Source organism: Paraburkholderia diazotrophica (assembly GCF_038900755.1).
Taxonomy (GTDB): domain Bacteria; phylum Pseudomonadota; class Gammaproteobacteria; order Burkholderiales; family Burkholderiaceae; genus Paraburkholderia; species Paraburkholderia diazotrophica_A.
This window is the reverse complement of sequence record NZ_JBBPEN010000001.1, coordinates 342,515-568,834: the sequence shown is the minus strand read 5'-3', so window position 1 is coordinate 568,834 and position 226,320 is coordinate 342,515. Positions and strand designations below refer to the sequence as shown.

Here is a 226,320-nt window from a genome sequence, read left to right as displayed (position 1 = left end):
GATGTCGTGCACAAGAAGAATGTCGATATCGACGATGCCGAGCCGCTGCTGGCTGTCTTCGAACGAACGCAGGATGCCGTCGTGCGTGTAGTCGTAGATCGCTTCGAACGGCAACGGGTTTTGCCAGCCTTCGCTGCCGTCATAGGCGTTCTTGCGCGGCACGAAGCGGCGCCCGACTTTCGTCGACAACACGAATTCGCCGCGCGGATAGCGGCGCAACGCATCGCCTAGACGATGCTCGGCTTTCGTGTGGCCGTAATGCGGCGCGGTGTCGAAGAACCGCACGCCCGCGTCCCATGCGGCCTCGACGGCAGCGAACGCCTCGTCGTCGGACAGATCGCGATAGAGCCCGCCAAGCGGCGCCGTGCCGAGACCGAGGCCCGTCACTTGCAGCGCGCGTGCGCCGATGCTGCGGCGCTTGCACACGTTTGAACCCGGCGCGTTCGTCATTGCGAGTGTCTCCTGTGCACGGCTCGTGTCGTGCGCGTCAACCGATGCAGCGCTCACCGCTTCGTCAAACCAGCGACCCGCTGTGGCGCAGCCGCATGGAAAGGCAAGCACGCCGGCCCGACGGGCTCGAAAGTCTTATACGTAAGAATAAACTCTTGATGCCCGAGCGACTCGGATTTCGACGCCGCGCCCCGCGCGACCGCTAGCGTGACGTCGAACACCTCGCGGCCCACTTCGTCGAGCGTCGCGCGGCCTTCAAGGATACGCCCGGCATCGACATCCATGTCGCCGGACAGATTGCGATAAGTGTCCGGGTTCGCGCAGACCTTGATGACGGGCGAGATCGCCGAGCCGACCACCGATCCGCGCCCCGTCGTGAACAGGATCACATGCGCGCCGCACGCGATCAGCTCGGCGATTTCCGCGTTGTCGCTGATGTTCGGAAAGCCGAAGCGCGGCTCGCCGTCGGGCACGACGTCGAGCAGATAGAGGCCGCCCGTCGGCGGCACGTCACCGGGCTTCACGATGCCGACGATCGGCGATGCGCCGCTCTTCGCATACGCGCCCAGCGACTTCTCCTCCTGCGTCGTGAGTCCGCCGTCCGCGTTGCCGGGCGCGAAGCTGCCGTGGCCGAGGATCGAGTAATAACGCGCGGCCTTCGCGACGCAGGCGACGATCTCATCGCCCAGATCGTCGCGCGCCGCACGGCTCTTCATATGGAACTCGCAGCCGACCAGCTCGCCCGTCTCCTCGAAAATGCAGGTCGCGCCTTCGTCGATGAAATGATCGAACGCGCGGCCCACGGCGGGATTCGCGGTGATGCCGCTCGTGCTGTCCGAGCCGCCGCAAATCGTGCCGATCACCAGCTCGGACAGCGCCATCGGTACTTTCTGCTGCTGCGCGAGTTCGCCGCGCGCGTTGCGCACCCAGTCGATTCCATATTGAATCGTGCTGCGCGTGCCGCCCTTTTCCTGGATCGTCAGCACGTGCGCGGGACGTCCGCTCGCGCGCACGACATCGGCCAGATAGTGCTTGTTCATGCTCTCGCATCCCAGCGACACGAACAGCACGGCGCCGACGTTCGGATGGGTCGTCAGCTGCTCCATCATCTTTTCGGCGTAGCGGTTCGGATAGCAGCCGGGAAAGCCGATCAGATGAACGGGCGGCTCCTGTTCCATCGAAGGATCGTCGAACGCATCGAACGAAGGGCGAAACTGCGCGACGATCTCGCGCGCGACGTGATGAGCGCATTCGACGAGGTACGCCACCGCCACGACGTTGCGAATGCCCTTGCGTCCGTCGCTGCGCAAATAGCCTTGCAGCACGGCGCCGTTTTCTGCTGTTGAAGTATCGGTCATGAGTTCTTTGCCCGTGTCAGTGATGGACGAATGCGTGGCCTGCTTCGTGCGTGTACGTCGGCAGGTAGTCGCTTTCGAGGTTGTGCGTATGCAGATGCTCTCCACGCGCGACGTCGGCCGTCACATGGCCGATCGCCGCGCCGTAGCGCAGCACCTTTTCGTCGGCGCGCAACGGGCGGCGCGCGACCTTGTGGCCGAGATCGATCGTCTTCGCGAGCGTCACGCGCTCGCCTTCGATGTCGATCTGCGTCCCTGCATCCAGCCGCACGGCGGCGATCAGACAGTTGTCGTCGGGGCTCAGCAGAATCAGGCGGGGATCGGTCATGCCATTCTCTTAATTCATTAATGAACGTATTATTCATATTCGAACTTTGACAAGTCAACCGATGGACGGTCGATCGGCGTGAGTGTTTTCCCTGGCGCGCCGTGCCCTGTGTGTCAGTCCGTTGGCAGCCGATAATCGATGTGAATGTCAAACACCAACCGATTTCCGACGATGGAAGTGGAAGACAAGGAAGACGCCGACCGCTATCGCGCCCCTGCGCTCGACAAGGGGCTCGACATACTCGAACTGCTCGCCGGGCAGAAGAGCGGCCTGACGCGCGCCGAGATCACGAAGCTGCTGGGACGCAACGCCAGCGAGATGTACCGGATGCTGGAGCGGCTCGTCGCGCGCCAGTACGTCGTGCGCTCGGCGGGCGGCGACCGTTACTCGCTGAGCCTGAAGCTCTATGCGCTCGCGCATCGTCATCCGCCGATGAACCGGCTGATCTCGGAAGCGTTACCGCTGATGCAGCGCTTCGCGGCGCAAGCCGAGCAGTCGTGCCATCTCGCCGTCTACGACCGCGGCAATCTGCTCGTGATCGCGCAAGTGGACGGCCCCGGCACATGGGGCATTTCGGTGCGGCTGGGCGCGCGCGTCGGTCTGATCGACACGAGTTCGGGACGCACGATGCTTGCGTTCCAGACGCCCGAGCAGCGCATGCACATGCTCGCCGAGCACACGAAGGTCAAGGGCGAAGTGACCGTCGATCACGACGCGCTCGAAGCCGCGTGCGCGAAAATCCGCGCGGCCGGTTTCTCCCAGAAGGACAGCCAGCAGATTTTCGGCGTGACCGATCTGACCTTTCCGCTCTTGACGGCATCGGGCCAGGCGATCGCGGCGATGACGTGCCCGTTCCTCAAGCGCATCGACGAATACGTCGCGCCGTCGCTCGATGAAGTCACGCAGATGCTGCGCGAGACGGTGCAGGGCCTGTCGATGTTCGCCGAGCCGGAGATGCGCGCGGCTTCCTGAGCGCGCGATGCACACGCGGCCGCGCGTCGCGAGCGCATTCGATTCGGACGGGCAAACACGTTGCGTTAGAATGTCGGCCCTTTTCCGAATCGACGACTTTCGCCGCATGCGTTCTTGCGCATGCGGGCTCACAGATACGCAATGGCCAAACTTCTGTCCGACCTCGAATTCCAGCGCTTTTCCGAACTCCAGCAGAAGCAGGCAAGCTTCACGATCACAAGCGACGAAGCCGATGAACTGCGCGACATCGTGGCTCGCGCGCAGCAGAAGCGCGACGACCGCGCCGCCGCGATGCAGCAGATCGAGACGTTTATCGCGCAGTTCGACATCACGCCCGACGAACTCTATTCGGCCGACCGGATCGGCGATGCGGCGCGCAACTTCGGCTTGATTCCCGCCGCAAAGAAAGAACGCGTGCTGCCGCCGACGGTGACGTTCAACGGCAAGCCATATCAATGGACGCGCGCGCTGCCCGACGAAGTGCGCGTGCCGCTCTTCGAAGCGTTCACAGCGGGGCAGTCGGTGAAGGCGTTCATCGCGACGCCAAAGGATGCGATGCGCTGCGCCGCGGCGATCGCGCGCCTGGAGCGCGAAACGGGCGCGGCCTATGCGCCTGAGTGGCTCGAGGAACTGTCGGTGTCGCGCGAACAGGTCGACGCGGCGGCGGCGAAGCTCGCGGCTTAACGCGAATTGCCACACGGCAGGCGCTTCGTCTGGCGCTTGCCAAAATCGCACAGCGCATGAAAGCGCATGACAACGGCGTGCCGGAATCCGGCGCGCCGTTTTTTATGCTCGAGACGGCACCGCTCTATTCGAACTCACGCCGACTCGACGGGCAGCGGCTGAAATGCGGTCCACCTTGTCCAGCCGCCTGCGTTATAGGGGGAGCTCACACGCAACGCCCGTGAGCCGTCGTCGAAATAAAGCGATTCCACGAGAAAAGGGCTGGTATCGCCGAGTGCCTGCCGGCCGATACGGGTGCGCTCGTGCCTGAACACGAGATTGCCCTCATGAAGCAGCGTCAGGTACACATCGCCTGCATCGCAACGCGTATTGACCACAAAACGGTTGAGCAACGTAACTGCAGCATCGGCATCGAACATGACTTTCTCTCTCCTTCCACTTCGGCCGCCCGTCTGACGCGGGCAATGCGTATATAACCAACCGGACTACTGCCTGAAATAAGCGCTGATGAAATGCGTTATCGAGCGACTTAATGGTTTCGCGCGCCGAGCAACGCGCTTCGTTTAGTGACACCAACGAATGCAACGCATCCGCTTAAATGCAGTGCAAGCCTTTACGCGATATTTAATCGTGATGTGATAGACCGACATCCACTCAATGGATCGCAACAATAGAAGTCATTGAATCTGTCCTACGCAGCTATAAAAAGCAAGTGCATGATGTTTGCATTCCGAATAAAAGAACTTAAAATTCGGCCACCATTTAAAATGTTGCGTTCGTGAGTTAAAGATAAGACGATGACCCATATTCAGGTATAGGGCATATCGTGAACGCGTAAAGCAATACCGAACACGCAATTGCGTGCTCCCGTCGAGCGGTCATCACATGAAGATTCATCAATTGCGAGCACTCGTTGCGGTCGCTGACACAGGCAGCGTCCGTGGCGCGGCAAGAATGCTCAATTCATCACCCGCAGCGGTAACGCAAAGCCTGCAATTACTCGAAGTGTCGGTGCAGTTGCAACTCGTATCGCGTACGACTTCCGGTGTCGTGCTAACGGAGTACGGTCAGGCAATGCTCGCGCACGCCCGGCTCATCCTGTCGCAGATGTCGCGCGCGCAAGAAGCCGTCGAGGCCATACGCGGCAATACGCGCAAACGGCTTTCCGTGGCTGTCTCTCCGTGGGTCGCGCTTACATTTCTTCCGGCCATCGTGATGCGCTTTCGCGAGCGTATGCCGCAAGTCCAGCTGGAGTTTTTCGAAGGGGTGCTTGCGATTGCGAACCCACGGCTGCGCGATGGCAGCATCGATATTTTCATCGGCAGGCAAAGCCCTGGCAGCATGGCATCCGAATTCGCTTACCGGCCGCTGTTCGCAACGGGTCTCGCGGTGGTGGCGCGCCAGGATCATCCGTACGCAACAAGCAGCTCGCTTGCCGATCTGCTCGACCTGGACTGGCTCGTCGCGATGGACCCTGAGACGGAAGGCCACATGCCCTTCAGCATGTTCGAGCGATACAACCTGAAGGCGCCGCGCAGCATACACTTCATGCACTCGACGGCCGTCTCCGTCGCGCTGCTCAAAGGCACGGATATGATCAGCCTTTTTCCGTGGCCGCTCATCGAACTGTGCGCGACACGCGACGGCCTGTGCGCGATTCCTGTGCGAGAGCAGCTCGATAACTCGATGGTCGGCATCATTACGCGCACGGGCGAGCCGTTGGACGCGGCATCGCGGTGCTTCGTCGATTGCCTGATCGAAACGGTTCGTGACGACGCATGGACGCAGATATCCGATGTCCGCCGGACGATGCACTCAGTGGACATACTCGTCTAGCAGTCCGCGTTGCGCTCGCAGCGTCGTTCGGTACTTCACTTCATTCATTCCACAAGCGTCTCGCAGAAAAGGCCGAAGTTCTCCTTCGGCCTGGCAAAGTCCGCTCCTTCGCTAATCAGGCGTTCGCGGCTGATTAACACGTTCACGGCTCCATCGCTTCACGAATGCCGTCGGCGCGCGGTACGGTAGCTCCCGACGCCCGATCTCATTTCTAAACGGTCGGAGCGGTCGCGACGACTGTTTTTCGGTAGTCGTCGATGGCGTCGATCAGAAAACGAACAAGGAGAGCCACCCATGCCGGCATCGACGGCCCGATCGTCCACCCGATGGCTTCGGATCGGATCAGTTCACTTCGTATTCGCGTAGTTGGAGCCGGATTCAATGACAAAACTCTCAGATGCAAGAAAGGGGCCGAGCGTCTTTATCGTCGAGCGAGACGCTTCGTTTAGCAAAGCGCTGGCGCGGCTCGTCGCTGCGGGCGGGTACGACGCCTGTGCATTCGATTCGTCGGCGCCTTTAAAAGCCTTTTCCAGAACGACGCCGGGATGCATTCTTCTTTCTCTTCAGACGGAAGGACACGATGGTCTCGCACACCAGCGAGAGTTGATCGCAACGCATTCACCGCATGCCGTGATCTTTCTGACGACTTGCGAAGACATTCCCGCCACGGTCAATGCGATGAAGGCAGGCGCCGCCGACGTACTCGTAAAACCAGTCGCCTTTGGTGCATTGATGCGCGCGATTGAAAACGCGCTCGATCTCTCTGCAAGAACCCTGTCGTCTCGCACGCAAGCGGATGAGATCAAACAGCGCGCTTCCCGTCTCACGCCCCGCGAGCGCGAAGTACTGGCATTGGTGGCAAAGGGTTATCTCAACAAGCAGATTGCGGCGCAACTCGGCACCGTCGAGAAGACGGTCAAGGTACATCGGGCGCACATCATGGAAAAGCTCGAAGTGGAATCGATAGCCGATCTTATCCGGCTCGCGGACAAACTGAGCGCGCTCATGCCGCTCGTGCCCACTCGAAACGATAGTCCGGAGCAGTTGCAACCAGAAGCGGTGTGCGCGTGATCCGATCACCTGATATGGACATGGAACGACAGCATGCCAGTTCGCGGCATTTGACCGAGACCGACGTCATCGAGGCGATGACGCCGGGTATCAAGTACACGTGCACCGCGCTCGCCAGGAAACTGCGTCATCCCGCCCCGCATGTTCACACGCTGCTCTCGCATCTGGTGCAATCCGGCATGCTCAGAAGGATGCGAGGCAGACGCAGCAGCATCTATTGGCACGCGATTCGCGAGGAAGCAAAGGGACTCGAAGATGATGCACACGTCCAAACCCTGCCGATGACGGAAACCGAGGAGTGCGACGACAGGGAGCTTCGCCCGCATGCGAGCCCGCGCACGCTGTTTCACGAGTCGTGACTTCGACGCGACGCCTCTGCACGCTTCGTCAGCCCGCGCCCTGGCACGCGCGCGACGCGCCATAGCCGGGCGCGCCGCCCTTGTCGCCGCCTCGTGGAGATTCGGGCTGATCGAGCGCCATCCTGAAGCCGACGACGCCCGGGTCTTCCGTCCGCGTGGCCGTAAAGCCGACGGCCGTCGCGAGCCCGATCATCGCCGAATTTTCGCGCAGCGCCTCGCCGATCAGCCAATGCGTGCCGCGCGAGCGCGCATACGCGATGATGCGCTCCATCAGCAGACGCCCCAATCCCTTGCCCTTCTGATCCGAACGCACGGCCATCGCGAACTCGGCCGTTTCGTTGTCTGGGTCTGCGACCGCGCGCACGACACCGAGCGTGCGGATCGAGCCGTCATCGTTTTGCGTCGTCGCGATCAGCGCCATCTCGCGGTCGTAGTCGATCTGCGTCATGCGCGCGAGCTGCGAATGGTCGAACCGGCCGACCGCGCCGAAGAAGCGCAAGCGCAGATCGTCGGGTGTCATCGACTCGACGAACTCGCGATGCGCGTCCTCGTCTTCGGGGCGAATCGGCCGCACGGTGATGCGCTGGCCGCGCCAGTCGAGCGTTTCTTCGTAGCGGCGCGGATACGCCATGATCGCGAAGCGCGTGCGGTTCGCCGCCAGCCGCAGACGCGGCCCGACGATGCACACACCGTTTCGCATCACGCGCAGCGCGAGCTTGAGCGAGACGATCTCGCGGATCTCCGACACCGCCTGCGAAATCGACGTCAGCGCGTTCAGAACGGGCTCGGGCGCGACCTCGCGCGCATACGCCGAATTCGACAGGATGTCGCCCGACAGAACCGGGTTGAGGGGCGGCAGGCCGAACACGCACATCGGCCGCGCCTCGTCGTGCTCGGGCGGTGCGGTGAAGCGGAACACGGGGCCGAAGTTGTCGTCGTCGCGCAGTTCGACGGTGATGTCGACGACGGCATCTTCGCGCGCGTCGTCGGGCACCGTGCGCAGGCCGAAATGCGCAAGCAGCCGCGCCGCTTCATCGCCGTCGAGTTCCGTCACGCCCGACGAGAGCGCCGCGCACGCTTGCGCCTGGGCCGCGTCGATCGCCTCGGGCACGCGCGCGGGCTGGCCTTCGGGCGTCTGCATCAGCAGTTCGCGCACGAGCCGGTACTCGACCAGACGCTCGAACGCCCGCGCAAGACGCTGCGGCGTCGTGTGCACGGGAATGCCGTGCTCGTGCAACGCGTCGCGCGTCTCGCGCTTCACGCCGCCGAAAAAGCACGCGAGCAGCCCGCGATACGCATACCGCTGGTTCGCGATCAACGCCTGCGCGACTTCCTCGACAGGCGCACTGTGCGTCGACGCATGCACGACGAACGCGGTGCCCGTCGAACGCTGGTCGGCCAGCACCTTCAGCGCCGTGCCGAAATGCTCGGCGCGCGCGTCGCTGCCGAGCAGCAGCGGATTGCCCGGCCTCGCGCGCGGCAATGCCTGCGCGAGCGCATCGACGGCGCCCTGCGGACACGGCGCGAGCGTGTCGCCGGCGGCCTTGAAGGCGTCGGTGGCGAGCGTCGCGACGCCACGGTCGCTGGTGATCAGCGTCGCCGTCGCGCCCGCTGCGACGCGTCCCACACCGAGCGTTTCGATCTCGTCGAGCAGATCGTCGAGGGCATCGACGCGCACCACGCCAGCGCGACGGAACGCGGCCGTGTACAGCGCATCGGCGGGGTCGCCGCGGCCCGAGCGCAGCGCGAGCACCGGCTTGTTGCGCGCCGCCGCCCGCGCCGCCGACATGAACTTGCGCGCCGCCTTCACGGAATCCACTTCGAGCAGGATCGCACGCGTGCCTGGGTCGCTCGCGAGATAGTCGAGCACGTCGCCCGCATCGACGTCGGCTTCGTCGCCGAGCGCCACCGCGTGCGAAAAGCCGAGGCCGCGCGCATGCGCCCAGCCGAGCACCGCGTTCGTCAGCGCGTTGGACTGCGATACCCACGCGACGCCGCCCGAGCGCACCGTCACGGAAGGCGCGCCGAGATGCGCCTTGAGCGCGGGCGTCACGATGCCGAGGCTGCCCGGCCCGACGACGCGCAGCAGATGCGGCCGCGCGGCCGCAAGCGTGTGCCGGACGTCGGCGCGGCCGTCGTCGTCGCCTGCCTCGCCGACGATGATCGCCGCGCGCGTGCCGTGGCCGCCAAGCGTATGAACGATGCCCGGCCACGTCGACGGCGGCGTGCAAACGATGGCGACCGTGGGCGCGTCGGGCAGATCGCCCGCATTGCCGACGCACGCGTGGCCGTCGAGCATGTCGTACTTCGGATTGACGGCCCAGACGGGGCCGTCGAAGCCGCCTTCGATCAGGCGCTTCCAGACCATCGCGCCCGTGCTGCCCTCGCGATTCGAGGCGCCGATCACGGCGACGGATTTCGGTCGAAACAACGCGTCGAGATTGCGTACGGTCACGGTCGCTCCGCGAGTGAAGTAAGCGCGCGACGGGTTCACCGGCTTTGGCCGCTGCGGCCATTCGGCAAATACATGCGCGCGCGATTTCATCAGGATAGGCGAAGAGCAAACACACCGTCATGTCTGTGCGGGCGCGGTGCCGCCCTTAGTGCTCCATCGCCGCCGATTTGCGTCCGATGTTAGCGGATGCCCAAGGGGCCAGAGCTTGCATTCGGCCGCTGCGGCACCCCGCCGCGCCTTTCACGATGCGGCCCGAGTCCGCTTACGCGCCGTCCGGCGCACCATGTAGAATCGCCCCACGATGCGCGACGCGGCTCTGCGTTGCGACGCCGTGTCCGGCGCGCTCAGATTGCATCGCCGGGCCAAAGAGAAGCATGCCCGCAGGCACTCCGCCGGAAGCGGGACACAAAAGAATGATGAGACTGAAGGAAAATCCATGCGGCGTCTGCCCTCGCTGATCGCGTTGCGCTTTTTCGAAGAGACGGCCCGGCATATGAGTTTCAACCGCGCGGCCGTCGCGCTGTGCGTAACGCAAGGCGCCGTCAGCCGGCAGATCAAGATTCTCGAAGAATCGCTCGGCGCGAAGCTGTTCGAGCGCGATCACAAGGGCATCCGCCTGACGACGGCCGGCCAGCAACTGCTGCCGTGCGTGTCTGAAGCGTTCGACACGCTCGAGCGCGGCACGCTCCTCGTCACGACGGCAAAGGGGCGCCGGCGGCTCGTGCTCTCCGTGCCGCCGACCTTCGCAACGCAATGGTTTTCGCCCCGGCTGGGCTCGCTCGCGATCGAGCTGCCCGACGTCGTGCTTTCCGTGCGCACGGAGCCCACCGACGACTGTCACTGCAATATCCGCTTCGGCCGCGACGCGCTGCCCGACGCGCATTCCGAACGGCTGATGATCGAGCGGCATACGCTGGTCGGTGCGCCACGGTTCGCGGGCGAACCGCTCGACAAGCTGCTCGAAACGCTGCCCGCCTTGCACGTGCTGCACAACGACGCGCGCCTGAACCTGTGGCCGGACTGGCTCGACAAGGCCGGCCTGCCCGCGCGCTACGCCGAAAACGGCATCGAGTTCTCGACGCTCGAACAGGCAATCCACGCCGCGCGCAAAGGCGTGGGGCTCGCGGTCGTCGATCGCAACATGATTGTCGAGGAACTCGGCGAAGGCAGTCTTGCGCCGATGTCCGACGTCGAGGTCAGCGGCCCCTATGGGTACTGGCTCGATATCGCGCCGCGCCACGAGACGCTGGAACACGTGCAGGCGTTTGCCAGCTGGCTGCGGGAGCAGGTGCTCGACATGTCGTAGAGCGCGGGGCCGTGTGAAGAAAAAAGCCGTGTTCGTTTTGGCGAACACGGCTTTTGTCATTCAAGCGGCGGCAAATTGTACGAATCGAGCACCAATCGTGGACGAATCGCACGCCGTTGCAGTTACATCGCTTTCCTGAACGGCGCGCCCGAATGCTCGCGCAATTCGTTGAAGACGATTTTCGGCCAGGCCTTCTGCGCGACTTCAATTTCGGAGATGTGCGACGCGAGGTACGTCGGCGCTTCGGCGGCATCGTATGCGATACGCGGCGCGTATGAATCGCAGAAGCGGCGCAGCTCCGCAGCGTCGTCGCACGTCACCCAACGTGACATGCGGTAGCGCGCGGGCGACATCCGCACGTCGACCTTGTATTCCGTCGACAGCCGGTGTGACACCACTTCGAATTGCAGTTGCCCGACGGCGCCCAGAATCATCAGGCCGCCGACGACGGGCCTGAACACCTGGATCGCGCCCTCTTCGCCCAGCTGCTTCAGCGCTTCGCCGAGCTGCTTTGCGCGCATCGGATCGACCACTTCGACCGTCTGGAAAATTTCCGGCGCGAAGAACGGCAAGCCGACGAATTGCAGCAGTTCGCCTTCCGTCAGCGTATCGCCGAGACTCAGCGTGCCGTGATTCGGAATGCCGATGATGTCGCCCGCGTACGCCTCGCTCACCGTCTCGCGGCGCTGCGACAGGAACGTCACGACATTGTTCGCGCGAAAGGTCTTATTGTTGCGCGTGACCTTCAACGCCATGCCGCGCTCGAAACGGCCCGAGCACACGCGGATGAACGCGACTCGGTCGCGGTGCGCGAGGTCCATGTTCGCCTGCACCTTGAACACGACGCCCGTGAACTTCGGCTCGTCGGGTTGCACGGGACGCTGCACCGTCATCCGCGCGGACGGCGGCGGCGCGAGATCGACGAGCGCGTCGAGAATTTCCTTCACGCCGAAGTTGTTGATCGCCGAGCCGAACAGCACGGGCGACTGCTGGCCCGCGAGAAATTCGTCGCGATCGAAGCTGGGCGTCGCGCCCGTGATCAGCTCGATCTCTTCCTTCGCGCGCACCCACGCATGGCCGAAGCGGCGCTCGCCTTCCTCGTCGCCGGGCGCGCGCACCGTCTCGACTTCGCCGCCGAGCGTGTCCTGACCCGCGCGGAATACGCGCACCTGATCGTTCTGTACGTCGTAGACGCCCTGGAAGTCCTTGCCCATGCCGATCGGCCAGGTGAACGGCACGGCCGACACGCCCAGGTGCTGCTCGATTTCATCGAGCAGATCGAGCGGCTCGCGCACTTCGCGGTCGAGCTTGTTGATGAACGTGACGATGGGCGTCTTGCGGCTGCGGCACACTTCGAGCAGCTTCAGCGTCTGCGCCTCGACGCCGTTCGCGCCGTCGATCACCATCACGGCGGCATCGACGGCCGTCAGCACGCGGTACGTGTCTTCCGAAAAGTCTTCGTGGCCCGGCGTGTCGAGCAGATTGATCACGCAGTCGCCGTACTCGAACTGCATCACCGAGCTCGCGACGGAAATGCCGCGCTGCTTTTCGATCTCCATCCAGTCGGACGTCGCATAGCGGTTGCTCTTGCGGCCCTTCACGGTGCCCGCGATCTGGATTGCACCCGAAAACAGCAGCAGCTTTTCGGTGAGCGTGGTTTTACCCGCGTCCGGGTGGGAGATGACCGCGAAGGTACGGCGGCGTTTGAGTTCGGAGACTGACATGAAAATAAGGGGCGAACCTGCGGGCGACAGGAGGGACGAAACGCTGTCCGGCGCCACGACAGGCCTGGCTACCTGCCCGACAAGAGTCTGTGAAAGCGGCGATGATACACGTGCCGCGACAGATCATGAATTTTTGGCGTTCTTTCCGCCGCGACGCACGAGGAGGCTCGCTCGCCGCTCTTCGGCCAACCGTAGTGCCGACGCGGCCGACGCCGCCTCGGACTCCCGCTCGGCCCCCTGCCTCGGATCTATTGATAGGACATGGTAAAAGTCGCTTTGCCCACGACGCTTCCCGGAACCAATGTACCCGAAGTCCTCACGTAACGGGCGGTGAGCGGAATTTGCATGGCTCCCCCTGCTGACGTACCTGCCGACCACTGATTCTTATTGCCCGCCACGGCTGAATCCGGTCCGAATCCGACGGGCGTGCTCCCGTTCAGTATTTGCAGGCCTACTCCAGAGGCCGACGATCCAGGGGCCAACGACAAGGTGGTCGTCACGTTCTGCGGACTAGTCGCATCGGTGATCGTCACTGCAACCTTGATTCCCGCCGCGCAATTCAGGCCGAGCGGAACAGTCGTGTCCCCCGTTGTCGATCCCGCAGTTTTCAGCTGGTTCGAAAGCCCCTTTGGAAGAGGGAAAGCAAGCGTTGGTGTCGTGACACTGCACGTGTTGCTGGTGATGGCCGTACCGGGTGTCAACGATTGGGTAGCCGTCACAGTCGTAATGCAGCTTCCCGAAAATTTGACTGTCATGCTCGGGAGTGTCGTTATCGAACCCGTGCTCACGGGCCCGGTGACGACGAGATCTGCTCTCGTATCGTGCTCGGTCCCCCCGCTAGGAGAGGAAATACTCTGCGAAACGGGAACCTGAACCCATCCGCCGTTCCAACCGCTGGTAATGTAAAAGCGCACACCGATGCCAGGCACGTTTGTCTGAAACGTGAAAGGATCTCCGGGCGTGGGGGTGCCATTGACTGTGACATCCTGCTGAACGTTGCAAGTCACGCCGTTCGCGGCCAAACCAGGGTTGTAGGCCTGACTCGACAACACCGTGCCAACGGGCGCATCGCGCGACACCGAGATCGAAGCGGGGAACACCAGATTCGGCATCCCGTTGACGGGGAACGTGATCGTGCCCGCCACCGCGCGAGTGGTCGGCGCCATTAACGTCAGCATTGCGACGAGGCCTACCATCACTCGACACACAAGCGCCTTCACACAGCGTGCAGCATGAGAGGCGCTCGATTTCAATCCGACTCTGTGAATTGGGACGTTGCTCATATTTTCAATCTACCCATTAAATGCGCTGCTTCGACCTGGCCGCCACCGATGCCCGCGTTGTTCAGTTTCGCGACGCTTCAGCGAGCACCACGCCGAAGCAGTGCGACTCGACTGACGTATAAGCCGCATCGGCTTTATCGCTCTTGCTCTTCACAGGCAGCGAATACTTCACGCTGCACTGCTGGCCGGGCTCGTCGCCCCACTTCACGATGAGTGAGCCGTTGTCCTCGAGGCCGCGCGCGAATATGCGGCTGTCCTGCGCGACGACGCCCACGTTGCGGCCTCCCGCATCGACCACCGCGGCACCGAACGGCAACGTTTCACCGCCCAGCCGCGGCGCGCGAATCAACGCCGCGCGTCCCGTCACCGTCTTGTACTTGAGCATTACGACGGAACCGAGACGCGGCACCGCGCGCTCCGAAGTCGATTCGAATTCGACATCCGTCGACGTTCCCTTCGGATCGAGATCCACCGTGTTCATGCCGTAAGGCGTCAGGTACGGCACGACCGCATAGCCATGCGAATCGACCTTCACGCCCGTTGCGCTCGACACCATCGCGCCTTCCGCGCCCTTCGCCTCGACGATGCCGAACGTATCGCCGACCGTCTGTGAGAACGTCACGCCGCCCGGATGCGCGACGATCGAACCGCTCGCGCCCGCCGACATCTGCGAGGAATGCGCGCCGCCGCTCGCCGACGCCGTCACCTGCGCATACGGCGCGCGGTACACGCCGCTCACGCCTGCGTTGGCGTTGACGGCCTGGCTCGAGTTTTGGCCCACCGTGCCATACGCGTTATACGAATACTGGTTGTTTTCGCCCGCCGTGCCGCCGATGCTCGCCTGCATGCTCGACGCGCCGCCGCCCGCGTTCAGGTTCGTCGACAGCATCGGCGCGTGCTGCGTATGACCGAGCGGGATCGTCGTGCTGACCATGATCTCGTCCGACAACGCGCCATTCGAATTGCGCGTACGGCTCGCCGACACGCTGTACGTGCCGTACTTGAAAGCATTCGAATAGCCTGCCTGATAGAACAGGTCGTGCCCAGGGCGATTCCAGTAATGCTGCGACGACGCCGTGGCGAACACGGAGCCGCGGTCCTTCAGATTCTGGTTGATGGTCAATTGCAGGCGGCCGCGCTCGCGATCGACTGTGTTGATGTCACCGCCGCGGACCGCGTAGTCGCGCGTTCTGGCGGCATCGGCAAAGCTGAGATAGCCCGCATCCGAGTAGCGATAGGCGGCGACCGCGATGTTTGTGTCGGTCGGATCGATGAACTTGCTGTAGCCGATATGCAGACTCTGGCCCTGCTGCGTCGCATAGCCCGGCACCTCGGTGCGCGCCGTGGTGATGTCGGCAGCGAACGCGCCCAGCTTCGTGTTCAGGGCCACGCCCGCGTTCGCCGCGAGATAGCCGTTTGACGCGATCGCGCCACCGTACAGCGTCACGAGATTCGTGAGCCCGCGCTGCAGCGTGAACTGCGTGAAGCCCGGCTTCGTTTGCAGCGAGCTGTCGCGCAACTGGCCCGCCGTGACGGCGAAGCGCGTCGTTCCGGGACGCAGCGACTGCGCGACGGACGCATAAGGCACCGTGAAGCTCTTCGTGCGTCCATCGGCTTCCGTCACCGTCACGTCGAGATTGCCGCCGTAGCCGGTCGCATACAGATCGCGGATTTCGAACGGCCCCGGCGACACGTTCGTTTCGTAGATCACCTGTCCGTTCTGGCGCACCGACACGCGCGCATTCGATTCGGCCGTGCCGCGCACGACGGGTGCATAGCCGCGCAGCGATTCCGGCAGCATGCGATCGTCGGTCGCGATCTGCGCGCCGCGAAACGACACGCTGTCGAACACGTCGCCCGTGGTCTGCGCGTCGCCGAGCGTCACTTGCGAGCGCAGCTTCGTGACGTCGTGCTGAACGTACGTGGCAATGTTGTCGAACTGCGTCGGCTGCCCCGTCGATGCCGTCACCGACGACTGATGCCGGAAATGCCACGCACCGATGTTCACGCCCGCGTTCAGGCCGAGATATCCCTGCGTCGAATGCTGGCCGCCTGCGTTGGACTGGTAGGCGTTCGCGTTGTAGCTGAGAAAGCCCGCATTCACGCCGCTTTCCCACAACTCCGGCGGCACGTAGCCGCGCGCCGCATTGCGCATGTATTTCTGCGGGACCGAAAGCGCCAGCTTCTGCTCGGTGAAATCGAAATCGACGGTTGCGCCCGGAACTGCCGCGCGCAAATCAACACATTCGTCGGCTGTTGGCTGCGCAGCGCTCTGTTGCCTGTCCGCTTCGATCTTCGCGAAATCGACACCCAGCCCTTCCAGCATCTTGCGCGACAGGCATGCATGCGCGCTCTCGCCCTCGTGCCCGGCGACGAAGCGCACGCTATCGTGCGCCACGCGGTTGTCGTTGATCCAGATGTCGACCGTATAGGCACCCGGCGATACCACGTTGCCACGCGCAAAACGAGCGACGTCGACCCGTTCGCCCGGATCGACTTGCAGGAACGTCGTGTCGAATGCAACGGGGCCGCCCGATTCCGTCGGCTCGGCCGCGTCCGCATGCGCCGAACCCGCACAGCCGATCGCCGCGAATGCGGAGACCACCACTGCCGTGACGGGATTCAACACGAACGAGCCCGTCCGTTGCTGCCAGTCGGGAGCTTGCGATTGTCTGGATTGCGAACGCTTCATGACGGGCCGACTTCGATTGCTGTGAAACGGAGGTTTCTCAATGGAATTGCGCGCGCAAAGGCGCAGCGCGCGCCACGGTGTGGATGCGCACCGGCATTGACGAAATGAAGGAATGCGCGAGGCGTCCGGGATGCGAGCGCCTCGGCAACGCATGGATCAGCGCTACGGCGTGAGCGTCGCGTCGCCTTCGATCGCACCGCCGAAGTCGTTGATGGCGATGTAGTGCACTTTTGCCGACTGCACGCCAGCCATCTGCGGCACGGGGATGATCTCCTTGCCATGCGGCGCGACCATGCCGCCGCTTTCGTTCTTGAATGTGCGTCCGTTCGACGTGACGTCGATCTCGCTGAACGACACGTGATACGCAGTCGGATTCGACACAGCGAGAGCCTGCCCCTTGCCTTGCGGCGCCGGCACGACCTTCCAGTCCAGCTGGCGCGGTGCCTCTTCCGGCGAGCCCGGCAATTTCGGCGGACGCACGAACACCTTGATGCGCGTGCGATAGGCGAATTGCAGCGTGTTTGCGTCCGGCGTCGCGTCGGCTTTCGGCGGAATGTCGAGCACGTTGAGCCAGTACACCGACTCGCGATCCTGCGGCAATGCCGCGCCGCTGTACATCACGCGCAGCATCTGCGACTTGCTCGCGTCCATGCGGAAAATCGGCGGCGTGATCACGAAGGGCGCTTTGCCGGCACTGGGCTTGGCGTCGGCGTTGCCGTCGTCCATCCAGACCTGAACGAGCGACGGCGCGGGGCTGTCGTTGTTGAGCTTGACGGTCACTTCGCGCTGATCGAGCGGATACACGACACGCGTGCCGCCGACCGTCACGCTCGCCTGGGCCACGCCCATCAACAGCGCGCTCATCGAGCCCAGAGCCGCCGCCCATCGATACATCGCTTTCATCGCCTTGACCTTTGATCCGATACCGACATTCATCCGTCATCGAGGGCGCTTGCCGAAGCAAGCGCCTTGCACTGCGCTTTACTGGTACTGCATCGTGTACTGCACGGTCGTATTGACGTTACCGGCTTGCGCCTTGCCCGTCGCGTAGTACTGCGCGAAGTAGTTCAGCACGGCTGCACCGCCGGAGATCGTTGCGCCGTAGGTGGCGAGGTCGTTGTTGGCGGTCGTCAGAATGTTGATCGGCTGCATCTGCGCGTTCAGAAGGCGCACTTCCACGTTCTGCGCGGGCGATGCCGAAGCCTGGTTGACCAGATAACCGCTGTTCTGGTCGACCGTCGGGCCGTTTTCGAAGTGCGCGACCGCCTTCGTCGCCGAGCCCGAGCAGCCGCTGAGCGTCAGCTTGATATCGCCGAGGTTCGACGTGCCGGCGACGGCGCCCGCGCTCGCCAGGGAACCCGTCGGCACCGTCGGCAACGTCGTCGTCACGTTGGCGGGCGAGCCGCTCGCCACGCCGTTGATCGAGCACGTCGTGTCCGACACGGCGCCGTTCACTGTGATCGTGCCGTCGGCGGCGTGCGCCGTGATCGACATGAGGCTGACAACGCCCGTCGCGACGATGACCGCAGCGGAAATGATGCGTTTTTGCATTGAATGCTCCAGATACCTAAATGAAGAAGAACGAGGTTTGTGAAACTCAGCGGACGTTTGTGTTGTCACGTCGAACCGCTAGCCGATCAGCGTCGCCGGCCTGCACATGGTCGATGCCCGGCGTGAACGAAATCCTAAAAACTTCGGCATCGCAAATCCCTCGTACAAGTCCCAAAATCGAGGTGGTCCGATGCGCAAATCAGGAGTCTTTTGAACGCTCATGGGAATCGGAATGGACAACGAACAGAGCCTTCGTGCCGTCTAATCGAGCCGCTGGCCGATAACCGCCGTCTGCTCGACCGCTTCGGCGATGACCGGCATGAACAAAATCTTAAAAATGTCGCGCCCGACAAGCATTAGAAAAAGTTCGAAAAATATCGACTGACCGCAAAAAAAGCAAAAAGCCCGAAGCCCCACAGCGGGGGCTTCGGGCTCATGCCGAAGAAACGAGTCGGTACCTGTGAAACGCTACGCGCCGCTCGCCTGATTCAACGTCAGATGCTTGGTCTCGGGCGCCCACGCAATCGACACGATCATGCCGACGAGCAGCACCGCGGCCAGCGCGAGCATCGTCGAATGAAAGCCGAGCCGCGCGATGCCGAGCGGCAGCAGGAACGTGCCGACGGCCGAACCTAGCCGGCTGCACGCGATCGCGAGACCCACGCCGCACGCGCGCACTTCCGTCGGGAAGCACTCGGGCGGAAACACGCCGACGAGATTCGAGAACGCCGACATCGTCAGTGTGAATACGGCGAACGCGACGATCATCCAGAGCGCCGCCGACTCGGGCAGCATGCTCAACGCGATCAGCGACACGCACGTCACCGCGAACGAGCCGATCAGAAAGCGCCGGCGCGACAGCGCGATCGTCAGCCAGATGCCGAGCAGCGCGCCGAGCACGAGAAAGCCGTTGAGCAGAAAATCCGCGCCCGAGCCGTTGTCGAGATGGATCGCCTTGAGAATGGACGGCAGGAACGTGTAGATCGCGAAATATGGAATGACGAGGCACACGAAAAACGCGCAGTTGAAAACCGTGCGGCGGATCAGGTCGGCCTTGAACAGCCGCGCGAAGCCGCCGCTCACATGCGCATGATCATCGTGCGCGCCGTCGAGCGTGACGTTCGTGCCGAAGTATTTCAGCACGACGGCCTGAGCCTCCGCGATGCGTCCCTTGCCATGCAGCCAGCGCGGCGATTCCGGCGTACCGATCCGCATGACGAGGACGGCGAGCGCCGGCGCGCCTGCCGAGGCCAGCAGCCAGCGCCACGCATCGGGCGACGCATCTGCGTAATACATGCCGAGCACGTTCGCGACCACGTAACCGATCGTCCAGATCACGCTGAACGAGCCGAGCAGCGTGCCGCGATGCTTGCGTGGCGAGAACTCCGCGAGAATCGCGTGACCGACGGCGAAATCGCCTCCCATGCCGAAGCCGATCAGCACGCGCAGCGCGCACAGCATCGCCGGTGACGTGACGTAGAACTGCGCGAACGCCGCGAGCGTGATGATCACAAAGCTCAACAGGAAGATGCGCTGCCGGCCCATGCGGTCCGACAGCCAGCCGAACACCAGACTGCCGACAAAGATGCCCATCAGCGCCGAGCTGCCGATCATGCCTTGCCAGAACGCGTCGAGCGGCATCTGTTTGTTGAGCGTCGCGAGCGCATAGCCGATCGTGCCGAGCGCGTAGCCTTCCGTGAAGTGCGCGCCGAACGTCAGCCCCGCGATCTTGACGTGGAACGCGTTGAGCGGCACGTCGTCGAGCGGGATCGCATCGCCGCCCGGGTGCGGATGATGGGGATCGTGGGAATGTTGGGAATGGGCGCGCGCGGCGGCGCGCGACGAATCGGAAGCGAGGCCGGACGGCCGCGCAAGCAGGTCCTGGTCGGTCAAGATGTCTCCTTTGTTATTGCTTGATCGCGTAATCGCGTTATCGTGCGTCCCGCAGTTCGCGCCGGGACGCGTACCCCCTGGTTCTCCGCCGCGTAGCGGATGCAGCTTTGACGGCTAGCGCGCGAGGCCGCCCATCATCATGTACTTCAGCTCGACGTACTCATCCATGCCGTACTTCGAGCCTTCCCGGCCGAGGCCCGATTGCTTGACGCCACCGAACGGCGCGACTTCCGTCGAGATGATTCCTTCGTTGATGCCGACCATGCCGCTCTCCAGCGCCTCCGCGACCCGCCACGCGCGCCCGAGATCGCGCGTATAGAAGTACGCGGAAAGACCGAACGGCGTATCGTTCGCGGCCTCGATCGCTTCATCTTCCGTCTTGAAGCGGAAACACGCGGCGACGGGGCCGAAGGTTTCTTCTTCGGCGATCCGCATCGATTGCGTTGCGCCGGCGAGCACCGTCGGCTCGTAGAACGTGCCACCCAGCGCGTGACGCTTGCCGCCCGTCAGCGCCTTCGCGCCATGCTCGAGCGCATCGGCGACGTGCGCTTCGACTTTCGCGAGCGCGGCCTCGTTGATCAGCGGTCCCTGCTCGACGTCGCCCTTCAGCGCATCGCCGATGCGCATCTTCTTCACGGCTTGCGTCAACGCTTGCGTGAACGCGTCGTAGATGCCGTCCTGAACGTAGAAGCGGTTGACGCACACGCAGGTCTGCCCCGTGTTGCGGAACTTCGACGCGATCGCGCCTTGCACGGCGGCGTCGATGTCGGCATCGTCGAACACGATGAACGGCGCGTTGCCGCCCAGTTCCAGCGAGAGCTTCTTCAACGTCTCCGCCGACTGCTTCGCGAGCAGCTTGCCGACGCGCGTCGAGCCCGTGAACGACAGCTTGCGCACGACGGGCGACGCCGTCAGCACGCCGCCGATCGCGACGGCATCGCCGGACACGATGTTGAACACGCCCGCCGGAATGCCCGCGCGTTCCGCGAGTACGGCCAGCGCGAATGCGGACAGCGGCGTTTCTTCAGAAGGCTTCAACACCATCGTGCAACCGGCCGCGATCGCGGGGCCCGCCTTGCGCGTGATCATCGCGAGCGGGAAATTCCACGGCGTGATCGCGGCGACCACGCCGACGGGCTCACGCGTCACGATGATCTTCGAGCCGGGCTTCGGGCTCGGAATCACGTCGCCGTAACTGCGCTTCGCTTCTTCCGCAAACCATTCGAAGAAGCTCGCCGCGTAGCCGACTTCGCCCTTCGCTTCGGCGAGCGGCTTGCCTTGCTCGCGCGTCAAAAGCTCGGCGAGCGCGTCGCGATGCTCGAGCATCAGCTCGCCCCAGCGCTTCACGCGCGCGCCGCGTTCCTTCGCGGTGAGCGCGCGCCATGCGGGAAAAGCGCGCTCGGCGGCATCGATCGCGTGCGCCGTTTCCTGCGCGCCGCCCTTCGCGACGTTCGCGATGACCTCGCCCGTCGCCGGATTGCGAACCGCGTACGTGTTCGCGCTTTCGTACCACTCACCGTTGATGTAGTGGCCCGCGCGGAGAAATTCGCTCATGCTGCTTTCTCCACTGTCTGATTCGCTGCTTGTGCCGGGCTCAGGCCGGCGACCGTATCGGCGAACACGCCTTGCGCGGGACGCGCTTCACGCGCGATGCGCCTGCCGGCCGTGTAGTCGTTGATCAGATCGCAAGGCGTGTAGTTGCGCTCCAGCTCGTGCAACTCATCTGCGTCGAGCTGCGTGCTCAACGCGGCCAGCGCGCTGTCGAACTGCGCCGGCGAATCCGCGCCAACCAGCATGCTCGCGACGCCTTCGCGCTGCAGCACCCAGGCCTGCGCGATCTGCGCCGCCGAAACGCCGCGCTTTGCCGCGACGCGCGCGACGGATGCCGCGATCTCGCGTGATGCCGTATCGCCGTACATTTGCGCGGTGAAGAAATCGGTCTGATTGCGCGTCGACTGCAGATCGCTCGTCAGAAGACCGCGCGCGAGCGGGCTGAACACCGACACGCCGACGCCCTGATCCTGGCAGTACGGAATCATCTCGCGCTCTTCCTCGCGATACGCGAGGTTCAGTTGCAACTGCATGTTGATCGGCTTGTGCCAGCCGTTGCGCTCGCAGACCTGCATGATCTTCGCGAACTGCCACGTGTACATCGTCGACACGCCGATGTAGCGCGCCTTGCCCGCGCGCACGATGTCGTTCAGCGCAGCCATCGTTTCCTCGACGGGCGTGTTCACGTCGAAGAAATGCAGCATGTAGACGTCGACGTACTCCATGCCCAGACGCGCGAGCGATCCGTCGATGCCGTCCATGATGTGCTTGCGCGAATGACCGCCGGCGTTCTGATACGCGCCCATGTCGTAGCCGACCTTGGTCGTCACGACGATTTCCTCGCGGCGCGCGAGCCGCTTCAGGATGCGGCCGACCACTTCCTCGCCGACACCCGTCGAGTAAAAATCCGCGAGGTCGATGAAGTTGACGCCGGCTTCGAGCGCGTGACGCACGATCGGCTCGCTTTGCGCTTCATCGAAAATCCACGGCTTCCATTGCGGCGTGCCCATGTTCATCGTGCCGAGGCACAGACGCGAAACCTTGAGGCCCGACTGGCCGAGGCGTACGTATTCCATTGCTTGTCTCCTTTGTGCCGTCGGCCGGCTTAGCGCTGCTTCGGCGTGTAGAACGGGTTGGATACGTCGCGCGCGGCGGCGAACACTTCTTCCTTGCGCGGCAGGCCGTTCATCGCGGCGACGATCGCGTTCTTGCACGCGCGGTAGTTGTTTTCGAAGACGGCGTCGAGATCGTCGGTCTTCGGGTTGACCCAGTTCGCCGACACGACGACCCAGTCGTTCTCCGCTTCGGGCGGCAGCGTGCCGTTCTCCAGCGACTCGGCCACGGCTTTCGCGATGCCTGCCTGCGATGCGCCCCACGTCGCGTTGCCGTGGAAATCGCCTTCGATCTGCGCCTTGTTGACGTACAGCGTCAGCGGCTTGGTCGGCACGCCCGGACGCGCGATCACGACGAACGGCGCGTGGCCGGCGGACGGCGTCGACAGCGCCGTGGCGAACGCCTGGCCAGCGGGGCCGTTGCGCGGACCGACGAGCACGTTGATGTGCGCGAGGTTCACGCCCGGTCCTTCGAATCCTTCGCCGATAAACAGTTGCTTTTCAGTAGTAGCGCTCATGGTTTCCGTTCCGTCAGGTTTGAGTGGATGCGCGGATTGTGCTGTCCGGAACGCGCGACGATGAATCGATGTTTTTTGATCCGGGGTATGAGGCGGACTCAACTCCGGGTTTCCACTGAGCAGGGGTTATCGCGTTATCGGGTTATCGGCGAAGGCGTGTGCAGAGGTGAGCGTTTTCGGGATAAGCGAAAGGCGGCGGCCCATGCGGCTTAGCGCAAAGCCCACGCGCGATCGACGCGCGCTGTTTGCGTCAACGAATCCGGAAGAAGAAGCGCGCGGCCGCGCTTTCGATGGCGCGCGCAAATACTTGTCGCACAAGGGATTTCGGACGGTCGCGCGGACTGGCTGACGCGTGTGCGCGACCGATCCGACAGATCATTCGCACGGCGCGCGACCGCCGGCCGCGCGAGCCACGACACGCATCGCTGTTGAAAAAGGTGAGAGTTTTCGGGACGCCCGCAACGGTGCGCGCGGCGCCCATGCATTCGCTCACTGCACGTCAGACTCGGACAACGAACGATGCCGCTGCGGGACAAGAAGGAATGAGAGGAAAGACATCGACGCGCCTATTTGCACACGTCATGCATCAGCGAATAGCCGGGCGTAACTCATTCGCCGATCAGAAACTTCTCGCGATTCTTACCCGCAAGCCAGGCCGGCGCGCGGCCACGGCCGCTCCACGTTTCGCCCGTCTTCGGATTGCGATACTTCGGCGGCAGCGCAGCCTTGTGCGGCGCGCGCGCCTTCGTCGAGAACCCGAGCTCTTCGGCCGTGATGCCGTACTCGGCGATCTTCTGTTTGATCTCGGCGATCGTCTGCGTGACTTCCTGCGCGCGCGCCTGTTCCATCTCCTTCTGGAGCTTTTCGAGTTGCGCGGTCAACTGTTTGTATGTGGCCATCTGGCAAGGTCTCCATGCATGTCCGTACGGCAACTGTGACCGTATTGGACGTAAAAAGTGCCGGGTAGGAGTGTAGTGCCGTCAGAAAGGCATCGGTAGTGCGCGTTGTCAAAACATGACGAATTTAGTCGTCGATCGCATCGTACAGGCGGCGCTCGAACTCGACGACCATGTCGAACGGTTCGACGGAGCGTCGCTGGATCAACATCTGGCCGATCATGTTCTCGACGGGATCGGCGAACCAGCTCGTGCCGAATGCGCCTGGCCATCCGAACGATCCCGTCGACCGGTAGCCGAGCGGCAACTGCTGCGCCGGATCGTCGACGATGGAAAGGCCCAGGCCGAAGCCCTGTCCCGACCACTGCACGTGTCCGATCGACGGCATCCGGCGCTGGTCGCGCGCGAGAAAGTTCGTGCGCATCAGATCGACGGAGCGATGCGACAGCAGGCGCACGTCGTCGACGCGGCCGCGTCCGAGCAGCAGGCGCGCGAACTGCAAGTAATTTTCCGCTGTCGACACGAGCCCGCCGCCGCCGCTCTGGAAGCGTCGCGGGTTGGCCCAGCGGCTCGCTTGCGGGCGGTCTTCGATGACGCGCCGCCGCGAGTCCGGGTCGATTGCATAGGCGGTGGAAAGACGCGAGAGTTGCGCGTCGGGCACGCAGAACGCCGTGTCGCGCATGCCGAGCGGCTCGAAGATGCGCGTGCGGAAGAACTCGCCGAGCGACTGGCCGCTGATCCGGTGGATCAGCACGCCGAGCACATCCGTTGCGATGCCGTAGTGCCAGCGCGAACCGGGATGAAACATCAGAGGCAGCGTCGCGATGCGCGCGAGCCATGCATCCGGCCCGTGGCCCGAATCGAATCCGTTGAACACGGCAGCGTAGGCATCGGCGAGCGGCCCCGTCGACGTGAAGTGATACGCGAAACCCGCGCGATGCGTGAGCAGATCGAGCACCGTGATCGGCGCGCGCGCCGGCTCCGTTTGGTCGAGCACGCCGGCGGGATCGCGCAGCACGCGCGGCGCGGACAGTTCCGGCAGCCACTGCGCGACGGGCGCATCGAGCGTGAGGCGGTCTTCTTCGACGAGCATCATGATCGCGGCGCTCGTCACCGGCTTGGTCATCGACGCGATGCGAAACAGCGTGTCGCGCTGCATCGGCAGACGCTCGGCTTCGTCGCGCCAGCCGCGCGCGTCGAAGAGCCCAATCTCGCCGTTTCGCCACGCGAGCGTCACGACGCCCGCCACTTCGCCGCGATCGACATAGCCCTGCATTGCATCGGTCAATCGCGCGAGACGCGCGGCCGAGAATCCTGCTCTGTGCATCGACGGTCCTCGTGGACAGTTGGCGAGGCGCGCAACGCGCGACAACGCGAATGGCCAGCGCGCTCAGCGCTTGTAACGAACTTCGAGCGCGTGCAGTGCGTCGCTGAGCTTTTGAACACGCCTGACCTGCGACGGCACCAGCGGCGCCAGCGACACCGAATCGATCCGGCCGCGCCAGTATGACAGCGGAATGCCGTCGGCAGCCGAAATGCGCGATATCACGTGTTCGAGGTGCTCGATATCCTTTTCGATCTGTTCGTGATTCATTGCCTTCCCCGTGGTCCCTCGCAAGGCGTTATCGGACAGCACGAAATATGCCGACGAAATCTCGTGCTATCTGGTCTCTGTGTCGTTGTGCCGCTGCACGCTTTCCGAAATCCGGATGAGCCGCGTGTCTGGTGCCTGGCGCCGGTTAGCGCCGCAGAACTTTGCTGCGTTCTTTACCGGGCAATTTATACGAGGAGATCGTTGCGTTCAGTTGGGCGCCGCACGGAAATGACTGGCGCGGCGTGCGAATGCAACGTTTCCAGGAGGCGTGCTGCGACGAGATGACGGGCTGCGCGCGCAGCCCGGCGTCGCGGATGAAGATCGGCTACGGTTCGGAAACGTCGACGGAAAAAACGCGCCGCTCACTTCCCGCGACACGCGTACAACAGGCTTCGCACGCCGTTGTCGGTCGTCGTGCGCATCGTATCGAACGCGCCGCCGCACATCGCCTGCGCCTGCTGCTCGCAGTTGTCGGAGCCGGCGGGGCACTGGACGAGCGTAGTCGGCCGGCCATCCGGCGAGAAGAGCGGCGGCGCGCTGCTGCACGCGGCGAGCGCGCCTGTCATCGCCAGCGCGGCGGCAAGCGACGCGCCGCGGACCCAATGCGCCGGGCGCGCCGCAGATGTTTGACTGCGTTTCATGGAAAACCCCGTTGGCTACTTGTTTTTCGACGAACGCGATTGTGCCATGGCCGCCTTGCCTTGCGTCATCAGGCTACTGCGGCTGTGCATCGGGCTGTGCATCGGGCTCTCTATCGGGCTGTGCAAGCGTCTTGTAGGGCATCGCCCCGCCCGTGCCCATCGCGATGCGCACGAAAACCTGTTCGACATCCGGTATCGCTTCCAGTTGCTGTTGCAACGCATGCCTGTCGAACGATGCGGGCGCGCATCCTTCCGCATAAACGAAGCGGCGTTGCACCGTGATCCACAGGCTCGTGCCGTTGAACGCATGCGGATTCGTAAAGCGCGCGTGAATGGCGTCGGCGATCTCCGGGTCGTACATGTACGAGTTCGGCTTCGTGCACTTGTGCGCGAGCCAGCACGTCGTGCCGCGTTCCACGCGATAGTGCGCGTCGTCCTCCATCTGCGCGCGCGTCATCATCGGGCCGAGCGGCACGGGGCAATCGGCGATCGCATGCGAGAGCGCGAAGAATGGATCGTTGTACCAGTTGCGCCGTTCCGTCGATGCCGCAGCCGAAGTACCCGCGCCAGCCATCGGCGCCTGCTGCGCATGCAGCACGCCAAAAGCCGCGCTCGCGATGAACAGCAAGATACCCGCACTGATGCCTGCGCCCCGGCGTGTCATGGCCTCGTCTCCTTGCGTGGTGCTTTCCGTCGAATGACGATCGTACTGCGCAGCGCCGCTCGCGGCGAGCGTCACACGTCAATGCCGTAAGCCGCGATCTTCTTGTACAGCGTCGCGCGTCCCATGCCGATGCGTGTGGCCGCTTCCGTCACGCGTCCGTTGCAGGCGCGCACCGCATCGGCGATAAAGCGCTTTTCGAACGCGGCCATCGCGTCGGCCCACTGCTGCGGCGGCGCATCGTTCGACGTGGCGGTTGCGGCCGTCGCATCCGCCGAAACGGACGCGGGCGGCTCGAACGCAGCCTGTCCACGCAGCGGCCCGATGAACGGCGCGAGCGCGCGCGCATCGATACGCTCACTGTCCGACAGCATCACCGCGCGTTCCAGCGTATTGCGCAACTCGCGCACGTTGCCTGGCCAGTCATACACGCAGAGCAGGCGCAACGCGTCGTCCTGCAGCTCGAAATGACCGCCGCGCACCTGCGTCGACAGGTCTTCGAGGATCGTATAGGCGAGCGCTTCGATATCCGTTTGCCGCTCGCGCAACGGCGGCGCGTGGATAGTCAGCACGTTGAGGCGATAGAACAGGTCCGGGCGGAAGCGCCCTTCCGCGACGAGCGCGGGCAGATCGGCCGATGTCGCCGCAATGATCCGCACGTCCGCGCGCACGATGCGATTCGAGCCGAGCGGCTCGAACTCGCGGTCCTGCAAGACGCGCAAGAGCTTGCCCTGGAGCGGCAACGGCATATCGCCGATCTCGTCGAGAAAGAGCGTGCCGCCATCGGCCAGCTCGAACTTGCCGACGCGGCCCTTCCGATCCGCGCCCGTATAGGCGCCCGCCGCCGCGCCAAAAAATTCGACTTCGAGCAGCGCATCGGGAATGGCCGCGACGTTGACGGTGACGAGCGGCTTCGTCGCGCGCGCCGACGCGCCGTGTATCGCGTGCGCGAGCAGTTCCTTGCCCGTGCCCGTTTCGCCGAGCAGCAGCACGGGTGAATCGACTTGCGACGCGCGCCGCGCCTGGCGCTTCACTTCGAGGCTCGCCGCGCTCGTGCCGACGAAGCTCGCGAACGTGTATTTCGCGCGGCGTGCCTGCGCAAGCGACTGGCGTGTCGCGATCAGTTCCTGCTGCACGCGCGAATAGTGCGAGAAAAGCGGCGTAAGCGCCTTCATTTCGTCGAAGAGCGCGAAGCCGACCGCGCCAACCGTCTTGCCCACGTCGTCCTTCAGCGGCAGGCGCGTGACGACGAGCGGCTCGCGATCCGTTTCGAGAATGTCGAGCAGGATCGGCTTGCCCGTCATCACGACTTCGCGCATCAGGCTGTTCGGTATCACCGCTTCGCAGTCGCGGCCGATCGCCTGCTGCGGATCGGAAAAACCGAAGCGCGCCGCGTAGCGCTTGTTGATCCACACGACCCGCGCGTCGGCATCGACGATGAACGTGCCTTCGCTGAAGTTTTCGAATGTGCGGAAAAGCGAGTCCATCGCGCGGCGCAGGACGTCGCTGTAGGTCGCGGGCAAGCCCGACCAGTCGTTCATCATGTTGACGCTGTCTCCGTGTAGTCTCTTTTTTCTGATTGTCTCTGTTTATGGACGGATTATCTCACGGACGAGACCTGCAACAACCCTTTGGATAGGGTATGCTTCGCCGCATCGAATCCGACGGACGGAATTTCGTCTCGATTTTGAGACGATTCTGTACAAGCGTTCGCATCGCCGCGCTGCAGATGCGGCCCGTCATGCGGTCGAGCCGCGCCTGACGGGCATGGCACGGAACCTGCTCCACCAGGCGCCGGCCGTCGCGCCAAACTTCGCGCGCGTCCACGTAGAAAACCAAGCTTTGGAGACTCAATTGGCTTTTGTCATCGTCCTCGCCGCCCTGGCGTTCCTGATGTTTGCCGCGTATCGCGGCTACAGCGTGATTCTCGTCGCGCCCATCGCCGCACTCGGCGCAGTGCTGTTCGTCGATCCCGCCGCCGTCGCGCCCGTGTTCACGGGCATCTTCATGGAGAAGATGGTCGTCTTCGTGAAACTGTACTTCCCCGTGTTCCTGCTCGGCGCCGTGTTCGGCAAGGTGATCGAACTGTCGGGCTTCGCCGCGTCGATCGTGCATTCGGCGATCCGCTATATCGGCCGCTCGCGCGCGAACGCGGTGATCGTCGCGGTCTGCGCGCTGCTCACTTACGGCGGCGTGTCGCTCTTCGTCGTCGTGTTCGCCGTGTATCCGTTCGCGGCCGAGCTGTATCGCCAGAGCAATATTCCGAAACGCCTGATGCCGGGTGCGATCGCACTGGGCGCGTTCTCGTTCACGATGGATTCGCTGCCGGGCACGCCGCAGATCCAGAACATCATTCCGTCGACGTTCTTCAAGACGACCGCATGGGCCGCGCCCGCGCTCGGCATCGCCGGGTCGCTGTTCATCATCGTCGTCGGTCTGACGTTCCTCGAATGGCGCCGCCGCTCGGCGATGGCGAAGGGCGAAGGCTACGGCACGTCGCTCGTCAACGAACCGGAGCGCGTCGAAACGGACCGGCTGCCGAATCCGCTGCTGGCGATTGCGCCGCTGATTCTCGTCGGCGTTGCGAACTTCATGCTCACGCGCATGATTCCCGACTGGTACGGCTCGAGCTATACCGTTGCGCCCGAAGTGCTGCCGGGCAACCATGGCACGGCCGTGACGGCGACGATCAAGTCGGTCGTCGCGATCTGGTCGGTGGAAGGCGCGCTGCTGCTCGGCATTCTGCTCGTCGTCATCACCGCGTTTGGCCGCGTGCAGGAGCGTTTCGCATCGGGCACGAAGGCGGCTGTCGGCGGCGCGTTGCTGGCTTCGCTGAACACCGCGTCGGAGTACGGCTTTGGCGGCGTGATCGCGGCGCTGCCCGGCTTTATCGTGGTCAGCGATGCGCTAAAGAGCATTCCGAATCCGCTCGTGAATGCGGCCGTGTCGGTTAGCTCGCTGGCGGGTATCACGGGATCGGCGTCGGGCGGCATGAGCATCGCGCTCGCGGCGATGTCCGATCTGTTCATCAAGAGCGCGGAGGCCGCGCATATTCCGATGGAAGTGCTGCATCGCGTGGTCGCGATGGCGAGCGGCGGCATGGATACGCTGCCGCACAACGGCGCCGTGATCACGCTGCTGGCCGTCACGGGCCTGACGCATCGCGAGTCGTACCGCGACATCTTCGCCGTCACGGTAATCAAGACGCTCGCTGTGTTCTTCGTGATCGCGCTTTACTATACGACGGGGCTGGTTTAAATATTGACGCCGTCAGGGCGTGGCTCGCGCGCCCTTCCTGCTTCCTGTTGTGATCGAGGCGACCCGTTGGGTCGCCTTTTGTTTTTTGCGGCCGTTTCGAGACCGTTTTGCCGTCGGTAGCGACACCGCGTTCAACACCGCGAGCAATCGGGCAATCAGCCGCTTCCGGGACGCTGCCGCGTGCGGCTCGTCCTCGCATTCGTCACACGGCAGCGCGTCCGCGCGAAGAGAAAAGCATCGCTGCCGCTAATGACGCATCGACTCCGGCAGCGACAGCAGCAACGCGGTCACGTCCATGTCTTCGTCGAGCTCGGGCCAGAAAAGCTGCTGCTTGTCGAGCGAAATGGCGAAGTGCTCGCGCTCCGCGTCGGTGGCCGCCGCGAGCGTCGGAAACCAGTTGAGGGGAAATTCGACGGCACGGCCGTCGGACAGGTCGAGAAACAGATGTGCATTGTCGAAATGCACATCGACGGCATCAGCGCGCATGATCGTCTCCGGCAAGATCCAATCAAACGATAGTCGGACGATGCGCGCGCTTCAAGCGCATTGCGAGGGGCCCGAACAGAATTTTGCCGGTGCCCGCGCGCTCACATTTCTGGCCGCGCGAGATCGCCTTCGACGATATGTTCGCCGTACACCTGAGCCGCCGCGAGCGCTTCCTCTTTGGTCGGAAAAGGGCCGAGATCGGGTGCGCCGTCGAACGGAAACAGCAGACGTCCGTCCGTCTTGCGCACGACGCGCAGCACGCCGAAAAAGCGCCGGTAGCCAGCAAGCTTCGAGCCCGCGCTGACTTCGAAATCGCTCTCGTTCTTGCCGGGGACACTGGGAATGAAACCGCTCATGATGACTTCTTGAATGCGTGAACTGTCGTGCAGAAAGCGCTATTTTCGCACGCTCATCGTGAGCGATTCATGTCGGCAGGGCACGCGCTCATCGATGAGTCGACGCGTCGCCCGGACGTTCGTTGATATACGGCGCGACGTTGCGCTCCTCCAGCGCGTCGCCGAGCTTCATGCGCAGGAAGCTGCTCGTCGTATAGCGCGTCACGCTCGAATAGAACGCGTTGACGAGCTTCGTCACCATCGCCGAGTAGCTGCCGATCAGCTCGGGATTGATCGAGAAGTTGTCGTAGTTGATGATCGCCTGCGGCTTGATCCGCACGCCCGACAGGCGTGACTCGACCTGCTGCCGGATCGCGTCCACCTGTTCCGCCGACGTCACCTGCAAGCCTTCGAAGTTCACGAAGAACATGTTCTTCTCGGCGTCGTAATTGAAGCGCTCTTCGAGCGGCAGGCACAAGAGCATCGTGCGCAAGCCCATCGGCGCGGCGCGAAAGATGCGCTCGTCCATCGGACGCGGCGGCCTTTCGATGATCGGCGTGAAGCCCATCTGCGCAACGATGTCGTTCTGCACGTCGATGCCCGGCGCGGCTTCCTTCAATTCGAGTCCGCGCGGCGTCAGCGCGAACACGCAGCGCTCGGTGATGTACAGCACAGGCTGCCCGCGCTTCGCCGCATATTCGCCGCTGAAGGTGCGGTGCTCGACTTCGTCGACGAACTTCTGGCAACTGCCCTCGCGATTGATCCGCAAGCGTCCGTCCGCGATCGTCACATCGAGATTGCCCGCGTTGAACGTGCCGACGAACACGACGCGCTTCGCGCTCTGGCTGATGTTGATGAAGCCGCCCGCGCCCGCGAGCTTCGGCCCGAACTTGCTGACGTTCAGATTGCCCTGGCGATCGGCTTCGGCGAGCCCGAGAAAGGCGACGTCGAGACCACCGCCATCATAGAAGTCGAACTGATACGGCTGATCGATGATCGCCTGCGTATTCGTCGCGGCGCCAAAATTCAGCCCGCCCGCCGGAATGCCGCCGATCACGCCGGGCTCCGTCGTCATCGTGAAGAGGTCGATCACGCCCTCCTCGTTTGCGACGTTCGCGATCCCTTCCGGCATGCCGATGCCCAGATTCACGACGCTGTTCGCCATCAGTTCCATCGCGGCGCGGCGCGCGATGACCTTGCGCTCGGTGAGCTCCATCGCGGGCACCGAATTCGCGGGCACGCGCAACTCGCTCGCGAACGCGGGCGAATACGGTTCGGCGAACGTCTGCCAGTGATGCTCGGGCCGCGCGACCACGACGCAATCGACCATGATGCCCGGTATCTTCACCTGGCGCGGATTGAGCGTGTTCGTATCGGCGAGCCGCTCGACCTGCACGATCACGATGCCGCCCGAATTGCGCGCCGCCATCGCAATCGCGAGCGCTTCGAGCGTCAGCGCTTCTCGCTCCATCGTGACGTTGCCGCTCGCATCCGCCGTCGTGCCGCGAATGATCGCGACGTCGATCGGAAAGGTCTTGTAGAACAGATGCTCGCCGCCGCCGATCTGGATCAACTCGACGAGGTTTTCCGTCGTCCGCATGTTCAGCTTGCCGCCGCCATGACGCGGATCGACGAATGTGCCGAGGCCGATCGTCGACAGATGCCCCGGCTTGCCCGCGGCGATATCGCGGAACAGATGCGAAATGACGCCTTGCGGCAGGTTGTACGCCTCGATGCGCCCGTCGACCGCAAGCTGTTGCAGCTTCGGCACCAGTCCCCAATGCCCGCCGATCACGCGGCGCACGAGCCCTTCGTGCGCGAGATGGTTCAGCCCTTTCGCCTTGCCGTCGCCCTGGCCCGCCGCGTACACGAGCGTCAGATCGAGATGCGCGTTGGACGCGTCCGGCGTGCCCAGTGCGCCCGGTCCGCCCGATGTCGCCGCGTTCGCATCGAAGAAGCGTTCTTCGAGCGCGATCGCCACTTCTTCCGCAAAGCCTACGCCGACGAAACCGCCCGTCGCGACGGTGTCGCCGGGCCGGATCAGTTCGACGGCGGCGCGTGCGCTCACCACCTTGTTGCGCGCGACGTTGCGCTCGGTGACGGGGAACGGGTACTGGAATACGGCGCGCATGGGGTCTCCTGGCTGGGTCTTCTTCCGTACGACGCCGTCGCGGCCGCAGAAATGCGGCGTTGCGCAGTTGCGGCGATCGCGGCGCAACCGCCCGCCGTCGCGGCTTTTGCGGTGCCTGAACACGCAATTTAGCAAGCCGGCGTGGGATCGTCAGCATATATCGCCGACGATGGCGCGGCTGTGCACCAGCATGCAGTCGCTCGCGAACGATTCGCTTCACATCGGATTTCGCGAGCCGGCGCGAAAAGATTAGGTAAGCAAACGTTATTCACCGCGCTTCGTTGCACATGCAACGACAGATGATGTTATGGTTCGACCCCGTAAAAACAGGCACAATTCGACTGGCTAAACAAAAGCCGCGGCGCGCCGTAAACAATTAAATCAGCGCCGCCTCTCAAGCGCAGCAATAATTACCGCCACAGCGGCTGCCCCCATGACAGGCATTTCCTTTCCCGAACCGATCGATGCAGCATCCGCCGCGCGCGGCCTTGTTCACGCGCGCGGCGCATGCCCCATCGATTGGCGCGCCGCGCCGGCGGCAATCGTGCGTAATGTTTCGCGCGTCCCCCTGAAGGCGAGTCCGCAATGACGACTAGCCTTCCGTTGAAATGGCGCCGCAATGCGACGAAAGCGTCGCGGCAGGATCAGCACTTTCTCTCGCTCGTGCTCGACGCGTGGTCGAGCCGGCGCGCAGTCGGGCCCATGAGTTTCGCGATCAGCGTCGCGACGGGGATCGGCGCGGGCACGGCGGGCGTTGCGCTGCAAATGGCCTCGCGCTGGCCAGCCGTGCCGCTCGGCGTGCAGGTCGGAATCGGCGCGACGGCGGGCGTGCTCGCGATGATCGCGGCGCATCATCGGTTCGCCGCGCAAAAGGCGCGGCAGGCAGCGGCAATGGCGCTCGCCAGTTCGTTCCTCGACGCAAGCCGCGATTGCGTCAAGCTGCTCGATCTGCAAGGGCGCATGCTGCGCATCAACGATTACGGCGCCACGCTGATGGAAGCATCGTCGCCCGTCGAGCTCGAAGGCGCCAACTGGCTCGGCTTCTGGAAAGGCGACGACCACGACGCGGCGATGGCGGCGTTCAAAAGCGCGCTCGGCGGCACGGCCGCGTCGTTTCGCGGCAGCTGCACGACGACTGCGGGCCAGCCGAAGTGGTGGGACTCGCAGCTCATCCCCGTCAAGGACAACGGCGGCAACGTGATCGCGGTGGTGTGCGCGTCGCTCGACATGTCGAACCAGACGCGGCTGCTTGCGGAACTGCGCACGAAAAGCGAGCTGATGTCGGAGATGGAAGCGCACTTGCAGCTCGTGTTCTTCTCGTACAGCGCGAATTTCGAGTACTTCCATTACATCACGGCGGGCTCGTCGAACGTATTCGGCATCGATCGCGACGAGTTGCTGCGCGACCCGAACGGCTGGCTCGATCTCGTGGTGCCCGAAGACCGCGTGGCGTTACAGGCGGAAATGCGCCGCGTGATGGCCGAATCGTCGGAAGGACGCGCGCAGTATCGGATCAGGAAAGCCGACGGCACCGTGCACTGGCTGCGCAGCACCGGCTACCCCGTTCTCGACGATAACGGCAACGTGCTGCGCATCGTCGGCATCACGGAGGATGTGACGGCCGAGCAGGAACGCATCGCCGAACTGGACCGGCTCGCGTACACCGATTCGCTGACGGGCCTCGCGAACCGCGCCGCGCTGCTGCGCGAAATCGAAAGCCGGTGCGCGGCGCGCCAGCCGTTCGGCCTGATGTTCGTCGACCTCGACCGCTTCAAGGTGCTCAACGATACGCTCGGCCATCTGGCCGCCGATCATCTGCTGCGCGACGTCGGCGGCGTGATCCGCCGCTCGCTGCCCGATGATGCGTATGTCGCCCGGCTGGGCGGCGATGAGTTCGCGGTGCTGATCGGCAATGTCGTCGACAAGGCTGGGCTCGAAGCGCTCGCCCAAACGCTGCTCGGCAGTCTTTCGGCGAATCGCCTGCAAGGCGGCGGCGCGGGCGCGTTCATCACGGCGTCGATCGGCATTTCGGTCTATCCCGAGCACGGCTGTGACCACGATGCGCTCCTGTCCAGCGCGGATGTCGCGATGTACACCGCGAAGAAAACGGGCCGCAACGGCTATCAGTTCGCGGGCGAGGAAGCCGCGCGCACGATCGGCGACTTCGAGCTCGAACGCGACGTGCCCGAGGCGCTCGCGACGAACCAGTTCTTCCTGCATTTCCAGACCATTCACGAGCCGCACTCGCTCGCGGTGCACAGCGCCGAAGCGCTGATCCGCTGGCAGCATCCCGCGCGCGGTCTGATTTCACCAAGCGATTTCATTCCGCTGCTCGAAGAGACCGGCTTCGTGTCGGACGTCGGCGTGTGGGTGCTCGACCATGCGTTGCGCCAGCTCGCGGCATGGCGCCGGGCCGGCGCGACGAATCTGGGCATGTCGGTGAACGTGTCGGCGCGGCAACTGGGCAACGAGCAGATCGTGCGCGACGTCGACCGCGCGCTCAAGCAGCACGGCATTCCGCCCGGCAAGCTCGAAATCGAGTTGACCGAGACGGCGCTGATGAAGAATCCGCAGCAGGCGCAAAAGTCGATCGTCGAACTGAAGCGCCTGGGCGTGCGCATCGCGATCGACGACTTCGGCACGGGCTATTCGAGCCTCATGTATCTCGCCGACTTCGCGCCGCACACGGTCAAGATCGACCGGCATTTCACGTCGAAGATCGCGCACGATCCGACGACGCAGACGATCGTCGAAGGCATCATCGGGCTCGCGCACAAGCTCGGCATCAAGGTGATCGCGGAAGGCGTCGAAAACGCGGCGCAGCTCGCCATCCTGCGCCGCGTGAATTGCGACTACGTGCAGGGCTTCCTGCTCAGCGAGCCGCAGGCGCCCGAAGGCCTGATGAAGCCGCGCGCCTGACAGCGCGACGGCGGGCAGCGCGCCGCGCCTGCGCGTCCGTCAGAAGCGGTGCCGCAGGCCCGCGCCGATCAGCACCTGATTGTGATTCGACGAAGGATCGGCCGTATTGATGACGGCAGGCGCGCCCGACGACGCGTGCTGATAGATCGCTTCCAGATAGGTATCCGTGCGCTTCGAGAACTGATAGTCCGCCTGCACGCCGCCGTTGTGCCAGTGCGCGCCCGAACCCTTCGTGTACGTGTACGAGCCGGCGAGGGAAATGGTCGGCGTCAGCTGATAGATGCCGTTGACTTCGTAGTTGGAAAAGCCGATGGACGGCGCCGACTCGCCCGTATCGATCACGACGACGCCGACGTATGTCGAGCGCGACCAGGCCGCGGCCATCGTGAAGTCGCCGATCGCATAGCTCACGCCGACGCCATACGTGTTCTGCGTCTGCACGCCGGCATCGAAAACGTCCGTCGCGCTGGGCAGCACGACAGGCGTGAACGCGCCCGCCGACGTGTTGCCACGCCCGTTCGCATGCAGATACGCGGCGCCCGCATTGAGCGCGCCGTTCTGGTAGTTCGCGCCGAAGCTGTACGCGCGGTTGTTCGCGAACTGCCCTGCAGCGTTCGAGAACGCATACATGCCGCCCAACGTGAGACCGCCGAACGACGGGCTCGCGTACTTGACCGAGTTCGCGGCGAGGTACGAGTTGTTGGCGTTGTCGTTGTCGAACGGATGGGCGAACGCGGTGCCGCCCGAGCCGCCCGTCAGCGTGAACGGCGCGAAGTAGTCGTGGATCAGGTCGTACTGGTGGCCGAACGTCACCGTGCCCAGATTCTCGTTGCCGAGGCCGACGTAGTACGGGTGATCGTTGAACATCTCGCCCGTCGTCACCGAATAGCCGCGCTCGAGCCGAAAGATCGCGCGGTTGCCGCCGCCCAGATCCTCGATGCCCTGCAAGCCCCAGTAGCTGCCGTCGACGAGGCCCGAGGTCGATTTCCACTGCGAATGGCCGCCGACGTTGTTGATATACGCGAGCCCCGTGTCCAGTTCGCCGTACAGCGTGACGCTGCTCTGCGCGTGCGCGCCCATGCTGAGCGAGAGGAGTACGGCGGCTGCGGTTGCCGCTACGGCTGTCTTGTTGATCTTGTTCGCGGACATGCTCGGCTTCCCAAGGTTGAGTCGATTCGGATTCGAAGGCGACTTTTTATAGGAACGACAGCCATATGCACAAGTGGCGCGCATCAATTGTGTTGCAGAGCAACACAGCACGCGCCGCAATATAACTTACAAAGCGCGTACAGAAAGCCAATTATCGAGTTCGGGTGAAACGGAAGTAAAGCGAAAACATTTCGCCGCGCACCGCCTGTCCGAACGCCTGTCGATGACACCCGGCGAGGCTTCGGCTGAACGGGCTTTTTCTGAAAGCGTACGCCCAATGCGCGCTCAAAAGCGTTGTTTCCGTGCGACGACCGACGCTTGCCGGATTTCAAAGGCCGCGCTAATGCCGCGGCGCACGCTTACCCGACCCGGATACCAGGAATAGCTCAAGCCTCGGGGGCCGATGCCGTTAAACCATGGAGAATCAATCGGATGCGCAGGCATCCGGCAGTCCAGGGCAAAGAGCGCAATGCGCAACAACCAGCCGGTTACACAGAACGAGTACGACTACCCGTCGTCGCAGATGCTCGTGTCCGCGACCGATCTCAAAGGCAAGATCCAGTACTGCAATCCCGCCTTCATCGCCGCGTCGGGCTATTCGCGCGAAGAGCTGATCGGCAAGCCGCACAATCTGATCCGCCATCCCGACATGCCCGCCGAAGCCTTCCGACATGTGGACGACGATCCGCGCAGGCCATCCGTGGTCGGCGCTCGTCAAGAACCGGCGCAAGAACGGCGATCACTACTGGGTGCGCGCGAGCGTCACCCGCTCACACGGTTCGCGCCGGGTCCGAGGAAGACGCTTTGATCTGATGGATCATCGTTACTCCCATCTCGACAGCGCGCTATTGTCCGATAAAGATACGACGGTCAGCGCCCAGGATTGTTTGCGGGCCGGCTGACCCGAGTAACAACGGCGTTTATGTAGCCCGTCCCTTTGTGGACGGGCTATTTTTTGTCGCTCGCTGGCTTGCGTTTGACGTCCGCGTTTGATGTGCGCCGGTGCGCCTCGCTCAATCCGCAGCAAGTAGTTCGAGCTGCTGAGGCGCTTTCGACATCGGGCATTCGAGCGTCAGCAGCGCTTCCTTCCGGTGCAGGCCGCCCGCATAGCCGGTCAGATCGCCTGCGCTCGAAATCACGCGATGGCACGGCACGACGATCGACATCGGGTTGCGCCCGTTCGCGGCGCCGACCGCGCGCGATGCCGACAGCGGCAAGCCCAGCCGCCGCGCGATGCTGCCATAGCTGGCCGTCTCGCCGTATGGAATCGTCACGAGCTGCTCCCACACGTCGCGCTGAAACGCGCTGCCCAGCATGCGCAGCCGCAGCGTGAACTGCTGCCGCTCGCCCGCGAAGTATTCGCCGAGCTGCTCGCGTGCCTGATGCAGCACGCGCGAAGGCGTGAGCGTCGCGAGCGCCGCGTCCGCGGCCGGAAAATACTTCTGTCCGACGAAGAACACGCCCGTCAGCGCATCGTCTTCCGCGCGCAGCAGAATATCGCCGAGCGGACTCGGCATCGACATGCATTGCTTCATGAGACCCTCCTGCAAAATCACTTGGACGGCGCTCGAAGAACGGTATCGCTCCGCGATCGCAGTTCCGCGATTTGCCGCGAGGCTGAGTTGCGATGCTGCGTTCCCGTGCCACCTGAACTGCCTCCCAACAGTACCGACTTTAGTGCAGCACGCCGCGACGCTGCTTCCCGAAACTTGCGCTAATACATTCAAACGTCACTGCCATGACAGCGCGCGAAAGCGCGCCGCAAACACGCGCGGCGACCGCTTCCGACGCGCGGCTCGAACGCGCCGCGCTGGTTCGCGCAGCCCGTGCAAAAATCGCGGCGCCCCGCCGACAGCCGCGCCAGCCTTGTCTCTGCGCGCAGCGCCATGTCCCTTTGATGCGTCGCGCGCGACTCACCCGCATAATCGCGAGAGTGTGAGCGCCACGCGACAGACGGCGCGCGGCGCTACCCCTTACAATGCCTGTTCAGCAACGTCGTTCAATCACGCAAGAGGGAATTTTCGATGCGCACCACCGGGTCTTCCGGGGCAATGGCCCTGCTCACCGAGCACGACGACGCAACGGGTCGCGAACTACGCTCGCTGCGCCTCGAATCGACAGAAGACGGTAAAGGCATTCTTCTGATCGAGGTCGATGAACGCAAGCCGGGCATCCACCGCGAGGTGCGTTATGAAATCACGCCTGCGGAACTGATCGCAGCCATCCGTGCGCACGGCGCCGAACTGCCGGGCGAACAGCACAATCACCGGCAATAATTCCCCGCAGTCGACAGTCGCTTCACAAAGAGCGCGCGGCGCGCGTATCACGAGCGCCGCGCCTCTTGTTTTTTCGCGTTGCCGCCTCAATCTCCAGCGCTCCGTCGAACGTCGCACGATGCTGAATGACGCTCGGCGGGCGCGCCGGACGCTTCCTTTCGAAGCGCGCGGCGACACGCGTTTTCCGCTTTTCCGCAGTATCCTCGGCGCAGACCGCACCTCTCTTGCACGCGGTGAAAATGCGTCCATAATCGTTGAGTCCACTCACGTCGTTTTCCGGCCCAACAGCCGCGAAAGTAAGCCGATGCTACATGATCTCGTCGAGCAGTACGGGCCTGCCATCGTATTCGCCAATGTGCTCGCCGCGTCGATCGGGCTGCCCGTGCCCGCGATGCCTTCTCTCGTGCTGTTCGGCGCGATGGCAGCCATGCATCCCGGCTCGATCGGCGTACAGGTGCTGCCCGTGCTCGTGCTCGCCGTGTTCGCCACGCTGATCGGCGATAGCGCCTGGTTCGCGGCCGGCCGCATCTACGGCGGCAACACGCTGAAAACGCTGTGCAAGCTGTCGCTGTCGCGCGATACCTGCGTGAAGAAGACGGAGCGTTTCTTTGGCCGTTGGGGCGTGCGCGTGCTGGCCGTCGCCAAGTTCGTTCCGGGGCTGTCGATCGTCTCCATCCCGATGGCGGGTGCGATGGGCACGCCGTACCGCACGTTCCTCGCGTACGACAGCATCGGCGCGACACTCTGGTCGGGCCTCGGTCTCGTGCTCGGCGTCGTGTTCGCGCAGCAGATCGACATGCTGTTCGCCGGCGCGAGCCGCCTCGGCAAAATGACGGCCGTGGTCGTCGTCGTGCTGCTGGCCATTTATTGCACGTATCGCTGGTATCGGCGCCGCCAGCTGATCCGGCGGCTCGCGACCGCGCGCATGGATGTCGACGAGCTGTACAAGCTGATGCTCGACAAGCGTTCGCCTGTCCTGTTCGATATCCGCTCGCAGGAAAAGCGCAAGCTCGATCCGTTCGTGATCCCCGGCTCGGTGTTCGCCGACGAGCGCCAGCTCAATGAAATCGTCACGAAGTATCCGCACGATCAGAAGCTCGTGATCTATTGCTCGTGCCCGAACGAAGTGTCGGCGGCATGGATGGCGAAGCAGTTGACGGAGGCCGGGTTCAGCGACGTCCTGCCGTTGCGCGGCGGCCTCGATGCATGGCGCGACGCGGGCCGGCAGCTTGAGCCGCTCGCGGAAGAACCGGAGCCGACGGTCGCCGTCGGCATCACGCCGAAAACAGTCTGAACCGACAATGGCATCGGCTGCTGCCCTTCCCGGCGCGCGGCCCTGCAAGGAGCGAATTCGATGGGTGTCACGCGAGAGGGCGAAGACTCACAACACGTCGTCAGCCAGGCGCCGTTCTCGACGCTTTCGACGCGGCGTCATCAGATGTTTCCTGAACTCGATACGGACGAGATCCGGCGGCTGTGCAAGTTCGGCGAGCGCCGCCGCTTCGAGACGGGCGACATGCTGTTTCGCACCGGCGAGCGGGGGCCCGGCATGGTCGTGGTGTTGTCGGGCGCAGTCAAGATTTATCAGCGGGACGGCCTCGGGCGCGAGCATCTGATCAACGAACACCACAGGGGCTCGTTCCTCGCCGAAGTGGGGCAGTTGTCCGGCAAGCCGGCACTCGTCGACGGCATGGCGCTGGAGCCCGTCGAAGCATTGCTGATCGCGCCGGAGCGCCTGCGCGCGCTGATCGTCGCGGAAGCCGAACTGGGCGAGCGCATCATGCGCGCGCTGATTTTGCGCCGCGTCGGGCTGATCGAGAAAGGTGCGGGCGGGCCGATCATCGTCGGCAAGAGCAACGACCGGCGGCTCGTGTCGCTGCAAGGCTTCCTGTCGCGCAACGGCCATCCGCACACGGTGCTCGACGAGCGCGACGAAGACGGGCTGCGCATCATCGAGCAGTTCGCGGCGGGCCCCGACGACATGCCGCTCGTGATCTGCCCGGACGGCTCCGTGTTGCGCCATCCGAGCGACCCGGAACTGGCGACGTGCCTCGGCCTGATCCCCGATCTGGATTCGGAATTCGTGTACGACGCGGCCATCGTCGGCGCGGGTCCGGCAGGGCTGGCAACGGCCGTGTATGCGGCGTCGGAGGGTCTTTCGGTGATCGTGCTCGACGGCCGCGCGCCCGGCGGGCAGGCAGGCGCGAGCTCGCGCATCGAGAACTATCTCGGCTTTCCGACGGGCATCTCAGGGCAAGCGCTCGCGGGCCGCGCGTTCGTGCAGGCGCAGAAGTTCGGCGCGCACGTCGCCATTCCCGTCAGGGTCAAGTCGCTGCATTGCGACGAGCGTCCGTACCGGCTCGAACTCGCGTGCCAGGGCAGCATCCGCGCGCACTCGATCGTCATCGCGAGCGGCGCGGTGTACCGGCGCCCGGATATCGAAGGCATCGACCACTTCGACGGACGCGGCATCTACTACTGGGCATCGCCCGTCGAGGCGAAGCTCTGCAAGCGCGAAGAGATCGTGCTCGTCGGCGGCGGCAACTCGGCGGGCCAGGGCATCGTGTATCTGGCTTCGCACGCGAAGCACATCCACGTGCTGATCCGGCGCAGCGGCTTCGAGGCGACGATGTCGCGCTATCTGATCGACCGGATCGCGTCGCTGCCCAATGTCACCGTCTATCCGGGCACGGAAATCGGCTGGCTGGAAGGCAACGAGGGCGGGCTCGCGCAGATCGGCTTGAAGCGTCCTTGCGCGGACGGCCGCGACCGTTTTGATTCGCGGCATCTGTTCCTCTTCACGGGCGCCGATCCGAACACGGACTGGCTGCGCACGTGCGGCGTCGATCTGGACGCGAAGGGCTTCGTGATCACGGGCGCGAATTCGGCATGCGACCTGACCACATCCGTCGAAGGCGTCTATGCGATCGGCGATGTGCGCGCGGGATCGACGAAGCGCGTCGCGGCTGCTGTCGGCGAAGGCGCGCAGGTCGTCGCGCAAATCCATCAGATGCTCGCGGAACGCGCGGGCGAAACGGTCGCGCTCGGCGCCTAATTCTTTCCCTCTTTCTTTTCCCCTCTTCGGTCCTGCACCGGCTGGCGCGTGTCATCGCGCCGGCCAGTCGCGCCTTCTGCCGCTTGCAGCGCGCCCGCCCGCTTACCGGTCGTTACATTCGCGACCGTCTGCTTGCACCTGCGATGCTTTCTTTTTCGTAATATTTAGTCAGCGTCCCGTTAGAAACGCGCGACCGTTCAGGGCGCCGTCGATGGGCTTTTGCATTGCATGCGATGCGAGTGGGTGCGCTGCGTGGGGCTGGAGTAAGTGCTGAAGCGCCAACTCGGGTCGACCGCGCCGCTTGGGACCTGAGCAGGCGCTAAAGACAAGGAGGACAGCATGAGCAAACGTGCGATCGTATTGGCAGCCGTCGGCCTCGCGGCGGCGTGCGCATCGACGGCGGCAGCGGCGCATGTCGGCGTCGGCGTCTATCTGGGCCCGACTGCTCCCGTCTACGGGCCGCCGCCCGTCTACTACGCGCCGCCACCGCCCGTCTACTATGCGCCACCGCCACCCGTGTACTACGGCGGCTATCGCGGCGGGTACTGGGGCGGTCCGCGCTGGCATGATCGCTGGCACCATCGCGGCTGGGAAAGGCATCACGGTCATGGGCACTGGTGACGTCGGCGGCTGCGCATGCGGGCTGAAGGTGCAAACCGCCCGTACGTTTTCACCGGTCACGCTACAGTAGCGAAAGTCCGGCATGGCGCGAGTCCATGCTGCCGCTCGGCCCGCTATGACATAAAAGTGTGATCGCTCTCCCTCTTTCCGCCGCCCGCACGCTGCATCTGGCCGCACAAGGCCTGCTCGCGCCGCCGCGCCGCAAGGCGATCAAGGCCGATGTGCTCGGCGCGATCCGGCAGATGGCGCAACTTCAGATCGACACGATTCACGTCGTCGCGCGCAGTCCGTATCTGGTGCTGTTCAGCCGGCTCGGGCCTTATCAGCCGCGATGGCTCGACGAGCATCTCGCGGAAGGCCGGCTCTTCGAATACTGGTCGCACGAGGCGTGTTTCCTGCCCATCGAGGACTACGGCCTGATGCGCCACCGGATGCTCGATCCGTCCGACATGGGCTGGAAATACGCCGCCGACTGGCACGCGCAGTACCGTGTAGACATCGACAAACTGCTTGCGCACATCCGCGCGACGGGTCCGGTGCGCTCCGCGGATTTCGCGCGCGAAGCGGGCAAAGGCAATGGCTGGTGGGACTGGAAGCCGGAGAAGCGGCATCTAGAAGTACTGTTCGCGATCGGCGAACTGATGGTCGCCGAGCGGCGCAATTTCCAGCGCGTCTACGATGTGACGGAGCGCGTGCTGCCGCACTGGAACGATGCGCGCGACCTGCAACCCGCCGATGCCGTCGCGCAAGAACTGCTTCGGCGCAGTTGCCGTGCGCTCGGCGTCGTGCGCGCGGACTGGGTCGCCGACTATTACCGGATGCCGCGCCGCCCCTACGTCGACGCGCTCAACCGGCTGGCTGACGAAGGAGAACTGACGCCCGTGCGCGTCGACGGCTGGAAACAGGACACGTTCGTGCATCGCGACTTCGCGCCCCTCATCGACGACGCTTCGAACGGCAAGCTCGCGTCGACGGTGACGACGCTGCTGTCGCCGTTCGATCCCGTCGTCTGGGACCGCAAGCGCGTCGCCGCGCTCTTCGATTTCGACTACGTGATCGAGTGCTACGTGCCCGCGGCGAAGCGCAAATATGGCTACTACGTGCTGCCGATTTTGAATCGCGGCAAGCTGATCGGGCGTATCGATGCGAAGGCGCATCGCGCGAGCGGCGTGTTCGAAGTGAAGTCGCTGCATCTGGAGCCGGGCGTGCGCGCGAGCGGCCGGCTCACGTCGGACTTGCGGCGCGCGCTGCAACGTTGCGCAGACTGGCACGACACGCCGCAATTGCAGATCACAACGGCGCCTGACGGCATCGCTGGCGCGCTTGCCGGCGCCGTCGACGATTGACCGCGCGCCTTCACACGCTCAGTGCAATGCGGCCCACGCGAGCGACAGTGAAAACATTCCGAGCATGACGGAAGCGGCGCGCTGCATCTTCACGGGATCGAGCCACTTGAGCCTGCCGCTGCCGAGCGCCGCGCCGAACGCGATCCACGCGAGCGCGATCGGCAAGAGCAGGCAGGCGAACAAGGCCATCGCGAACGCATAGCCCGCGAGGCTTTCGAACGCGATCGCAGGAAAGATCGCGCCCGCGAACAGCAAGGCTTTCGGATTGAGCAGCGTCGCAACGAAAAGCGCGCGCGGTCCATTCGCTGGCGCCATCGAATCAGGCAACGCGACGGCCGCGCGCCACATGTCGATCGCGAGATACGCGATGTAAAGACCGCTCGCGATACGCAGCACCGAAGGCAGCCACGGCTGCGTATGCGATGCGCGCAGGAGAAAGCAGCCCCATGCGGAAATCGACACGAAGTAGCCCGCCAGTTCCGCGCCGATCAGCGGCAGCGAGCGGCGCGCGCCCTGGCGCAAGCCCGCGGCTGCAAGCAGCGTATTGGTGGGGCCAGGCGTGATCAGCACGACGACGATGCCGAGCGCAAGCATCATTGCGTCGTGAAAAGAAACCAGCGAGGGAAGCATTGGGAGAAGACAGGCGGTACGAAACGAGCGCCCTTTGTATCACAGGCGCACGACGATGCCGAAATCCTGTGACCAGATGTTGCAGGCGATGCATGCGGCGCCAGTGACGCGCCACATGCATGCCGGGGAAGCCAGCCGTCAGCGGTCGAGCTTGACCCGCAATTCGCGCGCTGTTTCGAGCAGACCTTCGTAGCCCGAGCGAGCATGTTCCGGCAGGTCAGGATCGCCGACCAGCGCGCCCAGCGTTTCGATCAGGCTGTAGAGAATGCCGCGCGCCGCGCTCACGGCAATGTTGCCCGACGACACCATTTGATCAACATGGGTCACGGCTGCGTCGAGGTGTTCGAGGTCCGGCTGTTCGCCAGTTTTCTGCTTGTCCGGATCATCGCGCGTCATGATGAATCGTCGCTCCTGTGCTGACATCGTGAAGGAATCGGTAATGTTGTTATATACCCATCGCGCACAGCCGTCCATTCGCACAGACGGCATGCATCGGGGGGTATCCGTTCGACTGACGGCGATCAACGACGGTTCACTTCACGCACATCGCTCGTGGCGTCCGGCAAAAACATCGGGACGTCGGCAACGTGGCTTTCCGCGTTCGCACGGCGACATGTCCCGATGGAGCCTCACGCCGTGCGTGCCCGCCGCACGAAGAGACGCTGCGTCAAGCCGAACGCAACGAGATTGCCCGCCACGACGAGCACGAGCCCGATGACGGCAAGCGCCGACCATCGATAGCCTTCGAACACCGTCGATACCGCAAGCGCCACGAACGGAAACAGCACCGTGCAATAGGCGGCGAGCTCGGGCCCGATGCGGCCGACCAGCATCAGATACGCAGTGAAGCCGATCACCGACCCGGGCACGGCGAGATAGACGAGCGCGCCGAGATAACGCGCGTCCGCTTCGAGCGCAAAAGGCAAGCCGGCGGCGAGGCTGCCGAGCGTCAGCACGCCCGCGCCGATCAGCATCGCCCAGCTGTTCGTGACGATGGGATGCAGGCCCATCGACTGCATGCGGCTCGACAGCAGATTACCCGCCGAGAAGCACATCGTCCCTGCGAACGCGACGGCAAGACCGAGCCATGCCGCGTGATCGCCGAGGTGCCCCGCCATCTGTTGCAACGACAGGCACACGATGCCGGCAAGGCCGAGTACCGCGCCGACGATCGCCGTCGGCTGCAACGGGCGGCCCATGAAAAGCCGCCCGTTGAGCGAGTTCAGCAGCGGCGCTGTCGAAAACACGACGGCGACGAGACCGCTCGGCACGACGCTTTCCGCGTAGTAGAAGCACAGGAAGTTCACGCAAAAAAGCGCGAGGCCCTGTGCCGCGAGAAAGCGCCACGCGGCACGCGGCGGCCACACGGGACGGCGCATCAACTTGAGCAGCGCGAGCAGCACGATTGCCGCGAGCCAGAAACGGCAGGCAATCGACACGGGCGCCGGCACGACGCCGAGCTGCCATTTGATCGCAATCCAGGTGGTGCCCCAGATGAGCACGGTCACGAGATAAAGAAAGAGATTCATCGCCAGTGGGCCACACAATACGGTCTTCGGTCCGCCCGACTATGCGCCCGCGAGGGTCCGTTCGATTGTCCAGAATTGCGCACTTTCGAGCGGCCAGCGAAGGCGCAACGCATCACGCCGTATACTTGTCGAACTACTTGTCGAACGACGCCTCATCCGTTTTCAGCCGCTCATTCACGTGAATATTTCGTCCATTGCCATGACCGACCCCGCCGATCCGCCGTTCGGCCTGCATTCGGTCTGCCAGACGCTCAGCGAGTCGAATGCGACGCTCGAGCGTTTCGCGTGGCTCGGCGACAAGCTGGCCATCGCGATCTGGACGCGCGAGACCAAAGAGGCGGAGACGGTCTACGATCAGCCCGGCCATCACACGCTGTCGTGTTATCTGGACGGCGGCTATCGCACCGAGCGTCAAAAGCTGCCGGGGCGCTACGGCGCGCCGAGCCGTCTGTGCGCGCTGCCCGGCGATCATGAATCGCGCTGGTGGGTGCGCGGCCACATGCACTTCATGCATCTGTATTTCCTGCCCGAGCACTTCACGCAGCGCGCGATCCGCGAACTCGACCGCGAGCCGCGCGAACTGACGCTGGCCGACCGCACGTACTTCGAGGACGAGCGCATTGCGAGCCTGTGCCAGTCGCTCGCAAACGACGTCTGGGACGACGCCGACGGCCGCTTGCGCGCAAACGAAACGTCACATGAAGTGTTGAGCCTGCTGTTGCGTTCGCAGGGTGTGAACCGCGTGGACGCCGCGCTCAAAGGCGGCCTTGCCGTCGCGACGCGCCGCCGGCTGCGCGATTACATCGATACGAATCTGACGCAGCCACTCACACTCGGCGAACTGGCTGCCGTTGCGAACCTTTCCGAATTTCATCTCGCGCGGATGTTCCGCACGTCGTTCGGTCTGCCGCCGCACGCATGGGTCGCGCAGCAAAGGCTGGAACGCGCGCGCACGCTACTGCGCACGACGGCGATGCCGCTCGCCGAAATCGCGACCCAATGCGGCTACGCGAACGCGAGCCATTTCAGCCACCGGTTCCGTCAAGGCACCGGCGTGTCGCCCGCCGTCTATCGACAGGCATTGCGCGCAGGCTGAAGCTTCGCGCCTCGCGACGCTTTCGGGCGTACTCTTTTCCCTGGCTTTCTTCGCTAAACACGTTGAGCGCGTTGAGCACGTTGAGCGCGATGTCTTCTGACGCGCGCTCGTTCGTCAATGCTGCCCGCTGGATCAATCGACTCAATTTGTCTATTCGAGACAAATCGTCTATATTCAGACACGAGCCCGCGCCGCGCACGCCACACTTGCCGCGCCCCATGCCACTGCTTTCACTCGAGGACAGAACTCATGCAAATCAGGGAATTTGGAGTCGAACGCTGGATGGATCTCTACGAGAACCATTGCGAGCTGAATCTTGCGGAAACGTGCGTCGAATCGCTGACGGTCGGTGAACTGTTGAAGATCGCGGGCAAGGAAGACGCGCTGCTCGGCGAGATTCTGCCGATGAAGCTCACGTATGGCGCGATCGACGGCACCGAGCGGCTGCGCAGCAACGTCGCGTCGCTGTATGAGAAGCAGGATGTGCCGAACGTGCTGATCACGCATGGCGCGATCAGCGCGAACGCACTGGTCTACGAAACGCTCGTCGAGCCCGGCGATCATGTGATCTCCGTGTTGCCGACGTATCAGCAGCACTACTCGATTCCCGAAAGCTACGGCGCGAAAGTCGACGTTCTGCGTTTGCGCGAGGAAAACGCGTTCCTGCCCGATGTCGACGAACTGAAGCGCATGGCGACGCCGACGACGCGCATCATCGCGATCAACAATCCGAACAATCCGACCGGTTCGTTGATGGACCGCGCGTTCCTCAAACAGATTGCGCAGATCGCGCGCTCGTGCGGCGCCTATGTACTCTGCGACGAAGTGTATCGAGGCACCGATCAGGACGGCAACGGCTTCACGGCATCGGTCGCGGATGTCTACGAGAAGGGCATCAGCACAGGCAGCATGTCGAAGACGTGGTCGCTCGCGGGCCTGCGCGTGGGCTGGATCGCCGCGCCTGTCGAGATCATCGAACGAGTGCGGATTCATCGCGACTACAACACGATCAGCGTCGGCATGCTCAACGATCTGCTCGCGTCGATCGCGCTCGAAAACCGCGCGGCGATTCTCGAACGCAATCACGGCATTCTGTGCACGAATCTCGCGCTGCTCGATGCGTGGATCGCGAAAGAGCCGCTGCTGTCCTGGGTGAAACCGAAGTCGGGCACGACGGCGCTGGTGCGCGTCGATGTCGATATGCCGTCGCGTGATTTCTGCGTCGCGCTGCTGGAAAAGACGGGCGTGATGTTCACGCCGGGCAGCGCGCTCGACGTGGAAGGTTATGTGCGCATCGGCTATGCGAACAATCGCGATGTGCTGGTGGCGGGGCTTGGGAAGGTGTCGGCGTACTTGCGGGAGATTGCGCGCTAAAACACGCTGAGCAAAAGCCTTCGCTCCGTGTTCGCATTCGAAGCGAAGGCTTGCGCGTTATTTCTGGTTTCTACCTCAACGCCCGCGCCAACACCCGCGCAACATGCAACGCCTCAACACCCGCGCCATCGTGAATCTGATGACGGCAGCTCGTCCCATCGGCGACGATCACCGTATTCGCGTCGACCTTGCGCACGGCGGGCAACAACGACAACTCGGCCATCGCCATCGATGCGTCGTAATGCTCCGCTTCATATCCGAAGCTGCCCGCCATTCCGCAGCACGACGATTCGACCGTCGATACCTTAAGCCCGGGAATCCACTTCAGCACGGTTTGCACAGGAGAAAAAGCATCGAACGCCTTCTGATGGCAATGACCATGCACGAGCGCCTGATCGACGCCACCGCCTAACGGCTTCAATTCAAGCTTCAGACGGCCGGCCTTCTGCTCGCTGACGAGAAACTCCTCGAACAACATTGCGCGCTTCGACAGACGCTCCGCTTCTTCGCCGAAGCCGTAGTGCAGAAACTCGTCACGCAACGACAGCAGACACGACGGCTCCAATCCGACGACGGACACGCCGCGCTCGACGAACGGCCTGAACGCATCGAACATTCTGCGCGCCTCGCGCTTCGCCTCGTCGACAAGACCCGCTGCGAGGAACGTGCGTCCACAGCACAGAGGACGCTCGCCTGCGCGCGTATTGAAGTGCACGGTATAGCCCGCTGCTTCGAGCACCTGTCGCGCGGCGCGCGCGTTCTCCGGTTCGATGCTGTTGTTGAACGTATCGACGAATAGCAGCACTTCTTTTTGTGCTTCTTTCGAAGCATACGAAGATGCAGCGCTCACCTTGGCATCGCTCAGAAACGGCTTGACGAAGCGCGGCAACGAACGTTGCGGCGCAAAGCCGAGCGCGCGCTTGACCGACGGCAAGTTCGCGGCGAACGCGAATACGCCGGGCATGCCGGCCGCCATCGCCGCATAACGCGGCATGAACGCGATCATCTTGTCGCGCAGGCGCAGGCCGTGCTTTTGCACCCACGCTGCGCGCGCCTCGATCTTGAACTTCGCCATGTCGATGCCCGTCGGGCAATCGCGCTTGCAGCCCTTGCACGACACGCACAGATCGAGCGTATCCTTCACGTCCTCGCTCGCGAGCCCTTCCGCGCCGAGTTGCCCCGACAATGCGAGCCGCAACGTATTCGCGCGCCCGCGCGTCACGTGCTGCTCGTCCTTCGTCACGCGATAGCTCGGACACATCGTGCCCGCATCGAACTTGCGGCAATGCCCGTTGTTGTTGCACATCTCGACGGCTTTCGCGAGGCCGCCCGCCAGATCGCTGCCCGTTCCGCGCGCCGTTTCCACGCCCGTCAGCGGATCGCGCTCGACGTTCCACGTCGACCAGTCGAGCGCGGGCGTCAACGGATGCACCTTGTATCCGGGTGCAAAGCGGAAGTTGCGCGCGTCGTCCATCTTCGGCGGACGCACGATTTTGTCCGGATTCATCCGGTTGTCGGGATCGAAAAGCGCCTTGATCTCGCTGAACGCCTGATTGATGCGCGGACCGTATTGCCACGCAACCCATTCGCCGCGACACAGTCCATCGCCATGTTCGCCCGAATACGCGCCCTTGTATTCGCGCACCAGAGCGGCCGCCTCTTCCGCGATCGCGCGCATCTTCTTCGCGCCGTCGCGGCGCATGTCGAGAATGGGCCGCACGTGCAGCGTGCCGACGCTCGCATGCGCGTACCACGTCCCCTCCGTGCCGTTGCGATGAAACACGTCCGTAAGCCGGCTCGTGTATTCGGCGAGATGTTCGAGCGGCACTGCGCAATCTTCGATGAACGATACGGGCTTGCCATCGCCCTTCATGCTCATCATGATGTTCAGGCCTGCCTTGCGCACTTCCCACAGCGCTTTTTGTTCGGCGGCGTCGGGCATCTGCACGACGGAATCGGGCAAGCCGAGATCGGCCATCAGCTCCGTCAACTGCTTGAGCGACGCGAGCTGCGCATCGAGATCATCGCCGGCGAACTCGACGAGCAGAATCGCTTCCGGCCTGCCGACCAGTGCTTTTTCGATCACCGGCCGGAACGAAGGATTGCTCATCGCGAGATCGATCATCGTGCGATCGACCAGTTCGACGGCAACGGGCTTGAGCTTCACGATGTGCTGCGTGAGGTCCATCGCCTGCCAGAACGTCGGGAAGTTCACGACGCCCAGCGTCTTGTGCGTGGGCAATGGCGCGAGCTTCAGCGTCAACTGTCGGCTGAACGCGAGCGTGCCCTCCGAGCCGACGAGCAGATGCGCGAGATTTGCAAAGCCATCGTCTGTGTAGGCGCGTGGATTCTGACAATCGAACAGATCGATGTTGTAGCCCGCGACGCGCCGCAACACCTTCGGCACCTGCGCGACGATCTCATCGCGCTCGCGCAGCGCAATCGCCTTCACGCCTTCGAGAATCTGCTGCAAACGCGTGCCCTGCGGCCCGCTGCGCAGCGAAGCGAAGTGCGCTTGCGTGCCGTCCGCGAGAATCGCGTCGATCGCTTCGACGTTGTGGACCATGTTGCCGTATTCGATCGAGCGCGAACCGCACGAGTTGTTGCCCGCCATTCCGCCGATCGTGCACTGCGCCGCCGTCGACACATCGACAGGAAACCACAGGCCATGCGGCTTCAGCCATGCATTCAGATGATCGAGCACGATGCCGGGCTCGACCGTCACAGTGCGCCTGTCCTTGTCGAAGTCGATGACCTGATTCAGCCACTTGCTCGTATCGACGACGAGCGCCTCGCCCACTGTCTGTCCGCACTGGCTCGACCCCGCGCCGCGCGCGAGCAGCGGCACGTGCTCGCTGCGCGCGATGTCCAGCGCGACGCGCAGATCGTCCTGATCGCGCGGCACGACGACACCGATCGGCGTGATCTGATAGATCGATGCATCCGTCGAATAACGGCCACGGCTTGCGGCATCGAACAGCACGTCGCCGCGCAGTTCCTTGCGCAGCCGGTTCGCAAGCGGCGTCCCCATGCGCGCCGACGAAGGCACGAGATGGATCGGTTTGACGAGCAGAGTGGAGTTGGCGTTCGACATGTGCTTCGGCCTGTGAGATGCCTCGACGGCGCGGCTGATAGGCGGATGGGCGATAGGCGAGCCCTGAAAAAGCGCGACTATTCGAGCGTGACGCTCACGGGCGCAAGCCCTTCGATGTTTCCGTGCGCGGTGCCCGCTTCTTGTGGGAAGAACATGCCCGTAAAAGAGCCCGTTGTCACGACCATGTCGGGCGTCACGGCAATGCCGCGATGCTGCGTGCAGTGATTGACGAGCCACGTCAGCAGACGACGCGGATCGCCGCACGGATTCGACGGCGCCGCCTTCACGACGTCGCGCCCTTCGAACGTGAAAGCAAGCGAGGGCGCGACGAACGGAAAATCGCGTCGATACTTCGTGAACTCACCGACGATCAACGCGCCGTGATTCTGCAAGTCCGCAAGTTGCGCGAGCTTGTCGACGTTGGGCCACGCCTCGAAGCGGCTCGCGACGATTTCGATCGTAGCCGCCATCGAATCGATTGCGCCGAGCACATCCGTTTCATGATACGCGTGCGCAGCCGGCTCGAAGCGCCGGTTGAAGCGGAACGCAATTTCCAGTTCGAGACCGAGCGGCTTGTAGTGAGCACGCGGCAGACGCGTGCCGTCGACGTGCAGATCGGTCGATGGCAGAGGCGCGCCCTGAATCGCGCCATCGGCGGATTTCGCGCCGATTTTCCAGCCGCCGATGCGCGCGCCGCGTGACGCCAGCAGCTCGTGCTGGATCGCGTAAGCGGCGCTTGCGTCGGCGGGAATCAGTTCGGTCGGGAGCGACGCGAGCGTCGTGTGATCGGCGCGCGCGTCGGCAAGTTGTCGGCTCAGCATGTTCATTCGGACGTTAGCAAGATTCACGCATTGAAGCGCGTGGCAGGTTGTGCGCTCGGCTCTGCGCCGACTGCGAAACGGCTTTCCGGTTGCATGCGGAACGCGAGCACGACGCCGATCGCCATCAGCAGCATGCTGCCCACGAAAGGCAGTTCCCAGTTGCCGAACGAATCGATCAGATAGCCTGACAGCACGGGCGAAATGATCGCCGCGAGCGCCGAGCCCGTGTTCATCATGCCGCTCGCGGTGCCCGAGTGTTCCGGCGCGATGTCCATCGGAATGGCCCACATTGGCCCGATCGTCATCTCGGCGAAGAAGAAGCCCGACGACAGGCACATCATCGACACATACACGTTGTGCGTGAACATCAACGGCACCAGCGATGCAAGCGTGAGCAGCATACAGATCGACACCATCCAGCTGCGTGCGCGCCTGAGACTGCCCGTGCGCTCGAAGAGCTTGTCGGTGACGATGCCGCCCAGCGTATCGCCGATCACGCCCGCGAAGAACACCGCCGAAGCGAACACGGCCGACTTCTTCAGATCGAGGTGATAGCTATGCAGGAAGTACTGCGGAATCCAGCTCAAGAACAGCCACAACGTCCAGCCATAGCAGAAGTACACGATGGTGACGGGCGCCATGCGCTTGAAGAGCGCGTTCCACGGCACATTTGCGGTCTTGGCCTTCGGCGCGGGCAACACGTCGAGTTCCGCCTGCGTGATGCGGCGATGTTCTTTCGGATGCTCGGTGAACGTCAGTGCCCACACGACGACCCACAGCAAGCTGAACGCGCCGCAGATATAGAAAGATTCGCGCCAGCCCCACGTCGTCATCACGAGCACGATCACGCCGGGCGCGATCGCATTGCCGATGCGCGCCGCCGAGTGCGTGATGCCCTGCGCGAAGCCGCGTTTTTCTTTCGCGACCCAGCGCGACATCGCAGCCGTCGCGGCAGGAAACGTCGCGCCTTCGCCGAAGCCGAGCAGCACGCGCGCGCAGAGCAGCGAAGCCAGGCCGCCCGCGAAGCCCGTCAACAGGGTCGCGACGGCCCAGATCGCGCCGCATGCGATCAGCGTGCGCTTCGCGCCGAAGCGATCGCTGACCCATCCGCCAATAATCTGGAACACCAGATACGGATAAGCAAAGGCCGAGAAGACGAGGCCGACTTCCGTATGCGAAAGATGAAACTCCTTGCCGAAGCCCGCAGCCGCCGTGCTGACGTTGACGCGGTCAAGGTAGGTGATGAAGTACATGATGCATAGCATCAGTAGAACGATACTGGTCGCACTGGTCACACGAAACCGCTTCATCGTCTGTCTCCGTTGCTTGTGACGGCGCGTTCGCGCGGGCTGTTCAGCCGTGGTGCCGCGCGAGCCGCCGTCTGCGTGGTCTGCCGTTTGCGTTGATCGCGTCTGTGGTGCTGTTCGCTTGTGTGCTTCTTTCTTGTTGTTGCGCATTGCGCTGACGAGGCGCGCGGGGTTGCTCGTTATCGCCATCGTCATCGAACGAAGGAAGCGCTGTTATCCGCTTCCTTCATCGCTGATGTTTATCGGCGGATCACGCGGCCGCCTTGAGTTTCGGCGCGTTCGGCTGCGACATCAGAAATTCCATCGCAGCGGGCAGTCCGCTCGCGGCGATGTGCACGCCCGCGAGTTGCAGGCCCATTTCGACGCCCGCGAGCGTGGCCATCAGCGTGAGGTCGTTGCAGTCGCCCAGATGACCGATGCGGAACATGCGCCCTTTCATCTTGCCGAGACCTGTTCCGAGCGACATGTCGAAGCGTTCGTAGATGACCTTGCGCACGGCATCTGCATCGATGCCGTCCGGCATCATCACGCCCGTCAGCACGGGGCTATAGACGGACGGATCGACGCATTGAATCTCGAGGCCCCACGCGCGCACTGCGCGGCGGCATGCTTCGGCGAGACGGTCGTGACGCGCGAACACGTTGTCGAGTCCTTCGCCAAGAATCATGTCGAGCGCTTCCGAAAGCCCGTACAGCAGGTTCGTGTTCGGCGTGTACGGCCAGTAGCCGCTTTTGTTCATTTCGATGATTTCGGCCCAGTCCCAGAACGCGCGCGGCAGCTTCGCGTGCTTGCCTGCGTCGATTGCCTTCTGCGACACCGCGTTGAAGCTGATGCCTGGCGGCAGCATCAAGCCCTTCTGCGAACCGGACACGGTCACGTCCACACCCCATTCGTCGTGGCGATAGTCGGCGCACGCGAGGCCCGAGATCGTATCGACGAGCAGCAGCGCCGGATGGCCCGCGGCATCGATCGCGCGGCGCACGGCCGCGATATCGGACGTGACGCCCGTCGACGTCTCGTTGTGAACGACGCACACGGCCTTGATCGCGTGCTGCGTGTCTTCGCGCAGACGCGCTTCGATCATCTGCGGCTGCACGCCGCGCCGCCAGCCTTCGATGCCGGGCAGGCCCAGAAACTCCGGCCTCAGCCCGAGGTTGTCGGCCATCTTTTTCCAAAGCGTCGCGAAGTGGCCCGTCTCGAACATCAGCACGTGATCGCCGGGGCTCAGCGTGTTCGACAGCGCAGCCTCCCACGCCCCCGTGCCCGACGCCGGATAGATCACGACGGGCTGCTGCGTCTTGAAGATCTTCTTGATGCCTTCGAGCACTTTCAGGCCGAGCGCGCCGAACTCCGGACCGCGATGGTCGATGGTCGGATAGCTCATCGCCCGCAGGATGCGGTCGGGCACCGGGCTAGGACCCGGAATCTGCAAGAAGTGGCGGCCTGCGGGATGAAAGTCGAGCTTCAGCATCGGTCGATCTCCTCGATTGAATTTTGCATGCAAAAAACTATAGCAACGGATCGCCATCGTCCCAAGGCAGTGTTTACCCGCATATTTCCTCGGAAAGACTTGCATGCTTTAAAATTGACGCATATCGCTTGAGGATTTTTGCATGCAAAATTCGGACATTGACGCAGGCCTGACACCGCCTCCCCTGATGCCGAAGGTCGAACGCCAGCGTCTGCACGACACGGTGGTCGAACACATCCGGCGCTTCATCGTCGAAGGCGTGCTCGAGCCGGGCAAGAAGCTGAACGAACGCGAGTTGTGCGAGACGCTCGGCATTTCGCGCACGCCGCTGCGCGAGGCGCTGAAGGTGCTCGCGGCGGAAGGGCTGATCGACATCGAGCCGAATCGCGGCGCGTCGGTGTCGAAGATGTCGGAAGCGGAGATCCGCGAGACGTTCGAGCTGATGAGCGGGCTCGAGGCGTTTTCCGGCGAGCTGGCCGCCGAGCGCATGACGGCTGCCGAACTGGCCGACATCAAGGCACTGCACTATGCGATGCTCGCGTGCCGCACGCAAAACGATCTGGCCGGCTACTACAGCCGCAATCAGGCGATTCACGACAAGATCAACGAGGCTGCGCGCAATTCGGCGCTGCGTCACACGTATGTCGCGGTGAACCGCAGGTTGCAGGCGTTGCGGTTTCGCTCGAACTTTCAGACCCCGAAGTGGGACCGCGCGATTCACGATCACGATGAAATGCTGAAGGCGCTGGAGGCGCGCGACGGCAAGCGTCTGAGCACGATATTGCGGCAGCATCTGCTGGACAAGCGCGATGCCGTGTTGCAGATACAGTCGCGAGAGGATGCGGCGGCGGGGAAGTTGAGGGCTTGATTTGAAGGCGTGAAATGAAAAACGCACGGCGGATTGCCGTGCGTTTTTTTACCATCGGATCATAAAACCATCATCCGTTTCCCCGCCCCGTATGATCCCTCTGCCGCAGCGACTGCGGCAGACCATACAGAACGATCAACGCGCAGACCAGGCTCAACGCGCCGATCACATACAACGCCGGGGTCGTGCTTCCCGTCACGTCGCGCACGCGACCGACCATCACCGGGCTCACGATTCCGCCCAACTGTCCCAGCGTATTGATCAGCGCGATGCCGCCCGCGGCGCCCGCGCCCGTCACGAGCTTCGGCGGCAGCGCCCAGAAAGCAGGAATCGAAGCGATCACGCCCGCGCCGAGCACGGCGAGCGCCACCACGAGCATCACGGTCTGCTTGTCGAAGAAGCCAGCGGCAAAGAATCCGACAGCCGCCGTCACCAGCAACGCGCTCACGAACTTGCGGCGCTCGCCCGACGCATCCGACATCCGCCCCACCACCACCATGCAGATAGCGCCGCAGATATACGGCACGGCTGTCAGCAGACCGATAATCGTCGGGTTTTGCGTGCCGGCGCTGCGGATCAGATGCGGTGCCCAGAAATTGAGGCCATAAGACGCGATCTGAATCAGAAAATAGACGAGCCCCAGCGTGAGAAACCCAGGCGTGCGAATCGCGCCGAGCAGCGAGTGACCGTGCGCCGTCGGCTGCGCCTGCTGCGCGACCTGAGCCGACAGATACGTCTTCTCGGTGGGCGACAGCCAGCCTGCATCGTCGATGCGATCCTTCAGCAGCTTCAGCACAAGAATGCCGAGCACGACGCACGGCAAGCCGCCCAGCATGAAAAGCCAATGCCAGCCACGAATGCCGAACACGCCGTCCATCTGCCCGAGCACGAGGCCTGAAATCGGCGCGCCGACCAGACCCGAAAACGCCGATGCCAGAAACAGCAGCGACGTGATACGTCCTCGATAGCTCGCCGGAAACCACAGCGTCAGATAGTAGAGCACGCCAGGCGCAAAGCCCGCTTCCATCGCGCCGATCACGAAGCGCAGTCCATAGAACTGCCATTCGTTCGTGACGAAGACCATTGCCGCCGTCGCGAGACCCCATGAAATCATGATCCGCGCGATCCACTTGCGCGCGCCGACCTTATACAGAAGCATGTTGCTCGGCACTTCAAAAAGCACATAGCCGATCACGAAGAGACTCGCGCCAAGGCCATACGCGGTATCGGAAAAGCCGAGATCGCTTTGCAGCTGGAACTTCGCGAAGCTGATGTTGATGCGGTCGAAGAATGCGAACAGGTAGCAGATCATGATGAGCGGCATCAACCGCCACGCTACCTTTTTGATGATGTCGGCGGTCGCCGATAGCTTGTCGTCGTGACCGTTCGCCGACACTGCGTCTGTTGTACTCATGTTTTGTCTCCTGTGGGACTGAGTTAGCGCTTAAGTGCCTTGACCCCGTCCCGCGTGCATGTTTGTTGTCGAAGTAAACGAAATTGAAAATGCTTCAGATAGCGCGCACGTAATCGGGCACGGGATGCACGTCGCAATTGCGGCCTGCCTTCATCAGTTGCCCCGGCACGTCGTGACCGAGCAGCGCGGGCAACGTGCGCGACAACGCGATCAACTTCTGCAAGTCGATGCCCGTCGGAATGCCCATTTCGTCGCACATGTTGACGAGATCTTCCGTGCAGATGTTGCCCGATGCGCCCGGCGCGAACGGACATCCGCCAAGGCCGCCGAGCGCCGCGTCGAAACGGCGCGCGCCCGCTTCATACGCGGCCAGCACGTTCGCGAGACCAAGGCCGCGCGTGTTGTGAAAGTGCAGCGTGAGCGCGTCGGCAGGCACGCGTTGCAGCACGCGCTTGACGAGCCGCGCGACCTGACGCGGGTTCGCCATGCCCGTCGTATCGGCGAGCGTGATGCCGTTGATGCCCATTTCGCGGTAGGTGTCGACGATCGACACCACGCGGTCTTCGTCGATCGCGCCTTCGAACGGGCAACCGAATGCCGTCGCGACCGTCGCGTTCAGCGATAGGGGGAAATGCTTCGCGAGCCGCACGATATCGCCGAACGCATCGAGCGACGCTTCGCAGCTCATGCGCATGTTCGCGCGATTGTGCGTCTGGCTCGCGGACATCACGAGGTTCAGTTCGTCGGCGCGTGCATTGAGCGCGCGCTCGGCGCCCTTCACGTTGGGCACGAGCGCCACGAAGACCACGCCTTCGCGTCGCTGGATCTGCGTGAAAACCGCTTCGCCGTCGCGCAGCGCGGGAATCGCTTTCGGCGAAACGAACGAGCCGGCCTCGATGCGTGTGAAGCCCGCCGTCGACAGCTGATCGATCAGCGCGATCTTGTCGGCCGTCTCGACCCACGTCGGCTCGATCTGCAAGCCATCGCGCGGCGCGACTTCCTGCACGATCAGCTTGTCGAATCGCATGTTGTCGTCATCGAAGTTCATTGCACGGCTCCTTCGCGGCGCAGCCGCTCGATTTCACTTTGTTCGTAGCCCAGATCGGCCAGCACGCTCGACGTGTGCTCACCGAGCGCGGGACCTTGCCAGCGCACTTCGCCCGGCGTCTCGGACAGCTTCGGCACGATGCCCGGCATCTTCACCGACGCGCCGCCCGGCAAGTCGGCCTTCAGCAACATCTCGCGTGCCTGATAGTGCGGATCGGCGACGATGTCGGCCACGGAATAGATGCGGCCCGACGGCACTTCCGCGCTTTCGAGCGCGGCCAGCACGTCGTCGATCGAATGATGCGAGGTCCACGCAGTGATCGCGGCATCGAGCATCGCGGTTTGCGCGACGCGGCCATCGTTGCGCGCGAGCGCGGGATCGTCCGCGAGATCGGGGCGGCCGATCACATGCATCAGCCGCTTGAAGATGGGATCGCTATTGCCCGCGATCACGACGAAGCCGCCGTCTTCCGTGCGATACGTGTTCGACGGCGCAATGCCCGGCAGCGCGCCGCCGCTGCGCTCGCGCACATGGCCGAGCAGATCGAATTCGGGCACGAGGCTTTCCATCAGGTTGAACACGCTCTCGACGAGCGACACGTCCACCACCTGTCCGTCGCCCTGCCCCGTCTTCACGCGCAGCACCGACATCAGCGCGCCGATCACGCCATGCAGCGACGCGAGCGAATCGCCGAGGCTCACGCCGACGCGCGCCGGTGCGCCATCGACATCGCCCGTCGTATAGCGGATGCCGCCCATCGCTTCGCCGATCGCGCCAAAGCCCGGACGATCGCGATACGGGCCTGTCTGACCGTAGCCGGAAATGCGGACCATCGTGAGTTTCGGATTGATTGCGTGCAGCACATCCCAGCCGAGGCCGAGCTTTTCGAGCGCGCCGGGACGCAGATTTTCGATGACGATGTCGGCGTCGGCGACGAGACGCTTGACGACGTCGGCACCTTCCGCCGACTTGAGATTCACGCAGATCGACTTCTTGTTGCGCGATTGCAGATACCACCAGAGCGACGTGCCCTCATGCAGCTTGCGCCATTTGCGCAGCGGATCGCCCGTTTCGGGTGCTTCGATCTTGATGACTTCCGCGCCAAACTCGGCGAGCAGCCGCGCGGCGAACGGCGCCGCGATCAGCGTGCCGATTTCGACGACGCGGATACCCTGCAACGGACCACTCATGATGCTGTCTCCAATGTGAATTCATGTTGGAGACAAGGTTAGAAGCGCGGCCGCCGCAGCGTCCAGCCGCATTTCGCCAACGACCTTTCGCGGTTCGCGAACGCTCCGCGCTAGGCGTTGCTGGACAAGGCTTCGACGGAACGCAGATGGTCAAACAGGAGCTTCGCGACAGGCGAAAGATGCGCCGCGTCGCGCGTGACGATGATGAGATCGCGCTCGGCCCAGTCGTCTTCGAGCGCGACGCTGACGAGGCCCAAAGGCCGCCCCATGATGCGGTAAACGTTGGTCGGCAACACGCCGACACCCATTCCCGCCTGGATCATCCGGCACACGGCGTCGAAGCCCGGCACGTGGATGCGCAGCCTGAGCGGCTTGCCCGCCTGGCGCGCGGCCATATGCGTGCGCGCGTTGATCGAACTGGCCGAATGCAGGCCGACATGATCGCTGTCGAGCGTTTCCGCGAACGCAACGCTCGTGCGTTCCGCGAGCGGGTGATCGTCGCGCATCACGACGCACAGCGCGTCGTGCCGGTAGTGCGTCGCTTCGAGGCCGCGCGCGTCCGCTTCACCGGAACAGATGCCGAGATCGGCGAGACTGTCCGCGACCGCTTCGACGACGCCGCCGCTCGGCCGCTCTTCGAGATCGATCTTCACGAGGTCGTTGACGGCGAGAAAAGCGCGCAAATCTTCAGGCAGGAATTCGACGATCGCCGAGAGGTTCGCCATCATCCGCACATAGCCGCGCACGCCGCTCGCGTGGCCCGCGAGTTCGATGCCGATATTCTCGATGCCGCGCATCACACGGCGCGCGTGATGCAGCAGCGTTTCGCCTGCGGGCGTGAGCGTCATGCCGCGCGCGTTGCGCTGAAAGAGCGTCGCGCCGACGGCCTGCTCGAGTTCGAGCAGACGCTTGCTGGCAGCGGATACGGCGATGGCCTCGCGTTCGGCGGCGCGCGTCAGCGTGCCTTCCTCATAGACGGCGATGAAGAGCTGCAAGGTCGTGAGGTCGAGGCGGCGGTGGAGGTTCTTCAGGGCCATGGCGAATACGATCACGCGCAGTATCGGGACTGCAATGCGTGATATTGTGCCGCGAATCGTGCCGTGACCCGCTCCGAACGCTCCCGGTGGATACATATCCGCGTATTCGCGATACGACGCGATGCGATGCGCGGCGTGGCTGCCTGCGTCGGCCTCAAAAGCGGATTTGCTATCCTGTGCGCTCTCTTCAACGCGTTGCCTGCGAGGTCATCGAATGCCGAGCGTCGCCATAGCGATCTTTCCGGGCGTCCAGGCGCTGGATGTCGCCGGCCCCGTCGATGTCTTCTCCGAAGCGAACGGTTTCATCGCCGGCAACGACCGTTATGAAGTGACACTGCTCGCCGCCGACAGCAAGCCGCTGCGCGCATCGAACGGCATCACGTTCATCGCCGACGAAACGTTCGACCGGAAGCGCTCACCCTTCGATCTCGCGCTGATCGCCGGCGGTCCTGCGTTGCCGGAGTGCGCGCCCGATCCGCGCCTGACGGACTGGCTCGCGAACGTCGCATCGCAATGCAGGCGCTATGGCTCGATCTGCACGGGCGCGTTCGCGTTGGGCCATGCGGGTCTGCTCGATGAGCGCAACGTCACGACGCACTGGCAGCACGCACAGCAACTCGCGACGCAATTCCCGAAAGCGCGTGTCGACTTCGATCGCATTTATCTGCGCGACGACCGGCTCGTGACGTCGGCGGGCGTGACGGCGGGCATCGATCTCGCGCTTGCGCTCGTCGCCGAGGACCACGGCCCGCAGACCGCGCTGAAAGTGGCGAAGCGCCTCGTCGTGTTCTCGCAGCGGCAAGGCGGGCAATCGCAGTTCAGCCCTTACCTCACCGCGCCCGCCGACGAAACCTCGCCCGTCGCAAAGGTGCAGGCGCACGTGATGGCGAACATCCGCGACAACTTCACGGTCAAGCAGCTGGCCGGCGTCGCGGGGATGAGCGCGCGCAATTTCGCGCGGATCTTCGTCCAGGATACGGGCGTGACGCCGCATGAGTTCGTCGAACGCGCGCGGATGGACGCGGCGCGCAAGCTGCTGGAAAGCAGCGGCGCGGCGCTCAAGACCATTGCGTATGATTGCGGCTTCGGCACGGCCGATCGCATGCGCATCGTGTTCACGAAGCGTATTGGCGCGACGCCGAAGCAATACCGAGAGCGCTTCCGGCAAGAGTGAGTGCTGCGTGAGAAAATGTCCGGTACATCAACGGCTCTTTAGAACCTCGACATGAACGCTACCACTTCCGTTCGCGCCATCGTCACCGGTCATACGCGCGGCCTCGGCGCGGCGCTCGCCGAACAGCTGCTCGCGCAAGGCATCGCTGTGCTCGGCATTTCGCGCTCGCGCAATGACGCGCTCATCGGGCGGCAAAGTTTCGAACAGGTCGAAGTCGATCTGTCGAATGCGGAACGCCTCACGCAATTCCTCTCCGGCGACACGTTGCGCAACTTCCTGAAAGGCGCGCAAACCGTGTTGCTGTTCAACAATGCGGGCATGGTGCAACCGATCGGTCCCGTCGAAGGGCAGGACGTCGCGACGATCGCGCAAGCCGTCACGCTGAATGTGTCCGCGCCGTTGATGCTGGCGAGCGCGTTCGCAGCCGCAAGTCCCGATGCCGGCGACCGGCGGATCGTCCACATTTCCAGCGGCGCCGCGCGTCATCCGTACTCGGGGTGGAGCATCTACTGTGCGACGAAGTCCGCGCTCGATCATCACGCACGCTCCGTCGCGCTCGACGAGAACCGGGCGCTGCGCATTTGCAGCGTCGCGCCGGGTGTCGTCGATACGAACATGCAGGCGGAAATTCGCAGCACAGGGATGGACAAGTTCCCGATGCGCGAGAAGTTCGAGGAACTGAAGCGCAGCGGCAAACTGTCGACGCCGGAAGAGTCGGCGGCCAAACTGATCGGCTACGCGTTGAGCGATACGTTCGGCGCCGTGGCGACTGCGGACGTGCGAGAGCTGCCGCAGTAAGCGTGCAGTCGCGTAGCGCAGAAGCGAAGTCCCGAAAAGCCTCACCTTTGCGTGAGGCACGCATGATCGGGGACATCATGAACTGCCCCATTACGGACTCGACGGTCGTCAGAAGAACGCGAAATTGCCGGGAAATACGGGCTTTTTCATGCATTCTTCGTAGCGGCTATTCTGCTTGACGTGCGTGAAAAGCGCCCCGGAAGGCTCACTCCCGAATATCCTCACCTTAAAACATCCGGACCGTGATACGCAAGTCGGAAAGCTCAGTAGCGGTCGACGTCACGGTTCAGCATTTTCAGCCGCGTGCGTCCGTCCGGCGTGAAGTGCGTGCCGAAACGCACGAGCCCTTCCCTGCGCAAATGACACGCCATCGTGAAACTCAGCAGCATGCCCGGCGCGGTCTCGTCGATGCTGATCTCGATGGCGGACAGGCGCGGTTCGTATTTGAGCAGCGTGGCCTCGACCTCACGCCTGAGTTTGTGCGCCGACGCCGGCAAGTGCCGGTATATCTCGGACAGATCGTCGAGCCCGTAATCAGGCAGATGAGCGAGCCCATTGCGGCGGCTGTTCAGGATCCGATGGATGTTGTCCTGCACGGACAGAAACGTCTGCGTATGCGCATCGAACTCATCGATGGCGACGCCATTCGCGAAATGTCCCGTCAACATCTCGAAGAGCCCGGGGCCGCTGCCTCCGCTCATACGGGTGCCTCGACTTCGAGCTGCGCTTCTTCGAAATCGACGGTCACGCCGTCCGTGTCGCTGCACGACAACCGTATGCGGTTCGGCAATCTGCCCTTCGCCGAGCGCAGCAGCAATTCGCGCGAAAGCACGGGCAGAATCTGCTGATCGAGCAGGCTGTCGATATTGCGCGCGCCCGAATCCGGCGTCTGACACGCGCGCACCAGTTCATCGATCAACGTATCGTCGCAGGCGAGCGAGACGTCGAAGCGCCTTGCAATTCGTTGCGCGACGTTGTCGAGCTTCATTCGAACGATGGTCGCGAGCGCCGCCGCAGACAGCGGCCGGTAGATCACCGTCTGGAAACGCGCGAGCAACGCCGGCTGGAAGTGTTCGAGCAACGCCGGCCGAACCGTTTCCATCAGCATCGCATCGCTGACGGGTTCACCGCCCGAATCCGATGGTGTTTCGATAGCGGGTTCATCGTCGGTTGCTCGCGCGCGCTCGTCGGTGGCCTCTTTTGCCATGTCCGTCGCGGCCATGATCTGGTCGCTCGCCAGATTCGACGTCATCAGAATCACCGTGTTGCGAAAATCGATGACGCGTCCTTCGCCGTCGCGCATGAAGCCTCGGTCGAACACCTGATAGAACAGGTTCAGCACATCGCGGTGCGCCTTCTCCACTTCGTCCAGCAGGATCTTCCAGAAACACCTCAAGGGCCGATCGCCCTGCAAAACCTCCCAAAGACGACAAACACCCAGGTGGCCCACACGCTCGCTTCCTTCGTGAAAACCCCTACCCGCTGTGAAAATTTATTTTCTCCGTATACATTCGATGTAAATTTACTTACATTGCCGTTCACGCACACAACCTGCACCATCCGATGCCCCGTCACCCGACGCTGTCCGCCGCCCCCGAGCCCGCCATCGCCGCCCGCATCACGGCCGCGATGCCGATCCTCACGCCCGTCCACCGGCGCATGGGCGAGTTCGTGCTGGCCAATCAGTTCCGCGCGGCAACAATGCGTATCGACGAACTGGCGACAGCCGTCGGCGCGTCCGTCGCGACGGCGAACCGCTTCTCGCGCGCGCTCGGTTTCGACGGCTATCCGGCGTTTCGCGAGGCGCTCGTGCGCGGCTTCGAAGCAACGCTCGCGCCCGTCGAACGCTTGCGCTCCGCGCAGGAGTCGCGGACCAAGGGCGATGAGCTCTTCAGCGCATCGCTGGAGCAAGCCGCCACGAATCTCGGCACGACGCGCAACGCGATCGACAGCGCAGCCGCCGAAGCCGCCGTCGAAGCGATCATCGGCGCGCGGCGCGTGTTTATCCTCGGCTCGGGCGCGAGCGCCTTTCTCGCGAGCCTGATGGAGCACAACCTGCTGCCGTATCACGACAACGTGCAGTCGCTCGCGCTGATCGGCGGGCCGACACACGCGGCGCGCCGCCTCTTCAACGCGCGCAGCGGCGATCTGGTGATCGCGATTGCGTTCCCGCGCTACGTCGACGACACGATCGAGCTCGCGCGCCGCGCCGCCGGCCTCGGCGCCGACGTGCTCGCGTTGACGGACGGCCCGGCGTCGCCGCTCGCGGCGCTGGCCACGCGCTCGCTCTTCATCCGCGCGGAGCGGCGTCTTGCCGCGACGTCCGAAGCGACCGTGCTCGCGGTGATCGAAGCGCTGTGCGATGCCGTCGCGTATCGCGCGAAACGTTCGGCGCAGGCCGCCGCCGACATGACGGAGTTCGTGCTGCCCTGGCTCACCGAAACGTCCGCGATGCAGGCGACCACGAAGACGATCACGCGGACAAATACGCGGCCGACCCCGCGACCAACCTCCAACCGAGCGAAGAAAAAGCAATGACGTCGAAAGCGGTAATCGCGATTCATGGCGGCGCAGGCACGATCGTGCGCGCGTCGATGGCCCCCGATGCGGAAGCCCGCTATCACGCCGAGTTGCGCGCCGTGCTCGCCGCTGCGCAGCGCGTGCTCGCCGACGGCGGCAGCGCGCTCGACGCCGTCACGCAAGCCGTGCGGCTGCTCGAAGACTGCCCGCTCTTCAACGCCGGGCACGGCGCTGTGTTCACATCGGCGGGCACGCATGAACTCGACGCATCGATCATGGACGGCCGCACGCTGGAAGCGGGCGCCGTGTCGTGCGTGAAGCGCGTGCGCAATCCCATCGTCGCCGCGCGTCACGTGCTCGAATACAGCGAGCACGTGATGTTCACGGCCGAAGGCGCGGAAGCGTTCGCGCAAGCCCAGGGCCTCGAATTCGTCGACCCGTCGTACTTTCACACCGACGCGCGCTATCGTCAGTGGCAACTCGCACGCGAGCACCAGCGCGCGATGCTCGACCACGACGGCGCGACGCTCGACGCGCAAACGCCAGCGGCGCAATCCAAAGACGATGCGCTGCCGCATGAGCCCATCGATCCGAACCGGAAATTCGGCACGGTCGGCGCAGTCGCCGCGGATCTGTACGGCCACGTCGCGGCCGCGACGTCGACGGGCGGCATCACGAACAAGCAGTTGGGCCGCGTCGGCGACGCACCGCTGATCGGCGCGGGCTGCTATGCCGACGACGCCACCTGCGCCGTGTCGACCACGGGCTCGGGCGAAATGTTCATGCGCATGGTCGCCGCCTACGACGTCGCCGCGCAGATGGCTTATCGCGGCGTCTCGCTGGAAGAAGCGGCGAACGATGTCGTGATGAACCGCTTGCCGCGCATCGACGGACGCGGCGGCCTGATCGCCGTCGATGCGCGCGGCAACGTCGTATTGCCGTTCAACACGGAAGGCATGTATCGCGGCTATGCGCGCGTCGGCGAAGCGCCCGTCACCGCCATCTACCGCTAGACGCAACATCGCCGCATGCCTTCATTGCCACAGACGCCAGGAGAAATCATCGTGACGAACACGCCGAAACAGTCACGTCCGCTCGATAGCCTGCCGCCGCAACGTGTCGTCGATATCGACCGACTGACGGTCTCGTTCCGTCGCGGCGAAAGTACGTTCGACGCAGTGCGCGACCTGTCGCTCACCGTCGATCGCGGCGAGACGCTCGCGATCGTCGGCGAATCGGGTTCGGGCAAATCGGTGACGTCGCTCGCGCTGATGCGGCTCGTCGAACATGGCGGCGGGCGCATCGCGAACGGCAGCATCGCGTTCCGCCGCCGCAACGGCAGCGTGCTCGATCTCGCGCAAGCCTCGCAAGCGACGATGCGCGGCGTTCGCGGCGCAGACATCGCGATGATCTTCCAGGAGCCGATGACGTCGCTCAATCCTGTATTCACGGTGGGCGATCAGATCGGCGAAGCGATCGCGCTGCATCAGAACATGAGCCGCAGCGACGCGGGCGCGGAAACGCTGCGTCTGCTCGATCTCGTGCGCATTCCCGAGGCGCGCCGCGTGGCCGCGCGTTATCCGCATCAACTGTCGGGCGGCATGCGGCAGCGCGTGATGATCGCGATGGCGCTGTCGTGCAAGCCGTCGCTGCTGATCGCCGACGAGCCGACCACCGCGCTCGACGTGACGATCCAGGCGCAAATCCTCCAGTTGATACGCGGCCTGCAGGACGAGATGAACATGGGCGTGATCTTCATCACGCACGACATGGGCGTCGTCGCCGAAGTCGCGGACCGCGTGCTCGTGATGTATCGCGGCGAGAAGGTGGAAGAAGGCGAATCGGGCGCGCTGTTCGCCGCGCCCGCGCATCCCTATACGAGAGCGCTGCTCGCGGCCGTGCCGAAGCTCGGCTCGATGCAGGGCACGAACGCGCCCGCAAAGTTTCCGTTGCTCGCGCTCGATGGCGAGCACGCGCAGCCGTCGCGCGAAGCACACGCCGCGCAAGCCGAAACCACGCCAACGCAGACCGCGCAGCCGATTCTCCGCGTGCGCGATCTCGTCACGCGCTTTCCCGTGCGCAGCGGCCTGTTCGGCAAGCTGACGGGCCGCGTGCATGCCGTCGAGCGCGTCAGCTTCGACCTGCGTGCGGGCGAAACGCTCGCGCTCGTCGGCGAATCGGGTTGCGGCAAATCGACGACGGGCCGCTCGCTGCTGCGTCTCGTCGAAAGCCAGAGCGGCAGCATCGAGTTCGACGGCAACGACATCAGCTCGCTCAGCGGTCCTTCGTTGCAGACATTGCGGCGCGATATCCAGTTCATCTTCCAGGACCCGTTCGCATCGCTCAATCCGCGCTTGACGGTCGGCTTCTCGATCATGGAGCCGCTGCTCGTGCACAACGTCGCGAGCGGCAAGGCGGCGCAGGAGCGCGTCGCGTGGCTGCTCGACAAGGTCGGCCTGCCCGCCGATGCCGCGCGCCGTTATCCGCATGAATTCTCCGGCGGCCAGCGTCAGCGCATCGCGATTGCGCGCGCGCTCGCGCTCAAGCCGAAAGTCGTGATCGCGGACGAATCGGTGTCGGCGCTCGATGTTTCGGTGCAGGCGCAGATCGTCAATCTGATGCTGGATCTGCAACGCGAACTCGGCGTCGCATATCTGTTCATCTCGCACGACATGGCCGTCGTCGAGCGCATCAGTCATCGCGTCGCGGTGATGTATCTCGGGCAGATCGTCGAGATCGGCCCGCGCCGCGCGGTGTTCGAATCGCCACAGCATCCGTACACGAAGAAGCTGATGGGCGCCGTGCCCGTCGCCGATCCGGCGCGCCGTCACGCGAAGCGCATGCTCGCCGCCGACGAACTGCCGAGCCCGATTCGCACGCTCGACGACGAACCCGTCGTCGCGCCGCTCGTCGCCGTCGGGCCTGATCATTTCGTGGCCGCGCATCGGATCGGCGGCGCTTACTAGCTTACTGATCGAGCATGCAACCGAGGCCGATCACGCATTACCGGCAGCACACAGAAGCCGCGCGGACCAGCGGCATGACAACAAGCAGTTCCTTTGCTCAGTGGAGTTCAGAACCGATGACTACGCCTTCGATGTTTCAACCGTTGCGCCTGCGTTCGCTCGTGACGAGCGGCGCGCTGGTCTTTGCGATGCTCGCGTCCGGTGCCGCCCATGCGGCGCAGACGGCCGTGATGGCCGTCGACTCGACGTTCACGACGCTCGATCCGTACGACGCGAACGACACGCTCTCGCAAGCTGTTTCGAAGTCCTTCTACCAGGGCCTGTTCGGCTTCGACAAGGACATGAAGCTCGTCAACGTGCTCGCGACGAGCTACGAAGCCAGCCCGGATGCGCGCGTCTACACGTTCAAGCTGCGCCAGGGCGTGAAGTTCCAGGACGGCACCGACTTCAACGCGGCCGCCGTGAAGGCCACGTTCGACCGCATCACCGATCCGGCGAACAAGCTCAAGCGCTACAACATGTTCAGCCGGATCGAAAAGACGGAAGTCGTCGATCCGTACACGGTGAAGGTCACGCTGAAGGCGCCGTTCTCGGCGTTCGTCAACGTGCTCGCGCATCCGTCGGCCGTGATGATGTCTCCCGAAGCGATCAAGAAATACGGCAAGGACATCGCGTTCCATCCTGTCGGCACGGGTCCGTTCGAGCTGGTGAAGTGGGAACCCGCCGGCGATCTGACCGTGAAGAAGTTCGCTGGCTACTGGAAGAAGGGCTATCCGAAGATCGACGAAATCGACTGGAAGCCCGTCGTCGACAACAACACGCGCGCCGCGCTCGTGCGCACGGGCGAAGCGGACTTCGCGTTCCGCATTCCGTTCGAACAGGCCGCGACGCTGCAATCGAGCCCGAAGGTCGACATCATCGCGACGCCGTCGATCATCAACCGCTACGTCAGCCTGAACACGACCAAAAAGCCGTTCGATAACCCAAAGGTGCGCGAAGCGCTCAACTACGCGATCAACAAGGAAGCGCTCGCGAAGGTCGCATTCTCTGGTTATGCGGTGCCCGCCGACGGTGTGATTCCCGAAGGCGTCGACTACGCGACGAAGCTCGGCCCGTGGCCGTATGACCCGGCAAAAGCGCGCGCGCTGCTGAAGGAAGCGGGCTATCCGAACGGCTTCGAAACGACGCTCTGGTCGGCATACAACAACTCGACGTCGCAGAAGACGATCCAGTTCGTGCAGCAACAGCTCGCGCAAGTCGGCGTGAAGGCAAGCGTCGAGGCGCTCGAAGCGGGCCAGCGCGTCGCGAAGGTGGAAAGCGCGCAAGATCCGGCGACGGCGCCCGTGCGCATGTATTACATCGGCTGGTCGTCGTCGACGGGCGAAGCGGATTGGGGCATCACGCCGCTGCTCGCGTCGTCGTCGTTCCCGCCGAAGCTCGTCAACACGGCTTACTACAAGAACGATACCGTCGACAGCGATCTGTCGAAGGCACTCGAAACGACGGACCGCACGCAGAAGGCCGCGCTCTACGGCGACGCGCAAAAGCGCATCTGGACCGACGCGCCGTGGATCTTCCTCGTCAAGGAGAAGATCGTCTATGCGCGCAGCAAGCGCCTGTCGGGCGCATATGTCGCGCCGGACGGCTCGTTCAACTTCGATGAAATCGCCGTGAAGTAAGCGCGCGCAACGCGGGTCCCGAAGCGCGCGTTTCGGGGCCCGTGTTTTCGCTTCACGCCGCGCATGCTCTTCGATAGCGGATCGCTCTCATGCTGAATTTTCTTGTCAAACGCCTGCTGGGCCTGCTGCCGACGCTCTTGATCGTCGCCGGCCTCGTGTTCCTGTTCGTGCACCTGCTGCCCGGCGATCCCGCGCGGCTCGCGGCCGGCCCGGAAGCCGACGATGCGACGGTCGCGCTTGTGCGCGCCGATCTCGGCCTCGACAAGCCGATGCCGCAGCAGTTCGTGAACTTCTTCGTGCGCATCGCGCATGGCGACTTCGGCACGTCGACGCGCAGCAAGCGTCCCGTTGCCGCGGAGATCGGCGAGCGCTTCATGCCGACGCTGATGCTCACGCTCGTCAGCATGGTGTGGGCCGTGATCTTCGGCATGGCGATCGGCATCGTGTCGGCAGTGTGGCGCAACAAGTGGCCCGACAGGCTCGGCATGACGCTCGCCGTGTCGGGCATTTCGTTCCCCGCGTTCGCGTTCGGCATGCTGCTGATGGAAGTGTTCTCGGTGCAGCTCGGCTGGCTGCCCATCGTCGGCGACGGTTCGTGGCGCAGCTACGTATTGCCGTCGATCACGCTCGGCGCGGCCGTCGCCGCCGTGATGGCGCGCTTCACGCGCGCATCGTTCGTCGAGGTGCTGAACGAAGACTATGTGCGCACCGCGCGCGCGAAAGGCGTTGCGGAGCAATGGGTCGTCGTCAAGCACTGCCTTCGCAACGCGATGATTCCCGTCGTCACGATGATGGGCTTGCAGTTCGGCTTTCTGCTCGGCGGCTCGATCGTCGTCGAAGTGGTGTTCAACTGGCCGGGCATGGGACGCCTGCTGGTGGACGCTGTCGCGATGCGCGACTATCCCGTGATTCAGGCCGAAGTGCTGCTGTTCTCGCTGGAATTCATCGTCATCAATCTGGTCGTGGACGTGCTGTATGCCGTCATCAATCCGACCATCCGTTTCAAGTGAGGCACGCATGAGCACGACCGCCGACAACACACGCGCCGTCGCGTCCCCTCACGGCGAGCGCGCGATCCGCACGCCGTGGAGCGAGTTCTGGCGCAAGTTTCGCAAGCAGCATGTCGCCCTCGCGGCGGGCGTGTTCGTGCTGCTGCTCGTCGCCGTTTCGATTGCGGGGCCGCACATCGTGCCGTACGACCCCGAAAACTATTTCGACTATGACGCGCTGAACGCAGGGCCATCCGCTGCGCACTGGTTCGGCGTCGACTCGCTGGGCCGCGATATCTTCAGCCGCATCGTCGCGGGCACGCGCATCTCGCTTGCGGCGGGGTTTGTTTCCGTGGCGATCGGCGCGATCGTCGGCACGTTGTTCGGGCTGCTCGCGGGCTATTACGAAGGTTGGTGGGACCGCATCACGATGCGCGTCGCCGATGTGCTGTTCGCGTTCCCCGGCATCCTGCTCGCAATCGGCATCGTCGCGATTCTCGGCAACGGCATGATCAACGTGATCTGCGCAGTGGCCGTGTTCAGCATTCCCGCGTTCGCGCGGCTCGTGCGCGGCAATACGCTGATGCTCAAGCATCTGACGTATGTCGAAGCGGCGCGCAGCATCGGCGCGTCGGACTGGACGATCATCATGCGGCACATTCTGCCGGGCACGATCTCGTCGGTCATCGTGTATCTGACGATGCGCATCGGGACGTCGATCATCACGGCCGCGAGCCTGTCGTTTCTCGGACTCGGCGCGCAGCCGCCGACGCCCGAGTGGGGCGCGATGCTCAACGAAGCGCGCGCCGACATGGTCACGGCGCCGCATATCGCGCTCTTTCCGAGCCTCGCGATCTTCCTGACGGTGCTCGCGTTCAACCTGCTCGGCGACGGCTTGCGCGACGCACTCGATCCGAAGCTGGACCGGCCATGAACGCGCCGCAGATGCCGCACATGCCGCATATCGGCGTGTTGCCTTCGGGCGCGCTCGGCACGATCGCCGATGTGTCGGGTGTGACCGTCGGTCATTGCACGCTCGATCAAGGCCCGATACAGACGGGCGTGACCGTGATTCGCGCGCATCGCGACGATCCGTATCTTCAGAAGGTGCCCGCTGCCGCGAGCGTGATCAATGGCTTCGGCAAGAGCATCGGCCTCGTGCAGCTCGAAGAGCTCGGCGTGCTCGAAACGCCGATTGCGCTGACCAGCACGTTCGGTGTCGCCGCCGTCGCGCAGGCGCAGATTCGCGCCGCCATCGCGAGCAATCCGCAGATCGGACGCGAATGGCCGACCGTCAATCCGCTCGTGTTCGAATGCAACGACGGGTATCTCAACGACATTCAGGCGCTCGCGATTCACGAGACACACTATGCGCAGGCGCTCGATGCAGCGGCCGCTGCGTTCGCTCGCGGTTCGGTCGGCGCGGGGCGCGGCATGTCGTGCTTCGATCTCAAAGGCGGGATCGGTTCTTCGTCGCGCGTGGTCAGCGTGTCGGGCCGCGATTTCACGGTGGGCGCGTTGGTGCTCGCGAACTTCGGCCGCCTGCCGATGCTGACCATCGACGGCGTGCCTGTTGGCCGCGAACTCGCGCCCGCGCGGCCCACGCAGGCAGCGCACGAAACCGTTTCGAAGCCCGAGCAAGGCTCGATCATCATGATCGTCGCCACCGATGCGCCACTCGACGCGCGCCAGCTCAAGCGTCTCTCGATGCGCGCCGCCGCCGGTCTCGCGCGCACGGGCTCGGTTTATGGACATGGCAGCGGCGACATCGCGCTCGCGTTCTCGACGGCCTGGACCGTTGCGCATGAAGGCGATTTCATCGCGACGCCGCCGCTCTTCAACGATGTGCGCCTCGATCCGCTGTTCCATGCATGCGCGGATAGCGTCGAGCAGGCGATCGTCGATGCGCTATGGTCCGCCACGTCGGTCACGGGTCGCGACGGTCACACGCGTCTGTCGCTGCATGATGCCGCGCCCGATCTCCAACAACGCCTCAAGCAACGCCTCACGCAGCGCAGCGCATGAAAGTCCTGATTTCCGTCGATATAGAAGGCGTCGCGGGCGTCGTCAATCCCGAGCAGACGCGCGCGGGCAACAGCGAATACGAACGCGCCCGCCGCTGGATGACGCTCGAAGCCAACGCGGCGATCGAAGGCGCGTTCGCGGGCGGCGCAACGCATGTGTGGGTCAACGATTCGCACGGCGGCTTTCGCAATCTGCTGCCCGACATGCTCGATGCGCGCGCGAACGTGATACTCGGCAAGCCGCGCACGCTCGGCATGATGGCGGGCCTCGAATACAGTCCGCAACTCGTGTTCATGATCGGCTATCACGCGATGGCGCAAAGCCGCGGCGTGCTCGCGCACACGATCAACAGCTTTGCATTCACGCACGTGAAGATGAACGGACGCGACGTGGGCGAAGCGGGACTTTACGGGGCGCTCGCAAGCGAATACGGCGCGCGTGTCGCGCTGCTTTCCGGCGACGATGTTTTCGCCGAAGAAACGAGGCCGTTGTTTCCCGAAGCGACGTTCGTGGTCACGAAGCACGCGACGGGTTACGCAAGCGCCTCGACGCTGACGCCGGAGCGTGCGTGCATCGCGATCAGGCAGGCGGCAACGGACGCCATCGCGAGCCATGCAGGCCGCGACGCCTTGCAACGCGCAACGCCCCAGCCCATCGATATCGAATTGCGCGTGCAAACCACTGCGCTCGCGGACCTGTTCGGTCAGATGCCGTCGCTGGAACGCGTGGACGGCGTGACGCTGCGCTTTTCGACGCCATCCGTCGAGCACGCGGTGCGCACGCTGAACTGTCTGTCGGCGATGTCGTTCATGTTGCGCTGATGTCAGTGCTGGAATCAGCGCTGGTTTCAGGCCAACGCAGACGCGCCTTTCGCGGACGCTAGTCGCAAAACGCCTCGACTTCCTGACGACGGCCAAGCAGGAATGCATCGGCCACGAGCCGCAGCGGGCGCACGTCGACATCGTGTTCGCCATGCGTGACGAGCCAATGGAACCGCTCATACAGCGACGGATATTCGCGCTCGGCGCCGACCTCAACCGGCTTGCCCGCAATCGCGAGCTTCTTGCCGCCTTCGCTCAGGTGCAGCACGCCGTCCGTCGTCGTCACTTCGATTTCCCATTGCTCGACGGGACCATGACGCCAGTCGAATTCGGCACGCACGGGCACGCCCGTCTCGTCGATGCAATCGAGTTCGGCGGCAATCGGCGTCTGCACGTTCGCGGGCACCGATAGCGTCGCCGCGCGCAATATCACCTCGCGCGGCAGCATGTGCGTGATGATCGACAGCGCGTTGATACCCGGATCGAACACACCGAGTCCGCCCGGCGTCCAGATCCAAGCCTGGCCCGGATGCCAGCGGCGCACGTCTTCCTTCCAGCGCACCTGCACCGATTGCAGCGTGCGCGCCGCGAGCCATTCGCGCGCCGCCTCGACTGCGGGCGCGTAGCGCGAGTGCCATGTCGCGAACAGCGTGCGGCCCGCGGCGCGCGCCATCGAACGCAGTACCTCCACTTCATGCACGCTCGCGCCCGGCGGCTTTTCGAGCATCACGTGCTTGCCCGCCGCCAGCGCGGCGCGCGCCTGGTCGAAGCGCACCTGCGGCGTCGCGCAAAGCGACACGGCGTCGAGTTGCGGCTCGTTGGCAAGCATCTCGTCGATGGTCTTGTAGTTGCGCACGCCGTCGACCTGCGCATTGCGGCTCGCGCACGCGACGAGCTCGAAGCCGTCGAGCGCGGCGATAGCGGGCAGATGCTGGTCGCGCGCGATCTTGCCGACGCCGACGATGCCGATGGAAAGTTGGGTGTTCATAGCCTGGGCGATGGAGCTTCGAGGAAGTAGCGGGTTGCCGGTGGATTGTCGGTGGGTTCGTATCGGCGGGCTCGGCCTGACACAAGCGCAGCGAACGGCGTGGCGCGACTCACTTCACGCAGTACGCGCCGGTGTCTGCGTGTCGATGCCGAGGATCGTATCGGCGTCGGCGCGCGCGTTTTCGAGCTGCACGAGACTGGCCTGACGCGCGGCGAGCGCGTCGCGGTTCTGGATCGCGGTGAAAATCGCCTTATGGCGCGGCAGCGACAGCGCGTACGTGTCGGGGTGGCGGCTCGTCAGCTTGATCGATTCCGACAGCGCCAGCGACATCATGTTGCCGATATACCCGAGCATGTCGTTGTGCGTCGCGGCCATGATCGCGCGATGAAATTCGAGGTCCGGCTCCAGCAGATCGCCGGCTGTTTGCGCGCGTTCCATGCGCTCATACGCGGCACCGATGCGCGCGAGGTCTTCGTCCGTTGCCGCCGTTGCGGCGAGCGCGGCCGCCGCCGGTTCGATGATGCGACGCACCGTCATCAGCGACAGGAAGAACTCGCCTTCGGGAATGCTGTTGAGCGTCCAGTAGAGCACGTCGGGGTCGAGCATGTGCCACTCTTCGCGCGGCCGCACGACGCTGCCCACGCGCGGCTTTGAAATCACGAGGCCCTTTGCGACGAGCACGCGCGTCGCTTCGCGCAGCACCGGGCGGCTCACGCCGTATTTTTCGCAGAGCGTCGCCTCGGCGGGCAACCGTTCGCCCGGCAACAGCCGGCCGCTGACGATCTCAATGCCGAGTTCCTGCACGATCCGCGCATGCAGGCTTTTGCGTTGCTGAAGATGCCGGTAGTCCATGATCTATTTGTTTTAACCGTGCGTATGCGGATGGCCGGACCGATCCCGTTGCGGCGCGCCATCGACAGGCTCGCGCGATCGCTCCGTATGGGCCATGCAAGCATAGCATGGGGGACACGTGCCACCCGCTGCTTCAGCGATGCATGCGCGGCGCGCGTCATGTCAATCTGCTCATATCGTCATGCGCGCGGCCAATGGGGTTGGGTTCATTTTTTGCTTGATCGTCGCGTGGACGGCTGCTTTACTCGAATCGAAACGCGAGCGGCGCCAGCGGCCATCCTCGAACCAGACGACAAGAGGCGCGACCGGAGATGCAACGCGCGCATTCACCTCGACACGGACCACGGCAATGAAGCTGAAACCACTCGCCTTCCTTGTTGCATGCGTGGCGGCGGCGAACGTCGGCACGGCCGCGACGCGCGACGAGCAGACCAAGGCCTGCAAGCACGACGCGATCAGGTTCTGCGCGATCCACATCCCGAACAGGCAGAAGATCGAAGCGTGCATGAAGGCCCACTACGACAAGCTGTCGCCGAAATGCCAGGCGATGTTCGACGCCCCCGACGATGACGACGCGCCTTCGAGCCAGGCGGGCTCTGACGGGTCCTGACGCGACGATCGCATGGAGATTCGTCAGATCGCCGTCCTCTACGTTCACGGCGATGCCCAGCGCGCTGTTCGCGCCGCGCTTCGCCGTCTGCATTGAAGCGCGCACGCCGATCACATAGCTCTCGTCGGCGCGATCGCGGGCCCTTTCCAGGCGCGATCTCTGCGTGTCGGATACATTGGACCGGCCGGATCGGCGTGTCGTCCGACGTGAGAACAGCAACCCTCTTCCATGGCACAGGAGAAAAAAATGCATATCGCGAGAAAACTGATCGTCCTCTTCGCCTCGGCCTCGCTGGGAGTCGGCGCGGCGGCGCCTGCGTTCGCGCAAAACACGGACGCCTCGGGCAGCACCGATACGGCGGGCGCAGCCGCTTCAACCGCGAAGCCGACGAAGGCGCAGCGCAAGCAGGCGCGCAAGGAGGCGCGCGCGAAGCGCAACGCAGAACTGAAGAAGCTCGAGGACGCGGGTTATAAACCGTCCCACAACGATCCGAACTACCCGCAGGATTTGCAAAACGCGCAGAAGAAGGCGGGCATCGGGCAAGGCGCGAGCCAGTAGCTAGCCGTCATTTCAACCGTCATTCGGTTCGCAGAGCCGCACGCGGCACCTTTTGCGTGCGGCTTCGCGATCGCGTGCGGCGCAACGCCGTCGCGAACCGCTTCGCCATCTCTCTTCGTTGCCGCGTTCAACTCCGGCACGAATTTCTCTGTGTGATACTTCGTCGCTTGACCACGCAACGAATTGCGTGCTGAATCACGCACGTAGCCGTGCAGCCGCACGTTCCGGCTAAAAACTAAAGACGCCACCGCCTTTCAAGTCAAAAATGCCGAACCCATCTCACGACACTGACGGCCACCGGGAAAAAATGACCAGCGTCGCGACTGTCGATCGAATCGCTTTTCGTCGCGTCCTCCGCCGCAATATCGCGCTGCCGCTCGTGCTCGGACTCGTCACGATCGCGCTGTTCGTCGCATTGATCGCTTATCTCGTCAATACGATCAGCCGGGTCGAGCATTCGGAGCGCGTGATTGGCGATGCGAATGAAATGCTGCGGCTCGCCGTCGATCGCGAGTCCGCGATGCGCGGCTTTCTGATCACCGGCGATGAGACCTTTCTCGCGCCGTATCAGCTCGGCAAGCCGCGCTTCCGGACGCAGATCGATTCGCTGATCCAGTCGGTGTCCGACAATGCTACGCAAGCCGAGCAGCTCAAGCGCATTCGGGCCGTGCAGCAGCGTTGGGACCAATACGCGGAGGAAATGATCGATCTGCGCCGCCGCAACATGGACTACACGGCCGACGTGAAAATGGGGCGCGGCAAGGTCGAATTCGACGAGACGCGGCGGCTGTTCGGCGAGTTCCTGTCGATCGAAGAGGCGTTGCGGCAACAGCGCTCCAGCGACGCGCGCAATATGACGGCCACGCTGGTCGGCGTGTTTCTCCTCGTCAGCCTGTCGATCAGCGGTCTGATCGCGTATCGCGGGCGGCGCGATCTGTTGACGCTGTCGGAGTCATACGACGCCGTGCTCGCGCGCCAGGCCGAACACAACGAAGTGTTGCAGCAGCAGATATGGCTGCGCTCGGGACAGCGTCTGCTCGCCGAAAAGATCGTCGGCCAGTCGAGCTCCGCGCTCGTCGGCCGGGCGATGCTCGAGTTTCTCGCGCAGTATCTCGACGTCGTCGTCGCGGCGCTGTACGTGCGCGAGCGGGCCACGGCCAGCCTGAAGCGCATCGCGACCTATGGCTTCAGCGAGGAGAGCGAACAGGCGGCGCGCTCGTTCCGCGAACCCGAAAGCCTGATCGGCCAGGCGGCCGTGTCGTGCCGCACGCTCGTGTTGAACGACGTGCCTGACGACTACGTGAAAGTGGTGTCCGGCACGGGCATGAGCCCGCCGCGCAATCTGATCGTGATGCCCATCGAAAACGACGGCGCCGTGAACGGAGTGATCGAGCTCGGCTTCATGCGCAGCATCTCGGCACGCGACCATGAGTTCCTGCAACTGATCGCGAACAGCATGGGCGACTTCATCGAGGCCGCGCTGTATCGCGAGCGCCTGCAGGACGCGCTCGCCGAAACGCAGCAACTGAACGAAGAATTGCAGGTGCAGCAGGAAGAATTGCGCGTGTCGAACGAGGGACTCGAAGAGCGTAGCCGCGCGCTGGTCGAATCGCAGGCGCGCCTCGAAGCGCAGCAGGCCGAACTGGAACAGACCAACGTGCAGCTCGAAGACTACGCGAAGCGTCTGGAGCGCCAGAAAGCCGATCTGCTCAGGGCGCAGGATGAACTCGCCGCAAACGCCGCGCGTCTCGAACAGTCGAGCCGCTACAAGTCCGAGTTCCTTGCGAACATGTCGCACGAACTGCGCACGCCGCTGAACAGTTCGCTGATTCTCGCGCGTCTGTTACAGGAGAACCGCTCCGGCAACCTGACGGAAGAACAGGTGCGCTACGCGGAAACGATTCATGCGTCGAACAGCGATCTGCTTGTGCTGATCAACGACATTCTCGATCTGTCGAAGGTGGAAGCCGGGCAGATCACGATCGACGACGAAACGGTGCGCATCGAATCGATGCTGCAATCGCTGCACGAAATGTTCGAGCCGATGGCGGCCGCGAAGCGTCTGAAGTTTTCGGTCGAAACTTCGCCGGGCGTGCCCGATACGATCGTCACCGACAGCCAGCGCGCCACGCAGATTCTGCGCAACCTGCTCGCGAACGCATTGAAATTCACCGAGCAAGGCGAAGTCGTGCTGACGGTCGCCGCAAGTGACGCAGGCACGCTGCGCTTCGACGTGCGCGACACGGGCATCGGCATCGCCGCCGACAAGCTCGAGCTGATCTTCGAAGCGTTCCAGCAGGCGGACGGCTCGACGAGCCGCCAGTACGGCGGCAGCGGCCTCGGCCTGTCGATCTCGCGTGAGTTCGCGCGGCTTCTGGGCGGCCACGTGAGCGTCGCGAGCGAGCCCGGCAAGGGCAGCGTGTTCACGCTGTGGCTGCCGGTGCAACGGACGGGCGACGCGCACGCTGTCGCGTCGGCGGGTGCCGAAGCGCTGACGGCTCCCGCAGTTTCGACAAGGCCCGCGCCGCCCGCCGCCGAAGCGTTGACGCACCCAGCGCGGACCACGCCGCCGCCCTCGCCCGTCGCGAGGCCCGCGCATCAGCGCGTGGAGCCGGCGCCGATCAACATGCCGATAAACGCATCGATCAACAACGGGCCGCACACGATCGCCGACGACCGCGCGAACCGCCGCCATGAAAACCGCCTCATACTCGCGATCGAAGACGACATCGCGTTCGCCGAAATCCTGCGCGATCTCACGCACGAGCTCGACTTCGATTTCGTGCACGCCGCCGACGGGACGACGGGCCTCGCGCTGGTGCGCGACATGCAGCCGACGGCCGTGCTGCTCGACGTCGGCTTGCCTGACCGCTCGGGGCTGACCGTGCTCGAATGGCTGAAGAACGATCCCGCCACGCGGCACATCCCGATTCACATCGTGTCCGCAACCGATCACGCGGAAAAAGCGCTGCATCTGGGCGCAGTCGGCTACACGTTGAAGCCCACGGCACGCACGACGCTCGAAGCCGCGATCCGCCGCCTCGAAAGCCGTCTGCAGCAACGGATGAAACGCGTGCTGGTGATCGAGGACGACGCGGCGATGCGCGAAAGCATCCGCGCGTTGCTGCAAAGCGAGACGACGGAGATCGTCGCCGCCGCGACGCTGGCCGACGCGCTCGACCATCTGTCGTCGACGCACTTCGATTGCGTCGTGACGGATCTCGCGCTGCCCGACGGCACCGGCTACGATCTGCTCGAACAACTCGCCGCCGACGTCACCCATCAGACGATGCCCGTGATCGTCTACACGGGCCGCATGCTGTCGGGCGACGAAGAGCACCGGCTGCGCCGCTACTCGAAATCGATCATCATCAAGGGGGCGAAATCGCCGGAACGGCTGCTCGACGAAGTGACGCTGTTCCTGCATAGCGTCGAGGCGTCGCTTGCGCCGGAGCAGCAGCGCATGCTGCGCACCGTGCGTCAGCGCGACAATCAGTTCGAGGGCCGCACGATCCTGCTCGCCGAAGACGACGTGCGCAACATCTTCGCGCTTTCGCATGTGATCGAGCCGCTCGGCGCGACGCTCGCCATCGCGCGCAATGGCCGCGAGGCGCTCGACGTGCTCGCCAACGGACGCGACGTGGATCTCGTGCTGATGGACATCATGATGCCGGAGATGGACGGCCTGACGGCAATCGGCCACATTCGCGGCGACGCGCGCTTTGCGCATCTGCCCATCATCGCGCTGACCGCGAAGGCGATGGCGGAAGACCGGGTGCGTTGCCTCGAAGCGGGCGCCGACGACTACATCTCGAAGCCGATCGATGTCGACAAGCTGATCTCGCTGTGCCGCGTGTGGCTGAGGCAGCGATAGCGCGCGGAGCCACGATGAGCCGTTTCTCGTACGACGATTCGCCGCAAAGCGCGCACGACTTCGACATCGAATTGAAGCTGCTGCTCGAAGCGGTCTATCTGAAGTATCAGCATGACTTCCGCCGCTATTCGATGTCTTCGCTGCGGAGGCGTCTTGCACTCGCGCTCGACGAGTTCGGCGTCAGAACGCTGTCGCAGTTGCAGGACAAGATCATGCGCAGCGAGACGGACTTCACGCAGCTCTTTCACTATCTGACGGTGCAGGTCAGCGACATGTTCCGCGACCCGCCCTACTTTCTCGCGCTGCGCGACCACGTGCTGCCCGTATTGCAGACCTATCCGTCGATCAAGGTGTGGGTGGCCGGTTGCAGCACGGGCGAGGAGTTGTGGTCGCTCAAGATTCTCTTCGACGAAGCGGGCCTCACCGAGCGCACGCTCTTCTACGCGACCGACATTAATCCGGACGCGCTTTCGCGTGCCGAAGCAGGCATTTACGCGCTCGACCGGATCGCGGGCTTCACGCGCAACTATCTGGCCGCGGGCGGCAAGCGCTCGCTCGCCGATTACTATCACGCCGCGTATGGCAGCGCGCGCTTTGCGGGCTCGCTGAAAGAGCGGGTGGTCTTCGCGGACCACAGCCTGTCCACCGACGAAGTCTTTCTCGAAGCCCACCTCGTGTCGTGCCGCAATGTGCTGATCTATTTCGATCGCGGCTTGCAGGACCGCGCACTCGGCCTCTTCAGGGACACGCTGGTGCGGCGCGGCTTTCTCGGTCTGGGCAGCAAGGAGAGCTTGCGTTTTTCGAACCAGTACGATGCTTTCGACGAGTTCTGCGATCGCGAGCGCATTTACCAGAAGCGTTAGCGTGCACACCCCCACCATCCAGTTTCCACCGATCTATCGACGCCGTATGAATACACCTCGTCCGCCTTCCGCATCCAGCGCGGCCGCGCCGACGGATGCGCGCGCGCTCGACGCCGTCGTGATCGGCGCGTCGGCGGGCGGCATCGATGCGTTGAACGTGCTGTTGCCCGCGCTGCCTGCCGGGTTCGGCGCCGCGATTCTGATCGTCACGCATGTGCCTGCCGATACACCGAGCTATCTGCCCGAAGCGTTCGGCTATCGCTGCGCGCTGCCCGTCATCGAGCCCGATGCGGGCGAGCCGGTGTTGCCGGGCCGCGTGCATCTCGCGCCACCCGGCTATCACATGCTGGTCGAAGACGACGGCACGATCGCGCTGTCGCTCGATTCGACGGTGTGCTTTTCGCGGCCGTCGATCGACGTGCTGTTCGAATCCGCCGCGCACGTCTATCGCGAGCGGCTGCTCGGCATTCTGCTCTCGGGCGCCAACGACGACGGCGCGCACGGCCTCGAAATCATCCGCGCGATGGGCGGCGTCGCGTGGGTGCAGGACCCCGATACGGCCGCCTCCACGCCGATGCCGCGCGCGGCCATCGAGCGCGGCGCGGCCGACGAAGTGCTTTCTCCAACCCTGATGGCCCGGCGCCTTGCCGGATTGCCAGCCACACACTAGAACGATGACATGACGAATTCACCCGTCAACATTCTGATCGTCGACGACATCGCCCATAACATCACGGCGCTCGAAGCGTTGCTCGCGCGTCCGGGCGTCGAGCTGCTGGTCGCGAACTCTGGAACGGCCGCGCTCGATCTGCTGCTCAAGCACGAAGCCGCGCTCGCGATCCTCGACGTCAACATGCCCGGCATGAACGGCTTCGAGCTGGCATCGCTGATGCGCGGCAGCCCGCGCACGTCGCACGTGCCCATCATCTTCCTGACGGCCACAGCCGAAGACGCATCGCGCACGTTCCGCGGCTACGAAGCGGGCGCCGTCGATTTCCTGCACAAGCCGATCGATACGCGCATCCTGCAATCGAAGGTCGACGTGTTCGTGCAGTTGGAGCAGCACAAGCGGCAGCTTGCCGATCAGTTGCTGACCACGCGCCAGTTGCTCGAAGCCAACGAAATGCTGATGGCCGTGCTCGGCCACGATCTGCGCACGCCGCTGGGCACGGTGCTCGCGTCGGCGGAATACCTGGCGCGCAATGCGCCCGACGAGCAGTCCGCCACGGTCGCGGGCCGCATCAAGAACAGCTCGATGCGCATGTCGCGGATGGTGCATCAACTTCTCAATCTCGCGCGCCTGCAAGGCGGACGCATGCAGCTTCAGCCGCGCACGGCCGAACTGACCGCGCTGTGCCGGGGCGTGATCGAGGAGTTCGCGACGCACGAGCGCGCCGGCCAGATCACGCTGAACGCGCGCGGCAATTCGACGGGAAGCTGGGACACCGATCTGCTGTGGCAAGCCATTTCGAATCTGATCAGCAACGCGTTGCATCACGGCGAGCACGACAGCGCGATTGCCATCGACGTCGACGGCGAAGCGCCGAACTGGATCAGGCTGACGATCAGCAATCGCGGCGTGATTCCCGCCGGCGTGCTGCCGCATCTGTTCGAAGCATTCGGCTCGAACGGCGCCGGCGAACGTTCGCGTGAAGGGCTTGGGCTCGGACTGCACATCGTTCACAAGATCGTTCACATGCATGGCGGCAAGGTGACGGCCAAGTCGGATGAATTCGCCGGAACGGTGTTTTCGCTCGATCTGCCGCGCGTCGCGCAAAGCTGGGTGCGTTGAGCGTCGCACGGGCGCATCGTGCCCCGGCTTTCGAAATGGCTCGTCATGCGCTGATGAAAGCGTTCCCGCCGTGCTCACGACCCTTGTGCGGCGCGGGCTGGCGTCCGCGCCCCGTTTTACGCGCGGTGCGGCGTCTGCCGCCCGATGCGGCGACATATGTTGCGTCCCGCACGACCGTCGCCGTCCGTAATAACGGCCTGGCCGAAACCGCACTACAATGCTTGCCGTCCGACGTCTCGTAGTTCGCTTTTTTCGCCATGTCCAGCCGCCCGTCCCGAGTCGCTCTCGCTCTGACCCTGCCCGCGCTTGCCGTGCTCGCCGCGTGTTCGACGCCGCCCAAGGCGAAGCTTCAGGAAGACTTCGTCAACAGCAGCGCGAGTCCCTATACCCGCACGTTCCAGGTGGGAAGCACTGAAGCCTGCGAAGGCGCGCGCCGCGCGCTGCTGAGCCAGGGCTACATGACGACGCTGGTGCGCCCCGATACCGTCGACGCGAGCAAAAATTTCCAGCCCGCCAGCGACTCGCATTTCACCGTGGAATTTCATATCGTCTGCACGTCGGGCGACGATGCGACGAACAGCAGCATCGTCTATGCGAACGCGGTGCAGAGCGGCTATGCGCTGAAGAAGAGCGATACGTCGGCGAGCGTGGGGCTGAGCGTGCTCGGCTCGCTGTCGCTGCCTATCCGCTCGAACAGCGACGCGATGGTGAAAATCTCCAGCGAAACGATCCAGTCGGGCAAGTTCTATAACGGCTTCTTCGATCTTGTCGGCCACTATCTGGCGAGCGTGGTGCGCAGTTCGCCCGTGCCCGGCGATACGATCAGCGCCACGCCGCTGCCGATGCCCCCCGCTCCGCCCGCGCTCGTCGTCACGCCGATGCCCGCGAAGCTGGGCGGCAACGCAGCGCCCGTCATCATGCCTGCGGCGCAAGCGCAAGCGGCGGCAACTGCAACACCGGCAGCATCGACAAGCCCCACGACTCCGGCATTGCCCGCGACACCCGCGGCGCAGGTTGCGGCTCCCATCACGCCCCTGACACCCCTCGTCCCCACCGTCCCGATGATGCCCGCGCACCAAACAACCGCACTCGATAGCACGCCCGCGATTGCAGCGTCGCCGGCATCGGGCGCAACTGCGTCGCCGCAGTAGTCGCAGTAGTCGCAAGCGCGGGTTCGCTGCATAGGTCGGAATCGAAATCGCCGCTGCCACGCGGCGATTTTCGTTTCCGGTGGCTCGCCCACGGAAACGATCGCGCATCGCGTTTCGCGTCGCGACACGCTGGCACTACCTCATGAAGAATCGCCCATCGTCACAGGTCTCTTTGGCGCTATTCACGCGACTGTTTTTCGCAACTTCCGCGCATTTCTGATATTGGTTGAAACAGCGCGGCTGTCGGGTTTCCGTATGTGTACGCACCCGAACATCCTTCGCTGATGGACCACTTCGATCTACTGTTCCCGATCGTCATGCCAACGCTACGAGGGTCGAGCGCTTGAGATCGGGAGGACGCGCGTGATCGCAAACGCATGCCGCGACGCGTGGCGTGTCGCGTGTTGCGTGTTACGTGCAATCGCGCGTGCAGATGTGCATTTCCCTCAACGCTTCATACACGGAGAACGACAATGCAAAGAAGACACTTCGTAACAGCAAGTGTTGCTGCCCTCGCGTACGGCGGTCTGTTGCTGTCGGGTTGCAGCACCACCACGAGTAGCGGGGAGTCGGCCGCTACGGACATGTCCAAGCGCCAGTCGATCGATGCGAGCGTCGACGGCACGATGGCGAAGCTCTATACGAGCGTGCAGGGCTCACGCGAACTGGTGGCGAAAGCGCGCGGCGTGCTCGTGTTCCCTTCCGTGCTTCAGGTCGGGTTCGTCGTCGGCGGGCAGTATGGCGAGGGTGCGCTGCGTGTCGGCGGCAGCACGGCGGGCTACTACAGCACGGTCTCCGGATCGTTCGGCCTCACGGCGGGCGCGCAGTCGAAGGCGCTCATCTTCCTGTTCATGACACAGGACGCGCTGGACACGTTCCAGAACTCGAAGGGCTGGTCCGCGGGCGCGGACGCATCGGTCGCGCTGATCAAGGTGGGAGCGAACGGCGCAATCGATACGTCGACGGCAACCGCGCCCGTCGAAGCCATCGTGATGACGAACTCCGGGCTGATGGCCGACGTGTCGCTCGCGGGCACCAAGGTCTCGAAGCTGACGATCTGAATGGCTGGAGTGCGCGCGCCGCGGGCTGTGATTGCGCAGCGGCGCGCGTGAGGTTAGGTGGCTTGATGGTGGGCCAGCGCGATGGCGCGCCGCTCGTTTCTTCGCATGAACAGTGGCTAGTGAGAAGCGGCGCGTCAGGCCATCCACCGCACCTTTCGCCTTTCGAGCGATCCCGCTGCAAGCCCCTCCTTATTGCACAGCCGCCCTGCTCAAAATCGCATCCAGTTCGCCGGGATGTCGCGCCATGTACTTCGGAAACAGAAGCCTGCTGCCGGCCGCGCTCAAATGGTGGTAGTCGTCGAACCGGTAGATCGGCAGACCATCGAAGCTCAACGAGCAGGTCGTGGCCGTACACGGCACGTCGTACGTGTGCATGATGTCGATTTGCGGGTACTTCTCCTTCAGACGATGCAGCATCGCCTTGATCGGCGCGTGCTGCTCGCGCGCGATCGACGCGTCGAACTGGCACGCATGACGATGGACGGGGAAAAGCAGATCGTTGTTGAATCTGCAGTTGATCAGCTCCATCGGAATCATCGGCACGTCGTCCATCAGGACCACGTGTTTGCCGGCAGCGGACAAACTGGCGATGGTGTTGCCAAGTTCGCTCTCCAGTTGACCCGGCACGAAGCCGTGACCGTTCGGACGCGCGGCGGGGTCCATCGACAGGTTCTGATAGTTTTGCCACGCAGCCGCCATGAATACCGTCCGGATATCCTCTCTCGACAGCGCGTAGTTCATGACCAGCCTGTCATGCTCGACACAACGCCGATGGTCCTGGAGATAGCTGATATCGCCGGGCTCCGGCGGCTCGTTCCCGATTGGCGGACACAGTGTGAACGCAACGTCGTGGATCGCCATGTGCTTCTGCTTGCCGAGCTCGTCGAGAAAATAGACGAGGTGGTACGCGTGCGAATCGCCCCACAGCATGGCCTTGTCGTTCGATGCCGGGTCCCCGAGCGTACACGTCGCCTTGTCCGTGATCGCAACTTGCGACCAGCATTTCTTGCCTCGCGGCAGGTCGAACAGCGCGTCGCCGGACCAGCGCACGTCATCTTGAATGCGGGCCGGATAGGCAAAGAGAAACCCGTCCGTCAACTTGCCCGTGCCGGCCAGCGCTCCCGACACGACGAGTGGCATCAGCAGGAAAGCGAGCAGCGCCCGGCGTGCAGGCATCAGCGAGCGGCGCGCAACGCCCTCGACATAGCGATAGGTGAGCACTGACAACACAAACGCGATGGCGATAGCCGCTGCGTAACCTTCCGCCGAAGCGAGTTCCAGCCGCCGAAAGGCGAAATAGACCGGCCAATGCCACAGATACAGCGGATACGAGATGCGGCCGACGAACACGGCAGCCGGGTTTCCAAGCATGCGTTGCAGCGCGATCGCCCGCCGGCCCGCGTAGATGACGAGCAGCGCGCCGCCGCACGGCACGATCGCGCCAGCGCCGGGAAACTGCGCTGTCACGCTGAGGCCGAACACGCCCGACAGCACGATGCCGAGGCCAGCGACAAACACCACATCGAACAATCGCGACTTCGAAGGCTCGCGGTCGAACTCGCGCAGCGCGAGCAGTGTGCCGACGAGAAATTCGAAGGCCCGGTATTGCGCGAAGTAGTACGCGCCCGGCGTCGCCTTGTGTGCCGCGGCGATGGCCCATCCGAACGATGCAGCCGTGAGCAGCGCAATAGCGGGCGCCAGCCAGCGGCGAGCTTTTCGGTGCAGCCAGAAAAGCAGCAACGGCAGAACGACGTAAAACTGTTCTTCGACCGACAGCGACCACGTGTGCAACAGCGGTTGATCCGCTGCCTTTGCATCGAAATAGCCCGTCTGCCGGGACAGAAAGATGTTCGACGTCATCGTGGCGACGGCGAGTATGTTTTTCGCGAGGTGGAAGCTGTCCTCGGGAAACGCAAAGAGCAGGCTGAATGCGAACGTAGCAGCCAGCATCACGTACAGAGCCGGGGCGAGGCGCCTGGCGCGGCGCGCATAAAACCCCTTGAACGAAAACGCGCCCCGCGACAGATCGCCGAGCAGCGAGGTCGTGACGACGAAACCGGATATCGTGAAGAAGACGTCGACGCCGGTAAATCCGCCCGCGAAGGTTGCGTAGCCGGCGTGACACAACATGACGGCAAGGACGGCGACGGCGCGAAGACCGTCCACGTCGGGCCTGTAGTTCGGGGAAAGATGAACGGGCAGTTTGCGAGCTTGCAGCATGGAGTTGGGCCCTCTTGCGGGGCCATGGGCGGTGACATCGGGAGCGGTCGGGCGATGGCGTAAAGCCGGGCGGACCAGCGGCATCCACGGCGGCCGTGCGCCGTGCCAGCGAATGCAACGGGTCCGTGGCAGCCGTCATCGGCAGCAGCCGGAGAAACGGCGAATGATACAGGCACGCGACCGATACATCTGACTTTTGCGGTATCGGCGTTGTCGGTTCGCGTCAGAAGAATGCGCGTTGGGTCAGGCCGTATTCTTATGCTTGGGAATCAGCGGTCAGGCAACGGCGAGGTGAAAACGGCCGTCATATCGGTCGCGGCTCGATCTCATCAATCGATCCCCCGCGTCATCCGTTGAATCGCCTGCGGCGGCTGGCCGTACGCGCGCAAGAACGCCCGGCGCATGCGCTCGCGGTCGCCGAAGCCCGTGTCGCGCGCGACCACATCGACGCCGTGCCGCCCCGTCTCGAGCATCAGGCGCGCCGCCTCGACGCGCAAGCGCTCGACCGCTTTCGCCGGCGTCTGCCCCGTCTCCTCCCTGAACGCGCGCGTGAACTGGCGCGGGCTCAGATGCGCGGCGTCCGCGAGTTGCTCGACAGAAAGCGGCGTGTGCAGATTGCGCCGCGCGTACGAGAGCGCCGTCTGGATTCGATCGGACTTCGGCTCCAGTTCGAGCAGCGCGGAGAACTGCGATTGCCCGCCCGCGCGCCGGTGATACAGCACCAGCTTGCGCGCGACATGGCGCGCGAGCTCGACGCCCGCGTCCTTCTCGACGAACGCGAGCGCGAGGTCAAAGCATGCCGTCATGCCCGCCGACGTCCACACGTCGTTGTCGATGATGAAGATGCGGTCCTCTTCGACTTTCACGGCCGGGTAACGCTTGCGCAGATCGTCGGCGTAAAACCAGTGCGTCGTGGCGCGCCGTCCGTCGAGCAGCCCAGCTTCGGCCAGATGGAACGCGCCCGTACACGCCGCCGCGACGCGACGCGTGGACGGCGCCGCGCGCTTGAGAAATTCGATCAGCGATGGCGTCGATGGCAGCAGATCGTTGTCGCCGACGATCAGAATCGTGTCGAAGCGGCTGTCGTCGAAAGGCTCGGTCGTCACCGTAAAGCCCGACGAACAGCGCACCGGCCCGCCGCGCTCGGAGAGCAGCACGAACTCGTACAACGGCTCGCTCACCTCGCGGTTGGTGAACTCGAACACCGTCGTCATGCCCAGATTCATCACCTGAAAACCGGGGAACAGAACGATTCCGACGCGCAACATGACTTCACTCCAGCGATGTCCTAAAAGGTGGCATCTATGACATTGAGGCCATGTGAGTATGCACCTAATCTTGCGGACATGCAGCCGACGCGACGTCGAACTGCATCCCTCACCTCAGGAGCATTGTCATGTCGAATTCTTCGAATCCGAATTCTTCGAACTCAAGCCTTGGCACGGCCGTCGTCACGGGCGCCTCGTCGGGCATCGGCGCCGTATACGCGGACCGCCTCGCGCGCCGTGGCTACGATCTGATCGTCGTCGCCCGCAACCGCGCGCGTCTCGAACAACTGGCCAACCGCATCACGAACGAAACGGGCCGCTCGGTCGAAATCGTCACCGCCGATCTGAACGACGACGCCGACATGCGTCGCATCGAAAACGTGCTGCGCACGGACGCAAGCATCACGATGCTGGTCAACAACGCGGGCTTCGGCGCGGCCGCGCCGCTGCTGGATGCGGACGTCGATACGATGGAATCGATGATCAAGCTGAACGTCGTCGCGCTGACGCGGCTCACCTACGCGGTCGCGCCCGCGTTCGTCGCGCGCGGCGGCGGCAACATCATCAACATCGCGTCAATCGTGGCGATTGCGCCGGAGATGCTGAACGGCGTCTACGGCGGCACGAAGGCGTTCGTGCTCGCGTTCACGCAGTCGCTGCATCACGAACTGGCGAGCAAGGGCGTCAAGGTGCAAGCCGTGATGCCGGGCGCGACGCGCACCGAGTTTTTCGATGTCGCGGGCGTGCCCATCGGGATGCTCGAAGAACAAGGCATCCTGATGTCGGCGGAACAGATGGTGGATGCGTCGCTCGTCGGCTTCGATCGCGGCGAACTCGCGACAATTCCGTCGCTGCCCGACTACGCCGACTGGCAGGCGTTCGAATCGGCCCGCGCGGCACTCGGCCCGAACCTGTCGCGCAGCGTCCCCGCCGAGCGGTTCAACGTGGCTTAACGTTGTGCTTCGGCACGCGGCGCGGCTAGTGGTTCGCGCCGCGTGCCCGTCCCTCGCACGGCGAGTTTATGCGCCTAAACTCACGCCCGAGGGCTGGGCAACCTCGCCCGGCAACTCACTCGGCACTCTCGCCGACAACCTCATGCGCCCCACGCCTTCATGCGCCGAGCAGCACGCCTGTCCGGACAGGCTGCGTGCCCGTCACGCGGCCAAGCGGCGCGCCCGCCGTCACGAAACGGATCGCGCGGCGCATGTAGAACACGCCTTCCGTGTGGCTGGTGAGAGTCGTGGTCTCGTCCGTCAACGGATCGACGATATCGAACAGCGGATCGCCGACGCGGATCATGTCGCCGATATTCGCCCGATGCACAAGGATGCCGCTCACGGGCGCATAGAACTGCTCGCTGCCTGCCAGCGGCGTCGCGGGCATCGGCAGTTCGGGCAGCGGCTTCGCGTGGCCCTCGATCGCGTTGCGATACGTCAGATAGTCGACGAGTGCATCCGCGTCCCGTTCCGCGACTTCGTATGACACGTCGCGCTGTCCCCGGCATTCGATCGTCACCGCAACCGTGCCCGTCGGCATGGGCTTGCCTGCGGGCATCTGCTGTTGCAGGTGCCACCACAGCAGGCTGTGTGTTTCGTCGAATGCCTGGCCGCCCGAGTCGGTCGCGAGCAGCGACGCTTGCGAACGCAGATAGCGCGCGAGCGGCTCGATCTCCGGCCACCCCGCCTCGCTCGTGTAGACGTGCATCACGGCTTCGAGCGAGCAATGCAGATCGATCACGACGTCCGCATCGTACGAGAGCTTCAGCAGCGCGAGTTGCAGCGACTCGTACTCGGTGAGCGGCTTTTGCGCGTCCAGCTCTTCACGCACGAGTTCGCGAATCAGATTGCGATTCGCCTGCGCATCGTCGCCAAGCCGGTCTTTCGCGCGGTCGAGCGGCGTCGTGAACTGCATGAAATGCCGGTTGAAGTTCTTGCCGCTGCCCGCTTCGAAGCGGCCGAGAAACTGGCCCAGCACGTGTTGCCCGAGACCAACGGGATTCGCGACGGGCACGAGCACGATTTCGGCGTTCAGCAGCCCTTGCGCTTCGAGTTCGATGAGACGTCGTTTGAGCAGCACCGTCGTCAGCATTGCGGGGGTTTCGTCCGCGTGCAGCGACGATTGAATGTAGATTTTTTGCCCGCTGCCTTGCGGGCCGAAATGAAACGCGACGAGTTCGCGCGAGGTGCCGATGGCCGGCGAGAGAAGCGGAATCGATTGCCTGTTCATGTGACTTTTGCGTGACCGGTAGGTCGCTTGAAGGATGACCCGCGCGTCAGTTGCCGAGGCGGTTGCGGGGTCGGTTGCAGCTCAGTTTCGGGTCAATTGCCATACGGATCGAAATCGAAATACTTGTGCGCGATGTGCGCGTACGTACCGTCCTTCAACATCGACGCGATGGCCGTGTTGATCGACGCCTGCAACGCGGTTTCGTCCTTGCGCAGTCCGATGCCGACACCGCGATCGCCCATGTCCAGCGGCTCGCCGACGAACGCAAAGCCCTTGCCTTGCGGCGTGCGCAGAAAGCCATAGTCGGCTTCGACGGTGCCGAGCAGCGCGCCGTCGAGACGCCCATTGATCAGGTCGTTGAACACTTCGTCCTGGCCCTTGTACGCGACCACGTGCACGCCTGCGGGCGCCCAATGCGTCTGCGCGAACGACTCGAACTGCGTGCCCGATTGCACGCCGATCTGCTTGCCGGCGAGCGTCGCGGGCGCGCTACCGTTCAGCCCCGCGCCCTGCCGCGCGACCAGACGCGACTTGAACTGGAACAGCTTCGACGAAAACAGAATCTGCTGCTCGCGCTTCGCGGTGATCGCCATCGACGACATGATCGCGTCGATCTTGCGTGCCTGCAGCGCGGGGATCATGCCCGAGAACTCCAGCTCGACCCACTCGCAGCGCGCATGAATGCGCTTGCAGATTTCATTGCCGAGATCGACGTCGAAGCCCTTCAGGCTGCCGTCGGGCGCTTTCGAGTCCATCGGCGGATAGGTCGGGTCGATGCCGAGGCGGATCGCGTCGTTATCGCGCGCGAATGCGCCTTGGCTTGCAAGACCCAATGCGGCTAGCAAAAGGATCAACAGTGGCTTTTTCATGGCTGTCAGGCGACGGAAGGGAGCAGTTGCGCTCGATCGTACGGCGCGGCCGTGATCCGAAAAAGTGCAAATCTGTCTATCATGATCACTTTTACCGAACGCGCACTTCCCGCCGCATTTGCCCTCTTCGACGATGCCCCTGACCATTTCGCAGCTACGCGTATTCACCGCCGTCGCCGAGCACGGCAGCATCCGCGCTGCGTCGCGCGCGCTCGGCATCGCGCAGAGCGGCGTCACGCAGCAGTTGCAGAACCTCGAGGCGATGCTCGGCGCAACGCTCTTCACGCGCACGAATCGCGGCATCGCGCTCACCGCGCTCGGGCAACGGATGCTGCAACGCGCGGCGACGATCCTCGGCGAATGCGCGCGCGCCGAACATGAGGCGCAACAACTGCGCGGCGAGTACACGGGGCAGGTGACGTTCGGCATGACGACTGAGCCGCTGGTCGACGCGGGCGCGCCCGTGCTGACGGAGTTCCGCGAGCGCTTCCCGCGCGTCGCCGTGCATATGCGGACGGGCACGTCGCGCATGATGATTTCGTGGATACGCGAGGGCACGCTCGATTTCGCGATCGCACTGGTTTCGAAGCACACCGATACGACCGATCTCTCCGTCACGAAGCTGTACGCGTCCGATCCCGTCGTCGTATGCCGGCGCGGTCATCCGAAGGCCCACGTAAAGTCGCTTGCCGAACTCGCGGACTGCGCGTGGATCGCGACGCGCTCGCCGAATCTCACCGACGATCCGCAAGCGCATCGGCTCAACGATCTGTTCAGCAGCCATCGGCTGAAGCCGCCGACAATCGTCGCGACGGTCGAAGGGCTGTTCGAGTCGCTGCATCTCGTGAGCGAAACGGATTGCCTGTCGCTGGAGGCATCGGTGGTCACGAAGCGCGGGCCGTTTGCGCGCGTGCTGACCACGATCGACGTGCGCGAGCGCGCGGGCGAGCAGCAGGTGTGCGTGCTGCAGCGGGCCGCCGCGCCGCTCACGCCCGCCGCGCAGGAACTCGCGACGATGATCGCGTCGTACACGCGCACCGTGCGCGCGCGGAACAGGAACGCGTAAAACACGCACGCGTGATCGGCTTCGAAAGCGCGCGAAGCTCCCGAAAATCCTCACCTGAAGCGCCATCGGCGGACGTTGGCAGAAAACCGCGCGCGGTTGGCAGCATCGCGCGTATCAATGCTTTTGCCGCGTGCAAGGGCTCTCCCTACACTTTGGTCACACGCCGCTCGCACGCATCGGCAATGCGAACGGCCATCGCCGAACACGTTCAGGAGAACCCGAAATGAGCGAAATCATTGCAGGCATCAAGATTCCCGACAGCAAGCTGGCACGCGAAGCTACGCAGCTCGTGCGCGACACCGAAACCGATCTGCTCTATCACCATTCGCGTCGCGTGTTTCTGTTCGGCGCGTTGACGGGCGAGCGCAAGCAGCTGAAGTACGACCCGGAGCTGCTGTATATCGGCGCGATGTTTCATGACATGGGCCTGATGGAGAAGTACAGCAGCAAGCACGATCGCTTCGAAGTCGACGGCGCGAATGCCGCGCGCAATTTCCTGCAAGGCTATGGCATCGACGAAAACGACATCGACATGGTGTGGGACGCGATCGCGCTGCATACGACGCCTGGCATTCCGCAGTACAAGAAGCCCGTGGTCGCGCTGGTGACGGCGGGCGTCGAGATGGACGTGCTGGGCCTCGCGTATGACGAGTTCTCATCCGAGGACCGCAAGCTGGTCGTGGCGGCGCATCCACGCGGCGAGAGCTTCAAGGAGAACATTATCGAAGCGTTCGCGACCGGCACGAAGCACAAGCCACTGACGACGTTCGGCAACGTGAAAGCCGACGTGCTCGCGCTGAAAGACCCGGAATACAAGCGCCTGAACTTCTGCAGCATCATTTTGGGCTCGGCGTGGAACGACTCGAACGTGCAGCTCGGCGCGTGCCGCAATCCGGCGCATAACCATGCCTGAGCGCGAGCCGCGCAACCGCGCAACGTCAGGCACTCAAGACCGCGCTCTTCTCGTCAAGGTCTGTCGACGATCAAGCCGCTTGCAGTCTCCGCTCAAGCGTGCGTTTGAATCCGCGTTCGTGCGAGCGCGGATTCCTTTTTTCGCGCAACGCATCGCGCCATTAACTCTATCGGTGATCAGTGGCTTTAGCGGCTCTTCGCCGCCTTCACGAGACACTCCGACAGCTTGTCGAAGTGCTTGAGCGCCGCCTGTGTGAGTTCGATCTGCTTGCGGCGCGTGTCTTCCGTATCCGTGAGCATGACCCAGCCCTTGTCGCGCATCGACTTGAGCCGCGCATGCAGCGTCGCGGGCGAGCCCAGTTCGCTTCTCGCCATCATGTCGCGCACGGACAGGCGCTCCTTGCTCTGGCCCGCGCGCGCGACCAGTTCCAGGATCTTCTCTTCCAGCGGGTCCAGCGACGGCAACGACGGCAGGCCGCGCAAAGCTTCGGCCAGTTGCAGGAAGCGAAGGTAGATGTCCGCGGGACGCGTCATGCACGAAGTTCCGGTTCGGCGCCTTGCCGGGCGCGCTCGGGTTCAGGTTGCAGGAAAGCTGGATGGGCTATCATCGCGGCTGTTTGCAACAGCAACAATCGGATTTTACGACGGTGTCACGCTTTCAGTTGCACTTGTATTCGGTGACGGGCACGGTCGTCGTGTTCATCTTCTCGCTATGGGCAAACGAGCAGATCTTCACGCACTCGCAATTCGTGCGCGGCGTGAACTGGATCTACCTGCCCGCGGGCATCCGCCTGCTGAGCACGCTGCTGCTCGGCGCCGACGGCGCGCTCGGCTTGCTGATCGCGAGCTGGATCGTCAACTTCGCGTTCTTCTTTCCGAACGACATCGTGCGCTCGCTCGCGGGCGGCATCATCGCGACGGCGGCGCCATACGGCGTCTATCGCCTGTCGCGCGAACTCTGGGGTTTGCAGGCGTCGCTCGCGAATCTCACAGCAAAACGCCTGCTGATCCTCGTGCTCGCGTATTCGATTGCGAGCCCACTGCTGCATCACATCTGGTTCGTGCTGCGCGGCGATACGCAAAACATCGTCGAGCGCTTTCTCGCGATGGTGATCGGCGATCTGACGGGCACGCTGATCGTCATCTATACGCTCAAGGGCGTGCTGTCGCTGCTGCCGCGCCGCCATGTCACTCGACCGGCCGAGCCGGGTTCAAGCTGAAGCCTGAGCGCGGCACCGCTGAAGCTGCGCGTCGAAGCGCGGCCAGTCGACGGCCAGCAACGGAATCGTCGCATCGCCTCGCGCGCGGTAGAAGAAGTAGCGCATCCAGCCTTCCATGATGACCGCCTTGCCCGTCGACAGCAGGCACGGCGGCCGCGCGATTGCCGGATAGCGCATCACGGGCGCCTCACGCGCGAGCTCTTCCAGTTGCGCGCGCGCCGCCGCCCTGGCGTCGTCGCCGTCGCCGAACTGCGCCGCGAGATGCCCCGTCACGGCTTCGTCCACCTGATGCGCGAACATTTCGACGTACGATGCCGCGACATCATCGATATACGGCGCGATGCCGCGATAACTCGATGCGTCGGCGTGCGTGCGCCGCATTGCCGCCATTTTCGCCGGCAGCGGCAACGCGCCGAAACGCGTCGCGCCATGATGAAGCGCATCACGAAACGCCGGGTAGCGCGTCAGCCATGCGGATGGAGCGCTGCTGTCCAATTCGCCGTTCTCTTGCGGCGTATGTGAATGAACAGCGCGCTCCTTATGTACTGCTGTTTGCACCAGCTCTCTCAGGTTCATCGTTATAAAAATTATATCAATATGGCCGCACCGATGTCGACCTTCGTTCGCTTCTGTCGCTCATCGACAACGTTGTCAGTCAGCGATAGTTCATGTGATAAACATCGCGCCGCCGCCGTTCGGCGTTAGCTATAAAAAATATAACGATGAGCGGCCGATCGCGCAAGGCTATCCGGGAAAAACAGCGAAGTCCCGCAGAATAAACCGACCAGGCAGTCGGCGGATATAGATCCAGGGGATGCCCGGAACCGCTGGCGGATTGGCGCTTTCGCATCGCACAGCCCGACTTCCGCCGACGTCACGCGACAGCCGGTCCAACGATTGCAGCCAGCGTCAAAAATCAAAACCGGTTTTGCCACTGTCGCGCGGGCCGCTTTACTTATATCCTAGCGAATCGCTTTTCTGGCTTCGACGTCGACGTTCATGACCCGGTCCCGCACTCCCGAGCCGCGCCCGATGCATCGCAATCTGCCGATGCTCCTGTTGCGCGCACGCGAACTGATGATGGCGCGCTTTCGTCCTCTGCTGACGGCGCAGGGGCTCACCGAGCAGCAGTGGCGCATCATTCGCGCGCTGCATGAAAACGGGCCGCTGGAGCCGCGCCAGCTGTGCGCGCTCTGCACGATTTCGAGCCCGAGTCTCGCCGGCGTGCTCGCGCGCATGGAGGATCTCGGTCACGTGACGAAAGAGCGTTTCGAAGACGATCAGCGGCGCGTGCGCGTGTCGCTGACGGCGCAGAGCGCGGAGATCGTCGAACGGATGGCGCCGCTTCTGGAAGCCGAATATCGCGCGCTGGAAAGGCAGGTTGGCACGCAGCTCATCGACGATCTGTATGTGGCCGTCGATGCGCTGATCGGCGAACTGGCCAAACGCGACGAAGGGGAGGAAGGCGAGCCGGAGTAGGAGGCGTGCGGCCGGCACTGGATGCCGCAGCGTAACGCTTCGCCGACATGCTTCGCCGGCACGTTTCAGTTATCCGGGCGCCTGTCCAGCCGCCCACGAGTTCCCGCGCGGCCGACCCATATGCCGGCAAGAATCGAAACGGGTGTCACGCCCCAGACGACGTCCGGCCAGAACGCCTCGCCGCCGAGCGTGCTCATGTCGATGCACCACCAGGCCACGATCTCCACGCCGATCACCCAGATAAAAGCCGCAGCCAGTATTGCCCTGGCCATGCTATTTGCGTTTGCCGTGCGCGGCTTGCGCCAGTTGAATCGCGGTTGCTTCTACTGATTTCATTCAATCGTGCTCCTGGTGTTTCCGGACTGCCAATGATCTGGATGCTCCCCGAACTGGGGAAACAACCGGGCACGATTGTATTGAAGAGGCCCCGCTCAAGATCTCAAAAACGGGGCCGGCCGTTAATCTCCCATCCCTTCGCTCGCCGCATCGATCAGGCTCAGCGACACATCCGGATCGTCGACCTTCTGGATCGCCAGCAGCGCAAAGCGCGCGAGAAACAGCGGCGCGTGCGCCTCGCCGAGTTGCGTCATCGTCTTGCACAGCCGCGTATAGACGACATCGAGTTCTGCATCGGTCATCGCGTTCTCCATTCGTTCAGTCAGTTGATCAGGACAGCGCGCGCGTGATCGCCGCTTCGACTTCGGCGGCGCGCGCATTGTGCCAGCGGCCCAGCACGTGGCCATCGGGACGCACGAGATACACGGTGCCCGGCGTTGCGTCGTAGCGCTCGAACAGACGGCCCGTGTGATCCCATGCGTGCACGCCGTTGGTCTCGGGATGCAGGCGCGCGCTCAGCGGCACGAGTCTGAACGGCACGCCGCGCTCACGCATCGTTTCGGCAAGCTCGTTGAAACCGTCAGGCACATCGCCCTCGTCGCTGAAGCACAGCGCGGTGAAGCGCGGGCTGACGAGATCGGTCAGATGCGCCTCGCGCGCATGGCCGCCTTCCGCGATCGTCACGGGATACTCGGACAGCACGGCACCCGGCACGGGGCCCGCGGCGAACGCATCGCCATCTGCAACGTTGAGCGGCGACTGAGCATACGTAATTGCCGACGTCTGCCGCGGATTGATCAGCGATCGCACGCCCGGATGTTTGACGGCGAGACTCAGCACGGCCCGGCGCATCAGATCGAACGCGAACGAAGGCGGCGCCATGAACTCCGTGCTCTTCGTGCCGTAGCTAAGGTTCTCGTGCGTCGCCGCGACGCGTTCATCGGAATAGCTATCGAGCAGCGCCGGCGATGCCAGTCCCTTCACGACGAACGCAAGTTTCCACGCGATGTTGTCCGCGTCGTCGATGCCCGAGTTCGCGCCGCGCACGCCGAAGATCGGCACGAGGTGCGCGGCATCGCCCGCGAACATCACGCGGTTGTGCCGGTAACGTTCGAGCGTCAGTGCATTGGCCTTGTAGATCGTGATCCAGATGGGCGCCCATGCGCCCTTCTCGCCCATCATGTCGAGCAGGCTTTGCACGCGCGGCATCACGTTTTCAGGCTTCACGGCCTCTTCAGCGTCCTCGCCGTCGCGCAGTTGATAGTCGATCCGCCACACGTTGTCGGGCTGCTTGTGGACGAGCACGGTCGAACCCGGATTCGACGACGGATCGAAGTAGGCGAGGCGTTCCGTCGGACGCTCGCTATCGAGTTCGATGTCGACGATCACATAGCGCCCTTCGTAGCTCGTGCCCTGCAATTGCAGCCCGAGTGCTTCGCGGATCGTGCTGCGTCCGCCGTCGCACGCGACGACCCAATCGGTGTCGAGCGCGTAGTCGCCATCGGCTGTCGTGAGTTGCAGCGTGGCGCCGTCGTCGCGCGCATCGATCGATTTCACGCGCGTCTGCCAGCGGATGTCGATCAGATCGGCGCGCTTTTCCGCTGCATCGAGCAGGAACTGTTCGATGTGATATTGCGCGAGGTTGACCATCGGCGGCAGCTTCTGGTTTTCGTCCTGCGGCATCGTGAAGTGCAGCACTTCCGTCTCGCGGTAGAAGCTGCGTCCGCCCGTCCACGGCAAGCCCGTTTTCAGAAAGCCGTCGACGGCGCCGAGCCGCTCGATGATCTCCAGACTGCGGCGCGAAATGCAGATCGCGCGGCTGCCGTAGCAGACGGAATCGTCCGCTTCGATCAGCACCGATCGCACGCCATGATTCGCGAGACCGAGCGCGACGGCGAGGCCAACGGGCCCGCCGCCGACGATCGTCACGGCGTGACGCTTCGCGTCCACGCCCTGCTTCAGTTCGGGCACACGCGCCTTGTATTGCTTCGCGGTGAACGGATAGGGTTTGAATGCCTTGTTCATTGGATGCTCCAGGTTCGATACCTTCAGGCGGCGCGCGGCGCTTCGCGTTTGTCCATCGGCAACAGCATCACGACGATTGCGCCGATCACGAGCAGCGCCGCCGAATACAAAAGCCCTGCAGAGAAGCTGCGCGTCGCGTCCTTCAGCCAGCCGACCACGAGCGGATTCAGCGCCGAGCTGATGTTGCCCGTCGCGTTGATGACGGCAATGCCGATGGCCCGCGCGCGAAAGCTCAGCGCATGATCGGGCGTCGTCCAGAAGATCGACATCGCCGTGTACGAACCCGCCGACGCGAGGCACACGCCGAGCATGCGCAGCGCCGGATTCGGCGACCAGGCCGTGCACAGCCAGCCTGCGGCGGAGAACAGCATCGGCAGCATCAGGTGCCACTTGCGTTCCTGCTTGCGGTCCGAACGGCGGCCCCACCAGATCATCGCGACGATCGTGCACACCTGCGGAATCGCCGCAAGCAGGCCGATCGTGCGATTGCTCGCATCGGCGCTGAAGCTCTTCACGATCAGCGGCGTCCAGACGGCGACCATCGCGAGCGTATTCACGAGGCAGAAGTAGGCGATCGCAAACTTCACGACGGCGGGCGACAGCAGTTCGCTGACGATGCTTTTGCCATGGCCCGATTGCGCTTGCGCGGTCGGGTCGTTGCGGTGCTCGGCGGCGAGCGTCGCTGCGAGCGTGCGCTTTTCTTCCGCGTCGAGCCAGTGCGCGTCTTGCGGGCTGTCGTGCAGATACGCGTAGACCACGAGGCCGAGAATCGCCGACGGCAGGCCTTCGACGAGAAAGAGCCACTGCCAGCCCTTCAGTCCAAGCGTGCCGTCGAGTCCGAGGATGAAGCCCGACAGCGCCGAGCCGACAGCGGCCGTGACGGGCATCGCGATCATGAAGAGCGCGTTGGCGCGCGCACGGTACGCAGCGGGGAACCAGTAGGTCAGATACAGCAGAATGCCCGGCAGGAAGCCCGCTTCCGTCACGCCGACCAGCACGCGCAGCACGTACAGCGTGCCGGGGCTGGTCGCGAACATCGTCGCCGTGGATGCGAGTCCCCACGCGATCATGATCGTGCCGATCCATCGGCGCGCGCCGACGCGCGCAAGCACGACATTGCTCGGAATGCCGCACGCGATATACGCGACATAGAAGAGCGTGGTCGCGAGACCGAACTGCGTGCTGGTGAGCCCCAGGTCCTTCATCATCGTCAGGCCGGCGAAGCCGATGTTGATACGGTCGAGGAACGAGAAGAAGAACAGCGCGGACAGGAACCACAGCAGATGCCGCGATACCTTGGCGATCACGGACTGTGGCTGCGCTTGGTGAGCGGGGGTTGCCGGCGTTGCATCCAATGCACCGGCTCGCGAGGTGGATTCCATACTGATGTCTCCGAGGGTCACGCTATCTCGGACACCAACGGCCCGATGCAATCGCTTCAAGGACCTTCGCTATTCAACGATTGGCGGGCCGTGGCGATGCGTCGCAGTATGGAGCGCGGCGTTGCGCTGTCTGTCCTCAAATTGGGTACATTTCGGGCGCCGAGCGGGCCTGGGGAAAACGCGGACGGGTCGGTGGAAAACGCGCGCCGAAACCCTCAAACCTTCCCCGGCCCGACACACAGCGCAAACAGCTGCCGCTGGCTCGAAATACCTAGCCGCCGGAACGCGCGCTTCTGATACGTGACGACGCTCGTCGCCTTGATGCCCATCGTGTCGCCGATTTCCTGCGCGGTGCGTCCTTCGAGCACGCCCGTCAGCACGTCGAGCTCGCGCTTCGACAGCTCGGGGCAGAGCCCCCGCACGCGCGCGAGCATCAGATGCGAGATCGCCATGTCGCGCTGCCCGCAGATCGCATAGTGATGCTTCGCCGCGTGCGCGATCAGCGGCGCCATCGCTTCGATCAACGCGATTTCGCGAGGATGGTAATTGCCGAAGCGGCGGTCGCGATACAGATTCACCGACAGCCAGATATCGGGTGTCGGCTGCACGAGCAGCGACACGCGGTCCGACACGTTCGGCTGCTGATAGCATGCGGCCCGGTACGCTTCATTGAGAATGTCGTCGCTTGTCTGCTGATGCAGCACGAGCGTCGAGCCAGGCCTGTCGTTGCGCGCCGACGAGACGATCTTCTGGTTGCCGTCGAGCGCATAGAAGTGGCGCGCGTACGTATCGGCGACATCGCGCAGAAAGCGCCCGCCGCGATGATCCGCCACCGACACCGTGCGCGGCCGGTTGCCGAACTCATACGCGAAGATCGTGCACTGCGAAATCGCGGCGATATCGCCGAGCAGCTTCAGCACTTCGGCGGCGAGCGCGTTCGAGTCATCGCTGCCGATGGACGACACGAGCCCCGTCGCGCGGCTGAGATCCAGCTGCCCTTGCGAAACGGGACGGTCGAGGCGCCATGAACGCATGATCGATTGCTGCCAGAAGCGGCGGGAAAAAACGGATTAGTCGCATTATTTTAATCTGCGCGGCGCGTAGGCATGCGTGAAAGCCGCAATCGCGTCCAATCCGCTGCAATCGCATCCGCCGCGCTACCGAAGCACGCACAAAAGCCGTTCAGAAGGCGAATCAGCCCACGCTCCGCCGTTAAATTGCCTACAGTGAAAACCTCATACATGCGCGCCGCTTTCGCAGCCCGATAGCCGGCGCGCATGCACCGCGTGCCGCATCGCAACATCCTTCGGAGAGTGAGATATGGCGACCTGGAAACCCGATCCGACCTTCTATCCTTCCGCCCGCATGGCGGGCAGCGCGCCGAAGGAAACCGTCGCGTATGTGGCGAGCTTCGATCCGTCGCGCGAGACACCCGACGAGCTCGCCGTCGTCGATGTCGATCCCGGCTCGGCGGAGTACGGCAGCATCGTCAGCAGCGTGCCGATGCCGAACGCAGGCGACGAGTTGCATCACTTCGGCTGGAACGCGTGCAGTTCGTGCCTGTGCCCGAACGCGCCGCATCCGCATACGGAGCGCCGCTATCTCGTCGTGCCTGGCCTGCGCTCGTCGCGCATTCACATACTCGACACGAAGCCGGACAAGCGGAATCCGCAGATCGTGCGCGTGCTCGAACCCGCCGAAGTCGCGGAAAAAGCCGGCTACACGCGGCCTCATACGGTGCATTGCGGACCAGCGGGCATCTACGTGGTGGCGCTCGCGAACGCGCAGGGCGAAGCGCCAGGCGGCATCTTTCTGATGGACCACGAAACGTTCGACATTCGCGGTCAATGGGAAATCGATCGCGGCCCGCAGCAGCTTTCATACGACGGCTGGTGGCATCTCGGCTACGACACCGTCGTGACGAGCGAATGGGGCCTGCCCGCGACGTTCGAAAACGGCCTCGTGCCGGAAGTGCTGCTCGGCGGCCAGTACGGGCATCGCCTGCACTTCTGGGACATGAACACGCGCAAGCACAAACAGGTCGTCGACTTCGGCGCTGAGAACCAGCTGGTGTTCGAACTGCGCCCCGCGCACGATCCGACCAAGGCCTATGGCTTCGTCAACTCGGTGATCAGCCTGAAGGACCTGTCGGCGTCGATCTGGACGTGGTATCGCGAAGGCGATCAATGGGCCGCGCGCAAGGTGATCGAGATTCCCGCCGAACCGGCCGATGCGTCGCTGCTTCCGCCGCTACTGAAAGGCTTCGGCGCGGTGCCGCCGCTCGTCACCGATATCGCGCTGTCGCTCGACGACCGCTTTCTGTACGTGTCGTGCTGGGGCACGGGCGATCTGAAGCAATACGACGTCTCCGATCCGATGCGGCCCGAGCTGACGGGCACCGTGCGCATCGGCGGCATTGCCGCGCGGGCGACGCATCCGGGCGCGGGCGGACGTCCGCTGAACGGCGGCCCGCAGATGGTCGAAGTGAGCCGCGACGGCAGCCGCGTGTACTTCACGAACTCGCTGTACGGCGCGATCGACGAGCAGTTCTACACGGAAGGCATCGATGGCTGGATGGTCAGGCTGAATGCGGACAAGAGCGGCGGCCTGAAGGTCGCGGACGACTTCTTCGTTGACTGGCCGAAGTCGCATCGTCCGCATCAGATACGGCTCGAAGGCGGCGACGCGTCGTCGGATTCGTACTGCTATCCGTGAGCGCTGGCGGCAGCGAAAGGCGAGCGCGATGAACGGCGTATGGGCAAGCGTGATCGGCAGCGGGATTTTCCACGGCGTGAATCCCGCGATGGGGTGGCTCTTCGCCGCCGCGCTCGGGCTTCAGCACGGCAGCCGCAAGGCGCTGCTGATGGCGCTGCCGCCGCTCGCGCTCGGGCATGCCGTGTCTGTGTTGTTCGTGACCACGTCCGCCGTCGCGCTCGGGCTCTTCACACACACCGAACGCTTGCGCATGTTCATGGGCGCGCTGCTGATCGCGTGGGCCGCGTATCACCATTTCTACGGACACCGGCAGCGCGTGCGCATCGGCATGACGGCGGGCTTCGTCGGGCTGGCGCTGTGGTCGGCGGCCATGGCGACGATGCACGGCGCGGGCCTGATGCTGCTGCCCGCGCTGTTGCCGCTGTGCGGCGCGGGGATGCCCGTCGGCAGCTCGCTCGAATCGGTCGGACAGGTTACGGCCGTGCACACCATCGTCACGCTCGCGACGGCGGGCACGATTGCGCTCGCGGCCTATCAGTATCTGGGACTCGGCATGCTGCGGCGTGGCTGGATCAATTTCGACTGGCTCTGGTGCGGCGCGCTGACCGTCACGGGCGCGTTGCTGATCGTCACCGGCTAGCCGTTCCGCACTGCGCGTCCGCGTCCCGAAAAGCCTCACCTTTAGCGACAGTGCCGTGCGGATTGCGGGGCAACTCACCATCGCGCGCCTCCCGTATAGCCTCACCGCAAGCACATTCGTGAGCGGATCGGCACCGGGCGGGCTCACCATTGCGCAACTGTCAAATGCTCCCGTATTTCCTCACCTCAAGCGGCTTTGCGCCCGTTTTGCTGTGCGGAAGACACCCGGGCGGAACGCCACTAGTCGTCGTACTCGGAGTACTTGCGCGAATCGCCGCGCACCTTGTGCGCCGGATACTTTGCGCGATTCAGCTCGATCTTCTCCAGCACGGCCGCGTACAGATCGACATCGAGACGATCGGCGAGCATCACGAGGTACGCGAGCACATCGGCCATTTCGTGACGGATCGCCGTGAGCTTGTCGTCGGCGAGTTCGCTCTTTTCGCCAGACTCCAGCCATTGAAACGGCTCCAGCAATTCGCTCGCTTCGACGCTCAGCGCCGTCGCCAGATTCTTCGGCGAATGAAAGCGCGACCAGTCGCGCTCGCTGACGAACTGCCGCAACAGATCGCGCACCGCGACGAGATCGCTGCTGCGTTCCTTCTCCATACGGTCACTCCACGAAAACCATCAATATAGCGATCATTGTCCGGCACGGCCGAGCGTCAGCCGATGCACGGGCGGGCCCGGCAGAAACGACGTTTTCTCGCCGCGCACCCACGCTTCGTGACCCGCGAGGAAATACGGCGACAGCGGATTGCCCGACTGTCCGCCCGGCATCTCGAAGATGCCGGTCTGCTCGCGTCCCGGCGACACGATCATCCGCTCCGATGCGCCGAAGTTCGGCGTCTGCACGCGCGGCATATTGATATCGCCAGGCAGCGGATCATGCGGCGCGCCGAGCCAGCCGCGCACCCACGGCAGCCACGCGGGCACGATGCGCGCGAACGGGTGCTCGATCGCGGCGCGGTTGCGTTCGCCCCAGCGCGCATCGTCGACGGCGACATCCGCGGGCAACTGCGCAATCGCATGATCGATGCGGTCGAGCATGAACGTGCGCCAGTCGATAAAGCCGTCGGGCACCCACGCGTGATGCTCGGCGAGCGTCTCCATCACGGCTTCGTAGCGCGAGCTCGCGACGCGCAATCCGAGCGGCCCGCCACCGCCGCCACCGCCCGGCATCGCCCCCGCGAGATCGGCGTCGAGCCTGCCGAACCATGCGTCGTAGAGCGAGAAGAAGAAGCCGCGCGTGAGCCGGTAGCCGACGGCATCGGCATCCGCGCGGCCATTCCACGCGAGCAGTTGCTGCCGGAACGCGAGGCGCTGCGGATGGCCCGCGAGCGCGCTCGCGTCGAGCGCTTCGAGCGCGACGCGCCGCCACACGTCGATCCATTGCGCGCGGTCGTCGGTCTGGATCGACAGCATCGCGCGCTCGTCTGGACTCGGCGCCGCGAGCAGATCGTCGCGTATCTGCGATGCGCGCGCGCCCAGGTCCGCGCCCGCATCGCCGATCAGCGCCGCTTCGTCCGATGTCAGCACGCGATTGTTCGCCGTCCACAGGCGGCCGAGCGGCGGATCGATCCGCTTCGGATACGACTCGGGCGGCAGATAGTGCTCCCAGCCTTTGTACGTCGCGGAATCGTATGGCGTGTCGCTGTCGGGGCCGCTTTGCGCGTCGCTCGCGTCGCGCTGCGGCAGCGGACCCGCCAGCGTCCAGCCGATGTTGCCGCGCGAGTCGGCGACCATGATGTTCTGTGTCGGGATGCCGCTCGTCTGCGCGACGTGCAGCGCTTCGTCGATCGTCTTCGCGTCTTCGAGCCGTTGCAGGTCGAGGTTCACGGCCTCCCCGTCATGCGCGACCCAGCGCAGCGCATACGCGCGCTCGCCGATGTCGATCTGCGGCCCCCAGCGCGTGTCGATCACGGGCAAATCGACGCTCGCACCGCCCTTCACGCCGATGCTTTCGTGATGGACGTCTGCGCGCGCCCATGCGCCATCGGGCGTACGGTACTGCAGCGGGTCGGCGGGATTGCGATGCAGCTCGATCAGATCGATATAGCGTCCGTAGCTGTTCGTGAAGCCCCACGCGATCTTGCCGTTGCTGCCCGCGATCACGAGCGGCGTGCCCGGCAGGCTCACGCCCGTCAGCGCATGCATCGGCTGGCCGTCCGCCGCCGGCCATCTCAGCGACACGCGATACCAGATGTTCGGCAGCGACAGCCCGAGATGCATGTCGCTCGCGAGGATCGCGCCGCCATGCGCGCTGTGCGCGCCGTCGACGACCCAGCCGTTGCTGCCGACAGCCGACCCGTTCGCGCCTGCGTCGTCGAGTCCGGCGCTCGTGTCTCTCGTGTCTCTGGCGGCGCTCACGGGCTTCGTCGCCGATAGCCAGTCCGGGCGCGTCGCGGGAATACGCGTGGGCTCGACGGGCGGCGTCGATGCGCTATCGAGCGGCGCGTCCCAATGGCTCACCGAGGGCAGCAGGAACGCGTACAGATCGGCGGGCACGCGCTCGCGCAACACGGCGCGCGCGAGGATGCGCCGCGTCTCGAACGATTGCAGATCGAAGTACATCGCGTAGACGACCAGCAGCGAATCTTCGGCCCGCCACGTTTCGGGCTGCGTGCGCAGCATCCAGTACTCGAACGGCCGCGACGACAGCGCGGCGAGGCCCGCATTGACGCCCGCCGTATAGCGCTCGACGATTTGCCGCTGATCGGCGGGCATCGTCTCGACGATCGCGTGCGCGCGGGCGCGAAAACGATGCAGACGGTTGCGCCTGTCGAGATCGAGCGCATTCGGGCCGATCAGCGCGGAGACCTCGCCCGCCGCGACGCGCCTGAGCAGGTCCATCTGAAAGAAGCGGTCCTGCGCGTGCAGAAAGCCGGTTGCATACGCGACATCGGCGCGCGACGCGCCGCGTATCGTCGGCACGCCGAGCGCGTCGCGCTCGATCGTCACCGTCGACGACAGCGACGGCGCGCGCTGCGTTCCATCCAGTTGCGCGAGACTGCCGCGCAGCAGCAGCCAGCCGCCGAGCAGCGCCGCGCACAGCAGCGCGACGACGAGGCCCGCCAGCGCGAGCGCGGCGATCCCGACGGTCCGACCGATTGATTTTCCCGAGAACTGGCTTGTGACTGCGCGGCGACGGCTCATTGCTGGCTGATCGTTTGGTATTCGCTGGAGTTTGAGGGATTGCGGAGTCGAGGCGTCCGGGCATTGTGCACGAAGCCGTTTGCACTTTCCCATACGGCCGTGACGAAACCGCGCGTTCTCCAGCATGCTGGATTTTTGATCCAGTATGCTGGACGACATGGACATCAACACGCTGATTGCGCGCCGCGTGCGCGAACTGCGCGACGCGCACGGCCTGTCGCTCGAAGCGCTCGCGGAAGCGAGCGGCGTGAGCCGCTCGAACATTTCGCTGATCGAGCGCGCGCGGAGCAGCCCGACGGCCGCCGTGCTCGACAAGCTCGCGACCGCGCTCGGCGTCACGCTGGCGTCTCTGTTCGAGGCCCGCGCGGCGACCGCCGAGCCGCCGTCGCCGCTCGCGCGCGCGGACACGCAGTCCGTGTGGACCGATCCCGCATCCGGCTACACCCGTCGCAGCCTGTCGCCGGCGCTGCCTTCGCCGATCCAGTTAGTGGAGGTTCACTTCCCTGCCGGCCAGCGCGTCGCCTACGAGACGGGCGCGCGCGCCACCGAGATCCATCAGCAGATCTGGCTGATCGAAGGCGCGATGGAGATCACGGCCGGCGACGAGCATTGGCGGCTCGAAGCAGGCGACTGCGTGGCGATGCGCCTCGATTGCCCGACCGTGTTTCGCAATCCGACGCGCAAGCCGGCGCTCTATCTGGTGGCGCTATCGATGGCGCCGCGTTCACCCGTGCGGAGAAGTGCATGACGCAAGCAATCCGCGTGCGCCGCGTGGCCGCGTATGAAGCGGCGCAATGCGTCGACGAACTGGCCGATGTGCTGATCGATTGCGTCGACGGCGGCGCATCCGTCAGCTTCATGCAGCCGCTGGCGCGCGAGCGGGCCGTCGCGTTCTGGCAAATGGTCGCGGGCGATGTCGAGCGCGGCGAGCGCGCGCTGCTCGTCGCAGAGGACGGCGACGGGCGCATCGTCGGCACGGTGCAACTGGTGCTCGCGCAGCCGGACAACCAGCCGCATCGCGCCGACGTCGCGAAGATGCTCGTGCACCGCCGCGCGCGCAGGCGGGGCGTCGCGCAGCAGCTGATGGCGGCCGCCGACGCCGTGGCCCGCGACGAACGCAAGACCGTGCTCGTGCTCGACACGGTGACGGGCGGCGACGCCGAGCGCCTGTATGCGCGAGCGGGCTGGCAGCGGGTCGGTGACGTGCCGAAATACGCGTTGATGCCGGATGGATCTTTCTGCGGAACAACCTTTTATTACAAGCACCTTTAATCCTGTAGCGCGACGCGACCGAAGCGGAAAGTCGATCTTCGACAAACGTTTGCCAATTTGCGAAAACAGCCCTTAATCTTTTCCGCCGCGCGCCGTTATCGCGAGAGCATTCCCACTAATCGCAGGCGACATGGCCAAGACCATTCCGTTTCCCGGCGGCAACCAGGCGGCGCGCGCGCGGCAGGCGAAGGCATTGCTGCTGCCGATTCCGCGCAGCATGGCCGCCGAACTGATCCTGCCCGTCCATATTGCGCTCGACGCGCTGCGGCGCGGCGCGGGCAGCAAGAGCGCCGCGCAGACGCTCACGCAGACGATGCTGCTCACCGGCTTTCTGTGCGACCTCGGCTACGGCGCGATGACGTACGACCAGCTGCGAACCGCCGATCAGGCGATGGCGGCCACGTTCGATCGCGGCCGCGCGACAGACGAATGGCGTCTCGACGAAGCGCACGTCGAGTTGCTCGCGCATATCGTCAGCACTTACGACGCGCAATTGCAGCGCGCGCCGCTTAGCGCGCTCACGGATGCGAGCGCTCGCCTCGACCGCATCATCGCGAACGGCGACGCCGAGCCGACGCTGCGCAAGCAGGCCTGACACGGACGGCTTTCCGCTCCCGAACCTTCTCACCGTTGGGCTCGGAGCGCATCGACAGCGGCAAGCGCGCATTGCCTGTATCCTCTGCTGTTACCGACGCGCCGCGCGAGCGGCCGCACCATCACTGCAATCATCTTGTATGGGGCGGGAGCAAGCGCTAAGAAGGCAGCTTCCGTCCATCGCAAAGAAACTGCATGGGACGGGAGTAACGCTGAAGCGCTAATTCCCGTCGACCGCGATGAAACTGCATGGGACAGGAGTAGGCGCTGAAGCGCTAACTCCTGTCGACCGCGATGAAACTGCATGGGACAGGAGTAAGCGCTGAAGCGCTAACTCCTGTCGACCGCGATGAAACTGCATGGGACAGGAGTAAGCGCTGAAGCGCTAACTCCTGTCGACAGCGGAGAGGTTAATGACAGACGACAAGCGCAGCCCCGACAACATCGATCCCGATCTGCTCGCAGTAGCGCGCGAAATATTCGACTGCGCGCGTCGCGGCGAAGCGAACACGCTGGCCGCGGTCATCGAGAAAGGCGCGCCGCCGAATCTGCGCAACGAGAAAGGCGACAGCCTCGTGATGCTCGCCGCCTATCACGGTCACGCCGATGCCGTGCGCGTGCTGCTCGAACGCGGCGCGGACCCGAACCTGCGCAACGACAACGGACAAACGCCCATCGCGGGCGCGGCGTTCAAGGGTTTCAAGGACGTCGTCGAAACCTTGCTCGCGCATGGCGCGGACGTCGAAGGCGCGTCGCCCGATGGACGCACGGCGCTAATGATCGCCGCAATGTTCAATCGCACCGAGATGGTCGAACTACTGCTCGCGCATGGCGCCGATCCGAACGCGCGCGACGCGAACGGCGTCTCGCCCGCCGACGCCGCCAGCCGCATGGGCGCGCCCGACACGGCCGCGCTGCTCGCGAAGAAGGCGGGCGCATGAAGCTCTCGGGCAAGAGCGTCGCCGTCGTCGCGCCTGCAGGCGTGCCCGATATGGAGCACGTCGAGCACAGCATCGCGCTGCTCGAAAGCTGGGGCCTGCGCGTGCAGGTGGGCGCGCATGTGCGCGACCGCCATCGCTATCACGCGGGCAAGCACGAAGACCGCGCCGCCGATCTGCACCGCGCGCTGACCGATCCATCCGTCGATATCGTGTGGATCGCGCGCGGCGGTTATGGCAGCGTCTATTGCCTGCACGCATTGCCGCCGGAAGTGCCCTGCGCGAAGACGGTCGTGGGCTTTTCGGACGCAACGGCGTTGTTCGGCGCGCTGCACGGCATGGCCAACGTGCGCGTCATCCACGGTCCGACGTTGAACGGGCTCGCGACGAAACTCGACGACGCCTCGCGCGACAGCATGCTCGCCGAGTTGCGCGAGGAACGCGCCGCGCCTCATCCGCTACAACGTCTGCACGGTTCGGGCACGTCGCGTGCCGAAGGCCGTCTTGCGGGCGGCAACATCACCATGCTCGCCAGTCTTGCCGGCACGCAATGGCAGGCGCGCTGCGACGGCGCGATCGTGCTGCTTGAAGACGTGACCGAGCTCGCCTATCGCATCGACCGAAGCATGATGCAGTTGCGCGAAGCGGGCGTATTCGATGGCGCGCATGCGTTCGTGCTGGGCGACTTCATCCGCTGCCCGCTGCCCGACAATGCGGACTTCACGTTGCACGACATGCTCGTCGATCTGCTCAAGCCGTTTGACGTGCCGATCTATGCGGGCTTTCCGTTTGGTCACGGCACGCGCAATCATGCATGGACGTATGGCGCGCACGCGGTGCTCGAAGGCGATCAGCTGATTCGCTAGCGGGCCAGTTGCGCGAGAACGCGCTGGACGATGTCGATGTCGGGCGCCTCTGCTGCGTGTGCTTTCAGCGACTCGCGCGCGCACCACGGATACGGCAAGCGGCTCGCCCAACGCAACAGGCTGCCGGCGGATGCTGTCGGCAACGTCGCCATTTCTTCGATCGTGATGTGCAGCCGTGTCAAGCATCGCGCTTGCGCATCGCCTGTCCAGTCGTAGCGGCCGTAACCGATACGCGCCGCGAGCGTTCCCTTTTCCGTCATGCAGACAAGCCAGTCGCATGAAAACTCGCGCTGCCCCTCGACGGGCATCGCGCCGACACAGAACGTATAAACGTTCTCGTACTTCTGCGCGAAATCGCTGACCAGCACAGCCGCAATCGCATCGCGTCCATTTGCTTCCTGCGGAAACGCGATGGCCGCTGTCTTCACGGTCATCGCGAGCGATGCATCGTGTGCGAATGCATCCGTCAGAAGATGCGGGCGATTGCCGTCCTTCGCGTAGACGTACGATTCGATTGCGTCTTTGAGATTGGGCATCGGTCGGACCTTGTCGGTAAAAACGAGCCGGTCAGTCTAAGCCCATCGGGTCATTGCGCGTCGCTTGCCCTTGACGCCGGCACGGACTCTCGCCGCCTCGCGAATGCCGCGCGCATTCTTTGCACAACATGACACAACATGACAAAACGGGCGTTGCACGTGAAGCGCTCGCGTTCGACAATGCCTCTTCCTTGCCGCGTCCCCGTTCGCGCGCGCATCCCACAGTTCGAACACGCGCTCTCGATGAACTCCCGCTTTGGCCGTCTCACGCGCATCCATTCCTTCATGCCGCTTGCCGGCGCAACGCTGATGCTGGGCATCGCGATGTCGTTCACCGCGCCATATCTATCGCTGTTCGGCGTCGAGCAGGCGGGCATGACGCCGTTGAAGCTCGGTCTCTTCATGACGCTGATCGCGGCAAGCGGCGTCATCGCAAGCGCGTGGGCGGGCAAGTGGTCCGACAGGCATGGACATCATCGCGGGCTGCTGCTCGCCGCGCTGATCGCTGCATCGCTCGGCTTTCTGCTGCTCTGTTTCGTGCGCAACTATGGGGCGCTGCTCGCTATCGGCGTCGCGTTTCTCGGCGCGGGCGGCTCGTCGATGTCGCTGGTGTTCTCGTTCGCACGCGCGGCGCTGCCCGTGCGCGACGAAGCGGAACGCGCGTTCGCGCTGGCCACGCTGCGCACGGTTTTATCGATGGCGTGGGTGTTCGGTCCGTCGGTGGGCGCGCTCGTGCTCGCGGGCGCGGGCTTCTACGGGCTCTTCCTGTTCGCGGCCGCGAGCTTCGCCGCATGCGGCGCGATCGTATGGCGCATGCGCGAATCGCCCGCGGGCGATCCGCACAGCGCGCCGACACACTATGCGGGCGACCCTGCCTCGTCGCTCGAAGTGACGACGCCCGAACCCGCCGAAGCGGCGCCGCCCTCGCCGCCTCATACGCCACCCCATGCGCCCGGCACGCAGCGGCAAGTCTGGCGTTCCATCGTCGCGCTGACCTTGATCGGGCTTGCCGCCAACGCGACGATGATCGTGCTGCCGCTTTATGTCGTGCACGGCTTGAAGGGCACGCGGCTCGACGTGTCGATCATGCTCGGCCTCGGCGCGTTCCTCGAAATTCCGATGATGCTCGCGCTCGGCGCACGCGGCTCCACGCTCAACAAGCTGAACTGGCTCGCGGCCTGCGCGGCCGTGCATGTCGTGTACTTCATTGCCGTCGCGGCAGCGGGCACGGTCAACGTGCTGATTCCGATGCAGGCGTTCAACGCGTTCGTCGTGGCCGTCACGTCGTGTCTCGGCATGACGTACATGCAGGACTTGATGCCGCGCTCGCCGGGCGCGGCCACGGCGCTGTTCTTCAACGCGTCGCGGGTCGGCTCGATTCTGTCGGGCGTGTTGTCGGGTGTGCTCGTCGCGGGTCTTGGCTATCGCGGAACGTTCCTCGTCTGCGGATGCCTCGCGCTCGGCGCGCTCATCCTGTTCGCCGATCCGCCGTGGAAGCGCATCGCGCAACGCGCGCGCGACGTGTGGGACGAGTGGCGGCATCCGGCGCAATGAGCATGCGAAGCGACGATGCGCCTGTTGCATCGCCGATGCGCCAGCGATGCAACACGCGTCACGTGCTCCCGAAAATCCTCACCTTCACGCCGACACGCCCGCTTGCGAGCGGCCTCAAGCGATGAACAGTAGAATCGGATGGAGCCTTCGCGGTGAGGTCCGGCAGGACGCACAGGCTCGGCAGTCGACCCATACCAGGGATACCAGCACGAAAGCACGGCACGTCACGCGATAGCTCGCGGCGCGCCCCTTCGCCAAGGAGATCTCATGAAGGTGCTCGCTGTTCACCCAGGCGGCCTGATGTACACGCGCGTGTATCTGCGGCTCGAACCGCTCGGACTCGAAACCGTCGCGGCCGTGATACGCGACGCCGGACACGATATCCGCCTGATCGACCTGCAGGTCGAAACGCATCGCGATCTGCACAAGCAGATGCGCACGTGGCGTCCCGATGTGGTCTGCTTCTCCGGCAACTATCTCGCCAACATTCCAGAAATCATCGATCTGTCGAAGGCCGTCAAGGCGCAGCAGCGGAAGTGCTTCGTGTTCGTCGGCGGGCATAGCGCGTCGTTCACGGCGAAGGACATGCTCAGGCACGCGGACGGCGCGATCGATTGCGTGCTGAAGGGCGAAGGCGAAGCGAAGATCGTCGAGCTGCTCGATGCCGTTGCGCGCAACGACGATCTCTTGCGCATTCCGGGCGTCGTCACGCGCGAAGGCGAAGGGCCGCCGCCCGGCTTTACCGAAAGCCTCGATCACGTTCGTCCGGCGCGCGATCTGCTGCGGCACCGGCGCAAGTACTTCATCGGCGTGCTCGACCCATGCGCATCGATCGAGTTTGCGCGCGGCTGTCCGTGGGATTGCACGTTCTGCAGCGCGTGGACGTTCTACGGCCGCAGCTATCGTTCGCGCAGCCCCGAAGTCGTGGCCGACGAACTGGCGTCGATCCGCGAGCCGGGCGTGTTCATCGTCGACGATGTTGCGTTCGTGCATGCGGATCACGGCATGGCGATCGCGCGCGAAGTGGAACGGCGCGGCATCCGCAAGAAATACTATCTGGAGACGCGCGGCGACGTGCTCTTGCGCAACAAGGAAGTCTTCGAGCGTTGGCGCAGGCTCGGTCTGCAGTATATGTTCATCGGCCTCGAAGCAGTCGACGCCGAAGGGCTCAAGGCGTTTCGCAAGCGCATCGACGTCGACAGGAATTTCGAAGCGCTCCGGTTTGCGCGCTCGCTCGGCATCACGGTCGCGGTCAACCTGATCGCCGATCCCGACTGGGACCACGAGCGGTTCGAGACGATCCGGCAATGGTGTCTGGAGATTCCGGAGATCGTGAACATCAGCGTGAACACGCCGTATCCAGGCACGGAAATCTGGCTGCGCGAAGAGCGCCGTCTGACGAGCCTCGATTACCGGCTCTACGACATCCAGCACGCCGTGCTGCCGACGAAGCTGCCGCTACCCGAGTTCTACGGCGAACTGGTGCGCACTCAGCAGGTGCTCAATCGCAAGCATCTCGGCTGGGGCGCGCTCTATCGTGCCGCAGGCGAAGCGGCTTCGCTGCTGATGCGCGGCCAGACGAATTTCGTGCGGATGCTGTGGCGCTTCAACTCGGTGTTCAATCCGAATCTGCAACTGCGCGATCATGCGCGCGAAGTGCGCTATGAGATGACGCCGCCGCCCGCGCAGACGCCTGAGCAAAGCAACGTCAAGGTGCTTTACGTGCATGGCCCGACGGGACGCAAGGGCCGCAAGATCGACGACGCGACAGAAACGTTCGTCGATCAGAGCCGCATGGGCGCGGGTTAGCGTCAACTAGCGCCAAGCTCGCCGCCTTGTTCGAACGCTTAGAACGGCTCCTTGAACGGCCGCAGATCGATTTCGTGCGTCCACGCGGACGGGTGCTGAAGATGGATCTGCCAGTACGCCTCGGCAATTGCATCGACATTCAGCAGTCCGTTCTCGCCGCGCTCGCTCGCCACCTGCGGACGCGCATTGCGCAGACGCTCGCCGTCGATACCGCCGTCGATCACCACATGCGCGACATGCAGCCCGAGCGGCCCGAACTCGCGCGCCATGCTTTGCGCGACCATCCGCAGCCCGGCTTTCGCCGCCGCGAAGTGCGCGAAACCGGGCTTGCCGCGCAGACTCGCCGATGCGCCCGTGAAGATCACTGTGCCGCGTCCGAGCGGCGCGAGCCGCCGCGCTGCCTCCCGTCCAACCAGGAAGCCGCCGACGGGCCCCAAGCGGAGGAAGTCCTCCATCTGCGCTTGCGTCAGGTCGCGAAACGGCACGTAGCGGTTGTTGCCGACGTTGTAGACGACGAGCGAAGGCACGTCGATATCGTCGGGCGGCGACATCGCCCTGTCGAACAGACGCATGACGTCGGCTTCCGATGCGCCGTCCATCACGAACGATTCCGCCGATTCGCCGCGGCCCGCGATGTGTTTCGTCACGGCATCGAGCTTTGCCTGCGTGCGGCCCGCGACGATCACGTGGTATCCGTTCGCCGCGATTTTTCTGCACAGCGCCGCGCCCAGACCGACTTCGGCGCCCACGCCGATCACCATTGCGCTGTTCCGCTTCATCGCGTTTCTCCGCTGTCGTTTCTCCGTTGCCCGCGCGCCGTGAAGCAAGGCGCATTGAAACCGTCGCGCGATTATAGGCACCGAACGCAAACGGCTGCCGGTGAAACGACACGCTCGGCAGCGCCCGTTTTTCTGATCGGCGAGATGTCGAAGCGCCCGCTCGCCAGCACGAATGGCGTCAGGGCTCGGGGTTGTCGATGTCCGACCTCACGACCGTTTCGCCGTGGCGCTGCGCGGCCTCGCGCGCCTGATCGCCGTCGATGAACGGCCCGATATCGGGCGCGCCCGCAAAAGGGAACAGCAGCCGCCCGTCGGTTTTGCGCACGACCTTCAACTGCCCCATGTACGAGCCCTCCGTCGTGCGACGATAGGTGGCGTAGATCTGGTAATCGTCCGGCGACTCGGGTTTCGAGGCCACAGCGTCGCGTGCTTTCGGGAAAATCATCCGTGGCCTTGTCATCTTGCAACTCCAGGGTTGAATGCCGGTCTCGGGTTGTCGCCGGCATATCGGTTGAAATGACGCAATGTTTCGCGTGAACTCGCGTGACAAGTGCGGGGCGCGCACATTGCGGATCGGTTCATGCTGTACTGCTGCTCGCGGCGCCGATGCGCTGTCGGTGTCAATGCACATTGGCGCCGCCGCGCGGCTTGCCGATTCCCGGCACGCGCTGATCGCCGCGGGCGTGGTTCGGATTGGGGACGCCTGCATCGGATGCGGCCGCGCCCGTCATGCCGGGCGTCGACGACTGCCGCGGCTGCGGCGTATTCAGTTCGCCGGAAGTGACGCCAGGCGTCGCCATCGACTTGTCGCTCTGCGTCGCGGGATGCGTGTCTGTCTGCGCGTAGTGGGCCACCGGCGTGACTGCGGGCGCGACTACTGGCGCGACTACTGGCGCGACCGGCGCCGCGATCGATGCACCGGCAAAGATTGCCGCCGTCGCGCCGCCGGCAATGGAAACCGTATTCACGAGATGCTCCTTCGTCTTGCCTGTCGGGAAACGCTCAGCAAACCACGTTCCGCTTTGCCGCCGGCGCGTCATGGCGGCGTTCGCGAGTGGCTTTGCGATGGGCTCTGCGACTTGCTTTGCGATTGCGCTTTACAGATTCGCATGCACGTTCATGCGTAATCCGCGAATCCGCGGTCCCCGGCGTGAGCGGCACATGCTTCCGCGGGAACGATGCATGCTCGTATCTGTGATGACGCAGCGAAACGGCTGCGCGTTTGCCACATCGATCGGAGAAGGAGAACGCCATGCCACTGAAGAGAGGCACATCGAAGGAAACCGTCTCGCACAACATCAAGACGGAAAAGAAGGCGGGCAAATCGCAGAAGCAATCCGTCGCGATCGCGCTGAATCAGGCGCGCAAGTCCGGCGCGAAGATTCCGAAGAAGAGCGAGAAGTAGGCTAGCATCGTTTGCTCGAGACGCGGGCTGAGCGATCGGCCCGCGCAACGCGCCGACGGCTTCGGCAAGCGAGCCCAGCCGGCGGCGCCTTTTTCTTTCCAGCGCTGTTTCCAGCTTTCTTATCTCTTACGCAAGACGCGAAATGCGGAACGCGGGCGCTACCGCGTGCGCTCCTCGTCGTACTCCGGGCGCGCGCCGCGCGGCAGCCACGGTTCCTTGCGGATGCACCACAGTTCGTAGTCCGGCTCGAACAGGCCTGTCTCGTCGAACGCCCCGAGCGGCACGTCGATTTCGTCGCGATCCGCGTACATCATGAACGCGACCGATCCGCATGCCGGGCAGAAGTGACGCCGCCCCTGTTCGGAGCTACGCCATTCGCGCGTGCTGCCTGTTAAGGCGACGGCGTCGCGGCGGAAAATCGCGTACGAACCGAACGCGGATCCGTGCACGCGCCGACACGTCATGCAATGACACATGCCGACTCGTATCGGCGCGCCCACTGCGCGAAACCGCACTGCACCGCACGCGCAACCGCCTTCATGGATTTGCTGCTGGGACTCATGACTCATCGCGTCCTCCATCAGGTGAAGCCTCATCCTGCTGCACCGAGCCGTCGGCGTCAAACGTTGCCAGCCCCACGAAATCCGGGCACCTCTGAATGCGCAACGCCTATACTTCGGTAACGGTCGAGCCGGCGTTTTGCGGGCTCGCCGACCACTTCACACGAGCGTATTGACGCCGGCTACGGACCCCGACGAGTGGATCTGACCGTTGCTAACCATCACCCTTCCAGCACCATGAGCGACGGCATCGAAAACGCCCGCCGTGCGGGCGTACTACGTACCGGCGACCTGCGCGAACGCCCCGCGCGCGCACCCGACCACGCGGCAGAAGTGAGAACGCTGGTCACGGTAGCGGGCGCGCAAACGGGACGCCGCGACACACTGCTGCAAGCCATCGCCGATGCGGCGCTTGCATCGTGCCGCGCAGGCAGCGCCGGCATCAGCCTGCTCGAAACCACCAGCGAAGGCGAAGCGGTATTCCGCTGGCGCGCGGTCGCGGGGGCTTGCGCAGGCCTCGAAGGCCAGACGACGGCGTGGGCCGAATGCCCTTGCGGCGTGACGCTGCAGCTCGGCGCGCCGCAATTGTTCGTCGATCCGGCGCGGTACTTCACGAGCCTGGGCGAAGCCGGCTCAATGATGACGGAAGGCATCATTACGCCGATTCCGGCGCGCAGCGCCGACTCGAAACAACTGGGCGCGATCTGGGTTGCGTCGCACGACGACCATCGGTTCGATCGCGAGGACGTGCGTCTGCTCGGCAATCTCGCCGTGCTCGCGGGCGCGGCCCTGACGCTGCTCGATGCGCAACAGGCGGCCGAAGCGGAAGCGGCCGCCGCACAACAGGCGCGGCGCGCGCTCGAAGATGCGGCAAGCCGGCGCGACGAATTCATCGCGATGCTCGGCCACGAGCTGCGCAATCCGATGGCGCCCATCGACAGCTCGATTGCCGCGCTCAAGCTGCTGTGCGCGGGCGAAAAGCCCGCCGATGAAGTGCTTGCCATCGCGCAGCGGCAAATGCGTCAGCTGCGCACGCTCGTCGACGATCTGCTCGATGCCGCGCGGCTGCGGCACGGCAAGCTCGCGATCAAGTTCAGCCGCACGTCGCTGAACGAGATCGTGTATGACGCCGTGACGGCGCTCAAGCATCACATCGACGCGCGCAAGCATCGGCTCGTGATCGAAGGACTCGACGAGCCCGTTTGTGTGCGCGCCGATCATGTGCGGCTCAGCCAGGTGGTCGGCAATCTGCTGTCCAACGCCGCGAAGTACACGCCTGCGGGCGGCACGCTGCGGCTGCGCGTGCAGGTCGATACGGACAGCCCGGCCATCGATCCCGAGCGCGGCGGCATCGTGTCGATCGTCATCGAGGACAACGGCGTCGGCATGAGCCCCGAAGCGCTCGCGCATGTGTTCGAACTGTTCGCGCAATCGCCGTCGAGCATGCGCCGCTCGGAAGGCGGCCTCGGCATCGGCCTCGCGGTCGTGAAGCGGCTTGTCGAACTGCACGACGGCACGATTGCACTCGACAGCCTGGGCGTCGGACGCGGCACGATCGTGTCGCTGCGTCTGCCGATTCTCGATCGCGAGCCAGGACTCGCACCGGATCTGCCGGTTGTGACGAGCGCCGCGCCGAGCCGCATTCTGCTCGTCGACGACAACGCCGATGCGCTCGACGCGCTGCACTTGCTGCTCGAACTCGAAGGCCACAACGTGATTGTTGCGCGCGGCGGACGCGAAGCGGCGCGGGTTGCGGCGAAGGAAATGCCGGAAGTCGGCATCATCGATATCGGCATGCCGGAGATGGACGGCTTCGAAGTGGCGCGCACGATCCGCGCGAACCGTGACCTCGCGCATATGTTCCTGATCGCGCTGACGGGCTACTCGTCGGAGTCCGACAAGTCACGCGCGCTCGCGGCGGGCTTCGACTATCACCTGACGAAGCCTGTGTCGATGGAACGGCTCGCCGACGTGCTGTCGCATCGCGACGGCAGAAACGTCAGCGGTCTTGTCTGATGAAACGCGCGATGAAGCGAAGGTGAGCCGGCGTGTGTTCGTCGGCGTCACTTTTCCTGGGTCCCGCAAACTCTCACCTCTCGCCACTCGGCGCACTTCAAAGCGCTGCTGATGCTGTCCGCAAAGCCTTATGTAACAACGGTTTGCGGCTGGCATCGGTGCATGCTCGAAGCGCTTGCCGCTCACTCCCGAATCTTCTCACCTTAATGGCATGCGCTCCATCGAACCTGGGTTCCATTCGCAGACCCAGGTAAGCAACCGGCGACTGCCGATGCAACGCGCGCGCTCTTTCGCGGCCATGCATTTGCGTTTGGCCGTCGTGCCAAATCGTTGATTTACCAGGGTTCATGGTTGGCCGATGATGTTTGGCATCAGCAGCAAACATCTAACGGCAGGAGCCCATCATGTCCATGCAAGCCCTCGTGCTCAACCAGTACAACGGTCCGCTCGAACCGGCGACGCTGCCCATCCCCGAGCCCGCGCGCGGCGAGGTGCTGGTGCGGATCAACGCAAGCGGTCTGAATCCGCTCGATACGAAGATCCGTGCGGGCAACGCGGCCCATGCATGCCATCCGTTGCCGCTCGTGCTCGGTATCGATCTCGCGGGCGTGGTCGTCGCGGTCGGCGCGGACGTGACTGCGTTCAGGACGGGCGACGAGGTGTACGGGATGACGGGCGGCGTCGGCGGCATCCAGGGTTCGCTCGCGCAATACGCGGCCATCGATGCGCAACTGCTCGCCCACAGGCCATCCAATCTGTCGATGCGCGAAGCAGCCGCGCTGCCGCTCGCGTTCATCACGTCGTACTCGGGCATCGTCGACCGTGCGTATCTGCAGGCCGGTCAAACCGTGCTCGTGCAAGGCGGAGCGGGCGGCGTCGGGCATGTGTCGGTGCAGCTTGCGCATGCGCTCGGCGCTCGCGTCTTCGCGACGGCAAGCGCGCGCGATCACGATATCGTCGCGCGATTCGGCGCAACGCCGATCGACTACGCGGCGCGCAGCGTCGAACAGTACGTCGACGAACTGACGAACGGCGAAGGATTCGATCTCGTCGTCGATACCGTCGGCGGCGCGGCACTCGATGCATCGTTTTCGGCCGTCAGGCATTTCGGCCATGTGGTGAGCGCGCTCGGCTGGGGCACGCATGCGCTCGCGCCGCTGTCGTTCCGCGAGGCGACATACTCGGGCGTGTTCACGCTTTATCCGCTGCTCACGGGCAAGCATCGCGCGCATCATGGCGAGATGCTCGCGCAAGCGACGCGTCTTGCCGAGCAAGGCAAGCTCGCGCCACGCATCGATCCGCGCCGCTTCGATCTTGCCTCTGCCGAACGCGCATACGATGCGATCACGCAGCGCACCGCGCGCGGCAAGATCGTCGTCGAAATCGATTGATGGATGGATCGATGAGCGGCAGGACGCTCACACGTTCGCAAGCCGTTCGATCACGTGATCGAGCAGTGCGCGCAGACGTGCAAGACGCTTCAGGTCGCGATGATAGCCGAGCCATACATCGCGGCCCGGCGGCGCTTCGCCGAGATCGATGCGGCGCAGGCCCGGCGTGTTGTCGCCGAGCGGACACGGCAGCACCGCGAAACCGCCGCCTTCGGCACACATGCGCGCCTGCGCGCCGCGGTTGTTGCTCGCGTAAGCGACGTGCGCGTTCGGCAGCATCTGCCTGATCCAGGCAACGTCGGGCAATTCGCCGAATGCGGTATCCATCGTGATCAGCGACTGGCCCTTGCCGTCGCCGCGCACGGGCGCAACGAGATCCACGCGTCCGTACAGCGTGTAATCCATATGCATCAGCTTGCGCTGGATGATGTCGGGTTCGTCGAACGGCGTGATGCGAAACACGAGATCGGCTTCGCGCCGCGCGAGATTGTAGCGGCGCGAATCGGTGATCAGCTCGATCGACATCTGCGTATGACGCGCAAGAAACGCCGCAAACACAGGCGTGAGCACGTGAATGCCGTACCAGTCCGACGACGAAACGCGCAGTCCGCCCGATAGTTGCTGCTCGCTGCCCGCGAGCGATCGCATGAACGCGTGCGCTTCTTCTTCCATGCGCTCGGCGTAGACGAGCACGGCGTGGCCTTCGTCGGTCAGCACAAAACCATCGGCCGTGCGTTGAAAGAGCGTGTGGCCGACGGCTTCTTCGAGCGCGCGCAAGCGTCGGCCCATCGTCGGCTGGGTCTGTCCGAGCTGGCGCGCGGCCGCGCCCAGCGTGCCGCAACGAGCGACCGCGAGGAAGATCCTGACGTCGCTCCAGTCCAGTTTCGAATCGTTCATAGCCGCTCTTCGCTGCATGCGATCGGTCGCGTTGCCTGCGATTATGACGGGCGATAGCACGCTTGCGGTGATCGTCGCGTGTGTGGATGCGTACGGTTGTGTCGCAAGGTGAGGGCTTTCGGGAGCACGGCGCCTTGCGCTTCGATACCCGCAAAAGCTCACCTTTGAACCGATGCGCGACTTTTTCATAGGCGCTCGCGCATGCCCGCCGAACGGTTTACACCTTGTTTTAGCGATGTTTTTGCACTTGAGGTGAATCGCGTGTTACATCCGTCGATCACCATCCGCTCTACTCCCGAAAAGCCTCACCTAAGCCGCGAGAACACACAGGTCGCGCGTTCAATGAGGCACGCTCAGAACTTCACCTTCACCTGGAAGCCGATCGTGAACGGAAGGTTGTCGGAAGGAATTGGCGGAACGACGATGAAGTTCGCGCCGACGCGTTTGTATTCGACCATCACGATAGGCGCGACGACAGGACCGATCGTGTGATCGTGACCGAGGCCCCAGCTGCCGTAGTTGTAGCCGGAAATGATGCCGCCGATCACGGCCAGGCGGATGATGCCCCAGTGCACGAATTCGGGTGCCCAGACGGCGCCGCCATACCACGACGGACGGCTCAACGAATTGCGAAAGCCGCCCCCCGTCAGCGCCCATTGCCCGTTGAGCCAGCATTCGACGCCAAGGCCAGGATTGAACTGCTCGAAGTGCGTGCCCGGGTCCGGGTTGATGTGATACGAGGCGAGCATCGCATCCACCCATACGCCTCCGCTGCACCAGTCGGCTGCATGCGCGCCCGATGCCCCCATCAAACCGATGCCTGCTATCAGCCCCGCCACGCATGCACGACGTATCTTGTTCTTGATCTTTTCAAACGGCATGTGCTCTCCGCAACCGGTCGCGCGCCGGCGTCATCGATGTCGCAATGAGTGTCGAATTGCTTTCCCGTCGCGCACTGTACCCCACAACCATGATGTTGATGTGGAGTGTGCGCTCGGAACGACAACGCGCTCGCAGACGGCAACGATAGCGAAAGAACGATGACAGCCAGGTGAATGCGTCGAACGCGCAAACACCCGGACAACGTGCGCGAGACTTAAAGGCCGAGATCCGACAGTCCCGGATGATCGTCCGGACGACGGCCGAGCGGCCAGCGATACAGTCTTTCTTCTTCGCGGATCGGCTTGTCGTTGATGCTCGCGTGCCGATACGCCATCAGCCCGTTCTCGTCGAACTCCCAGTTCTCGTTGCCATACGAACGGAACCAGTTGCCCGAATCGTCGTGCCACTCATAGGCGAAGCGCACGGCGATGCGGTTATCGGTGAACGCCCACAGTTCCTTGATCAGCCGGTAGTCGAGTTCCTTCGCCCACTTGCGCTGCAAGAACGCGACGATTTCCGCACGCCCCGTCGGGAACTCCGAGCGGTTGCGCCATTTGCTTTGCGGCGTGTAAGCGAGCGACACGCGTTCCGGCTCGCGCGTATTCCATGCGTCTTCAGCGGCGCGTACTTTCTGGATGGCCGTCTCGCGCGTGAACGGCGGGACGGGTGGACGTCTTTCGATTTCGGCCATGATGTTTCCTCGTTGAACTGCGTCAGGTGGACCTTCGCCCGTTCGACGAACGGGTGCTTTCACTTGCGGCATCGAGCAGATGCATGGCGGCAGCGCGCGCATCGAGGGCGGCATCGGGGTCGCCGCTCACGAGCGCGACGCCGATCGCGCCGTCGATAAGAATCAGCCATTGACGCGACAGACGCGCTGAGCGTCGTCCGTCGCCGCCCGTCGACGCGACGTACTCGTCGCATTGCGTGCGCACGAATTCGAGCAGACGCTCCTTGTGTTCGCGCGCGACGACGCGAATCGGATCGTCAGCTGAAGCGATCTCGCCCGACGCATTGAGAAACGCGCAGCCATGAAAAGATTCCGACGCAAACCATTCGCGCAATACATCGAACATCGCGAGAAGACGCGCGCGCGGATGCTTGCCACGGCGCAGCGTGCTTTCGCCGAACCACGTCATCCAGCGTTCGTCGCGCCTTTCGAGCGCGGCCGCCACCAGCGCATCTTTCGATTCGAAGTGCGTGTAGAAGCTTTTGCGCGCGGTGCCCGACTGCCGGACGATTGCATCGACGCCCGTTGCGTGAATGCCGCCTGCGTAGATCAGGGCTTCTGTCGCATCGAGCAGCCGTTCGCGCGCGCTCGCGGTGGTGTCATCGGAGGTAGTCATGTGCGAATGGTAGAACGATCATTCTCCATCGTCAAGTCTTTGTGCGCGGCGATGCACAGCCCGCTATCGGCGCGTTCGCGCGGCTTGCATTATCGTGTCGGGTAATCGTTCAAAAGGATGAGTGTCATGAGCATCGTTTTTCGCCGTTCTGCTCTCGCTGCCGTGACAGCCGCTGTGCTTGCCGCGACGTTGGGCGCGTGCACGCCGCTGCAGGTCGTCACGCATACCGTCACGGCGACGGAGGCACGCGTGCCCGCCGGCCAGTACAAGCTCGATCAACATCACACGAGCGTCACGTTCGACGTCGATCACCTTAAATACACGCGCTTCACGATGCGGTTCGATCGCGTGGCGGGTCAACTCGACTGGAACGAAGGCGGGCTCGACAAGAGCCAGGTGACGGTGACGATCGACGCGGCGAGCATCGATACAAATGTCGCGCTACTGGACAAGATGGTGAAGGGTCCGGACATGCTCGATGCCGAGCGCAATCCGCAGATCCGTTTTGTCAGCACGCGTTTCGAACGCACGGGCGATGCGCGCGGCAAGCTGACGGGCGATCTGACGATACGCGGCGTGACGCAGCCGGTCACGCTCGATGTGACGTTCAACGGCTACGGCCGCGATCCGCTGACGAAAGCCGATACGCTCGGCTTTTCTGCGGACGGCCGGTTCAGCCGTTCGAAGTTCGGTCTGACGACGTGGTATCCCGCCGTGGGCGATGACATTCACGTCGTCATTCAGGCAGAGGCTGCACGTCCGCCCGCAAGCTGAACGCGCGCGCTCATCATGCGGTCCAGTCGAGGATGACCTTTCCGCTTTCGCCGGAGAGCATGGTCGCGAAGGCTTCTTCGTAATCGTCGACGGCAAAACGATGCGTAAGAATCGGCGAGAGATCGAGTCCGCTTTGCAGCATCGCGACCATCTTGTACCAGGTCTCGAACATCTCACGGCCATAAATGCCCTTGATTTCGAGGCCTTTGAAAATGACCTGCGTCCAGTCGATCGCCGTTTGCGCAGGCGGAATGCCGAGCAGCGCGATTTTGCCGCCGTGGTTCATCGCTTCGAGCATCGACGTGAACGCGCTCGGCACGCCCGACATTTCAAGGCCGACGTCGAAGCCTTCCGTCATGCGCAGATCGCTCATCACATCGCGCAGCGATTCGCGCGACACGTTCACCGCGCGCGTCGCGCCCATCTTGCGCGCGAGGTCGAGCCGGTAATCGTTGATGTCGGTGATCACCACGTTGCGCGCGCCGACATGCTTCGCGATCGCCACGGCCATGATGCCGATCGGGCCCGCGCCCGTGATCAGCACGTCTTCGCCGACGAGATTGAACGAGAGCGCCGTGTGCGTCGCGTTGCCGAACGGATCGAAGATCGCGGCTAGATCGTCGGAGATTTCAGGCGGAATCTTGAATGCGTTGAACGCGGGAATCACGAGATATTCGGCGAACGCGCCCTCGCGATTCACGCCGACGCCAACGGTGTTGCGGCACAGATGCCGGCGCCCCGCGCGACAGTTGCGACAGAAGCCGCACGTGATATGCCCTTCGCCCGAGACGCGATCGCCGATCGAAAAGCCGCGCACTTCCTGGCCCATTTCGACGATTTCGCCGACGTACTCGTGACCGACGTGCATCGGCACGGGAATCGTTTTTTGTGCCCAGTCGTCCCACTTCCAGATGTGAATGTCGGTACCGCAAATCGCGGTGCGGGTGATGCGGATCATCACGTCGTTGTGACTCACTTCGGGTTTCTTCACGCGGGTCAATGTGAGGCCCGGAGCGCGTTCGAGTTTTGCCAGTGCTTTCATTGCTATTGATGTCCCGTTTCAGATCACGCCAAGCGAACGGCCTACGCGCGCAAATGCATCGACGGCCCGATCGATCTGTTCCGCCGTGTGCGCGGCGCTCATCTGCGTGCGAATGCGCGCGCGGCCCTTCGGCACGACGGGATACGAAAAGCCGATTACGTACACGCCTTCTTTCAGCAGCGCATCGGCCATGTTCGATGCGAGTTGCGCGTCGCCGAGCATCACGGGAATGATCGGGTGCTCGCCCGGCACGAGCGTGAAGCCATGCGCGCTCATCGCCTGACGGAAGTGCGCGCCGTTTTCGCGCACCCGTTCGCGCAACTGCCTGCCTTCGTCGCTCGCGAGCAGTTCGAGCACTTTCAGCGATGCGGCCGCGATGCTCGGCGTGAGCGTGTTCGAGAACAGATACGGACGCGAACGCTGACGCAGCAGATCGACGATCTCCTGACGCGCCGCGACATAGCCACCCGATGCGCCGCCCAACGCTTTGCCTAGCGTGCCCGTGATGATGTCGATGCGATCGATCACGCCGCAATGCTCGGGCGTGCCGCGTCCGTGTTCGCCGATAAAGCCGACGGCGTGCGAGTCGTCGACCATCACGAGCGCGCCGTAGCGGTCCGCGAGATCGCAAATGCCTGCCAGGTCGGCGATGATGCCGTCCATCGAAAAGACGCCGTCCGTCGCGATCAGCTTGAAGCGCGCGCCTGCCGCATCGGCTTCGCGCAGCCTCGCTTCGAGATCCGCGAGATCGTTGTTCTTGTAGCGGTAGCGCTTAGCTTTCGACAGCCGCACGCCGTCGATGATGCTCGCGTGATTCAGTTCGTCGCTGATGATCGCGTCGTTGTCGTCGAGCAGCGTTTCGAACAGGCCGCCGTTTGCATCGAAGCAGCTTGAGTAGAGGATGCAGTCGTCCGTCTTCAGAAACGCGGACAATGCACGTTCGAGTTCCTTGTGAACGGTCTGCGTACCGCAAATGAAACGCACCGACGCCATGCCGAAGCCGTCCTTGTCGAGCCCTTCTTTGGCGGCTGCGATCAGGCGCGCATCGTTCGCGAGGCCGAGATAATTGTTCGCGCAGAAGTTCAGCACATCGGCGCCGCTGTGAAGACGAATGTCCGACGATTGCGGGCTCGCAATCACGCGTTCGGTCTTATGAAAGCCATCGGCACGAATCTGGTCGAGCGTGTTGCGCAGATGCGCGAGGAAAGGGTCTCGCATGAAACAGCTCCTTGAATGGCCGACTTTTCAACGCTACGCCAACGCACGATGTGCGGCAACGCTGCGGCCTGTTATAGTCGGCGATCGGTTTTTATCGGAAATTTTCGTTTTTTCGAACTAAAGTTCGATATGTCGAACAACTCTAAACGATGGGTCTGGAAATGGCAAGTTCGGGAATGCGCCGGGGGGCGTCGGGTACAGCCGCCACTGTGGCGCAAACGGCTGCGGCGCCGCCGCGCGTCGGCGAGCAGATTCAACGATTGCGCAGCGAACGCAAGATGACGCTCGACGATCTGTCACGCGCAGCGGGCGTGTCGAAATCGATGTTGTCGGAAATCGAACGCGACAAAGCAAATCCGACGATCGCCGTCGCGTGGCGGCTGACGAATGCGCTCGGCGTCAGCCTGGATTCGCTATTCGCGCCGCAAAAAGCGCCGGAACCGATCGCGGTCTCCGGCCCACATGACATTCCGACGTTGAGCGGCCACGACGCCCGATATCAGTTGCGCGTGTGGGGGCCGATCGAGCTGGCGGGCAAATTCGAATGGTATGAATTGACGCTGCAGGCGGGCGGCGCATTGGTGTCGAACGCTCACGAGCCGGGTACGCGCGAACATCTGACGGTTTTGCACGGCATCATCGATATCGACGCGGCGGGAACGACGAAACGTCTGAAGGCCGCGGATACGGCGCGCTACGTCGCCGACGAACCACATGCGATTCGCAACGCCGGCAAGGGCGAAGCGAAGGCCTTGCTGGTTGTCATCCACGGTTAAACCTGCACGACGCATTCTTCGGCAATACGCCAGGTTGCGGCCAATACTGTATGTTTGTACAGTATACGCGACTGACGGAGCGAAGAATGAACATCAACCAAGAACAGGATCTGGCGGCGCTGCGCTTCAAGTCGGCCGCGCGCGACCTCGAACATATCGTCCGGCATATCGCTGCGCGTTACATCGTGCAGCAGGTGCCGCTGACCTGGCGTCTTCTGCATGCGATCGAAGCGGAAGCACTCGCCGATCTCGGCTTTGCCAGCCGGCACGATCCGTTCATGCTCGCGCTGTTCCAAAGACCAACGGATTTTCGGTTCCCCGAGACGGACGATCCCGTCGACTTTGGGCAGTCGAATGCGTTGCCGGCTGTATTTGCGTTTGCCGTTGCGGCGTATGACGAAACGCAGAAGTCGAAGGGGAAGATGCCGACGCGGCGAGCGGCGAGTGGAGGTGTCCGCCGGGCTTGGGGCGGATGAATGGCGTCCGATATCGACTTCGACGTATGCGGAGGGACAGCGCTGGGAGTTTATGCGCGTAAAGTCACCGACTACAATCGTTTGCCGCAACTAACGGAAGCATAACTATGACTTCAGCCGATCCCGTTGGGTCCGTCGGTCCGTCGCCCGGGGCAACGGACCTGTTCGACCAACAGCGTCAAGACTGGCTCCTCGATCCGCGCACCGCATTCGACGCCTGGCTCGCGAGTCAGAATTTCCGCGAGTCGTCGGCGGAGGTCTATCGCGCTCAGTGGGGACTTTTCCTCGAATGGCTGCAGGCTCGGCACAAAAACCTTGTGACGGTCGACATGCGCTCGATCGCCGAATTCGTTGCCGGACTCTCGATACGCAAACCGCAGCGCGCGCGCTATTTGCGGTTAATCGAACGTGTGCTCGATCATGTGCGCGAAATCGAACTCGCGTCCACGAACCCGGCGCGCTTTATTGCTCAGGATGGCGAAGCGGAGTGGCGTAACGCGCGCGACAACGAGCCGACAGGGTTTCTCACGAGCGCGGAACGGTCCGCATTGATCGCGCATCTCTCTTCGCCCGTCGCGCATCTGTCACCGGCGCAACGCTGGCGCGAGCGTCGGGATCGCGCGTTGATCGCCGTATTTCTCGGCGGCGGCATCAAGACAGGCGAAGCGCGGACACTTCCGCTCGGCTGTGTGACGGCCGGCTCGCCGTGGATCGTGATCGAAGCGGCGAACCCGCTTTTTACGCGCCGGACCCGCCTTGCGCCGTTCGCCGTATCGATCCTCAACGCGTGGCTCGAAGAACGTAAGCAAGCCGAATTGCCGGGCGATCTGGTGTTCCCGGCATCGCCATCCGGGCGGCCGATGCACAAGGCGACCATGCTGCGAGCCGTCGATGCGTTGACGGAAGCGTCGGGAATCGGCCATTCACGGGAAGCCCGCGCAAGCCCGCATACGCTGCGCAACTCATTCGCAGCGGACCTGTTCGAAAGTGGGATGGAAGTCGAGGTGGTCGGGCAATGGCTAGGATTCGCCCAGGCCGTATCCGCGAATCGGCTGCATCGCGCATGGAAAAACTGGGCTGAACAGCAGAAATTCGACGAAGAAAGACAGCTCGCAGCGTCCGCGGTGTCTCGCGCGAATGCCGACGACATGCAGGACAACGGCTAGACGAGTCCCGTAAACCTTCACCTTAGCGGTCCCGCAAAAACTCACCTTGATCGCGTCGGGTGCTCTGCAAGTGAACCGGTCAGGATAATGAGGCGCTTTGTGCCGGCGACATGAAGCGCGTCACGGCCGTCAGCCGCGAGCTACCTGTTCCCGACGAGTGCTCGCATTCGGGACAAAGCAGCTCATAACGCCCATCGACCTGAGACAATTCGGGTTCACCTTCAGCGCATTTCGGACAACGATGCGGGATCGTGACGTGCCCATCGACGGCTGTGCCGATTGACTCGAGTTCATTGGCACTTAACCTTCCCGCGCTTGCCAGCTGACACAGCAAATCCGCAATGGCAGGACTGATGCCCTGCTGAGCACGCAGCGCGGCCATCTGGCGCGTCACCAGATCGAGTTCCTCCGACTGTTCGCGCAACTGCGCGTCAAGCCGATCGCCCCGTGCTTTCGCGGCCGCGAGTTGCTGGATGAAATCGAATTCCTTTCGGCTCGCGTCGCGCACACCCGCCTGATAGGTCGTGGCCATCGCGCGCAACGAATCGAGTTCCACAAGCATCGGCTTGACCCGGCGTTCAGCTTCGGCTACCGCGTCCTTGATCTGTTGCGCATAGTGTTCGGCGTTTTGGCGCATTTCCGCCTGCAAGGCGTCGAGACGATCGCGCAATCCTGCATTCGTCGATTGCTCGACATCGAGGCGCCTGTGTAACGACTCGTTTTCAGTTTCGAGCCGGCGAATGGACGCCTTCAGTCCTTCCTGGTGAGCTGATCCATTGGTGTTGGCCGCGGCCAGTTGACTCTCAAGCACGCGTACGCGCTCCCACGCGGCGTCAGCACGAGCTTCGCTGCGTTCAATGGCTTCCTGGGAAACTTCGCGTCGGATCTTGCCCTCATGCGAGTCTCGCTCGGCGGCCGCGAGTAGCGTTCTGAGTTCCTGACGTTCTTCATCGAGTGAGGCTTTTGCATGCGCCAATGCGTCTTCGAATAACGCGCCAAGCAACTCGCCCGCGCGTTCCTCGAGCGCCTTGGGAATGGCGCCGCCGCCAATTCGTACCCGCGAAGCTGAGCGGATGCGCTCCCAGAAGGTGTCGATGTCTTTTGGTATGTCGCTTGCGCTGCCCGTTTGCGTAAGGTCGCGCACAGCGGCCATCGATGGTCGGATGCCAAGATCGAAAAAGAGCCGCTTGCACGCGTGAAGCGACAACTCCTGACGACGCGCACCATTCGCGCGCAAGATATCGAGTTCTTTTCGGATGGCATGGCGCTCTTCATCGAGATTCATAGCTGCCTCAAGGTCGCGGAATTCGAAGAATCATAACAATTTACGTAGTGTTCGTTACGAATTTCGTTCGACATGCGGCTTTGCTGCAACCGAGGCACGACATCTGCCAAATTCGGCGTTGCGAGCGAAATCTGACCAGGATGTTCGTGAAACAAATCGAAGAGTAGTCGCTAAGTTCTTGTTGTATCGGAATTTTAGCCAATTGGTGGGTGCTTTGGCACTGTTTCACGCGCCGTGTAGCTGTAGTGGGATGCCGTGTTCTTCTACGAACTCGCGGGGCACACGTTGAGAGTAATAAAAGTAAACACCCTTGAACCTTAGTTAAAGACGTTAACGCTCGACGAAAGCCTTGTCGGATAAGGCGCTGCGCGGGATAGGGTGAAGTTTTACAGGAGACGTGGTGAGATTTCGCGGGATCATGCCGTGATGGGGTTCGGGGAGACGGGTGAGCCGGCTCGGGAAAGATCGTGAGTGGCTTCGGGAACGCTGCAGAGCGGCCAGTCGGCTAGAGGTGAGCGTTTTCAGGAGGTTAGGTCGATCAATCGCCCGTCAATGCTGGCTGACGCGCGTCGTCGCCGAAAGAAGCGAGTGAGCGGATTCAGGACGGCGATTTCAATGGGGATTGGACTGATTTCATGGGTGTCTGGGGTGCTCGGTGAGCCTTCGCGGGAGAAAAACGGACATGAGGGTGAGAATTTTCGGGACCCGTAGGGCCTTTGCGCCGCTGTTTGGGCCGCACGATCTCGATAGGTGAGGTCTTTCGGGAGCAGGTCGCTGTCTGTTTCAATCGCCAGGCACGCAAAATGAGCGATTGTTGCGAGCATCAGCCTTGAAGGTGAGGGGATTCGGGAGAGAAAGGCGCACGCATATCTTGCGCCAGTTTTTGCGCTCGCAAATCGCGGCGGTGAGACTTTACGGGAATCACGCTGGACCGGTTTGGGCTCAAAGGTGAGGAAATACAGGAGCATTGGAGCCGGAATCGCGCTGACACGTCGTATTAGCGCGGGGTTGGACGACGGTGCCGCATTCTGCTTGATTGCGGAAAGGTGAAGATTTTCGGGAGTCTGGGGCGATTGGATTTCGGGCATCACTCCATTACTGATCGGGGTTGAGGTGAGCGTTTCCGGGAGTTACACGGCGTACCCGACTGGTGGCAGCGCACATCTAAGTATCTAAATTTGCGGGGTTTTCACTGCGTTGTCGACCAAAGGTGAGCTTCTTCGGGACGTCCGGCTGTCGATCCGCAGTGAGACAAAAGCTGGGTCTGGACCGGCCACAGGTGAGCGCTTTCAGGAGGTTTTTTGCGCGTCTAATTTGCGTGCGGGGCCAGAAAGCCCGGCCGGTATCGGATCCGGCTTTCGCAAAGGTGAGAGTATTCGGGAAGTATGTTCGCCGTTTCACCGTAATTTGCCGCCGACCGAAAGCGGGGAGTTCGCGTGTACATCTCCGCAGCAGTGTCCGGACGGGTTGGGTTCGGCGAACTTCCCCCTTTCGGCGGACTGGGCAGCCGGTCAGGGCATGGCTTTCGATGGATTCGTTGGCTCTTTACTGACCGACCGGCTTAGTCGTAGCACCCGCCGATACCATGGACGGCCGACCTCCCCCCGTTACTGATGCGCGAGACCTGAACTGCCGGGCGATCGCCCCGATGCGTCCGCAACTGGCGATTCGCGGTCCTTTGCTACCGCGGGCCGTAGCAGCATCAGCACGCGTCGTTTATTTGCGACTTCCTGAAACGTGAGACGTTACGGGAAGCCGCTTCGGCGGTTGCCGCGCGCGCGAAACAAGCTCATCTCAGGCAATCCCACGACCGTCAATGCCATGACAAAATGCGCGGGAAATCAAAAGGTGAGGTTTTTCGGGAATAGCTCTGGGTGAGTTGGCGAGCGTAAACGCGTTTCACCCCAAGTCGGTGAGATGACCGCTATAGACGTGCATCACCACAGCCGGTATCCTTTCGCAAAATCTCTTCTCGACTCGACGCATGGCCACGAAGCGCGCGAAAAAAACCGATGTGGTGAGCCCCAGCTCCGCCGAATTGCGCAAAGCCGTCGAGGCGATTGCCATTCAGCCGAAGAGCGGCAAGATCACGCTGCTGACCCGCAAGTTGTTCAACGTGTTGCTCGCAGTCGCCCAGCAGGCGGATGAATCGGGCGATACCTATCGCGCGCTGCTTTCGGACATCGTCGCCAACTCCGCCTTCGACTCCAACGATACTGCACTCGTCAAGGAGCACCTTCGGCGGATGGTGTCGGTGCAGGTCGAGTGGAGCCAAGGCACGTCGAGCCAGAAGCCAGGGCGTAAGTGGGGCATCTCGACGCTGATCGCCGACGCCGAAATTCTCGAAGACCCGGCGACGCGGCGCGTCTGGGTGGAGTTCTCATTCGCGCCGAAAATCAAAAAGAAGCTGCTCGATCCGGTGCAATACGCGCGGCTGAGTCTCCAGTTCCAGAGCCAGTTGCGCAGCAGCGCGGGTTTGGCGCTGTACGAAATATGCGTGCGCTACCTGACCAATCCCAGCCATCTGACGATGCGTGAGGCGTGGGAGTGGTGGCGGCCGATTCTGTCCGGCACGCCCGACATGGAAGCCGGCGACGAAGCCAAGCGCGAGTACAAGTATTTCAAGCGCGACTATCTGCGCCCGGCGATTGCGGAAGTCAATGCCGTTACCAATATCTTTGTCGAATTGATTGAACATCGCGAAGGCCGCCGGGTCGCGGAAATCCAATTTCGCGTGACCGAGCGCAAGCAGCCGATGCTTGCGCTCGACGAGCATCCGAACGTCTTCGACAGTACGCTTGTCGATCGCATGGTGAAGATCGGCATCCCGCTCAAGGAAGCGCAGACGCTTTACGCCGACAGCGAGGAAAACCGTATCCGCGCCGCGTTGCAAATGACGGAGCAACGGATGCGCAGCACGACGCTGCCGCCCGTGCGCAGCGCGCCAGCACTGTTCAAGGATGCTTTGAAAAAGGGCTACGCTCCACCCGTCGACGCATTGCCTTTAACCCCTGCTGGCAAGGGCACCGCCGCGGCACCAGCAGACGATCTGAAGGCACGTCTGCTCGGCGAATACATGGCGTACCGGCGCAAGGAGGCGCAGGCGCTGTACGACGAACAAGGTGAAGCGGAGCGTGAATTGGCGCGTCACTCGTTCGAGGAAGATGAACTGCCGGGTCTGGGTGCTCACATGCGCGACGATTGGCGTCGACGCGGGCTGGAGTCGAAGCTGACGGAAACGGCGTTCTTCGACTGGCTCGCACGCAGAACTTGGGGCGAGCCGACGGATGGCGATCTGCTTGCGTTCACGTTGAGTCAGTCGCGAGCCGCCTGAGTGCAACTTGGCGCGCATTCACTGCGCGCGTTGCTTTCCTTTACTGCTCTGACAACATCTGTTCGATTTGCCTGAGTATCTCATCGCGTTTCTCACGCGTGAGTCCGCGCAATTTCAGTTCGAGCCGATCATCGCCGTACGACTTCAGATCGCCGACGGATACACCGCCGAGCTTGATATCGAGCCGTTGTGCGTAACGTTGGCGGCCAGCCGGTTTCGCACTCTCCTGCGCGGTTGCCCTTCCCTTGACAATGTCGGCAACCTGCCGCGTGCTTAGATCATCCGAAAGAATCTTGTTGATCAGGCGCAGTGTTGAATCGGTTCCTCGCGCCGAATGATACCGGCCGACCTGGTACGCCATGTTCGAACCGAATCGGTCTGGCCGCGCCACCATCTCCTGCATCACGGCTTCTGGCAGCTTTGAAATCGACAGTGCGACAGCGATGGTCGACTCATCCAGACCGAGATGTTCGGCGAGTTCCTTTTGACTCTGGAAGTGCTTTTCGTCCAGGAAGCGGCGCCATACGACGGCGTTGTCGAACACCGTCTGCGAATCGCGCTGGACGTTGAGGTCATAGCCGAGTTTGTAGCTCTGGATGCCGATCGGCAGATCGATCACGATCGCCTTTACTGTCTCGTTGTTCGCCTCCTTCAATGCGCGAACACGTCGCCCACCGTCGCTGACGAAGTAACTGCCGGGATTGCCGTAATCAGGAATGACGTGGATGGCCTGCTGCTGTCCTTGCTTCGCGAGATTGACGGCGAGTTCGGCAATCGACGATTTCAGATAGAAGTACCGCGGATTGAACGGACTCGGCTTGATCGCCTTCAGCGGAAGTTCAATGATCTGACCGGGGCGATAGCCGTGCTCAGCTCGCCAGTTCCGGTATTCCACCGACTCGTTTGCTGCTTCCGGGGGCTCCGCATCGTTGATGGTGGACGACGATGCGGGTGCGCTCGTGAAAGCCGCGATGTTCGCGGCCTTGGGCGCATTCTGCACGAGTCCGTCGATAGCGTTGAGCCGATCGAGCGCAGTGCGCTTTTCGCTGCTCGTCGTGTCGGGGCGTGCCTGGAAGCCTTTGGCGAATTGAGAGGGTTTCATTCAGGTACCTTTATGCGCATAAATTCAGGGAAGCAGCGCGGCGATCTCGTCGGCGCATGCGCGGATTTCGATGCTGGCGAGCTTGGCGCCTCGATCGTTCATCTGGAGGACAGTTTGGCCGAGCGCCATTGCCTGCTTGTAGGCCTCGCGCGTCGGAATCTGCGTTCGCAAAAGCGGGAAACCGAGCTCTTCCAATGCGCGTTTCAGTTCGCGCGTCAGCATTCGCTTCTCTTCGGTCTTATTGAGAAGAAACACTGCGCGCAGGTCTTCGTTCATGACCTGCGCCTGCTGTACCAGCTTCACGAGGCCGACGCTGGACCAGTAATCCGCTGGAGACGATGACGTGGGAATGATGGCAACAGTCGCAGCTAACAGGACGACGCCGGAGACTTTTTCAGTGATGGACGGCGGACAATCGACGACGATCAGGTCGTAGTCGGCGACGAACTTCTTGATCTCACGATGGATCTGCGCACCGGCTTCGGAGAGATTGACGACGGGAAACGGGATACCGGACTCGCTATCGGACGATGCGCTGGCCCAATGGATGAGGGTGTTTTGACCGTCAGCGTCGACAACAAGAACGCGCTTGCCTCGCTCGTGAAACGCTGCGCCGATGTGCATCGCAATTGTGCTCTTACCGACGCCGCCCTTCTGCTGTGTAACCGCGATGATTTCCGCTGCCAACGTTCACCTCCTCTTTTTGTACGCCGCTGAATTTTACCTTGTTGATTTTGTAATTCAATCAAATTTGCCCAGATCCAACGGTTATAGGCCGTTTGGTATGGATTTATGCGCATAAAGGATGGATGAGTAGCCGGTCATGCCGTCCGTACGGCGTATGGATAGGATCGTCTGGTCGGGACGTCGCGTTAGGTTCTGTTGAAGTCGGTTTGGAGACAGCAACCGACTGCTCCGCTACGAATGCAATAGGCGACGAATGTCGACTACGTATTCACGTGCACCGCCTCTTTATGCGCATAAAGCCGGATGAGATCGCAAAGACCTTTGAGGCAGTCAGGTCGGTATGGCAACCTTTTGCCATGCGAATCGTGAATCGTTTATGCGCATAAACCTGGAGGCATATAGCGGCGCAGTGCTAATACGACTTCGCCTCGCGAGCGCGATCTCGCTCAAGATTCGCCGCTCAACCAATTCCTAAGCGATCGGCACGGCATCGCCGTAAAATCTTTCGTTTCATCCCGACACGGCCGAAAGCATCATGATCACCATCTACCATAATCCCCGCTGCTCGAAATCTCGTGGCGCGTGCGAACTCATTAGCGACGTCTACAATCCGTCGAATGAACCGGTCGAGATCATCGAGTACCTTCGTACTCCGCTGCCCGTTGCGCAGTTGAGGCAGCTGAATCAGCTGCTTGGCTGCCCGGTACGTGAAATGATCCGCGATTCGGAGCCGGTCTATAAAGAACTAGGGCTCGCCGACGTATCGTTAAGTGACGCTCAGTTATACGAAGCAATCGCCGCTCATCCGATCCTTCTTCAACGTCCAATCGTCGCTCGCAACGGACGCGCCGTCATCGGTCGACCGCCTGAGAACGTGAAAGCGCTATTTCCCGAATTCGCGAAGTAGGCCGACGCGCATCAAACAAGCTATCCATATCGCGACGCATTATCGAGTGATCCGGACCTGCTCCTCATCACGCTGGAGCGATATGGTGCATGGCAAACGCATCAGCAATCTCCATCGCTAGCGACAGGCGTCGAGCCGATCTCCGCGGTCATTGCGCAGACTTGAAACATGGCAGCAATTGACGCATCGCTGACACACTCGCTGGCGCAAGGCCAAATAGACTCCGATAAAAGCCGCGCGAGGCATCATCGCGCGGCGCTCGAATCTCAATCCCGTGCGAGAGGACCGACATGCTGGAACTTAGACCGTCATGTGAAGGGTGCGGCAAGGCGCTTCCACCCGACGCCACCGATGCGCTGATCTGCAGTTTCGAATGCACGTTTTGCGAGGTCTGTGCGCTGGCGAAGTTGCGCAACGTGTGTCCGAATTGCGGCGGGAATTTCCAACATCGTCCGATCCGTCCCGCTGCAATGCTCGCGAAACATCCCGCCTCGACGGAACAGCACGTTGTCAACATCGATGAGGCAACACATAACGCGTTTCTCGCACGTTATCGCGATACACCGCCGTCACAACGCTAGAAATCAAACGCCGGGCGAAAAGCGCAAAAAAGCGCCTTGCAAATCGAAGCAAGGCGCCTTTTCTTCATCCGCATAGGCCCGACGACTTCACACTTTCCCGCCTCCATCGAGACCGCTCCCCGTGCGCCAGACCTGCTTCCCGCGCTCGGACAGTTCACCGCAGCTATGCGTTTCGTCGGCTTGCGTACCGTCGACGGCCATATCGCCCCCCGGTTGTTCCAGCGAGCGGGGCTTCTGCTGCTTTTTCGCGGCGATCGCCTCGTCATGGGATTTTCCCGAATGATCCAAGCTCATGGTGTGCTCCTCCCAATAAGTTTCCTGGAAATGTTCATCCGAGCACAGACCGCTCCCGGACGCATCTCGCCCTCTCAATATTCGAAAAATCGCTTGTCCACAAGTTCAGTTCGAAGCTGTAACGACGGACATCGTTCGCAAGCCGTGTGTTGCGCTTTGCGGCCGCCCGGCGACCCGCTTGATTGATAAGGCAAACATTCCATCTATCCACAGGGTTATCCAGAAAAACTGTGGATAACTTGTGCGTCCCTCGATTTATCCACTGCGCGCGATCGGCGTGTCATATCGCGTGCCCGATTAGGCGCTATGGTTCACACGTCGGCCACTAATGATTGACCGGCCGCATCATCTTTTTTCGCGCACTCCGCGCCAACCGAGGAAGGAAGACATGGCCTATCACATTGCAGTCGTCGTCGGCAGCTTGCGCCGCGACTCGACCAACCGTCATCTGGCGAAGGCGTTGATTTCGCTCGCGCCTTCAGACTTCTCTTTTGAGTTTCTGGACATCGGCTCGCTTCCGCTTTACAGCCAGGACTACGATCACGATTTCCCAGAAGCGGCTCGCAACTTTAAGCAGCGGATCTACGCTGCAAACGCATTGCTGTTCGTGACGCCCGAATACAACCGGTCGATACCCGGCGTGCTGAAGAACGCGCTCGACTGGGGCTCGCGCCCTTGGGGACACAGCGTCTGGGCCGGCAAGCCGGGCGCGGTGATCGGCACGTCGCCGGCCGCGACGGGCACGGCGTTGTCGCAACAGCATCTGCGCAACGTGTTGGCCCATCTCGATGTGGCGACGCTCGGCCAGCCGGAAATGTTCATCAAACACACGGCTGGCCAGATCGACGAAAACGGCAATATCGCAAGCGACGACACGCGCAAGTTCCTGCAAAAGTTTGTCGATCGCTATGCAGATTGGGTGAGACGGCACGCCGGCTAACGCCGCGCATCGACACGCCGCGAAGCAGCGCCCGGCATCGGGCGCCGCCTCGCTTTCCGGATGCGATCGTCAGCGCGCGCAGAGCACCAGAGCACGCGCGCTACGTATGACGATGCCCCGTCACGCGATCCCAGCCGTGCCGCACGGCGGTTTTGAACCGCTCCCAGCTGCCCTCGGGCCTGTCCCGCTCCCAGTGCTCGCGGACCTCCGGCTCGACTTCTTCCCACTGCCTGTCGTGGTAGCGGGTTTCACGCGCCATCGTCGCGCCGTGATGATAGGCGGGTACGTATTCGTCGAAGCGCAGGCCTTCGTCCGCGTATTGGGCGTCGTAGTGAGCGCGGAAATCCTCCTCGTATTCGAGGAATTCGTCGGGCACCTGTTGAGGCATCGCGCGCGCGGGCTCGGCCGTATCGGGCGTCATTACGGCGCCCGAGCCGCCGATACCCGCCGATGCGACGGCCGCCGCCCCCGGCGTTTCGCCCGGCGGCGTAACCGGTTGCGCGCTGGTCGGCGCCGTGTAGTCGGGATACTGGCCCGTCCGGGTTTCCTGCTGCGCCGCCGTGCGTGACGGCGTTTCGCCAGGCTGTTCCGGCTGCGGCGTTTCGGGCCGCATCACCGCGCCGGCACCGGGCGCGCTCGCCGCGGCGAGCGCCTGCGCCGACGCGTCGTCGACGGGCGGCACGCCGTGCAGCGCATCCATCTGGGCTCGCTTGCGCGCTTCTTCTTCGGCGAGCAGCGCATCGCTCGACGGCTGCGCCGCCGTCGGCACCGCAGCCGGCGTGCCGATGCCGAGTTCATCCATCACCGAATGCTCGCGACGCGCTTGCGTCGCGTCATCGCGCGTTGGCTCTGCGCGGCTGCTCTCTGCCGGACGTTCGTTGACTTCGACCGCGCCCAGCCGCGCCAGCGAATTGCGCGCCAGTTCCGCGTGCGACTCGCTCGCGGCGTTCACGGCCACCAGCACGGCACCGCGGCGCAGGGCTTCCGTGTAGCGCTCGGCCTCGGGCGCCGTCGTGCCCGAAGTCTCGAAGAGGCTCGACAGAAACCGTTCGATATTGGCGATCACGCCGGGCGTGTGAGCGGTGGCGACATCGGCGGGCGTTTCGGGGTTCGCCTGCAATTCGATGTCGGTGGAGGCGAAGCCGCTCTGCACGAGCATGTTGCGCGCGCTCTCGGCTTGCGCGTAGCTGTCGAAAAGACCAATCACGGTGTGTCGCATGTCTGTCTCCCGCGGCTTTCTGAACGGACCCCCGCGGCGCGGCGAGGCCGCCCGTTCGTCGATGCCGTGAAACGCGCAACGTTCATGCCGGATTGCGCTGCTCAGCAGTCAGCCAGAACGACGAAGGAAGGGCACCGACCCCGCGATATTGTCGAAACCGTCGCCAATCGACGCGCGCCACGTTGCGTGGCGCGCTTTTACAACTAGCTGGTAATCCCCGGCACTGCGTTCGAACCGGCCGGATGCGACGACGATTGGGCGATATCCCGCTGCAGCGTCTGCAGAAATTTGTCGAGCAGCGCGATATCGAAGGGCTTCGACAGCATGCGTGCGTCGACGTGGCGAGCGCGCTCCAGTTCTTCCGCGTAGCCCGTGACGAGAATCACCGGGAGCCTGGTCTCAAAGGTCTGGATATGTTCGGCGAGGTCGATGCCGTTCAGCTTGCCCGGCATGTGGATGTCGGAGATCACGAGATCGAACGGCATCGGTTCGCCCGTGCGCTTCTGCGCCGCGCGCGCGGCGTCGAGCGCTTCGACCGCGACATCCGCGTTGAATGTGCACGTGACCTCGTGGCCCATCAGCTGCAGCAGCGCTTCCGTGCCCGCGGCGACTTCGTCGTTGTCCTCGACGAGCAGAATGCGCAGTCCGTGCGGCGCGTCCCGCTGCTCGGCGACGGGCTCGGCGGGGCGCTCGACTTCCGGCGTCTGCGTCGCGCGCGGCAGATAGAGCCGCACCGACGTGCCCGCGCCAATCGCGCTGTCGATCGCCGCGAGGCCGCCCGAGCGCTCGCAGAACGCGAATACCTGAGGCAAGCCGAGGCCCGTGCCCATGCCCTTCGGCTTGGTCGTGAAGAGCGGCTCGAACGCGCGCGACAGCACATCGGGCGGCATGCCGACGCCCGTATCTTCCAGCGACAACTGCACGAAATCGCCCGTGATCGGAAAGCCGTCTTCACGACGGAAACTCACGTTGCTCGTGCGCACCGTGAAGCGGCCGCCGTTCGGCATTGCATCGCGCGCATTGACGGCGACGTTGATGAGCGCCAGCTCGAGTTCGGCGACGTCGACGTGCATCGGCCACACGCCGGCGCCGACGTCCATCACCAGCGCCACCTTCGCGCCGAGCGACGCGCGCAGCAGATCGTGGCAGCCCGGCAGCCAGCGCGCGACGTCGAGCGTTTCGCTGCGCAACGGCTGCTTGCGCGCGACGCCGAGCAATTGCCGCGTGAGCGACTGGCCGCTTTTCAGTGCGCGCTCGATCGCGCACAACTCACGGTCGAACGTGGCGGCGCCGCGCCGTCGCAGGATCTGTGCGTTGGCCGAGACGATCATCAGCAGATTGTTGAAATCGTGCGCGACGCTGCCGACGAGATTGCCGAGCGCTTCCATCTTGCGCGACTGCCGGTACGCCGATTCGATCGAGCGCCGCATCGACGCTTCGGCCTGCCAGCGCTCCCACGCTTCTTCCTCGGCGGCGAGCCGCTTGAGCGACAGCCAGATCACGCACCACAGCACGATCGACGGCACGAACACCGACAGGATCAACACGATCAGATGGCGATACCACGCCGCCCAGATCGCCGACGTGCGATAGCCGCACGTCACATAGACGGGGTACGAGCCGACGCGTCGAAACGCGACGATCAAGCCCTCGCCGTCGAGCGTCGAACGCATGCGCACGACGCCCGCGCGACGGCCTTCGGCGAGCGCATCGGTATAGGCGTTGTGGCGCATCGGCGCCTCGACTTTCGACAGCGGGGTGACGGGGTAGTGCGCGAGCAGCGAGGCGTCGGCGCGCGTCAGCGCCATCGTCATCGGCGAATCGCTGCCGCCGAGCAGTTCGCGATAGAACGCGTTGAAATAGCTGGGCCTCAACGCGACGGACACGATGCCCGCGAAGGAGCCGTCGTCCGTGCGCCGCGCGACGCCCGTGTTGAACACGGTTTCCCCCGCGACATGTCCGACCATCACCTTCGACACCTGCTCGAGCACCTGGCCGTCGCGAATGCCGACGAAATCTTCGCGCTGACTGATCGACACGGAAGGCGCCGGATAGAAACGGCTGCTTGCGAGCAGTGTGCCGTCCCCGCTGAAGATCGACATGGCCGCAATCTGCGGATACCCGCCGCCCATCGTTTGCAGCTTTTCGTGGATCGAGGCTTCGCGCTGGCGGATGCCGTCGTCGTCGAGACCCTGGACAAGATCGACGACGCGCGCATCGAGCGCCTCGTTCATGTCGAACACCTTCAGAGCATGCTCCTCGGCGACGCGCACGGTGCGCAGCGTCGCATCCGTCGCGTCGGCTTCGCGCGAGCGCAGGTCGCTGAACGCCATCGCGGCGACGAACACGCACGGCAGCACGACGGCCGCCACCAGCAGCGCGATCAGCGTCATGCGGCGCACGGCGAAGTTCTGCTCGGGCACGGCGGGAAACAGGGCCTCGTCCGGCCGTGCGGCGCGCATGCCTCCGTCCGATGCTTTGACGTCGACGGAATCGAGCCGGTCAGGTTTCGTCATGGCGCAGGCCGCGCAGGCGGCGGGTGGCAAGCGGAAGAACTCTCATCATAAGTTCGGTGCGCCGATTTATTCGCGCGCAATGCAACCATGCCGGCAACGTTCGCGCCCCACAGAAGCTTGAACGCGCCGGCCCGATGCGTTTGCAATTCAGCGACGAATCCGGAAGCGCAAACGTACACAAAAGTAAAAAGACGATCTCCAGTCCGGTTGATCGTTATGTTCATACTATTCCATGGCCACTTTGAGGGGATTTTATTCGACGAACGCATGTTGGCGAGTTGCCTTTTCGCCGATTTGCTTCGAAAATTGCGCAACGATAAATACTCAGCCCGCCATGATCGGGCGAAATCCGCGCGAGGGCCCGGGCATTGCATGCCGTGCAAGTCCCGCCAAACCCTCGCGGAGACCAGCGGGGCACCACGGAGCCATGAACGCCGTCTTGCCGCCGCAGCATGATCAACGGGGTAGGCTTCGAAAATGCCGGTCATTGACGTTGTCCATTGCGTGCACTCTGCATCGGCCGCGTGCCGCCCATGCAGCACGCGCCGTACGGCGCGTCCGTCGGGCCGCCATCGGTGTCGAGCATCGCTCGTGCCGAGCGCTTCTCCTTGCCGCCTGCTCCTCGTCCGTGCGGTTCCGTTGCGCAACTGCCCGAGTGGCCACTAAAGATTGAATCCACGCCGCCGTTAACACGTACGAGCCCACTCCGTTTTCTGTCCACCGCCATGTCTTTGCCCATTGTGATCGCCGATGATTCGCTGCTTGCCCGCAAGGTGCTCACCAAGGCATTGCCGGAGGATTGGAAAGTCGACATTACCTATGCGTCGAACGGCCGCGAAGCGCTTGAGCATTATCGCAAGGGCCGCGCATCGGTGATGTTTCTCGATCTGACGATGCCCGACATGACGGGCTATCAGGTTCTTGAGGCTCTCCAGCACGAGGACCTCAATACGTTCGTGATCGTCGTGTCCGCCGATGTCCAGCCGATGGCAAGGGAACGCGTGCGCGCGCTTGGTGCGATAGCCTTCATCGCCAAGCCCGTGACCCCGGAGGCGCTGCTTCCCATCCTGAAGGAGTACGGGTTGTATGTCTGAGCCAGTCCTAAACGAAGACCAGCGCGACGCGCTGCAGGAGATCGCCAATCTGGCGATGGGCCAGGCCGCGACGCGCCTCGCGCTTCTGCTCGATGCGTTCATCGAACTTTCCGTGCCGCGCGTGCGCGTGGTCGCCGTGCGCGAGGCGGCGCAGGCGCTGCGCGACATGACGGGCATCAACGAGCCCGTCAGCGCCGTTCGGCAGGGCTTCCGCTCCGACATCAAGGGCGAGGCGCTCGTGATCTGCCGCACGGGCAGCATCGAGCAGCTTTGCGCGCTCGTGAGCGACCCCTATGCGAAGTCCGCGTATGAGGCGACGTCGCAGGAAGAACTCATATTCGACGTCGCGAACATCCTGACGGGCGCGTGCGTATCGTGCATCCTCGACCAGCTCGGGCGCACGCCGGTGTTTTCGCCGCCGGGTCTGCTCGGTTCGGCGATGTCGCTCGACGACGTCTTTCAGCCCAAAGTGCTCGCATGGGAAGCGGCGCTGCTCGTCGAAGTGAATTTCGCACTGGAGGATCAGAGTTTTCGCGCCCACCTCGTGATGCTGCTGGCGGAAGACTCGATCCGTCATCTGAGCACCGCGCTGGACGCGTTGCTTTCCAGCCTATGAATGCCGCGCTTCCAACGCTGAGCGACCTCGTCGTCGAACGGGTCGGCTTTGGCATTTTCGTGCTCGACCGTCAGATGAACGTGCTGATGTGGAACCGCTTCATGCACGATCACAGCGGGCTGTCGGCGCGGCAGGTCGTCGGCAAGTCGATTTTCGCGAGCTTTCCGGAACTGCCGCGCGTGTGGCTCACGCGCAAGGTCGAGAGCGTTTTCCAGCTCGGCAGCTTTGCGTTCAGTTCGTGGGAGCAGCGCCCGTATCTGTTCAGGTTCGATCACGACCGGCCGATCACGGGCGGCGTCGATTACATGCAGCAGGACTGCACGTTCATGCCGATCATGCGGGAGCGCGAAGTGGAGGCCGTCTGCGTGACGGTGTGCGACGTGACGCACGTGAGCATCGTGCAGCGCGAGCGCGAAGAGGCTGTCGCGAAGCTGCAGGAATACGCGGACCGCGACGGTCTGACGGGCATCGCGAACCGCCGTTTCTTCGAAGCGCGGCTGCGCGACGAATACACGCGCTGGCAGCGCTACGGCGGCAATCTGTCGATCCTGCTGTTCGATCTCGACCACTTCAAGAAGATCAACGACCAGTTCGGCCACATGGTCGGCGATTCCGTGCTGCGCGAAATGGCGCAGCGCGTGTCGCACGTCGTGCGCGCGCAGGATACGTTCGGGCGATTCGGCGGCGAGGAGTTCGCGTTGCTGCTGCCATGCACGCCGCTCGAAGATGCGATGCAGGTCGCCGAGAAGATCCGGAACACGATCGGCGAATCGGCCGTCGATGTGCAAGGCATGAACGTGCCGGTGACTGCGAGCGTCGGCGGCGCGGCGGCTCGGGTAGGCGTGCCGGCCTACGAGGCGCTCATCAACGAGGCGGACGCCGCGCTCTATAGCGCGAAGCGCCAGGGGCGCAACCGTTCGGTGGCGTTCATCTGAGCGGTTTCCGCGGCGAAGGCGCCGCGCGCCCACCGGCACGGGCCGTGCGTGTTCGACGCCCGTTGCGCCGATTCACTTGCGGCTCATCGACGAGCCGACGATGCGCCACTGGCCGTCGCGACGCAGGAAGTCGTCCTTGAATGCGAACACGGCCGACTGACCGTTCGGCGCCATGAAGCGATCCTCGCCGACTGCGACGGCCCGATCGCCTTCCACATGAACCTTCACATTCTGCAGCGTCTGCGTCGAGCCGGCGGGCAAGGGCGGCGCGCTCAGCACATCGCTTTTGGTACGCGCCGCGCCAGCCGGCGTGATCTCGCGATATGAGTCGTCGAGCAGCGCTTTGAGCGTGTCGCTATCGCGATGCATGCTTGCCTGCAGCCACGTTTCCTCCATCTGGCGGATCACGGCTTCGTCGTTTTGCGCAGCGAAGACAAATGCCGAAAACGCAAAAGCGGCGAGAAGAGGTGCGACAAAAAACATATGGGTTTTCATGATATTTCTTCGAAAAATCGGGATTGACGGTTTATATAAATTAATTGGCTCTGTGCGCAAAATAATTAACCAATTAGCGCCGGAGATAATCGATATAAAAATTCATTTCAGGAACGTGTCGATTATTCGATGTCCGCGTTTTGCAGGCAGGTAGTGGTTTGCCTTGCGACCGGTCCTTCGGCGTTCATCGCGACGGTAAATGTAATTTGAATTTTCAGCGCGATATCTCAGGCAAGTCCTAATTTGCGATAGCCCGTCAATCAACGCCATAAACAAATGGCCACAGGGATTTTCTATTGATATTGTGTCAAATGCCGCTGGCATTATGAGGTCGACATCTCATACCGATTAACCTTGCAGCCTGCGGCGTGCCGCACTCGCGCGATTGCACGCTGTTTCTGCGGCGCCTGTCAAAGGTTGGTATACTTTTCGGCGTTTTCTGGCCTTTGCGGCCGGAGTTTCGCGCGTGTCCGCGCGCGCGGGCGGCTTGCCCTGCGGGTAGGCATGACTTCTTGATCGCCCCGTCGTGGGTGTCTCAGCGGAGATCGTCTTGGCCGTTTCCAACCTCGTCGTGGACGACGCACAAACCGACGCAGCCGCCGCAAGTTCAGGCAGCTCGTTTTATCTCGCGATGCGCATCCTGCCGCCGGCGCAGCGCGACGCGATGTACCAGGTCTACGCCTTCTGCCGCGCCGTCGACGACATTGCCGACAGCGACCTGCCGCGCGCCGAACGCGCGGCGGGCCTGGAGCGCTGGCGGGCGGACATCGACGCGTGCTACGCGGGCTCGCCGCACGCGTCGCTGCGCGAGCTGACCCGGCACATCCACACGTTCCATCTGCAGCGCGAAGACTTCCACGCGATGATCGACGGCATGGCGATGGACGCGGCCGCCGACATTTGCGCGCCCGACGAAGCGACGCTCGACCTGTACTGCGATCGCGTCGCGAGCGCGGCGGGCCGGCTGTCCGTGAGAATTTTCGGGATGGAAGAGCAGCCCGGCATCGAGCTGTCGCATCACCTGGGACGCGCGCTGCAACTGACGAACATCCTGCGCGATATCGACGAAGACGCCGCGATCAACCGCTGCTATCTGCCATATGAGCTGCTCGCGCGGGAAGGCATCGCGACGTCGAATCCGCTCACGGTGGCCGACGATCCGTCGCTGCCGCGCGTCTGCGCGACGCTTGCCGAGCGCGCGAAGCAGCATTTCGCCGCTGCCGACGCAATCATGGATGAGCAGCCGCGCGCGCAGGTTCGCGCGCCGCGCATCATGTCGGGCGTCTATCGCGTGCTGCTCGATCGCACGCTGGATCGCGGCTTCGACATTCCGCGCACGAAGATCAGCAAGCCGAAGCTGCGGATGCTGGCCATCGTCGCGCGCTACGCTTTCTTTTGATGCGCAAGCTGGTCCACGTGATCGGCGCGGGGCTGGCCGGTTTGGCGGCTGGCGTGCAGCTGCAGCGTCGCGGCGCGCAGGTGATCCTGTACGAAGCGGCCGAACAGGCGGGCGGCCGCTGCCGTTCGTACTACGATCGCGTGCTCGCGGGCACCGTCGACAGCGGCAATCACCTGATGCTGTCGGGCCAGCAGGCGACACTGAACTACTTGCGCGCAATCGGCTCCGCCGACGAACTCGTCGGGCCGATCCAGCCCGAATACCCATTCGTCGATCTCGCGACGAACCGGCGCTGGACCGTCCGGATGTCGCCGGGACGTTTTCCGGCGTGGATTTTCGAGGCCGGCGCGCGCGTGCCGGAGACCGTGTGGTCGGACTATCTGTCCATCGTGCCACTGCTGTTTGCGAAGCCCGGCCGCACCGTTGCGCAGACGATGCGCAGCAACGGCGTGCTGTGGGACCGCATGCTGCGGCCGCTGCTGCTCGCGATGACGAACATCGAGCCGCGCCATGCGACGGCCGAACTGGCGGGCGCCGCGCTGCGCGACACGCTCGCGGCGGGCGGGGCCGCAAGCCGGCCGCTGATCGCGCGCAACGGGCTGGGCTCGGCCTTCGTCGAACCGGCGCTGCGCCTGTTGCAGCACGGCGGCGCGGCGATCCGGCTCGCCATGCGGCTCGACGCGCTGGAGTTTGCGCACGCATCGGAGAGCCGCGTGAGCGCGCTGCGCTTCGGCAGCGAGCGCATCGAAATCGGCGCGAACGAGGCCGTCGTGCTCGCCGTCACGCCGGACGTCGCGCAAGCGCTGTTGCCGGGCGTGCAGGCGCCGGACCGGTTCTCCGCCGTCGTGACCGCGCATTACGCCGTCGAGCCGCCGCTCGGTCATCCGCCGCTGACGGGCCTCGTCAACGCAACCGCGGACTGGCTGATCGCATCCGACGGGCGTCTGTCGGTGACGGCGTATGACGCCGCAAGTCTCGTCGATACGCCGCGCGACGAGCTTGCCCGCACGCTGTGGAAGGACGTCGCGCGAGCGACGGGTCTGTCGGACGATCTGCCGCTGAAGTGGCAGTTGACGGCCGAGCCGCGCGCGACGATCGCCGCGCGGCCCGAAGACGAGATGCGCCGACCCGCTACGCGCACTCGCTGGAACAATCTGATGCTTGCAGGCGACTGGACGGCAACCGGCCTGCCGGCGGGCATCGAAGGAGCGATCCGCTCGGGCCGGAAGGCCGCGGATACGCTGTTGAATGAACTGATGGAACGCCGATGAACGACCTATCCATGACCCAGACGCTGGGCGATGCACTGCCTCAAACGCTGATCGACGATCACGCCCCCGTCGCGGCCGCGCTGGCCACGGGCGCAGCGCCCGTCGATGCGCTCGACGCCGCTGTCACGCGCGCGACCGACGCAATCCTCGCCGCGCAAAAGGACGACGGCCACTGGGTCTACGAACTCGAAGCCGACGCGACGATTCCCGCCGAATACGTGCTGCTCGTCCATTACCTCGGCGAGACGCCCGACGTCGAACTCGAACAGAAGATCGCGCGCTATCTGCGCCGCATCCAGCTGCCCGACGGCGGCTGGCCGCTCTTCACCGATGGCGCGCTCGACGTCAGCGCGAGCGTGAAGGCGTATTTCGCGCTGAAGATGATCGGCGATCCGGAAGACGCCGAGCACATGGTCCGCGCGCGCGAGGCGATTCTCGCGAACGGCGGCGCCGAGGCGTCGAACGTGTTCACGCGCATTCTGCTGGCGCTCTTCGGCGTGGTGACGTGGTACGCGGTGCCGATGATGCCCGTCGAAATCATGCTGCTGCCCAAGTGGTTCCCGTTCCATCTGTCGAAGGTGTCGTACTGGGCGCGCACCGTGATCGTGCCGCTGCTCGTGCTGAACGCGAAGCGCCCCGTCGCGCGCAATCCGCGCGGCGTGCGCATCGACGAACTGTTTCGCGGCGCGCCCGTCACGACGGGCCTGCTGCCGCGCTCGGGCCACCAGAGCAAGGGCTGGTTCGGCTTTTTCCGCGCCATCGACGGCGTGCTGCGCGTAACGGACGGCCTGTTCCCGAAGGCGTCGCGAGAGCGCGCGATCAAGGCGGCCGTCGCGTTTGTCGACGAACGCCTGAACGGCGAAGACGGCCTCGGCGCGATTTTCCCCGCGATGGCGAACTCGGTGATGATGTACGACGTGCTCGGCTATCCCGCCGATCACCCGAATCGCGCGATTGCCCGCAAGTCGATCGACAAGCTGCTCGTCGTTCACGAAGACGAAGCGTATTGCCAGCCGTGCCTGTCGCCTGTGTGGGATACGTCGCTCGCGGCGCATGCGCTGCTCGAAACGGGCGACGAGCGCGCCGAGGCGGCCGTGCTGCGCGGCCTCGAATGGCTGCGCCCGCTGCAGATTCTCGACGTGCGCGGCGACTGGATTTCGCGCCGTCCGGATACGCGTCCCGGCGGCTGGGCATTCCAGTACAACAACGCCCATTACCCCGACGTCGACGATACGGCCGTGGTCGCGATGGCGATGCATCGCGCGGCGGCGCTGACGAGATCGGATGTCGACGGCAACGCGATTGCGCGCGCCCGCGAGTGGGTGGTCGGCATGCAGAGCAGCGACGGCGGCTGGGGCGCGTTCGAGCCGGAAAACACGCAGTACTACCTGAACAACATTCCGTTTTCCGATCACGGCGCATTGCTCGATCCGCCGACGGCGGACGTGTCGGGCCGCTGCCTGTCGATGCTCGCGCAACTCGGCGAAATGCCCGTGACCAGCGAACCGGCGCGCCGCGCGTACGACTATCTGCTGAAGGAGCAGGAAGACGACGGCAGCTGGTACGGCCGCTGGGGCATGAACTACATCTACGGCACGTGGACGGCGCTGTGCGCGCTCAACGCGGCGGGCATTTCGCTGGAAGACGCGCGCATCAGGCGCGCCGCGCAATGGCTCGTGTCGATCCAGAACCCGGACGGCGGCTGGGGCGAAGACGGCACCAGCTACAAGCTCGACTATCGCGGCTACGAAAAGGCGCCGAGCATTCCGTCGCAGACGTCGTGGGCGCTGCTCGGCCTGATGGCGGCCGGCTACGTCGATCATCCCGCTGTCGCGCGCGGCATCGAATACCTGAAGAGCGAGCAACGCGACCACGGGCTGTGGGACGAAGAGCGCTTCTCCGCGACCGGCTTCCCGCGCGTGTTCTATCTGCGCTACCACGGCTATCGCAAGTTCTTCCCGCTGTGGGCGCTCGCGCGCTACCGCAACCTGACGCGCGCGGGCGAGAAGCGCGTCACCGTCGGCATGTGATGGCGGCTCGGCCTGATCGCATGAACGCGAGCTTGCCCGTCATCGCCGTCACGGGGATGGCGTTCGAGGCGCGCATCGCGCGCGGCAAGGGCGTCGAGGCTGTTTTCGCGGCGCGCGCCGATCTGCTCGAACGCGCGCTCAACGAAGCCGTCGCGCGCGGCTGCGCGGGCATCGTCAGCTTCGGCACGGCGGGCGGGCTGGCGCCCGGTCTGCCACCCGGCGCGCTGATTGTCGCGAGCAGCGTGCATAGCCCGCTCGGACAGGTCAATACCGATCTGCACTGGTCCGCGCGCATCGTCGCTGCGCTCGGCGCGACGCCGGTGAATAGAAAGCTGTGGCGCGGGCCGATGGCCGGTGTTGGCGCGCCGCTCGTCGGCGCGGCGGACAAGGCGGCGCTGCACGCGTCGACGGGCGCGCTCGCCGTCGACATGGAATCTCACCTCGCGGGCGCTATCGCCGAGGCGAACGGCTTGCCGTTCGCGGTCTGCCGCGCCGTCGTCGATCCGGCGTGGCGCACGCTGCCGTCCGCTGCGACGGCGGGTTTGCGCGACGACGGCACGACGGCCATCGGCCCGATCCTGCGCGAACTGGCGCGCCAGCCGTCGCAACTCGGCGGCCTGCTGCAGGTTGCCGCCGATGCTCGCGCTGCCCGTAGCACGCTCGTCGCCGCGCGGAACGCTTTGGAACGCGCGGGCGCGCTTCTCTTTCCCTGACGGATCCAACTGCAAGCCTGCAAGCCCGCAAGCCCGCAAGCCCGCAAGCCCGCAAGCCCGCAAGCCCGCAAGCCCGCAAGCCCGCAAGCCCGCAAGCCCGCACCCCCGCACCCCCGCACCCCCGCACCCCCGCACCCCCGCACCCCCGCACCCCGCAAGCCGTGCGGCGCAAGACCGAAACGGTGTGTCGGTCTTGATAGTATAGGGAAAACCCTAATCTCTGATATAGTGCTAGGTGTTAGCCCTAGGTCGCGTCCATGAGCGCGGCTACGCTATTCCGAAGAGGGACCGAATGAATTTCCACACACGCAAGTGGGTCAAGCCCGAAGACCTGAATCCCAACGGCACACTGTTCGGCGGCAGCCTGCTGCGCTGGATCGACGAAGAAGCCGCCATTTACGCAATCTGCCAGCTCGACAACCAGCGCGTCGTGACGAAGTTCATGTCGGAGATCAACTTCGTCAGCTCGGCGCGGCAGGGCGACATCATCGAGCTCGGCATGAAGGCGACCCATTTCGGCACGACGTCCATCACGCTGCGTTGCGAAGTGCGCAACAAGATCACGCGCAAGAGCATTCTGACCGTCGAAAAGATGGTGTTCGTGAATCTCGACGAAAACGGCAATCCGGCGCCGCACGGCCGCACGAAGATCCGCTATGCCGACGAGGCGTTCGAGCGCTACAGCGAAAAGCTGCGCGCGATGCAGCAGCAACCTGCGATGCTTGCGGCTTCGGAAGACGTCGATGCGGTCGACACCGTCGATCAGGAAGCGGACGCAGCGCACTGACGCGCGGCGCGGCGGTTATCGCCGTTATCGTTCGGCTGGCTGAGTCGGCCACACGAAAAAATCCTCGGCGGGTCTCCTGACCAGCCGGGGATTTTTCGCATCTACAGAGGCAAAACGTATGCGGCTTATTGCGAAGGGGACTTGTCGGACGAGGGTGAAGGTGAAGGCGACGCGTCCGGCTGCTTTGCTGCCGGAGCCGCGCCTTGTCCCGGCGCTTCCCCCGACGGGTTCGACATCGAAGGCGCGGGCGTGCCACTGATAGGCGCCGTCGTCGAGGCGGGCGGCGGCGCGGACGTGTCGCCCGGATCTTCGTAATTCGGCAGGCCGTTGTCATTGTCATCGGCGGGCGGCGTCCGCTTTGCCCCGCCTGCGCCCGATGCGCCTTCCGGCGGCGCGGCATCACCTGGGTCTTCGTAGTTCGGCAAGCCGGTGGGTGCCGCGCCCGGAATCGTCGACGGCGCCACGCCCGATGCCCCCGAAGGCGCTTCCGCACCCGAATCCTCCGGCTCGCTATAGTTCGGCAGGTTCGAAGCGGGCGCGCCGGCGCTGCGCAATAGCGAGCGGCGCTGCTGCGTGTACGCGTCGCGGACGAACGAGTACTTGTCGAGCGCGGCCTGTTCCAGCAGCGTCGTCGCGCCGAGCAAATCCGAACGCACGCTGACGAACTGCAGGAAGTACAGCGGATACTTGTACTCCGCGTCGAGATACGTCATCGGATTCGCGCGGAAATCGACGAAATAGCCGAGGCCGTCGCGGAACGAACTCGGCCCGAAGAGCGGCAGCACCAGATATGGGCCCGACGGCACGCCCCAGCGTCCGAGCGTCAGGCCGAAGTCCTGCTTGTGCTTCGGCAGGCCGGCTGGCGTCGCGAAATCGATCAGGCCGCCGATGCCGAACGTCGAGTTCATCGCAAAGCGCATCAGGCTTTCGGTTGCGTCCTTGATATGCAATTGCAGCAGGCTGTTGGCGAAGTTGTCCAGATCGCCGAGGTTCGAGAAAAAGTTGCTGATCGCCTGGCGCAACGGCTGCGGCGTGACCTTCTGATAGCCCTTCGCGATCGGCACGGCGACCGTGCGATCGAGTGCATCGTTGAACGTGAAAATCGCGCGGTTCATCGGTTCGAGTGGGTCCCCGGGCTTCCGGTCCGGTCCCGTTGCACACCCCGTCGCAAGACTCGCGGCGGCCAGTGCCAGCGCGGCTGTTCGCATCTTCATGCGGCTATCCTTGTTGTTTCTTCGATGCGCGGCGAGCGCGCGGTTTGCCCATCAATACCGGCTGAAATACCACAGCGCCCGTCAGCGTGCAGACAAGGGACAGCGCCAGCAGCCGTCCCATGCTCGATGTACCCGGATGGTGCGACAGCCACAGACTGCCGAATGCCGTCGCCGTGGTCGCCGCGCTGAACAGCACGGCATGCGTGAGACTCGATTGCAGCAGGCCCGTCTGTCCCCGGCGCCATGCCATCACAAAGTAGATCTTGAACGCGACGCCGACGCCGAGCATCAGCGGCAACGCGATGATATTCGCGAAGTTCAGCGGCATGTCGAACGCGACGCACAACTCCAGCGTGACGATAGCCGACACCAGCAGCGGCACGAGCGTGCGCAGCACATCGCCGAACCGGCGCAGCGTGAGCCACAGCAGCACCGTGATCGACAAAATGGCCCACGCGGCCGCCTGCAGGAACGCCGTGATGATGACGTTCGCCGAATGCAGGATCGAGATTGGCCCGCCGATTGCGCCGGGCTCCGCCGTCTTCACGGCCTTCGCGAAGTTGCGCAGCATCACGTCGTCGCCGGGATCGGTGCCGGGCGGCACCTTCGGCGAAATCTCGACGAGCGCCTGGCCCGTTTTCGACACCCAGCTGTCCGCGATGTCCTTCGGCACGTTTTCGCGCGTGATTTCCGACGGCTGCAGCAGAGTCGTCAACTGGTTCAGCGAGATTTTCAGCGGTTCGGACATCGCGCGCTCGGCGCGGTCGCGCGTCGAGACATCGGCGTTCGCGAGCTTGGTCAGCGTATCCGACAGATGCTTCGCTTCGGTGGCGCCGGGGCCGGGGTGATCCTCGGACGCGAGCGCGAGCTGGTTCGCGCAGCGCTTCAACGCGGCGACGCGCACGGCATCCGTGGCGGGCGGCGCGGGCGTCTGCGTGAGCGCGGGCAACAGCTGCTGCGCGGCCGCCGAAATCAGCGCGAGCTTTTGCGGCTGATCGGGCGGAATGTAGGTGGAGAGCGTCGTCGTGCGGCCGACTTGCGGGAGCTTCGAGAGCCGGGAGGCGATCGCGTCGGCGGCCGCGAGCGAAGGCGCGAGCGCCCGCACGTTGTTGACGGCGGCTTCGGGCGCATCGTTGAGCGAGATCAGCGTCGCCATCGACTCCGTGTTCGGGTCCTTCAGATGCAGCGGATTGAAGTCGAACCGCAGATGCAGCAGCAGCGGCGATGCGCCGATGATCGCCACTGCCGTCGCGATCAAGACGGGCGTACGGTTGCGGTCGAGAAAGTCGTCGACGGGCGCGAGGAACTTGAAGCCCGGCGACACCGGCTCGCCCGGCGGATTGAGCACCTTGATGAGCGCGGGCAGCAGCGTCATGTTGGTCACGTACGCGACGAACATGCCGACACCCGCGATCTTGCCCAGCTCCGACACGCCGCGATAGGCCGTCGGCAGAAACGAAAAGAAGCTCTCGGCAACGGCGACGGCGGCGAGCGTCAACGGCACGCCGATGCTGTAAGCAGTGTGAATGAGCGCGGCCGCGAGCCGGTCGTCGCGATTGCGCTCCTCGCGATACTTCACGCCGAACTGCACGCCGAAATCGACGCCGAGCCCGACGAACAACACCATGAACGCGACGGAAATCATGTTCAGCGCATCGACCATCATCAGCCCGAGCGCGGCCGTGATCGCGAGGCCCACGAAGAGCGTGACGAACACGGCGAAGATCAGGCGCCCCGAGCGCAGCGCGAGCCACAGAATGCCAAGCACGACGAAGAACGTCGCGATGCCGTTGATCTCCGCGCCGTCCTGCACCGACGCGAACTCTTCATCGGCAAGCGGCTGCTCGCCCGTCAGGCGGATGCGCGCGCCGTACTGCGCATCGAGATCGAGCGATGCCGCCGTCTTGCGAATCTCTTCGGACGCATGCGCGCCCGCTTGCAGCGCCGCGAAGTTGACGACGGGTTGCACAACGATGAACGCGCGCGCGGGCACCTTGACCGCGTCCTTGTCGACGAGCGCGCGCCACGAGAACACGGCGGGCTGGTTGGCGAGCACGTGATCGATCACGGTCGCGCTGCGCGACAGCAGGTTGCTCATGTCGGCGAGCTTCACCTGGCCGATTTGCAGCGGCAACAGCAGGCTCGTGGTCAGCGTGCCCGCGAGACCCGTCAGGCTTGGATCATGCGCGAGCGAATTGATGAGCGGACGCGCTTTGACCAGTTGCCCGGTCGTCGATTGCACTTCGCTGACGGAAGGAAACAGCAAGCCGTTCTTTTCGAAGAACGGCCCGCTCCCCGGCTGCGATACCGAGACGAATTCCTTCGTTTCCTTTTGCAGTTCCGTGGCGAGCGTGTTGGCGGCGGCGTTCGCGTATTCGGGCGCGCCGGCCTCGACGACGACGAGCAGCGTTTGTCCGCGATCGGGGAAGGCCTTGTCGATCTGCTTTTCCAGCGCGGACCATTGCGCATCGTTCTCGACGAGACGGCTGGTGTCGGTATTGATCTTGAAGTGATGAACGACATAGATGGCGCTCAGCACGGCGAGTACGAGCGACAGCCCGATGACCTGCAGCGGACGGCGCACCGACCAGACAACGAGGCGAACGATTGAGGACTTCAGCATGTACGCGAGCGGGACCTAGTCAGATTGGTGTTATTGGCTGAGGGCACAAGTATACCGACGCGGCCGGCGCAAGGTCGCGTAAGCGAACGCGGTGCGGCCTTTCAAAGCCGGTATACTGGCCCGTACCCCCGCGGCGGAAGCGGCCTGTTCCGCCAGGGGTCATTCTCAACTGTCCCGATGAGCGTATGAAACGTTATATCTCTGCTTTTCTGGCAGCCGCCGTGGTTTCCACCGCGGCTTTCGCACAAAGCGCGCCTGATGCGATCGTCAAGAACGCGGTCGAAGGCACCGTCAATGCGATGAAGGCCGACCCACAGGCACGTGGTGGCGACATGAAGAAGATCACGCAAGTGGTCGAGTCACATTTTGTGCCCGCGACGAACTTCCAGCGCACGACGCGAATCGCAGTCGGTAAAGCGTGGAGTACCGCGACGCCCGAACAGCAAAAACAACTGTATGAGCAATTCACGAAACTCCTTGTCGGTACGTATGCCGCATCGCTGTCGCAACTGCGCGATCAGGATGTGAAGTTCCGCTTTCAGCCGGCGAACGCGTCGGCCGACGCGAAAGACACCGTCGTCCAGTCCCACGTGCTGAGCAACGGCGGCGACGATGCGATCGACTATCGCCTGGAAAAAACGGCGAACGGCTGGAAGATTTACGACATCAACATGATGGGCGCGTGGCTGATCCAGGTGTATCAGACGCAATTCCAGGAGCAGCTGTCGAAGGGCGGCATCGATGGTTTGATCAAGTTCCTCACGCAGCACAACGCGCGCAGCGCCGGCTGATGGCTGCCTTGATCGCCATAGTTTCGCGCGACACATAACGAGGCGCGCGCAGCGAGCCACTCGTAACGAAGCACAAACAGAAAGAGCGCAACGGTTCGAACCGTTGCGCTCTTTTTCATGCGGCGTCGATCAGACTTAGTTCAACGCGGCTGCCGAGGTCTGCACCTTCTTGCCCGTGCCCGCGCGCTTGATCTCGTCGAGCTTGATTTCGACGTGACGCGAGAACACGTATTCGGCGGGGCGCTGCTTGTCGAGCGGGATGTCCTTCGCGAATTCGCCCGTCGTCCGCGCGCCCGTCAGGCTGACCTTGAACGCCTTCAGCGGATGAGCGACGGTGTCCATCACGGCCGTCGCTTCGAAGCCGCAATGGACCATGCAGTCCGCGCACTTCTCGTAGTTGCCCGTGCCGTACTTGTCCCAGTCGGTGGTTTCCATCAGCTCCTTGAAGGTCTTCACGTAGCCTTCGCCGACCAGATAGCACGGCTTCTGCCAGCCGAACACGGTGCGCGCGGGGTTGCCCCATGGCGTGCATTCGTACGTCTGGTTGCCGGCGAGGAAATCGAGGAACAGGCTCGACTGGCTGAACGACCACTTCTTGCCGTTGTCGCCGCGCCTGAAGATTTCGCGGAACAGCTGCTTGGTCTTTTCGCGGTTCAGGAAGTGCTGCTGGTCGGGCGCGCGTTCATACGCATAACCCGGCGACACCGTGATGCCGTCGACACCCATCGGGCCGACCGTGTCGAAGAACGCGGCGACGCGTTCCGGCACGGCATCGTTGAACAGCGTGCAGTTGATGTTCACGCGGAAGCCGCGGCGCTTCGCTTCCTTGATGGCCGCGACCGCCTTGTCGTACGTGCCGTCCTGCGACACCGAGTGGTCGTGCATTTCGCGATCGCCATCCAGGTGCACCGACCAGACGAAGTACGGATTCGGCTCGTAGTCGTCCATCTTCTTTTCCATCAGCAGCGCGTTCGTGCACAGGTACACGAACTTCTTGCGCGCCATGATGCCCTTGACGATCTGCGGCATCTCCTTGTGCAGGAGCGGCTCGCCGCCCGCGATCGAGACGACGGGTGCGCCGCATTCGTCGACGGCTTCGAGGCATTCGGCCAGCGACAGACGCTGGTTGAGGATGGGATCGGGGTAATCGATCTTGCCGCAGCCGTTGCACGCGAGGTTGCAGCGGAACAGCGGCTCGAGCATCAGCGCAAGCGGATAGCGCTTGTTGCCCTTCAGGTGCTGACGCATGATGTAAGCGCCGACCCGGACTTTCTGTAGCATCGGAATAGACAAATCGTCCTCCTTAAACTTCGCGTGCAGCGAGTGGTTGCGTCAGTTTCGACGGCAACTTGAATTCAACTTTTTCTTCACGTCCCGCCATCGTCGTAACGTCGACGGGGCCCAGTGCGCGAAGCGCATCAATGACGTTCTCGACCATTTCTTCAGGCGCCGATGCGCCCGCCGTCAGGCCGACCGTTCCGACGCCTGCGAACCATTCCGGCTTGAGCTCGGAGCCGTCGGCGACGAGGTAGCTCGGTACGCCCGATTCGCTGCCGATTTCACGCAGGCGATTCGAATTCGAGCTGTTCGTTGCGCCTACCACCAGCAGCACGTCCACCTGCGAGCTGAGCTCGCGCACGGCGGCCTGGCGGTTTTGCGTCGCGTAGCAGATATCGCGCGTATCGGGGCCGACGATATCCGGGAAACGGCGCTTCAGCGCATCGATGATGCCGCGCGTGTCGTCCACCGAAAGCGTCGTCTGCGTGACGTAAGCAAGCGGCGTATCGACGAGCAGTTCCAGTTTTGCGACATCGGCTTCGCTTTGCACGAGCAGCACGGGCCCCGGAATCTGGCCGATCGTGCCTTCCACTTCAGGATGACCCGCGTGGCCGATCAGGATCAGCGTGCGGCCCGCCGCAACATATTGCCGTCCTTGCACATGCACCTTGGTCACGAGCGGGCAAGTGGCGTCCAGCACATCCAGACCGCGCGCCTGCGCATCGCGTTCGACGCTTTGAGCAACACCGTGGGCACTGAAAATCGCAACCGCGCCCTGCGGCACTTCATCGAGTTCTTCGACGAAACGCGCGCCCTTGCGGCGAAGATTATCGACAACGTGCCTGTTGTGGACGATCTCATGACGCACGTAAACCGGTGCGCCATGTTGCTGCAAAGCGCGATCGACAATCTCGATCGCCCTCACGACTCCCGCACAAAAGCCGCGGGGTTGGGCAAGGATGACTCGCATAGGCTGGCGAACTCCGACTGACGCGGGTTTCCGGCCAGATCGGTAAAAAGGACCTGTTCGCCGCGTCTGTATAGTTGATTGTCTTAAATCCGACGAAAGTCGATACTCGAGACCAAACGCGCATTCTAACGCCATCGCTGTTTATTTGCTTTTTCGACGCACTGGACCGTGGTGTTTCGCGCGGCAAAAATGACTCGCTGCGCCGCGTGACGGGAACCCTTAAACTAGCGGGCCTTGCCGCGCGTGCGCAGGCTGCGCAACGTTTGCGCGCAGGCGTTGAATTTTCTGCGACGTCTTTCACGGATGGCGCATTCTTGAACGTATCGAAACGGCCGTCTATCACATATTCGATGGACGGACAGCGGTCGTTTTCCACGATTGGCGCGTCGTCGCTGCGGGTGTTGCCGCGCGCGTGCGCAACCGCGCATCGAAGCGCGGCTTCCAAAAGAGGGCAATGCATGATGGCGGCGGTTCTGTTTCTGTTGGCGTGTCTGTCGCTCCTGATCTGGTGTGTGCTGCTGTTCGCGCGCGGCGGCTTCTGGCGCGCGCATCCCGCTGCGCCGCTCGCGCCCGGCACGCGCGACACGTGGCCCGGCGTTGCCGCCGTGGTGCCGGCGCGCAACGAGGCGGATGTGATCGCGCGCGCCGTCACGTCGCTGCTCGCGCAGGACTATGCGGGCGAGTTTCATGTGATCGTCGTCGACGACCACAGCACCGACGGCACCGCCGACGCCGCCCGCGCCGCCGCGCTCGCGCTCCAGTGCCCGGACCGGCTGACGGTGATCGGCGCGAAGCCGTTGCCGACGGGCTGGTCGGGCAAGGTATGGGCACAGTCGCAGGGCATCGAGGCCGTGCGCGCGCTCGGCTACGTGCCCGAGTACCTGCTGCTCACCGACGCCGACATCGGTCATCCCGACGACGCGCTCACGCAACTCGTATTGCGCGCCGACGCGGAAAAGCGCGATCTCGTTTCGCTGATGGTCCGCCTGCGTTGCGATTCGTTCTGGGAAAAGGCGCTGATTCCCGCCTTCGTGTTCTTCTTCGCGAAGCTCTATCCGTTCTCGTGGGTCAACAATCCGCGCAACCGCACGGCCGGAGCGGCGGGCGGCTGCATGCTGGTGCGCCGCACGGCGCTGGAAGAAGCGGGCGGCATCGAATCGATTCGCGCGGAACTGATCGACGATTGCAGCCTCGCCGCGCGAATCAAGCATCGCGGCGAAGGGCGCCACCCGATCCGTCTGGACGTGGCGGCGCGCAGCGTATCGCTGCGTCCTTACGACAGCTGGCGCGAGATCTGGAACATGATCGCGCGCACCGCGTTCACGCAACTGCGCTATTCGGCGTGGCTACTCGCGGGCACGCTGCTCGGCATGACGATCATCTATCTCGTGCCGCCCGTCGTCGCCATCGTGCTCGGGCCGAAGGGCTGGCCCGCGTGGCTCGCGTGGGCGGCGATGTGCTGCGCGTATGCGCCGATGCTGCGGTACTACAACCGGTCGCCGCTGTGGGCACCATTCCTGCCGCTCATTGCGCTGTTCTACGTCAGCGCGACGTTCGGCTCCGCCGTGCGCTACTGGCGCGGCAAGGGCGGCCAGTGGAAGGCGCGCGTGCAGGCGCCCGCAGGGTCGAATCAATGAGACGGCTCGTCTGCCTGATCGTGCTGTCGCTGGGCCTCATACAGGCCGCGCTGGCAGACGATCAGACGAGCCACGACCACGTGTCCGCGTATCTGCGTCAGAAATTCGGCCTCGCGAAAGAAAAGGCCGAGCAGATCTCGAACGCGGTGCGCGCCGCCTCAGAAAAGTATGCGCTGCCGCCCGCGCTGATTCTGGCGATCATCTCGATCGAATCGCGTTTCAAGGAAAAGGCCAGGGGCGGCAATGGCGCGACGGGGCTGATGCAGGTCGTGCCCGGCGCGCACAAGCGGATGCTGAAAGACGTGAAGGATCTGACCGATCCCGAGACCAACATCGAGGTCGGCTCGGCGATTCTGTACGGCTACGTGAAATCGGCGGGCGGCGATATGAATGCCGCGTTGAAGAGCTACGGCGGGTCGAAGGCGTATGCGGAGAAGGTCAACGGCCGCGTGAAGACGTTCGCTGAAGTGCTGGATGCCGAAGCGGCCGCCGCATCGGGCGCCGACCAGCCGCTGCCGTCGCGCGACGGCGGCTGCGATGCGCGCTGGACTTCGCTGTGCATCGGGCCCGTCGTCTACGCGAGTCCCGTGGACGATGCCGCCGACAAGCCTACCGTTTCGCAGCGCGCATCCAGCCTGCTCAATTCACTGCTGCCTCATTCGCACTGAACGGGCGCGCCGACACGAAGCGCGCGGCTCGATGGATCGACGAGCCGCCGCGCATCACTTCTGCGTGAGCATCATGTACATCTGGATGACCATGTCCGGCGAGAACTGGAACGGCACCCAGCCGTGACCCGTGTGACGCAGCACCAGCAGACGGTCGCCGTTCGATTGTTTCTGCACGGCCATCACCGGGTTCTTCGTCGAGACGAAACGCCAGCCGGCGGGTAGATTCGGCGGGACTTCGGGCTCCATTGACGCGCGCGCGTTCGCCAGTTCCTCGACCAGCTGACCGATCTGCGACGGATGCAGCGTGACCGACTTGCCGCCGATCGTCATCGTGATTTCGTTCTGGCTCGGGCGTTCGATATGCAACGTGGGCTTTTCGTCGGCAGCCGCTGCATCGGCTTCGGGCGGCTCGGCTTGTGCTTGTGCCGAAGTTTCCGCGGTTTCGATGGGCGCTTCGACGGCGGCCGCCGCTGCTTCGACAGCGGAAGACGCGGCTTCGACCTGTTGCCGGGACGTCGTGAAAGCCTGAATCAGCTGATCGACGCCCGTTTCGAGCGCGCCAATCTGTTCGTGAAGGTTCATGCGTAGTTCTCTGGTAAGACCCGCGATTTTACCTTCTGCGCGCCGACGTTAATCTTCGTGTCGGCATCGAGTTGTAACAAAGCGTACGCGCGAGAATCGCCGCGTCTGCGTCAGGCCTTCAGATAACCCGCGTCGCGAAACCAGTCGAGCGCATCGCGCAGTCCCTCGCGATACGGCCGCGCGCGATAGCCGAGTTCGCGCTCCGCTTTCGCGGACGTGAAGTACATCTTGTTCTTCGACATCTTCAGGCCGTCGACGGTCACGAACGGCTCGCGCTTCGTGAACTTCGCGACGGCTTCCGCGCCCATCGCGAGCGGATACAGCGGCCAACGCGGCAACGCGATGGTCGGCGGCTTGCGCCCGACGATGCCGGCGATATCGGCGAGCATCTGTTGCAGCGGCAAATTCTCGCCGCCGAGGATGTAGCGCTCGCCGATCTTTCCGCGTTCGAGCGCAAGGAAATGGCCCATCGCGACGTCATCGACGTGCACGAGGTTCAGCCCCGTATCGACGAAAGCGGGAATCTTGCCGAGCGCTGCTTCGACGATGATGCGGCCCGTCGGCGTCGGCTTCACGTCGCGCGGACCGATGGGCGTCGACGGATTGACGATGACGGCGGGCAGGCCGTCGTTCGCGATCATCCGTTCGACGGCACGCTCCGCGAGCACCTTGCTGCGCTTGTACACGCCGATGGCCTGCTGCGGCGTCATCGGCGATGTTTCGTCGACCGACTGGCCCGAGCCCGTCACTTTCAATGTGGCGACGCTGCTCGTGTACACGATGCGCTCGACCCCTTCTTTCAGCGCGGCGCGCATCGTCGCTTCCGTGCCTTCCAGATTCGAGCGCTCGATTTCGTTCGGGTCGGGCGCCCACAGCCGATAATCCGCCGCGACGTGCAGCAGATAGCGCGCGCCGCGCAGCGCCGCGCGCATCGACGCTTCGTCGCGCATGTCGCCGATAGCGATCTCCGCGTCGAGCGATTCGACGTTGCGGCGCGGACTCGTCGGACGCACGAGCACGCGCACCGCGAAGCCCTTTTGCTGCGCGATGCGCGCGACAGCCGAGCCGACGAAACCGGATGCGCCGGTGACGAGTACGAGATCGCGAGTCTGATCGGTCATTGCCTGCTGTTTCCCTTTTGCCGTTTCTCAGTTGTTGCCCGAATGGCTGCCCGACCTGGCTGCCGACGTGGCGTATCGCAGAGGTCGGATTGTACGTGTTGCGCTTGAAGAAGACTGTCGATGGCGCGCGCCGTGCTCGCGTGCCCGTCAGCAAGCAAAGCCCACGCGGCGCGACTAGAATGCCCGCGTGAACGCATGGAAACGCATAAGGAGGTGAGAGCATGTCCGGCACGGATCTCGATTCGCGGCTCGAAACGTATTACGTGCGCGTGCGCGGCATGGTGCAGGGCGTCGGTTTTCGTCACGCGACCGTACGCCAGGCGCATGCGCTGGGTATCCGGGGATGGGTGGCGAACCTGGATGATGGTTCCGTCGAAGCGATGCTGCAAGGGCCGGCGAATCAGGTCGACCGGATGCTGTCGTGGCTGCGTCACGGGCCGCCCGCGGCGCGCGTCACGGAAGTGACAGGCGAAGAGCGCGCCAGCGACAAGCGTTTCGAACGCTTCGAGCAGCACTGAAGCGTTCGAAGCACGCGAATCACCGGAATGAATGAAGCAGAAAAAAGCGCGCAGTGTCGCGCGCTTTTTCCATGCCGACGAATCAGCGCGCTACCAGCAGGCTTTCTGCAAATCCCCAGTCGCGCTCGATCCATTGATGGCTGCACACGAAGCCCGCGTCGTCGGCGATCGCATGCAGTTCTTCCGCGCGGTACTTGTGACTGCTTTCCGTCCAGATCGTCTCGCCTTCTTTCAGTTCGACCGACAGCTTCGCCGCGCGCACCTGCGCGCTCACATGCCGCTTCGCGCGCAGATGCATTTCGACACTGCGCACGTCCGGATTGAAGCGCGCGACGTGCTCGAACGCGTCGAGCGGAAAGTCGCCATCCAGTTCGCGATTGATCCGCGCAAGCAGATTCAGATTGAACGCGGCCGTCACGCCGATGGGATCGTCGTAGGCGGCGATCAGCACGGGCACCGGCTTTTCGAGGTCGGTGCCAAGCAGCAGCGCATCGCCGGGCGCGAGCATGTTGCGGATGTCGCGCAGAAAACGCGTGGCGGCGAGCCTGCCGAAATTGCCGATCGTGCTGCCGAGAAACAGCACGAGCAGCGGCTCGTCCTTGGCGCGGCGCTTGCTGACTTCGGCGAGCCCCGCGAGATAGTCGCGCTCATAGCCGACGATCGAAATACGTTCGATGTCACCGAGTTCGCGGCGACATAATTGCAAAGCGGTGCGCGAAATTTCAATCGGGCAGTAAGAAGTTGGACGTTTTTTACACAGCGCTTCGAGGATGCGGCGCGTCTTGCGGCCGCTGCCGCTGCCCAGTTCCGCGACGATCGCGTCGTGCGGCAACTGCGCGACGATATCGGTCGCGTGCTGCGCGAGCAGGCGTTCCTCGGCGCGCGTCACGCCGTATTCGGGCAGCGCGGTGATTACTTCGAAGAGCGCCGATCCCACTTCATCGTACAGATACTTCGACGGCAATTCCTTCTGAGGCTGCTTGCTGAGGCCAGCGCGGACGGCGGCGGCAAACTCCGGCGATACGTCGTGCGACAGATGATGCGATACGGCTGGCTGAGTCATGTTGGCTCCGTGTTGGCTCGTTTCCAGTGATGACTTGAGGACTGCGGAAAGCGGATACGTTGGAGTGAGTGAACCGGCCTGCGTTCATGCGAGGGCTAGCGTGAGCGCGTTCGATGACCGGGGCGTGTCTGCGCTCACACATCCGTGAAGCAGATTGAAAGCCGCGTGCGCGCGGCGCTGAACGACACAGTCAAGCAAGAACCGCGCACGAGCGGCGCGAAAACTCGACGGGAGCGCGCCCGTCATTCCACCGAAGATTCGCCGACGTCGATGCGGCGCAGAGATGGAGTTAGGTTTTATAGTCCATCGTGCGTGAATATGCACGCGCGCGTTTCGCCCAGAAAACGCGACGTGATGCGTGCAACCCGTCTAGAATGCGCGCTTCACGCGATGACCGTGTCCCACATTCGGGGACTGCGCCGCGCAGTTAAAACAAGACTTAAACAATGGACGACATCATTCGCGCTATCGCGCCCCGCCTTTTGTCTTGCACGCATCATCTTTCGACGCGGACGAGCCGATGAACGCATATCAACCGGGGCGCGGCATCGCGTTATCGGTGACGGCATCGGCGCTCTTTGCGCTGTTGTCCGTCTACGCGAAGCTGCTGACGCCGCTGACAGGGCTCGATATCTTCGCGTGGCGCGTGATCTGGACCGTGCCCGGCGCTCTCATACTGATTGTCGTGCGCTCGCGGCTGCCGCAGTTGCGTGCGCTAGTGCGGCGCGCGATCAGTGAGCCGCGCACGGCGTTCGCGCTGGCCGTCAGCGCCGCGCTGCTGGGCGTGCAGCTATGGGTGTTTCTCTGGGCGCCGCTGCACGGACGGATGCTCGAAGTGTCGCTCGGCTATTTCCTGTTGCCGTTGACGATGGTGCTCGTCGGCCGCTTCTACTATCACGAGCGGCTGGAGCCGTTGCAATGGCTCGCCGTCGCTTGCGCGGCGCTCGGCGTGCTGCACGAGCTGTGGGTGACGCGCGCGTTCTCATGGCCCACGCTGCTCGTCGCGCTCGGTTATCCGCCGTATTTCGTGCTGCGTCGCAAGATCAACGCCGATTCGCTGACGGCCTTCGCGCTCGAAGTGTCGTTGATGCTGCCGTTCGCGCTCGCGATGGCGCTCAACGGCGGCTCGCTCGCGCTGCTGTCGGGGCGCATCGACATGTGGCTGTTGCTGCTGCCCGGACTCGGCGCGCTGAGCACGGTCGCACTCGCGTCATATCTGAAGGCGAGCCGTCTGTTGCCGATGGCGCTCTTCGGCATTCTCGGCTATGTGGAGCCCGTGTTGCTCGTGATCGTGTCGGTGACGCTGCTCGGCGAGACGATGACGGCTCAACAGCTTGGCACCTATGTGCCGATCTGGATCGCCGTCGGGCTCACGGCGCTGCATGGCGTGCGTCTGCTCGCGCCGGGTTGAATCAATCGCTACATCGCCGCGCTGCTGGCGCTCATGCGTGGCCACGCGCGGCGTCGATGCGCGTCGGACCGGCTTTCGCTTCGATTGCGTCGCGCAACACCGGGCGCCATCCGAACGCAAACAGCGCTTCGGCCAGCACGAACAGCGGCCCGATGACGAGACCGATCAGATCGTCGACGAATGCGGGCTTGCGGCGCTCATACGCGGCGTGTCCCACGAACTGGATGATCCAGCCCACGACGAAGAGACCGGCGCCCGACGCGAGCCACAAAAGCGTCGGCTGCGCGGCGAGCCAGGCGCCGCACGCGATGCACAACGCGTACAGGACGGCCATCATCAGGCCGAGCGGCACGTCGAGCGCGAGGTAGTAGGCGACGCTCAGCACGACCACCACCAACGCTGGCGACACCGGGAACGGCAGCGCTGCAAACGTCCACGCGGGCCGGCTCAACAGTATGGCGAGCGCGAGCACGATCATCGGAATGCCGACGAAGTGCGTCGCGATGTTGCGGCGGTCACGATGATAGGCCGCGTATTGCGCGAGCTGGTCAGTGAGCGTTCTCATGGATGCCCGTCCTCGTTGAAAGTCATCATAATCGCGGTCGGCGGGCCGCGACACATTCGGCTAGCCGACAATCCGGCCTGTTCATACCGACCCAACCGACAAACCGACGGACCGCGCTTCGAACGATGACGCCAGACATTTCATCGAACCCGCCCGAGCTTGTCGCGCTGCTCGACCGCAGTGCGTGGTTTCGCGGCGCACCCGATGCGCTGCGTACGCAATTGCTCGAACTCGGCCGCACGCGTCGGCTGCCGGCGGGCCAGCGGCTCTTCAGTCGCGGCGATGCCGACGACGGCTTCTATTGCGTGCTCGACGGCCTGATGCGGATTGGCGCGGCAAGCGCCGCCGGCAAGGAAGCATTGCTCGCCGTGATCGAGCCGGCGAACTGGTTCGGCGAGATCGCGCTGTTCGACGGCCAGCCGCGCACGCACGATGCCTATGCTGAACGCGATACGCTGCTGTTCCATGTGCCGCGCGCGGCGCTTTCGTCGATGCTCGAACGCAGTCCCGCGTTCTGGCATCCGTTCGGTCTGCTGCTGACGCACAAGCTGCGCCTCGCATTCGACGCAATCGAAGAGGCCGCGCTGCTGCCCGCTGCGCAACGCGTCGCGCGGCGGCTGTTGCTGATGGCGGGCGGATATGGCGACGCGTCGACGCTGCGGCGCGTGCTGAAAGTGCCGCAGGAAGATCTCGCGATGATGCTCGCGCTGTCGCGTCAAACCACGAACCAGATCTTGCGGCAGTTCGAAACGCAAGGCGCGCTCGCGCTGCGCTATGCGGAGATCGAGATCGTCGACGCGCAGAAGCTGAGGGCGTTTGCTGCGTCGACGGATAGTGGGGCGGCACGTAGCTGAGCGGTTGCCGCGCTGCGTTGACGTGATGCGGCGCCGACCGCCCCGCTTCAAACGCTAGAACGGATTGTCGATCACGCCCGGCTTTGCATCGGGCTCTTCCTTGACCTGCTCGGGCAGATGCGCGTCCGCCTGCAACGCGGCGACGACGCTGTCGAGCGCCTCTTTGAGCGCCAGCGCCGCCTTCAACCCGCGCTTGTCCTTCGTGATGTCGAGCGTGCCGTTCACGACGACGCGCGTGGTGCCGTTCGACACTGTCAGCGCGTCGCCCTGGATGTTGAGCACATCGTCGTCGTTCGAATACGCTTTAAACACCTTTCAGCCCTCCCGGACGCTGGTCCTTGAGTTTTTCCGGAATGCCCGGAAAGCGGATTCCGCTCATCGCTTCGAGTTCGTGAACGGTCTTCACGTCGTAGCGGTCGGTCGCCGCGTTGTCCGCGACGATCGCGAACGCGAGCTTCTTCGACGGCACGTAGACGACCTTGAACAGTTGCGTCGGCACGAATACGCGCGTCGGCCCGATGGTCTGCAACTGCGAGCCCGTGAAGAGCGGCCCCGTGACGACATATGTGTCGTCGTACTTCTTCGAGAGCGTGCGCACGGCCGTCTCGATGTGCGACCACAGGTGCTGGTTATTGACACGATTCTGCGGCACGACGTTCGCGAGCGAAAACGATTGTGCCATCGCTTCCGCGTTCCAGCGATTGCCCGCAGGACTCATGTGGCCACGATCGAAGCCGCTGCGCCTGTAGTCGGCGAGCGTCGCGCCTTCGCCATCGGGCAGGCGTGAGTCTTCGAAAAACCTGTTCGTGCGGACCATGTCCTTCGCGGCCTCGATATGGTCGCGCGTCAGATGCTCGGCGGACCACAACGGGCCGTGCGTGATGCCCGAATGCAGGACGGCGAAATCCGAATAGCACAGCATGCGCGTCTTCGGCGTCATCTTTGCGTTCGTCAGCACGGGCCATTGGGCGTCGGGCGTGAAATCCGTGCAGGACGGTGCCGCCGATACGTGGCTCGCGGCCACGATCAGCAGACTGGCTAACCACTTCTTCATGGATGTGAAAGCAAATGAGGGGCCGCAAGTATAGCCGCGCGTGGTATGTGCCAGGCAAGGTCTACATGCGATTTGCGCAGCGTCGCTATTGCAATCGGCAAAAGCGTAACGATCGCGTCAGCGGGCGGCAATTTATGCGCGTTTCGCTCGCGCGAGACGACGGAGGAAATCCGCGCCCGCCGGTGTGCGGCGGGGCGGTGCTCAAGATAATGGAAGCGAAAGGAAGCAGTCGAAGCGAAGCGATTCGGACTGGGCTCAGCGTCCGAACACGCTATGCTCGGCGTGAACAGGCAGGCGGTCGACGGCCTGTAGACGCCAGAAGCCATTCATCGGCGAACGCGTGCGGTCGGACGACCACGCCGCGCTGCCTTGCGCCGAACTGACCTGCTGCCGCCGGTCGACATGCAGGCCGTTCAACGTACATAAGGGTGCGTCCGCGCTGGGCGCGCAGAGCTTGGTGACGCCGTCTTCGTCATGAAGTTCGCCCCAAGGGGGCAGGTCGATCCCATCGTGTGCCTCTCTCGACCAGCGACGTTCGTCGGTGTCGAGCCATAGCACGGCGTAATCGTGATTGACGGTGGGGTCCGAACCGTTGATCAGTATGGTCAGCCGCATTAGACAGTCCCCCGGTGAAAAAGGTGATGCAGGTGATGCGTTTCTCAGTCTATGCCGGGCCGAACGTTATGCAAGACAAACAGCTATCGCGAAGATTGAAAAACCCAATTGGGAACGCATCGCTGAGCACCTAGATTAAATGAACGGCACAGGTGCGCGCGTCTGGCCGGTGGTCGACCATGAAAAGCACGCGCGCTCCCACAATACAGGCTTTGGATGGAGGCTCAGATGTCGCAACTCAAGGGTTCGAAAACTGAAGAGAATCTGAAGGCCGCATTTGCCGGCGAATCGCAGGCTAATCGCCGCTATCTGTACTTTGCAGCGAAGGCGGACGTCGAGGGACAGAACGACGTCGCCGCGCTATTCCGCTCGACAGCCGAAGGCGAAACAGGCCACGCGCATGGCCACCTCGAGTACCTCGAAGTCGTCGGCGATCCGGCAACGGGACTGCCGTTCGGCTCGTCGCGGCAGAACCTGCAATCGGCGATTGCAGGCGAAACGCACGAATACACCGACATGTATCCGGGCATGGCGAAGACCGCGCGCGAGGAAGGCTTCGACGAAATCGCGAACTGGTTCGAAACGCTCGCCAAGGCCGAGCGCAGTCACGCGAATCGCTATACGAAGGCACTGGACGCATTGGTCGACTGACGCCGCAGGCGCCGGCATCCGTGGCCGGCGCGCGCCATTGCGGTCCGTCTGCGTGCGAACGCCTCGCTGGCGGACGGCAGGCTGAACGTAATCGGCAGGATAGCGGGCGCGAAGCGCAACGCGAAACGGCGTAACAACACCGACGCAGGATGAAGCAAGAGAAAGCGAGACGATCGCGATCTTGCGCGTGCGGTTGCGCATCCATCTATTGCGCGCAGAAGAACGAACGCACAGATAACAACTGACAGATGCCCCATAGGAGACGCACGCGATGCCTCATAAGGAAGGCAGTCTCGAAGCGCCGATCCGTTATCCGCTCGACTGGCAATCGGATGCTTTCTACGATCAGGATGCGATCGATCAGGAACTGACGCGCGTGTTCGACATCTGCGCGGGATGCCGCCGTTGCGTGTCATTGTGCGGCGCGTTCCCGACACTGTTCGATCTCGTCGACGAAACGGACATGGGCGAAGCGCACGAAGTCGACAAGAAGAAATTTGGCGCCGTCGTCGACCAGTGCTATCTGTGCGACCTGTGCTACATGACGAAATGCCCGTATGTGCCGCCGCATAGCTGGAACGTCGATTTTCCGCATCTGATGCTGCGTGCGAAGGCGGCGAAATACAGGCGCGGCGAGGTCGAGTTGCGCGACAAGTTTCTGTCGAACACGGATGCGCTCGGCACGTTCGCGGGCATTCCCATCGTCACGCAGACGGTCAACGCGGTGAATCACACGGGCGCGGCGCGCGGGCTGATGGAAAAAGCGCTCGGCGTCGACAGGAAGGCGTGGCTGCCCGATTTCGCGTCGCGCAAATTTCGCAGCGCGGCGAGGAAGTCGCCACAGGCGCAGGTGAAGGACGGCGAGCGCACGCCCGGCAAGGTGGCGATCTACTCGACCTGCTATGTGAATTTCAACGAGCCCGGCATCGGTCACGATCTGCTTGCCGTGCTCGCGCATAACGACATTCCATACGAACTCGTATCGAGCGAAGCATGCTGTGGCATGCCCTTGCTCGAGCAGGGCAATCTCGCGGGCGTCGCGGAGAAGAAAGAGAAGAACATGCCCGTGCTCGCGCGTTATGCGCGCGAAGGCTACGCGATCATCGGCGCGATTCCGAGCTGCGTGCTGATGTACAAGCACGAACTGCCGCTGATGTTTCCCGACGATCCCGACGTGCGCGCCGTTAGCGAAGCGTTCTGGGACCCGTTCGAATACTTCGTGTCGCGTCATCGCGATGGGCTGCTCAAGACCGACTTCAACACGCCGCTCGGCAAAGTGTCGTATCACGTGCCGTGTCACGCGCGTGTGCAGAACATCGGACGCAAGACATCGGAGACTTTCGCGCTCGTGCCGGACACGCAGATGACGGTCGTCGAGCGCTGCTCGGGCCATGCGGGCACGTTCGGCGTGAAGAAGGAATTTCACGCGATGGCGATGAAGATCGGCACGCCCGTCTTCAAGGCGATGGCGCAGGCGCAGCCCGATTACATCTCGTCCGATTGCCAGCTTGCGGGCCATCACATCGAACAGGGCTTCGACGAAAACGGCTTGCCGAAGACGCAGCTCGCGCACCCGTTGACGCTGTTGCGCAAGGCGTACGGTCTTTGATCTTCAATCAGCGAGGATATCGATGAGCATCGCAAGGAACTCCCTGTTGTCGCTCGAAAACTATGCGAAGGCGCGCAGGACGATGCGCGACCAGATCATCGAGCACAAGAAGCTTCGCCTTGTCAGGCTGGGCAATCACGTGACGTTCCTGTTCGAAGACGAACTGACGATCCGCTATCAGATCCAGGAGATGCTGCACATCGAGAAGATCTTCGACGAGGACGGCATTCAGGGCGAACTCGAAGCGTATCTGCCGCTCGTGCCGAACGGCAGCAACTTCAAGGCGACGATGCAGATCGAGTATGAAAACGAAGTCGAGCGGCGCGCGGCGCTGGCCCGGCTGATCGGCATCGAAGATCGCGTGTTCATGAAGGTGGACGGCGAAGAGCCCGTCTATGCAATCGCCGATGAAGACCTCGAACGCGAGAACAACGAAAAGACTTCAGCCGTGCATTTCGTGCGCTTCGAGCTGACGCCGTCGATGAAGGCACGCCTTCGCGACGGCGCGGGCCTGCACATCGGTTGCGATCATCCGAACTATCCGGTGGACGTGCAGACTGTCCCCGACGAAGTGCGAGCGTCGCTCGTCAGCGATCTCGCCTAAAGCGGCTTGCGATAGACAACAAAGCCCGACAGTTCCGCGACCTTGTCATAGAGCTTCATCGCAGTGTGGTTCGTCTCGTGCGTGAGCCAGTACACGCGCTCTGCGCGCGCGGCCTTCGCGGCGGCGTAGACGGCTTCGATCAGCGCGCGCGCCACGCCTTTGCCGCGCTCCGATTCGAGCGTAAACAGGTCGTGCAGATAGCACGTCGGTCCCGCCATCAACGTGCTGCGGTGATACAGGTAATGCACGAGGCCGACCAGCGTGCCATCGTCGCGCTCGGCGACCATTGCGTGCATCGGTTCGAGTCCGTCGAAAAAGCGCGCCCACGTGAGCTGCGTGATTTCACGAGGCAACGCCGTTTCGTCGAAGCGTCCATAGAAGCGGTTATAGCCGTCCCACAACGGCAGCCATGCTTCGTAATCGGCGGGAACGACAGGGCGGATCTTCACGGCTTGCGTCACGGGCGGCGCTCCTTGTAACCGGCAGGTATCCTCGAAGCATAGGGTTTCTGTGGCACCATTGTTAGCTCCACGTCGAACGCAAAATCTGGAGCCACGCAATTGGACTACGGGCTGTTGATGTCGAGCTTCGCGAGCGAGGCGGCCGGGCGCAAGCTGACGCAGCAGATGCTGCTGTACGAAAGCCTGCGTCACGCAATCCTGAACGGCGACATCCGCCACGGTACCCAGCTCGTGCCGACGCGCGCGCTCGCCGAGCAGCTCGGCATCGCGCGCAACTCCGTGCTGTACGCCTACGAACGGCTTGCCGAAGAGGGCTTTATCGCCGCGAGCCGGCACGGGTCGATCGTCAGTTGTGTCGCGCTTCCCGGTGCCAAGGCGGAGGCGCACGACGCTTCGCCCGTCAGCCGGCTGTCGCGGCGCGTCGCCGCAATGCCGCCCGATCGCGGCAGCACGCGTGGCACGGGCGGCGCGACGGGCATGCATGCGCCGTTTCAGGCGGGCGTGCCCGCGCTGGACGCGTTTCCCGTCGCGCAATGGCGTGCATCGATGGAACGCGCGTGGCGCTCGGTCGATGCACGCGATCTCGGCTACGGCTATTACGCGGGGCATCCGTCGCTCAGGCGCGCCGTTGCCGAATATGTGCGCGTGTCCCGCAGCGTGCGCTGCACGGCCGATCAGGTGTTCATCACGTCGGGCACGCACACGAGTCTCGACCTGTGCGCGCGCATGCTCGCCGATGCCGGCGACATCGCGTGGCTCGAAAACCCCGGCTATCACGGCGCGCGAATCGCGTTTCAGTCGGCGGGCCTGAACGTCGTGCCGATTCCCGTCGACGCCGCCGGCATCGCGCCCAGCGACGAGCACTGGCAGCGCATGCCGCCGCGCCTCGTCTACATCACGCCATCGCATCAATATCCGCTCGGCAGCGTGCTGGGCCTGGAGCGGCGCTGGTCGATCATCGACAACGTCGTCGAGCGCGGCGCCTGGATCATCGAGGACGACTACGACAGCGAACTGCGCCACAGCGGGCCGCCGCTGCCGTCGGTGCAAGGTCTGCGGCCCGCGACGCCCGTCGTCTATCTCGGCACGTTCAGCAAGACGATGTTCCCGGCGCTGCGCATCGGCTTCATGATCGTGCCGGCCAATCTCGCACCGGAAATCGGCAGCGTGATCGGCGAGATGTCGCGCCAGGGGCGCATCGCCGATCAGATCGCGCTCGCGGACTTCATCGAAAGCGGCAAGTACGCGCGCCATCTGCGAAAGATGCGGCGCATCTACCAGCAGCGGCGCGAGGCGATGGTCAGCGCGATTCATCGGCACATGCGCGATCTCGTGACGGTCTCATCCGATGGCAGCGGCATGCATCTGACGATGCGCCTCGACGCGCCGTTGCGGGACCGCGACGTGAGCATCGCGTTGCGTGAGAAAGGCATCGCCGTGTCGCCGCTGAGCGCGTACTGCCATCAGGGCGAAGACGCCGCGCAATACAACGGCTTCATGCTCGGCTATGCGGGCGTGCATCCGGACAAGGCCGACAGGCTCGTCGCCGAGCTGGGCGCGGCGATCCGCGCGTTGACCCCGGCAAATGTTATTCAACCAAATGGTTGAATAACGCCGAGGCCGCGTCTATACTCGGGCTCATGAACGAGTCCGCACTCGACAGCGTGTTTCATGCACTGTCCGATCCCACCCGGCGCGCGATGCTCGCGCAGCTTGCCGCCGGCGAACGCAATATCGGCGAACTGGCTGCGCCGTTCGCGATGTCGTTCGCGGCCGCCTCGAAGCATGTGAAGGTGCTGGAAGGCGCAGGGCTGGTCCAGCGCCGCGTGGAAGGGCGCTCGCATATCTGCCGGATCGAACCGGCGCCGCTCGCCGCCGCCGATGCGTGGCTGCGTTTCTATGAACGCTTCTGGAGCGCCAGGCTCGACGTGCTCGAAGACCTTCTGCGCAATCCACCGTAAGCATCTTGTCGACAGGGGGACAAGCGATGAATCTGAACGAACCACTCGGCGCTTTCGATGGCACGCAGGTCGTGCGCTTCGAACGCCTGCTACCCGGACCGATCGAGCGCGTCTGGGCGTATCTGACCGAGTCCGACAAGCGCGGCCAGTGGCTTGCGTCCGGCGCGATGCCGGCGCAGGCCGGCGGCGACTTCGTGATGCGCTTCGATCACTCGCTGCTGGCCGCAACGCCGGAACTGCCGCCCGAACCGTATCGCCAGTACGCGGGCGGGCACGATTCGTATCACCGGCTGCTGCGCTTCGAGCCGCCTCATGTGCTCGCGTTCACGTGGGGCAGCGTCCAGGACAATCTCTCCGAAGTGACTTTCGAATTATCGGAGGCGGGCGATCAGGTGAAGCTCGTGCTCACGCACCGCAACCTGTCCGGCCGCACAGAGCAACTCGACGTCGGCTCGGGCTGGCACAGCCATCTCGACGTGCTGCGCGAGCGACTCAACGGCACCGCGCCCGCGTCGTTCTGGACGATGTTCGAGCAGATCAAGGCGCGTTACGACGCGCTCTGAGGCCCGAAGCGCCCGTCATCGTGTACGATCCGAACCCATCGCGTACACGTTGACGGAGACCAACTGTGTTTCGTTCGATCCTCGCCCGCATCACGCTGTCGGCCACGCTCGCACTCGCGCAGACAGTGCCGTCGGCCCATGCCGCCGATGCCGCCGCCAGCCCGGCGGACTCATTCGAACATGCCGCCGATTTCGTCGAGCATGATTTCCGCTTCTCTGACGGCACGGTCTTTCCCGAACTGCGCATCCATTACGTGACGCTCGGCACGCCGCAGCGCGACGCACATGGCGACGTGACGAACGCCGTGCTGCTGATGCACGGCACGACGGGCACGAGCAAGGCGTATCTCACGCCGCTGATGCGCAAGGAACTGTTCGCTGCCGACGAGCCTCTGGACACGCGCCGCTATTTCATCGTGATTCCCGATGGTCTCGGGCGCGGCGGCTCGACCAAGCCGAGCGACGGGCTGCGCACCAGGTTTCCGCGTTACGGCTATGGCGATGTGATCGAGGCGAATCACCGGCTGCTCGTCGACGGGTTGAAGGTGCGGCATCTGAAGCTGGTGCTCGGCACGTCGATGGGCGGCATGCAGACGTGGATGTGGGGCGAGCGCTATCCGGGCATGGCCGACGCGCTGATGCCGATCGCCAGCCAGCCGATCGCGATGGCGGGCCGCAACTGGTTATGGCGGCAGATGATCGTCGGCGCGATACGCAGCGATCCCGGCTGGCAGGACGGCTACTATACGACGCCGCCGACGCAATGGGCGCGCGCGATGCCCGTCTTCACGCTGATCACGGGCAACGCGGCGCGCATGCAGGCGGCCGCGCCGGATCGCGCGGCGTCGACGCGCATGACGGAATCGCTCGTCGAAGAGGCCGCGAAAAACGATCCGAACGATGTGCTGTACTGGTTCGAATCGTCGTGGGACTACGATCCCGAGCCGAATCTCGCGGCGATTCGCGGGCGTCTGTTCGCCGTCAATTTCGCCGACGACCTGATCAACGCCACCGATCTCGGCGTGATGCAACGGCTGATCGGCAAGGTGCCGCAGGGACGCTACGTCGAAATGCCTGAGACGGCGCAATCATACGGACATCAGACGCTCGCGCATCCTGAAGTGTGGAAGCCCTATCTGATCCAGTTGATGAACGGCGCGTGATCTCCATGCCGGTCCCGTGCGGGCGCGCGCGGACTGGGGCGCTGCGAGTGCGATAATCGACGTCGCCCCAAAATGCAGAGCCGGAGAATATTGTGAGCCGCATCGACAACCCCACACGTGACCAGGAAGCCGGCGTCGCCGATTCCACCCAGGACATCACGCGCATCGACGACACCCGCATCGGCGCGGTACGTCCGCTGATTTCGCCCGCGCTGCTGCTCGACGAATTGCCGTGCCCGCCCGGCGTGCAGACGCTCGTCGAACAGAGTCGCGTTGAAATCGCCGATGTGCTGCATGGCCGCGACGATCGACTCGTGGTCGTCGTGGGTCCGTGCTCGATCCACGACCACGATCAGGCGATGGAATACGCGCACAAGCTGAAAACGGCCGCCGATGCGCTGCGCGACGATCTACTGATCGTCATGCGTGTTTACTTCGAGAAGCCGCGCACGACGGTCGGCTGGAAGGGCTATATCAACGATCCGCGTCTGGACGGCAGCTTTCGCATCAACGAGGGGCTGCGCCGCGCGCGCGAACTGCTGATCGAAATCAGCGGGCTCGGCCTGCCGACGGGCACCGAGTTTCTCGACCTGCTGAGCCCGCAGTACATCGCGGATCTGATCGCATGGGGCGCGATCGGCGCGCGCACGACGGAGAGCCAGAGCCATCGGCAGCTTGCGTCGGGGCTGTCGTGCCCGATCGGCTTCAAGAACGGCACCGACGGCGGCGTGCAGATTGCCGCCGATGCGATCGTCGCCGCGCGCGCGAGCCACGCGTTCATGGGCATGACGAAGATGGGCATGGCCGCGATCTTCGAGACGCGCGGCAACGACGACGCGCACGTGATTCTGCGCGGCGGCAAAAAAGGGCCGAACTACGACGCGGCGGGTGTCGACGAAGCGTGCGTCGCGTTGCGCAAGGTCGGCTTGCGCGAACAGGTGATGGTCGACTGCTCGCACGCGAATTCCAACAAGTCGCACGAGCGCCAGATCGAAGTCGCGCAGGACCTCGCGAACCAGTTGTCGGGCGGCGAAAAGCGGATCATCGGCGTGATGATCGAGAGCCATCTCGAAGCCGGCCGTCAGGATCTGAAGCCGGGCGTGCGGCTTGCTCACGGCGTGTCGATCACCGATGCGTGCATCGGCTGGACACAGACCGAACCGGTGCTTCAGACGCTCGCGCAAGCGGTGCGCGCGCGGCGCTCGCGCGCGAGCTGACGCCGTCGGTCTGGTCAACGCCGTCAGCACGTCTGGTCGATAACGGGCAACATCGCATGTGGCGCGGCCTTTGCGCCATGCAAGGCTGCACGCCGGATCGTCCGGCGCATGGAGGCTTATGACTACCGCGAACCAATACTCGAAGACCGCGCCAAGCCGCGCGGATGTCGACGCCCTCGCGGGCGTGACCGTCGTCGAATTCGGCACCGACTGGTGCGGCTATTGCCAAGGCGCGCAGCCCGTGATCGCTGAGGCGTTTGGCCATCATCCGGGCACGCGCCATCTGAAGATCGAAGACGGACCGGGCCGCGCGCTTGGGCGCTCGTTCAAGGTCAAGCTCTGGCCGACGCTGGTCTTCATGCGCGATGGCGCCGAAGTGGCGCGCGTCGTGCGGCCGACGGACGCCCAAGAGATCGAGAACGCGTTCGCCGCCGTGGCCTGAGCCGAAAGGCAACAGGCAACGCGTCAGTTGTCAGGGGGATCGCCGAACAGGCTGTTGATGTCCTTCGATCCGTCCGACAGGTTGTATTCCTTCTGTACCGCCTTCAGCGCATCGTCGACGATGCGCTCGAAGCCGATCGCATTGCCGAAGTGCTTCATCGTCCAGTTGCAGCCGCTGGCATCGGGTTCCTGCGACTGCGGGTGCGGCACGCTGATCTTCACGCCGTCGTCGACGACTTCCGGCGCGCGATGAATGCGCCGGCTCACTTCGTCCTGAAGCTGGGAAGCAGTGCGTGTCTTGCGTGGCATGGGCATCTCCGTGCGGGTGCGACCGATACGCGGCCGATGCGCGGCCGACGGACGGCCACGCCTGCGGACAGTCTAGCGCAACGTACATCGCGCTTTTGCTTGCGGCCCGATGCGCCAGCTACCCGTTCACCCAAACCGCGCGCGGTCGTGCGGCGCATCGAAATCCTGCACGGGACCGAGCGGCACGATGCCCGTCGGATTCACGGAGCGATGGCTCTCGTAGTAATGCCGCTTGATGTGCTCGAAGTTCACCGTGTCCGCGACGCCCGGATGCTGATAGATGTCGCGCACGTACGCGGACAGATTCGGATAGTCAGTCGGCAATGCGCCGCAAGTTGCACTTGAAATGCCCGAAGTACACGGCATCGAAGCGGATCAGCGTCGGAACAGCCGGATGTCGGCTTCCGTCAGCCGGTTGCCCGTCAGAAAGCGCTGCGTCGACAGTTTCTGTTCGAGCCAGCCGAGCGTGTCGAAGAGCGGCACGACGGCGTCTTCATACGCGCGCTGCGTGGTCGCGAAGCCCGACTTGTATACGCCGTTATTGACCGTGTCGTAGACGCGCGCGTTGATCGCGTCGATCTCGGCGCGCAGCGGCGGCGGATAGAAGTCGCCTGGCTCTGCGCCGATCTCGTCGAACGCCGAATTCAGCATGCGGATGATCTCCGACGACTCGTTGCTCACGATCGTCCGCTGATGCTTGTCCCACAGGATGGGCACCGTCACGCGGCCCGTGTAATGGCGGTCGGCGGCGAGATAGACGTCGCGCAGATACGGCGCGTGGTTGATCGCGTCGGGCACGACGCCGGGGCCGTCGTCGAAGGCCCAGCCGTCGGCGAGCATCAGCCAGTGCACAACCGAGACGCTGATCATGTCCTCGAGGCCCTTCAGCGCACGCATGATCAGCGTGCGATGCGCCCACGGGCACGCGAGGCTCACGTACAGATGATAGCGGCCCGCTTCCGCCTCGAAGCCGTCACTGCCGCTCGGGCCCGCTTCGCCGTCGGGCGTGACCCAGTTGCGGAACACGGCGTCCGTGCGCACGAAGCGTCCGCCCGTCGACGACGTGTCGTACCACCTGTCCTGCCATTGGCCGTTGACTAACAGTCCCATGTCGCTGCTCCTTTCATCCTGTGCGTTCGATGCCTGCAACGGTTGCAGACGGCCTATCGGTCGTGTCGGGCATGTCAGGAAACGGGACGACCGCGTGCTTCGCCCTTTGCCCCTCGATCCTACGATTTTCGGCGCCCGCATGCGTTTTGCCGTACGATTTTCCCGATGAACTCATTCGACGGGATCGAACATGTTGACCGACGACGAGCTTGCGCTGCTCGAAGCGATCCGCGAAAGCGGCAGTCTGTCGCGCGCGGCGGCACGGCTCGGCAAGGCGCCGTCGACGGTGTCTCACGCGGCCCGTCAGCTCGAAACGCGCTTCGACGCTTTGCTGTTCGATCGTCGGCGCTACCGGCTGCAACTCACGCCCGCGGGCCAGTTGCTCGCCGAAGAAGCCGCGCGGCTGATGCAGGACGTGTCGCGGATGACGCAGCGCGTGCGGCAGATCGCGAGCGGCTGGGAGGACCGGCTGTGGATCGTCACCGACGAGCTGATGGAGTTCGAGACGCTGATGCCCGTCATCCGCGCGTTCGACGCGCTGCAATCGGGCGTCAGGTTGCGCGTGACGACGGAAGAGCTGAGCGGCACATGGGAGGCGCTGCGCGACGGCCGCGCGGACCTGATCGTCGGCGCGACCAACGAGCCGCCCGCGATTGCCGGCTTGCGCTGGTTCGAGCTGGGCGTCGTGGAATGGGTGTTCGCGGTGTCGCCGCGTCATCCGTTCGCGAGCATCAAGGAGCCGCTGCGGCGCGACCGGATCGCGAAGCAGCGCGCTGTCGTCGTGGCCGATTCGTCACGCGCGAGCGGGCGAGCATATGGGCTGCTCGGCGGACAGATGTCGCTCGCCGTGCCCAGCATGCGCGCGAAAATTCTCGCGCAGCGCGACGGGCTCGGGACGGGCTGGCTGCCGCGTCATCGCGTGGCGTCGCTGCTCAAGCGCGGCGAGCTCGTCGAAAAAGAAACTGCCGATCCGCGCGAGCCGAACGTGCTGTATGTCGCGTGGCGCGGCGACCAGGAAGGCCGCGCACTGCAGTGGTGGCTCGATCAGCTGCGCGAGCCGCGCCTCGCCAAACGTCTGGTGCAAGGCATCGACCAGTTTGCGTGAACCGCCTCGCCTCTTGAACCATCGAGGTACGCGCGAAACAAATGGAAATGCGACGCGGGCGTGACAGAAGCGCCGGGCGCGCACGTCGAAGGAATAAACAGGCATAGTGGGGCGTTCTGCTGACGAGACGGCAGCGGCGCGCGCACGCAGCGCGGTCCCGCACGACGTCTTGCGTTCTTGCATGCGGCTTTCGCCGCCCCTACCGACATCCAACGAAAGCGATTCATGGACACATCCACGTCATCACGCACGGCCACACGCGACGGCGCCGACGCGCTTTACGCGCCATTGCAGCCGGCGCGCTACACACGCATGGCGATGATCCTGCACTGGCTCATCGCCGTTCTCATCATTGCAAACGTCGTGCTCGGCCTTTCCGCCGATTCGCTGCCGGACGACTGGGTGCGCCCCGTCATCGATACGCACAAGTCGATCGGCATCACAGTGCTCGGCCTCGCGCTGCTGCGCGTGCTGTGGCGCGCGTCGCACCGGCCGCCGCCGCTGCCGCGCGAGTTTCCGTCGTGGGAGCGGATGGCCGCGCACGTCGCGCACTTTTTACTGTATTTCCTGATGTTCGCGTTGCCGCTGTCGGGATGGATGCACGACTCCGCGTGGAAGGACGCGGCCACGCACCCGATGCATCTGTTCGGCGTCGTGCCGTTTCCGCGCATCGGGCTCATCATGAATCTCGATCCCGCCGTCAAGGAACCGTTGCACGACAGGTTCGGCGCACTGCATACGTACCTCGGCTACGCGCTGTATGCGTTGCTCGCGATGCATATCGGCGGCGCGCTGAAGCATGAGCTGTTCGATCGCAAGTCCGTGTTCAGGCGGATGGTGCCGTGATGGATGCCGACGTGATCGAAGAGGCCACGCTCGCGCGCGGCGGCGCTTGCGACGGCGCTTGCGGCACGCGTCGTGGCCGTTCGAAGCCGTCGCTGCGCGACGCATTGGAGGCGGTATCGCCGCGCATCAATCAGCGCAAAGCGAGCTGGCAGAGCGTCGTGATTCACGGCAGCGTGACCGCGCTGTGGCTGCTGCTGTTCGCGCGAGCGTTCTTTCTGCACGGCGCGCTCGCGTGGTCGACGGGCATTGCGTATGTGGTCTACGACACGCTGTTGCTCGCGTTCGTGACCGTGAAGACGTTGCCGCTGATCCGCCGCTCGTTGCCCGCGCATCGTTGCGCCGACGCCGCGCATCTGCCGACGATGGGCGTGATCGTCGCCGCGCACAACGAGGCGGCCGTGCTGCCCGTGACACTCGCCGCGCTGCTGAGGCAAACACATGGCCTGTCGCAGATTGTGATCGCCGACGATGGTTCTACTGATGGCACGCGCGATCTGCTCACGGGCCGCTTCCGTCTGGCCGAGCCGGCGCTCGGCGAATTGAGCGCGCCGAGCAGCCGCTATCCGAATCTGTACTGGCTGCGCGTGCCGCACGGCGGCAAGGCGCTCGCGCTCAACGCGGCCATCGACGTGATGACGACGGACACCGTGATGACCGTCGACGCCGATACCCTGCTCGCCGACGACGCCGCGCTCGCGATGCGCGCGGCGTTCGCGCAAGCGCCCAAGCTGGTGGCGGCGACGGGCATTCTCGTGCCCGTGTGCAACCGCACGCCGAGCGGACGCGTGTTCCAGTGGTTTCAGACCTACGAGTACATGCGCAACTTCATTGCGCGCTTCGCGTGGATGCGCGCCGACAGCCTGCTGCTGGTGTCGGGCGCGTTTGCGTCGTTCCGGCGCGATGCGCTCGTCGCCGTCGGCGGCTTCGACGCGCAATGTCTCGTCGAAGATTACGAGCTGATCCACCGGTTGCGCCGCTATTCCGTCGATCGCGGCCTGGGCTGGGACGTGCGCGTGGTCGGCGATGCGCACGCGCAGACGGAAGCGCCCGCGACGCTCTGCGCTTTCCTGCGCCAGCGCCGTCGATGGTTTGCGGGCTTCCTGCAAACGCAATACTGGAACCGCGACATGACGGGCAATGCGCGTTACGGCACGCTCGGCCGCCTGATGCTGCCGATCAAGGCGTTCGACACGATGCAGCCCGTCTACGGACTGACCGCGTTCGCGCTGTTGCTCGGCTTTATCGCCGGCGGACACGGGCTGATCGTCGTGTCGATCTTCAGCGTGATCGGCCTCAAGACGGCCATCGATCTCGCGTTCTACGTATGGAGCATCCACCTGTACCGGCGCTGGACGGGGCAGACGAAAGGCTCGAGTCTGCCGATGGCGGTGGCGGCCGCTATCGCCGAGCCGTTCACGTTCCAACTGCTGCGGCACACGGGCGCGGTGCTCGGCTGGCTGCATTTTCTGCGCGGCGGCCGGTCGTGGGGCAAACAGCATCGTTCGGGTCTTGTCGGCGCGACGGGGCGCAGGCATTGAACGGCTGTTGCGCGCGCAAGCCGAACTGTAATGCGTTGAAGCGATCCTGTAATGCGTCGAGGCGCTTCGCAGCGTTGCACCTGCAACGACCGTGAACGAACCTGAACGACGTTGAAGGCGACACCGTAACGCCGCGACATCGCGACGGCGCAGTCGTTGGAGCGCATGCTGAGGACGTCGACGCGCGGTCGATTGCGCGTGCCTGCCGTAAGTCCTCATGAATCTCATCGGCGACTTCTAGTAGACTGAAAGGCGACATCGGTTTTCCAACAATCAAACCGGCTGGGTCCAGGCGACCAGTCGACCGTTGTGCCAGGAGGCTTCATACATGCATGTCGTCGCTCCGTTGGACAGCAATACCGTCGATAACGCTAAACCCGCCGTGCGCGATCTGCGCCGCGTCGATATCCACCCCGATCACTGGTATCCGCTTGCATGGTCGCGCGAAGTGAAGCGCGGCAAGGCGCTTGGCGTGCGCTTTGCCGGCGAGCCGATCGTGCTCGTGCGCACGGAGTCGGGCAACGTGTTTGCGCTCGAGGACCGGTGCGCGCATCGACAGGTGCCGCTGCATGGCGGAGTGGTCGACGGCGAGGCGATCCGCTGCTGTTACCACGGCTGGACGTATGACTGCACGGGCAAATGCGTCGACGTGCCGTACCTGGGCCGCGAACGCCTGCCGAATGGCGTGCGCGCGTATCCGTGCCGCGAATCGGAAGGGCTGATCTTCGTGTTTGCCGGCGATGCGCAACTCGCTGAAACGGTGCCGCTGCCGCCGCTCGGCTCAGTCTCCGACAAGGCCTACAAGACGCGCCGCTTCGGGCGCGAAGTCGCGTGCCATTACTCGTTCATGCACGAAAACCTGATGGACATGAACCATCAGTTTTTGCATCGCAAGCAGATGGGCAGGATGCGCGCGCGTTCGCTCGGCCGTCGGCGCGGCGAGAACTGGGTCGAGGTCGATTACACGTTTTCTCGTGAAGCGGGCCAGCAGCCGATCGGCGAGGCACTTGTGTTCGGACAGAGCCGTCCCGATTCGAGCATCGAGCGCAACGACGTGATGACGGTCCGCACGCAGTATCCGTATCAGACGCTGCAGATTCGCACGTCCGAAGGCTCGCTCGTGATGGACCTGTGGATCTGCTACGTGCCGCTCGACCGCGAGCAGCGGACGAATCGCACGTTCGGCCTGCTGTCCATCAAGCGGCCGAAGATCGGCGCGCTGCTCGACATCGCTTGGCCGCTGCTGGTGTGGTTCACCGAGCGCATCTTCGCGGAAGACCGCTGGATCGTCGAACGCGAGCAGGAGGCGCACGACGCACAAGGCGCCGACTGGAACCACGAAGTCTTTCCTGTGATCAACGAGCTGCGCGATCTGCTGCGGCAGTGCGGCGCGCCCGCGACGCGGCGGGTGATTCCCATCGAGCCGTCGGCGGAGTCGGTTGCCGTCTGATCTTTGCGGCCATTTTTCGTCTATTGATCGGACATTAGGCGTTCCAACGTTCGGCGCCTCGCATTCGCCGCGCTTTTCCGCGCGCGCGTGATGCGGCTTGCGCATTCGCTGCTTCGACAATGCGTTATGCTTGATTTCATTCGCGCGATGTTGGGCGGATGCGGCGTATTGTGTTCGAAGGAGGCTGTCTCATGTCCGAGGATGGCGACCTGGCTCCACCGATCGCGGATCTGGAAATCGTATCGACGCGCGTGTTCGATTTTCCGCGTGATCTCGTATTCAGGGCCTGGACGGACCCGGCGCATCTCGCGCACTGGTGGGGGCCGAAGGGCTTCACCAACTCATTCCACGAATTCGATCTGCGTCCTGGCGGCAACTGGCGCTTCGTGATGCACGGACCGGATGGCGTCGACTACAAGAATCACAGCGTATTCGTCGAGATTGCCGCGCCCGAGCGTATCGTGTTCGATCACACGTCCGGCCCATATTTTCGCGTCACCGCAACCTTCGATGCAGCCAGCGACGGGCAGACGCGCGTCACGTTTCGCATGCTCTTCGAGACGCCTGCTGTCTGCGCGCAGGTGAAGACGTTTGCCGTCAAGGCGAACGAAGAGAACTTCGACAGGCTGCAGAAGGAACTGAAGCGGATGGTTTGACGCTTCGTGCTTCTGGTTTGTTCTTCTTTGCGTTTCGATACGCCCAATAGGCAACGCCCCGATGCTCCGGAGAACATGAGGGCGTTGCGGTCGCCTTGCGGCCCGAGCGCTTACGGCAGGTCGGCCGTACGCATCGACTTGCCGCGCTTCGTGTGCGATTAGAAGCGGTGACGCATGCCAACCGATGCGACAGCCTGGCGGCGCGACGAGGAAGCGCCGCCTGCGTTGTCGATTTCGGCCGGGAGCAGATAGCCGTGTGCCGTGCTCGTCAACTGGTAAACGCCTTGTGCGTAGATGTCGGTGCGCTTCGACAATGCGTAGTCGCCTTGCAGGCCGATCTGATTGATGTGGAAGTGACTGTCGTCGACGCTGCCGTTGCTATACGTGTATGCGACGCCCAGACCCAGTGCCGGCGTCAGGTTGTACCTGGCGTTGACTTCGTAGTTGTTGATATGCGATGAAGCGCTGCCGTCCGCGAAGTTGTCGAAGCGAGCTTGGGTCCATGCCAGGCCTACGACAGCAGGGCCGAAAGCGTAGCTTGCGCCTGCACCGAATTGACGGTCACGATGCGCAGCTTCAATAAGCGGTGTCGCATCCGGATTCGAGGCAGTCATCACACCGCTCGAATTGCCGAAGGGGCTGTTTTGTTGCGCATAGCCAGCGCCGATGCGAAGGCCAGCGTTCTCGTAGCCAGCGCCGAAGCTGTATTCGCGGTTGTTGGCGAATTGAGGGCTGTTCGAGAAGCCATACGTACCGCCGAACGAGAAGCCCGCATAGTTCGCGCTCGTGAACTTGATCGTGTTGTTGTACGAGACGTTGCTGTCCTTGTTCAGACGGTCTTCGTTGCCGAAATGCGCAAAGTTCGTACCGCCCCAGCTGCCCGTGGCTGTCAACGGCGCGACGAAGTCTTGCATGGCGTCGTACTGACGGCCCACCGTGACCGTGCCGGCCTGGCTCGACAGACCGACGAATGCCTGGCGCGAAAACATCTTGCCGCCAATGGCATTCCGACCGTCGTTCAGATCGAATCCTTGCTCCAGGGTGAAGACGGCTTTCAGGCCGCCGCCCAGATCTTCGACACCGCGCAGACCAAAGCGGTTTTCGTTGACGTTGCCACTGCCCAAGGCCCAGCGAGCGTTACCTACCACGTCGCCGGCGCTGTTCAGGTGAGCGACATTGCTCGCATACGTCAAACCCGCGTCCAGCGTGCCATACAGCGTGACGCTGCTTTGTGCGTGTGCGACCGAGGCGAACGATGCAGCAACTGCCGTCGCGATCAGAATCTTCTTCATGTGTGCTTCCTTCAGTTCAAGGGGCAATACGAGGCTTGAATAGAAACGGACAAGCTATGCGTGCCACGTCCCGTGCGAAGCAAGACCACTGCACTTGCCCTGTTTGGGGAAGCGCAAGTATAGAAAGGGCCCCTAACTATCGACTTATGCCGTAATCGGAAATGGTGAATTTCTGAAATAGAAATAAAAGGCGGATGTGAATGCAATGGATTGATTTGACGTGATTTTCTATTCACAGATGTGACATGGTTTTTATTGAGATTAATTCAGTATGTTGTTAGCCGGCAACGAAAATAGATGAGTTTTTTATTTAGAGATAAACGGAATCACGCGGCATAAACAATGTTTTGCAATTTGCTCACGTTTCATTACCCGAACTGCCAAGAGACCGGGTGCATACGGGGCTTCGATACGCTTGCCGTGAAACCGCCGAAGCATGATATCAAGCAAATAACGAATGAACTTTCGATGAATTAGCGAGTCGCCAATTAAAGAAAATTAATCTCGAAAATAAAACGGAGGCCGCTGACTAGGTAGCAAAATTCAATCATCATCCGACAGAAAGAATCGAGAAGCCACAAGAACAAAAATTTGCAAATAAGACATTCAAGTCGGCAATGACATTCTTCAACAAAAATTAAAGGCGGTCATTCACGAATGAATGACCGCCTTTTTCACGTATTTAGACATTCTTCAATCGATGTCACTTGCCGAGTTCATGGCCGATGATTCCGCCCGCGACAGCACCGCCGGCGGTGCCCGCCGTGCTGTGCGTCGTCTCATGGCCCACATATCCGCCCGCCGCCGCGCCGCCGAGCGTGCATCCCGCCGCGAGCGGCAAGCATGCCGCCGCCGCGGCCGCGACGCGGAGCAGGACCGCATAGCGCTTCAACATGTCGTACCCCTGCATGATCCAACATACCTTCTGCGCCGCAAGCGCCGTGCCAATTCTGTCAGCGGAATGTCCATTCGAGCACAGCAGACGTTCCCAGGCGCGGCGTCACTTTGCTAGACTGCCTTCGCCAGCAGAACCAGCACTGGCGCCATCGTCCGCCGCGCCAACCCGTCCCACGAAGTACGGCATCCCTCGAACGCAGCGGTCCCGACAACCGGAAATCGGAGTCCTCATGTCTTACATGCTGCTCATCGTCGAACCAACGGAACAACGTGAAGAGCGCGGCGAAGTTGCGGGCCGCGCCGTCTACGACCGCATGCTGAAATACCGCGCCGACCTGCAGTCGCGCGGCCAGCTGATCGCCGCCGAATCGCTGTCGGGCGTCAACAAGGGCGTGCGCCTCGAAAAGCGCGACGGGCAAACGCGCCTGATCGACGGTCCGTTTGCCGAGGCGAAGGAAATGGTCGGCGGATTCTTTCTGCTGAACGTCGATACCTATGACGAAGCGCTCGCCCTCGCCGAGGAATGCCCGGCCGCCGAATGGTGCACGATCGAGATCCGCAAGGTCGCGCCGTGCTACGACTACTAGCCGAACGCTAGCGGACGTCAGCCGAACGCTAACCAGACGCGATCCGAACAGGCACGGCCAGCGCGCAGCGAGGGTTTTCCCTGGAGCCGGAATATGTCGATCGGACCGTGCGCCGCTCGTCGTCGAAGTAAGAAGCCGCCAAGGGCTTCCGTTACGACCGAGGAGGGATGGCGATGCGATTCATGATCATGGTGAAGGCCACCGCGGACAGCGAAGCCGGCAAGATGCCGGAAGAAGAACTGATTGCGTCGATGGCGACGTACCACGAAGAACTGCAGAAGGCGGGCGTGTTGCTCGATGCGTCCGGCTTGCACCCCAGTTCGAAGGGTTGGCGCGTGCGCTATTCGGGCGGCAAACGCAGCGTGATCGACGGCCCGTTCGCCGAAACCAAGGAACTGGTCGCAGGCTACACCGTGATCCAGGTGCGCTCGCGCGAAGAAGCGATGGAATGGGCGCGACGCTTCCCCGCGCCTTTCGGCGAGCAGGCGGACGGCGAAATCGAAGTGCGTCAGATGTACGACCTCGACGACTTCGAGCCGAGCCAGGCGATGGACCGCTTTCGCAACATCGAAGGCGCGAATCATTAAGCTCTCGCGCGGCCGAAGCGGGCCGCGCCTGCCTACGACCGCGCACTCAAGACGATAACGATAAGGACGAACAATCATGCACAAGCAAATCTACGTGAACCTGGCCGTGAGCAGCGTCGAGAAGTCGAAGGCCTTCTTTTCGCAACTCGGCTTCACGTTCGAACCTAAATTCAGCAATGAGCAGGCGGTCAGCATAGTGATCGGCGAAAACATCTATGCGATGCTGCTCGCGAAGGATTTTTTCCAGACCTTCACGCACAAGACGCTGTGCAATCCGAAGGAGAGCACGGAGGCGCTCGTTTGCATTTCATGCGACAGCCGCGCGCAGGTCGACGAACTGGTCGCGAAGGCGCGGGCCGCCGGCGGCGCGGTGCCGCGCGCGCCGCAAGATCACGGCTTCATGTACGGACACGGCTTCGAGGACATCGACGGCCACATCTGGGAACTGGTGTACATGGACCCGAACGCCGTCATGCCCACGGCCGACGCTTCCTGAGGCCGGCCGTGACGACGGCTGCGACTCACCGTGCGATCGAGGCAGTCTGGCGGATCGAATCCGCGAAGGTCATCGCTCATGTCGCGCGCATCGTGCGCGACGTCGGGGTGGCCGAGGAGCTGGCGCAGGACGCGCTGGTCGCCGCGCTCGAAACGTGGCCCGATGGGGGCGTGCCCGACAACCCCGGAGCATGGCTGATGGCGACCGCGAAGAACCGCGCGCTCGACCGCTGGCGGCAGGACGCGCTGCACGCGCGCAAGCACGAGGAGCTCGGCGCGGACATGGACGCGATGGAGGCGCACATCGTGCCGGATTTCGTCGATGCACTCGACGCCGCGCGCGCCGACGACATCGGCGACGATCTGCTGCGGCTCGTATTCACCGCGTGTCACCCGGTGCTATCGAAGGACGCGCGGGTTGCGCTCACGCTGCGCCTGCTTGGCGGCCTCACCACGGACGAAATCGCGCGCGCGTTTCTCGTGCCCGAGCCGACCATCGCGCAACGCATCGTACGCGCGAAAAAGACGCTCACGGCGGCAAAAGTGCCGTTCGAAGTGCCGCAGGCGAACGATCGCGCGGTGCGGCTCGCATCGGTGCTCGAAGTGATCTATCTGGTCTTCAACGAAGGCTACTCGGCGACGGCCGGCGACGACTGGATGCGTCCTTCGCTATGCGAAGAAGCGCTGCGTCTCGGGCGCGTGCTGGCCGGCCTGATGCCGGACGAAAGCGAAGTGCACGGCCTCGTCGCGTTGATGGAGATTCAGGCATCGCGCACGCACGCGCGCGTCGATGCGCAAGGGCGGCCCGTGCTGCTGCTCGATCAGGACCGCAGCCGCTGGGACCCGTTGCTGATCCGGCGCGGGCTCGCCGCGCTGGATCGCTCGGAGGCGCTCGACGGCATGAGCGGCCCTTACACGTTGCAGGCGGCGCTCGCCGCGTGTCACGCGCGCGCCCGCACAGCCGCCGACACAGACTGGACGCAGATCGTCGCGCTCTACGATGCGCTTGCCGAGGTCGCGCCGTCGCCCGTCGTCGAGCTGAATCGCGCCGTTGCCGTCGGCATGGCGTATGGGCCGATGGCGGCGCTGGAAATCGTCGATGGACTGGCGGACGAATCGTCGCTGAAAAACTATCACTGGCTGCCGAGCGTGCGGGGCGACCTGCTCGCGAAGCTCGGCCGCAACGACGAAGCGCGCGCCGAGTTCGAACGGGCCGCTTCGATGACGCGCAATGCGCGCGAACGCGAACTGCTGCTCGAACGCGCGCGCGAAATGAGTGGCGCGCCAGGACGCGTGCAGTAAGCGCGCTTTGCGGCCGCATCGACGCGCGGTTAGTCGGCGCGTCAGCTTGTCACGTGCGCGAGCACCGTGCGCGCGAACGGAATCGCGTGCTCGCCCGCGACCATGCCTGGCAAGCCGATCAGCGCGACGATGGGCGGCGCGGGCGATTTCACGTCGATGACGTTATGCAGCAGGCCGACGGCAACGCCCGCCGCCCGCGACACGATATAGGCTTTCATACGAGTCTCCGGGAGTGGGTGACGTTGCGTTACATCGTGAGCACCACGCGCCCGCGCGTGCCGCCCGCGACGGCCGCGTAAGCGTCGCTCGCCTGTTCCAGCGCGAAGGTTTGCGCGATCGAAGGCGCCTGCAACCCGCCGCTGTCGAACACGGTGGCTAGTTCCGTCATCATCCGCGCGGAGTCGGCGACGCCGAGCTTCGCGCTATCCGCGCCGAAGAGCTGCGTTTCGTTGTGATAGAAGTCGATCAGGTCGAACTCGACGCGCCGCTTGCCCGTTGCGCTGATCTCGACGACGCGGCCTCGCCACTTCGCGAGCTTGAGCGCCGTTTCGAACGCGACGCCGCCGACCGCGTCATACACGACGTCCGCGCCGCCGAGTGCCTTGACGCGCTGCGCGGCGTTGTCGTCGATGCGCACGTAATGGTCGATCAGACGGCCGGCGGGCGAGTCCGCATCGGGCTCGCGCCGGTCGACGGCGATTACCTGGCAGCCGCGCGATTTTGCGATCTGCACGACCGCGCCGCCGACGCCGCCGCTCGCGCCGATGACGGCAACCGTTTCGCCAGCGACCAGTTGCGCGTAATCGACGACACCCAGCCACGCGACCACGAAGTTCACGCCGATCGCCGACGCGTGCTCGTGCGTCAACGATCGCGGCTTGCGCGACAGCGCGGCGGCGGGAATCTTGATGAACTGCGCGTGCGTGCCGTCGCGCGCGAAGCCGATGTCGCCACCCGTGCCCCACACGTCGGTGCCGATCCAGTCGGCCGGGCCGTCGACCACGACGCCGCTGAAGTCGCGCCCCGGAATGCGCGGCAGGGTGGTGTGCGCGAAGTGACCCGAGAGATTCTTCACGTCGCCCGGATTCACCGAGGCCGCTTTCACTTGCACGATGGCGCTCTCGGCGTCGACGACGGGCGTGGGGACCTCGCCGTAGTCGAGAACTTCGGGACCGCCAAAAGACTTGAACTGGATCGCTTTCATTGCTGCTCCTGCGTGCCGTCGGATTCGGTGAATTCGCTTGCCGCGTCGCACGGGCGATGCTGCGTATTGCGGCAGTCTAGGTGACAGGCGCGACGGCGTTCAGACAAGTGCTTTCGAATATCGGACAGACGGCGCGGGAGACGGTATGGTCGAGCTTCGCTCATTCACTACGACGATTCACCGGAAACGAACGGCATGCGTGACCATATCGGGCCAACGTCAGACCTGGTCGGCGTGGACGGCTGCAAGGGCGGCTGGTATGCCGTCAGGCAGGACGCGCGGACGGGTGCGATTTCGGAGCGCATCTGCGGGTCGTTTGCCGAGGTCCTCTCGTGGGCCACGGCGCCCGCCATCGTAGCCGTCGATATGCCCATCGGGCTGTCGTCATCCGTCTATCGCGCGTGCGATGCGGAAGCGAGGAAGCGGCTCAAATGGCCGCGCAGCGCGTCGGTATTCCAGACGCCCGTGCGTCAGGCGCTCGGCGCGGAATCGTTCCGGCAAGCGTGCGACCTGAATCGCGAAGCCACGGGAAAAGGCATCTCGCAACAGGCCTTCAACATTCTCCGCAAAATCGCCGACATCGATCGAGCGCTGCGTGCAAGCGCGCGCGATGCATCGCGCGTGTTCGAGGTCCATCCCGAGCTGGCCTTCATGCAGCTTCAGGCGGAGCAAGGTGGCGAAGAGCGTGGATTGATCGAAGGAAAGACGACGGTGGACGGGCATGCTCGAAGAAAGGCGTTGCTCGATCCTGTGTTCGGCGCGTCAGTGCAAGCCGCGCTCGATGGGCGCGTTTCGCGCCATGTGCAGAAAGACGATGTGCTCGATGCGTTTGCCGTGCTGTGGAGCGCCCGGCGCATTGCGACGGGCAGCGCGATCATGCTGCCCGTCGAAGAACCACGCGACAGCGCGGGCCTGCCGATGGCCATCCGCTACTGACTTCACACTGCGCGGGAGCGGAGGCCCGCGCTATCGCCACGCCGCACGGGCAGCATCATGAGCGCGCGGCGAACGGCGTTACTCCGCGCCGCGCACGATGCGCAAGTCGCGTTCGACGGCATTGCCGAGCGCTGCGAGCGCCTTCTTGTACGCTTCGCTGTCGTAGGCCGCGACGGCCTGCTCGTACGTCGGAAACTCGATGACGACGGTCCGTTCCTTCAAGCCCTGTTCGCGCACTTCGTCGGCGGCGCCGCGCACGATGAACTTGCCGCCCGCAGCCGTAATGGCGGGCGCCGCAAGTTGCGCATAGGCGGCCAGCGCCGATGCGTCGTTCGTCTTGCGGTAGACAGTGACCCAGTATCCCTTGCTCATTTCACGTTTCCTCATGTTTAAGGTTTGACCATAGCGGCGACGGGCATCCATCTGCCCGCGCCGCTGACGCTCCCGAATTCTCGCTCAACAACGGCGAGCGCGCTCGCCGAATCCCCCGACTGCGCCCGGCAGCGCAAAGAAGGAACGACGCGTCAGGACTTCGTCCCAGCCGAACCGGCGAGCGTCGCGTGCGGATTGAAGTCGGTTGGCAGCGCGCCGAGCTCGCGGCGGAACATATCGCTGAAGCTGCTGGGCAGATAGCCGAGCGAGCGCGCGATGCTACAAAGACTCGTCGAGAACGTCGAGAATCAGTCGTTGTTCGTCACTCGCGGCTCCTGTCGCGTGAAGTCACGCCTGACGATACCCATTCCCCGGCGCGCGCGCCACCAGCTGGCCGCGCCGAAAAGACTCCGCAGAATCCGCGACGGATTTTCCGCGCCCGCGCGTTCAAGCAATGAACCGGACGATTTTCGGACCGGCAACCGAACCAAGGGAGAACGCAATGAACACACAGAAATTCTTGCGCCTGCTAATGGCGGGCGTACTCGCGCTGAGCGCTTCGGCGGCATTCGCGCAGGTGATCGTCGCGCCGATGGCGCCGCCACCACCGCGCGCCGAAGTCGTGCCGCCGCCGCGCGCGGGCTACGCGTGGGACCCGGGCCGCTGGCGCTGGGCTCATGGCGGCTACGTGTGGGTGCCGGGGCATTGGCAGGGCGTGCGCGTGGGATATCGCTGGGTGCCGGGCCACTGGGTCGCGCGCGGTCCGAACTGGCGCTGGGTGCCGGGCCATTGGGCGATCTGACCGGCGGCAATGATGTGTCGACCAGGGAGAGAACGATGAAAAAGCGGCTATGGCTACTGCTGGCGTTGCTCGCAGTGACGCTCGCGGGTTGTGTGGTGGTGCCGGCGCGGCCTTATACGTGGCGGTCGGCCGTCGTCGTGTATTGATCGGATCGTCGAGGGGATGCGGGCCTCGCGTATGTGCCGCGAAAGGCGCGCATGTTACGGTTCGCTGCGTCAATACGGTCCATATGGTCTATACGGTCCATGCAAGATCACCCATGACACGGAGCGACGGCAAGTGACAGAACGTCTTGTCGCGAGAGATTGCGCGCGATGCGCGCGGCGCGAGCGGAGCAGCGCGCGTTGAGCGGGCACGATCCGGACGCGGAACTCGTTGCGGGCGTCGGCAGGCAGGAGCCGGCCGCTGTTCGCGCGCTCGTCGCGCGCAAGTTGCCGCGTCTGCTGGCGCTCGCGATGCGGATGCTGGGAGACCGTATGGAAGCCGAAGACGTCGCGCAGGAGGCGTTCGTGCGCATCTGGAAGCAGGCGCCGAACTGGCGCGAGGGCGAAGCGCGTTTCGACACGTGGCTGCATCGCGTCGCGCTGAACCTCTGCTATGACCGTCTGCGCGGACATCGCGAAGAGCCCGTCGACGCCGTACCCGACGAGGCCGATCCCGTTGCCGCGCCCGATGCGCAACTCGAAGCGCAGTCGCGCGACGCACGCGTGCGCGCCGCGCTCGCCGCATTGCCGGCGCGTCAGCGCGAGGCGCTCGTGCTCAACTACTACCAGGAACTGTCGAACATCGAGGCGGCCGCGTTGATGGACATCACCGTCGACGCGCTCGAAAGCCTGCTCGCCCGCGCACGCCGCAATCTGCGCGCCCGACTGGCAGGCGACGATCTCGCCGGAACGAGGGACTTGCGATGACACCAGAGAGATTTCGCGCCATCGTCGATGCATACGGCGCCGACGCGCGCCACTGGCCCGCGTCAGAGCGGGCGGCTGCGAGCGAGTGGGCCGACCAGCATCGCAGCGAAGCCGACGCGCTGCTCGCCGAAGCCGCGCGACTTGATGCGTGGCTCGCGAGCGATAGCCTCGAAGCGCCGGATGCTGCGTTCATCGAGCGCATCGTCGCGTCGGCGCCCCTGCCCGCGTCTTCGCCGGCATCCGCACCGGCACCCGCACCCGCAAGAAAGCGTCCGCGCTGGCTGACGCTGCCCGGCTGGCGCTCGCGGCGCGCGGGGCTGTGGTGGTCGGGCGCAGCGTTCGCGGGCGTCGGCCTGATCGGCGGATTCGCAGGGGCGTTCGCCGTGTCTTTCTTTCTCGTGACGGGCACGCCGTCGCCGGCGTCGGAATCTTCGTATCTGACAACGGGTTTTGGCGGCACCGCCGCCGATTGGAGCGGCGAATGAGCGGACGCGGCTGGAAATTTCTGTTGATCGGCTCGCTGGTGCTCAACGTGTTCATGATCGGCGGCGTGGCGGGCGGCGCGTATCAATGGTTCATCGCGCATGGGCGCACGACGGTCGCCGCGCAGCCGCAGCCGCGCGCGTTGCGCTTCGCGGCGCAAGGGCTGTCGGCGCAACGGCAACAGCAGTTCGTCGATGCGTTGAAGGCCGCGCGTCGCGAGGCGCGGCCCTATGCGCGCGAAGGCCGCGAACAGCGGCGCGAGGTGCTGCGTTTGCTGTCCGCGCCGCAACTGGATCGCGCGGCGCTCGACGCGGCATTGAACCGCACGCGCGAAGCCGATATCTCGTTGCGTTCGCGTGTCGAGCAGAGCGTCGCGGATTTCGCCACGACGCTCTCGCCGGATGAGCGCGTGAAGTTCGCAGAAGGGCTGAGGGAGCGGGGACAGTGGCGGATCGCGCAGGCGCAGCAACAGGCGCAACAGGCAAAGGAGGCGCAGCAACAGCTTCAGCAGCGCTTTCGGCAGGAGCAGGGCGACGAGCCCGCGAGCGATTGAACTGCGCTGCATCGCCGGGCGGAAAAACATCGACGACATATCGACAAAAGCAGCGACGGAAAAGCGCGGCACGCACCGTTTAACGCATATCGACAACGCGCATAACCGGCGACACAGGAGCGAGCATGGCCAATTCATCCGCCGCAACGACGGCCCCGCCGTTGAGCGCGGCCGCGATCGCGATGAACCGGTTCGGCCTCGGCGCGCGCGCCGACGAAGCGCCGCCCGCCAATCCGAAGGCGTGGCTCGTCGCGCAGTTCGACGCGTATCAGCCGATGCCCGCCGCATGGGCGGATCAACCGACCTCGCTGACTATCTCGGCGGAGCTGGCGCAACAACGCCAGCAGGCGATGGCGAACGCGGCGGCCAGTTCGACGAACGCGGCGAACGCATCTGCGAGCGGCACGCGCGCCGGCAGCGCGCCCGCCAACGCGGCCAACACCGCCTACGCCTCGAACACCGCCAACGCCACGAATGCCGCCAACGCCGACGATGCGAAGAAAGCCGCCCGCCAGGCCGCGAACAAAGCGGTGCGCATGGAGGCGCGCGACACGTACCGTGCGGCCGTGAACGCCCGAGTCGCGAGCGCGCTGACGACGCCCGCGCCTTTCATCGAGCGGCTCGTGCACTTCTGGGCCAATCACTTCGCGGTCTCCGTCGATAAAGGCCAGGTCGCGTCGTTCGCGGGCGCGTTCGAGGTGGAAGCGATCCGCCCGCATGTGCTCGGCCGGTTCGAGGACATGCTCGTGGCCGTCGAGCGCCACCCCGCAATGCAGCTCTTTCTGGATCAGACGCGCTCGGTCGGTCCCGACAGCGCCGCCGCCATGCGCGCCGCGCAGCGCAATCCGAACCGCAAGCCCGGCCTCAACGAAAACCTCGCGCGCGAGATCATGGAACTGCACACGCTCGGCGTGCGCAGCGGCTATACGCAGGACGACGTTACCGAGTTCGCGCGCGCGATGACGGGCTGGAGCATCGCGGGCGCTCAGGGTCCGCAGCCGAACAACGCGCCGCCGGGCGCATTCGTGTTCCGCGCGCAACTGCACGAGCCGGGCACGCGGACCATCATGGGCCGCCGCTACGATCAGCCGGGCGAAGGGCAGACGCTCGCCGTGCTGCACGATCTTTCGACGTCGCCTGCCACGGCTACGCACATCGCAGCGAAGCTCGTGCGCCACTTCGTCGCCGACAACCCGCCGCCCGATGTCGTCGACCGGCTGTCGACCGTCTTCATGCGCAGTCGCGGCGATCTGCCGGCCGTCTATCGTGAGTTGATCGACAGCGACGCCGCGTGGTCGCCCGTTGCCGTCAAGTTCAAGTCGCCGTGGGAATGGACGATTTCGTCGCTGCGCGGGCTTGGCATGCGCGATCTGAACAACGCGAGCAACGGGAACGGCGTCGTGCAGATGGCGCCCGTTCTCACGCAGCTCGGCCAGCAGGTATGGCGCCCCGGTTCGCCCGCCGGTTACGACGACATCGCCGCGAGCTGGGCCGCGCCCGATGCGCTCGTTCGGCGCGTCGAGATCGCGCAGCGGATTGCATCGCGTGTCGGCGACCGGATCGATCCGCGCTCGTTGGGGCAGACGTTGATGGCGGGCTCGTTGAGCGAGCCGACGGAACTGGCCGTGTCGCGCGCGGAAAGCGCATCGACGGCGCTCGCGCTGCTGCTCGTGTCGCCCGACTTTCAACGGAGATAGCCATGCTCACCCGCCGCAGTTTCATCCGTGTGGCCGCAGCCGGCGCGGGCGCGATGCTCGTCGCGCCGCAGATGGTCTTCGCGCGCATCGCGACTGACCGCCGCTTCGTCTTCGTGATCCAGCGCGGCGCGGCCGATGGCCTGAACACGGTCGTGCCTTATGCCGATCCCGCGTATGCGGCGCTGCGCGGCGCGCTGGCCGTCGATACGTCGTCGTCGACGAAGCTCGACGGCATGTTCGCGCTGCATCCGTCGCTGGTGCAGATCGGGCAGATGTACGACAGGCGCGAGGCGCTGTTCGTGCATGCCGTCGCGTCGCCGTATCGGGACCGCTCGCATTTCGATGGGCAGAACGTGCTGGAGACGGGCGGCGCGTCGCCGTATCAGGTGAAGGACGGCTGGCTCAATCGCCTCGTCGGGATGATGCCGGACGCGAATCAGGCGAGCCGCGCGTCGAACCGCGTATCGAACCGCGAGACGACGCACGAGAACGCGATCGCCTTCGCGCCGACGGTGCCGATGGCGCTGCGCGGTCCGGCGGGCGTCGCATCGTATGCGCCTTCCGCGCTGCCGCAGGCGCCCGACGATCTGCTTGCGCGCGTCTCACAGCTTTACGAGCAGGATGCGCAATTGCGCCCGTTATGGGAATCGGCGATGGCGGCGCGCGGCCTCGCGGGCGACGCCGGTGCGCGTCAGGACCCGGCGAGCCTCGGTAAGCTCGCAGCCGGCTTTCTGTCGCGCGAGGACGGCCCGCGCATCGCGATGATCGAAACGGGCGGCTGGGACACGCACAGCGCGCAGATGCCGCGACTCGCCGCGCAACTGAAGGCGCTCGATACGATGCTCGCCGCATTGCGCGACGGGCTCGGGCCGGCGTGGAGCAAGACCACGGTGCTCGTCGCCACCGAATTCGGCCGCATGGCGGCTGCGAACGGCACGGGCGGGACGGATCACGGGACGGCATCGGTGGCGATGGTGATCGGCGGCGTGGTGGCGGGCGGGCGCGTCGTCGCAGACTGGCCTGGGCTGCGTCAGAGCGATCTGTACGAGGCGCGCGATCTTAAGCCGACGGCGTCGCTGGATGCGCTGATTACAGGCGTCGCGAGCGAAAGTCTCGGACTCGATCCGTACAAGACTGCGCGCACGCTGTTCGCGCAAGAGCGCAGCCCGCAGCCGATGACGGGACTGATTCGCGCGTAGCACTTGTTGCTGGCGGTGATCGGCTTTCCTGTTTTCAAAACTTCAAAAACTAATAGGGAGAAAACCTTGAAGTACGCATCGAATCTGAAGTCCGCGAAGCTGCGCACGCTGCTGTTGGGCGCGCTGTGCGCATCGACGCTTTCAGCCTGCTACGTCGTCGAGCCGGCGCGACCACCGCAGCCCGCGCCCGTCGCGGAGGTGATGCCCGCGCCGCCCGCGCCCGGGTATCGCTGGGTGAAGGGCCACTATCGTTGGGAAGGGAATCACTGGGAGTGGGTGCCGGGTCATTGGCGGCCGGCTTGATGCTGTGCTTCGATGCGGCTCGATATCGTTTTGATGACGCTTTGATGCGATCCGATGCCTTGCGAAAAAAATCGATTGCGCATGTCGATCTGAAGGTGGTTTGTTCGTCATAGTGGTGAAGACTCGCTGTCATGCGAAGCTTCGTCACGCATCAACCCCTTCATCCAGCAACTATCTTGCACGCGCCGGGAGCAAGGCATGGGACGGGAGCCGCCGCCAGGCGCCAACTTCCGTCGACAAGCCGACTCCCGTCGATAAAGGAGAGACACGATCATGTCCACCTCAGCCGTCAAGCCCATCCCCGAGGGCATGCACTCGTTGACGCCGCACATCATCGTCGCGGGCGCGGCGGAAGCCATCGAGTTCTACAAGAAAGCATTCAACGCAATCGAACAGGTCCGTATACCGGGGCCGGGCGGCAAGCTGATGCACGCATCGCTGAAAATCGGCGATTCGACGCTGATGCTCGTCGATGAAATGGCCGATTGCGGCGGCGGCGCGTCGCTAGGGCCGAACGCGCTGAAGGGCTCGCCTGTCGTGCTGCATCTGTATGTCGACGATGCCGACGCCACGATCGCGCAAGCGGAAGCGGCAGGCGCAAAGGTGACGATGCCCGCCGCCGATATGTTCTGGGGCGACCGTTACGGCCAGGTCGAAGATCCGTTCGGCCATAAGTGGTCGGTCGCGACGCACAAGCGCGATGTCACGCATGAAGAAATGAAGCAGGCGATGGAACAGATGGCGCAGGGGCGTCAGTGATTTCGGTGGCGTTAGTGGAGTCAGTGGCGTAGCTGTGGCCGAGCGGCGAAAGCGGCGCGCGGCTGCGAAAAGCCGCGTTCGAAACGCGCTGCGCGATGGGCCGACATTTCGCGGCGACGTCGGACGCCCGAAGTCGGCGACATGATGATGCGAGCGGCGTGGGCCCGCCTCGGCGCGTTCCGAGGCGGCGCCCGCGCATCGCTTTATCCCGACATCGCGCGATACAACAATCAAGGAGATCGGATGGACAAGATAGCGACGTGCCTGTGGTTCGACGGCAAAGCGGAGGAGGCCGTGAAGTTCTATACAGGCATCTTCAGCAACTCGAGCATCGACGATGTGATGCACTACGGCGAAGCGGGACCGGGCACGCCGGGCAGCGTGCTGTCGATGACGTTCCATCTCGAGGGCCGCGAATTCATCGCTCTGAATGGCGGCCCACAATTCACGTTTTCTCCCGCGATTTCGATGTTCGTGAAGTGCGAATCGCAAGCGGAAGTCGACGCGCTGTGGGACAGGCTGCTCGAAGGCGGCGGCGCGCCTCAGCAATGCGGATGGCTCACGGACCGCTACGGCATATCGTGGCAGATCGTTCCGACCGCGCTCGGCAAGATGCTAAAAGACAAGGATCCGGCGAGGGCCAGGCGCGTAATGCAAGCGATGATGCAAATGGTGAAGCTAGACGTGAACGCGCTCGAAGCGGCATACGCGCAGTCGTAAACTTTTGCGGGCGCAGCGGGCGCTTGCGTGAACCGAGGGCGCCTGCCGCTCGTCTGTGCATTGGTTCAGCAGCACTCTTCGCGCGTGCTGACGCCTGACGGAAGCGGCCGGGTTTATGCGCATCAAGTCTGGCGCGGGCGTCGGGGCCTCGGGTCGCCGCCGACGCACTTCAGCGCGCGTTTCTGCGATGATCGGCCCTTTCCTGTTTGCCGGATCGAAAGCGCGCCATGTCCCCGTCCTCCTTTGAGCTTGAAACCGATCGACTGATCTTGCGTCCTCACGTCATCGAGGATTTCGAAGAGAGCCTCGCGTTGTGGTCCGACGAGATCGTTACGCGCTTTATCGGCGGCAAGCCGTTTAATCGCGAAGAAGTATGGTCTCGACTTTTGCGTTATGTCGGTCATTGGACTGCGCTGGGATACGGCTACTGGACGATCCGCGAGAAGTACAGCGAACGATTCGTCGGCGAGGTCGGCTTTGCAGACTATCGGCGCGAGATTGATCCGCCGCTCGATGGCGTGCCGGAAATCGGCTGGGCGCTGATGCCGCCCGCGCACGGACAAGGCTATGCGACGGAAGCGGTGCGCGGCGCGTTGACATGGGCCGATGCGAAATGGCCGGGCGGCGACACCGTCTGCATCATCGCGCCGGATAACGTGGCGTCGCGGCGGGTCGCGCAAAAATGCGGCTACATCGAAGAGCGACAGACGACGTACAAGGGCCACGCGACGGGGATCTTTCGTCGAGCGTCAGGCCGCATTCATCCCATCGGTTCTTAAAACTTTCCTATGCCTTCTGGCCGAATGGTGCAGAGCCGCCATTGATGCGACATTCACTACGCGACTGCACCGATCATGCGAACCACCCAATCGCATCGCAGGTATCGCACGTAGATACGATGTTGACACATTAACCCGCGCCGCGTAGCATCACAGTATCGACATTGTAGATACGCGCGGCGCTTCTGGTCCCCCGTGGGCCTCACAGAGGAGGAAGTCGTGTATCGGAATTTCTCGGGCGAGGGTGGGGCTATGGCTATTCAGACAATCAAGCGGTGGGGAAACAGTCTCGCGGTGAGAATTCCCGCGAGCCTGGCTGAGGAATTGCACCTGCGCGAAGATCAGGAAGTGGACATGGTGGTGGCGGACGGCGCGCTGGTCGCAACGCCTGCCGTCAAAACGTTCAGCTGGGATGAGTATCGCGAGCAACTCGCGGCGAGGCCGAACGACGTGCATCCGACTATCGATCCTGGCGTTGCGGTGGGTTCTGAACTTGCCGACCCAACGGACCGGGACGACTGGTAAGGAGCAACATGAAAAACGGCGTTCCCGAGATCGGCGATGTGTTGTGGATCAGGCTCGAACCCGTGGTCGGGCACGAACAGGGCGGTGGCTATCCACGGCCCGTCGTCGTGGTGTCACACGCGACGCACAACGGTCCGACGCACCGTGTCGTGGCCGTACCTTGCACGACCAAGGCGCGCGGATTTTCGACGGAAATTCCGGTTTCCGCGTTGCCGAAGCCGTGCGTCGCGTTGATCGATCAGATCACTACGCTCGATTGGGTGGCGCGGCGTGGCGAGTACCGGGAAGAGCGCGTCGCGCAAGGCGAACTCGACGCGATCCGCCGCAGCCTGAAGGCGTTCCTGATGATGTGACGACATGCCGCTCGCCTCGCGCATCGCCCGAAAATGGGCGTGCAGCGGCGCACGTCCTGTTCCCAACCGCCAGCGGCGCGGGACAAGACGCTCGCCGCCTACGGCTCGGCGGCCAGCATTCGTCGCGTGCTGCCGCGCGTATGGTCGCTACGCGCGCCGGCCCGCCAGGCACGCTTGCAAGGTTCGCCGCTGTGTGCCTTGCGAATCGAAGTTCGCTTCGTCGAGCCATTCCGCGAAGCCCGCGCGCAGCGCCGGCCATTCGCTGTCGATGATCGAGAACCACGCGGTATCGCGATTGCGGCCTTTATAAATCACGGCCTGGCGGAAGATGCCTTCGAACGTGAAGCCGAAGCGGGCCGCCGCGGCGCGCGAAGGCGCGTTCAGCGCATCGCATTTCCATTCGAAGCGCCGGTAGCCAAGATCGTCGAACGCCCGCTGCATCACCAGAAAGATCGCCTCCGTCGCCATCCGCGTTTTTTGCAGGCGCCGCGAAAACACGACGAAACCGACTTCGATCACGCCGTTCGACTTGTCGATGCGCATCAGCGAAAGCGTGCCGATGGCCTTGCCCGTCGCCAGATCGATCACGGCGTAATGCAGCGGATCAGGCGACGCTGCGAGGATCGTAAGGCAGTCGCGATACGCTTCGCGCGTATAGAACGGGCCAACGGAAAGGTACGTCCAGTCGCGGGCGTCGGGCGCGGCGTCATAGGCGTCGTACAGATCGTCGAGATGACGCTCGACGTTCACGCGTTCGAGCCGGCAATAGCGTCCCGCCATCGGCTGATCGCCCGGCGCTTTGACTGGCTGCCAGTTCGGCATCGGTTCGCCGACTGGCTGTCCGTATTCGTTGACTCGCTGGCCCACGTTGTTCTCCCGTCGTGTGTGCGTTTTGAAGTATGCCAAGCGGGCAAGATACGGCAAACGCCGCGCATCCGTAAGAACCAGCCTGGCCGGATTCGATGGAGCCAGCGCCGACCGCGCCGAGCGGCACGGAACGATGGTTGCTGGCTATACGCATACCGACACGCGAGCCACGCGTCCAGGCGGCACGGAGTCAGGGAGTCAGGGAGTCACGGGATCACGCCCTCCCAACGTTTGGAACTGAAAGGCTGTCGATACAGAATGAAAGTGATCGAACCCTATCCTCGCGAGGCCAGCATGCTCGATGTCGTCGATGAAATCTCCCGCTTCAATGCCGGCCGTGACCCCGAACGCCTTGCGATGAAGTACGCGCGCATGCGCATCTCGCCGTTCGTGTTTTTGCGCGGCACGTGTCATCTGTTCTACAAGCGACTGTCCAGCGGCAGCGTGCTGGAAAATTCGCCGCACGCATGGATTTGCGGCGACATGCATCTGGAAAATTTCGGCAGCTACAAGGGCGACAACCGGCTCATCTATTTCGACATCAACGATTTCGACGAGGCCTGTCTCGCGCCGTGCCTGTTCGAGATGATCCGTCTACTGACGAGCGTGCTCGTCGCCACCGACGATCTGAAGCTCAGCCGCGCCGAAGCGCTCGCGCTGTGCCATATCGCCGTCGATTCATACGCGGCCGCGCTGCGCTTCGGCAAGGCGCGCTGGATCGAAGAGGAAACGGCCGAAGGGATGGTCGCCGAGCTTTTCGCTGCATTGCATCAGCGCTCGCGTGTCGATCACCTGAACCGGCGCACCGAACTGAAGGGCAAGAAGCGGACGCTGCGTGTCGACGGCAAGAAGGCGTTGCCCGTCACCGACAAGACGCGCGAGAAAGTCACCGCGTTCATGAACGACTTTGCGAAGCGCGAGCCGAACCCCGCTTTCTACGAGATCATCGATGTCGCGCGCCGCATCGCGGGCACGGGCAGTCTGGGCGTCGACCGCTACGTGATCCTGGTCGAAGGCAAGGGCTCACCTGACGGCAACTATCTGCTCGACATGAAGCTCCCGCTGCCATCGGCGACCGCGCCGAATGTCGATACACCGCAGCCTCGATGGGCGAGCGAGGCGGAACGCGTCGTCGAGATACAGCGGCGCGATCAGGTGGTGTCGCAGGCATTCCTGCATGCCGTCGAATTCGAAAAGCGCCCGTACGTGCTGCGCGGCCTGCAGCCCTCCGAGGACCGCGTTGCGCTGGAGAACTGGAACGGCAAGCTGCCGCGGCTGGAAAGCGTGGTGCGCAACATGGCGGAACTGGTCGCGTGGGCGCATTTTCGGAGCAGCGGACGGCAGGCCTCCGCCATTGCCGATGACCTGATCGCGTTCGGCGAAAAGAACAAGTGGCAACTCCCGCTGATCGATCTCGCGACGCAGTGCGAAGCGCAAGTCGTCAGCGACTGGCACACGTACTGCACGGCTTTCGACGCCGGGGCTTTTGATCAGAGCGCGAAAAGCTAAGCTAAAAAGCGCATGGCGAGTCCGCCGCTTGGGAACGCGGCACGAATCAGTCGTGCCGGGGAATCAGTCGCGCTGCGAAATCGATCGCGCCACGAGGTCAACCTTTACGTGTGGAAGCAAAAGCGGCAATTCGCACGACCGGCCGGGAGAGCAGCCCATAACCGCGGCAGCACCCCGCACCCGTACCCGCAACCGCAACCGCACCCACCCGTACCCGCAACCGCAACCGCACCCACCCGCACCCGCACCCGCACCCGCAACCGCACCCGCACCCGCACCCGCAACCGCACCCCGACCCACCCGCAGCACCGAAGATATCCAGCGCAATATTCGAAAAATACGAATATGTTAGCGGGCTGGACGGCAGCGAGGGAGTGTGTAAATCTGACGATGGCGTCGTGGCGGAATGCGCGTCGTTTTCCGGGCTCGTTCGCCCTGCATTTCCCGAACCACGTCTGTACCCGACGCCGCGCACGGGCGCGCCGCCCGTGGGGCATGAACAATGCCTTCCTATGAGTCACTTCCACAACAGGAGACGGCACTATGGAAATCGAAGCGACCGCATGGTTCCCGCTGGACGACTATGCGCCCGTAAGGGACGGGTGGTACGAAGTCCAGCTTGTGAGCGGAGAGACAGCATTCGCCAAGTTCGCGGAAGGCGGATGGACCGAAAGGCCGCTCCTCGTGTTCACACACTGGCGCGGGCTGAGCGAAGATCCCGCGCGCGTGAACGAACCGGAAACCATCGACGCCGAAGCCACGGCAGCAGAAGGCGTGCGCGCTGCGTGGAATGCATTCTTCCCGGGCGCGAACGGCGAGGCGCACAAGCCGCACGACATCTCGCACGGCAAGCCGCCGCCCATCACGCACTGACTTCTCGCATCCACGCGGACCTGCGGACGGCGCGTCGGCGCCGCCGCTCGTTTCAGCGTCAACGCTTGTCTGCCACGCGGCCCTCGTGTTTTTTCCCGCTTCGCTAGAATGCAGCGATCGATATCGCGAAGGCCATCCATGCAAGATTTCCGCCAACCCGTCGATCTGACGCGCGCCACGCGCCTTCTGAATCACGGTCCCGTCACGCTCATCACCAGCGCGCACGGAGGCCGCTCGAATGTGATGGCGGCGTCGTGGGCGATGCCGCTCGATTTCGTTCCGCCGAAAGTCGTCGTCGTGATCGACGCAAAGACGCTGACGCGGCAACTCGTCGAAGCGAGCGGCGTGTTCGGCCTGCAGTTGCCGACGCGCGGCTTCGCGCGCCATACGCTCGCGGTGGGATCGAATGCAGGCGTCGAGATCGACAAGCTCGCGGCGCTGCAACTCGACACGTTCGCCGCGCAGAAGATCGACGTGCCGATGCTGGAAGGCTGCGTCGCGTGGTTCGAATGCAAGGTGATTCCGGACGACAGCCAGCGTCACGACCTGATCCTCGCCGAAGTGGTCGCTTGCTACGCGGACAGCCGCGTCTACTCGGAGAACCGCTGGCACTTCGGCGACGATCACGACATGCGCACGTGCCACTACGTCGCGGGCGGCACGTTCTTCGAAACCGGCGACACATTCGAAGTCGAAGCCGCGCCTGTCGGCAGCGTCGGTAGCGTCGGTAGCGACAAAAGCTGAATCACGTCTTGAGCGGCACCCAGATTTCGACGCCGCCCATTCCCGTCACGGGGTTGAACTGCTCGCTGTAGCGCTCGAAGTTGGGCACATCGGCGGGCGTGTGGCCGGACTCGGGCAGCCACGTGTTCCAGATCGTGTTGCACGTGCGGCGTATCGCCGAGATGTGCTCGCGATGCGTGAACACCGCGTAGCGCTGTGCACCGATGCGCACGCGGCTCAGTTCACCGGGCACGCCGGAGAAATCAGCGACTTCGACGCCGCACAGGTAATCGAAGTTGCCCGAGTCGTCGGGGTTGTAGCTGATGCCGTACGCGACCTGACCGATCTGTCCCGGCACATTGCCGTTGATCGCGTTGAAGCGTTGCCATTGCGCGGGAATGCCGGAACTGCTTTCGCAGTTGTAGCGCACGCTCAATCCCGCGACGAGCAGCGGCGCGCCGTCGACGAAACGCGGCGGTTCGAGATGGGCTAACAGGGATTCTTCCATTTTGATTGGCTCCACGAGTGCGATGTTGTCGAGATGACCTTGCGCGCGCAACGCTTCGGGCGTGAGTCCGAACTGCTCGCGAAACGCGCGCGTGAATGCCTCGTGAGAGCCGTAATCCGCATCGACCGCGACGGCGAGAATATCCGGCGCGCCGCGCGCAAGGTGCCGCGCCGCTTCCGTCAGACGTCGCGCGCGCACATAGCGCATCACCGAATAACCCGTTGCCGCTTCGAATGCGCGCGACAGATGAAAGCGCGAGACGCAGCCGCAACTGGCGATTTCATCGAGTGACAGCTCGCCCGCGAAGTGGCTTTCGATAAACCAGAGCGCTCTTCCGGCGGGGGTCGCGGCTGGGTTCATAGGGACTCTCGTTTCGGCATGAACCCAGCATATCGATTGAAGGCAGCGTTCATTTGATTGCGCTTGCGCTTCGTCGCTACTCCATCGATTCCTTCAACGCGCCGCGTTCCTGTCGCGCGCGGGACTGCGCGCCTTGCCGCAACAACGCGCCGCCGAGCGCCCCGGCTGTCGCCGCAAAAATCGCGCCGACGAGAAACGCGACGTGATAGCCGCTCGTCAGCGCGGCGGGCGTATCGGCGTGCTGCGCGCCGCCGCTCGCTGATTGCGCGGCCGCGAGACTCGCGAGCACCGCGAGTCCCAACGCGCCGCCCATCATGAACGATGTATTGACGATGCCGGATGCGAGGCCCGAATCGGCGGGATCGACATCGCTCATCGCCGCGAGCAGCAGCGGATTGAACGCGACGCCCGCGCCGATGCCGAGCAGCACCATGCCGGGCAGCACGTCGACGACGAAGTGTCCGTCGACGGGCGCGCGTACGAATAGCAGCAAGCCAAGCGCGGCCAGCAGCAGACCGATGGCGAGCGGACGCCGGATGCCGAAGCGCATCACCATGCGCGCCGACAAGCCGAGCGAGAAGAAGCCCATGATCAGGTTCGCGGGCAGGAACGCGAGGCCGACCTGGAACGGCGCATAGCCGAGCACGCGCTGCAAATAGAGCGCGGAAATGAAGAACCACGCGAACATCGCGGCGGCCCACAACACGCCGACGACATTGGCCGTCGCGACATTGCGCAACGTGAGCAGTTCGAGCGGCATCAGCGGATGCACGACGCGTGCTTCGATCGCGAGAAACGCACCGAGCAGCGCGAGCGCGACGACGAGCAGACCGACCGTTTGCGCCGACAGCCAGCCGGCTTCGTTGCCGTTGACGATCGCATAGACGGCGAGCATCAGCGACGCGGTGACGGTCGCGGCGCCCGCGACGTCGAGCCGCTCGCCGTGTGCGTGTCCGCGTCCTGCGGGCAGCAGCGCAATGCAGGCTGCGTACACGGCGATGCCGATCGGCAGGTTGACGAGAAAGATCCAGTGCCAGCTCAACAGGTTGGTCAGCAGACCGCCCAGCAGCACGCCGATGCTCCCGCCGCCCGCGCATACGAAACCGTAGACGCCCATCGCTTTCGCGCGCTCGCCTTCTTCGGTGAAGAGATTCATGATCAGCGACAGCGATACGGCCGACACCACCGCGCCGCCCAGTCCTTGAATCGCGCGCGCGCAAACCAGCATGACTTGCGAGTTCGCGAGCCCGCATGCAAGCGACGCCAGCGTGAACAGGGTAATGCCCGCGAGAAAGAGCTTGCGATGGCCGTACAGGTCGCCGAGCCGGCCGCCCAGCAGCAGAAAGCCGCCGAACGTCAGCATGTAGGCGTTGACGACCCACACGAGCGCGGTTTCGGAAAAGCCCAGATCGGCTGCGATCGACGGCAAGGCGACGTTCACGATGGTCGTATCGAGCACGATCATCAGCACGCCCATGCACAGCACGACGAGTGCCAGCCAGCGTTTTTGACCTTCGATGTTATGCGTCATGCGCGCGTTCCTCCGTGGCTGTCGATGCGCTTCCAGTCTAGTCAGGGGCCGCCCCGAACATCAACTGGAGAACGGGTTTGCGTACCGCTCTCCCACACACGACGATCGAAGGCGCGTTAAATCGACACGCAGCGACGCAATGATTCGTGTTGTCGCGCGGCACGGAGCCAAGGTCATGCGAGGCCGCGCAAGGGAGCGGCCCCTATTCATCACAAATCGCAACGCTGGAGCGCGAATCATGCCGGCCACTTGCCGCCCATCAGTTCATTGGACGGCAGCGTTTCGTCGAGCAGCTTGCGCGCGCTTTCGATGCCCGCGACGGGCAAGCCTTTCGCATCGAGCAGCCCGACCTGCACGAGCACGCAAGCCTGGTCCCAATAGATGTGCTCGTTGTACAGCTTGTCGCCGCGAAAGCAGACGACGGCGAGCATCGGCACCTCGAAGTATTTACCCGTCGGCGCGACACCGGGCAACAGCCAGTCGATCTCGCAGCTATGCGTGCACGCGAAGATGAATTCGTCGACGATGCGGTCGGAACCGATGGTCCGCGAAATCGGAATCAGCTTCGTGTCGGGCGGATTCGAATTGACGAAGTGATTCGTGTAGAAGCGCTTCAGGTTGTCGTAACCGACGCCGCCCGTCATCGTCGGCACGTGGTTGACGTAGGGCTGCGCGACCATCGTCGGCATGACGGCTTCGACGTCGCGCGTCGCGAACTCGAAATAGCAGTGCCGTTCCCACAATGTGTTCAGATCGTAGATGGGGCCGAGCACCTTGCGCAGCAGCGCGAGCGTGCGCGAATACGCCATCATCGCGGCGGGCTTGTCGTATTGCGGGCGCGTGGGCGATGCGAACGCATGATCGCAGCCCGGATACACATACTGCTCGATGTTCGGATGCGTGCGAAGCGCGGCCATGATCTGCTCGCGCACGGGCGGCGGACAGTACGAATCGTTTTCGGGGAAATGAAAGACCATCGGGCAGCGAATGTGCTTCGCCTCGTCCAGATACGCTTCGAGCCCGACGCCGTAGTAGCTCGCCGCGCAATCGACGTCCGTGCGGGCAGCCGCGAGCATCGCGAGCTTGCCGCCGAGGCAATAGCCGATCGCGCCCACTTTGCCCGCGTGCTCGGGCAGCGCGCGCAATGTATCGATGGTGGCGGCGATGTCGTCGATTGCGCGATCGACATCGAACTTCGCATGGAAGTCGAGCGCGCGTTTCATGTTCTCGCCTTCGTAGCCGAGCACGACATTCGGCTGGATGCGCCAGAACAGATCCGGCACGAGCACGACGTAGCCTTCTTCCGCGTAGCGGTCGGCCGTTGTCTTCAGATAGTCGTTGATGCCGAAGATTTCTTGCAGCAGCACGAGGCCCGGACCGGACCCCTGCGCCGGACGCGCAACGTATGCGTTGAAACGGCCGCCATCGCGAGCGGCGACTTCGATAAAGGAACCGGCCACAGGATGCTCCTCCATTGTTGGACGACGGGGACTGCGCGCGTCCTCATTCTCTGCTTCGCCCCTCCGCCCCTCCGCCCCTCCGCCCATTCGTCTCAACGGCGAGGGGCGGGCACGCTACATCGCACGCAATGCGAACCGCTTGATCTTGCCGGTCTCCGTGCGAGGCAGCGCATCGATGAAGGCGACGACGCGCGGGTACTTGTACGGCGCAACGGTATTCTTCACGAATTCCTGCAACTCCGCGATCAGTTTTTCGTCGCCGCTATAGCCCGCATTGAGCACGACGAACGCCTTCACGATCTGCCCGCGTGTTTCGTCGGCCACGCCGATCACGCCGCATTCGGCGACGGCCTTGTGTTGCATCAGCACGCTTTCCACTTCGGGGCCGGAGATGTTGTAGCCGGCGGACACGATCATGTCGTCGGCGCGGGCCTGATAGAACACGTAGCCGTCTTCGTCGATATACACCGAGTCGCCGGGCAGGTTCCAGCCATCGCGCACGAACTTGCGCTGGCGGTCGTCGGCGAGATAGCGGCAGCCCGTCGGACCGCGCACCGCGAGCTTGCCGATCGTGCCTGCGGGCACGGCGCGCATGTCGTCGTCGACGGCTTGCACGATGTAGCCCGGCACGGCCTTGCCGATCGCATGCGGCCGCACGTCGCCGCCGGCGGCAGCGATGAAGATATGGATCAGTTCGGTGCCGCCTATGCCGTCGATCATCTCGATCCCGCTCGCTTCGCGCCATAGCGCGCGCGTCGAATCGGGCAACGCCTCGCCTGCGGAAACGGTCTTCTTCAGCGACGAAACGTCGAAGCGCGGAATCAACGGCGCCATCTGCCGATAGAACGTCGGCGCGGTGAACATCACGGTCGCACGAAAGCGCTCGACGTTTTGCAGCAGCGTTTCGGGCGTCTGCTTTTCGATCAGCACCGTCGACGCGCCCACGCGTAACGGAAAGCACAAGAGGCCGCCGAGACCGAACGTGAACGCGAGCGGCGGCGTGCCGCAAAAGACGTCGTCGGCGGTGGGCTTGAGCACATGACGCGGGAACAGGTCGCACATCGCGAGCACGTCGCGATGAAAGTGCATGCAGCCCTTGGGCGCGCCCGTCGTGCCGCTCGTGAAGGCGATCAGGCAGACATCGTCGGCGGCTGTGTCGCAGGCTTTGAATTCAGTGGGCTTCGACGCGGCCAGCGCTTCGAGCGAACCGGGCGCGTCGTCATGAAAGACCAGCGTCTGTTTCAGGCCTTCGCAAAAGAACTCGTCGCCTTGCGTCGTGCAGCGCGCAAGTTCTTCCGTCAGCCGCGTGTCGCACAGCGCCGCGCTGATCTGCGCCTTGTCGATGATCTGCTTGAGTTCCTTTGCGCGCAGCAATGGCATCGTCGGCACGACGACGAGACCCGCCTTCAATGCCGCGAGAAACGCGGCGGCCATCTGCAATGTATTGGGGCCGCGCAACAGCACGCGATTGCCCGGCTGCAGACGCATTTCATCGACGAGCACGTGTGCGTTGCGATTGACCATCGCGAGCAGTTCGCCGTAAGCAGTCGCTTGCGGTTTGCCGTCGACATCCGACCAGATGGCAGGCCGGTCACGGTGCCCGCTTTCGACAGCACGATCGAGCAGTTCAGTCGCGCAGTTGAAGCGCGCCGGATACGCGACGTCCGGATTGTCGAGCAAAAAGAGCGGCCATTGATCCTCGGGCGGCAAGTGATCGCGCGCGAAGGTATCGACGTGAGCTGACGGTTCCATCATGAAACTCCTCTGCCATACGTGCTAGTCGTGCAAGTCGGTGCAAGTCGCGCGGAACGGGTCGGTCTGCGCGGATACGAAGCGGGCCTAGTCGGTAATCACGGCTGTCGCTTCGATCTCGACCTTGGCTTCGTCCTCGATCAGCGCGACGACCTGCACCGCGCTCATCGCAATGTCGTAGTCGCCGATCAGCTCGCGGAACGCCTGGCCGATCTCCCTGAGCGACGCGAGATACTCGCGCTTGTCGGTGACGTACCACGTCATTCGCACAAGATGCTCGGGCCGGCCGCCCGCTTCGCGCAATATGGCGAGCACATTGCGCAGCGCCTGGGCGGCCTGCTCGGCGAAGAGATCGCTCGTCATGCGCGCTTGCGCGTCCCAGCCGATCTGTCCGGCGATATACACCTGCGTGCCGCTCGCCGCGACACCATTCGCGTAGCCGCGCGGCTTTACCCAGTCCGCAGGCAGTAGCGGTTTCTTTTTCATGAGCGTTGCTCCTCGGATTGAACGGCATGCGGCGCGAACGCTGCAAGCGCCGTCGCGATGTCATCGGGAATGTCGATGGACTGGCCGCTTTCCAGCGATGTCGTAACGAGCACCTGTATTGCGCGAAAGCGCACTTCATCCGCGCAGCGTGCAACGATCGCGAGGCCGATCGAGCGGCGCCCGATACGCGTCACATCGAGCGACAGCGTGATCGTTTCGCCCATGCGGCTCGGCCGCGAGAACTCGCAATCGAGCTTCACGATCGGCAGACCGACGCGACGCGTCTGAATCATGTGCGCGTAGTCGATGGCAAGACGCTCGTTGAACCACTCTTCGACGAGCATATTCGTCATCACCAGATACTGCGGAAAGTAGACGATGCCCGCAGGGTCGCAATGCGCGAAGCGGATGCGCACGGGCATGTCGAACGATGCGTTCATCGCGTGCGCTCCTGTTGCTGGCTCGCCGCATGCGCTTTCAGCAGATCGCGGCCGACAATCAGTTGCTGCACTTCCGTTGCGCCTTCATAGATGCGCAGCGCGCGAATCTCGCGATACAGCCGCTCGACGGTTGCGCCGCTTCGCACGCCCATGCCGCCCCACAGTTGCACGGCGGCATCGATCACCTGCTGCGCGCCTTCGCTCGCGTGCCACTTCGCCATCGCGGCTTCGCGTGTGACGCTTTCGCCCTGATCGCGCAGCCACGCGGCGCGATAGACGAGCAGCGCGCTGCTGTCGATCGTCAACGCCATCTGAGCGAGCTTCGTCTGCGTAAGTTGAAAGTCGCCGAGCGTCTGGCCGAACATCTTGCGCGACGCGGCGCGCGCGAGTCCTTCCTGCATCGCGCGACGCGCAAAACCCAACGATGCAGCCGCGACCGACGTGCGAAAGATATCGAGCGTGCGCATCGCGATCTTGAAGCCTTCGCCGGGCGCACCGAGCATCTGGCTGCGCGGCACGCGCGCGCCGTCGAAATGGAGACGCGCGAGCGGATGAGGCGCGATCACGTCGATGCGTTCGGCGATCTCCAGGCCAGGCGTGTCCGCATCGACGATAAACGCACTGATGCCGCGGGCGCCCGGTGCTTCGCCCGTTCTCGCGAACACCACATAAAAGTCTGCGATGCCGCCGTTCGAGATCCACGTCTTGTCGCCGTCGAGAACGTAGGCATCGCCTTCTGCGCGCGCCTGCAACGACATCGCGGCGACGTCCGATCCCGCTTCGGGCTCCGATAATGCGAACGCTGCAATCGCTTCGCCGTTTGCGACGCGCGGCAGATAGCGCGTCTTCTGCTCGTGTGTACCCGCGAGCGTAATTGCGCCGGAGCCGAGGCCTTGCATCGCGAGCGCGAAATCGGCGAGACCGTCGTGCTTCGCGAGCGTTTCGCGCAGCAGACATACGGCGCGCGTGTCGATCGTATCGCCGTGCCCGCCGTATTGCGTGCCGCCCACACCGTACTTCAGCCAGCCCGCTTCACCCAATGCGCGCACGAGTTGCTTGCACGCCGCATCGGTATCTTCATGCTGTACGTGCGCGAGATGTTGCGTTGCCCATGTCTCTATCGCTTCTGCCAGTTCACGATGACGCGCTTCGAAGAACGGCCAGGCCAGCGTGCTGTGCGGATCGCCGTGGTTTGAACCTTGATTCACGATCAGTCTCCTTCGAACACCGGCCGCGACTTGGCCGCGAATGCGCGATATGCGCGCTCGAAATCGCGCGTCGTCATGCAGATGGCTTGCGCCTGCGCTTCGGATTCGATCGCCTCGTCGATGCTCATGCTCCATTCCTGATGCAGCATCTTCTTCGTGATGCCGTGAGCGAACGTCGGGCCCGCGACGAGATCGGCGGCGAGCTTCAACGCTTCGTCGAGCAGCGCTTCCGGCGCGCACAGGCGGTTGTAGAAGCCCCACGCGTAGCCTTCGTCACCACTGGCGGAGCGTCCTGTGTACAGCAGTTCGGCGGCACGTCCCTGGCCGATGATGCGCGGGAGGATCGAACAGGCACCCATATCGCAGCCCGCGAGACCCACGCGCGAAAACAGGAACGCGAGTTTGCTGCGCGCAGTGGAGAGCCGCATGTCGGACGCCATCGCGAGAATCGCGCCCGCGCCCGCGCACACGCCATCGACCGCCGCGATGATGGGCTGCGGGCAATGCCGCATCGCTTTCACGAGATCGCCCGTCATGCGCGTGAAGAGCAGCAGCTCGGGCATCGGCAGATCGATCAGTGGGCCGATGATGTCGTGCACGTCGCCGCCCGAACAGAAGTTCTCGCCCGCGCCGTGAATCACGACTGCTTTCACATCGGTCGCGTAGGCGAGCTGTCGAAAGAGATCGCGCAGTTCCGCGTACGATTCGAAGGTCAGCGGGTTCTTGCGCTCGGGACGATTCAGCGTGACGCTCGCGACGCCCGCTTCGACGGACCAGCCAAAGTGCTTCGCGTCATATGTGGCGAGCGTCGTGCGATTGCCGGCCAGCAGGGCGTCGGCAGCGGATAAGGTCATCGTTGTCTCCTAGCTCTTGATCGTGTTCAGCAGATGCTGCTTGAGCTTGCCGAGCTTTTGATGCGTGCGCGATTTCTCGTCCAGATCGAGGCCGCCGAACATTTCGACGACCCATTGCTCGTGCGCGACGGCCATGTTGTCGAACAGCGCGCGGCCTTCCGTCGTCAGGCGCACGCTCGTCGAGCGGCGGTCGTTTGGATCGGCGTCGCGCGCGACGAGCCCTTCTTTTTCCAGCTGATCGGTAATGCCCGTGATGTTGCCGCCCGTCACCATCAGACGGCGCGACAGTTCCGTCATCTTCAGTCCTTCCGGATGACGCTCGAGCTGCGCCATCAAGTCGAAGCGCGGCAGCGTCGTATCGAATTCGTTGCGCAGGCGCTTGCGCAATTCCGCTTGCACGAGGTTCGTCGTCGTCAGCATGCGCAGCCATAGACGCAAGCCCATGTGGCTATCGGCGCCCGTGCTCATTTCCATGTCCACGACGTTTTCAGCGGGCTTCGCGACGCCTTTGCGCGTGGGCTTTGTTTCGGCCGCGTCGGTGGCCTTTTTCCTTGCAGCTTGACTCATGTGACTTCTCCGCCTGAAACGGAAATCGATTGACCTGTGATGGATTCGGAGCCCGGCATGCACAGCCATAGCACTGCGTTCGCGACTTCGGCGGGTTCGACGAAGCGGCGCTGCGGGTTGTGGCGCACGAGGACGTCGCGCGCTTCCTGTTCGCTCCGCGATGTTTTCGCCGTGATCTGATCGAGCGATGCCCGCAGCAGTTCCGTTTCCGTATAGCCGGGACACACGGCGTTGACGGTGACGCCCTTCGTCGCGACTTCGAGCGCGAGCGAACGCGTGAGTCCGATCACGCCGTGTTTCGCCGCGCAATAAGCGGCGACAATAGCGTAGCCGATCTGTCCCGCCGTGCTCGCGACATTCACGATGCGTCCGTAGCCGCGTTCGAGCATCGATGGCAACACGGCGCGCGTGCAGAGAAACACGCCCGTCAGGTTGACGTCGAGCATGCGTTGCCAGAGCGCCATGTCCGTGTTCGCGAACGGCGCAGCCTGGGCCTGGCCCGCGTTGTTGACGAGCACGTCGATCGGGCCCGCATTCGACGCGGCTTCGGAAAATGCCTTGTTTACAGCACTTTCATTGCACACGTCGACGCTGATGCATGTGGCCACTTCGCCGTGCCGGCTCAACGTTTCGCGTTGCGCGGCGAGACGTGCCGCGTCGCGGCCCATCAACGTGACGCGCGCGCCCGCGCGAACGAGCGCTTCGGCGGTTGCAGCGCCGATGCCGCTGCCGCCGCCCGTCACGACGGCATGCTTGCCTGCAAGCGTGGTGTTCATCAAACCGTTCCTTCCGCGCGTTGCGCGCGTTCGAGCGGCGACAGGCGCGCATTTTCTGCGGCCTGAGCGCGCTCGCGTTCGTAATTGCGTTCGAGCTGCGATTTGGCCGCCATGTATTGCTTCGGCCAGTTCACATCGAAGTAGCCGATCTTCGCGGCTTCGTTCAAGGTCCACGAAGGATTCGCGAGGTGTGGGCGCGCGATCGCGCACAGATCCGCGCGGCCCGCCGCGATGATGCTGTTCACGTGATCGGCTTCGGAAATCGCGCCGACTGCGATCGTTGCGATGCCCGCCTCGTTGCGGATGCGATCCGCGAATGGCGTCTGGAACATGCGGCCGAACACGGGCTTTTCTTCCTTGCTGACCTGGCCCGACGACACGTCGATCATGTCGGCGCCCGCAGCCTTGAAGGCGCGCGCGATCTCGACGGCATCGTCGGGCGTCGTGCCGCCGTCGACCCAGTCGTGCGCGGAAATACGCACCGACATCGGCTTGTCCTGCGGCCATACCTCGCGCATCGCGGCGAACACCTGCAGCGGATAACGCAGACGGTTCGCGAGCGAGCCGCCGTATTCGTCGGTGCGATGGTTGGTGAGCGGCGACAGAAAGCTCGACAGAAAGTAGCCGTGCGCGCAGTGCAGTTCGAGCCAGTCGAAGCCCGCGTCAGCGGCCATGCGCGTCGCGCGCACGAATTGCGCTTCGATTTCGCGTAGTTCGTCATGCGTCGCTTCGCGCGACCATTGGCTGACGCCGCGCAAATACTGCTGCGGCGACGCCGACACCAGCGGCCAGTTGCCGTTGGGCAAAGGCTGATCGATACCTTCCCAACTGACGCGCGTCGAAGCCTTCGCGCCGGCATGGCCGAGCTGCATGCCGATCTTCGCGTCGGTTTGCGCATGCACGAACTGCACGATGCGGCGCCACGCGGCGAGATGCCCGGGCGCATACATGCCGGGACATCCGGGCGTGATGCGCGCCTCCGGCGACACGCAGGTCATTTCCGTCATCACGAGCGCCGCGCCGCCCATTGCACGCGCGCCGAGATGCATCAGATGATAGTCGCCCGCCACGCCGTCGACGGCCGAATACTGCGCCATCGGCGAGACGACGACGCGGTTCTTCAGCGTCACGCCGCGCAGCTTGAACGGCGTGAACATTGGCGGGATGGAATGCTTCTGCTGGTCGCGTTCGATGCCCGCGCGCGCGGCGAGCCAGTCTTCGAATGACGAAAGATAAGCGGCATCGCGTTCGCGCAGGTTCTCGTGCGAAATGCGCTGCGAGCGCGTGAGCAGCGAATACGCGAACTGCTCAGGCTCGAAGGACGCATAGCGGTCGACGTGCTCGAACCATTCCGTCGAATTGCGCGCCGCGTTCTGGATGCGCAGCACGCCGACGCTGCGTACTTCCGTGTAGTGCGCCAGCGCCGCGGCGAGATCGCGCGGATGCGCGTCGATGCTGTTCGCGAGTTCGATTGCATCTTCGAGCGCGAGCTTGGTGCCGGAGCCGATCGAGAAGTGCGCGGTGTGCGCGGCGTCGCCCATCAGGACGACGGGCACGCGCTTGTTGTCCGCGCGTGTTTTCCAATGCACCCATTCGCGATTGACGACGCGCGGAAAGCGAATCCATTGCGACGAGCCGCGCAGATGGCTCGCGTTCGACATCAGCGAATGGCCGTCGAGATACTTCGCGAATAGCCGCTCGCAGAACGCGATGCTGTCTTCCTTGCTCATTTCGTCGAGGCCGGCGGCGCGCCACACGCGCTCGGGCGTCTCGACGATGAACGTCGACGTCTGGTCGTCGAAGCGGTACGCGTGGGCCTGGAACCAGCCCCATTCGGTCTTTTCGAACGCGAACGTGAAGGCGTCGAAGAGTTTTTTCGTGCCGAGCCACACGAAGCGGCAATTGCGCATGTCGATGTCGGGCTGATACGTCGACGCGTACTTCTGGCGCATCGCGCTATTCAGGCCGTCGCTCGCGATGATGAGGTCGGCGTCGTAATCGTCGTCGTCGACGACCTGCGTTTCGAAGACCAGCTTCACACCCAGCTCTTCGCAACGCTCTTGCAGGATGTTCAGCAGACGCTTACGGCCGATGCCACAGAAGCCGTGCCCCGACGAGCGCACCTTCGCGCCGCGAAAGTTGATCTCGATGTCGTCCCAGTGATTGAACGCGTCGAGGATCATGTCGGCGCTTTTCGCGTCGGCGGCGCGCAAATTGCCGAGCGTCTGGTCGGAAAACACCACGCCCCAGCCGAACGTGTCGTACGGGCGGTTGCGCTCGACGACGATCACTTCATGCGCCGGATGGCGCCGCTTCATCAACAGCCCGAAATACAGCCCGGCCGGGCCGCCGCCAATACAGACGATACGCATGCTGGTTCCCCAACTCGAGTGCTCGTCTTTACTTTAGGGTTTGATAGTTTAGATGTCAAGTAAAACGGCGAGGCAGGGGTGGAGCATCGTGCGATCCGCCCCCCGGCGCGGCCTCCCGGCCGCGCCAGAACGCACGCCTTACATCTGCGCGCCGATCATCCAGGGCACGAATTCCTCGTTGCCCACGCCGAGCGCCTCGCTCTTGCTCTTCGCACCCGACGCCACCGCGATGATCATGTCGAAGATCTCGCGGCCTTTCTTCTCGACGGTCGAGTCGCCGTCCATGATGTCGCCGCAGTTGATGTCCATGTCGTCGATCATGCGCGCGTACATCTTCGTGTTCGTCGCGAGCTTGATGGACGGCGCGGGCTTCGCGCCGAAGCACGAACCGCGTCCCGTCGTGAACAGCACGAGATTCGCGCCGCTCGCGATCTGCCCCGTCGCGCCCATCGGGTCATAGCCGGGCGCATCCATGAACACGAGGCCTTTGGCCGTCACGGGCTCCGCGTAGCGATAGACGTCCATCAGCGGCGTCGAGCCGCTCTTCGCTACGGCACCGAGCGATTTTTCGAGGATCGTCGTCAGGCCGCCCGCCTTGTTGCCCGGCGTCGGATTGTTGTCGATGCTGCCTTTTTCGCGCTCCGCGTAGCTCTCCCACCAGTGGATGCGCTCGACGATCTTCTCGCCGACCTCCGGCGTGATCGCGCGTCGCGTGAGCAGGTGCTCCGCGCCGTAGATCTCGGGCGTCTCGCTGAGAATCGCGGTGCCGCCGTGCTGCACGAGCAGATCGACGGCGGCGCCGAGCGCGGGGTTCGCCGTGATGCCGGAGTAGCCGTCCGAGCCGCCGCATTGCAGCGCGATGTTCAGATGCGATACGGGAAGCGGCTCGCGCACCGCGCGGTTCGCGATGGGCAGCAGCTTCTCGACGGCCGCGATCGCCGCGTCGACGGTCTTCTGCGTGCCGCCCTGTTCCTGAATGACGAGGGGCACGACGGTCTCGCCCGTCTCGACGCCTTCCGCGACGAACATCGCGCCCATCTGGTTCGCCTCGCAGCCGAGGCCGATCACGACCACGCCCGCGAAATTCGGATGCCGCACATAACCGCCGATCGTGCGTCGCAGTTGCTGGATGCCTTCGCCGTTGTGGTCGATGCAGCAGCCGAAGCTGTGCGTGAGGGGCACGATGCCGTCGACGTTCGGCCACGTGTCGAGCGCGCCGGGCGCGGAGAAATGCTGAGTGACCAGCTTCGTCACCGTCGCCGAGCAATTGACCGTGCTGACGACGCCGATGTAATTGCGCGTCGCCACGCGGCCGTCCGCGCGGCGAATGCCCTGGAAGGTCAGCGCTTGCGGCGCGGGCGGCACGACCTTGACGTTGGTGCCGTACGCGTAGTCGCGCGCGAAGTCGCCCATCGACACGTTTTGCGTGTGGACATGCGCGCCTGGCTCGATCGGCTGCGTGGCGAAGCCGATGATCTGACCGTAGCGGCGCACGGGGTCGCCCGTCCTGATCGAACGCACGGCAACCTTGTGCGCAGCGGGAATATCGTCGGTGACGACGAGGCCGTTTAGTTCGTGCAGCGTAGTGCCCGCCGCGATGGCGCCGCGCGCGATCGCGACGTCGTCGTCGGCATGCAGCGTGATGACCAGTGAGTTAGAATCCGCCATGTTTTTCCTCCTGATTGTGGAGCTTGTGAGCATCGGCTGCGGTATCGGATGTCCGCATGCTCGATGTGGCGAATAGTGATTTCGTCGACCAGGCGACGCAAATCGGTCAGACCAATCTCGGGAAGCACCGGCATGGGATTTCACACACTTTCGTCCAGCGCGGTCGACAGGACCGTCCGGCAGCTCGAAGAGAAGCTGCTCGAAGGCGAGTGGGAAACCTCGGCGCGCCTTCCCGCAGAGCGCGCGCTGGCGCAATCGCTGGGCGTGTCTCGCTCGACGGTGCGCGAGGCGATCCAGCGGCTTGTCACGCGCGGAATGCTCGAAACGAAGCCGGGCAGCGGTGTGTATGTCGTGCAGAAGCAGCCTGCGCGTCTGAGCGCGCCGTGGCTGCAACTGGTCGCGGAGAATCCGCCGTTGCGGGCCGAGACGCTCGAATTCCGGCTCGTCTTCGAATGCGCGGCCGCGCGCTTTGCCGCGCAACGCTCGACAGCGGCAGAACTCGACAGGCTTCAGGCCATTCTCGTGAAGATGCGCAACGCGGTCGAGGCACACGACGTGGACGCGGAAGCGATCGTCGACGGCGAGTTTCATACGGCGCTGACGGCCGCCTCGCACAACCGGATGCTCGACCAGTTCTACGCGAGCGTCATCACGATGCTCCGCGAGCACATCGCCGCCAATACGTTCGATGCGACGCTCAACAATGCGAACGCGTTCAGGCAATCGGCGATGCGGCTCAATCAGCACGAGTCCATTTTCTTCGCGGTGCGGGACCGCGATCCCGATGCTGCGCAACGAGCGATGTACGCGCATATCGCCTTCGTCGGGAAGCAGTTCGAGCCCGGCTTCGGCTTTGCTCAGTGAGCCGTCGCTACATGGCGCGAGTCATGCAGCAGGCGGCCGTTCTGCGGTCGCGAAGACGCGCGATCGCGTGATAGTCGTGCGACTTCCGTTCGATCACGTGGGATTTTCGAACGTGCCCGGACTGGCGGACGTCCCTGTCCAATCCGCAGTGCGTTCCTTCGATGCGCGCGCCAGCGCGTCCTTCACGCCTTGCGCGTCGAGGTCGGCCGTATAGACGGGCGAGCCTGGCTGCTGACGCCATGAATCGGCGATCGTGCCCGTGTCCACGGCATCGAAGCCGATGTCGTCGACGAGTCCGAATACGATCTGCTTCGCCTTCGGATCGTCGCCGGAGACGGGCAACGCGATGCGTCCCGCGGCGCCCGACGGCTTGCCCATGCCTTCGAGATGCGCGGCGTAGATGTTGTTGAACACCTTCACCACGGGATGTCCGATCTGCTCTTCGACCCAACGGCTCTCGGTCGTGCCCGCCTCAATGCCCTCGATCCTGCCGTCGCGCTGACGCGGATAGTAGTTGCACGTATCGATCACGACAGCCGATGGCTTTGCGTTGTCGAAGAGTCCCTTCGGCAGCTGCGGGACCTTGGCGAGCGGGATAGTCACGACGATCACGTCGGCGTCAGCGATCATGTCCGGCACGTTGCTCGCCGTTGCGCCCGTCTGCTGCGCGACGGCTTGCAGCGAAGCACCGCCGCGCGAATTGGCGATGCGTACCGCGTGCCCTTTTTCGACGAGGCGGCGCGCGAGCACCTTGCCGATGTTGCCTGCACCGATGATGCTGATATTCATCGAATCCTCCTGATCAAGTGGTATAGCGGCGCGTGACCGGACGCGTGTGTCGAGTCGTCCAGCGCGGCGCCCGTTTCGTCATGCCGTGTCGAGCATCCTCCATGCCGATCGGGCGGCGATCAATCGCCGCTCGTTTCGAGCGCTAGCGGAGTCGATCAGATAATGCAAGCCCACGTCGCCATCACACAACGCCGCGCCGGTGAAAAGTGTCGTGCCGGACACGAAATAATGCGCCCGAAGCCGCTCCCGCCTTGCTTCCGGCGGCATCCGGACAGGCGAAGCGAACTTTGTTACACCTCTTACGGGGAAGGGCGGCCTGCGTTACTAGCGCCTTTCAGATGTCCGGTTATACTCGCGCCGTCTTAAAAACAACTGACCCTTCTATGTCGAACCGAATCATTCAAATGGTCGCGATTGCAGCGCTTACGGCTGCGACGTCGGTGCCGGCGCTGGCCGGCGATATGAACAATGCGCTTGGCGGCGCGCTCGGCGGTGTGGCCGGCGCGGCGTTGGGCGGCGCAGTCGGCGGCAGCACGGGTGCCGTGATCGGCGGCGCGGTCGGCGGCGGCGCTGGCGGTGCCGTTACGTCGAACCGCCGCGAGCGCACGGGCGCCATCGTCGGCGGCGCGCTGGGCGGCGGTGCCGGCACGGCAGCGGGCAATGCGATGGGCGGACGCGGAGGCGGTCTGATCGGCGCAGCCCTGGGCGGCGGCGCGGGCGCGGCGCTCGGCGGCAACGTCTCGCGTTCGAACTCGTATGCGGACGACCGCGGCTACCACGGCAAGCGCCATCACAAGCATCGTCACTACGACGACTGATCGGTGAACGCGGCGTGGTTCGGCGCGGCGCCAAAGTCGCTCGGCAACGGGGACGCGCTGCGTGAGACCACGCCGGGCGCTGCGATCCGCAAAGGCGAGCGCCCGCTATCAGCCGCGTGGAACGCGCGCGCTTACTTCGCCCACAGCGTGCGGCCCAGGAAGGTCAGCGTTCGGTCCCAGGCGAGTTGCGACCATACAGGGTCGTACTGCGTGATCGCGATGCGTCCGCTGCCGACAGCGGTCTCGTTGGTGAACGCGTGATGTGCGAGATAGCGATGGAACTGCACGTCGACGTTCGCTTCGCGCAGCTTCGACTCCAGCGTGTCCACGTTTGCGATCGGAAAGGCCGCGTCTTGCGTTGCCCAATGGCCGATCACGGGTGCCTTGATCTTCGAAGCGTCGATGTATTCGAGCGGAGGGTAGCCGTAGAAGACGACACCCGCCGACACATCGGGGCTCTGGCACAGCGAGAGAAGTGTCAGCGCGCCGCCCATGCAGTAACCCATCACGCCGACGCGGCCCGCGCGTTGCTTCAGGTATTGGATCGCGCCGACAACGTCTTGCGACGCCGCATCGCCGAAGTCGAGCCCATCCATCAGATGGTGCGCCTCTTCCTCTTCGACCGTCGATTTGCCGCGATACAGATCGGGCACCAGCGCGACGTAGCCTGATTGCGCGAGGCGATTCGCGACGCCGCGAATCTGATCGTTCAAGCCCCACCATTCCTGAATGACGACCACGGCTGGCGCGCCTTCGGGTTTGTCGGGCGTGGCGAGATAGCCTTGAAGTTCCTGGCCGTCGGGCCGGCGAAAAGTAATCATCGATGCCGTTGTCGTTGTCATGAGCGTCTGTCTTCCTGTTGATGTTGAATGGACGCCATAGCATAGCGCCGTTGATCCGGCGACGCAGGCTGCGGACACACGAAAAAGCGGGCATCGCCCGCTTGCTCTTCAACCTCGTTGCGCTGCCTGGAGCGCGCTTACGACGGCAGCTTCCTGAACGAAATCGCAAAGCGGTTCCATGCGTTGATCGACGAAATCAGCAGCGTCAGGTCGACCAGTTCCGCTTCGCTGAAGTGCGGCTTCACTGCTTCCCACACCGCGTCCGGCACATGGTTCTCGGACACCAGCGTGAGGGCTTCCGTCCATTCGAGCGCCGCGCGCTCGCGGGCCGTGAAGAACGGCGTTTCGCGCCACACGATGACCGTCGCGAGACGACGGTCGGTTTCGCCGGCCTTGCGCGCGTCGGCGGTGTGCATGTCGACGCAGAACGCACAGCCGTTGATCTGCGAAGCGCGCAGGCGCACCAGATCAGCCAGCGATTTTTCGAGGTCGCTTTTGCCGATGCGTTCTTCGAGGGTCAGCATCGCCTTGATCGCATGCGGGTTCGCTTTGTAGAAGTCGAGACGTTGTTCCATGATGGTTTCCTCAGTGATGGAGCGCGTTTGCTTGCGCGACAAGACGAAGATTAGGCGCTGAATTGGCCATGCGAAATGGCCAATTCGAACGAATTTGAGGTAACCACTTTGGAAGCGTGACGCAACCGTGTCCGGGCGACGACGGACGATGCGGAAATGATTCGCTACGATCTGTGAAGACGGTTCAGGCGTGCGAACTCGGCCGGCCTCGTGAACGACCGATACAGTTCGCCGACCGTGCCGATAGCGAATGCGGGTTTCAACGTTGCGCCAGGGAGGGCGCTCAGAATCCACTCATACGCATTCATGTCTCGCTGTTGCGCATGCATTGCATCAGTCAGGGCGAGGAGCGCCTTGTCGGCCGAATGTTTGCCCAAGTCGATGAACAGGCTTTCGAATGGGTCTTTAGGATTCGCAACGGCACGCAATGCAAGGTGGCGCTCTGTCAAATCGATCTCCCGTCTGTGAATCTGTGACTCTATGAGACTGTGAGTCTATGAGCCTTGAAGCAGAGCAGCGTGGCATCGTGTTGCCCGCCGCGTCACGCCCCATGTTAGCGAGTTGTATGTGTCAACGTGGTGAATATTGTCCGTGGGATTGTCGTCCGGGAGTTTCGCGCGCCCATGAGATGCAGCACGATAGCGCTTCGAACGACACCTCTCTGCATATCGTGGCTTTGACAATAGCCTCAGCGATTGTTTCGATAGCCGGCACGCGTTGCACCACCAAAACAGGCTGAAGGTTTCAGTAATGCATCAGGCGGGCGCTGATTCAAATTGCCCTCCGGCGCGTGCTCGGCAGCCAGACGCGACACCGAACATGCCCATGCGCCGATATTCGCCGTTCAGGAATGCAACGTTCGGCGCAAGCGGACTCACGCCCAACGCCGGCAACGGTTTCAGCCTTCAAATGGCCAGCGCCGGCGAAACATTGGCGAATAGAGAAGGTATTTTGAAGGCGCCGCGTATCACGATTGAAATGGTTCTTGCCGCATTCTTTCTGCGTGAAAGCTCGCGGCCTTTCACAGCCCTTTTGTTGCCTTGCCGATCAAGGCGTTGCCTGTTCTGGCACGACAAGCGCTAAGCCGAGCGCACGGCTTTGGCGGACACGAACGACTGACTCTCATTGGCCAAGGCCGTTGTCGTAATTCAATACACGCGTAACTCCTATCCGGCGCCAGCCGGTTGCCAGGCGGGCAACGATCACTAAAAGAAAGACCGTCCTGTTTTGCCGGCTTCGATTTCCGGCGTGCATGTCAATCGACCGTCCAGGTGCGCGGAGGGCCCGCTTTGCCTGTCGGCGATTCTTCGAAAGGAGCTGCCATGAACAACAGCTTTTGCTCCAGATGCTCGTGCATTGTCCTTCGAGTTTCGTCGCCACCTCGGTGCTTTGGCCGCAAATCCCTAATCAAGACCAGTTGAGCGAAGGCCGCGTGCTACGCGCTGCTTGAGCAAGGCCGCCTTATCGGCAGGCGGGTAGATACGCACGACGTCGTAACGACACGGGCCGCATGTTCGTGCGCATGAATCGTGAACACGCGGCTCGTCCGTGCAAGGACACACAGGGCAACACAACGATGCACAACCTCATGGAGGCAGGCGATGAACACACGTACTCCGTTATTTTCGCGCTACGGTCAGCGCACGAGACGCACCTTGGCCATGACGAAAGCACGACGTTCGCTTCTGATCGGCGCGGCTGTCGTGATCGGCACACTGCTGGGCAGCCAGGTTGCCAGAGCCGATGACATTTTCGTCGGCGATACCGGCGACAACACCGTCAAACGCTTCGATGCAGCGACGGGCGCATCGCGAGGCACATTCGTGCAGTCGGGAACAGCAGGCCTGAACGGCCCGATGGGCATGATCTTCACCGATGGGCAACTGATCGTGGTCAATCAGAACTTCGGCTCAGTAGCCGGCGAGGTTTTGCGCTTCGACAGCAACACGGGCATGTTCGTCGGCAAGCTCGTTTCTTCGACCGACCGGGGCGCGGCCTTTGCCCCGCAGGGCATTGTTCGCGGTGATCCGGGCGACCGCTTTTACGTCGCAGACCTCGGCCTTCGGGGCGACGACTGCGCGAACGAAGGTGCCGTGGACGAATACAACGATGCAGGCGCGTTCCTCGGCAGTCTCGACCGGCGCGACTTCAAGCCCGCTTTCTATCCGCGCGGCGTGGTCTTCGGTCCCGATGGGCTGTTGTATGTCTCCGCGAGAGGCTGCCCACTGCCTGGCGATCCTGCTGACGCGCTCATTGCGTATGTGCTGCGCTTCAATCCAAACTCGAAGAAGTTTATCGACGTGTTTGCGTCCAGCAAGACCGTGCCCGGTTTTCACCGTCCCGAGGGACTCGTATTCGACGAACACGGCGATCTCTGGATCACGAGCTTCCGGGACACCAGCGACGCGAACGATGTGGACAGGATTCTGAAGCTGGATGGAAGAACGGGGCGGCTTAGCGATTCGCTGCCGCTGTCTGAGCCGGGCGCGCCGAGAGCCTTTGCACAGGCCATTCTCTTCGGGCCGGATGGAAAGCTGTTCATTCCCATCTCGGGCAACGCGGCCGAGACGACGGGACAGCTTCGTCGCTGCGACACGACGACGAAGCACTGTGACATCATCGTCGCGGCAAATAGCGCGGGCGGGCCGCTCGTTTCTCCATGGTTCCTGATCTTCATGCGCAGCGACCCGGCGACGCTGACGTACAGAGGACGTTAGCGCAACGCGCGCACCCACGAATCGGACGAAGCGCCTCTCCATGAGCAGAACAACGGCGGCAGCTTCGTCCGCACAACGACGTTGCGGACCATAAACGCAGCCGGACCCGCGATGACCGTCGCGCGACGAATCAGGAACGCGTTACTTCACCGCCCCGAGCGCGAGCCCCTTCACGAGATAACGCTGCAACCACGCGAATACGACGGACACGGGCAACGTCGCGCATAGCGT

At 63.8% G+C, this 226,320-nt stretch carries 217 protein-coding genes and 3 pseudogenes (2 of these 220 only partly in view); 112 read left to right on the top strand and 108 right to left on the bottom strand.

Going from position 1 to position 226,320, the window contains the following annotated elements; genetic code table 11:
• The 3 genes in view from AABE10_RS02720 to AABE10_RS02710 are tightly spaced (at most 53 nt apart) and all read right to left on the bottom strand, a layout consistent with a single transcriptional unit that may run on beyond the window.
• Window positions 1–450, bottom strand: partial view of an aldo/keto reductase gene (locus AABE10_RS02720; RefSeq protein ID WP_342931747.1) — the 5' end (the start) only. The gene continues 591 nt to the left of window position 1, outside the view; the window shows 450 of its 1,041 coding nt (coding positions 1–450); it begins with the start codon at window positions 448–450; its stop codon lies off the left edge, out of view.
• A gap of 53 nt (window positions 451–503) precedes the next feature.
• Entirely contained in the window at window positions 504–1,808 is a 1,305-nt protein-coding gene (locus tag AABE10_RS02715; protein ID WP_342931746.1) for a UxaA family hydrolase, read from the bottom strand.
• A 16-nt stretch (window positions 1,809–1,824) separates the two neighbouring features.
• Entirely contained in the window at window positions 1,825–2,133 is a 309-nt protein-coding gene (locus AABE10_RS02710; RefSeq protein ID WP_342931745.1) for a UxaA family hydrolase, read from the bottom strand.
• 171 nt (window positions 2,134–2,304) lie between these two features.
• Here AABE10_RS02710 and AABE10_RS02705 point away from each other — a divergent pair, with 171 nt between their 5' ends.
• The gene (locus AABE10_RS02705; RefSeq protein ID WP_342932239.1) at window positions 2,305–3,105 is read left to right on the top strand and encodes an IclR family transcriptional regulator; all 801 of its coding nucleotides are present in this window, start codon (window positions 2,305–2,307) and stop codon (window positions 3,103–3,105) included.
• Window positions 3,106–3,246: 141 nt separating this feature from the next.
• A complete protein-coding gene (locus tag AABE10_RS02700) occupies window positions 3,247–3,789 on the top strand; it encodes a hypothetical protein (protein WP_342931744.1) in 543 nt (180 codons plus the stop codon).
• 134 nt (window positions 3,790–3,923) lie between these two features.
• Here the strand turns inward: AABE10_RS02700 and AABE10_RS02695 are convergent, their stop codons facing one another.
• Window positions 3,924–4,208, bottom strand: coding sequence for a hypothetical protein (locus AABE10_RS02695; RefSeq protein WP_342931743.1), 285 nt, complete (start codon window positions 4,206–4,208; stop codon window positions 3,924–3,926).
• A gap of 466 nt (window positions 4,209–4,674) precedes the next feature.
• Between AABE10_RS02695 and AABE10_RS02690 the strand changes: the two genes are divergently transcribed.
• The 3 genes from AABE10_RS02690 (at window position 4,675) to AABE10_RS02680 (ending at window position 7,055) form a co-directional block, all read left to right on the top strand.
• The gene (locus AABE10_RS02690) at window positions 4,675–5,625 is read left to right on the top strand and encodes a LysR family transcriptional regulator (protein ID WP_342931742.1); all 951 of its coding nucleotides are present in this window, start codon (window positions 4,675–4,677) and stop codon (window positions 5,623–5,625) included.
• A gap of 366 nt (window positions 5,626–5,991) precedes the next feature.
• A complete protein-coding gene (locus AABE10_RS02685) occupies window positions 5,992–6,696 on the top strand; it encodes a response regulator transcription factor (protein WP_342931741.1) in 705 nt (234 codons plus the stop codon).
• A gap of 20 nt (window positions 6,697–6,716) precedes the next feature.
• On the top strand, window positions 6,717–7,055 hold the full coding sequence (locus AABE10_RS02680; protein ID WP_342931740.1) for a hypothetical protein: 339 nt from the start codon (window positions 6,717–6,719) through the stop codon (window positions 7,053–7,055).
• Between the two features lie 28 nt (window positions 7,056–7,083).
• Here the strand turns inward: AABE10_RS02680 and AABE10_RS02675 are convergent, their stop codons facing one another.
• Window positions 7,084–9,510, bottom strand: a complete 2,427-nt coding sequence (locus AABE10_RS02675) for a GNAT family N-acetyltransferase (RefSeq protein ID WP_342931739.1) — start codon at window positions 9,508–9,510, stop codon at window positions 7,084–7,086.
• A 436-nt stretch (window positions 9,511–9,946) separates the two neighbouring features.
• Between AABE10_RS02675 and AABE10_RS02670 the strand changes: the two genes are divergently transcribed.
• Window positions 9,947–10,816, top strand: a complete 870-nt coding sequence (locus AABE10_RS02670) for a LysR family transcriptional regulator (protein WP_342931738.1) — start codon at window positions 9,947–9,949, stop codon at window positions 10,814–10,816.
• A gap of 122 nt (window positions 10,817–10,938) precedes the next feature.
• On the opposite strand, the gene AABE10_RS02665 is transcribed toward AABE10_RS02670, so the two are convergent.
• From AABE10_RS02665 to AABE10_RS02595, 15 genes are all read right to left on the bottom strand, one after another.
• A complete protein-coding gene (locus AABE10_RS02665) occupies window positions 10,939–12,540 on the bottom strand; it encodes a peptide chain release factor 3 (protein ID WP_342931737.1) in 1,602 nt (533 codons plus the stop codon).
• 248 nt (window positions 12,541–12,788) lie between these two features.
• Entirely contained in the window at window positions 12,789–13,718 is a 930-nt protein-coding gene (locus AABE10_RS02660) for a fimbrial protein (RefSeq protein WP_342931736.1), read from the bottom strand.
• Between the two features lie 166 nt (window positions 13,719–13,884).
• Window positions 13,885–16,515 (bottom strand): fimbria/pilus outer membrane usher protein, encoded by a 2,631-nt coding sequence (locus AABE10_RS02655; RefSeq protein ID WP_342931735.1) that lies wholly within the window; start codon window positions 16,513–16,515, stop codon window positions 13,885–13,887.
• Between the two features lie 162 nt (window positions 16,516–16,677).
• Complete coding sequence (locus AABE10_RS02650) at window positions 16,678–17,451, bottom strand: fimbrial biogenesis chaperone (protein WP_342931734.1); 774 nt, start codon at window positions 17,449–17,451, stop codon at window positions 16,678–16,680.
• A gap of 45 nt (window positions 17,452–17,496) precedes the next feature.
• Window positions 17,497–18,066, bottom strand: coding sequence for a fimbrial protein (locus AABE10_RS02645; protein WP_342931733.1), 570 nt, complete (start codon window positions 18,064–18,066; stop codon window positions 17,497–17,499).
• Window positions 18,067–18,534: 468 nt separating this feature from the next.
• On the bottom strand, window positions 18,535–19,959 hold the full coding sequence (locus AABE10_RS02640) for an MFS transporter (RefSeq protein WP_342931732.1): 1,425 nt from the start codon (window positions 19,957–19,959) through the stop codon (window positions 18,535–18,537).
• A 114-nt stretch (window positions 19,960–20,073) separates the two neighbouring features.
• Complete coding sequence (locus AABE10_RS02635) at window positions 20,074–21,513, bottom strand: NAD-dependent succinate-semialdehyde dehydrogenase (protein WP_342931731.1); 1,440 nt, start codon at window positions 21,511–21,513, stop codon at window positions 20,074–20,076.
• Entirely contained in the window at window positions 21,510–22,586 is a 1,077-nt protein-coding gene (locus tag AABE10_RS02630) for an aldo/keto reductase (RefSeq protein ID WP_342931730.1), read from the bottom strand. The genes AABE10_RS02635 and AABE10_RS02630 overlap by 4 nt, the downstream gene beginning before the upstream one ends.
• 29 nt (window positions 22,587–22,615) lie before the next feature.
• Window positions 22,616–23,140 carry a formaldehyde-activating enzyme gene (fae, locus tag AABE10_RS02625; protein ID WP_342931729.1) on the bottom strand — a complete coding sequence of 175 codons (525 nt, stop codon included), beginning with the start codon at window positions 23,138–23,140 and terminating at the stop codon, window positions 22,616–22,618.
• 608 nt (window positions 23,141–23,748) lie between these two features.
• Window positions 23,749–24,039: an H-NS histone family protein gene (locus tag AABE10_RS02620; RefSeq protein ID WP_342931728.1), complete on the bottom strand. Its 291-nt coding sequence runs from the start codon at window positions 24,037–24,039 to the stop codon at window positions 23,749–23,751.
• A 124-nt stretch (window positions 24,040–24,163) separates the two neighbouring features.
• A complete protein-coding gene (locus AABE10_RS02615) occupies window positions 24,164–25,363 on the bottom strand; it encodes a serine hydrolase domain-containing protein (RefSeq protein WP_342931727.1) in 1,200 nt (399 codons plus the stop codon).
• 63 nt (window positions 25,364–25,426) lie between these two features.
• Window positions 25,427–25,630, bottom strand: coding sequence for a hypothetical protein (locus tag AABE10_RS02610; protein WP_342931726.1), 204 nt, complete (start codon window positions 25,628–25,630; stop codon window positions 25,427–25,429).
• Between the two features lie 362 nt (window positions 25,631–25,992).
• Complete coding sequence (locus tag AABE10_RS02605; protein WP_342931725.1) at window positions 25,993–26,271, bottom strand: hypothetical protein; 279 nt, start codon at window positions 26,269–26,271, stop codon at window positions 25,993–25,995.
• A 73-nt stretch (window positions 26,272–26,344) separates the two neighbouring features.
• Window positions 26,345–26,935 (bottom strand): BON domain-containing protein, encoded by a 591-nt coding sequence (locus tag AABE10_RS02600; protein ID WP_342931724.1) that lies wholly within the window; start codon window positions 26,933–26,935, stop codon window positions 26,345–26,347.
• A gap of 71 nt (window positions 26,936–27,006) precedes the next feature.
• The gene (locus tag AABE10_RS02595) at window positions 27,007–28,476 is read right to left on the bottom strand and encodes a sigma-54 interaction domain-containing protein (protein ID WP_342931723.1); all 1,470 of its coding nucleotides are present in this window, start codon (window positions 28,474–28,476) and stop codon (window positions 27,007–27,009) included.
• 310 nt (window positions 28,477–28,786) lie between these two features.
• On the opposite strand from AABE10_RS02595, the gene AABE10_RS02590 reads away from it, so the two are divergent.
• A complete protein-coding gene (locus AABE10_RS02590) occupies window positions 28,787–30,190 on the top strand; it encodes a GntP family permease (protein ID WP_342931722.1) in 1,404 nt (467 codons plus the stop codon).
• A gap of 246 nt (window positions 30,191–30,436) precedes the next feature.
• On the opposite strand, the gene AABE10_RS02585 is transcribed toward AABE10_RS02590, so the two are convergent.
• The 3 genes from AABE10_RS02585 to AABE10_RS02575 all read right to left on the bottom strand — a co-directional run bounded on the left by AABE10_RS02585 (window position 30,437) and on the right by AABE10_RS02575 (window position 33,142).
• Window positions 30,437–30,676 (bottom strand): DUF2442 domain-containing protein, encoded by a 240-nt coding sequence (locus AABE10_RS02585; RefSeq protein ID WP_342931721.1) that lies wholly within the window; start codon window positions 30,674–30,676, stop codon window positions 30,437–30,439.
• A 101-nt stretch (window positions 30,677–30,777) separates the two neighbouring features.
• Entirely contained in the window at window positions 30,778–31,032 is a 255-nt protein-coding gene (locus AABE10_RS02580) for a DUF6723 family protein (protein WP_342931720.1), read from the bottom strand.
• Window positions 31,033–31,120: 88 nt separating this feature from the next.
• The gene (locus AABE10_RS02575; RefSeq protein ID WP_342931719.1) at window positions 31,121–33,142 is read right to left on the bottom strand and encodes an acyl CoA:acetate/3-ketoacid CoA transferase; all 2,022 of its coding nucleotides are present in this window, start codon (window positions 33,140–33,142) and stop codon (window positions 31,121–31,123) included.
• Window positions 33,143–33,727: 585 nt separating this feature from the next.
• Between AABE10_RS02575 and AABE10_RS02570 the strand changes: the two genes are divergently transcribed.
• On the top strand, window positions 33,728–36,061 hold the full coding sequence (locus AABE10_RS02570; RefSeq protein WP_342931718.1) for a putative bifunctional diguanylate cyclase/phosphodiesterase: 2,334 nt from the start codon (window positions 33,728–33,730) through the stop codon (window positions 36,059–36,061).
• A 39-nt stretch (window positions 36,062–36,100) separates the two neighbouring features.
• On the opposite strand, the gene AABE10_RS02565 is transcribed toward AABE10_RS02570, so the two are convergent.
• Complete coding sequence (locus AABE10_RS02565) at window positions 36,101–37,210, bottom strand: porin (RefSeq protein ID WP_342931717.1); 1,110 nt, start codon at window positions 37,208–37,210, stop codon at window positions 36,101–36,103.
• 469 nt (window positions 37,211–37,679) lie between these two features.
• On the opposite strand from AABE10_RS02565, the pseudogene AABE10_RS02560 reads away from it, so the two are divergent.
• Window positions 37,680–37,977, top strand: a pseudogene (locus tag AABE10_RS02560) (PAS domain-containing protein); the annotation flags it as partial.
• Between the two features lie 246 nt (window positions 37,978–38,223).
• On the opposite strand, the gene AABE10_RS02555 reads toward AABE10_RS02560, so the two are convergent.
• Entirely contained in the window at window positions 38,224–38,745 is a 522-nt protein-coding gene (locus AABE10_RS02555; protein ID WP_342931716.1) for a methylated-DNA--[protein]-cysteine S-methyltransferase, read from the bottom strand.
• 489 nt (window positions 38,746–39,234) lie between these two features.
• On the opposite strand from AABE10_RS02555, the gene AABE10_RS02550 reads away from it, so the two are divergent.
• The gene (locus AABE10_RS02550; RefSeq protein WP_012403560.1) at window positions 39,235–39,486 is read left to right on the top strand and encodes a hypothetical protein; all 252 of its coding nucleotides are present in this window, start codon (window positions 39,235–39,237) and stop codon (window positions 39,484–39,486) included.
• 22 nt (window positions 39,487–39,508) lie between these two features.
• Here AABE10_RS02550 and AABE10_RS02545 read toward each other — a convergent pair whose 3' ends face one another.
• Window positions 39,509–39,754: a hypothetical protein gene (locus AABE10_RS02545; protein WP_342931715.1), complete on the bottom strand. Its 246-nt coding sequence runs from the start codon at window positions 39,752–39,754 to the stop codon at window positions 39,509–39,511.
• 36 nt (window positions 39,755–39,790) lie between these two features.
• On the opposite strand from AABE10_RS02545, the gene AABE10_RS02540 reads away from it, so the two are divergent.
• The 4 genes from AABE10_RS02540 (at window position 39,791) to AABE10_RS02525 (ending at window position 44,508) form a co-directional block, all read left to right on the top strand.
• Window positions 39,791–40,780, top strand: a complete 990-nt coding sequence (locus AABE10_RS02540) for a DedA family protein/thiosulfate sulfurtransferase GlpE (protein WP_342931714.1) — start codon at window positions 39,791–39,793, stop codon at window positions 40,778–40,780.
• A 60-nt stretch (window positions 40,781–40,840) separates the two neighbouring features.
• Window positions 40,841–42,541: an FAD-dependent oxidoreductase gene (locus AABE10_RS02535; RefSeq protein WP_342931713.1), complete on the top strand. Its 1,701-nt coding sequence runs from the start codon at window positions 40,841–40,843 to the stop codon at window positions 42,539–42,541.
• Window positions 42,542–42,880: 339 nt separating this feature from the next.
• Window positions 42,881–43,162, top strand: coding sequence for a hypothetical protein (locus AABE10_RS02530; protein WP_342931712.1), 282 nt, complete (start codon window positions 42,881–42,883; stop codon window positions 43,160–43,162).
• Between the two features lie 128 nt (window positions 43,163–43,290).
• Complete coding sequence (locus tag AABE10_RS02525) at window positions 43,291–44,508, top strand: winged helix-turn-helix domain-containing protein (protein WP_342931711.1); 1,218 nt, start codon at window positions 43,291–43,293, stop codon at window positions 44,506–44,508.
• A gap of 18 nt (window positions 44,509–44,526) precedes the next feature.
• Here the strand turns inward: AABE10_RS02525 and AABE10_RS02520 are convergent, their stop codons facing one another.
• The 3 genes from AABE10_RS02520 to AABE10_RS02510 form a co-directional block, all read right to left on the bottom strand.
• The gene (locus AABE10_RS02520) at window positions 44,527–45,105 is read right to left on the bottom strand and encodes a LysE family translocator (RefSeq protein WP_342931710.1); all 579 of its coding nucleotides are present in this window, start codon (window positions 45,103–45,105) and stop codon (window positions 44,527–44,529) included.
• Between the two features lie 171 nt (window positions 45,106–45,276).
• Window positions 45,277–45,534: a hypothetical protein gene (locus AABE10_RS02515; RefSeq protein WP_090869862.1), complete on the bottom strand. Its 258-nt coding sequence runs from the start codon at window positions 45,532–45,534 to the stop codon at window positions 45,277–45,279.
• Window positions 45,535–45,767: 233 nt separating this feature from the next.
• Window positions 45,768–46,667 (bottom strand): DMT family transporter, encoded by a 900-nt coding sequence (locus AABE10_RS02510; protein WP_342931709.1) that lies wholly within the window; start codon window positions 46,665–46,667, stop codon window positions 45,768–45,770.
• Between the two features lie 199 nt (window positions 46,668–46,866).
• On the opposite strand from AABE10_RS02510, the gene AABE10_RS02505 reads away from it, so the two are divergent.
• Both AABE10_RS02505 and AABE10_RS02500 read left to right on the top strand, forming a co-directional pair.
• Window positions 46,867–47,763, top strand: a complete 897-nt coding sequence (locus tag AABE10_RS02505; protein ID WP_342932238.1) for an AraC family transcriptional regulator — start codon at window positions 46,867–46,869, stop codon at window positions 47,761–47,763.
• A gap of 249 nt (window positions 47,764–48,012) precedes the next feature.
• Window positions 48,013–49,137, top strand: a complete 1,125-nt coding sequence (locus AABE10_RS02500; protein ID WP_342931708.1) for an aminotransferase — start codon at window positions 48,013–48,015, stop codon at window positions 49,135–49,137.
• A gap of 70 nt (window positions 49,138–49,207) precedes the next feature.
• Here AABE10_RS02500 and AABE10_RS02495 read toward each other — a convergent pair whose 3' ends face one another.
• From AABE10_RS02495 to AABE10_RS02480, 4 genes are all read right to left on the bottom strand, one after another.
• The gene (locus AABE10_RS02495; protein WP_342931707.1) at window positions 49,208–52,231 is read right to left on the bottom strand and encodes an FAD-binding and (Fe-S)-binding domain-containing protein; all 3,024 of its coding nucleotides are present in this window, start codon (window positions 52,229–52,231) and stop codon (window positions 49,208–49,210) included.
• 77 nt (window positions 52,232–52,308) lie between these two features.
• Entirely contained in the window at window positions 52,309–53,058 is a 750-nt protein-coding gene (locus tag AABE10_RS02490) for a 2-keto-4-pentenoate hydratase (RefSeq protein ID WP_342931706.1), read from the bottom strand.
• A gap of 17 nt (window positions 53,059–53,075) precedes the next feature.
• The gene (locus AABE10_RS02485) at window positions 53,076–54,362 is read right to left on the bottom strand and encodes an MFS transporter (RefSeq protein ID WP_342931705.1); all 1,287 of its coding nucleotides are present in this window, start codon (window positions 54,360–54,362) and stop codon (window positions 53,076–53,078) included.
• A 247-nt stretch (window positions 54,363–54,609) separates the two neighbouring features.
• The gene (locus AABE10_RS02480; protein ID WP_342931704.1) at window positions 54,610–55,830 is read right to left on the bottom strand and encodes a pyridoxal-phosphate-dependent aminotransferase family protein; all 1,221 of its coding nucleotides are present in this window, start codon (window positions 55,828–55,830) and stop codon (window positions 54,610–54,612) included.
• A gap of 142 nt (window positions 55,831–55,972) precedes the next feature.
• Between AABE10_RS02480 and AABE10_RS02475 the strand changes: the two genes are divergently transcribed.
• The gene (locus AABE10_RS02475; RefSeq protein WP_342931703.1) at window positions 55,973–56,698 is read left to right on the top strand and encodes a GntR family transcriptional regulator; all 726 of its coding nucleotides are present in this window, start codon (window positions 55,973–55,975) and stop codon (window positions 56,696–56,698) included.
• Window positions 56,699–56,768: 70 nt separating this feature from the next.
• On the opposite strand, the gene AABE10_RS02470 is transcribed toward AABE10_RS02475, so the two are convergent.
• The 4 genes from AABE10_RS02470 to AABE10_RS02455 form a co-directional block, all read right to left on the bottom strand.
• On the bottom strand, window positions 56,769–58,112 hold the full coding sequence (locus AABE10_RS02470) for an MFS transporter (protein WP_342931702.1): 1,344 nt from the start codon (window positions 58,110–58,112) through the stop codon (window positions 56,769–56,771).
• A 94-nt stretch (window positions 58,113–58,206) separates the two neighbouring features.
• Window positions 58,207–59,160 carry a hydroxymethylglutaryl-CoA lyase gene (locus tag AABE10_RS02465; RefSeq protein WP_342931701.1) on the bottom strand — a complete coding sequence of 318 codons (954 nt, stop codon included), beginning with the start codon at window positions 59,158–59,160 and terminating at the stop codon, window positions 58,207–58,209.
• Window positions 59,157–60,350, bottom strand: coding sequence for a CaiB/BaiF CoA-transferase family protein (locus tag AABE10_RS02460; RefSeq protein ID WP_342931700.1), 1,194 nt, complete (start codon window positions 60,348–60,350; stop codon window positions 59,157–59,159). The genes AABE10_RS02465 and AABE10_RS02460 overlap by 4 nt, the downstream gene beginning before the upstream one ends.
• A 110-nt stretch (window positions 60,351–60,460) precedes the next feature.
• Entirely contained in the window at window positions 60,461–61,387 is a 927-nt protein-coding gene (locus AABE10_RS02455; RefSeq protein WP_342931699.1) for a LysR family transcriptional regulator, read from the bottom strand.
• 214 nt (window positions 61,388–61,601) lie between these two features.
• Here AABE10_RS02455 and AABE10_RS02450 point away from each other — a divergent pair, with 214 nt between their 5' ends.
• Together AABE10_RS02450 and AABE10_RS02445 are read left to right on the top strand one after the other, a co-directional pair.
• Entirely contained in the window at window positions 61,602–62,561 is a 960-nt protein-coding gene (locus AABE10_RS02450) for a GlxA family transcriptional regulator (protein ID WP_342931698.1), read from the top strand.
• A 51-nt stretch (window positions 62,562–62,612) separates the two neighbouring features.
• Complete coding sequence (locus AABE10_RS02445) at window positions 62,613–63,359, top strand: SDR family oxidoreductase (protein ID WP_342931697.1); 747 nt, start codon at window positions 62,613–62,615, stop codon at window positions 63,357–63,359.
• Window positions 63,360–63,622: 263 nt separating this feature from the next.
• On the opposite strand, the gene tssE is transcribed toward AABE10_RS02445, so the two are convergent.
• A complete protein-coding gene (tssE, locus tag AABE10_RS02440) occupies window positions 63,623–64,060 on the bottom strand; it encodes a type VI secretion system baseplate subunit TssE (RefSeq protein ID WP_342931696.1) in 438 nt (145 codons plus the stop codon).
• A pseudogene (locus AABE10_RS02435) lies at window positions 64,057–64,737 on the bottom strand (AAA family ATPase); the annotation flags it as partial. The pseudogene AABE10_RS02435 and the gene tssE, both read right to left, overlap by 4 nt.
• Before the next feature lie 185 nt (window positions 64,738–64,922).
• Here AABE10_RS02435 and AABE10_RS02430 point away from each other — a divergent pair.
• The 8 genes from AABE10_RS02430 (at window position 64,923) to AABE10_RS02395 (ending at window position 74,359) form a co-directional block, all read left to right on the top strand.
• Window positions 64,923–65,897 carry a MurR/RpiR family transcriptional regulator gene (locus AABE10_RS02430; protein WP_342931695.1) on the top strand — a complete coding sequence of 325 codons (975 nt, stop codon included), beginning with the start codon at window positions 64,923–64,925 and terminating at the stop codon, window positions 65,895–65,897.
• The gene (locus tag AABE10_RS02425; protein ID WP_342931694.1) at window positions 65,894–66,892 is read left to right on the top strand and encodes an isoaspartyl peptidase/L-asparaginase; all 999 of its coding nucleotides are present in this window, start codon (window positions 65,894–65,896) and stop codon (window positions 66,890–66,892) included. Before AABE10_RS02430 ends, AABE10_RS02425 begins: the two co-directional genes overlap by 4 nt.
• Window positions 66,893–66,907: 15 nt before the next feature.
• A complete protein-coding gene (locus AABE10_RS02420) occupies window positions 66,908–68,845 on the top strand; it encodes a dipeptide ABC transporter ATP-binding protein (RefSeq protein ID WP_342931693.1) in 1,938 nt (645 codons plus the stop codon).
• Window positions 68,846–68,961: 116 nt separating this feature from the next.
• Window positions 68,962–70,524 carry a glutathione ABC transporter substrate-binding protein GsiB gene (gene gsiB, locus AABE10_RS02415; RefSeq protein WP_342931692.1) on the top strand — a complete coding sequence of 521 codons (1,563 nt, stop codon included), beginning with the start codon at window positions 68,962–68,964 and terminating at the stop codon, window positions 70,522–70,524.
• A gap of 89 nt (window positions 70,525–70,613) precedes the next feature.
• Window positions 70,614–71,534 (top strand): glutathione ABC transporter permease GsiC, encoded by a 921-nt coding sequence (gene gsiC, locus AABE10_RS02410; RefSeq protein ID WP_342931691.1) that lies wholly within the window; start codon window positions 70,614–70,616, stop codon window positions 71,532–71,534.
• 7 nt (window positions 71,535–71,541) lie between these two features.
• Window positions 71,542–72,447 carry a glutathione ABC transporter permease GsiD gene (gene gsiD / locus AABE10_RS02405; protein WP_342931690.1) on the top strand — a complete coding sequence of 302 codons (906 nt, stop codon included), beginning with the start codon at window positions 71,542–71,544 and terminating at the stop codon, window positions 72,445–72,447.
• On the top strand, window positions 72,444–73,538 hold the full coding sequence (locus tag AABE10_RS02400; RefSeq protein WP_342931689.1) for a P1 family peptidase: 1,095 nt from the start codon (window positions 72,444–72,446) through the stop codon (window positions 73,536–73,538). Before gsiD ends, AABE10_RS02400 begins: the two co-directional genes overlap by 4 nt.
• The gene (locus AABE10_RS02395) at window positions 73,535–74,359 is read left to right on the top strand and encodes a M55 family metallopeptidase (protein WP_342931688.1); all 825 of its coding nucleotides are present in this window, start codon (window positions 73,535–73,537) and stop codon (window positions 74,357–74,359) included. The genes AABE10_RS02400 and AABE10_RS02395 overlap by 4 nt, the downstream gene beginning before the upstream one ends.
• 58 nt (window positions 74,360–74,417) lie before the next feature.
• Here AABE10_RS02395 and AABE10_RS02390 read toward each other — a convergent pair whose 3' ends face one another.
• Window positions 74,418–75,347, bottom strand: a complete 930-nt coding sequence (locus AABE10_RS02390) for a Gfo/Idh/MocA family oxidoreductase (protein ID WP_342931687.1) — start codon at window positions 75,345–75,347, stop codon at window positions 74,418–74,420.
• A 114-nt stretch (window positions 75,348–75,461) separates the two neighbouring features.
• Complete coding sequence (locus tag AABE10_RS02385; protein ID WP_342931686.1) at window positions 75,462–76,199, bottom strand: FadR/GntR family transcriptional regulator; 738 nt, start codon at window positions 76,197–76,199, stop codon at window positions 75,462–75,464.
• 349 nt (window positions 76,200–76,548) lie between these two features.
• On the opposite strand from AABE10_RS02385, the gene AABE10_RS02380 reads away from it, so the two are divergent.
• The 8 genes from AABE10_RS02380 to AABE10_RS02345 all read left to right on the top strand — a co-directional run bounded on the left by AABE10_RS02380 (window position 76,549) and on the right by AABE10_RS02345 (window position 86,108).
• Window positions 76,549–76,809, top strand: a complete 261-nt coding sequence (locus AABE10_RS02380) for a hypothetical protein (RefSeq protein ID WP_342931685.1) — start codon at window positions 76,549–76,551, stop codon at window positions 76,807–76,809.
• A 246-nt stretch (window positions 76,810–77,055) separates the two neighbouring features.
• Window positions 77,056–77,367, top strand: coding sequence for a DUF4148 domain-containing protein (locus AABE10_RS02375; protein ID WP_342931684.1), 312 nt, complete (start codon window positions 77,056–77,058; stop codon window positions 77,365–77,367).
• Between the two features lie 307 nt (window positions 77,368–77,674).
• A complete protein-coding gene (locus tag AABE10_RS02370; protein ID WP_342931683.1) occupies window positions 77,675–81,241 on the top strand; it encodes a response regulator in 3,567 nt (1,188 codons plus the stop codon).
• A 14-nt stretch (window positions 81,242–81,255) separates the two neighbouring features.
• The gene (locus AABE10_RS02365) at window positions 81,256–82,104 is read left to right on the top strand and encodes a CheR family methyltransferase (RefSeq protein WP_342931682.1); all 849 of its coding nucleotides are present in this window, start codon (window positions 81,256–81,258) and stop codon (window positions 82,102–82,104) included.
• 46 nt (window positions 82,105–82,150) lie between these two features.
• The gene (locus AABE10_RS02360) at window positions 82,151–82,774 is read left to right on the top strand and encodes a chemotaxis protein CheB (protein ID WP_342931681.1); all 624 of its coding nucleotides are present in this window, start codon (window positions 82,151–82,153) and stop codon (window positions 82,772–82,774) included.
• A gap of 9 nt (window positions 82,775–82,783) precedes the next feature.
• Window positions 82,784–83,896 (top strand): hybrid sensor histidine kinase/response regulator, encoded by a 1,113-nt coding sequence (locus AABE10_RS02355; RefSeq protein ID WP_342931680.1) that lies wholly within the window; start codon window positions 82,784–82,786, stop codon window positions 83,894–83,896.
• 257 nt (window positions 83,897–84,153) lie between these two features.
• On the top strand, window positions 84,154–85,047 hold the full coding sequence (locus AABE10_RS02350; protein WP_342931679.1) for a DUF2242 domain-containing protein: 894 nt from the start codon (window positions 84,154–84,156) through the stop codon (window positions 85,045–85,047).
• A 473-nt stretch (window positions 85,048–85,520) separates the two neighbouring features.
• A complete protein-coding gene (locus AABE10_RS02345; RefSeq protein ID WP_342931678.1) occupies window positions 85,521–86,108 on the top strand; it encodes a BPSL1445 family SYLF domain-containing lipoprotein in 588 nt (195 codons plus the stop codon).
• Window positions 86,109–86,297: 189 nt separating this feature from the next.
• Here AABE10_RS02345 and AABE10_RS02340 read toward each other — a convergent pair whose 3' ends face one another.
• Both AABE10_RS02340 and AABE10_RS02335 read right to left on the bottom strand, forming a co-directional pair.
• Complete coding sequence (locus tag AABE10_RS02340) at window positions 86,298–88,328, bottom strand: acyltransferase family protein (protein WP_342931677.1); 2,031 nt, start codon at window positions 88,326–88,328, stop codon at window positions 86,298–86,300.
• Between the two features lie 329 nt (window positions 88,329–88,657).
• Window positions 88,658–89,596 (bottom strand): GlxA family transcriptional regulator, encoded by a 939-nt coding sequence (locus AABE10_RS02335; RefSeq protein ID WP_342931676.1) that lies wholly within the window; start codon window positions 89,594–89,596, stop codon window positions 88,658–88,660.
• 128 nt (window positions 89,597–89,724) lie between these two features.
• Between AABE10_RS02335 and AABE10_RS02330 the strand changes: the two genes are divergently transcribed.
• Complete coding sequence (locus AABE10_RS02330; protein ID WP_342931675.1) at window positions 89,725–90,549, top strand: SDR family oxidoreductase; 825 nt, start codon at window positions 89,725–89,727, stop codon at window positions 90,547–90,549.
• 157 nt (window positions 90,550–90,706) lie between these two features.
• On the opposite strand, the gene AABE10_RS02325 is transcribed toward AABE10_RS02330, so the two are convergent.
• Window positions 90,707–91,822, bottom strand: a complete 1,116-nt coding sequence (locus tag AABE10_RS02325; RefSeq protein ID WP_342931674.1) for a succinylglutamate desuccinylase/aspartoacylase family protein — start codon at window positions 91,820–91,822, stop codon at window positions 90,707–90,709.
• A 92-nt stretch (window positions 91,823–91,914) separates the two neighbouring features.
• Window positions 91,915–92,691, bottom strand: a complete 777-nt coding sequence (locus AABE10_RS02320; protein ID WP_342931673.1) for a transporter substrate-binding domain-containing protein — start codon at window positions 92,689–92,691, stop codon at window positions 91,915–91,917.
• Between the two features lie 133 nt (window positions 92,692–92,824).
• Between AABE10_RS02320 and AABE10_RS02315 the strand changes: the two genes are divergently transcribed.
• Complete coding sequence (locus AABE10_RS02315; protein ID WP_342931672.1) at window positions 92,825–93,757, top strand: LysR substrate-binding domain-containing protein; 933 nt, start codon at window positions 92,825–92,827, stop codon at window positions 93,755–93,757.
• Window positions 93,758–93,980: 223 nt separating this feature from the next.
• Window positions 93,981–94,670, top strand: coding sequence for an HD domain-containing protein (locus tag AABE10_RS02310; protein WP_342931671.1), 690 nt, complete (start codon window positions 93,981–93,983; stop codon window positions 94,668–94,670).
• Window positions 94,671–94,855: 185 nt separating this feature from the next.
• On the opposite strand, the gene AABE10_RS02305 is transcribed toward AABE10_RS02310, so the two are convergent.
• Complete coding sequence (locus AABE10_RS02305; RefSeq protein ID WP_342931670.1) at window positions 94,856–95,203, bottom strand: winged helix-turn-helix domain-containing protein; 348 nt, start codon at window positions 95,201–95,203, stop codon at window positions 94,856–94,858.
• A 113-nt stretch (window positions 95,204–95,316) separates the two neighbouring features.
• On the opposite strand from AABE10_RS02305, the gene AABE10_RS02300 reads away from it, so the two are divergent.
• On the top strand, window positions 95,317–95,889 hold the full coding sequence (locus AABE10_RS02300; RefSeq protein ID WP_342932237.1) for a hypothetical protein: 573 nt from the start codon (window positions 95,317–95,319) through the stop codon (window positions 95,887–95,889).
• On the opposite strand, the gene AABE10_RS02295 is transcribed toward AABE10_RS02300, so the two are convergent.
• Window positions 95,881–96,384, bottom strand: coding sequence for a hypothetical protein (locus AABE10_RS02295; protein ID WP_342931669.1), 504 nt, complete (start codon window positions 96,382–96,384; stop codon window positions 95,881–95,883). The two genes, AABE10_RS02300 and AABE10_RS02295, sit on opposite strands and share 9 nt — an antisense overlap.
• A gap of 504 nt (window positions 96,385–96,888) precedes the next feature.
• On the opposite strand from AABE10_RS02295, the gene hpaR reads away from it, so the two are divergent.
• Window positions 96,889–97,368, top strand: a complete 480-nt coding sequence (gene hpaR / locus AABE10_RS02290; protein WP_342931668.1) for a homoprotocatechuate degradation operon regulator HpaR — start codon at window positions 96,889–96,891, stop codon at window positions 97,366–97,368.
• A 65-nt stretch (window positions 97,369–97,433) separates the two neighbouring features.
• Here the strand turns inward: hpaR and AABE10_RS02285 are convergent, their stop codons facing one another.
• From AABE10_RS02285 to AABE10_RS02265, 5 genes are all read right to left on the bottom strand, one after another.
• On the bottom strand, window positions 97,434–97,640 hold the full coding sequence (locus AABE10_RS02285) for a hypothetical protein (RefSeq protein ID WP_342931667.1): 207 nt from the start codon (window positions 97,638–97,640) through the stop codon (window positions 97,434–97,436).
• A 186-nt stretch (window positions 97,641–97,826) separates the two neighbouring features.
• Window positions 97,827–98,006, bottom strand: coding sequence for a hypothetical protein (locus tag AABE10_RS02280; RefSeq protein ID WP_090864302.1), 180 nt, complete (start codon window positions 98,004–98,006; stop codon window positions 97,827–97,829).
• Window positions 98,007–98,034: 28 nt separating this feature from the next.
• Window positions 98,035–99,729: an FAD-dependent oxidoreductase gene (locus tag AABE10_RS02275; protein ID WP_342931666.1), complete on the bottom strand. Its 1,695-nt coding sequence runs from the start codon at window positions 99,727–99,729 to the stop codon at window positions 98,035–98,037.
• 23 nt (window positions 99,730–99,752) lie between these two features.
• Window positions 99,753–101,111 carry an MFS transporter gene (locus tag AABE10_RS02270; RefSeq protein ID WP_342931665.1) on the bottom strand — a complete coding sequence of 453 codons (1,359 nt, stop codon included), beginning with the start codon at window positions 101,109–101,111 and terminating at the stop codon, window positions 99,753–99,755.
• A 215-nt stretch (window positions 101,112–101,326) separates the two neighbouring features.
• Window positions 101,327–102,145 (bottom strand): helix-turn-helix transcriptional regulator, encoded by an 819-nt coding sequence (locus AABE10_RS02265; protein WP_090863685.1) that lies wholly within the window; start codon window positions 102,143–102,145, stop codon window positions 101,327–101,329.
• Window positions 102,146–102,431: 286 nt separating this feature from the next.
• Here AABE10_RS02265 and AABE10_RS02260 point away from each other — a divergent pair, with 286 nt between their 5' ends.
• On the top strand, window positions 102,432–103,826 hold the full coding sequence (locus AABE10_RS02260) for a selenium-binding family protein (protein ID WP_342931664.1): 1,395 nt from the start codon (window positions 102,432–102,434) through the stop codon (window positions 103,824–103,826).
• A gap of 28 nt (window positions 103,827–103,854) precedes the next feature.
• Window positions 103,855–104,466 (top strand): hypothetical protein, encoded by a 612-nt coding sequence (locus AABE10_RS02255; protein WP_342931663.1) that lies wholly within the window; start codon window positions 103,855–103,857, stop codon window positions 104,464–104,466.
• Between the two features lie 239 nt (window positions 104,467–104,705).
• Here the strand turns inward: AABE10_RS02255 and AABE10_RS02250 are convergent, their stop codons facing one another.
• Entirely contained in the window at window positions 104,706–105,074 is a 369-nt protein-coding gene (locus AABE10_RS02250) for a nucleotide pyrophosphohydrolase (protein ID WP_342931662.1), read from the bottom strand.
• 33 nt (window positions 105,075–105,107) lie between these two features.
• On the bottom strand, window positions 105,108–107,621 hold the full coding sequence (locus AABE10_RS02245) for a penicillin acylase family protein (RefSeq protein WP_342931661.1): 2,514 nt from the start codon (window positions 107,619–107,621) through the stop codon (window positions 105,108–105,110).
• Window positions 107,622–107,778: 157 nt separating this feature from the next.
• Between AABE10_RS02245 and AABE10_RS02240 the strand changes: the two genes are divergently transcribed.
• From AABE10_RS02240 to AABE10_RS02220, 5 genes are all read left to right on the top strand, one after another.
• Window positions 107,779–108,369 (top strand): XRE family transcriptional regulator, encoded by a 591-nt coding sequence (locus AABE10_RS02240; protein WP_342932236.1) that lies wholly within the window; start codon window positions 107,779–107,781, stop codon window positions 108,367–108,369.
• Entirely contained in the window at window positions 108,366–108,893 is a 528-nt protein-coding gene (locus AABE10_RS02235) for a GNAT family N-acetyltransferase (protein ID WP_342931660.1), read from the top strand. Before AABE10_RS02240 ends, AABE10_RS02235 begins: the two co-directional genes overlap by 4 nt.
• A gap of 130 nt (window positions 108,894–109,023) precedes the next feature.
• Window positions 109,024–109,488 carry a hypothetical protein gene (locus AABE10_RS02230; protein ID WP_342931659.1) on the top strand — a complete coding sequence of 155 codons (465 nt, stop codon included), beginning with the start codon at window positions 109,024–109,026 and terminating at the stop codon, window positions 109,486–109,488.
• A 412-nt stretch (window positions 109,489–109,900) separates the two neighbouring features.
• Window positions 109,901–110,428, top strand: coding sequence for an ankyrin repeat domain-containing protein (locus AABE10_RS02225; protein WP_342931658.1), 528 nt, complete (start codon window positions 109,901–109,903; stop codon window positions 110,426–110,428).
• Entirely contained in the window at window positions 110,425–111,291 is an 867-nt protein-coding gene (locus AABE10_RS02220; RefSeq protein WP_342931657.1) for an LD-carboxypeptidase, read from the top strand. Before AABE10_RS02225 ends, AABE10_RS02220 begins: the two co-directional genes overlap by 4 nt.
• Here the strand turns inward: AABE10_RS02220 and AABE10_RS02215 are convergent.
• Entirely contained in the window at window positions 111,288–111,827 is a 540-nt protein-coding gene (locus AABE10_RS02215) for a hypothetical protein (RefSeq protein ID WP_342931656.1), read from the bottom strand. The genes AABE10_RS02220 and AABE10_RS02215 overlap by 4 nt on opposite strands.
• Before the next feature lie 243 nt (window positions 111,828–112,070).
• Here AABE10_RS02215 and AABE10_RS02210 point away from each other — a divergent pair, with 243 nt between their 5' ends.
• Both AABE10_RS02210 and hpnR read left to right on the top strand, forming a co-directional pair.
• Entirely contained in the window at window positions 112,071–113,381 is a 1,311-nt protein-coding gene (locus AABE10_RS02210) for a sugar efflux transporter (RefSeq protein ID WP_342931655.1), read from the top strand.
• Window positions 113,382–113,648: 267 nt separating this feature from the next.
• Window positions 113,649–115,190: a hopanoid C-3 methylase HpnR gene (gene hpnR / locus AABE10_RS02205; RefSeq protein WP_342931654.1), complete on the top strand. Its 1,542-nt coding sequence runs from the start codon at window positions 113,649–113,651 to the stop codon at window positions 115,188–115,190.
• 38 nt (window positions 115,191–115,228) lie between these two features.
• Here hpnR and AABE10_RS02200 read toward each other — a convergent pair whose 3' ends face one another.
• The 3 genes from AABE10_RS02200 to AABE10_RS02190 form a co-directional block, all read right to left on the bottom strand.
• Complete coding sequence (locus AABE10_RS02200; protein WP_342931653.1) at window positions 115,229–115,969, bottom strand: SDR family NAD(P)-dependent oxidoreductase; 741 nt, start codon at window positions 115,967–115,969, stop codon at window positions 115,229–115,231.
• Window positions 115,970–116,147: 178 nt separating this feature from the next.
• A complete protein-coding gene (locus AABE10_RS02195; RefSeq protein ID WP_342931652.1) occupies window positions 116,148–116,429 on the bottom strand; it encodes a DUF6723 family protein in 282 nt (93 codons plus the stop codon).
• Between the two features lie 160 nt (window positions 116,430–116,589).
• Entirely contained in the window at window positions 116,590–116,937 is a 348-nt protein-coding gene (locus tag AABE10_RS02190; protein WP_342931651.1) for a hypothetical protein, read from the bottom strand.
• A 284-nt stretch (window positions 116,938–117,221) separates the two neighbouring features.
• Here AABE10_RS02190 and AABE10_RS02185 point away from each other — a divergent pair, with 284 nt between their 5' ends.
• On the top strand, window positions 117,222–117,374 hold the full coding sequence (locus tag AABE10_RS02185) for a DUF6496 domain-containing protein (RefSeq protein WP_177200307.1): 153 nt from the start codon (window positions 117,222–117,224) through the stop codon (window positions 117,372–117,374).
• A 158-nt stretch (window positions 117,375–117,532) separates the two neighbouring features.
• Here AABE10_RS02185 and AABE10_RS02180 read toward each other — a convergent pair whose 3' ends face one another.
• The gene (locus AABE10_RS02180) at window positions 117,533–117,955 is read right to left on the bottom strand and encodes a GFA family protein (RefSeq protein ID WP_342932235.1); all 423 of its coding nucleotides are present in this window, start codon (window positions 117,953–117,955) and stop codon (window positions 117,533–117,535) included.
• Window positions 117,956–118,171: 216 nt separating this feature from the next.
• Here AABE10_RS02180 and AABE10_RS02175 point away from each other — a divergent pair, with 216 nt between their 5' ends.
• Both AABE10_RS02175 and AABE10_RS02170 read left to right on the top strand, forming a co-directional pair.
• Entirely contained in the window at window positions 118,172–119,950 is a 1,779-nt protein-coding gene (locus tag AABE10_RS02175) for a hybrid sensor histidine kinase/response regulator (protein ID WP_342932234.1), read from the top strand.
• A gap of 404 nt (window positions 119,951–120,354) precedes the next feature.
• Entirely contained in the window at window positions 120,355–121,341 is a 987-nt protein-coding gene (locus AABE10_RS02170) for a zinc-dependent alcohol dehydrogenase family protein (RefSeq protein ID WP_342931650.1), read from the top strand.
• A gap of 27 nt (window positions 121,342–121,368) precedes the next feature.
• Here the strand turns inward: AABE10_RS02170 and AABE10_RS02165 are convergent, their stop codons facing one another.
• From AABE10_RS02165 to AABE10_RS02150, 4 genes are all read right to left on the bottom strand, one after another.
• Window positions 121,369–122,238 carry a LysR family transcriptional regulator gene (locus AABE10_RS02165; RefSeq protein ID WP_342931649.1) on the bottom strand — a complete coding sequence of 290 codons (870 nt, stop codon included), beginning with the start codon at window positions 122,236–122,238 and terminating at the stop codon, window positions 121,369–121,371.
• 353 nt (window positions 122,239–122,591) lie between these two features.
• On the bottom strand, window positions 122,592–123,119 hold the full coding sequence (locus AABE10_RS02160) for a hypothetical protein (RefSeq protein WP_342931648.1): 528 nt from the start codon (window positions 123,117–123,119) through the stop codon (window positions 122,592–122,594).
• A 215-nt stretch (window positions 123,120–123,334) separates the two neighbouring features.
• Window positions 123,335–123,811, bottom strand: coding sequence for a nuclear transport factor 2 family protein (locus tag AABE10_RS02155; protein ID WP_342931647.1), 477 nt, complete (start codon window positions 123,809–123,811; stop codon window positions 123,335–123,337).
• Between the two features lie 22 nt (window positions 123,812–123,833).
• Window positions 123,834–124,466 (bottom strand): TetR/AcrR family transcriptional regulator, encoded by a 633-nt coding sequence (locus tag AABE10_RS02150; protein ID WP_342931646.1) that lies wholly within the window; start codon window positions 124,464–124,466, stop codon window positions 123,834–123,836.
• A 126-nt stretch (window positions 124,467–124,592) separates the two neighbouring features.
• Between AABE10_RS02150 and AABE10_RS02145 the strand changes: the two genes are divergently transcribed.
• Window positions 124,593–125,240 (top strand): YceI family protein, encoded by a 648-nt coding sequence (locus AABE10_RS02145; protein ID WP_342931645.1) that lies wholly within the window; start codon window positions 124,593–124,595, stop codon window positions 125,238–125,240.
• Between the two features lie 13 nt (window positions 125,241–125,253).
• Here AABE10_RS02145 and tdh read toward each other — a convergent pair whose 3' ends face one another.
• Both tdh and AABE10_RS02135 read right to left on the bottom strand, forming a co-directional pair.
• The gene (gene tdh / locus AABE10_RS02140) at window positions 125,254–126,282 is read right to left on the bottom strand and encodes an L-threonine 3-dehydrogenase (RefSeq protein WP_342931644.1); all 1,029 of its coding nucleotides are present in this window, start codon (window positions 126,280–126,282) and stop codon (window positions 125,254–125,256) included.
• Window positions 126,283–126,300: 18 nt separating this feature from the next.
• A complete protein-coding gene (locus AABE10_RS02135; protein WP_342931643.1) occupies window positions 126,301–127,500 on the bottom strand; it encodes a glycine C-acetyltransferase in 1,200 nt (399 codons plus the stop codon).
• Between the two features lie 149 nt (window positions 127,501–127,649).
• Here AABE10_RS02135 and AABE10_RS02130 point away from each other — a divergent pair, with 149 nt between their 5' ends.
• The 3 genes from AABE10_RS02130 to AABE10_RS02120 all read left to right on the top strand — a co-directional run bounded on the left by AABE10_RS02130 (window position 127,650) and on the right by AABE10_RS02120 (window position 129,918).
• On the top strand, window positions 127,650–128,276 hold the full coding sequence (locus tag AABE10_RS02130; RefSeq protein WP_428983251.1) for a helix-turn-helix domain-containing protein: 627 nt from the start codon (window positions 127,650–127,652) through the stop codon (window positions 128,274–128,276).
• 86 nt (window positions 128,277–128,362) lie between these two features.
• Complete coding sequence (locus AABE10_RS02125; RefSeq protein WP_342931641.1) at window positions 128,363–128,752, top strand: DUF2471 family protein; 390 nt, start codon at window positions 128,363–128,365, stop codon at window positions 128,750–128,752.
• A gap of 107 nt (window positions 128,753–128,859) precedes the next feature.
• Complete coding sequence (locus tag AABE10_RS02120; RefSeq protein WP_342931640.1) at window positions 128,860–129,918, top strand: tyrosine-type recombinase/integrase; 1,059 nt, start codon at window positions 128,860–128,862, stop codon at window positions 129,916–129,918.
• Window positions 129,919–129,997: 79 nt separating this feature from the next.
• Here AABE10_RS02120 and AABE10_RS02115 read toward each other — a convergent pair whose 3' ends face one another.
• Window positions 129,998–131,203, bottom strand: a complete 1,206-nt coding sequence (locus tag AABE10_RS02115; RefSeq protein ID WP_342931639.1) for a DNA-binding protein — start codon at window positions 131,201–131,203, stop codon at window positions 129,998–130,000.
• A 1,984-nt stretch (window positions 131,204–133,187) separates the two neighbouring features.
• On the opposite strand from AABE10_RS02115, the gene AABE10_RS02110 reads away from it, so the two are divergent.
• Entirely contained in the window at window positions 133,188–134,537 is a 1,350-nt protein-coding gene (locus AABE10_RS02110) for a replication initiation protein (protein ID WP_342931638.1), read from the top strand.
• Window positions 134,538–134,577: 40 nt separating this feature from the next.
• Here the strand turns inward: AABE10_RS02110 and AABE10_RS02105 are convergent, their stop codons facing one another.
• Both AABE10_RS02105 and parA read right to left on the bottom strand, forming a co-directional pair.
• Window positions 134,578–135,639: a ParB/RepB/Spo0J family partition protein gene (locus tag AABE10_RS02105; protein WP_342931637.1), complete on the bottom strand. Its 1,062-nt coding sequence runs from the start codon at window positions 135,637–135,639 to the stop codon at window positions 134,578–134,580.
• 24 nt (window positions 135,640–135,663) lie between these two features.
• Window positions 135,664–136,326: a ParA family partition ATPase gene (parA, locus tag AABE10_RS02100; protein WP_342931636.1), complete on the bottom strand. Its 663-nt coding sequence runs from the start codon at window positions 136,324–136,326 to the stop codon at window positions 135,664–135,666.
• Between the two features lie 535 nt (window positions 136,327–136,861).
• Between parA and arsC the strand changes: the two genes are divergently transcribed.
• Window positions 136,862–137,233 (top strand): arsenate reductase (glutaredoxin), encoded by a 372-nt coding sequence (arsC, locus tag AABE10_RS02095; RefSeq protein ID WP_342931635.1) that lies wholly within the window; start codon window positions 136,862–136,864, stop codon window positions 137,231–137,233.
• A 290-nt stretch (window positions 137,234–137,523) separates the two neighbouring features.
• The gene (locus AABE10_RS02090; RefSeq protein WP_342931634.1) at window positions 137,524–137,814 is read left to right on the top strand and encodes a DUF1272 domain-containing protein; all 291 of its coding nucleotides are present in this window, start codon (window positions 137,524–137,526) and stop codon (window positions 137,812–137,814) included.
• A gap of 87 nt (window positions 137,815–137,901) precedes the next feature.
• On the opposite strand, the gene AABE10_RS02085 is transcribed toward AABE10_RS02090, so the two are convergent.
• On the bottom strand, window positions 137,902–138,108 hold the full coding sequence (locus tag AABE10_RS02085; protein ID WP_342931633.1) for a hypothetical protein: 207 nt from the start codon (window positions 138,106–138,108) through the stop codon (window positions 137,902–137,904).
• 388 nt (window positions 138,109–138,496) lie between these two features.
• On the opposite strand from AABE10_RS02085, the gene AABE10_RS02080 reads away from it, so the two are divergent.
• The gene (locus AABE10_RS02080; protein ID WP_342931632.1) at window positions 138,497–139,048 is read left to right on the top strand and encodes an NAD(P)H-dependent oxidoreductase; all 552 of its coding nucleotides are present in this window, start codon (window positions 138,497–138,499) and stop codon (window positions 139,046–139,048) included.
• Between the two features lie 100 nt (window positions 139,049–139,148).
• Here AABE10_RS02080 and AABE10_RS02075 read toward each other — a convergent pair whose 3' ends face one another.
• Window positions 139,149–140,267: a hypothetical protein gene (locus AABE10_RS02075; RefSeq protein WP_342931631.1), complete on the bottom strand. Its 1,119-nt coding sequence runs from the start codon at window positions 140,265–140,267 to the stop codon at window positions 139,149–139,151.
• A gap of 203 nt (window positions 140,268–140,470) precedes the next feature.
• Window positions 140,471–142,729, bottom strand: a complete 2,259-nt coding sequence (locus AABE10_RS02070) for an ATP-binding protein (protein WP_428983262.1) — start codon at window positions 142,727–142,729, stop codon at window positions 140,471–140,473.
• A gap of 779 nt (window positions 142,730–143,508) precedes the next feature.
• Between AABE10_RS02070 and AABE10_RS02065 the strand changes: the two genes are divergently transcribed.
• From AABE10_RS02065 to AABE10_RS02055, 3 genes are read left to right on the top strand one after another with little or no spacing between them, the layout of a single operon-like run.
• The gene (locus AABE10_RS02065; RefSeq protein ID WP_090863753.1) at window positions 143,509–143,877 is read left to right on the top strand and encodes a response regulator; all 369 of its coding nucleotides are present in this window, start codon (window positions 143,509–143,511) and stop codon (window positions 143,875–143,877) included.
• Complete coding sequence (locus AABE10_RS02060; RefSeq protein ID WP_342931629.1) at window positions 143,870–144,493, top strand: chemotaxis protein CheC; 624 nt, start codon at window positions 143,870–143,872, stop codon at window positions 144,491–144,493. Before AABE10_RS02065 ends, AABE10_RS02060 begins: the two co-directional genes overlap by 8 nt.
• A complete protein-coding gene (locus AABE10_RS02055) occupies window positions 144,490–145,428 on the top strand; it encodes a sensor domain-containing diguanylate cyclase (RefSeq protein WP_342931628.1) in 939 nt (312 codons plus the stop codon). Before AABE10_RS02060 ends, AABE10_RS02055 begins: the two co-directional genes overlap by 4 nt.
• Before the next feature lie 72 nt (window positions 145,429–145,500).
• On the opposite strand, the gene AABE10_RS02050 is transcribed toward AABE10_RS02055, so the two are convergent.
• Window positions 145,501–145,923, bottom strand: coding sequence for a nuclear transport factor 2 family protein (locus AABE10_RS02050; RefSeq protein WP_342931627.1), 423 nt, complete (start codon window positions 145,921–145,923; stop codon window positions 145,501–145,503).
• Between the two features lie 550 nt (window positions 145,924–146,473).
• On the opposite strand from AABE10_RS02050, the gene hpnD reads away from it, so the two are divergent.
• The 5 genes from hpnD to AABE10_RS02025 all read left to right on the top strand — a co-directional run bounded on the left by hpnD (window position 146,474) and on the right by AABE10_RS02025 (window position 152,123).
• Window positions 146,474–147,322: a presqualene diphosphate synthase HpnD gene (hpnD, locus tag AABE10_RS02045; protein WP_342931626.1), complete on the top strand. Its 849-nt coding sequence runs from the start codon at window positions 146,474–146,476 to the stop codon at window positions 147,320–147,322.
• On the top strand, window positions 147,322–148,593 hold the full coding sequence (gene hpnE / locus AABE10_RS02040; RefSeq protein WP_342931625.1) for a hydroxysqualene dehydroxylase HpnE: 1,272 nt from the start codon (window positions 147,322–147,324) through the stop codon (window positions 148,591–148,593). Before hpnD ends, hpnE begins: the two co-directional genes overlap by 1 nt.
• The gene (gene shc / locus AABE10_RS02035; RefSeq protein ID WP_342931624.1) at window positions 148,590–150,623 is read left to right on the top strand and encodes a squalene--hopene cyclase; all 2,034 of its coding nucleotides are present in this window, start codon (window positions 148,590–148,592) and stop codon (window positions 150,621–150,623) included. Before hpnE ends, shc begins: the two co-directional genes overlap by 4 nt.
• Entirely contained in the window at window positions 150,623–151,336 is a 714-nt protein-coding gene (locus AABE10_RS02030) for a phosphorylase (RefSeq protein WP_342931623.1), read from the top strand. The genes shc and AABE10_RS02030 overlap by 1 nt, the downstream gene beginning before the upstream one ends.
• Window positions 151,337–151,628: 292 nt before the next feature.
• Window positions 151,629–152,123 carry an acyl-CoA thioesterase gene (locus AABE10_RS02025; RefSeq protein WP_342931622.1) on the top strand — a complete coding sequence of 165 codons (495 nt, stop codon included), beginning with the start codon at window positions 151,629–151,631 and terminating at the stop codon, window positions 152,121–152,123.
• Window positions 152,124–152,248: 125 nt separating this feature from the next.
• On the opposite strand, the gene AABE10_RS02020 is transcribed toward AABE10_RS02025, so the two are convergent.
• Together AABE10_RS02020 and AABE10_RS02015 are read right to left on the bottom strand one after the other, a co-directional pair.
• On the bottom strand, window positions 152,249–153,337 hold the full coding sequence (locus tag AABE10_RS02020; protein ID WP_342931621.1) for an MlaA family lipoprotein: 1,089 nt from the start codon (window positions 153,335–153,337) through the stop codon (window positions 152,249–152,251).
• Window positions 153,338–153,341: 4 nt separating this feature from the next.
• The gene (locus tag AABE10_RS02015; protein WP_342931620.1) at window positions 153,342–155,960 is read right to left on the bottom strand and encodes an MMPL family transporter; all 2,619 of its coding nucleotides are present in this window, start codon (window positions 155,958–155,960) and stop codon (window positions 153,342–153,344) included.
• Window positions 155,961–156,145: 185 nt separating this feature from the next.
• Here AABE10_RS02015 and AABE10_RS02010 point away from each other — a divergent pair, with 185 nt between their 5' ends.
• Entirely contained in the window at window positions 156,146–156,751 is a 606-nt protein-coding gene (locus AABE10_RS02010; RefSeq protein ID WP_342931619.1) for an ABC transporter substrate-binding protein, read from the top strand.
• 135 nt (window positions 156,752–156,886) lie between these two features.
• Here AABE10_RS02010 and hpnH read toward each other — a convergent pair whose 3' ends face one another.
• Complete coding sequence (gene hpnH, locus AABE10_RS02005) at window positions 156,887–158,044, bottom strand: adenosyl-hopene transferase HpnH (RefSeq protein ID WP_342931618.1); 1,158 nt, start codon at window positions 158,042–158,044, stop codon at window positions 156,887–156,889.
• Between the two features lie 10 nt (window positions 158,045–158,054).
• Window positions 158,055–158,999, bottom strand: a complete 945-nt coding sequence (ispH, locus tag AABE10_RS02000) for a 4-hydroxy-3-methylbut-2-enyl diphosphate reductase (RefSeq protein ID WP_342932233.1) — start codon at window positions 158,997–158,999, stop codon at window positions 158,055–158,057.
• Window positions 159,000–159,457: 458 nt separating this feature from the next.
• Here ispH and AABE10_RS01995 point away from each other — a divergent pair, with 458 nt between their 5' ends.
• Both AABE10_RS01995 and AABE10_RS01990 read left to right on the top strand, forming a co-directional pair.
• Entirely contained in the window at window positions 159,458–160,636 is a 1,179-nt protein-coding gene (locus AABE10_RS01995) for a glycosyltransferase (protein WP_342931617.1), read from the top strand.
• Window positions 160,633–161,304 (top strand): lytic transglycosylase domain-containing protein, encoded by a 672-nt coding sequence (locus tag AABE10_RS01990; protein WP_342931616.1) that lies wholly within the window; start codon window positions 160,633–160,635, stop codon window positions 161,302–161,304. Before AABE10_RS01995 ends, AABE10_RS01990 begins: the two co-directional genes overlap by 4 nt.
• 54 nt (window positions 161,305–161,358) lie before the next feature.
• On the opposite strand, the gene AABE10_RS01985 is transcribed toward AABE10_RS01990, so the two are convergent.
• On the bottom strand, window positions 161,359–161,889 hold the full coding sequence (locus AABE10_RS01985; RefSeq protein WP_342931615.1) for a hypothetical protein: 531 nt from the start codon (window positions 161,887–161,889) through the stop codon (window positions 161,359–161,361).
• A 110-nt stretch (window positions 161,890–161,999) separates the two neighbouring features.
• Complete coding sequence (gene hpnA / locus AABE10_RS01980; protein WP_342931614.1) at window positions 162,000–163,010, bottom strand: hopanoid-associated sugar epimerase; 1,011 nt, start codon at window positions 163,008–163,010, stop codon at window positions 162,000–162,002.
• 221 nt (window positions 163,011–163,231) lie between these two features.
• Between hpnA and AABE10_RS01975 the strand changes: the two genes are divergently transcribed.
• Window positions 163,232–163,528, top strand: coding sequence for an acylphosphatase (locus AABE10_RS01975; protein WP_342931613.1), 297 nt, complete (start codon window positions 163,232–163,234; stop codon window positions 163,526–163,528).
• A gap of 82 nt (window positions 163,529–163,610) precedes the next feature.
• Here AABE10_RS01975 and egtD read toward each other — a convergent pair whose 3' ends face one another.
• Entirely contained in the window at window positions 163,611–164,591 is a 981-nt protein-coding gene (gene egtD / locus AABE10_RS01970) for an L-histidine N(alpha)-methyltransferase (RefSeq protein ID WP_342931612.1), read from the bottom strand.
• A gap of 520 nt (window positions 164,592–165,111) precedes the next feature.
• Between egtD and rarD the strand changes: the two genes are divergently transcribed.
• Window positions 165,112–166,002, top strand: coding sequence for an EamA family transporter RarD (gene rarD, locus AABE10_RS01965; RefSeq protein ID WP_342931611.1), 891 nt, complete (start codon window positions 165,112–165,114; stop codon window positions 166,000–166,002).
• Between the two features lie 31 nt (window positions 166,003–166,033).
• On the opposite strand, the gene AABE10_RS01960 is transcribed toward rarD, so the two are convergent.
• Window positions 166,034–166,567 carry a DUF962 domain-containing protein gene (locus AABE10_RS01960; RefSeq protein WP_342931610.1) on the bottom strand — a complete coding sequence of 178 codons (534 nt, stop codon included), beginning with the start codon at window positions 166,565–166,567 and terminating at the stop codon, window positions 166,034–166,036.
• Between the two features lie 125 nt (window positions 166,568–166,692).
• On the opposite strand from AABE10_RS01960, the gene AABE10_RS01955 reads away from it, so the two are divergent.
• Window positions 166,693–167,421 carry a Crp/Fnr family transcriptional regulator gene (locus AABE10_RS01955; protein ID WP_342931609.1) on the top strand — a complete coding sequence of 243 codons (729 nt, stop codon included), beginning with the start codon at window positions 166,693–166,695 and terminating at the stop codon, window positions 167,419–167,421.
• Between the two features lie 54 nt (window positions 167,422–167,475).
• Here AABE10_RS01955 and AABE10_RS01950 read toward each other — a convergent pair whose 3' ends face one another.
• The 3 genes from AABE10_RS01950 to AABE10_RS01940 form a co-directional block, all read right to left on the bottom strand.
• Complete coding sequence (locus AABE10_RS01950) at window positions 167,476–167,733, bottom strand: hypothetical protein (protein ID WP_087736613.1); 258 nt, start codon at window positions 167,731–167,733, stop codon at window positions 167,476–167,478.
• Window positions 167,726–168,475 carry a DNA/RNA non-specific endonuclease gene (locus AABE10_RS01945; protein WP_342931608.1) on the bottom strand — a complete coding sequence of 250 codons (750 nt, stop codon included), beginning with the start codon at window positions 168,473–168,475 and terminating at the stop codon, window positions 167,726–167,728. The genes AABE10_RS01950 and AABE10_RS01945 overlap by 8 nt, the downstream gene beginning before the upstream one ends.
• A 255-nt stretch (window positions 168,476–168,730) precedes the next feature.
• The gene (locus AABE10_RS01940; RefSeq protein ID WP_087736615.1) at window positions 168,731–169,090 is read right to left on the bottom strand and encodes a DUF3564 domain-containing protein; all 360 of its coding nucleotides are present in this window, start codon (window positions 169,088–169,090) and stop codon (window positions 168,731–168,733) included.
• A 228-nt stretch (window positions 169,091–169,318) separates the two neighbouring features.
• Here AABE10_RS01940 and AABE10_RS01935 point away from each other — a divergent pair, with 228 nt between their 5' ends.
• From AABE10_RS01935 to AABE10_RS01925, 3 genes are all read left to right on the top strand, one after another.
• Window positions 169,319–169,741, top strand: coding sequence for a rubrerythrin family protein (locus AABE10_RS01935; protein WP_090863836.1), 423 nt, complete (start codon window positions 169,319–169,321; stop codon window positions 169,739–169,741).
• A 271-nt stretch (window positions 169,742–170,012) separates the two neighbouring features.
• Window positions 170,013–171,350 (top strand): heterodisulfide reductase-related iron-sulfur binding cluster, encoded by a 1,338-nt coding sequence (locus tag AABE10_RS01930; RefSeq protein ID WP_342931607.1) that lies wholly within the window; start codon window positions 170,013–170,015, stop codon window positions 171,348–171,350.
• Between the two features lie 22 nt (window positions 171,351–171,372).
• Window positions 171,373–171,954, top strand: a complete 582-nt coding sequence (locus AABE10_RS01925; RefSeq protein ID WP_342931606.1) for a DUF3501 family protein — start codon at window positions 171,373–171,375, stop codon at window positions 171,952–171,954.
• On the opposite strand, the gene AABE10_RS01920 is transcribed toward AABE10_RS01925, so the two are convergent.
• Complete coding sequence (locus AABE10_RS01920) at window positions 171,951–172,415, bottom strand: GNAT family N-acetyltransferase (protein WP_342931605.1); 465 nt, start codon at window positions 172,413–172,415, stop codon at window positions 171,951–171,953. The two genes, AABE10_RS01925 and AABE10_RS01920, sit on opposite strands and share 4 nt — an antisense overlap.
• Window positions 172,416–172,514: 99 nt before the next feature.
• On the opposite strand from AABE10_RS01920, the gene AABE10_RS01915 reads away from it, so the two are divergent.
• The 6 genes from AABE10_RS01915 (at window position 172,515) to AABE10_RS01890 (ending at window position 177,761) form a co-directional block, all read left to right on the top strand.
• Entirely contained in the window at window positions 172,515–174,023 is a 1,509-nt protein-coding gene (locus AABE10_RS01915) for a PLP-dependent aminotransferase family protein (RefSeq protein ID WP_342931604.1), read from the top strand.
• Between the two features lie 32 nt (window positions 174,024–174,055).
• Window positions 174,056–174,376 (top strand): metalloregulator ArsR/SmtB family transcription factor, encoded by a 321-nt coding sequence (locus AABE10_RS01910; protein WP_342931603.1) that lies wholly within the window; start codon window positions 174,056–174,058, stop codon window positions 174,374–174,376.
• A 26-nt stretch (window positions 174,377–174,402) separates the two neighbouring features.
• Entirely contained in the window at window positions 174,403–174,939 is a 537-nt protein-coding gene (locus AABE10_RS01905) for an SRPBCC family protein (protein WP_342931602.1), read from the top strand.
• Window positions 174,940–175,004: 65 nt separating this feature from the next.
• Window positions 175,005–176,102 (top strand): alpha/beta fold hydrolase, encoded by a 1,098-nt coding sequence (locus AABE10_RS01900; RefSeq protein WP_342931601.1) that lies wholly within the window; start codon window positions 175,005–175,007, stop codon window positions 176,100–176,102.
• Between the two features lie 92 nt (window positions 176,103–176,194).
• A complete protein-coding gene (locus AABE10_RS01895) occupies window positions 176,195–177,319 on the top strand; it encodes a 3-deoxy-7-phosphoheptulonate synthase (protein ID WP_342931600.1) in 1,125 nt (374 codons plus the stop codon).
• Window positions 177,320–177,437: 118 nt separating this feature from the next.
• The gene (locus AABE10_RS01890) at window positions 177,438–177,761 is read left to right on the top strand and encodes a thioredoxin family protein (protein ID WP_342931599.1); all 324 of its coding nucleotides are present in this window, start codon (window positions 177,438–177,440) and stop codon (window positions 177,759–177,761) included.
• Window positions 177,762–177,784: 23 nt separating this feature from the next.
• Here AABE10_RS01890 and AABE10_RS01885 read toward each other — a convergent pair whose 3' ends face one another.
• Together AABE10_RS01885 and AABE10_RS01880 are read right to left on the bottom strand one after the other, a co-directional pair.
• The gene (locus AABE10_RS01885) at window positions 177,785–178,069 is read right to left on the bottom strand and encodes a hypothetical protein (RefSeq protein WP_342931598.1); all 285 of its coding nucleotides are present in this window, start codon (window positions 178,067–178,069) and stop codon (window positions 177,785–177,787) included.
• A 126-nt stretch (window positions 178,070–178,195) separates the two neighbouring features.
• Window positions 178,196–179,179, bottom strand: a pseudogene (locus AABE10_RS01880) (glutathione S-transferase family protein).
• Between the two features lie 190 nt (window positions 179,180–179,369).
• Between AABE10_RS01880 and AABE10_RS01875 the strand changes: the two are divergent.
• From AABE10_RS01875 to AABE10_RS01855, 5 genes are all read left to right on the top strand, one after another.
• On the top strand, window positions 179,370–180,284 hold the full coding sequence (locus AABE10_RS01875; RefSeq protein ID WP_342931597.1) for a LysR family transcriptional regulator: 915 nt from the start codon (window positions 179,370–179,372) through the stop codon (window positions 180,282–180,284).
• 225 nt (window positions 180,285–180,509) lie between these two features.
• A complete protein-coding gene (locus AABE10_RS01870; RefSeq protein ID WP_342931596.1) occupies window positions 180,510–181,130 on the top strand; it encodes a cytochrome b in 621 nt (206 codons plus the stop codon).
• Entirely contained in the window at window positions 181,130–182,668 is a 1,539-nt protein-coding gene (locus AABE10_RS01865; protein ID WP_342932232.1) for a glycosyltransferase, read from the top strand. Before AABE10_RS01870 ends, AABE10_RS01865 begins: the two co-directional genes overlap by 1 nt.
• Window positions 182,669–182,996: 328 nt before the next feature.
• A complete protein-coding gene (locus AABE10_RS01860; protein ID WP_342931595.1) occupies window positions 182,997–184,118 on the top strand; it encodes an aromatic ring-hydroxylating dioxygenase subunit alpha in 1,122 nt (373 codons plus the stop codon).
• 191 nt (window positions 184,119–184,309) lie between these two features.
• Window positions 184,310–184,774: an SRPBCC family protein gene (locus tag AABE10_RS01855; RefSeq protein WP_342931594.1), complete on the top strand. Its 465-nt coding sequence runs from the start codon at window positions 184,310–184,312 to the stop codon at window positions 184,772–184,774.
• 158 nt (window positions 184,775–184,932) lie between these two features.
• Here AABE10_RS01855 and AABE10_RS01850 read toward each other — a convergent pair whose 3' ends face one another.
• Complete coding sequence (locus AABE10_RS01850) at window positions 184,933–186,066, bottom strand: porin (protein WP_342931593.1); 1,134 nt, start codon at window positions 186,064–186,066, stop codon at window positions 184,933–184,935.
• A gap of 703 nt (window positions 186,067–186,769) precedes the next feature.
• On the bottom strand, window positions 186,770–186,961 hold the full coding sequence (locus tag AABE10_RS01845; protein ID WP_342931592.1) for a glycine zipper 2TM domain-containing protein: 192 nt from the start codon (window positions 186,959–186,961) through the stop codon (window positions 186,770–186,772).
• 232 nt (window positions 186,962–187,193) lie between these two features.
• On the opposite strand from AABE10_RS01845, the gene AABE10_RS01840 reads away from it, so the two are divergent.
• The 4 genes from AABE10_RS01840 (at window position 187,194) to AABE10_RS01825 (ending at window position 189,934) form a co-directional block, all read left to right on the top strand.
• The gene (locus tag AABE10_RS01840) at window positions 187,194–187,550 is read left to right on the top strand and encodes a YciI family protein (protein WP_342931591.1); all 357 of its coding nucleotides are present in this window, start codon (window positions 187,194–187,196) and stop codon (window positions 187,548–187,550) included.
• A 173-nt stretch (window positions 187,551–187,723) separates the two neighbouring features.
• A complete protein-coding gene (locus AABE10_RS01835) occupies window positions 187,724–188,137 on the top strand; it encodes a YciI family protein (RefSeq protein ID WP_342931590.1) in 414 nt (137 codons plus the stop codon).
• A 76-nt stretch (window positions 188,138–188,213) separates the two neighbouring features.
• Window positions 188,214–188,633 carry a VOC family protein gene (locus tag AABE10_RS01830; RefSeq protein WP_342931589.1) on the top strand — a complete coding sequence of 140 codons (420 nt, stop codon included), beginning with the start codon at window positions 188,214–188,216 and terminating at the stop codon, window positions 188,631–188,633.
• A gap of 8 nt (window positions 188,634–188,641) precedes the next feature.
• Complete coding sequence (locus tag AABE10_RS01825) at window positions 188,642–189,934, top strand: RNA polymerase sigma factor (protein WP_342931588.1); 1,293 nt, start codon at window positions 188,642–188,644, stop codon at window positions 189,932–189,934.
• A 41-nt stretch (window positions 189,935–189,975) separates the two neighbouring features.
• Here AABE10_RS01825 and AABE10_RS01820 read toward each other — a convergent pair whose 3' ends face one another.
• Both AABE10_RS01820 and AABE10_RS01815 read right to left on the bottom strand, forming a co-directional pair.
• A complete protein-coding gene (locus AABE10_RS01820) occupies window positions 189,976–190,152 on the bottom strand; it encodes a DUF1427 family protein (protein ID WP_342931587.1) in 177 nt (58 codons plus the stop codon).
• A 29-nt stretch (window positions 190,153–190,181) separates the two neighbouring features.
• Window positions 190,182–191,138, bottom strand: coding sequence for an NADP-dependent oxidoreductase (locus tag AABE10_RS01815; RefSeq protein ID WP_342931586.1), 957 nt, complete (start codon window positions 191,136–191,138; stop codon window positions 190,182–190,184).
• Window positions 191,139–191,333: 195 nt separating this feature from the next.
• Between AABE10_RS01815 and AABE10_RS01810 the strand changes: the two genes are divergently transcribed.
• Window positions 191,334–192,074: a DUF429 domain-containing protein gene (locus tag AABE10_RS01810; RefSeq protein ID WP_342931585.1), complete on the top strand. Its 741-nt coding sequence runs from the start codon at window positions 191,334–191,336 to the stop codon at window positions 192,072–192,074.
• 78 nt (window positions 192,075–192,152) lie between these two features.
• Here AABE10_RS01810 and AABE10_RS01805 read toward each other — a convergent pair whose 3' ends face one another.
• Window positions 192,153–192,446 carry a DUF1330 domain-containing protein gene (locus AABE10_RS01805; RefSeq protein WP_090863878.1) on the bottom strand — a complete coding sequence of 98 codons (294 nt, stop codon included), beginning with the start codon at window positions 192,444–192,446 and terminating at the stop codon, window positions 192,153–192,155.
• Window positions 192,447–192,948: 502 nt separating this feature from the next.
• Between AABE10_RS01805 and AABE10_RS01800 the strand changes: the two genes are divergently transcribed.
• From AABE10_RS01800 to AABE10_RS01745, 12 genes are all read left to right on the top strand, one after another.
• Entirely contained in the window at window positions 192,949–193,248 is a 300-nt protein-coding gene (locus AABE10_RS01800) for a hypothetical protein (RefSeq protein ID WP_342931584.1), read from the top strand.
• A 314-nt stretch (window positions 193,249–193,562) separates the two neighbouring features.
• Window positions 193,563–194,159: an RNA polymerase sigma factor gene (locus AABE10_RS01795; protein WP_342931583.1), complete on the top strand. Its 597-nt coding sequence runs from the start codon at window positions 193,563–193,565 to the stop codon at window positions 194,157–194,159.
• Window positions 194,156–194,644, top strand: a complete 489-nt coding sequence (locus AABE10_RS01790; protein ID WP_342931582.1) for a hypothetical protein — start codon at window positions 194,156–194,158, stop codon at window positions 194,642–194,644. The genes AABE10_RS01795 and AABE10_RS01790 overlap by 4 nt, the downstream gene beginning before the upstream one ends.
• Window positions 194,641–195,195 carry a periplasmic heavy metal sensor gene (locus AABE10_RS01785; protein ID WP_342931581.1) on the top strand — a complete coding sequence of 185 codons (555 nt, stop codon included), beginning with the start codon at window positions 194,641–194,643 and terminating at the stop codon, window positions 195,193–195,195. Before AABE10_RS01790 ends, AABE10_RS01785 begins: the two co-directional genes overlap by 4 nt.
• A gap of 125 nt (window positions 195,196–195,320) precedes the next feature.
• Complete coding sequence (locus AABE10_RS01780) at window positions 195,321–196,892, top strand: DUF1800 domain-containing protein (protein ID WP_342931580.1); 1,572 nt, start codon at window positions 195,321–195,323, stop codon at window positions 196,890–196,892.
• Between the two features lie 2 nt (window positions 196,893–196,894).
• Entirely contained in the window at window positions 196,895–198,091 is a 1,197-nt protein-coding gene (locus AABE10_RS01775; RefSeq protein ID WP_342931579.1) for a DUF1501 domain-containing protein, read from the top strand.
• 84 nt (window positions 198,092–198,175) lie between these two features.
• Entirely contained in the window at window positions 198,176–198,394 is a 219-nt protein-coding gene (locus AABE10_RS01770) for a YXWGXW repeat-containing protein (RefSeq protein WP_428983261.1), read from the top strand.
• A gap of 273 nt (window positions 198,395–198,667) precedes the next feature.
• Window positions 198,668–199,153 carry a VOC family protein gene (locus AABE10_RS01765; RefSeq protein WP_342931577.1) on the top strand — a complete coding sequence of 162 codons (486 nt, stop codon included), beginning with the start codon at window positions 198,668–198,670 and terminating at the stop codon, window positions 199,151–199,153.
• Between the two features lie 243 nt (window positions 199,154–199,396).
• Window positions 199,397–199,873, top strand: a complete 477-nt coding sequence (locus AABE10_RS01760) for a VOC family protein (protein ID WP_342931576.1) — start codon at window positions 199,397–199,399, stop codon at window positions 199,871–199,873.
• A gap of 227 nt (window positions 199,874–200,100) precedes the next feature.
• Entirely contained in the window at window positions 200,101–200,652 is a 552-nt protein-coding gene (locus AABE10_RS01755; RefSeq protein WP_342931575.1) for a GNAT family N-acetyltransferase, read from the top strand.
• A 252-nt stretch (window positions 200,653–200,904) separates the two neighbouring features.
• The gene (locus AABE10_RS01750; protein ID WP_342931574.1) at window positions 200,905–201,177 is read left to right on the top strand and encodes an AbrB/MazE/SpoVT family DNA-binding domain-containing protein; all 273 of its coding nucleotides are present in this window, start codon (window positions 200,905–200,907) and stop codon (window positions 201,175–201,177) included.
• A gap of 8 nt (window positions 201,178–201,185) precedes the next feature.
• Entirely contained in the window at window positions 201,186–201,530 is a 345-nt protein-coding gene (locus AABE10_RS01745; RefSeq protein WP_342931573.1) for a type II toxin-antitoxin system PemK/MazF family toxin, read from the top strand.
• Between the two features lie 147 nt (window positions 201,531–201,677).
• Here the strand turns inward: AABE10_RS01745 and AABE10_RS01740 are convergent, their stop codons facing one another.
• The gene (locus AABE10_RS01740) at window positions 201,678–202,397 is read right to left on the bottom strand and encodes a GNAT family protein (RefSeq protein WP_342931572.1); all 720 of its coding nucleotides are present in this window, start codon (window positions 202,395–202,397) and stop codon (window positions 201,678–201,680) included.
• Window positions 202,398–202,691: 294 nt separating this feature from the next.
• Here AABE10_RS01740 and AABE10_RS01735 point away from each other — a divergent pair, with 294 nt between their 5' ends.
• The 3 genes from AABE10_RS01735 (at window position 202,692) to AABE10_RS01725 (ending at window position 205,523) form a co-directional block, all read left to right on the top strand.
• Entirely contained in the window at window positions 202,692–203,906 is a 1,215-nt protein-coding gene (locus tag AABE10_RS01735) for a DUF2252 domain-containing protein (protein WP_342932231.1), read from the top strand.
• A 543-nt stretch (window positions 203,907–204,449) separates the two neighbouring features.
• Window positions 204,450–204,779, top strand: coding sequence for a hypothetical protein (locus AABE10_RS01730; protein WP_342931571.1), 330 nt, complete (start codon window positions 204,450–204,452; stop codon window positions 204,777–204,779).
• 138 nt (window positions 204,780–204,917) lie between these two features.
• Window positions 204,918–205,523: a flavin reductase family protein gene (locus AABE10_RS01725; RefSeq protein WP_342931570.1), complete on the top strand. Its 606-nt coding sequence runs from the start codon at window positions 204,918–204,920 to the stop codon at window positions 205,521–205,523.
• Between the two features lies 1 nt (window position 205,524).
• Here AABE10_RS01725 and AABE10_RS01720 read toward each other — a convergent pair whose 3' ends face one another.
• From AABE10_RS01720 to AABE10_RS01665, 12 genes are all read right to left on the bottom strand, one after another.
• On the bottom strand, window positions 205,525–206,370 hold the full coding sequence (locus AABE10_RS01720) for an AraC family transcriptional regulator (RefSeq protein ID WP_342931569.1): 846 nt from the start codon (window positions 206,368–206,370) through the stop codon (window positions 205,525–205,527).
• 76 nt (window positions 206,371–206,446) lie between these two features.
• Window positions 206,447–207,901 (bottom strand): DHA2 family efflux MFS transporter permease subunit, encoded by a 1,455-nt coding sequence (locus tag AABE10_RS01715; protein ID WP_342931568.1) that lies wholly within the window; start codon window positions 207,899–207,901, stop codon window positions 206,447–206,449.
• Window positions 207,902–208,137: 236 nt separating this feature from the next.
• Complete coding sequence (locus AABE10_RS01710; protein WP_342931567.1) at window positions 208,138–209,361, bottom strand: dienelactone hydrolase family protein; 1,224 nt, start codon at window positions 209,359–209,361, stop codon at window positions 208,138–208,140.
• 114 nt (window positions 209,362–209,475) lie between these two features.
• The gene (locus AABE10_RS01705) at window positions 209,476–211,113 is read right to left on the bottom strand and encodes an AMP-binding protein (protein WP_342932230.1); all 1,638 of its coding nucleotides are present in this window, start codon (window positions 211,111–211,113) and stop codon (window positions 209,476–209,478) included.
• Window positions 211,114–211,200: 87 nt separating this feature from the next.
• Window positions 211,201–211,599 carry a RidA family protein gene (locus AABE10_RS01700; RefSeq protein ID WP_342931566.1) on the bottom strand — a complete coding sequence of 133 codons (399 nt, stop codon included), beginning with the start codon at window positions 211,597–211,599 and terminating at the stop codon, window positions 211,201–211,203.
• Window positions 211,596–212,039: a thioesterase family protein gene (locus AABE10_RS01695; RefSeq protein ID WP_342931565.1), complete on the bottom strand. Its 444-nt coding sequence runs from the start codon at window positions 212,037–212,039 to the stop codon at window positions 211,596–211,598. Before AABE10_RS01695 ends, AABE10_RS01700 begins: the two co-directional genes overlap by 4 nt.
• Window positions 212,036–213,247, bottom strand: a complete 1,212-nt coding sequence (locus AABE10_RS01690) for an acyl-CoA dehydrogenase family protein (protein ID WP_342931564.1) — start codon at window positions 213,245–213,247, stop codon at window positions 212,036–212,038. The genes AABE10_RS01695 and AABE10_RS01690 overlap by 4 nt, the downstream gene beginning before the upstream one ends.
• 2 nt (window positions 213,248–213,249) lie before the next feature.
• Window positions 213,250–214,101: an enoyl-CoA hydratase family protein gene (locus AABE10_RS01685; protein ID WP_342931563.1), complete on the bottom strand. Its 852-nt coding sequence runs from the start codon at window positions 214,099–214,101 to the stop codon at window positions 213,250–213,252.
• A 9-nt stretch (window positions 214,102–214,110) separates the two neighbouring features.
• Complete coding sequence (locus tag AABE10_RS01680) at window positions 214,111–214,668, bottom strand: MarR family transcriptional regulator (RefSeq protein ID WP_342931562.1); 558 nt, start codon at window positions 214,666–214,668, stop codon at window positions 214,111–214,113.
• Window positions 214,665–215,444 carry an SDR family NAD(P)-dependent oxidoreductase gene (locus tag AABE10_RS01675; RefSeq protein WP_342931561.1) on the bottom strand — a complete coding sequence of 260 codons (780 nt, stop codon included), beginning with the start codon at window positions 215,442–215,444 and terminating at the stop codon, window positions 214,665–214,667. The genes AABE10_RS01680 and AABE10_RS01675 overlap by 4 nt, the downstream gene beginning before the upstream one ends.
• A complete protein-coding gene (locus tag AABE10_RS01670) occupies window positions 215,444–217,816 on the bottom strand; it encodes a bifunctional salicylyl-CoA 5-hydroxylase/oxidoreductase (protein ID WP_342931560.1) in 2,373 nt (790 codons plus the stop codon). The genes AABE10_RS01675 and AABE10_RS01670 overlap by 1 nt, the downstream gene beginning before the upstream one ends.
• A 138-nt stretch (window positions 217,817–217,954) precedes the next feature.
• Window positions 217,955–219,484 (bottom strand): altronate dehydratase family protein, encoded by a 1,530-nt coding sequence (locus tag AABE10_RS01665; RefSeq protein WP_342931559.1) that lies wholly within the window; start codon window positions 219,482–219,484, stop codon window positions 217,955–217,957.
• A gap of 132 nt (window positions 219,485–219,616) precedes the next feature.
• Here AABE10_RS01665 and AABE10_RS01660 point away from each other — a divergent pair, with 132 nt between their 5' ends.
• A complete protein-coding gene (locus AABE10_RS01660; protein ID WP_342931558.1) occupies window positions 219,617–220,348 on the top strand; it encodes a FadR/GntR family transcriptional regulator in 732 nt (243 codons plus the stop codon).
• A gap of 93 nt (window positions 220,349–220,441) precedes the next feature.
• On the opposite strand, the gene AABE10_RS01655 is transcribed toward AABE10_RS01660, so the two are convergent.
• Window positions 220,442–221,161 carry an NADPH-dependent F420 reductase gene (locus tag AABE10_RS01655; protein WP_342932229.1) on the bottom strand — a complete coding sequence of 240 codons (720 nt, stop codon included), beginning with the start codon at window positions 221,159–221,161 and terminating at the stop codon, window positions 220,442–220,444.
• A gap of 359 nt (window positions 221,162–221,520) precedes the next feature.
• Between AABE10_RS01655 and AABE10_RS01650 the strand changes: the two genes are divergently transcribed.
• The gene (locus tag AABE10_RS01650; protein ID WP_342931557.1) at window positions 221,521–221,955 is read left to right on the top strand and encodes a hypothetical protein; all 435 of its coding nucleotides are present in this window, start codon (window positions 221,521–221,523) and stop codon (window positions 221,953–221,955) included.
• Window positions 221,956–222,086: 131 nt separating this feature from the next.
• Here AABE10_RS01650 and AABE10_RS01645 read toward each other — a convergent pair whose 3' ends face one another.
• On the bottom strand, window positions 222,087–222,797 hold the full coding sequence (locus AABE10_RS01645; protein WP_342931556.1) for a dienelactone hydrolase family protein: 711 nt from the start codon (window positions 222,795–222,797) through the stop codon (window positions 222,087–222,089).
• 137 nt (window positions 222,798–222,934) lie between these two features.
• Window positions 222,935–223,372 carry a carboxymuconolactone decarboxylase family protein gene (locus AABE10_RS01640; RefSeq protein ID WP_342931555.1) on the bottom strand — a complete coding sequence of 146 codons (438 nt, stop codon included), beginning with the start codon at window positions 223,370–223,372 and terminating at the stop codon, window positions 222,935–222,937.
• Between the two features lie 825 nt (window positions 223,373–224,197).
• On the opposite strand from AABE10_RS01640, the gene AABE10_RS01635 reads away from it, so the two are divergent.
• On the top strand, window positions 224,198–224,455 hold the full coding sequence (locus AABE10_RS01635) for a hypothetical protein (RefSeq protein WP_342931554.1): 258 nt from the start codon (window positions 224,198–224,200) through the stop codon (window positions 224,453–224,455).
• A gap of 578 nt (window positions 224,456–225,033) precedes the next feature.
• Entirely contained in the window at window positions 225,034–226,089 is a 1,056-nt protein-coding gene (locus AABE10_RS01630; RefSeq protein WP_342931553.1) for a hypothetical protein, read from the top strand.
• A gap of 141 nt (window positions 226,090–226,230) precedes the next feature.
• Here AABE10_RS01630 and AABE10_RS01625 read toward each other — a convergent pair whose 3' ends face one another.
• Window positions 226,231–226,320, bottom strand: the 3' end of a protein-coding gene (locus AABE10_RS01625; RefSeq protein WP_087732933.1) for a carbohydrate ABC transporter permease. Its footprint extends 756 nt past the window's final position; only the last 90 of its 846 coding nucleotides appear in the window; its start codon lies off the right edge, out of view; it ends in the stop codon at window positions 226,231–226,233.

Excerpts from the sequence above, each read along its gene's own strand:
- AABE10_RS02715 (WP_342931746.1), bottom strand. The coding sequence starts at position 1,808 with ATGACCGATACTTCAACAGCAGAAAACGGCGCCGTGCTGCAAGGCTAT.
- AABE10_RS02710 (WP_342931745.1), bottom strand. The coding sequence starts at position 2,133 with ATGACCGATCCCCGCCTGATTCTGCTGAGCCCCGACGACAACTGTCTG.
- AABE10_RS02705 (WP_342932239.1), top strand. The coding sequence starts at position 2,305 with ATGGAAGTGGAAGACAAGGAAGACGCCGACCGCTATCGCGCCCCTGCG.
- AABE10_RS02700 (WP_342931744.1), top strand. The coding sequence starts at position 3,247 with ATGGCCAAACTTCTGTCCGACCTCGAATTCCAGCGCTTTTCCGAACTC.
- AABE10_RS02695 (WP_342931743.1), bottom strand. The coding sequence starts at position 4,208 with ATGTTCGATGCCGATGCTGCAGTTACGTTGCTCAACCGTTTTGTGGTC.
- AABE10_RS02690 (WP_342931742.1), top strand. The coding sequence starts at position 4,675 with ATGAAGATTCATCAATTGCGAGCACTCGTTGCGGTCGCTGACACAGGC.
- AABE10_RS02680 (WP_342931740.1), top strand. The coding sequence starts at position 6,717 with ATGGAACGACAGCATGCCAGTTCGCGGCATTTGACCGAGACCGACGTC.
- AABE10_RS02670 (WP_342931738.1), top strand. The coding sequence starts at position 9,947 with ATGCGGCGTCTGCCCTCGCTGATCGCGTTGCGCTTTTTCGAAGAGACG.
- AABE10_RS02665 (WP_342931737.1), bottom strand. The coding sequence starts at position 12,540 with ATGTCAGTCTCCGAACTCAAACGCCGCCGTACCTTCGCGGTCATCTCC.
- AABE10_RS02660 (WP_342931736.1), bottom strand. The coding sequence starts at position 13,718 with ATGCTGACGTTAATGGCGCCGACCACTCGCGCGGTGGCGGGCACGATC.
- AABE10_RS02655 (WP_342931735.1), bottom strand. The coding sequence starts at position 16,515 with ATGAAGCGTTCGCAATCCAGACAATCGCAAGCTCCCGACTGGCAGCAA.
- AABE10_RS02650 (WP_342931734.1), bottom strand. The coding sequence starts at position 17,451 with ATGAATGTCGGTATCGGATCAAAGGTCAAGGCGATGAAAGCGATGTAT.
- AABE10_RS02645 (WP_342931733.1), bottom strand. The coding sequence starts at position 18,066 with ATGCAAAAACGCATCATTTCCGCTGCGGTCATCGTCGCGACGGGCGTT.
- AABE10_RS02635 (WP_342931731.1), bottom strand. The coding sequence starts at position 21,513 with ATGAGCGAATTTCTCCGCGCGGGCCACTACATCAACGGTGAGTGGTAC.
- AABE10_RS02630 (WP_342931730.1), bottom strand. The coding sequence starts at position 22,586 with ATGGAATACGTACGCCTCGGCCAGTCGGGCCTCAAGGTTTCGCGTCTG.
- fae (WP_342931729.1), bottom strand. The coding sequence starts at position 23,140 with ATGAGCGCTACTACTGAAAAGCAACTGTTTATCGGCGAAGGATTCGAA.
- AABE10_RS02620 (WP_342931728.1), bottom strand. The coding sequence starts at position 24,039 with ATGGCCACATACAAACAGTTGACCGCGCAACTCGAAAAGCTCCAGAAG.
- AABE10_RS02615 (WP_342931727.1), bottom strand. The coding sequence starts at position 25,363 with ATGCACAGAGCAGGATTCTCGGCCGCGCGTCTCGCGCGATTGACCGAT.
- AABE10_RS02610 (WP_342931726.1), bottom strand. The coding sequence starts at position 25,630 with ATGAATCACGAACAGATCGAAAAGGATATCGAGCACCTCGAACACGTG.
- AABE10_RS02605 (WP_342931725.1), bottom strand. The coding sequence starts at position 26,271 with ATGAAACGCAGTCAAACATCTGCGGCGCGCCCGGCGCATTGGGTCCGC.
- AABE10_RS02600 (WP_342931724.1), bottom strand. The coding sequence starts at position 26,935 with ATGACACGCCGGGGCGCAGGCATCAGTGCGGGTATCTTGCTGTTCATC.
- AABE10_RS02595 (WP_342931723.1), bottom strand. The coding sequence starts at position 28,476 with ATGATGAACGACTGGTCGGGCTTGCCCGCGACCTACAGCGACGTCCTG.
- AABE10_RS02585 (WP_342931721.1), bottom strand. The coding sequence starts at position 30,676 with ATGCGCGCTGATGCCGTCGATGTGCATTTCGACAATGCACATCTGTTT.
- AABE10_RS02580 (WP_342931720.1), bottom strand. The coding sequence starts at position 31,032 with ATGAGCGGTTTCATTCCCAGTGTCCCCGGCAAGAACGAGAGCGATTTC.
- AABE10_RS02575 (WP_342931719.1), bottom strand. The coding sequence starts at position 33,142 with ATGCGCGCCGTATTCCAGTACCCGTTCCCCGTCACCGAGCGCAACGTC.
- AABE10_RS02570 (WP_342931718.1), top strand. The coding sequence starts at position 33,728 with ATGACGACTAGCCTTCCGTTGAAATGGCGCCGCAATGCGACGAAAGCG.
- AABE10_RS02565 (WP_342931717.1), bottom strand. The coding sequence starts at position 37,210 with ATGTCCGCGAACAAGATCAACAAGACAGCCGTAGCGGCAACCGCAGCC.
- AABE10_RS02555 (WP_342931716.1), bottom strand. The coding sequence starts at position 38,745 with ATGAAGCAATGCATGTCGATGCCGAGTCCGCTCGGCGATATTCTGCTG.
- AABE10_RS02550 (WP_012403560.1), top strand. The coding sequence starts at position 39,235 with ATGCGCACCACCGGGTCTTCCGGGGCAATGGCCCTGCTCACCGAGCAC.
- AABE10_RS02540 (WP_342931714.1), top strand. The coding sequence starts at position 39,791 with ATGCTACATGATCTCGTCGAGCAGTACGGGCCTGCCATCGTATTCGCC.
- AABE10_RS02535 (WP_342931713.1), top strand. The coding sequence starts at position 40,841 with ATGGGTGTCACGCGAGAGGGCGAAGACTCACAACACGTCGTCAGCCAG.
- AABE10_RS02530 (WP_342931712.1), top strand. The coding sequence starts at position 42,881 with ATGAGCAAACGTGCGATCGTATTGGCAGCCGTCGGCCTCGCGGCGGCG.
- AABE10_RS02520 (WP_342931710.1), bottom strand. The coding sequence starts at position 45,105 with ATGATGCTTGCGCTCGGCATCGTCGTCGTGCTGATCACGCCTGGCCCC.
- AABE10_RS02515 (WP_090869862.1), bottom strand. The coding sequence starts at position 45,534 with ATGACGCGCGATGATCCGGACAAGCAGAAAACTGGCGAACAGCCGGAC.
- AABE10_RS02510 (WP_342931709.1), bottom strand. The coding sequence starts at position 46,667 with ATGAATCTCTTTCTTTATCTCGTGACCGTGCTCATCTGGGGCACCACC.
- AABE10_RS02505 (WP_342932238.1), top strand. The coding sequence starts at position 46,867 with ATGACCGACCCCGCCGATCCGCCGTTCGGCCTGCATTCGGTCTGCCAG.
- AABE10_RS02500 (WP_342931708.1), top strand. The coding sequence starts at position 48,013 with ATGCAAATCAGGGAATTTGGAGTCGAACGCTGGATGGATCTCTACGAG.
- AABE10_RS02495 (WP_342931707.1), bottom strand. The coding sequence starts at position 52,231 with ATGTCGAACGCCAACTCCACTCTGCTCGTCAAACCGATCCATCTCGTG.
- AABE10_RS02490 (WP_342931706.1), bottom strand. The coding sequence starts at position 53,058 with ATGAACATGCTGAGCCGACAACTTGCCGACGCGCGCGCCGATCACACG.
- AABE10_RS02485 (WP_342931705.1), bottom strand. The coding sequence starts at position 54,362 with ATGAAGCGGTTTCGTGTGACCAGTGCGACCAGTATCGTTCTACTGATG.
- AABE10_RS02480 (WP_342931704.1), bottom strand. The coding sequence starts at position 55,830 with ATGCTGAAGCTCGACTTTCATCCCGCAGGCCGCCACTTCTTGCAGATT.
- AABE10_RS02475 (WP_342931703.1), top strand. The coding sequence starts at position 55,973 with ATGCAAAATTCGGACATTGACGCAGGCCTGACACCGCCTCCCCTGATG.
- AABE10_RS02470 (WP_342931702.1), bottom strand. The coding sequence starts at position 58,112 with ATGAGTACAACAGACGCAGTGTCGGCGAACGGTCACGACGACAAGCTA.
- AABE10_RS02465 (WP_342931701.1), bottom strand. The coding sequence starts at position 59,160 with ATGAACTTCGATGACGACAACATGCGATTCGACAAGCTGATCGTGCAG.
- AABE10_RS02460 (WP_342931700.1), bottom strand. The coding sequence starts at position 60,350 with ATGAGTGGTCCGTTGCAGGGTATCCGCGTCGTCGAAATCGGCACGCTG.
- AABE10_RS02455 (WP_342931699.1), bottom strand. The coding sequence starts at position 61,387 with ATGGCCCTGAAGAACCTCCACCGCCGCCTCGACCTCACGACCTTGCAG.
- AABE10_RS02450 (WP_342931698.1), top strand. The coding sequence starts at position 61,602 with ATGCCGAGCGTCGCCATAGCGATCTTTCCGGGCGTCCAGGCGCTGGAT.
- AABE10_RS02445 (WP_342931697.1), top strand. The coding sequence starts at position 62,613 with ATGAACGCTACCACTTCCGTTCGCGCCATCGTCACCGGTCATACGCGC.
- tssE (WP_342931696.1), bottom strand. The coding sequence starts at position 64,060 with ATGAGCGGAGGCAGCGGCCCCGGGCTCTTCGAGATGTTGACGGGACAT.
- AABE10_RS02430 (WP_342931695.1), top strand. The coding sequence starts at position 64,923 with ATGCCCCGTCACCCGACGCTGTCCGCCGCCCCCGAGCCCGCCATCGCC.
- AABE10_RS02425 (WP_342931694.1), top strand. The coding sequence starts at position 65,894 with ATGACGTCGAAAGCGGTAATCGCGATTCATGGCGGCGCAGGCACGATC.
- AABE10_RS02420 (WP_342931693.1), top strand. The coding sequence starts at position 66,908 with ATGCCTTCATTGCCACAGACGCCAGGAGAAATCATCGTGACGAACACG.
- gsiB (WP_342931692.1), top strand. The coding sequence starts at position 68,962 with ATGACTACGCCTTCGATGTTTCAACCGTTGCGCCTGCGTTCGCTCGTG.
- gsiC (WP_342931691.1), top strand. The coding sequence starts at position 70,614 with ATGCTGAATTTTCTTGTCAAACGCCTGCTGGGCCTGCTGCCGACGCTC.
- gsiD (WP_342931690.1), top strand. The coding sequence starts at position 71,542 with ATGAGCACGACCGCCGACAACACACGCGCCGTCGCGTCCCCTCACGGC.
- AABE10_RS02400 (WP_342931689.1), top strand. The coding sequence starts at position 72,444 with ATGAACGCGCCGCAGATGCCGCACATGCCGCATATCGGCGTGTTGCCT.
- AABE10_RS02395 (WP_342931688.1), top strand. The coding sequence starts at position 73,535 with ATGAAAGTCCTGATTTCCGTCGATATAGAAGGCGTCGCGGGCGTCGTC.
- AABE10_RS02390 (WP_342931687.1), bottom strand. The coding sequence starts at position 75,347 with ATGAACACCCAACTTTCCATCGGCATCGTCGGCGTCGGCAAGATCGCG.
- AABE10_RS02385 (WP_342931686.1), bottom strand. The coding sequence starts at position 76,199 with ATGGACTACCGGCATCTTCAGCAACGCAAAAGCCTGCATGCGCGGATC.
- AABE10_RS02380 (WP_342931685.1), top strand. The coding sequence starts at position 76,549 with ATGAAGCTGAAACCACTCGCCTTCCTTGTTGCATGCGTGGCGGCGGCG.
- AABE10_RS02375 (WP_342931684.1), top strand. The coding sequence starts at position 77,056 with ATGCATATCGCGAGAAAACTGATCGTCCTCTTCGCCTCGGCCTCGCTG.
- AABE10_RS02370 (WP_342931683.1), top strand. The coding sequence starts at position 77,675 with ATGACCAGCGTCGCGACTGTCGATCGAATCGCTTTTCGTCGCGTCCTC.
- AABE10_RS02365 (WP_342931682.1), top strand. The coding sequence starts at position 81,256 with ATGAGCCGTTTCTCGTACGACGATTCGCCGCAAAGCGCGCACGACTTC.
- AABE10_RS02360 (WP_342931681.1), top strand. The coding sequence starts at position 82,151 with ATGAATACACCTCGTCCGCCTTCCGCATCCAGCGCGGCCGCGCCGACG.
- AABE10_RS02355 (WP_342931680.1), top strand. The coding sequence starts at position 82,784 with ATGACGAATTCACCCGTCAACATTCTGATCGTCGACGACATCGCCCAT.
- AABE10_RS02350 (WP_342931679.1), top strand. The coding sequence starts at position 84,154 with ATGTCCAGCCGCCCGTCCCGAGTCGCTCTCGCTCTGACCCTGCCCGCG.
- AABE10_RS02345 (WP_342931678.1), top strand. The coding sequence starts at position 85,521 with ATGCAAAGAAGACACTTCGTAACAGCAAGTGTTGCTGCCCTCGCGTAC.
- AABE10_RS02340 (WP_342931677.1), bottom strand. The coding sequence starts at position 88,328 with ATGCTGCAAGCTCGCAAACTGCCCGTTCATCTTTCCCCGAACTACAGG.
- AABE10_RS02335 (WP_342931676.1), bottom strand. The coding sequence starts at position 89,596 with ATGTTGCGCGTCGGAATCGTTCTGTTCCCCGGTTTTCAGGTGATGAAT.
- AABE10_RS02330 (WP_342931675.1), top strand. The coding sequence starts at position 89,725 with ATGTCGAATTCTTCGAATCCGAATTCTTCGAACTCAAGCCTTGGCACG.
- AABE10_RS02325 (WP_342931674.1), bottom strand. The coding sequence starts at position 91,822 with ATGAACAGGCAATCGATTCCGCTTCTCTCGCCGGCCATCGGCACCTCG.
- AABE10_RS02320 (WP_342931673.1), bottom strand. The coding sequence starts at position 92,691 with ATGAAAAAGCCACTGTTGATCCTTTTGCTAGCCGCATTGGGTCTTGCA.
- AABE10_RS02315 (WP_342931672.1), top strand. The coding sequence starts at position 92,825 with ATGCCCCTGACCATTTCGCAGCTACGCGTATTCACCGCCGTCGCCGAG.
- AABE10_RS02310 (WP_342931671.1), top strand. The coding sequence starts at position 93,981 with ATGAGCGAAATCATTGCAGGCATCAAGATTCCCGACAGCAAGCTGGCA.
- AABE10_RS02305 (WP_342931670.1), bottom strand. The coding sequence starts at position 95,203 with ATGACGCGTCCCGCGGACATCTACCTTCGCTTCCTGCAACTGGCCGAA.
- hpaR (WP_342931668.1), top strand. The coding sequence starts at position 96,889 with ATGACCCGGTCCCGCACTCCCGAGCCGCGCCCGATGCATCGCAATCTG.
- AABE10_RS02285 (WP_342931667.1), bottom strand. The coding sequence starts at position 97,640 with ATGGCCAGGGCAATACTGGCTGCGGCTTTTATCTGGGTGATCGGCGTG.
- AABE10_RS02280 (WP_090864302.1), bottom strand. The coding sequence starts at position 98,006 with ATGACCGATGCAGAACTCGATGTCGTCTATACGCGGCTGTGCAAGACG.
- AABE10_RS02275 (WP_342931666.1), bottom strand. The coding sequence starts at position 99,729 with ATGAACAAGGCATTCAAACCCTATCCGTTCACCGCGAAGCAATACAAG.
- AABE10_RS02270 (WP_342931665.1), bottom strand. The coding sequence starts at position 101,111 with ATGGAATCCACCTCGCGAGCCGGTGCATTGGATGCAACGCCGGCAACC.
- AABE10_RS02265 (WP_090863685.1), bottom strand. The coding sequence starts at position 102,145 with ATGCGTTCATGGCGCCTCGACCGTCCCGTTTCGCAAGGGCAGCTGGAT.
- AABE10_RS02260 (WP_342931664.1), top strand. The coding sequence starts at position 102,432 with ATGGCGACCTGGAAACCCGATCCGACCTTCTATCCTTCCGCCCGCATG.
- AABE10_RS02255 (WP_342931663.1), top strand. The coding sequence starts at position 103,855 with ATGAACGGCGTATGGGCAAGCGTGATCGGCAGCGGGATTTTCCACGGC.
- AABE10_RS02250 (WP_342931662.1), bottom strand. The coding sequence starts at position 105,074 with ATGGAGAAGGAACGCAGCAGCGATCTCGTCGCGGTGCGCGATCTGTTG.
- AABE10_RS02245 (WP_342931661.1), bottom strand. The coding sequence starts at position 107,621 with ATGAGCCGTCGCCGCGCAGTCACAAGCCAGTTCTCGGGAAAATCAATC.
- AABE10_RS02240 (WP_342932236.1), top strand. The coding sequence starts at position 107,779 with ATGGACATCAACACGCTGATTGCGCGCCGCGTGCGCGAACTGCGCGAC.
- AABE10_RS02235 (WP_342931660.1), top strand. The coding sequence starts at position 108,366 with ATGACGCAAGCAATCCGCGTGCGCCGCGTGGCCGCGTATGAAGCGGCG.
- AABE10_RS02230 (WP_342931659.1), top strand. The coding sequence starts at position 109,024 with ATGGCCAAGACCATTCCGTTTCCCGGCGGCAACCAGGCGGCGCGCGCG.
- AABE10_RS02225 (WP_342931658.1), top strand. The coding sequence starts at position 109,901 with ATGACAGACGACAAGCGCAGCCCCGACAACATCGATCCCGATCTGCTC.
- AABE10_RS02220 (WP_342931657.1), top strand. The coding sequence starts at position 110,425 with ATGAAGCTCTCGGGCAAGAGCGTCGCCGTCGTCGCGCCTGCAGGCGTG.
- AABE10_RS02215 (WP_342931656.1), bottom strand. The coding sequence starts at position 111,827 with ATGCCCAATCTCAAAGACGCAATCGAATCGTACGTCTACGCGAAGGAC.
- AABE10_RS02210 (WP_342931655.1), top strand. The coding sequence starts at position 112,071 with ATGAACTCCCGCTTTGGCCGTCTCACGCGCATCCATTCCTTCATGCCG.
- hpnR (WP_342931654.1), top strand. The coding sequence starts at position 113,649 with ATGAAGGTGCTCGCTGTTCACCCAGGCGGCCTGATGTACACGCGCGTG.
- AABE10_RS02200 (WP_342931653.1), bottom strand. The coding sequence starts at position 115,969 with ATGAAGCGGAACAGCGCAATGGTGATCGGCGTGGGCGCCGAAGTCGGT.
- AABE10_RS02195 (WP_342931652.1), bottom strand. The coding sequence starts at position 116,429 with ATGACAAGGCCACGGATGATTTTCCCGAAAGCACGCGACGCTGTGGCC.
- AABE10_RS02185 (WP_177200307.1), top strand. The coding sequence starts at position 117,222 with ATGCCACTGAAGAGAGGCACATCGAAGGAAACCGTCTCGCACAACATC.
- AABE10_RS02180 (WP_342932235.1), bottom strand. The coding sequence starts at position 117,955 with ATGGAGGACGCGATGAGTCATGAGTCCCAGCAGCAAATCCATGAAGGC.
- AABE10_RS02175 (WP_342932234.1), top strand. The coding sequence starts at position 118,172 with ATGAGCGACGGCATCGAAAACGCCCGCCGTGCGGGCGTACTACGTACC.
- AABE10_RS02170 (WP_342931650.1), top strand. The coding sequence starts at position 120,355 with ATGTCCATGCAAGCCCTCGTGCTCAACCAGTACAACGGTCCGCTCGAA.
- AABE10_RS02165 (WP_342931649.1), bottom strand. The coding sequence starts at position 122,238 with ATGAACGATTCGAAACTGGACTGGAGCGACGTCAGGATCTTCCTCGCG.
- AABE10_RS02160 (WP_342931648.1), bottom strand. The coding sequence starts at position 123,119 with ATGCCGTTTGAAAAGATCAAGAACAAGATACGTCGTGCATGCGTGGCG.
- AABE10_RS02155 (WP_342931647.1), bottom strand. The coding sequence starts at position 123,811 with ATGGCCGAAATCGAAAGACGTCCACCCGTCCCGCCGTTCACGCGCGAG.
- AABE10_RS02150 (WP_342931646.1), bottom strand. The coding sequence starts at position 124,466 with ATGACTACCTCCGATGACACCACCGCGAGCGCGCGCGAACGGCTGCTC.
- AABE10_RS02145 (WP_342931645.1), top strand. The coding sequence starts at position 124,593 with ATGAGCATCGTTTTTCGCCGTTCTGCTCTCGCTGCCGTGACAGCCGCT.
- tdh (WP_342931644.1), bottom strand. The coding sequence starts at position 126,282 with ATGAAAGCACTGGCAAAACTCGAACGCGCTCCGGGCCTCACATTGACC.
- AABE10_RS02135 (WP_342931643.1), bottom strand. The coding sequence starts at position 127,500 with ATGCGAGACCCTTTCCTCGCGCATCTGCGCAACACGCTCGACCAGATT.
- AABE10_RS02130 (WP_428983251.1), top strand. The coding sequence starts at position 127,650 with ATGGGTCTGGAAATGGCAAGTTCGGGAATGCGCCGGGGGGCGTCGGGT.
- AABE10_RS02125 (WP_342931641.1), top strand. The coding sequence starts at position 128,363 with ATGAACATCAACCAAGAACAGGATCTGGCGGCGCTGCGCTTCAAGTCG.
- AABE10_RS02120 (WP_342931640.1), top strand. The coding sequence starts at position 128,860 with ATGACTTCAGCCGATCCCGTTGGGTCCGTCGGTCCGTCGCCCGGGGCA.
- AABE10_RS02115 (WP_342931639.1), bottom strand. The coding sequence starts at position 131,203 with ATGAATCTCGATGAAGAGCGCCATGCCATCCGAAAAGAACTCGATATC.
- AABE10_RS02110 (WP_342931638.1), top strand. The coding sequence starts at position 133,188 with ATGGCCACGAAGCGCGCGAAAAAAACCGATGTGGTGAGCCCCAGCTCC.
- AABE10_RS02105 (WP_342931637.1), bottom strand. The coding sequence starts at position 135,639 with ATGAAACCCTCTCAATTCGCCAAAGGCTTCCAGGCACGCCCCGACACG.
- arsC (WP_342931635.1), top strand. The coding sequence starts at position 136,862 with ATGATCACCATCTACCATAATCCCCGCTGCTCGAAATCTCGTGGCGCG.
- AABE10_RS02090 (WP_342931634.1), top strand. The coding sequence starts at position 137,524 with ATGCTGGAACTTAGACCGTCATGTGAAGGGTGCGGCAAGGCGCTTCCA.
- AABE10_RS02085 (WP_342931633.1), bottom strand. The coding sequence starts at position 138,108 with ATGAGCTTGGATCATTCGGGAAAATCCCATGACGAGGCGATCGCCGCG.
- AABE10_RS02080 (WP_342931632.1), top strand. The coding sequence starts at position 138,497 with ATGGCCTATCACATTGCAGTCGTCGTCGGCAGCTTGCGCCGCGACTCG.
- AABE10_RS02075 (WP_342931631.1), bottom strand. The coding sequence starts at position 140,267 with ATGCGACACACCGTGATTGGTCTTTTCGACAGCTACGCGCAAGCCGAG.
- AABE10_RS02070 (WP_428983262.1), bottom strand. The coding sequence starts at position 142,729 with ATGCGCGCCGCACGGCCGGACGAGGCCCTGTTTCCCGCCGTGCCCGAG.
- AABE10_RS02065 (WP_090863753.1), top strand. The coding sequence starts at position 143,509 with ATGTCTTTGCCCATTGTGATCGCCGATGATTCGCTGCTTGCCCGCAAG.
- AABE10_RS02060 (WP_342931629.1), top strand. The coding sequence starts at position 143,870 with ATGTCTGAGCCAGTCCTAAACGAAGACCAGCGCGACGCGCTGCAGGAG.
- AABE10_RS02055 (WP_342931628.1), top strand. The coding sequence starts at position 144,490 with ATGAATGCCGCGCTTCCAACGCTGAGCGACCTCGTCGTCGAACGGGTC.
- AABE10_RS02050 (WP_342931627.1), bottom strand. The coding sequence starts at position 145,923 with ATGAAAACCCATATGTTTTTTGTCGCACCTCTTCTCGCCGCTTTTGCG.
- hpnE (WP_342931625.1), top strand. The coding sequence starts at position 147,322 with ATGCGCAAGCTGGTCCACGTGATCGGCGCGGGGCTGGCCGGTTTGGCG.
- shc (WP_342931624.1), top strand. The coding sequence starts at position 148,590 with ATGAACGACCTATCCATGACCCAGACGCTGGGCGATGCACTGCCTCAA.
- AABE10_RS02030 (WP_342931623.1), top strand. The coding sequence starts at position 150,623 with ATGGCGGCTCGGCCTGATCGCATGAACGCGAGCTTGCCCGTCATCGCC.
- AABE10_RS02025 (WP_342931622.1), top strand. The coding sequence starts at position 151,629 with ATGAATTTCCACACACGCAAGTGGGTCAAGCCCGAAGACCTGAATCCC.
- AABE10_RS02020 (WP_342931621.1), bottom strand. The coding sequence starts at position 153,337 with ATGAAGATGCGAACAGCCGCGCTGGCACTGGCCGCCGCGAGTCTTGCG.
- AABE10_RS02015 (WP_342931620.1), bottom strand. The coding sequence starts at position 155,960 with ATGCTGAAGTCCTCAATCGTTCGCCTCGTTGTCTGGTCGGTGCGCCGT.
- AABE10_RS02010 (WP_342931619.1), top strand. The coding sequence starts at position 156,146 with ATGAAACGTTATATCTCTGCTTTTCTGGCAGCCGCCGTGGTTTCCACC.
- ispH (WP_342932233.1), bottom strand. The coding sequence starts at position 158,999 with ATGCGAGTCATCCTTGCCCAACCCCGCGGCTTTTGTGCGGGAGTCGTG.
- AABE10_RS01995 (WP_342931617.1), top strand. The coding sequence starts at position 159,458 with ATGATGGCGGCGGTTCTGTTTCTGTTGGCGTGTCTGTCGCTCCTGATC.
- AABE10_RS01990 (WP_342931616.1), top strand. The coding sequence starts at position 160,633 with ATGAGACGGCTCGTCTGCCTGATCGTGCTGTCGCTGGGCCTCATACAG.
- AABE10_RS01985 (WP_342931615.1), bottom strand. The coding sequence starts at position 161,889 with ATGAACCTTCACGAACAGATTGGCGCGCTCGAAACGGGCGTCGATCAG.
- hpnA (WP_342931614.1), bottom strand. The coding sequence starts at position 163,010 with ATGACCGATCAGACTCGCGATCTCGTACTCGTCACCGGCGCATCCGGT.
- AABE10_RS01975 (WP_342931613.1), top strand. The coding sequence starts at position 163,232 with ATGTCCGGCACGGATCTCGATTCGCGGCTCGAAACGTATTACGTGCGC.
- egtD (WP_342931612.1), bottom strand. The coding sequence starts at position 164,591 with ATGACTCAGCCAGCCGTATCGCATCATCTGTCGCACGACGTATCGCCG.
- rarD (WP_342931611.1), top strand. The coding sequence starts at position 165,112 with ATGAACGCATATCAACCGGGGCGCGGCATCGCGTTATCGGTGACGGCA.
- AABE10_RS01960 (WP_342931610.1), bottom strand. The coding sequence starts at position 166,567 with ATGAGAACGCTCACTGACCAGCTCGCGCAATACGCGGCCTATCATCGT.
- AABE10_RS01955 (WP_342931609.1), top strand. The coding sequence starts at position 166,693 with ATGACGCCAGACATTTCATCGAACCCGCCCGAGCTTGTCGCGCTGCTC.
- AABE10_RS01945 (WP_342931608.1), bottom strand. The coding sequence starts at position 168,475 with ATGAAGAAGTGGTTAGCCAGTCTGCTGATCGTGGCCGCGAGCCACGTA.
- AABE10_RS01940 (WP_087736615.1), bottom strand. The coding sequence starts at position 169,090 with ATGCGGCTGACCATACTGATCAACGGTTCGGACCCCACCGTCAATCAC.
- AABE10_RS01935 (WP_090863836.1), top strand. The coding sequence starts at position 169,319 with ATGTCGCAACTCAAGGGTTCGAAAACTGAAGAGAATCTGAAGGCCGCA.
- AABE10_RS01930 (WP_342931607.1), top strand. The coding sequence starts at position 170,013 with ATGCCTCATAAGGAAGGCAGTCTCGAAGCGCCGATCCGTTATCCGCTC.
- AABE10_RS01925 (WP_342931606.1), top strand. The coding sequence starts at position 171,373 with ATGAGCATCGCAAGGAACTCCCTGTTGTCGCTCGAAAACTATGCGAAG.
- AABE10_RS01910 (WP_342931603.1), top strand. The coding sequence starts at position 174,056 with ATGAACGAGTCCGCACTCGACAGCGTGTTTCATGCACTGTCCGATCCC.
- AABE10_RS01905 (WP_342931602.1), top strand. The coding sequence starts at position 174,403 with ATGAATCTGAACGAACCACTCGGCGCTTTCGATGGCACGCAGGTCGTG.
- AABE10_RS01890 (WP_342931599.1), top strand. The coding sequence starts at position 177,438 with ATGACTACCGCGAACCAATACTCGAAGACCGCGCCAAGCCGCGCGGAT.
- AABE10_RS01885 (WP_342931598.1), bottom strand. The coding sequence starts at position 178,069 with ATGCCACGCAAGACACGCACTGCTTCCCAGCTTCAGGACGAAGTGAGC.
- AABE10_RS01875 (WP_342931597.1), top strand. The coding sequence starts at position 179,370 with ATGTTGACCGACGACGAGCTTGCGCTGCTCGAAGCGATCCGCGAAAGC.
- AABE10_RS01870 (WP_342931596.1), top strand. The coding sequence starts at position 180,510 with ATGGACACATCCACGTCATCACGCACGGCCACACGCGACGGCGCCGAC.
- AABE10_RS01865 (WP_342932232.1), top strand. The coding sequence starts at position 181,130 with ATGGATGCCGACGTGATCGAAGAGGCCACGCTCGCGCGCGGCGGCGCT.
- AABE10_RS01860 (WP_342931595.1), top strand. The coding sequence starts at position 182,997 with ATGCATGTCGTCGCTCCGTTGGACAGCAATACCGTCGATAACGCTAAA.
- AABE10_RS01855 (WP_342931594.1), top strand. The coding sequence starts at position 184,310 with ATGTCCGAGGATGGCGACCTGGCTCCACCGATCGCGGATCTGGAAATC.
- AABE10_RS01850 (WP_342931593.1), bottom strand. The coding sequence starts at position 186,066 with ATGAAGAAGATTCTGATCGCGACGGCAGTTGCTGCATCGTTCGCCTCG.
- AABE10_RS01845 (WP_342931592.1), bottom strand. The coding sequence starts at position 186,961 with ATGTTGAAGCGCTATGCGGTCCTGCTCCGCGTCGCGGCCGCGGCGGCG.
- AABE10_RS01840 (WP_342931591.1), top strand. The coding sequence starts at position 187,194 with ATGTCTTACATGCTGCTCATCGTCGAACCAACGGAACAACGTGAAGAG.
- AABE10_RS01835 (WP_342931590.1), top strand. The coding sequence starts at position 187,724 with ATGCGATTCATGATCATGGTGAAGGCCACCGCGGACAGCGAAGCCGGC.
- AABE10_RS01830 (WP_342931589.1), top strand. The coding sequence starts at position 188,214 with ATGCACAAGCAAATCTACGTGAACCTGGCCGTGAGCAGCGTCGAGAAG.
- AABE10_RS01820 (WP_342931587.1), bottom strand. The coding sequence starts at position 190,152 with ATGAAAGCCTATATCGTGTCGCGGGCGGCGGGCGTTGCCGTCGGCCTG.
- AABE10_RS01815 (WP_342931586.1), bottom strand. The coding sequence starts at position 191,138 with ATGAAAGCGATCCAGTTCAAGTCTTTTGGCGGTCCCGAAGTTCTCGAC.
- AABE10_RS01810 (WP_342931585.1), top strand. The coding sequence starts at position 191,334 with ATGCGTGACCATATCGGGCCAACGTCAGACCTGGTCGGCGTGGACGGC.
- AABE10_RS01805 (WP_090863878.1), bottom strand. The coding sequence starts at position 192,446 with ATGAGCAAGGGATACTGGGTCACTGTCTACCGCAAGACGAACGACGCA.
- AABE10_RS01800 (WP_342931584.1), top strand. The coding sequence starts at position 192,949 with ATGAACACACAGAAATTCTTGCGCCTGCTAATGGCGGGCGTACTCGCG.
- AABE10_RS01795 (WP_342931583.1), top strand. The coding sequence starts at position 193,563 with ATGCGCGCGGCGCGAGCGGAGCAGCGCGCGTTGAGCGGGCACGATCCG.
- AABE10_RS01790 (WP_342931582.1), top strand. The coding sequence starts at position 194,156 with ATGACACCAGAGAGATTTCGCGCCATCGTCGATGCATACGGCGCCGAC.
- AABE10_RS01785 (WP_342931581.1), top strand. The coding sequence starts at position 194,641 with ATGAGCGGACGCGGCTGGAAATTTCTGTTGATCGGCTCGCTGGTGCTC.
- AABE10_RS01780 (WP_342931580.1), top strand. The coding sequence starts at position 195,321 with ATGGCCAATTCATCCGCCGCAACGACGGCCCCGCCGTTGAGCGCGGCC.
- AABE10_RS01775 (WP_342931579.1), top strand. The coding sequence starts at position 196,895 with ATGCTCACCCGCCGCAGTTTCATCCGTGTGGCCGCAGCCGGCGCGGGC.
- AABE10_RS01765 (WP_342931577.1), top strand. The coding sequence starts at position 198,668 with ATGTCCACCTCAGCCGTCAAGCCCATCCCCGAGGGCATGCACTCGTTG.
- AABE10_RS01760 (WP_342931576.1), top strand. The coding sequence starts at position 199,397 with ATGGACAAGATAGCGACGTGCCTGTGGTTCGACGGCAAAGCGGAGGAG.
- AABE10_RS01755 (WP_342931575.1), top strand. The coding sequence starts at position 200,101 with ATGTCCCCGTCCTCCTTTGAGCTTGAAACCGATCGACTGATCTTGCGT.
- AABE10_RS01750 (WP_342931574.1), top strand. The coding sequence starts at position 200,905 with ATGGCTATTCAGACAATCAAGCGGTGGGGAAACAGTCTCGCGGTGAGA.
- AABE10_RS01745 (WP_342931573.1), top strand. The coding sequence starts at position 201,186 with ATGAAAAACGGCGTTCCCGAGATCGGCGATGTGTTGTGGATCAGGCTC.
- AABE10_RS01735 (WP_342932231.1), top strand. The coding sequence starts at position 202,692 with ATGCTCGATGTCGTCGATGAAATCTCCCGCTTCAATGCCGGCCGTGAC.
- AABE10_RS01730 (WP_342931571.1), top strand. The coding sequence starts at position 204,450 with ATGGAAATCGAAGCGACCGCATGGTTCCCGCTGGACGACTATGCGCCC.
- AABE10_RS01725 (WP_342931570.1), top strand. The coding sequence starts at position 204,918 with ATGCAAGATTTCCGCCAACCCGTCGATCTGACGCGCGCCACGCGCCTT.
- AABE10_RS01720 (WP_342931569.1), bottom strand. The coding sequence starts at position 206,370 with ATGAACCCAGCCGCGACCCCCGCCGGAAGAGCGCTCTGGTTTATCGAA.
- AABE10_RS01715 (WP_342931568.1), bottom strand. The coding sequence starts at position 207,901 with ATGACGCATAACATCGAAGGTCAAAAACGCTGGCTGGCACTCGTCGTG.
- AABE10_RS01705 (WP_342932230.1), bottom strand. The coding sequence starts at position 211,113 with ATGGAACCGTCAGCTCACGTCGATACCTTCGCGCGCGATCACTTGCCG.
- AABE10_RS01700 (WP_342931566.1), bottom strand. The coding sequence starts at position 211,599 with ATGAAAAAGAAACCGCTACTGCCTGCGGACTGGGTAAAGCCGCGCGGC.
- AABE10_RS01695 (WP_342931565.1), bottom strand. The coding sequence starts at position 212,039 with ATGAACGCATCGTTCGACATGCCCGTGCGCATCCGCTTCGCGCATTGC.
- AABE10_RS01685 (WP_342931563.1), bottom strand. The coding sequence starts at position 214,101 with ATGACCTTATCCGCTGCCGACGCCCTGCTGGCCGGCAATCGCACGACG.
- AABE10_RS01680 (WP_342931562.1), bottom strand. The coding sequence starts at position 214,668 with ATGAGTCAAGCTGCAAGGAAAAAGGCCACCGACGCGGCCGAAACAAAG.
- AABE10_RS01675 (WP_342931561.1), bottom strand. The coding sequence starts at position 215,444 with ATGAACACCACGCTTGCAGGCAAGCATGCCGTCGTGACGGGCGGCGGC.
- AABE10_RS01670 (WP_342931560.1), bottom strand. The coding sequence starts at position 217,816 with ATGCGTATCGTCTGTATTGGCGGCGGCCCGGCCGGGCTGTATTTCGGG.
- AABE10_RS01665 (WP_342931559.1), bottom strand. The coding sequence starts at position 219,484 with ATGGCGGATTCTAACTCACTGGTCATCACGCTGCATGCCGACGACGAC.
- AABE10_RS01660 (WP_342931558.1), top strand. The coding sequence starts at position 219,617 with ATGGGATTTCACACACTTTCGTCCAGCGCGGTCGACAGGACCGTCCGG.
- AABE10_RS01650 (WP_342931557.1), top strand. The coding sequence starts at position 221,521 with ATGTCGAACCGAATCATTCAAATGGTCGCGATTGCAGCGCTTACGGCT.
- AABE10_RS01645 (WP_342931556.1), bottom strand. The coding sequence starts at position 222,797 with ATGACAACGACAACGGCATCGATGATTACTTTTCGCCGGCCCGACGGC.
- AABE10_RS01640 (WP_342931555.1), bottom strand. The coding sequence starts at position 223,372 with ATGGAACAACGTCTCGACTTCTACAAAGCGAACCCGCATGCGATCAAG.
- AABE10_RS01635 (WP_342931554.1), top strand. The coding sequence starts at position 224,198 with ATGCGCCGATATTCGCCGTTCAGGAATGCAACGTTCGGCGCAAGCGGA.
- AABE10_RS01630 (WP_342931553.1), top strand. The coding sequence starts at position 225,034 with ATGACGAAAGCACGACGTTCGCTTCTGATCGGCGCGGCTGTCGTGATC.